This window comes from Nitrosomonas cryotolerans ATCC 49181 (genome assembly GCF_900143275.1).
Taxonomy (GTDB): Bacteria; Pseudomonadota; Gammaproteobacteria; order Burkholderiales; family Nitrosomonadaceae; genus Nitrosomonas; species Nitrosomonas cryotolerans.
The window spans coordinates 1153428-1384113 of the sequence record NZ_FSRO01000001.1 but is presented as its reverse complement, the minus strand read 5'-3'; the positions used below and the strand labels follow the sequence as shown (position 1 = coordinate 1384113).

General features: G+C 43.9%; 217 protein-coding genes, 3 tRNA genes, 4 pseudogenes and 1 CRISPR repeat array (1 of these 225 running past the window's edge). Of the genes and pseudogenes, 82 read left to right on the top strand and 142 right to left on the bottom strand.

Going from position 1 to position 230686, the window contains the following annotated elements:
* Positions 1-439: 439 nt before the first annotated feature.
* The gene (locus BUQ89_RS06210) at positions 440-1174 is read left to right on the top strand and encodes an adenosylcobinamide amidohydrolase (protein WP_051537629.1); all 735 of its coding nucleotides are present in this window, start codon (positions 440-442) and stop codon (positions 1172-1174) included.
* Between the two features lie 53 nt (positions 1175-1227).
* Here the strand turns inward: BUQ89_RS06210 and BUQ89_RS06205 are convergent, their stop codons facing one another.
* On the bottom strand, positions 1228-2451 hold the full coding sequence (locus BUQ89_RS06205) for an RNA-guided endonuclease InsQ/TnpB family protein (RefSeq protein WP_074202531.1): 1224 nt from the start codon (positions 2449-2451) through the stop codon (positions 1228-1230).
* Between the two features lie 32 nt (positions 2452-2483).
* Here BUQ89_RS06205 and tnpA (BUQ89_RS06200) point away from each other — a divergent pair, with 32 nt between their 5' ends.
* On the top strand, positions 2484-2900 hold the full coding sequence (gene tnpA, locus BUQ89_RS06200) for an IS200/IS605 family transposase (RefSeq protein WP_074202530.1): 417 nt from the start codon (positions 2484-2486) through the stop codon (positions 2898-2900).
* Positions 2901-3253: 353 nt separating this feature from the next.
* Positions 3254-4579 carry an MFS transporter gene (locus BUQ89_RS06195; protein WP_028462109.1) on the top strand — a complete coding sequence of 442 codons (1326 nt, stop codon included), beginning with the start codon at positions 3254-3256 and terminating at the stop codon, positions 4577-4579.
* A gap of 96 nt (positions 4580-4675) precedes the next feature.
* On the opposite strand, the gene BUQ89_RS14365 is transcribed toward BUQ89_RS06195, so the two are convergent.
* On the bottom strand, positions 4676-4801 hold the full coding sequence (locus BUQ89_RS14365) for a hypothetical protein (RefSeq protein ID WP_256205459.1): 126 nt from the start codon (positions 4799-4801) through the stop codon (positions 4676-4678).
* A 529-nt stretch (positions 4802-5330) separates the two neighbouring features.
* On the opposite strand from BUQ89_RS14365, the gene BUQ89_RS06190 reads away from it, so the two are divergent.
* The 3 genes from BUQ89_RS06190 to BUQ89_RS06180 all read left to right on the top strand — a co-directional run bounded on the left by BUQ89_RS06190 (position 5331) and on the right by BUQ89_RS06180 (position 8473).
* Positions 5331-6899 (top strand): bifunctional aminoglycoside phosphotransferase/ATP-binding protein, encoded by a 1569-nt coding sequence (locus tag BUQ89_RS06190; RefSeq protein ID WP_051537658.1) that lies wholly within the window; start codon positions 5331-5333, stop codon positions 6897-6899.
* Between the two features lie 248 nt (positions 6900-7147).
* On the top strand, positions 7148-7819 hold the full coding sequence (locus BUQ89_RS06185) for a protein-L-isoaspartate(D-aspartate) O-methyltransferase (RefSeq protein WP_036573591.1): 672 nt from the start codon (positions 7148-7150) through the stop codon (positions 7817-7819).
* Positions 7820-8110: 291 nt separating this feature from the next.
* On the top strand, positions 8111-8473 hold the full coding sequence (locus BUQ89_RS06180; RefSeq protein ID WP_028462106.1) for an exosortase system-associated protein, TIGR04073 family: 363 nt from the start codon (positions 8111-8113) through the stop codon (positions 8471-8473).
* 425 nt (positions 8474-8898) lie between these two features.
* Here the strand turns inward: BUQ89_RS06180 and BUQ89_RS06175 are convergent, their stop codons facing one another.
* The 12 genes from BUQ89_RS06175 to atpD all read right to left on the bottom strand — a co-directional run bounded on the left by BUQ89_RS06175 (position 8899) and on the right by atpD (position 19028).
* Positions 8899-10101, bottom strand: a complete 1203-nt coding sequence (locus tag BUQ89_RS06175; protein WP_028462105.1) for a ferritin family protein — start codon at positions 10099-10101, stop codon at positions 8899-8901.
* Positions 10098-10952, bottom strand: coding sequence for a phosphate/phosphite/phosphonate ABC transporter substrate-binding protein (locus BUQ89_RS06170; RefSeq protein WP_036573588.1), 855 nt, complete (start codon positions 10950-10952; stop codon positions 10098-10100). The genes BUQ89_RS06175 and BUQ89_RS06170 overlap by 4 nt, the downstream gene beginning before the upstream one ends.
* A gap of 11 nt (positions 10953-10963) precedes the next feature.
* On the bottom strand, positions 10964-12082 hold the full coding sequence (locus BUQ89_RS06165; RefSeq protein WP_028462104.1) for an acyl-CoA dehydrogenase family protein: 1119 nt from the start codon (positions 12080-12082) through the stop codon (positions 10964-10966).
* A gap of 353 nt (positions 12083-12435) precedes the next feature.
* Positions 12436-12870, bottom strand: coding sequence for a protein YgfX (locus BUQ89_RS06160; protein WP_036573584.1), 435 nt, complete (start codon positions 12868-12870; stop codon positions 12436-12438).
* Between the two features lie 4 nt (positions 12871-12874).
* Positions 12875-13747 carry a F0F1 ATP synthase subunit gamma gene (locus BUQ89_RS06155; protein ID WP_051537657.1) on the bottom strand — a complete coding sequence of 291 codons (873 nt, stop codon included), beginning with the start codon at positions 13745-13747 and terminating at the stop codon, positions 12875-12877.
* 7 nt (positions 13748-13754) lie between these two features.
* Positions 13755-15242, bottom strand: coding sequence for a F0F1 ATP synthase subunit alpha (locus tag BUQ89_RS06150; RefSeq protein WP_083399552.1), 1488 nt, complete (start codon positions 15240-15242; stop codon positions 13755-13757).
* Positions 15235-15981, bottom strand: a complete 747-nt coding sequence (locus tag BUQ89_RS06145; RefSeq protein ID WP_028462101.1) for a F0F1 ATP synthase subunit delta — start codon at positions 15979-15981, stop codon at positions 15235-15237. The genes BUQ89_RS06150 and BUQ89_RS06145 overlap by 8 nt, the downstream gene beginning before the upstream one ends.
* An 11-nt stretch (positions 15982-15992) precedes the next feature.
* Entirely contained in the window at positions 15993-16259 is a 267-nt protein-coding gene (locus BUQ89_RS06140) for a F0F1 ATP synthase subunit C (protein ID WP_028462100.1), read from the bottom strand.
* Positions 16256-16942: a F0F1 ATP synthase subunit A gene (locus BUQ89_RS06135; protein ID WP_028462099.1), complete on the bottom strand. Its 687-nt coding sequence runs from the start codon at positions 16940-16942 to the stop codon at positions 16256-16258. Before BUQ89_RS06135 ends, BUQ89_RS06140 begins: the two co-directional genes overlap by 4 nt.
* Positions 16939-17214 (bottom strand): AtpZ/AtpI family protein, encoded by a 276-nt coding sequence (locus tag BUQ89_RS06130; protein ID WP_245812918.1) that lies wholly within the window; start codon positions 17212-17214, stop codon positions 16939-16941. Before BUQ89_RS06130 ends, BUQ89_RS06135 begins: the two co-directional genes overlap by 4 nt.
* A gap of 12 nt (positions 17215-17226) precedes the next feature.
* On the bottom strand, positions 17227-17634 hold the full coding sequence (locus BUQ89_RS06125; protein ID WP_028462097.1) for a F0F1 ATP synthase subunit delta/epsilon: 408 nt from the start codon (positions 17632-17634) through the stop codon (positions 17227-17229).
* Entirely contained in the window at positions 17631-19028 is a 1398-nt protein-coding gene (gene atpD, locus BUQ89_RS06120; RefSeq protein WP_051537656.1) for a F0F1 ATP synthase subunit beta, read from the bottom strand. The genes BUQ89_RS06125 and atpD overlap by 4 nt, the downstream gene beginning before the upstream one ends.
* Before the next feature lie 187 nt (positions 19029-19215).
* Here atpD and ygfZ point away from each other — a divergent pair, with 187 nt between their 5' ends.
* Positions 19216-20259 carry a CAF17-like 4Fe-4S cluster assembly/insertion protein YgfZ gene (gene ygfZ, locus BUQ89_RS06115; protein ID WP_028462095.1) on the top strand — a complete coding sequence of 348 codons (1044 nt, stop codon included), beginning with the start codon at positions 19216-19218 and terminating at the stop codon, positions 20257-20259.
* 7 nt (positions 20260-20266) lie between these two features.
* On the opposite strand, the gene BUQ89_RS06110 is transcribed toward ygfZ, so the two are convergent.
* Entirely contained in the window at positions 20267-21010 is a 744-nt protein-coding gene (locus tag BUQ89_RS06110) for a DUF502 domain-containing protein (RefSeq protein WP_028462094.1), read from the bottom strand.
* A 326-nt stretch (positions 21011-21336) separates the two neighbouring features.
* Between BUQ89_RS06110 and BUQ89_RS06105 the strand changes: the two genes are divergently transcribed.
* The 4 genes from BUQ89_RS06105 (at position 21337) to pnp (ending at position 26691) form a co-directional block, all read left to right on the top strand.
* Positions 21337-21525: a hypothetical protein gene (locus tag BUQ89_RS06105; RefSeq protein WP_028462093.1), complete on the top strand. Its 189-nt coding sequence runs from the start codon at positions 21337-21339 to the stop codon at positions 21523-21525.
* 692 nt (positions 21526-22217) lie between these two features.
* Positions 22218-23699: a dynamin family protein gene (locus tag BUQ89_RS06100; RefSeq protein ID WP_028462092.1), complete on the top strand. Its 1482-nt coding sequence runs from the start codon at positions 22218-22220 to the stop codon at positions 23697-23699.
* 457 nt (positions 23700-24156) lie between these two features.
* Complete coding sequence (gene rpsO, locus BUQ89_RS06095) at positions 24157-24426, top strand: 30S ribosomal protein S15 (protein ID WP_028462091.1); 270 nt, start codon at positions 24157-24159, stop codon at positions 24424-24426.
* A gap of 129 nt (positions 24427-24555) precedes the next feature.
* Positions 24556-26691: a polyribonucleotide nucleotidyltransferase gene (gene pnp / locus BUQ89_RS06090; RefSeq protein ID WP_028462090.1), complete on the top strand. Its 2136-nt coding sequence runs from the start codon at positions 24556-24558 to the stop codon at positions 26689-26691.
* A gap of 113 nt (positions 26692-26804) precedes the next feature.
* Here pnp and dksA read toward each other — a convergent pair whose 3' ends face one another.
* The 3 genes from dksA to BUQ89_RS06075 all read right to left on the bottom strand — a co-directional run bounded on the left by dksA (position 26805) and on the right by BUQ89_RS06075 (position 29920).
* The gene (gene dksA, locus BUQ89_RS06085; protein ID WP_028462089.1) at positions 26805-27227 is read right to left on the bottom strand and encodes an RNA polymerase-binding protein DksA; all 423 of its coding nucleotides are present in this window, start codon (positions 27225-27227) and stop codon (positions 26805-26807) included.
* 734 nt (positions 27228-27961) lie between these two features.
* Positions 27962-28366, bottom strand: a complete 405-nt coding sequence (locus BUQ89_RS13510) for a hypothetical protein (protein WP_178377642.1) — start codon at positions 28364-28366, stop codon at positions 27962-27964.
* Positions 28367-28687: 321 nt separating this feature from the next.
* Positions 28688-29920 carry an RNA-guided endonuclease InsQ/TnpB family protein gene (locus BUQ89_RS06075; RefSeq protein ID WP_074202529.1) on the bottom strand — a complete coding sequence of 411 codons (1233 nt, stop codon included), beginning with the start codon at positions 29918-29920 and terminating at the stop codon, positions 28688-28690.
* 30 nt (positions 29921-29950) lie between these two features.
* Here BUQ89_RS06075 and tnpA (BUQ89_RS06070) point away from each other — a divergent pair, with 30 nt between their 5' ends.
* From tnpA (BUQ89_RS06070) to BUQ89_RS06045, 6 genes are all read left to right on the top strand, one after another.
* Positions 29951-30367 (top strand): IS200/IS605 family transposase, encoded by a 417-nt coding sequence (gene tnpA / locus BUQ89_RS06070; protein WP_074202528.1) that lies wholly within the window; start codon positions 29951-29953, stop codon positions 30365-30367.
* Positions 30368-30485: 118 nt separating this feature from the next.
* Positions 30486-30562 (top strand) — tRNA-Pro (locus tag BUQ89_RS06065).
* A 40-nt stretch (positions 30563-30602) separates the two neighbouring features.
* Positions 30603-30679 (top strand) — tRNA-Arg (locus BUQ89_RS06060).
* A 59-nt stretch (positions 30680-30738) separates the two neighbouring features.
* Positions 30739-30813 (top strand) — tRNA-His (locus BUQ89_RS06055).
* Positions 30814-31004: 191 nt separating this feature from the next.
* Positions 31005-33863 (top strand): aconitate hydratase, encoded by a 2859-nt coding sequence (locus BUQ89_RS06050; protein ID WP_028462326.1) that lies wholly within the window; start codon positions 31005-31007, stop codon positions 33861-33863.
* A 1196-nt stretch (positions 33864-35059) separates the two neighbouring features.
* On the top strand, positions 35060-35965 hold the full coding sequence (locus tag BUQ89_RS06045; RefSeq protein ID WP_051537720.1) for an N-acyl amino acid synthase FeeM domain-containing protein: 906 nt from the start codon (positions 35060-35062) through the stop codon (positions 35963-35965).
* Positions 35966-36547: 582 nt separating this feature from the next.
* Here BUQ89_RS06045 and pepA read toward each other — a convergent pair.
* The 3 genes from pepA to BUQ89_RS06030 form a co-directional block, all read right to left on the bottom strand.
* On the bottom strand, positions 36548-37393 hold the full coding sequence (gene pepA, locus BUQ89_RS06040; RefSeq protein ID WP_028462325.1) for a flocculation-associated PEP-CTERM protein PepA: 846 nt from the start codon (positions 37391-37393) through the stop codon (positions 36548-36550).
* Positions 37394-38383: 990 nt separating this feature from the next.
* On the bottom strand, positions 38384-39460 hold the full coding sequence (locus BUQ89_RS06035) for a nitroreductase family protein (RefSeq protein ID WP_028462324.1): 1077 nt from the start codon (positions 39458-39460) through the stop codon (positions 38384-38386).
* Positions 39461-40321, bottom strand: coding sequence for a ThiF family adenylyltransferase (locus tag BUQ89_RS06030; RefSeq protein ID WP_028462323.1), 861 nt, complete (start codon positions 40319-40321; stop codon positions 39461-39463).
* Positions 40322-40484: 163 nt separating this feature from the next.
* Between BUQ89_RS06030 and BUQ89_RS06025 the strand changes: the two genes are divergently transcribed.
* Genes BUQ89_RS06025 through BUQ89_RS14150 form a run of 3 tightly spaced genes read left to right on the top strand, consistent with a single transcriptional unit; the run spans position 40485 to position 42938 of the window.
* The gene (locus BUQ89_RS06025) at positions 40485-41714 is read left to right on the top strand and encodes an ABC transporter permease (RefSeq protein WP_028462322.1); all 1230 of its coding nucleotides are present in this window, start codon (positions 40485-40487) and stop codon (positions 41712-41714) included.
* Between the two features lie 13 nt (positions 41715-41727).
* Positions 41728-42204 carry an ABC transporter permease gene (locus BUQ89_RS14155; protein ID WP_245812917.1) on the top strand — a complete coding sequence of 159 codons (477 nt, stop codon included), beginning with the start codon at positions 41728-41730 and terminating at the stop codon, positions 42202-42204.
* 20 nt (positions 42205-42224) lie between these two features.
* Positions 42225-42938 (top strand): ABC transporter permease, encoded by a 714-nt coding sequence (locus tag BUQ89_RS14150; protein WP_245812916.1) that lies wholly within the window; start codon positions 42225-42227, stop codon positions 42936-42938.
* Here BUQ89_RS14150 and BUQ89_RS06015 read toward each other — a convergent pair whose 3' ends face one another.
* Together BUQ89_RS06015 and BUQ89_RS06010 are read right to left on the bottom strand one after the other, a co-directional pair.
* Positions 42939-44327, bottom strand: a complete 1389-nt coding sequence (locus tag BUQ89_RS06015) for a DUF1302 family protein (protein ID WP_051537719.1) — start codon at positions 44325-44327, stop codon at positions 42939-42941.
* Positions 44324-45091: an ABC transporter ATP-binding protein gene (locus tag BUQ89_RS06010; protein WP_028462320.1), complete on the bottom strand. Its 768-nt coding sequence runs from the start codon at positions 45089-45091 to the stop codon at positions 44324-44326. The genes BUQ89_RS06015 and BUQ89_RS06010 overlap by 4 nt, the downstream gene beginning before the upstream one ends.
* A 60-nt stretch (positions 45092-45151) precedes the next feature.
* Here BUQ89_RS06010 and BUQ89_RS06005 point away from each other — a divergent pair, with 60 nt between their 5' ends.
* Positions 45152-45937: an outer membrane lipoprotein-sorting protein gene (locus BUQ89_RS06005; RefSeq protein ID WP_028462319.1), complete on the top strand. Its 786-nt coding sequence runs from the start codon at positions 45152-45154 to the stop codon at positions 45935-45937.
* A 155-nt stretch (positions 45938-46092) separates the two neighbouring features.
* On the opposite strand, the gene BUQ89_RS06000 is transcribed toward BUQ89_RS06005, so the two are convergent.
* Positions 46093-47316 (bottom strand): RNA-guided endonuclease InsQ/TnpB family protein, encoded by a 1224-nt coding sequence (locus BUQ89_RS06000; protein ID WP_074202527.1) that lies wholly within the window; start codon positions 47314-47316, stop codon positions 46093-46095.
* Positions 47317-47346: 30 nt separating this feature from the next.
* Between BUQ89_RS06000 and tnpA (BUQ89_RS05995) the strand changes: the two genes are divergently transcribed.
* The 3 genes from tnpA (BUQ89_RS05995) to BUQ89_RS13715 all read left to right on the top strand — a co-directional run bounded on the left by tnpA (BUQ89_RS05995) (position 47347) and on the right by BUQ89_RS13715 (position 49127).
* Entirely contained in the window at positions 47347-47775 is a 429-nt protein-coding gene (tnpA, locus tag BUQ89_RS05995; RefSeq protein ID WP_074202526.1) for an IS200/IS605 family transposase, read from the top strand.
* A 155-nt stretch (positions 47776-47930) separates the two neighbouring features.
* Positions 47931-48692: a PEP-CTERM/exosortase system-associated acyltransferase gene (locus BUQ89_RS05990; RefSeq protein WP_028462401.1), complete on the top strand. Its 762-nt coding sequence runs from the start codon at positions 47931-47933 to the stop codon at positions 48690-48692.
* 108 nt (positions 48693-48800) lie between these two features.
* The gene (locus BUQ89_RS13715; protein ID WP_178377641.1) at positions 48801-49127 is read left to right on the top strand and encodes a hypothetical protein; all 327 of its coding nucleotides are present in this window, start codon (positions 48801-48803) and stop codon (positions 49125-49127) included.
* An 82-nt stretch (positions 49128-49209) separates the two neighbouring features.
* On the opposite strand, the gene BUQ89_RS13910 is transcribed toward BUQ89_RS13715, so the two are convergent.
* Together BUQ89_RS13910 and BUQ89_RS05980 are read right to left on the bottom strand one after the other, a co-directional pair.
* Positions 49210-49437 carry a zinc ribbon domain-containing protein gene (locus tag BUQ89_RS13910; RefSeq protein WP_281250620.1) on the bottom strand — a complete coding sequence of 76 codons (228 nt, stop codon included), beginning with the start codon at positions 49435-49437 and terminating at the stop codon, positions 49210-49212.
* Positions 49438-49443: 6 nt separating this feature from the next.
* A complete protein-coding gene (locus BUQ89_RS05980) occupies positions 49444-50343 on the bottom strand; it encodes an RNA-guided endonuclease TnpB family protein (protein ID WP_218146782.1) in 900 nt (299 codons plus the stop codon).
* 346 nt (positions 50344-50689) lie between these two features.
* Between BUQ89_RS05980 and BUQ89_RS05975 the strand changes: the two genes are divergently transcribed.
* The gene (locus BUQ89_RS05975) at positions 50690-52294 is read left to right on the top strand and encodes an ABC-F family ATPase (RefSeq protein ID WP_028462398.1); all 1605 of its coding nucleotides are present in this window, start codon (positions 50690-50692) and stop codon (positions 52292-52294) included.
* Between the two features lie 241 nt (positions 52295-52535).
* Entirely contained in the window at positions 52536-52868 is a 333-nt protein-coding gene (locus BUQ89_RS05970) for a hypothetical protein (RefSeq protein WP_028462397.1), read from the top strand.
* On the opposite strand, the gene BUQ89_RS14440 is transcribed toward BUQ89_RS05970, so the two are convergent.
* The 12 genes from BUQ89_RS14440 to BUQ89_RS05910 all read right to left on the bottom strand — a co-directional run bounded on the left by BUQ89_RS14440 (position 52865) and on the right by BUQ89_RS05910 (position 63434).
* Positions 52865-53023: a GNAT family N-acetyltransferase gene (locus BUQ89_RS14440; RefSeq protein ID WP_342742972.1), complete on the bottom strand. Its 159-nt coding sequence runs from the start codon at positions 53021-53023 to the stop codon at positions 52865-52867. The genes BUQ89_RS05970 and BUQ89_RS14440 overlap by 4 nt on opposite strands.
* Positions 52989-53294, bottom strand: a complete 306-nt coding sequence (locus BUQ89_RS05965; RefSeq protein WP_342742971.1) for a GNAT family N-acetyltransferase — start codon at positions 53292-53294, stop codon at positions 52989-52991. The genes BUQ89_RS14440 and BUQ89_RS05965 overlap by 35 nt, the downstream gene beginning before the upstream one ends.
* Positions 53295-53666: 372 nt before the next feature.
* Positions 53667-54962, bottom strand: a complete 1296-nt coding sequence (locus BUQ89_RS05960) for an adenylosuccinate synthase (RefSeq protein WP_028462396.1) — start codon at positions 54960-54962, stop codon at positions 53667-53669.
* Positions 54963-55001: 39 nt separating this feature from the next.
* Positions 55002-56171, bottom strand: a complete 1170-nt coding sequence (locus BUQ89_RS05955) for an ATP phosphoribosyltransferase regulatory subunit (protein WP_028462395.1) — start codon at positions 56169-56171, stop codon at positions 55002-55004.
* A gap of 47 nt (positions 56172-56218) precedes the next feature.
* Positions 56219-56404: a DUF2065 domain-containing protein gene (locus tag BUQ89_RS05950; protein WP_028462394.1), complete on the bottom strand. Its 186-nt coding sequence runs from the start codon at positions 56402-56404 to the stop codon at positions 56219-56221.
* A gap of 199 nt (positions 56405-56603) precedes the next feature.
* On the bottom strand, positions 56604-57482 hold the full coding sequence (gene hflC, locus BUQ89_RS05945) for a protease modulator HflC (RefSeq protein ID WP_028462393.1): 879 nt from the start codon (positions 57480-57482) through the stop codon (positions 56604-56606).
* The gene (gene hflK, locus BUQ89_RS05940) at positions 57483-58670 is read right to left on the bottom strand and encodes an FtsH protease activity modulator HflK (protein ID WP_028462392.1); all 1188 of its coding nucleotides are present in this window, start codon (positions 58668-58670) and stop codon (positions 57483-57485) included. It abuts the gene before it with no gap.
* A gap of 29 nt (positions 58671-58699) precedes the next feature.
* Positions 58700-59800 carry a GTPase HflX gene (gene hflX, locus BUQ89_RS05935; protein ID WP_143071292.1) on the bottom strand — a complete coding sequence of 367 codons (1101 nt, stop codon included), beginning with the start codon at positions 59798-59800 and terminating at the stop codon, positions 58700-58702.
* A 70-nt stretch (positions 59801-59870) separates the two neighbouring features.
* Positions 59871-60116: an RNA chaperone Hfq gene (gene hfq / locus BUQ89_RS05930; RefSeq protein ID WP_028462391.1), complete on the bottom strand. Its 246-nt coding sequence runs from the start codon at positions 60114-60116 to the stop codon at positions 59871-59873.
* Positions 60117-60395: 279 nt separating this feature from the next.
* Positions 60396-61391, bottom strand: a complete 996-nt coding sequence (locus BUQ89_RS05920; protein WP_028462389.1) for a cytochrome-c peroxidase — start codon at positions 61389-61391, stop codon at positions 60396-60398.
* A 152-nt stretch (positions 61392-61543) separates the two neighbouring features.
* The gene (gene tnpB / locus BUQ89_RS05915; RefSeq protein ID WP_074202452.1) at positions 61544-62677 is read right to left on the bottom strand and encodes an IS200/IS605 family element RNA-guided endonuclease TnpB; all 1134 of its coding nucleotides are present in this window, start codon (positions 62675-62677) and stop codon (positions 61544-61546) included.
* 202 nt (positions 62678-62879) lie between these two features.
* On the bottom strand, positions 62880-63434 hold the full coding sequence (locus BUQ89_RS05910) for an RNA pyrophosphohydrolase (protein WP_028462388.1): 555 nt from the start codon (positions 63432-63434) through the stop codon (positions 62880-62882).
* 229 nt (positions 63435-63663) lie between these two features.
* Between BUQ89_RS05910 and BUQ89_RS05905 the strand changes: the two genes are divergently transcribed.
* The gene (locus BUQ89_RS05905) at positions 63664-65373 is read left to right on the top strand and encodes a proline--tRNA ligase (RefSeq protein ID WP_028462387.1); all 1710 of its coding nucleotides are present in this window, start codon (positions 63664-63666) and stop codon (positions 65371-65373) included.
* Positions 65361-65978 carry a lytic transglycosylase domain-containing protein gene (locus tag BUQ89_RS05900; protein ID WP_028462386.1) on the top strand — a complete coding sequence of 206 codons (618 nt, stop codon included), beginning with the start codon at positions 65361-65363 and terminating at the stop codon, positions 65976-65978. Before BUQ89_RS05905 ends, BUQ89_RS05900 begins: the two co-directional genes overlap by 13 nt.
* Positions 65979-66028: 50 nt before the next feature.
* Here BUQ89_RS05900 and BUQ89_RS05895 read toward each other — a convergent pair whose 3' ends face one another.
* The 10 genes from BUQ89_RS05895 to BUQ89_RS05850 all read right to left on the bottom strand — a co-directional run bounded on the left by BUQ89_RS05895 (position 66029) and on the right by BUQ89_RS05850 (position 77456).
* Positions 66029-66484: a TlpA family protein disulfide reductase gene (locus tag BUQ89_RS05895; RefSeq protein WP_245812915.1), complete on the bottom strand. Its 456-nt coding sequence runs from the start codon at positions 66482-66484 to the stop codon at positions 66029-66031.
* Between the two features lie 151 nt (positions 66485-66635).
* Positions 66636-68168 (bottom strand): 2-isopropylmalate synthase, encoded by a 1533-nt coding sequence (locus BUQ89_RS05890; RefSeq protein ID WP_028462385.1) that lies wholly within the window; start codon positions 68166-68168, stop codon positions 66636-66638.
* Between the two features lie 227 nt (positions 68169-68395).
* A complete protein-coding gene (pssA, locus tag BUQ89_RS05885; protein WP_028462384.1) occupies positions 68396-69169 on the bottom strand; it encodes a CDP-diacylglycerol--serine O-phosphatidyltransferase in 774 nt (257 codons plus the stop codon).
* 163 nt (positions 69170-69332) lie between these two features.
* Positions 69333-69980: a phosphatidylserine decarboxylase gene (locus BUQ89_RS05880; RefSeq protein ID WP_028462383.1), complete on the bottom strand. Its 648-nt coding sequence runs from the start codon at positions 69978-69980 to the stop codon at positions 69333-69335.
* Between the two features lie 78 nt (positions 69981-70058).
* Positions 70059-71075: a ketol-acid reductoisomerase gene (gene ilvC, locus BUQ89_RS05875; RefSeq protein ID WP_028462382.1), complete on the bottom strand. Its 1017-nt coding sequence runs from the start codon at positions 71073-71075 to the stop codon at positions 70059-70061.
* Between the two features lie 124 nt (positions 71076-71199).
* On the bottom strand, positions 71200-71691 hold the full coding sequence (gene ilvN / locus BUQ89_RS05870; protein WP_028462381.1) for an acetolactate synthase small subunit: 492 nt from the start codon (positions 71689-71691) through the stop codon (positions 71200-71202).
* A gap of 5 nt (positions 71692-71696) precedes the next feature.
* Positions 71697-73403 carry an acetolactate synthase 3 catalytic subunit gene (locus tag BUQ89_RS05865; protein ID WP_028462380.1) on the bottom strand — a complete coding sequence of 569 codons (1707 nt, stop codon included), beginning with the start codon at positions 73401-73403 and terminating at the stop codon, positions 71697-71699.
* Positions 73404-73476: 73 nt separating this feature from the next.
* On the bottom strand, positions 73477-74949 hold the full coding sequence (gene tldD / locus BUQ89_RS05860; protein WP_028462379.1) for a metalloprotease TldD: 1473 nt from the start codon (positions 74947-74949) through the stop codon (positions 73477-73479).
* A 148-nt stretch (positions 74950-75097) separates the two neighbouring features.
* Positions 75098-75961, bottom strand: coding sequence for a carbon-nitrogen hydrolase family protein (locus BUQ89_RS05855; protein WP_028462378.1), 864 nt, complete (start codon positions 75959-75961; stop codon positions 75098-75100).
* 262 nt (positions 75962-76223) lie between these two features.
* Entirely contained in the window at positions 76224-77456 is a 1233-nt protein-coding gene (locus BUQ89_RS05850) for an RNA-guided endonuclease InsQ/TnpB family protein (protein WP_074202524.1), read from the bottom strand.
* A 31-nt stretch (positions 77457-77487) separates the two neighbouring features.
* Between BUQ89_RS05850 and tnpA (BUQ89_RS05845) the strand changes: the two genes are divergently transcribed.
* Complete coding sequence (gene tnpA, locus BUQ89_RS05845) at positions 77488-77904, top strand: IS200/IS605 family transposase (RefSeq protein WP_074202655.1); 417 nt, start codon at positions 77488-77490, stop codon at positions 77902-77904.
* A gap of 47 nt (positions 77905-77951) precedes the next feature.
* On the opposite strand, the gene BUQ89_RS13710 is transcribed toward tnpA (BUQ89_RS05845), so the two are convergent.
* Complete coding sequence (locus tag BUQ89_RS13710; RefSeq protein ID WP_178377636.1) at positions 77952-78128, bottom strand: hypothetical protein; 177 nt, start codon at positions 78126-78128, stop codon at positions 77952-77954.
* On the opposite strand from BUQ89_RS13710, the gene glnE reads away from it, so the two are divergent.
* Positions 78088-80865 (top strand): bifunctional [glutamate--ammonia ligase]-adenylyl-L-tyrosine phosphorylase/[glutamate--ammonia-ligase] adenylyltransferase, encoded by a 2778-nt coding sequence (glnE, locus tag BUQ89_RS05840; protein WP_028462327.1) that lies wholly within the window; start codon positions 78088-78090, stop codon positions 80863-80865. The two genes, BUQ89_RS13710 and glnE, sit on opposite strands and share 41 nt — an antisense overlap.
* A 134-nt stretch (positions 80866-80999) precedes the next feature.
* Positions 81000-81446, top strand: a complete 447-nt coding sequence (locus BUQ89_RS05835; RefSeq protein ID WP_028462328.1) for a pilin — start codon at positions 81000-81002, stop codon at positions 81444-81446.
* 201 nt (positions 81447-81647) lie between these two features.
* Here the strand turns inward: BUQ89_RS05835 and BUQ89_RS05830 are convergent, their stop codons facing one another.
* The 5 genes from BUQ89_RS05830 to BUQ89_RS05810 all read right to left on the bottom strand — a co-directional run bounded on the left by BUQ89_RS05830 (position 81648) and on the right by BUQ89_RS05810 (position 86749).
* Positions 81648-84032 carry a GspE/PulE family protein gene (locus tag BUQ89_RS05830; protein ID WP_028462329.1) on the bottom strand — a complete coding sequence of 795 codons (2385 nt, stop codon included), beginning with the start codon at positions 84030-84032 and terminating at the stop codon, positions 81648-81650.
* 21 nt (positions 84033-84053) lie between these two features.
* On the bottom strand, positions 84054-84818 hold the full coding sequence (locus BUQ89_RS05825; RefSeq protein ID WP_028462330.1) for a 3',5'-cyclic-nucleotide phosphodiesterase: 765 nt from the start codon (positions 84816-84818) through the stop codon (positions 84054-84056).
* A gap of 22 nt (positions 84819-84840) precedes the next feature.
* Positions 84841-85263 (bottom strand): universal stress protein, encoded by a 423-nt coding sequence (locus BUQ89_RS05820; RefSeq protein WP_245812914.1) that lies wholly within the window; start codon positions 85261-85263, stop codon positions 84841-84843.
* A 69-nt stretch (positions 85264-85332) separates the two neighbouring features.
* Positions 85333-86496, bottom strand: a complete 1164-nt coding sequence (locus BUQ89_RS05815) for a patatin-like phospholipase family protein (RefSeq protein ID WP_051537722.1) — start codon at positions 86494-86496, stop codon at positions 85333-85335.
* Positions 86474-86749 carry a hypothetical protein gene (locus BUQ89_RS05810; protein WP_425434857.1) on the bottom strand — a complete coding sequence of 92 codons (276 nt, stop codon included), beginning with the start codon at positions 86747-86749 and terminating at the stop codon, positions 86474-86476. Before BUQ89_RS05810 ends, BUQ89_RS05815 begins: the two co-directional genes overlap by 23 nt.
* Positions 86750-86901: 152 nt before the next feature.
* Between BUQ89_RS05810 and pip the strand changes: the two genes are divergently transcribed.
* Positions 86902-87867 (top strand): prolyl aminopeptidase, encoded by a 966-nt coding sequence (gene pip, locus BUQ89_RS05805; RefSeq protein WP_028462334.1) that lies wholly within the window; start codon positions 86902-86904, stop codon positions 87865-87867.
* A 159-nt stretch (positions 87868-88026) separates the two neighbouring features.
* Here pip and bioD read toward each other — a convergent pair whose 3' ends face one another.
* Genes bioD through bioB form a run of 5 tightly spaced genes read right to left on the bottom strand, consistent with a single transcriptional unit; the run spans position 88027 to position 92587 of the window.
* The gene (gene bioD / locus BUQ89_RS05800) at positions 88027-88716 is read right to left on the bottom strand and encodes a dethiobiotin synthase (protein ID WP_028462335.1); all 690 of its coding nucleotides are present in this window, start codon (positions 88714-88716) and stop codon (positions 88027-88029) included.
* Positions 88717-88727: 11 nt separating this feature from the next.
* Positions 88728-89609 carry a malonyl-ACP O-methyltransferase BioC gene (bioC, locus tag BUQ89_RS05795; RefSeq protein WP_028462336.1) on the bottom strand — a complete coding sequence of 294 codons (882 nt, stop codon included), beginning with the start codon at positions 89607-89609 and terminating at the stop codon, positions 88728-88730.
* Positions 89584-90357 carry a pimeloyl-ACP methyl ester esterase BioH gene (gene bioH, locus BUQ89_RS05790; protein ID WP_028462337.1) on the bottom strand — a complete coding sequence of 258 codons (774 nt, stop codon included), beginning with the start codon at positions 90355-90357 and terminating at the stop codon, positions 89584-89586. The genes bioC and bioH overlap by 26 nt, the downstream gene beginning before the upstream one ends.
* Positions 90358-90416: 59 nt before the next feature.
* A complete protein-coding gene (bioF, locus tag BUQ89_RS05785) occupies positions 90417-91583 on the bottom strand; it encodes an 8-amino-7-oxononanoate synthase (RefSeq protein ID WP_028462338.1) in 1167 nt (388 codons plus the stop codon).
* A gap of 5 nt (positions 91584-91588) precedes the next feature.
* A complete protein-coding gene (gene bioB / locus BUQ89_RS05780; RefSeq protein ID WP_028462339.1) occupies positions 91589-92587 on the bottom strand; it encodes a biotin synthase BioB in 999 nt (332 codons plus the stop codon).
* Between the two features lie 216 nt (positions 92588-92803).
* Between bioB and BUQ89_RS05775 the strand changes: the two genes are divergently transcribed.
* Positions 92804-93421 carry a ComF family protein gene (locus BUQ89_RS05775; protein ID WP_245812913.1) on the top strand — a complete coding sequence of 206 codons (618 nt, stop codon included), beginning with the start codon at positions 92804-92806 and terminating at the stop codon, positions 93419-93421.
* A 101-nt stretch (positions 93422-93522) separates the two neighbouring features.
* Here BUQ89_RS05775 and BUQ89_RS05770 read toward each other — a convergent pair whose 3' ends face one another.
* Complete coding sequence (locus tag BUQ89_RS05770) at positions 93523-94755, bottom strand: RNA-guided endonuclease InsQ/TnpB family protein (protein ID WP_074202485.1); 1233 nt, start codon at positions 94753-94755, stop codon at positions 93523-93525.
* Between the two features lie 30 nt (positions 94756-94785).
* On the opposite strand from BUQ89_RS05770, the pseudogene tnpA (BUQ89_RS05765) reads away from it, so the two are divergent.
* Positions 94786-95199: pseudogene (tnpA, locus tag BUQ89_RS05765) on the top strand (IS200/IS605 family transposase).
* A gap of 223 nt (positions 95200-95422) precedes the next feature.
* Positions 95423-95887: a tRNA (uridine(34)/cytosine(34)/5-carboxymethylaminomethyluridine(34)-2'-O)-methyltransferase TrmL gene (gene trmL / locus BUQ89_RS05760; protein WP_028461286.1), complete on the top strand. Its 465-nt coding sequence runs from the start codon at positions 95423-95425 to the stop codon at positions 95885-95887.
* A 7-nt stretch (positions 95888-95894) separates the two neighbouring features.
* Here trmL and BUQ89_RS05755 read toward each other — a convergent pair whose 3' ends face one another.
* From BUQ89_RS05755 to BUQ89_RS05735, 5 genes are read right to left on the bottom strand one after another with little or no spacing between them, the layout of a single operon-like run.
* On the bottom strand, positions 95895-97985 hold the full coding sequence (locus BUQ89_RS05755) for a type IV pilus secretin PilQ (protein ID WP_028461287.1): 2091 nt from the start codon (positions 97983-97985) through the stop codon (positions 95895-95897).
* Between the two features lie 4 nt (positions 97986-97989).
* Entirely contained in the window at positions 97990-98526 is a 537-nt protein-coding gene (locus BUQ89_RS05750; RefSeq protein WP_028461288.1) for a pilus assembly protein PilP, read from the bottom strand.
* Complete coding sequence (locus BUQ89_RS05745) at positions 98523-99137, bottom strand: type IV pilus inner membrane component PilO (RefSeq protein ID WP_028461289.1); 615 nt, start codon at positions 99135-99137, stop codon at positions 98523-98525. The genes BUQ89_RS05750 and BUQ89_RS05745 overlap by 4 nt, the downstream gene beginning before the upstream one ends.
* 6 nt (positions 99138-99143) lie before the next feature.
* Positions 99144-99740, bottom strand: coding sequence for a PilN domain-containing protein (locus BUQ89_RS05740; RefSeq protein ID WP_051537566.1), 597 nt, complete (start codon positions 99738-99740; stop codon positions 99144-99146).
* Entirely contained in the window at positions 99737-100840 is a 1104-nt protein-coding gene (locus tag BUQ89_RS05735) for a pilus assembly protein PilM (RefSeq protein ID WP_028461290.1), read from the bottom strand. Before BUQ89_RS05735 ends, BUQ89_RS05740 begins: the two co-directional genes overlap by 4 nt.
* Before the next feature lie 231 nt (positions 100841-101071).
* Here BUQ89_RS05735 and BUQ89_RS05730 point away from each other — a divergent pair, with 231 nt between their 5' ends.
* The gene (locus BUQ89_RS05730; protein WP_028461291.1) at positions 101072-103390 is read left to right on the top strand and encodes a penicillin-binding protein 1A; all 2319 of its coding nucleotides are present in this window, start codon (positions 101072-101074) and stop codon (positions 103388-103390) included.
* Positions 103391-103613: 223 nt separating this feature from the next.
* Here BUQ89_RS05730 and hemB read toward each other — a convergent pair whose 3' ends face one another.
* From hemB to BUQ89_RS05525, 41 genes are all read right to left on the bottom strand, one after another.
* The gene (gene hemB, locus BUQ89_RS05725) at positions 103614-104621 is read right to left on the bottom strand and encodes a porphobilinogen synthase (RefSeq protein WP_028461292.1); all 1008 of its coding nucleotides are present in this window, start codon (positions 104619-104621) and stop codon (positions 103614-103616) included.
* A 168-nt stretch (positions 104622-104789) separates the two neighbouring features.
* The gene (gene yihA, locus BUQ89_RS05720; protein WP_028461293.1) at positions 104790-105419 is read right to left on the bottom strand and encodes a ribosome biogenesis GTP-binding protein YihA/YsxC; all 630 of its coding nucleotides are present in this window, start codon (positions 105417-105419) and stop codon (positions 104790-104792) included.
* A 21-nt stretch (positions 105420-105440) separates the two neighbouring features.
* Positions 105441-106187, bottom strand: coding sequence for a type III pantothenate kinase (locus tag BUQ89_RS05715; RefSeq protein WP_028461294.1), 747 nt, complete (start codon positions 106185-106187; stop codon positions 105441-105443).
* Positions 106188-106198: 11 nt separating this feature from the next.
* The gene (locus BUQ89_RS05710) at positions 106199-107176 is read right to left on the bottom strand and encodes a biotin--[acetyl-CoA-carboxylase] ligase (protein ID WP_028461295.1); all 978 of its coding nucleotides are present in this window, start codon (positions 107174-107176) and stop codon (positions 106199-106201) included.
* A gap of 84 nt (positions 107177-107260) precedes the next feature.
* On the bottom strand, positions 107261-107653 hold the full coding sequence (gene rplQ, locus BUQ89_RS05705; RefSeq protein WP_028461296.1) for a 50S ribosomal protein L17: 393 nt from the start codon (positions 107651-107653) through the stop codon (positions 107261-107263).
* Complete coding sequence (locus BUQ89_RS05700; RefSeq protein WP_028461297.1) at positions 107640-108644, bottom strand: DNA-directed RNA polymerase subunit alpha; 1005 nt, start codon at positions 108642-108644, stop codon at positions 107640-107642. The genes rplQ and BUQ89_RS05700 overlap by 14 nt, the downstream gene beginning before the upstream one ends.
* Before the next feature lie 40 nt (positions 108645-108684).
* Entirely contained in the window at positions 108685-109311 is a 627-nt protein-coding gene (rpsD, locus tag BUQ89_RS05695) for a 30S ribosomal protein S4 (protein ID WP_028461298.1), read from the bottom strand.
* A gap of 10 nt (positions 109312-109321) precedes the next feature.
* Positions 109322-109711: a 30S ribosomal protein S11 gene (gene rpsK / locus BUQ89_RS05690; RefSeq protein WP_028461299.1), complete on the bottom strand. Its 390-nt coding sequence runs from the start codon at positions 109709-109711 to the stop codon at positions 109322-109324.
* A gap of 44 nt (positions 109712-109755) precedes the next feature.
* A complete protein-coding gene (gene rpsM / locus BUQ89_RS05685; RefSeq protein ID WP_028461300.1) occupies positions 109756-110115 on the bottom strand; it encodes a 30S ribosomal protein S13 in 360 nt (119 codons plus the stop codon).
* 42 nt (positions 110116-110157) lie between these two features.
* Positions 110158-110271 carry a 50S ribosomal protein L36 gene (rpmJ, locus tag BUQ89_RS05680; RefSeq protein ID WP_074202523.1) on the bottom strand — a complete coding sequence of 38 codons (114 nt, stop codon included), beginning with the start codon at positions 110269-110271 and terminating at the stop codon, positions 110158-110160.
* A 94-nt stretch (positions 110272-110365) separates the two neighbouring features.
* Positions 110366-110584, bottom strand: coding sequence for a translation initiation factor IF-1 (infA, locus tag BUQ89_RS05675; RefSeq protein WP_028461301.1), 219 nt, complete (start codon positions 110582-110584; stop codon positions 110366-110368).
* A gap of 17 nt (positions 110585-110601) precedes the next feature.
* Positions 110602-111933, bottom strand: coding sequence for a preprotein translocase subunit SecY (secY, locus tag BUQ89_RS05670; RefSeq protein ID WP_051537567.1), 1332 nt, complete (start codon positions 111931-111933; stop codon positions 110602-110604).
* 17 nt (positions 111934-111950) lie between these two features.
* Positions 111951-112382 (bottom strand): 50S ribosomal protein L15, encoded by a 432-nt coding sequence (gene rplO / locus BUQ89_RS05665; RefSeq protein ID WP_028461303.1) that lies wholly within the window; start codon positions 112380-112382, stop codon positions 111951-111953.
* On the bottom strand, positions 112383-112577 hold the full coding sequence (gene rpmD / locus BUQ89_RS05660; RefSeq protein ID WP_028461304.1) for a 50S ribosomal protein L30: 195 nt from the start codon (positions 112575-112577) through the stop codon (positions 112383-112385). It lies immediately after the preceding gene.
* Entirely contained in the window at positions 112574-113113 is a 540-nt protein-coding gene (gene rpsE, locus BUQ89_RS05655; protein ID WP_218146739.1) for a 30S ribosomal protein S5, read from the bottom strand. The genes rpmD and rpsE overlap by 4 nt, the downstream gene beginning before the upstream one ends.
* Before the next feature lie 14 nt (positions 113114-113127).
* The gene (rplR, locus tag BUQ89_RS05650) at positions 113128-113484 is read right to left on the bottom strand and encodes a 50S ribosomal protein L18 (RefSeq protein WP_028461306.1); all 357 of its coding nucleotides are present in this window, start codon (positions 113482-113484) and stop codon (positions 113128-113130) included.
* A gap of 11 nt (positions 113485-113495) precedes the next feature.
* Positions 113496-114029 carry a 50S ribosomal protein L6 gene (gene rplF, locus BUQ89_RS05645; RefSeq protein WP_028461307.1) on the bottom strand — a complete coding sequence of 178 codons (534 nt, stop codon included), beginning with the start codon at positions 114027-114029 and terminating at the stop codon, positions 113496-113498.
* A 13-nt stretch (positions 114030-114042) separates the two neighbouring features.
* Positions 114043-114438 (bottom strand): 30S ribosomal protein S8, encoded by a 396-nt coding sequence (gene rpsH / locus BUQ89_RS05640; protein WP_028461308.1) that lies wholly within the window; start codon positions 114436-114438, stop codon positions 114043-114045.
* 129 nt (positions 114439-114567) lie between these two features.
* Entirely contained in the window at positions 114568-114873 is a 306-nt protein-coding gene (gene rpsN / locus BUQ89_RS05635) for a 30S ribosomal protein S14 (protein WP_028461309.1), read from the bottom strand.
* Positions 114874-114880: 7 nt separating this feature from the next.
* A complete protein-coding gene (gene rplE, locus BUQ89_RS05630) occupies positions 114881-115420 on the bottom strand; it encodes a 50S ribosomal protein L5 (RefSeq protein ID WP_028461310.1) in 540 nt (179 codons plus the stop codon).
* 17 nt (positions 115421-115437) lie between these two features.
* Positions 115438-115755, bottom strand: coding sequence for a 50S ribosomal protein L24 (gene rplX, locus BUQ89_RS05625; protein ID WP_028461311.1), 318 nt, complete (start codon positions 115753-115755; stop codon positions 115438-115440).
* 29 nt (positions 115756-115784) lie between these two features.
* Positions 115785-116153 (bottom strand): 50S ribosomal protein L14, encoded by a 369-nt coding sequence (gene rplN / locus BUQ89_RS05620; protein ID WP_028461312.1) that lies wholly within the window; start codon positions 116151-116153, stop codon positions 115785-115787.
* 216 nt (positions 116154-116369) lie between these two features.
* A complete protein-coding gene (rpsQ, locus tag BUQ89_RS05615; RefSeq protein ID WP_028461313.1) occupies positions 116370-116633 on the bottom strand; it encodes a 30S ribosomal protein S17 in 264 nt (87 codons plus the stop codon).
* Positions 116634-116635: 2 nt separating this feature from the next.
* Complete coding sequence (gene rpmC, locus BUQ89_RS05610; protein ID WP_036572916.1) at positions 116636-116824, bottom strand: 50S ribosomal protein L29; 189 nt, start codon at positions 116822-116824, stop codon at positions 116636-116638.
* Positions 116825-116826: 2 nt separating this feature from the next.
* A complete protein-coding gene (rplP, locus tag BUQ89_RS05605) occupies positions 116827-117243 on the bottom strand; it encodes a 50S ribosomal protein L16 (protein ID WP_028461314.1) in 417 nt (138 codons plus the stop codon).
* A 140-nt stretch (positions 117244-117383) separates the two neighbouring features.
* Positions 117384-118079 (bottom strand): 30S ribosomal protein S3, encoded by a 696-nt coding sequence (rpsC, locus tag BUQ89_RS05600; RefSeq protein WP_028461315.1) that lies wholly within the window; start codon positions 118077-118079, stop codon positions 117384-117386.
* Positions 118080-118113: 34 nt separating this feature from the next.
* Positions 118114-118443 (bottom strand): 50S ribosomal protein L22, encoded by a 330-nt coding sequence (gene rplV / locus BUQ89_RS05595; RefSeq protein WP_028461316.1) that lies wholly within the window; start codon positions 118441-118443, stop codon positions 118114-118116.
* 11 nt (positions 118444-118454) lie between these two features.
* Complete coding sequence (gene rpsS / locus BUQ89_RS05590; RefSeq protein WP_028461317.1) at positions 118455-118739, bottom strand: 30S ribosomal protein S19; 285 nt, start codon at positions 118737-118739, stop codon at positions 118455-118457.
* Positions 118740-118746: 7 nt separating this feature from the next.
* Positions 118747-119580 (bottom strand): 50S ribosomal protein L2, encoded by an 834-nt coding sequence (gene rplB, locus BUQ89_RS05585; RefSeq protein ID WP_028461318.1) that lies wholly within the window; start codon positions 119578-119580, stop codon positions 118747-118749.
* A complete protein-coding gene (gene rplW, locus BUQ89_RS05580) occupies positions 119580-119915 on the bottom strand; it encodes a 50S ribosomal protein L23 (RefSeq protein ID WP_028461319.1) in 336 nt (111 codons plus the stop codon). The genes rplB and rplW overlap by 1 nt, the downstream gene beginning before the upstream one ends.
* Positions 119912-120532, bottom strand: a complete 621-nt coding sequence (rplD, locus tag BUQ89_RS05575; protein WP_028461320.1) for a 50S ribosomal protein L4 — start codon at positions 120530-120532, stop codon at positions 119912-119914. Before rplD ends, rplW begins: the two co-directional genes overlap by 4 nt.
* Positions 120532-121215: a 50S ribosomal protein L3 gene (rplC, locus tag BUQ89_RS05570; protein WP_036572930.1), complete on the bottom strand. Its 684-nt coding sequence runs from the start codon at positions 121213-121215 to the stop codon at positions 120532-120534. The genes rplD and rplC overlap by 1 nt, the downstream gene beginning before the upstream one ends.
* A 123-nt stretch (positions 121216-121338) precedes the next feature.
* Complete coding sequence (gene rpsJ, locus BUQ89_RS05565; protein ID WP_028461321.1) at positions 121339-121647, bottom strand: 30S ribosomal protein S10; 309 nt, start codon at positions 121645-121647, stop codon at positions 121339-121341.
* An 80-nt stretch (positions 121648-121727) separates the two neighbouring features.
* Positions 121728-122918 (bottom strand): elongation factor Tu, encoded by a 1191-nt coding sequence (gene tuf, locus BUQ89_RS05560; protein WP_028461322.1) that lies wholly within the window; start codon positions 122916-122918, stop codon positions 121728-121730.
* A 26-nt stretch (positions 122919-122944) separates the two neighbouring features.
* Positions 122945-125035 carry an elongation factor G gene (gene fusA, locus BUQ89_RS05555; protein ID WP_028461323.1) on the bottom strand — a complete coding sequence of 697 codons (2091 nt, stop codon included), beginning with the start codon at positions 125033-125035 and terminating at the stop codon, positions 122945-122947.
* 105 nt (positions 125036-125140) lie between these two features.
* Positions 125141-125611 carry a 30S ribosomal protein S7 gene (gene rpsG, locus BUQ89_RS05550; protein ID WP_028461324.1) on the bottom strand — a complete coding sequence of 157 codons (471 nt, stop codon included), beginning with the start codon at positions 125609-125611 and terminating at the stop codon, positions 125141-125143.
* Positions 125612-125678: 67 nt separating this feature from the next.
* Positions 125679-126056, bottom strand: a complete 378-nt coding sequence (rpsL, locus tag BUQ89_RS05545; RefSeq protein WP_028461325.1) for a 30S ribosomal protein S12 — start codon at positions 126054-126056, stop codon at positions 125679-125681.
* A 244-nt stretch (positions 126057-126300) separates the two neighbouring features.
* Positions 126301-126786, bottom strand: coding sequence for a YajQ family cyclic di-GMP-binding protein (locus BUQ89_RS05540; RefSeq protein WP_028461326.1), 486 nt, complete (start codon positions 126784-126786; stop codon positions 126301-126303).
* A gap of 113 nt (positions 126787-126899) precedes the next feature.
* Positions 126900-128120, bottom strand: a complete 1221-nt coding sequence (locus tag BUQ89_RS05535; RefSeq protein WP_028461327.1) for an argininosuccinate synthase — start codon at positions 128118-128120, stop codon at positions 126900-126902.
* A 69-nt stretch (positions 128121-128189) separates the two neighbouring features.
* Positions 128190-129116, bottom strand: a complete 927-nt coding sequence (argF, locus tag BUQ89_RS05530) for an ornithine carbamoyltransferase (protein ID WP_028461328.1) — start codon at positions 129114-129116, stop codon at positions 128190-128192.
* A 172-nt stretch (positions 129117-129288) separates the two neighbouring features.
* The gene (locus tag BUQ89_RS05525) at positions 129289-130461 is read right to left on the bottom strand and encodes an aspartate aminotransferase family protein (protein WP_028461329.1); all 1173 of its coding nucleotides are present in this window, start codon (positions 130459-130461) and stop codon (positions 129289-129291) included.
* 296 nt (positions 130462-130757) lie between these two features.
* Between BUQ89_RS05525 and gyrA the strand changes: the two genes are divergently transcribed.
* From gyrA to BUQ89_RS05490, 7 genes are all read left to right on the top strand, one after another.
* The gene (gene gyrA, locus BUQ89_RS05520) at positions 130758-133304 is read left to right on the top strand and encodes a DNA gyrase subunit A (RefSeq protein WP_028461330.1); all 2547 of its coding nucleotides are present in this window, start codon (positions 130758-130760) and stop codon (positions 133302-133304) included.
* A 68-nt stretch (positions 133305-133372) separates the two neighbouring features.
* Entirely contained in the window at positions 133373-134467 is a 1095-nt protein-coding gene (gene serC, locus BUQ89_RS05515; protein WP_028461331.1) for a 3-phosphoserine/phosphohydroxythreonine transaminase, read from the top strand.
* Complete coding sequence (locus tag BUQ89_RS05510; protein WP_028461332.1) at positions 134460-135659, top strand: 3-phosphoglycerate dehydrogenase family protein; 1200 nt, start codon at positions 134460-134462, stop codon at positions 135657-135659. Before serC ends, BUQ89_RS05510 begins: the two co-directional genes overlap by 8 nt.
* Before the next feature lie 30 nt (positions 135660-135689).
* Positions 135690-136760: a prephenate dehydratase gene (pheA, locus tag BUQ89_RS05505; RefSeq protein ID WP_028461333.1), complete on the top strand. Its 1071-nt coding sequence runs from the start codon at positions 135690-135692 to the stop codon at positions 136758-136760.
* A 103-nt stretch (positions 136761-136863) separates the two neighbouring features.
* Positions 136864-137982 (top strand): histidinol-phosphate transaminase, encoded by a 1119-nt coding sequence (gene hisC / locus BUQ89_RS05500; RefSeq protein ID WP_028461334.1) that lies wholly within the window; start codon positions 136864-136866, stop codon positions 137980-137982.
* A complete protein-coding gene (gene aroF, locus BUQ89_RS05495) occupies positions 137979-138995 on the top strand; it encodes a 3-deoxy-7-phosphoheptulonate synthase (protein WP_028461335.1) in 1017 nt (338 codons plus the stop codon). The genes hisC and aroF overlap by 4 nt, the downstream gene beginning before the upstream one ends.
* Positions 138996-139018: 23 nt before the next feature.
* Positions 139019-139891 carry a prephenate dehydrogenase gene (locus BUQ89_RS05490; RefSeq protein ID WP_143071230.1) on the top strand — a complete coding sequence of 291 codons (873 nt, stop codon included), beginning with the start codon at positions 139019-139021 and terminating at the stop codon, positions 139889-139891.
* A gap of 442 nt (positions 139892-140333) precedes the next feature.
* Here BUQ89_RS05490 and BUQ89_RS05485 read toward each other — a convergent pair whose 3' ends face one another.
* From BUQ89_RS05485 to BUQ89_RS05470, 4 genes are all read right to left on the bottom strand, one after another.
* Positions 140334-141092, bottom strand: coding sequence for a slipin family protein (locus tag BUQ89_RS05485; RefSeq protein ID WP_028461337.1), 759 nt, complete (start codon positions 141090-141092; stop codon positions 140334-140336).
* A 10-nt stretch (positions 141093-141102) separates the two neighbouring features.
* Complete coding sequence (locus BUQ89_RS05480; RefSeq protein ID WP_036572923.1) at positions 141103-142482, bottom strand: NfeD family protein; 1380 nt, start codon at positions 142480-142482, stop codon at positions 141103-141105.
* A gap of 21 nt (positions 142483-142503) precedes the next feature.
* Positions 142504-143106 carry an ADP-ribose diphosphatase gene (gene nudF, locus BUQ89_RS05475; RefSeq protein ID WP_028461339.1) on the bottom strand — a complete coding sequence of 201 codons (603 nt, stop codon included), beginning with the start codon at positions 143104-143106 and terminating at the stop codon, positions 142504-142506.
* Positions 143107-143387: 281 nt separating this feature from the next.
* A complete protein-coding gene (locus BUQ89_RS05470) occupies positions 143388-144485 on the bottom strand; it encodes a Kelch repeat-containing protein (protein WP_245812909.1) in 1098 nt (365 codons plus the stop codon).
* Positions 144486-144704: 219 nt separating this feature from the next.
* Between BUQ89_RS05470 and chrA the strand changes: the two genes are divergently transcribed.
* From chrA to BUQ89_RS05425, 8 genes and pseudogenes are all read left to right on the top strand, one after another.
* Positions 144705-146057: a chromate efflux transporter gene (gene chrA / locus BUQ89_RS05465; protein WP_036572925.1), complete on the top strand. Its 1353-nt coding sequence runs from the start codon at positions 144705-144707 to the stop codon at positions 146055-146057.
* A 415-nt stretch (positions 146058-146472) separates the two neighbouring features.
* Positions 146473-147120, top strand: a complete 648-nt coding sequence (locus BUQ89_RS05460) for an ROK family protein (RefSeq protein ID WP_051537569.1) — start codon at positions 146473-146475, stop codon at positions 147118-147120.
* A gap of 81 nt (positions 147121-147201) precedes the next feature.
* Positions 147202-148218 (top strand): phosphogluconate dehydrogenase (NAD(+)-dependent, decarboxylating), encoded by a 1017-nt coding sequence (gene gnd / locus BUQ89_RS05455; protein ID WP_028461343.1) that lies wholly within the window; start codon positions 147202-147204, stop codon positions 148216-148218.
* 21 nt (positions 148219-148239) lie between these two features.
* Positions 148240-149643: a glucose-6-phosphate dehydrogenase gene (zwf, locus tag BUQ89_RS05450; protein ID WP_028461344.1), complete on the top strand. Its 1404-nt coding sequence runs from the start codon at positions 148240-148242 to the stop codon at positions 149641-149643.
* A 119-nt stretch (positions 149644-149762) separates the two neighbouring features.
* Positions 149763-150557, top strand: a pseudogene (locus BUQ89_RS13215) (IS5 family transposase).
* Positions 150558-150627: 70 nt separating this feature from the next.
* A complete protein-coding gene (gene tal, locus BUQ89_RS05435) occupies positions 150628-151740 on the top strand; it encodes a transaldolase (RefSeq protein ID WP_028461346.1) in 1113 nt (370 codons plus the stop codon).
* 116 nt (positions 151741-151856) lie between these two features.
* Positions 151857-152708 (top strand): SDR family oxidoreductase, encoded by an 852-nt coding sequence (locus BUQ89_RS05430; protein WP_028461347.1) that lies wholly within the window; start codon positions 151857-151859, stop codon positions 152706-152708.
* A gap of 70 nt (positions 152709-152778) precedes the next feature.
* Positions 152779-153003, top strand: coding sequence for an MIP/aquaporin family protein (locus BUQ89_RS05425; protein WP_028461348.1), 225 nt, complete (start codon positions 152779-152781; stop codon positions 153001-153003).
* A 157-nt stretch (positions 153004-153160) separates the two neighbouring features.
* On the opposite strand, the pseudogene BUQ89_RS14145 reads toward BUQ89_RS05425, so the two are convergent.
* Together BUQ89_RS14145 and BUQ89_RS05415 are read right to left on the bottom strand one after the other, a co-directional pair.
* Positions 153161-154288, bottom strand: a pseudogene (locus tag BUQ89_RS14145) (RNA-guided endonuclease TnpB family protein).
* 146 nt (positions 154289-154434) lie between these two features.
* Positions 154435-155796, bottom strand: a complete 1362-nt coding sequence (locus tag BUQ89_RS05415; protein WP_177183638.1) for a glycoside hydrolase 100 family protein — start codon at positions 155794-155796, stop codon at positions 154435-154437.
* A 1100-nt stretch (positions 155797-156896) separates the two neighbouring features.
* Here BUQ89_RS05415 and BUQ89_RS05410 point away from each other — a divergent pair.
* Complete coding sequence (locus BUQ89_RS05410; RefSeq protein ID WP_028462526.1) at positions 156897-157079, top strand: PLDc N-terminal domain-containing protein; 183 nt, start codon at positions 156897-156899, stop codon at positions 157077-157079.
* Between the two features lie 87 nt (positions 157080-157166).
* On the opposite strand, the pseudogene BUQ89_RS05405 reads toward BUQ89_RS05410, so the two are convergent.
* Positions 157167-158036 (bottom strand): annotated as a pseudogene (locus BUQ89_RS05405) (IS3 family transposase); the annotation flags it as partial.
* Positions 158037-158113: 77 nt separating this feature from the next.
* Here BUQ89_RS05405 and BUQ89_RS05400 point away from each other — a divergent pair.
* Complete coding sequence (locus BUQ89_RS05400; protein WP_083605150.1) at positions 158114-159187, top strand: IS5 family transposase; 1074 nt, start codon at positions 158114-158116, stop codon at positions 159185-159187.
* A gap of 131 nt (positions 159188-159318) precedes the next feature.
* On the opposite strand, the gene BUQ89_RS05395 is transcribed toward BUQ89_RS05400, so the two are convergent.
* Positions 159319-159621: an IS3 family transposase gene (locus BUQ89_RS05395; RefSeq protein ID WP_074202521.1), complete on the bottom strand. Its 303-nt coding sequence runs from the start codon at positions 159619-159621 to the stop codon at positions 159319-159321.
* A 252-nt stretch (positions 159622-159873) separates the two neighbouring features.
* Here BUQ89_RS05395 and BUQ89_RS05390 point away from each other — a divergent pair, with 252 nt between their 5' ends.
* From BUQ89_RS05390 to BUQ89_RS05380, 3 genes are all read left to right on the top strand, one after another.
* Positions 159874-160041, top strand: a complete 168-nt coding sequence (locus BUQ89_RS05390; RefSeq protein ID WP_028462508.1) for a DUF1328 domain-containing protein — start codon at positions 159874-159876, stop codon at positions 160039-160041.
* A gap of 143 nt (positions 160042-160184) precedes the next feature.
* Positions 160185-160382 carry a CsbD family protein gene (locus BUQ89_RS05385; RefSeq protein ID WP_028462509.1) on the top strand — a complete coding sequence of 66 codons (198 nt, stop codon included), beginning with the start codon at positions 160185-160187 and terminating at the stop codon, positions 160380-160382.
* Positions 160383-160537: 155 nt separating this feature from the next.
* On the top strand, positions 160538-160843 hold the full coding sequence (locus BUQ89_RS05380) for a hypothetical protein (protein WP_028462510.1): 306 nt from the start codon (positions 160538-160540) through the stop codon (positions 160841-160843).
* Positions 160844-161255: 412 nt separating this feature from the next.
* Here the strand turns inward: BUQ89_RS05380 and BUQ89_RS05375 are convergent, their stop codons facing one another.
* Complete coding sequence (locus tag BUQ89_RS05375) at positions 161256-161843, bottom strand: TetR/AcrR family transcriptional regulator (protein ID WP_028462511.1); 588 nt, start codon at positions 161841-161843, stop codon at positions 161256-161258.
* 159 nt (positions 161844-162002) lie between these two features.
* Here BUQ89_RS05375 and BUQ89_RS05370 point away from each other — a divergent pair, with 159 nt between their 5' ends.
* Together BUQ89_RS05370 and cls are read left to right on the top strand one after the other, a co-directional pair.
* Positions 162003-162389 carry an SPW repeat domain-containing protein gene (locus BUQ89_RS05370; protein ID WP_028462512.1) on the top strand — a complete coding sequence of 129 codons (387 nt, stop codon included), beginning with the start codon at positions 162003-162005 and terminating at the stop codon, positions 162387-162389.
* A gap of 322 nt (positions 162390-162711) precedes the next feature.
* Positions 162712-164190, top strand: a complete 1479-nt coding sequence (gene cls / locus BUQ89_RS05365) for a cardiolipin synthase (RefSeq protein ID WP_028462513.1) — start codon at positions 162712-162714, stop codon at positions 164188-164190.
* A 139-nt stretch (positions 164191-164329) separates the two neighbouring features.
* On the opposite strand, the gene tnpA (BUQ89_RS05360) is transcribed toward cls, so the two are convergent.
* Positions 164330-164746 carry an IS200/IS605 family transposase gene (gene tnpA, locus BUQ89_RS05360; protein ID WP_074202520.1) on the bottom strand — a complete coding sequence of 139 codons (417 nt, stop codon included), beginning with the start codon at positions 164744-164746 and terminating at the stop codon, positions 164330-164332.
* A gap of 30 nt (positions 164747-164776) precedes the next feature.
* Between tnpA (BUQ89_RS05360) and BUQ89_RS05355 the strand changes: the two genes are divergently transcribed.
* A complete protein-coding gene (locus BUQ89_RS05355) occupies positions 164777-166009 on the top strand; it encodes an RNA-guided endonuclease InsQ/TnpB family protein (protein ID WP_074202519.1) in 1233 nt (410 codons plus the stop codon).
* 113 nt (positions 166010-166122) lie between these two features.
* A CRISPR array of direct repeats spans positions 166123-168312; the repeat unit is 28 nt; unit sequence TTTCTAAGCTGCCTGTGCGGCAGCGAAC.
* Between the two features lie 131 nt (positions 168313-168443).
* On the opposite strand, the gene cas6f is transcribed toward BUQ89_RS05355, so the two are convergent.
* From cas6f to BUQ89_RS05325, 6 genes are read right to left on the bottom strand one after another with little or no spacing between them, the layout of a single operon-like run.
* Positions 168444-169028: a type I-F CRISPR-associated endoribonuclease Cas6/Csy4 gene (gene cas6f / locus BUQ89_RS05350; RefSeq protein ID WP_028462357.1), complete on the bottom strand. Its 585-nt coding sequence runs from the start codon at positions 169026-169028 to the stop codon at positions 168444-168446.
* A gap of 9 nt (positions 169029-169037) precedes the next feature.
* Entirely contained in the window at positions 169038-170078 is a 1041-nt protein-coding gene (gene cas5fv, locus BUQ89_RS05345) for a type I-Fv CRISPR-associated protein Cas5fv (RefSeq protein ID WP_028462358.1), read from the bottom strand.
* Positions 170079-170086: 8 nt separating this feature from the next.
* Positions 170087-171067, bottom strand: coding sequence for a type I-Fv CRISPR-associated protein Cas7fv (cas7fv, locus tag BUQ89_RS05340; RefSeq protein ID WP_028462359.1), 981 nt, complete (start codon positions 171065-171067; stop codon positions 170087-170089).
* Positions 171068-171070: 3 nt separating this feature from the next.
* A complete protein-coding gene (locus BUQ89_RS05335; protein WP_342742999.1) occupies positions 171071-174004 on the bottom strand; it encodes a CRISPR-associated endonuclease Cas3'' in 2934 nt (977 codons plus the stop codon).
* Positions 174004-174951, bottom strand: a complete 948-nt coding sequence (gene cas1f / locus BUQ89_RS05330) for a type I-F CRISPR-associated endonuclease Cas1f (protein WP_028462361.1) — start codon at positions 174949-174951, stop codon at positions 174004-174006. Before cas1f ends, BUQ89_RS05335 begins: the two co-directional genes overlap by 1 nt.
* 19 nt (positions 174952-174970) lie before the next feature.
* Positions 174971-175291 carry a hypothetical protein gene (locus BUQ89_RS05325; RefSeq protein ID WP_028462362.1) on the bottom strand — a complete coding sequence of 107 codons (321 nt, stop codon included), beginning with the start codon at positions 175289-175291 and terminating at the stop codon, positions 174971-174973.
* Between the two features lie 947 nt (positions 175292-176238).
* Between BUQ89_RS05325 and BUQ89_RS14560 the strand changes: the two genes are divergently transcribed.
* Both BUQ89_RS14560 and merA read left to right on the top strand, forming a co-directional pair.
* Positions 176239-176406: a mercury resistance system transport protein MerF gene (locus tag BUQ89_RS14560; protein ID WP_425434855.1), complete on the top strand. Its 168-nt coding sequence runs from the start codon at positions 176239-176241 to the stop codon at positions 176404-176406.
* Between the two features lie 77 nt (positions 176407-176483).
* Positions 176484-177944, top strand: a complete 1461-nt coding sequence (gene merA, locus BUQ89_RS05315; RefSeq protein ID WP_028462363.1) for a mercury(II) reductase — start codon at positions 176484-176486, stop codon at positions 177942-177944.
* A gap of 546 nt (positions 177945-178490) precedes the next feature.
* On the opposite strand, the gene BUQ89_RS05310 is transcribed toward merA, so the two are convergent.
* The 4 genes from BUQ89_RS05310 to tnpA (BUQ89_RS05295) form a co-directional block, all read right to left on the bottom strand.
* A complete protein-coding gene (locus BUQ89_RS05310) occupies positions 178491-179273 on the bottom strand; it encodes an HvfC family RiPP maturation protein (RefSeq protein WP_028462364.1) in 783 nt (260 codons plus the stop codon).
* Positions 179248-180105 carry an HvfB family MNIO-type RiPP peptide maturase gene (locus tag BUQ89_RS05305; RefSeq protein ID WP_028462365.1) on the bottom strand — a complete coding sequence of 286 codons (858 nt, stop codon included), beginning with the start codon at positions 180103-180105 and terminating at the stop codon, positions 179248-179250. Before BUQ89_RS05305 ends, BUQ89_RS05310 begins: the two co-directional genes overlap by 26 nt.
* 44 nt (positions 180106-180149) lie before the next feature.
* Positions 180150-180467 (bottom strand): HvfA family oxazolone/thioamide-modified RiPP metallophore, encoded by a 318-nt coding sequence (locus BUQ89_RS05300; RefSeq protein ID WP_028462366.1) that lies wholly within the window; start codon positions 180465-180467, stop codon positions 180150-180152.
* A 593-nt stretch (positions 180468-181060) separates the two neighbouring features.
* Positions 181061-181477, bottom strand: a complete 417-nt coding sequence (tnpA, locus tag BUQ89_RS05295; RefSeq protein ID WP_074202518.1) for an IS200/IS605 family transposase — start codon at positions 181475-181477, stop codon at positions 181061-181063.
* A 30-nt stretch (positions 181478-181507) separates the two neighbouring features.
* Here tnpA (BUQ89_RS05295) and BUQ89_RS05290 point away from each other — a divergent pair, with 30 nt between their 5' ends.
* Together BUQ89_RS05290 and BUQ89_RS05285 are read left to right on the top strand one after the other, a co-directional pair.
* Positions 181508-182740 (top strand): RNA-guided endonuclease InsQ/TnpB family protein, encoded by a 1233-nt coding sequence (locus tag BUQ89_RS05290; RefSeq protein ID WP_074202517.1) that lies wholly within the window; start codon positions 181508-181510, stop codon positions 182738-182740.
* A gap of 77 nt (positions 182741-182817) precedes the next feature.
* Positions 182818-183039, top strand: a complete 222-nt coding sequence (locus tag BUQ89_RS05285) for a dodecin (RefSeq protein ID WP_028461446.1) — start codon at positions 182818-182820, stop codon at positions 183037-183039.
* 60 nt (positions 183040-183099) lie between these two features.
* On the opposite strand, the gene BUQ89_RS05280 is transcribed toward BUQ89_RS05285, so the two are convergent.
* On the bottom strand, positions 183100-183885 hold the full coding sequence (locus BUQ89_RS05280) for a M48 family metallopeptidase (protein WP_028461447.1): 786 nt from the start codon (positions 183883-183885) through the stop codon (positions 183100-183102).
* 453 nt (positions 183886-184338) lie between these two features.
* On the opposite strand from BUQ89_RS05280, the gene leuS reads away from it, so the two are divergent.
* The 11 genes from leuS (at position 184339) to BUQ89_RS05225 (ending at position 201969) form a co-directional block, all read left to right on the top strand.
* Positions 184339-186939, top strand: coding sequence for a leucine--tRNA ligase (leuS, locus tag BUQ89_RS05275; protein WP_028461448.1), 2601 nt, complete (start codon positions 184339-184341; stop codon positions 186937-186939).
* Between the two features lie 128 nt (positions 186940-187067).
* Entirely contained in the window at positions 187068-187562 is a 495-nt protein-coding gene (locus tag BUQ89_RS05270) for an LPS-assembly lipoprotein LptE (protein WP_028461449.1), read from the top strand.
* Between the two features lie 93 nt (positions 187563-187655).
* A complete protein-coding gene (holA, locus tag BUQ89_RS05265) occupies positions 187656-188690 on the top strand; it encodes a DNA polymerase III subunit delta (RefSeq protein WP_036572997.1) in 1035 nt (344 codons plus the stop codon).
* 160 nt (positions 188691-188850) lie between these two features.
* On the top strand, positions 188851-190137 hold the full coding sequence (locus BUQ89_RS05260) for a TolC family protein (protein WP_028461450.1): 1287 nt from the start codon (positions 188851-188853) through the stop codon (positions 190135-190137).
* Positions 190130-191479: an efflux RND transporter periplasmic adaptor subunit gene (locus BUQ89_RS05255; RefSeq protein ID WP_028461451.1), complete on the top strand. Its 1350-nt coding sequence runs from the start codon at positions 190130-190132 to the stop codon at positions 191477-191479. Before BUQ89_RS05260 ends, BUQ89_RS05255 begins: the two co-directional genes overlap by 8 nt.
* Positions 191472-194627 (top strand): efflux RND transporter permease subunit, encoded by a 3156-nt coding sequence (locus tag BUQ89_RS05250; RefSeq protein WP_028461452.1) that lies wholly within the window; start codon positions 191472-191474, stop codon positions 194625-194627. The genes BUQ89_RS05255 and BUQ89_RS05250 overlap by 8 nt, the downstream gene beginning before the upstream one ends.
* Positions 194628-194683: 56 nt before the next feature.
* Positions 194684-195949, top strand: a complete 1266-nt coding sequence (locus BUQ89_RS05245; RefSeq protein ID WP_028461453.1) for a glutamate-5-semialdehyde dehydrogenase — start codon at positions 194684-194686, stop codon at positions 195947-195949.
* A 70-nt stretch (positions 195950-196019) separates the two neighbouring features.
* Entirely contained in the window at positions 196020-197804 is a 1785-nt protein-coding gene (gene lpdA, locus BUQ89_RS05240) for a dihydrolipoyl dehydrogenase (protein WP_028461454.1), read from the top strand.
* Positions 197805-198825: 1021 nt separating this feature from the next.
* Positions 198826-199467 carry an ATP-dependent zinc protease family protein gene (locus tag BUQ89_RS05235; protein ID WP_245812907.1) on the top strand — a complete coding sequence of 214 codons (642 nt, stop codon included), beginning with the start codon at positions 198826-198828 and terminating at the stop codon, positions 199465-199467.
* 41 nt (positions 199468-199508) lie between these two features.
* Complete coding sequence (locus BUQ89_RS05230; protein WP_245812906.1) at positions 199509-201017, top strand: inactive transglutaminase family protein; 1509 nt, start codon at positions 199509-199511, stop codon at positions 201015-201017.
* Between the two features lie 28 nt (positions 201018-201045).
* Entirely contained in the window at positions 201046-201969 is a 924-nt protein-coding gene (locus BUQ89_RS05225) for an alpha-L-glutamate ligase-like protein (RefSeq protein WP_245812904.1), read from the top strand.
* Between the two features lie 54 nt (positions 201970-202023).
* Here BUQ89_RS05225 and BUQ89_RS05220 read toward each other — a convergent pair whose 3' ends face one another.
* On the bottom strand, positions 202024-203664 hold the full coding sequence (locus BUQ89_RS05220; RefSeq protein WP_051537581.1) for a diguanylate cyclase: 1641 nt from the start codon (positions 203662-203664) through the stop codon (positions 202024-202026).
* Between the two features lie 594 nt (positions 203665-204258).
* On the opposite strand from BUQ89_RS05220, the gene BUQ89_RS05215 reads away from it, so the two are divergent.
* Positions 204259-205074 carry an alpha/beta hydrolase gene (locus BUQ89_RS05215; protein WP_245812903.1) on the top strand — a complete coding sequence of 272 codons (816 nt, stop codon included), beginning with the start codon at positions 204259-204261 and terminating at the stop codon, positions 205072-205074.
* 223 nt (positions 205075-205297) lie between these two features.
* Positions 205298-205741, top strand: coding sequence for a universal stress protein (locus BUQ89_RS05210; protein ID WP_028461460.1), 444 nt, complete (start codon positions 205298-205300; stop codon positions 205739-205741).
* Positions 205742-205787: 46 nt separating this feature from the next.
* On the opposite strand, the gene BUQ89_RS05205 is transcribed toward BUQ89_RS05210, so the two are convergent.
* Positions 205788-206588, bottom strand: coding sequence for an outer membrane protein assembly factor BamD (locus tag BUQ89_RS05205; RefSeq protein ID WP_028461461.1), 801 nt, complete (start codon positions 206586-206588; stop codon positions 205788-205790).
* 1 nt (position 206589) lies between these two features.
* Here BUQ89_RS05205 and rluD point away from each other — a divergent pair, with 1 nt between their 5' ends.
* Positions 206590-207657: a 23S rRNA pseudouridine(1911/1915/1917) synthase RluD gene (gene rluD, locus BUQ89_RS05200; protein ID WP_051537582.1), complete on the top strand. Its 1068-nt coding sequence runs from the start codon at positions 206590-206592 to the stop codon at positions 207655-207657.
* Between the two features lie 227 nt (positions 207658-207884).
* Here rluD and BUQ89_RS05195 read toward each other — a convergent pair whose 3' ends face one another.
* Entirely contained in the window at positions 207885-208805 is a 921-nt protein-coding gene (locus BUQ89_RS05195) for a LysR family transcriptional regulator (RefSeq protein ID WP_028461462.1), read from the bottom strand.
* A gap of 229 nt (positions 208806-209034) precedes the next feature.
* Here BUQ89_RS05195 and BUQ89_RS05190 point away from each other — a divergent pair, with 229 nt between their 5' ends.
* Positions 209035-209436: a hypothetical protein gene (locus BUQ89_RS05190; protein WP_051537583.1), complete on the top strand. Its 402-nt coding sequence runs from the start codon at positions 209035-209037 to the stop codon at positions 209434-209436.
* A 61-nt stretch (positions 209437-209497) separates the two neighbouring features.
* On the opposite strand, the gene BUQ89_RS05185 is transcribed toward BUQ89_RS05190, so the two are convergent.
* From BUQ89_RS05185 to purB, 5 genes are all read right to left on the bottom strand, one after another.
* Positions 209498-210535, bottom strand: a complete 1038-nt coding sequence (locus BUQ89_RS05185) for a porin (protein ID WP_245812901.1) — start codon at positions 210533-210535, stop codon at positions 209498-209500.
* A 1073-nt stretch (positions 210536-211608) separates the two neighbouring features.
* The gene (gene dnaJ / locus BUQ89_RS05180; protein WP_028461465.1) at positions 211609-212718 is read right to left on the bottom strand and encodes a molecular chaperone DnaJ; all 1110 of its coding nucleotides are present in this window, start codon (positions 212716-212718) and stop codon (positions 211609-211611) included.
* 149 nt (positions 212719-212867) lie between these two features.
* On the bottom strand, positions 212868-214802 hold the full coding sequence (dnaK, locus tag BUQ89_RS05175; RefSeq protein WP_028461466.1) for a molecular chaperone DnaK: 1935 nt from the start codon (positions 214800-214802) through the stop codon (positions 212868-212870).
* Between the two features lie 68 nt (positions 214803-214870).
* Entirely contained in the window at positions 214871-215449 is a 579-nt protein-coding gene (grpE, locus tag BUQ89_RS05170) for a nucleotide exchange factor GrpE (protein ID WP_425434854.1), read from the bottom strand.
* Positions 215450-215606: 157 nt separating this feature from the next.
* On the bottom strand, positions 215607-216983 hold the full coding sequence (gene purB / locus BUQ89_RS05165) for an adenylosuccinate lyase (protein ID WP_028461468.1): 1377 nt from the start codon (positions 216981-216983) through the stop codon (positions 215607-215609).
* Between the two features lie 117 nt (positions 216984-217100).
* Here purB and BUQ89_RS05160 point away from each other — a divergent pair, with 117 nt between their 5' ends.
* Complete coding sequence (locus BUQ89_RS05160) at positions 217101-217718, top strand: glutathione S-transferase (RefSeq protein ID WP_028461469.1); 618 nt, start codon at positions 217101-217103, stop codon at positions 217716-217718.
* 256 nt (positions 217719-217974) lie between these two features.
* Here the strand turns inward: BUQ89_RS05160 and mnmA are convergent, their stop codons facing one another.
* Positions 217975-219051 carry a tRNA 2-thiouridine(34) synthase MnmA gene (gene mnmA, locus BUQ89_RS05155; RefSeq protein ID WP_028461470.1) on the bottom strand — a complete coding sequence of 359 codons (1077 nt, stop codon included), beginning with the start codon at positions 219049-219051 and terminating at the stop codon, positions 217975-217977.
* Between the two features lie 4 nt (positions 219052-219055).
* Positions 219056-219508, bottom strand: a complete 453-nt coding sequence (locus BUQ89_RS05150) for an NUDIX hydrolase (RefSeq protein ID WP_028461471.1) — start codon at positions 219506-219508, stop codon at positions 219056-219058.
* Positions 219509-219884: 376 nt separating this feature from the next.
* Here BUQ89_RS05150 and BUQ89_RS05145 point away from each other — a divergent pair, with 376 nt between their 5' ends.
* The 3 genes from BUQ89_RS05145 to BUQ89_RS05135 are packed head-to-tail and all read left to right on the top strand — an operon-like array spanning position 219885 to position 225509.
* Entirely contained in the window at positions 219885-221165 is a 1281-nt protein-coding gene (locus tag BUQ89_RS05145) for a TolC family protein (RefSeq protein ID WP_028461472.1), read from the top strand.
* A complete protein-coding gene (locus tag BUQ89_RS05140; RefSeq protein ID WP_028461473.1) occupies positions 221162-222328 on the top strand; it encodes an efflux RND transporter periplasmic adaptor subunit in 1167 nt (388 codons plus the stop codon). The genes BUQ89_RS05145 and BUQ89_RS05140 overlap by 4 nt, the downstream gene beginning before the upstream one ends.
* A 4-nt stretch (positions 222329-222332) precedes the next feature.
* The gene (locus BUQ89_RS05135) at positions 222333-225509 is read left to right on the top strand and encodes an efflux RND transporter permease subunit (RefSeq protein WP_051537585.1); all 3177 of its coding nucleotides are present in this window, start codon (positions 222333-222335) and stop codon (positions 225507-225509) included.
* Between the two features lie 112 nt (positions 225510-225621).
* On the opposite strand, the gene dacB is transcribed toward BUQ89_RS05135, so the two are convergent.
* From dacB to BUQ89_RS05110, 5 genes are all read right to left on the bottom strand, one after another.
* A complete protein-coding gene (gene dacB, locus BUQ89_RS05130) occupies positions 225622-227064 on the bottom strand; it encodes a D-alanyl-D-alanine carboxypeptidase/D-alanyl-D-alanine endopeptidase (protein WP_028461474.1) in 1443 nt (480 codons plus the stop codon).
* 28 nt (positions 227065-227092) lie between these two features.
* Positions 227093-227395 (bottom strand): hypothetical protein, encoded by a 303-nt coding sequence (locus BUQ89_RS05125; protein WP_028461475.1) that lies wholly within the window; start codon positions 227393-227395, stop codon positions 227093-227095.
* Between the two features lie 144 nt (positions 227396-227539).
* Complete coding sequence (gene sucD / locus BUQ89_RS05120) at positions 227540-228418, bottom strand: succinate--CoA ligase subunit alpha (protein ID WP_028461476.1); 879 nt, start codon at positions 228416-228418, stop codon at positions 227540-227542.
* Between the two features lie 69 nt (positions 228419-228487).
* The gene (sucC, locus tag BUQ89_RS05115) at positions 228488-229672 is read right to left on the bottom strand and encodes an ADP-forming succinate--CoA ligase subunit beta (RefSeq protein WP_028461477.1); all 1185 of its coding nucleotides are present in this window, start codon (positions 229670-229672) and stop codon (positions 228488-228490) included.
* A gap of 139 nt (positions 229673-229811) precedes the next feature.
* On the bottom strand, positions 229812-230686 hold the end of the coding sequence (locus BUQ89_RS05110) for an ATP-binding protein (protein ID WP_028461478.1). Its footprint extends 2884 nt past the window's final position; the window shows 875 of its 3759 coding nt (coding positions 2885-3759); its start codon lies off the right edge, out of view; it ends in the stop codon at positions 229812-229814.

Sequence of the window (230686 nt, the reverse complement as noted above, 5' to 3'; positions counted from 1 at the left end):
GCAAGGCAAGCAAGAATCGCTTTACCTGTAAAAGGGATCAATCGACTGTAGACAATTATACGCTCAGCTATAATCGAATAGCCTATGCTGATGACCGTCGCTTACGACCGTTTAAGGCAGATCAAGGAAGATTCTTCAAAAGACCCTCTGGATCATTTCAGAATATGAAGACCTCCTATCTAAGATAGCCTCTTATCATACACATTCAGACCTGTAACCGCCTATTCAATACATTCTTATAGGACAATCCGTTACTATCCAGATGCCATACCTGATCCTGGGAAATGACCGGCCTTAACGTCTTCCGGGAATTATCCGATATTCCAAAACGATTCCGTATAGCATGATGGTGCCGCTTATCGTACAATTGACCACAATTAAAAACGTTCCTGCCATTTACCCCGCCTTAACTAACTACTTTGATTGAAACGCCTATCGCATGACAACAATTGCGACTACAGTCAAACCAGCCTTTTTCCTTACAAACGATCAAAAATGGCTGGTTTGGCCACTTCACACTGAGCATCGCGTGGTGTCATGGGCGGTTATTGGTGGTGGATTACGGGAAACCTGTATGTTGGCATGGCATCAGGTAAAAAACAGCGATCTCCCTCTGGGTGTTGACCCGGGAACACTCATCCAGGAACGCAGGCACCGGTGTATCGATCCACATGCAACCATATTTCTCACAAGTGCGCGTCTCGACAAATTCACTCATTCCGACACACCATTGCATGATGATGCTACTACAAATATCCGCGTGGTTGCGACAGTGGGTCTCTCGAATGCCTGTCATGTAAACTCATGTCAGACGGTGACTCTGGCACCATTAGGTACCATTAATATCGGTGTGGTAACCAATCGTCAATTAACTGACGCGGCACTTTTCGAAGCATTGAGTATTACTACCGAAGCACGCACCGCGGCAGTCATAGCAGGCACACAAAAACATCGTACCCAACTCAATAATGCCACCGGCACCGGTACTGACTGCATTGCAATTGCTTCGCGAGTCCTTCCTAAAAACAATCCATCCCATGCATATTGCGGCAAACATACGGCCTTTGGCCAGGCTCTCGGACGGTGCGTTTATAGCACAGTTCTACAAGGAGTCGAAGATTGGTTACAAACACAACCCGCGACCAGCTTATACAACGATACAGGTAGCGTGTAATTGACATCCTCCCCTTCCTAAACGAAGGGGATTCCTAGCGACTTATTAAGCCGTTAAGAGTAGGTTTGTATTGCTACTGCCACTGGTTCCTGCTTCTTAGACGAAACTAACGTTTCAACTCCACAGGCTAACAAGCGATGTCCTCGCTCAAGTACATTCAAGGCACCTACCAAGTCGGCATTGGCTTTAAATCCACATTCTGTACATTCAAAAGCACTTTGGCTTTTGCGATTGTCACGATTAACATGTTGACATCCAGGGCAGGTTTGAGAGGTGTATTGAGGGTTTACCTTCAATACATCCCCGCCTGAACAAGCCTGTTTATACTCCAAGAACGAAACGAACATTCCCCATCCTTGGTCAAGAATGGATTTGTTTAGACCCGATTTCGCTTTGACGTTTTTACCATGCTTTTCAACACTGCCCTTGGCACTCTTAGACATGCTTCCTATCTTTAAATTCTCAACTACGACCATTGCGTGATTTTTGCTGATTTCGGTTGAGGTTTTGTGTAAGAAGTCTAAACGAGCATTGGCAATACGCTCATGCAGTCGGGTAATGATTTGTTTCTGCTTTTTCCAGTTAGCAGAGAAACGGACTTTTTTAGACAGCTTACGCTGTTCAAAAGCCAGTTTCTTTGATAACTTTCTGAAACTGTTTAAAGGTTCTACGTATGAGCCGTCTGACAAGGTTGCAAAGCGGGTAACGCCCATATCAACACCAATCATACTGGTTGAGCTATGACGCTTTAGCTCGGTCTCGTACTCAGTCTGAATCGACACGTACCAATAACCGCCTTTACGGGAAATCGTCATATTTTTAACGTCACCAATGACTTGGCGTGAATTACGATATTTCACCCAACCGATTTTAGGCAAGAACACTTTGCTAGACTCTTGCTCCAGCTTAAATCCTTGTGGATAACGAAAGCTGTCACTCAAACCTTTTTTCTTGAATTTTGGAATCCGTTTTAAAGGCTGTTTTTTATCAAAACCGTCTTTGAACGCTTTTTCTAAGTTTTTTAAGGCTTGTTGCAACGGTTGAGAATGAACGGTTTTTAGAAATCCATAATCTTCTGAGGATTTCCATAGCTTTAGCCAAAATGACAACTCGTTGTACCAAAGCAATGGCTGTTTCTGCTCTAATCTGAACAGATTCATTGCTAAGGCTTTATTCCAAACAAACCGATTAGCACCCGCAAACTCAACCATCTTCTGTACTTGGTCAGAATTTGGATTGAGTCGAGATTTAAAGGCTTTGCGTATAATCTGCTTCATGGTATATAATTATACCAAAAAGGAATTGGTCTATGCAAGTTAATAACGATGCAAGAACAGGAAGAAATTGCATTTTTAATCTTCATGTTCATTTGGTCTTTGTAACAAAATACCGCAGAGATGTTTTCTCCGGAAGGGTATTAATTGATTTGGAAGAAATATTTAAAAATGTGTGTTTGGATTTTGAAGCAGAATTGGTGGAATTTAACGGTGAGCATGATCATATTCACCTTTTAGTTAACTATCCACCAAAAATTGCTATTTCTAACTTGGTAAATAGTTTGAAAGGCGTTTCAAGCCGACTTATTCGCAAAAAGAATTATCCCGAAATTAAAAATAAGCTTTGGGGTAATATGCTTTGGAGTCCAAGCTATTTTGCGGGTAGTTGTGGTGGAGCACCACTCTCGATTATTAAGCAATATATTGAACAACAGCAAAGACCGCATTAAACAGGCTTCGCCTGTGCGCTTATATCTCCGCCCTGAAGGACGAAGTTTTACGCGCTATTTGATAAAATGCATGCTTCTCTCGTACACGAGAGACAGTCATAATTGGGCCGAACCCGGACACAACCGGGTTACCTTTTTAATGTAATCTGTCTTACTGCATCTGGATAAAAGCAAATCATGCTTAAACGTGCGTCAGAACAGGATATTTTTGTAAAAGTCTCACTCTATATGACTGCCTATTTGGAAAAACAATGGGCTATGGACCATTAATATGGTACGGCCGTTACACCGTTACTATCTTCACTCACTTAATGATATGATCAACGCCCACACAAATTGCCTTAAATAAGCGTATGCCACGATCTGATGTCCGCACAAGGACCATGCCTGCGGCAAGCCGTCGCGAGCAACTGGCCTGGTGTTTCTATGATTTTGCCAATTCTGGTTATACCACTGTGGTATTGACTGCCATATTCAATGCCTACTTTGTTGGCGTCGTAGCTGTCAGCGTTAATATCACCAATCCAGGTACCGCAACCCTGCTGTGGACGCTTACCATGGCAACTGCAAACGCGATCGTACTCTTTAGCGCACCGATTTTGGGCGCCATCGCCGACTACGCCGCGGGTAAGAAGCGTTTTCTCCTCGTCAGCACGCTTGGCTGTGTTCTTTTTACTGCACTACTGAGCCTGGTAGGACCGGGTGATGTGAAACTGGCTATTTTTCTGGTTATTCTGGCTACGATCATGTTCTCAACAGGAGAAAATCTCATCGCGGCCTTTCTGCCCGAAATTACCACGCCGGATAATATGGGGCACCTATCCGGTCTTGGCTGGACAATCGGCTATCTTGGTGGTCTGGTAACACTCGGCTGTTGCCTTATTTATGTGCAATGGTCACAAACACAGGGAGGTAACGCGGCCGACTATGTACCCATGACCAATCTGATTGTGGCCGTTATATTTGCCCTCGCCGCCACACCTACTTTTCTCTGGCTCAAGGAACGTGCGATTGCCAGGCAAAAACAAACCATCATGGGCTATTTCAAAGTGGGTTACCGGCGTTTGTACCATACGATCGTCAATGCGCGTGAACATCAAGATCTGTTCCGTTTTCTCATCACACTGACCATCTATCACGCTGGCATCAACACCGTAATCGTGCTGGCCGCTGTCTATGCTCAGGAAGTAATGGGTTTCGAAACCAATGATACATTGATGCTGATTCTTATCGTCAACGTCACTGCGGCTATCGGCGCTTTTACTTTCGGCCAGCTGCAAGACCGGATAGGATCAAAAAATTGTCTTGCCATGACACTGGTTATCTGGATAATCGCTATTCTATTGGCCTATAACGCGACAACCACCGACCTTTTCTGGCTCGCAGCCAATCTGATCGGTATCGCCCTCGGTGCCAGCCAATCCGCGAGCCGAGCGCTTGTGGGCCAGTTTTCTCCACCACAGCGTAGCGGCGAATTTTTTGGCTTATGGGGACTGGCAGTAAGACTGGCCGCAATTATCGGACCGTTAAGCTATGGTGCAGTAATTTTCATACTGGATGGCAATCATCGCCTCGCCATACTCTCCACACTCGCCTTTTTCATACTCGGATTATTATTGCTGATGACTGTCAACGAACAGCGCGGACGACAATCGGCCAAGGCAAACGCCTTAGCTTAGTAGCTTATTAAACCTGACTCGGGTGTAATAGGCTGCGGGCACATTCAATCGGACAAGCCATCAATCCAGTGACAGATTAAAATGGTGATAGTGTAGCTACCAGGTCCAGTTGCCACCAACACCTTCAGCGACTAACAGCGAAAGTATCGCAAGCAGCAACACAATAACCCATTTCAGATGATGTGCAATGCTGCGTAATAATATTTTGGTTTCTTCATCCACGTGATATCTCCCTTGACTGATTCAGTGAGTATAGCGACATATGGTCAGAAAAATTACGATCATTCTGTTTTCTGAACTATGACATAATCGAATAAACTGAACAAGAAATACTGGCTCCATTTCGCTTCGATCATCAGGTTTTTTTCAATTTGGTTTCAGCCCTGTTAAATTGAAAAAAATTAACAAATTTCAGAACCATAACAGTTGAAAGCTAGTCCAATATGCAGTCGCGTTCGTTTGATAAATACATGGTTCAGTCATAAGGTAAGACCTTTGCAAAACCCCAATAGCTGTAAAATCAATCCTTTATAATCAATAGGTTGAAATTTATAGCGAGGGTTTTTGCAAAAGTCTCAAGTTATATATTGCTATTCGCTTTACAGCACGATCAGAAAATCTGTGCTTTGCTTGCAGATCAATCGAATAAATTTTTTGGCAGGCTGTTTAATCTCTAATGGGTGATCACGTAAACGGAATAATTCTCTAAAAACGGCAATGTGTATTCGAAATACATAGGAGACTAAATCCCGTGTCATTAATAGAAGCACTACAAAATCCAATACTTTTTCATCACCCCGTTACGAAATTTAAGGTGATCGAAACACATATTTCGTGGGTGCTTTTAACGGGACAGTATGCCTATAAGATAAAGAAACCGGTTAATTTTGGCTTCCTTGATTTTTCATCACTTAAAAAACGTCATTTCTACTGCAAAGAAGAAGTCAGGCTTAATCAGCGTCTAGCACCTCGTTTGTATCTGGAAGTCGTTGCAATTTATGGTTCAGCTGAACAACCCAATTTAGATGGGCAAGGCTCTGCTATTGAGTACGCAGTCAAGATGTTGCAGTTTCCACAATCAGTACAGCTGGATCGCTTCCTGGCAAAGCAGACGCTACCCCATCATATCATCAATAAATTGGCTAAAATAGTTGCTGATTTTCATTTATCCATTGAATCAGCTCCAGATAATAGCGAACTTGGTAGTCTGGAACACATCCAGCAACTTGTGATAGAGAATTTCCAACACATCCATTTATGCAGCCATGCTGTAACCGCCTCTTCTATCCTAATGAAATTGGAACAATGGAGTAGGCAGCAATTAGATGAATTAACTGAAATTTTCCAACAACGCAGATCTCAGGGATTCATCCGAGAATGCCATGGTGATATGCATCTAAAAAATATTGCGTTATGGAATGATGACATTATTATCTTTGATTGTATCGAATTTAATAAAAGTTTCTTCTGGATAGATGTCATGAATGATATTGCTTTCCTGGCAATGGATTTTGAAGCTCGGCAACATGATATCCTAACCACTCGCTTTCTGAATCGTTATCTAGAGATAACTCGAGATTACTCTGGTGTACAATTACTACGGTTTTATAAGGTCTATCGAGCACTTGTACGAGCAAAGGTAGCCGCCCTACGCGCAAATCAGAAACCAGCTGGCACTCAAAAACAAAGCAAAATTTCCCAGGACTTCCTGTCATATTTGAAACTGGCTGAACGTTATATTAATCCCATAACACCCTGTTTACTGATTAATCATGGCTTATCCGGATCCGGAAAATCATTTGTGAGTCACATGCTGCTGGAAAAATATCCGGCGATACGGATACGCTCGGATGTAGAGCGCAAACAATTATTTAATACACCAACAAACCAGGGCCAGACCCATTCTAATATTCCTGAACAGGGCATTTATACATTTGCGGCAACACGCAAGACTTATGCACAGTTAACGAAGATAGCCCGAGATTTACTCATGGCGGGCTATTCTGTCATTGTCGATGCAGCCAATTTAAAACAGCAGCAGCGCCAGCTGCTGATTGAACTCGCCGATTTATTGCGCATTCCCTATTTAATAATCGATTATCAGGCATCTGTCAAAACACTGCATCAACGAATTAAGGACCGTATACAGCACGCTGATGATGTATCCGATGCAACCTCTGCCGTTTTAGAGTATCAAATCAAAATAGCGGAACCATTTTCAAGCGCGGAACGATTACGCGTGCTCACGATAGACACAGAGAAAGAAATAAAAATTGACGACATCATTCACCATATACAAGAAAAAATCATTCAGCCTTAAATCTGATTAGAGACCTTTGCAAAACCCCAATAGTTGAAAAATTAACCCTTTATAATCAATAGATTAAAACTTATGGTGAAGGCTTTTGCAAAAGCCTCGATTATTACGTATGGACTAGCTTAATGCACCAGGTTTCCATTTTTATTGAGTGAATACTGCCTTTAATATCATCAGCTAACGAATGGGTAAATAATAAAAGCACTGATCACTTTACCAGAGCTATATCAACAATATCCGGGCAACATATCATGAGTAAAGATCTCGAAAACATGCTGGATGTCATCCGATCGGAAGCGAAATGTACGGCTTCTTATACAGGCAGAGAAGCTTTTGATAAACGTGTCATGCAAGCCATTCAGGCAGTCGATAGAGCCGCCTTTCTCCCCTCTCACTATAAAAAACAAGCCTATGATAATAGCCCATTACTGATTGGCCATGGGCAGACTATCTCACAGCCTTATATAGTCGCACTCATGACTGATTTACTGGATCTTACACCAGAGGATACTGTGCTGGAAATTGGCACGGGCTCTGGCTATCAAACAGCCATCCTGGCTCGATTAGCACAACAAATCTTTACCATCGAAAAAATTCTGGAATTGGCGGATTCCTCCAAACGACGGCTAAAGGAACTAGGCTATCAGAACGTCAAAGTACGCTGTGGTGACGGTTACTATGGCTGGAAGGAAAAAGCACCCTTTGATGCAATTATAGTAACAGCCGCCGCCACTCATATGCCTCAAAACCTGCTTGATCAACTCAAATCGGGGGGACGAATGATTATTCCAATTGGCTTACCCTATATGCATCAGGAACTGATGCTAGCCTCTAAAGATAAAGCGGGGAAAATAAAAACAGAATCAATCCTTGATGTTGCTTTTGTTCCATTAATCGTGGAAGACAGCGCTGTTTCAAATTAATGTATACTATAAACTGCTTCTGATCCAAACCCGAAAGCAATGCACACAATAGCCATGGCAATAGTCAGAGTAAAAATATCATATTTTTTCTGTTAAAAAAGTGCCATTACTGGCTTAATCATAAGTTATTTATATCAATTTCTGGTAATTCTGGTAATCTATTATTTGATTCTCTTAGCATTTTGCGAAGCTATCCGAATCAAGGCTGGCCGTTTCTGACGGTTGAATCTTTCCGAGTCCCTCGGCATAACTGCTGGATGACCCTTTTTATTTTTAATAGGATAATAACCAATGAAAAAGATTATCAAGTCACTGCTGATACTATTCGTAATGTTTTCATTGTCACCCAATCTGGCAATGGCACATGATTATCCTGGGCAGGTAGGTGAAAAACTCGGTATGGGGATTGCCAATGTCGTCACTGGCTTTGTAGAAATTCCTAAGACCATGATAGTCACCGGTAAACAAGAAGGCGCGACTTATGGTGTGACCGCCGGATTTTTTACTGGGATTGTACACATGCTCGGACGCACCCTAAGTGGCGCGGTTGATATCGTCACATTCATGGTGCCCACTACACCAATCGTTAAGCCGCCATATGTCTGGGATAATTTCCACAGAGAAACAACTTATACGCCCTGGAAAATGCGCTAGAAAATATTTCAAAAACGTTCGCATCATGGCATATTCTTTATGCATTTATGCCATGATGAACCATATCAGCAATTTCTGCTGTTCCTATTTTCCCCAACATATCTGAACACGAACAAAAAAAGATCAAAAAGATATCAGACCGCAACTCCAAGCTATTCCAAAACAGCCTCTCAAAGCCCGAAATATCCAAAAGACCGCTGCATAACTGTTATCTCGGGCTGGATAAGATTTTTAAGTGTTTGATTTATCAATGCTGCAAGTAATCAGAAAAGCTCAAAAACACAGTTATGCAGCGGTCTTTCCAATGAGACTTTTGCAAAAATCCTCGCCAGAAATTTTCGACTATTGATTATAAATAGGTTAATTTTTCAACTATTGGGGTTTTGCAAAGGTCTCTTGATATACCTGCATCTCACGCTCGATTGTTACATAAAATTACGCGTATGCAGCGCAGATAGCGCTTGCGCGGCCTCCTCATCAAAACCAATCTTACGTAAGCGGCGTATACGTCCCTGACCCATATCCGCAATCAGCACCTGAACCTTCTCCCATCCAGTACGCAATGCTTCCGGCTCCCATGATCCAGCAGCGAGCAGCACTAAAGCATCAAACACCTCCTCGTTGAGGCCAGCGGTATTGATAAGCGCATCATGGCGATGCTCAATAACATCCGCCAATCGTCCAAGCAATGCAGGCTCTTCATGTACATGTTGCGTGAGGTGAGCAAGACCAAATGCAACGTGACGCGCCTCATCTTGTCCAACAAGCCGCGCGATTTCACGTGTAATCGGATCGGGTGCATGCTGTTGCAGAAACGATAGCAGCGACAGAAAACTACCTTCTCCAAGCACTGACAGTAACATCGCTGAGAGTGCAAAATCAGGCTCATCGATCAACGTCTTTAGCGAAGATTGACCGCCAACAGTTGACAGGCCAAGTTTCGAACGTTTTAACAAGGCACGCCGCGTAAATACCTCAATGTGACGCGCTTCATCAGCAGCCTGGATAGCTAAAAGCTGCATTACCTCACGAAAATGAGGATGCACCTGAGAAGCGAAACGGGCCGGAATTACTAGCGCTGCGGTCTCATTTTCTATGAGATAGGTCATGACCTGCACAACCGCATCCTCAACTTCATCACAAATATCGCAAGATGCATTCCAAGGAATCGCCGTGGCAGGATTCCACTGCGATGCCGCCGCCTGAGCATACAATCGAGCAGCCTCCTTAACCCAAACTTCGGCACGTGTATCGAGTGGAAAATCGAAGATTGGCATACCCGCTTCAACGGTCGCGCTGCGGCCCGCAAGTCCCCAGTAAGCAGATGCATGCGCCGCCGGTACTTTGGCATCTCCCGTCGCTGTCGCGCCACGCCAGCGACCAGCTTCGACGTTGCCACGGTGAATCAATGCCACGGGACCATCCACGGCAGCCTGCAAAATTTCAATATCATGGCCCTGCACGCGGCACCAAGCACGCAAATGAACGGCAAGCGTTGGCGCATTCCCATGCACAGCGACCGGAATAGCCCGTGGTGCCGTACGTAACGCGCGTTTTATCATGAGGTGACCACCTTGATCCAATCCCAGGCTACCCAGATCAACTGCAAATACCTTACGCTCTATCATGCACACTGTTTGCTTAATTTGGTTACAAAGGCATCGACAGTCCCAAATCGATCAATGGCGCGTGCTAGTAGCGCATATTTTTCAGTACGACCTGGCTTCCATACCTTTAACCCTTCAAGGTCCAGCAATGAACGCACCGTCGGGTCGTCGTAAGACATGGACAGCAACAGCTCACGAAAACGCATAATGGTATCTTCGAGTGGACCATCGAGTACCGTAAAGTTGCAGTGATCATACTCGTCAGTCTGCGCCAAAATACGCGTACTACCCGATGATAAGGTACCTTCTTTTGAAAACAACAGATGGTTCCCATCGATCATACAAGCCGCATCTACTGTGCCTTCAATTAACGCCTTCGCCGCATCACGCTCACCGCCTATATGATCACCATGCTTGCCGACCAAAACATCAAACGGGCGCACAGTGAAGTCTTTTCCCGGCTCTAGTCCAGCTTCCGCCAGATGAATCAATGGAATGAGAGATGCTTGCGGCGAGTCGGAAGCACCCACTGCAACCGTTTTACCACGCAAAGCTTCAATCGAGTCAATCGATGAATCACTGCGCACCACAATGACACTGGTCAGATCACAATCGGTGTCACGCATCGCAAGCGCTTCAACTTGTCGACCTACCCGGGCGGCAATGCGTTCCGTCTGCAACCATGCCAGTGGAGAATTCCACGCAACATGATAATGACCAGCAAACTGTCCCGCGACCTGTCGTTCATAATTTGAATACAGGATGTAGTCAAGATCAAATCCATGCGCAGCGAACCATTTCTGAAAGCCATCCCAGATGGTGATAACTTTAGGATCATACGCAACCGCCCCGATCAATAATGTATTGGACATTGTTTGTACTCTCAGAAGATCGGCAAGCCACAAATGGTTTTACCGATAAAATCATATAATTGATCCGTGGTTGGTGCCATCACCGTACCGGCACGAGCATCACGAAAGCGTCGTTCCACACCCACTTCGCGCCGAAATGCAGCACCACCACAAACCCGCATCGCTGTATCCAGTACCTGAGTCGCAGATTCGCCGGCTGCCGCCTTACATTCCAGTACACGCAGCATCGCATCCTCCCGATTCGTTTCTATGGCATCAAGCGTATCCAGCCACAAGCAACGTGTTTGATCAGTAGCGATCCGCATCCGCGCCAGATATGCTCGAATTGTAGGCAGATCGCATAACACTGAATCAAGGTGCTCATAACATGTATCCGATGCGTGTTTGCACGCAGCAGTTGTTGCCCCTTCCATCAATCCGATCCCGGCTGCCGCGGTCATCACATTAAATAGCGGCAGCACCGTATCCAACATAATTGTGAGACCTTCGCCATCCTTCCCAAGCATATTGTTCTCAGACACTCTAACATCATCAGCCGTGACGGGTGTCGAGTCATTGCCGCGTAACCCCAGACCATCGAAACTATCCGGTGCCGAAATACCCCTGCTATTTCTCGGGACCAGCCAGAGCGTGCTTGCGCCTTTAGCAGCAATAGGCTTACTCGACCACACGTACAATGTCGCATGATGAGCTGACGTGACCCAGCTTTTCTTTCCATTCAAGTAAATATCATGCTCGCCGCGCACAGCTGTACCCACTGGCGCCCAAAAATAACTGCGCGATCCCGTCTCCGAGAAAGCCAATGTACCTAGGTGTTTCCCCTCTGCGAACTGCCTGCGCACTTCCTCCGAGCCATATTTCTCGACAACCCCCGCTGCTGCAAAATGCATGCACAGAATCATTGCCGTCGATCCACATTCGCGCGCAAAACGTTCAACAACCATTGCAGCAGCGCGAGGTCCTTCTCCCATCCCTCCCATATCTCTGGCGCTAATCAATCCAAGCAATCCGGCATCACGCAGTGCATCAATCGTTAACTGCGGAAATAGGCCTTTCTTGTCAATCTCAGGCGCAGCTGTTGCTACAATTCCTGTTGCAATTTCTTCAACGATATTAAAATACTCAGCCATAGATTCTCTATTAATTTAGTTACTCATATTGGATACTGTCGAGTGATCCTATCATCACGGCCATTACAAGATTGCTAAATGACACTAATCGGATTTTTAAACGTATCTGTCCTATACCCTATACATGAAAATTTAATAACAGGAAATATCGCTCTCAGTTTATAATCCGGGTAACAAAAAAATAATAACCATAAAGAAAACAATTGATCTCTATCCTATTACCTACAATACATTAATACCCCCACGATTATATTCAGACCTAATGAGACTTTTGCAAAAGCCCTCACCAGAAGTTTTTGGCTATTGATTATAAAGGGCTAATTTTTCAACTATTGGGGTTTTGCAAAGGTCTCCTAATTTCTATTTTTCCATTTCCAACGTAACAATACACGTAATTGCCTGAATTCTTCTGCATCAATCCCATCCGGCAGAATTACGATACTGCGCGAAAAAAAACAATTATCGGGTTTTAGGTTCATGACAATCAGGTAAGAAGCAACAAAGGTGTTGGCTAGAATAGTACAGACCATCAATCGACCACAACGAGTTTCAAGTGTACATCGTAACTCATCAGATAGCTCGAAAGCCACTATTGCCCCAGCCGTATTAAGCAAGCCATACCGCCCCAGATTGAAAGCCAAACTACACGCCAGCGCTGCTGCTCCGATCAGTTGAATACTCATCGGTAGTGGGAGCAGGCATACTAAAACAAATGCAATACCATGCGCCATACTAAGTATGGCTGTCAGTCGTGTCGAAGGCCTCAGACGAACAGATAAAGCAGTCATATGACTAAAAAGATGGTCTCGAAACTGCAGGCCTGGACTCATCATCAGACAATGCTTCTACGCTCAGCATAATAATTTCGATTTCTTCGATAATTTCTTCCTGGCGTAATCTGTTGTATCGTAAACGTAGCCTGGCTTCATCTTTCTTTAAACGGTGAATGGCTCTATCCATGTGCTCTAATCGCTTATGATTTTCCATCATTAACGAGGAATAAAATACTTCATGCAATACAGCATACAAATACTGATCGGTTAGTTCAGAAAGAAATAACGAGGGTTCCAGATTTAATTGAGGCGGATGAGAATAAGCTGATTTTGTGTCAAGCGTCGTCAACGGCAGCAATTGACGCAACCTAATCTGATCACTTTTATTATCATAATAAACTACACTGATGCAGGCTATCTTTGCCAGCTCTAGTTGTCGCTGCAATCGGTTTAATACCGCGCTCAGACGCAGTAAAGTAACAGGGACTTCCTCTGCTACACTATGACCTGCGATAAAATCGCTAATCCGCGCATCATCGTGCAACTTGGCTTCCAGCCGGCGCCCTACTGCCAATAACAATGTATCAGCCTGCGGCGCATTCATATTCAGAAACTGCAGCAAAGATTCATTGAAATTACCGCAAAAACCACGCTCTGAACCAATAATAATCCAGAGTTGCTGTAAATCATCTGCGGACCTGTACATTTGTGGATAGAAAGCCAACAAATCCTGTGCGGCCGATTCAATACTGGCTACTGCACGATGTTGTGTGGCCGAGAAAGTTTCTAGCTTATGAATTTCAAGCAGAGCCAGATTCTTCATCGCACTCATAATACCGTCGATCTCATCCAGCGTTGCCAGTCGCTCCTTCACTTCGCGTCGCTTACTCATTACAGCTCTATTTTAACCAGGCGTGAAGTAGAATTTTCCACTGATCCCGTCCCTCTTCAATACTTAAACTGGCGCGTTCAACGAGCTCCTGTAGTTTTATCAAATATGCACTCACCTGCTCTAATTCAATTTGATCAAACAATCCCTCGTTATATGCTACTAACCAAGCCATCTGAAATTCAATCGTCAACGGCGTGAGCAGTTCCTGTTTAAGCATCTCCCGTAGTACCTGTCCACGCCGTATACGTGCTTCCATGCCCGCTTCCAGCCGCGAACCAAAACGGGTAAATACTTCTAGCTCAAGAAACTGCAAATAATCCAGTTTCATACGTCCCGCTTCTTTCTTAATATTCGGGTGTTGTGCATTACCGCCAATACGTGACACCGAACGCGTTACATCAATCGCTGGCAAAAAACCGCGGACAAATAACTGGTGGTCAAAATAAATCTGACCATCAGTAATCGAAATTAAGTTCGTAGGAATATATGAAGCAATTTCGCCTTGCTCCGTTTCAACTATGGGCAATGCAGTCATGCTACCACCGCCCTCTCTAGCCGACAAACACGTGGAGCGCTCCAGTAATCGAGAATGGAGATAAAATATATCGCCAGGATAAGCTTCTCGGCCCGGAGGTCTGCGTAAAAGCAGTGAAAGTTCACGATAACTGCGTGCATGCGTACTTAAATCATCATATACAATCAAAGTATCCTGTCCTGTTGCCATCCAGCCTTCAGCCACAGCACAGCCAGCAAACGGTGCCAGATATTTCAGCCCCGACATAGCCGTCGCTTCTGCCACCAGCACTGTGGTATAAGCTAAAGCGCTCTCACGACGCAAAGTTTCAATGGTATTTACAACGGCAGAGCGCTTCTGGCCAATCAGGACATAAACACAAAAAACATTCTTACCCCGCTGGTTAATAACCGCATCAATTGCTAATGCGCTCTTGCCACAGCCGTTGTCCCCGATAATCAGCTGACGTTGTCCCTTACCAATGGGGATCAGCGTATCAACGATTTTATTGCCGGTATACATCGGCTGCACTACGAAATCACGTGCAATTATTGGCGGTGAACGGACATCTAATTTTCGATGTGCGGTAAATGAAATAGATCCGGCGCTGTCAAGCGGTACGCCTAATGGATCAATCACGCGGCCTAATAAGCCATTTCCAACACCGATACTCAAGCGCTCGCCTGTCAGATAAACTGAAGTGCCCGCAGCTAACTGCTTAGTCTGACGCAACAATATTGCACCCACACGATCATGTGCAAGATGAAAAACCAACGCACTACTACCATCTTCCAGATTGATTACCTCGTCCATACAAGCTGAGGGCAATCCGTCGATCCAGGCAATGCCATCTCCCACGGAAATAACCGTACCCTGTTCCGATAAACGTAAGCCATACTGATAATCTGACAGCCACACCGCCTGTTTTGCCAAAGGCGAATCGGCCTGTGAATCAGTAGATACCATCACATTATCAGGCATGCTGCAGTGCACCACTGAAAAATTTCAATTCATTGTGCAAATTTGCATGAAAAATCCAGGGACCAATTTCTATTTGAAACCCTGCAATTAATTCCGGATTAATCTCATATCTAGTCGGTAGCATCCTGCCGATTACCTCTGCCAGAGAATGAGATAATTCCGCCTGCTTATTATGTTCCAACGGGAATGCGCTCTGGACTTTAATCTGTAACCCAGGCACCGCAGCAGCCTCAGTTACGGCCCGTTTATTTTCTTTACCGAGGCGATGTAAATCTTCCAGCAACAGTGCATATAGCTGCGCTTCCAATTCCGGCGAAGCCAGCCTGGAAAGTAATTTGGTAGAAAATAGCGCACCTTGCGCAATACCCTTTTCCTCCATCATGTATTCAAAATCAAGTCGGGCGCGTTCATTTAAAACACGACGCCGCTCAACCTCTTCTGCGATTTTAGCCTCTAGTTCGGCCATTTTTCTTTCGCGTATCGCAGCCAACTCAGCCATTAGACGCGCCTGAGCCGCTTCTTTTTCAGCTTCCCATTCGATCAAACGTTGTTCATTTTTCTGTTTCAGTTCACTCGCTTCGGCTTCAATACGATGGGCGTCAGCCAGTGCTTTCTCAATACCCATACGGCGACGGGCGATAACGTCAAGGACAGGCTGATATAGAAATCGTTTTAAAATCCAGACAAGAATCAGGAAATTAATTATTTCAAGAATAAAAGTCGTCCAGTCAAAATCCACGTTCTTAACCCCTATTTAACCAGGTATTCCAGCAAAGGATTACGAAATAGAATGATCAGCACAATCACCAGTACATAAATCGCGAGTGACTCAATCATGGCGAGGCCAACAAACAAAGTACGCATAATCGATTTTTCAGCTTCCGGCTGCCGCGCGATTGCATCCAGTGCTTGGCTAATTGCGCGACCCATTGCCAATGCTGGAAACATCATACCGATCGCAACAGCAAGCGCCGCACCTACAGTAGAAAATATGGTGAACCAGGACATGTCGTTCATACGCTCTCTCCTTCCTCATTTTGTTCATAACCCTGTTGCGATTGCATCGCACCTGCAATATAAACCAGCGCTAACATGCCAAAAATATAAGCCTGTATCAGCGCTTCAATAATATGCAGCATTAACAACGGCACAGGCACCAACAAACCAGCGACTAGCAATACCAGCAACGCACCCAATTCCAGACTCATAATATTAGCAAACAAACGGACTGCCAATGCAACAGTGCGTGTCACCTCACTGATCAGGTGAAAGGGGAGTAACAAGGGTGTTGGACTAAGATAATGCTTAAAATAGCGGGAAGCACCCTCACTGCGGATGCCAAACCAATGTACCGACATAAACACCAGTAATGCTAAACCTGCTGTTACTGATAAATAGCCCGTAGGAGAATGTAACTGGGGAATCAGCCCTGTCATATTTGCCATGACAATATAAATCCACAAGGTTGCAATGAACGGCAACAGTTGCTGGGCGTGACTTGGCAGCACCGTTTTGATGCTCTCCTCCATTGCCAATAATATTCCCTCCAACATTGTCTGTAACGGTCCGGGACTAATCGACAGTCGTCGTGTGGCAAGCCAGCAAAATACGCCCAGTATCAGCATAATGCCCCATGTTGTCACCACAACCGAAGTAATTTCAAACATTCCGACATTAAACACCACAACGGCTGATTTCATAAGTGATCACCCTTAATGTATAAATATACATTTACTATGCCAATCACAAGGCCGACAACAAGCAATCCTACTGTCCAGTGAATCGAGTAACCTTCCACCCGACTATCCAACCAGTTACCTAAATAGACCCCGACTATGACCGGCAGCACAAACAACAATGACAGCGTGCCCATGAATATCGATTGAGCTAACAACGTGGGACGCTCCTTTTCCGCACGTTGCATACGCTTTACCTGCCGTTCTACTGATTTACGTAACTCGTCATCATCCACGATTCGGCTCCGCTATATTTTGACTCCGTTACGCTCCATCTGCCATAAACGTCGGAACATTTCCTGTTCCAAATTATTGAGGTTGCTTTTTATCTCTTTCAGCGCCTCTTCTTCTCTCAGTAATTGTTCCAGCAGCTCCACACTAATACGCTGATAATCTGCATCATGTAAAAAACGACGTGTACTGATATATAAATTATTACGCATAAAGTAAAGTATGCCGCCCGGAAATGCGAGATAGGACCAGCTGCCATCTTCTAATTGATAACGCGCCAGACCATAGCTCAACGCAGTCATCATGCGTTCATGACGGGAACGAATGCCAAAACTGCCCGACTTATCCTCTCCGATAAAACTAATGACACTTTTGATACAGGTATATTGCGTGGCACTTTGTACATGTAAAATAAAAGTATTCATATCACGCCCTGCATTGAGCCACGCATATAACAGCGTTCTTCCGAAACAGCGTCATAATCACCGCGCAAAAAAGCCTCGCAATCAGTAAGGGTCTGATCCAGTTTCACCGATACTCCCTGAATACCGCTATGTGATGTCATCACATGGAACGGTTGCGTCAAATAACGCTGCAGTTTGCGCGCGCGCATGACAATACACTGATCTTTTTCTGACAATGCTTCCAGACCAAGCATGGCAATAATATCTTCCAATTCCTGGTAACGCGCAAGATGTTCACGCACATTCTCAGCCACATGATAATGCCGGTCACCCAGAAAACTGCGATCCATCATTTTACTTGATGATTGCAAAGGATCTACCGTTGGATAAATACCCTTTGCAGCTTGGCTGCGTGACAAAATCACCACTGTATCCAGATGTGACAGAATGGTACTGACAGCCGGATCTGTCATATCATCTGCCGGAACATATACAGCCTCCACAGCAGTGATATCGCCATTACGCGTAGAAATGATACGTTCCTGTAATTCCGCAACTTCACTCATCAAGGTAGGCTGATAACCCACTGTAGCGGGCATACGCCCAAGTAATCCGGAAATCTCACTGCCGGCCTGTATAAAACGAAATACATTATCGATCAGCAACAATACTTCCTTACCCAGCGTATCCCGCAGATATTCCCCATAAGTCAATGCCGATAAACCGACACGAAAGCGTACACCGGGTGATTCATCCATCTGGCCAAACATCATCAAGGTGCGGGACATCACACCCGCATTTTGCATTTCATGCCATAATTCGTGACCTTCACGAATACGTTCGCCTACACCGGCGAATACAGAAACCCCTTGGTGCAAACTAACAATGGCATGCATGAATTCCATAATTAAGACCGTTTTACCCACACCGGCACCACCAAACAAGCCAGTTTTACCACCTTTAATAAAAGGGCAAAGTAAATCAATTACTTTAATACCTGATTCAAGAATTCCTGCTGCGGGAATCGTCTCTGATAATGACGCGGGAGGCGCGATGATGTCGCGCATCTCCTCAGTGGCCAGTGGTGGTCCACCATCTAATGGCGCACCAAACATATCCAGCATACGACTTAAACAATCCGGTGTAACAGGAATACGTAATGGTCCGCCACTGTCGAATACCAACAGACCCCGCTTCAACCCCCCTGTGGGGTGTAAAGCGATAGCACGTACGCGATGGGCATCTAGATGAAGATAAACTTCGAAAGGATAATATTCATGATCAAATGTGCAGAACAGGGCTTGATGCAGCGGCGGTAGACGATCACAAACCACATCCACTACGGGCCCATGAATTTCCTCAATCACACCAATTGGATCATTCGTGGATTGCATAGATCGGATTATCGGTTCCATGAGGCCAAACTCCATCACTTGGATATACCGTTATACCTGATCACGCCCGCTATCGACAAGTCATAAAAATAAATTAACCATCAAATCCATGTCATGCTCATAGCAGCATTGTCATTTCAGACTTGAAATTTTCTATTCACACACAATAATCGTATAATCAACTTCACTTTCAACCATATCTTTTTGCATGAATCCAACCTGGCAAATCTATCTGCAAAGTCGTAATGCAGTTATTGAGGATAATCGCGTCCTTCACTATGGTGAAGATCCTGCTGAATTAAGAAACACGCGTATTGATACTGATACCGTGATGGTCGATCTTTCGCATTTTGGACTGATTCGCTTCTCTGGTGAAGATGCCCACACTTTCTTACAGAGTCAATTAAGCTGCGATATCAGGCAGGTGAATTCCAACACCGCACAATATGGCAGTTATTGCACACCGAAAGGCCGTATTCTGGCTAATTTCCTACTTTGGCAAAACAATGATTTTTTGATGCAATTGCCGGCCGATTTATGCACTACTATCCAGAAAAGACTCTCTCTATTTGTATTACGTGCCAAAGTTCGATTGATTGATAACAGTGACACTCTCATACGTATCGGGATAGCTGGCAATAATGCCGCCAAATTAGCGGAAAAAACGTTAGGTATGCCGTTAGATCATCACCAGCACCTGGGTGTCATACAGAATGAATCAATCAGTCTTCTCTGTTATGCACCCAATCGTTATGAATTTGTTACATCCGTTGAGCATGCCCCTACGCTATGGACACACTTAAGCCAATACGCAAAACCTGTCGGCACTTTTTTATGGGATTGGCTAGAAATTCGAGCGGGCATTCCAACTATCCTGCCGGTGACTCAAGAACAGTTTATACCTCAAATGGTCAATCTGGATGCAATTAATGCAATCAGCTTCAAAAAAGGATGCTACCCGGGTCAGGAGATTGTTGCCCGTACCCAGTATCTAGGAAAAATCAAACGCCGCATGTACCTTGCTCATGTTGCATCAACACAATCCATTATGGCTGGAGACGAATTATTCAATACAGAAATGGCAAACCAGCCATGTGGAAAGATAGTCAATGCAGCCCCTTCACCGCATGACGGCACTGATGTACTAGCCGTAATTCAGATAAGCAGTATTAAAGCAGGCAGCATTCACTGGCAGACCCCAAGTGGCCCAACACTGGAAATCATTCCATTACCTTATCCGCTTGGTGAGTAGCCTCATGCTACCTATTCATTACTCGCAGCCAACGTCGCCATTTACCCTTAGTTTCTGTACTTCGCTGGTTTTTGGAACTATTAGAAAACCGTATATTTTCTGGTGCATTGGTTCCACCCGTCACAACAAATGTCATGGCCTCTTCCGTACTCCAATCAGTCATCACTACATCTTCCATTGGCACAATCTCGATATAACCAGATGTAGGATTAGGTGAGGTCGGCACATAAACTGCCGCCAGCTCCTTGCCAGTTTCTGTATCGTGCATAATTTTGGTTATAAAACCGATCGCTTTCATTGCAGATGAAGGAAAACTAATTAACACCACCCGTTGCCCAGTGACCGGCGATTGACTCAATGTATGCAAGAAACGCTTGGTCGCACCGTAGATAGTCTGCACGAAAGGAAGTTTAGCAAGCATATCTTCAAATACACCTATCACTTTCTTGCCAATAACAAAAGAGGCTAACAACCCAATACCGTACAGACTGGCAATCGTAAGTAAAGCGGCAACTGTCTGCTGAAAGCCAGAGTTCAATAACCAACTGGCGAGCGTATCTGAAAAGGGGCGAGCCGCACGCGCCATTCCTTTCAGCAAGGGAGTACCCATACGAGCGAGTATTTTTAATAAAAATTCAAATACGAGCCATGTGACCCAAAGTGGCGCCACAGTAAAGAATCCAATCAATACATAACGCCCGAAATGAGCAAAACGAGTCGTGCTCTGTTTGTCTCTGTTTTTTATGGTCATAATACTGCAATCACCTCCACTCACACTGATAATCTACTTTGAATAACGCTTTCTATTATACTAATCAACTCACAGGGACAAATTGACTTTGATTGACTTGTTCAAGTACGCCAGCGCTTAATCAATGTGAAACATACGCTCCAGACAAAATATTACACAGAAAATAATAATCTTTCCTTGGTTCTTTGTTATCAATTATCTGAACCGCATAAAAAAAGCAGAGAATGACAAGCTGTGCCCAAAGATTATTTAAGTTTCCTGCAGTACAACAAATAAGCGAGCAAACCGATCATTCAAAATAAAATTATGATATTTTGGAGCACATAATGAATCCGAACCCACGACATCCAGAGACTCATACGCTGGCAAATAATCAGCTCTCCGGATTTAATAATGATACAAAGCCAAATGATTCAGAAAACATAGCAAATACACAGCATTCCTTGCATGACACAATCGAGGCTTTTGCAAAAGCCCTCGCCAGAAGTTTTCTGCTATTGATTATAAAAGATTAATTTTTTAATCATTGGGGCTTTGCAAAGGTCTCAATCAATAACACGATTCAAATCATCATTCAGAAAAATCATGCCGAATTTCTTGATACCGCCAGCGACACTATTTCATAATCAATACGGCCGTAAGCAACCTAAGCAGTCTAAATATTTGATGCACCCTTAAATACTACAACCCAATCCGACCGGAATAAAACAATTTCTACACATTACTCATCATATACACAAACATATTATCTTGTCTTCGGGGAGAAAATATATCAATATAACAGCATTCCAGTACACTACTAACATGCCAAAACCCTGCCGTAGTGAAGCGGTATTTAAAACCAAACAGAATATTTCCACTGGACATTGACAAAACGCTGATCAATTGCTGGAAAGCAAGATGGGTTCTTGGTAGAATCATCGGGCATCGCCCTGTTTAAATCTTACTAACGCTTTATAAATTTAGTATTTTTACATCATATCCTTGCGCCAGATATTCGCACGATATCTATTTCTTTCGTCTGCAAAGATGAGACTAACCATCGCGTGCTTACCTATGGCCTAAATAGATATCAATAGCTTTTTAAAAAAATAATGCTGTTTTATCTCATACAAAACTTGAAAAACGTTGAAAAACGATATTAAAGTTGTAACCCGGCGTGCATCTCAATAATGATGCAACTTTTTAAAGAATGAAAAGGACTGTTATGTCATATAGTTCAACACAAATCAATAAACGCTTAAAAAGTCTACAACAACATCTTGCTGATGAACATCCGGATAATCCGGTATTAGCCAAAGCTGTAAAAAGCTTTCGCAAAATGGATTATGTCGGTCAGAGCATTGGATTACTAGATAAAGAAGAATCCTATGCGACTTGTGTCACCTGGTGGCCAATGATAGCGGTATTGGGTACATTTTCTGCTGGCAAGTCAACCTTCATCAACTCTTATTTGAATCTACCATTACAACGCACAGGAAATCATGCGGTAGATGATAAATTTACTGTTATTTGTTACAGTCGCCATAATGAAGCTAAAACTTTACCGGGTGTGGCATTAGACGCTGATCCACGTTTCCCATTTTTCCAGATCAGCCGCAGTATTGAAGAAATCGCTGAAGCGGGACAACAGCGCATTGATGCTTATCTACAATTAAAAACTTGCCCGTCCGAAAGTATACGAGGGAAAATTCTTATTGACTCCCCAGGGTTTGATGCAGATGAGCAGCGCGCATCAACATTACGCTTGACACAGCACATCATTAATCTATCCGATCTAGTATTGGTTTTCTTTGATGCGCGCCATCCAGAACCCAAGGCAATGCAGGATACGTTAGCCTATCTCGTATCGGCTAGTGTCGACCGTGCAGATGTGAACAAGTTTCTCTACATTCTTAATCAAATGGATGTAACAGCCAAAGAAGATAATCCTGAAGAAGTCGTCTCAGCCTGGCAACGTTCGCTCGCAGAAGTGGGTTTAATCGCTGGCCGATTCTACCGAATTTATGATCCCAACTCAGGTGTCCCCATTGATGATCCACAAGTCAAGGAACGCTATGAAAGAAAGCGTAGAGAGGACATGGCAGATATCGATGCCCGTATACAGCAAATTGAAATTGAACGTTCTTATCGTATCGTTGGCAAGCTCGAACACACTGCGAAAGTGCTTAAAGATCAAGTGACCAATAAGCTGACCACTATGTTGCAACGCTGGAAGAGCAGAGTAATACTGGTTGACAGTCTGGTATTTAGCACATTAGCTGTACTAACGGGATTGGCCTTAACACTGACCCATTCCTGGAATTCGGTAAAGGTTCTCGCCGCAGGGATACCGACAGCCGAGACAACATCACTCGTTGTTTTACTATTAGTATTGAGTAGTATGGGTTATATTCATTTTTCCATCCGCAGGCTCGTGGCTAATAAGATACTCAGGAATCTTGCTAAGGAACTGGGAGATAATCACGATATCTGCAAACAATACACCGGTGCATTTAACAAGAGTACTGTAGCATACCGCCCCATGTTCTTCCAGAATCCGGCGGGGTGGAACGAGGTAACTCAACAAATAATCGAGGAAGTAGTAAACGAGGCAAACGATTATATCCAAGCATTAAATGACCAATTTACCAATCCATCGGGTCACAATAATAAAAATGGTGAAGATTTACCAGCACAAGAATCCTGAGATTTTTTATCAATAAAATTTAATCAATGGCTTGAATTTATATTTTGCGTTCTAAAATATTTATTCAAGCCTATCGTAATCATTGAGGTCACAGATAACATCAAATTCATTCAGGCATAAACATATGCCAATCATTTGACTTATCTCTGCTCCTACCCATTTCTATTGCTTCTAATGCAGCGCTAATAATTATTTTGTTATCCTAATCAAAACGGAGCAGCTGCTTTTCATGTTTCTGTTATTTTCATCTGCAAAATTGTTAAAATTCTTTAAAACCACATAAAATCAACATGCTTCACTACAATGATGCCCCCAATAATTTTATTAAACTTATTTCCTTTTTCTAATTGTCTTAAAATAGCCCAATATCCTGATCTGTTTTGGACAAGGGTAATATTAAAGAGTAAAATTCCGCCTCTTTACTCTTTGCATTGAGCAATTTAATTGGAGAAAATATATGTCTGTCACAACCGATCAAAAAGCACAGATAGTACACGATTACCAAAGAGATGCTGGAGACACCGGCTCTCCGGAAGTTCAGGTCGCACTTTTAACAACTCGAATCAATGATTTGATTGGACATTTTAAAACGCATGTCAAAGATCACCATTCGCGCCGGGGTTTGTTACGTATGGTTAGCCGCCGTCGTAAATTACTCGATTATTTGAAGCGTCGCAATGTTAATGCATACCGAACACTCATTGAACGTCTCGGTTTACGTAAATAATTTGCATTCTATTAGAATCCAAGTAATAACATAATGTTTGAGCAGGCAGTTTTTCCGATAAAAAACTTATAAAAATCGAATATAAACAAGGCTAAGACGGGATAATTTCATCAAAAAAAGGATTGTTAATTGAAATCGATCAAGAAGAGCATTGCCTACGGGCGCCATCAACTCACACTGGAAACAGGAGAAATCGCAAGGCAGGCACATGGCGCGGTGATGGTTACAATGGGCGATACAGTGGTATTGGTTACCGTGGTTGGCGCAAAAAATGTCAAACAGGGGCAGGATTTTTTTCCATTAACCGTAGATTATCAAGAAAAATTCTATTCTGCAGGTCGAATTCCTGGTAGTTTCTTTAAACGGGAAGGTCGGCCTTCTGAGAAGGAAATACTGACCTCTCGGCTAATTGACCGCCCTATTCGTCCATTATTTCCGGACGGTTTTTATAATGAAGTACAGGTTGTTGCTACAGTCATGTCATCTGACAATGAAGTAGATGCTGACATCCCGGCATTGATTGGAACTTCTGCCGCACTAGTACTTTCAGGCATTCCATTCGACGGCCCAATTGGCGCTGCCCGTATTGGTTATATTAATGATGAGTATGTATTAAATCCAACCACTTCGGAACTTACACAAACTCAATTAAACCTTGTAGTAGCGGGCACAGAGCAAGCTGTTCTCATGGTGGAATCGGAGGCGATGGAGTTATCTGAAGATACAATGCTTGGTGCTGTCGTGTACGGCCATGAGCAAATGCAAACCGTCATTCGTACCATCAATGAACTCGCTGATGAAGCAGGCGTGACCGACTGGAACTGGACTCCAGAAGAAAAAGACACCCAATTATCAGAGAAGATTGCACAACTAGCAGAAGAAGATTTGCGTGAGGCTTTCAAGCTAAAACAAAAGCAAATGCGATCTGAAGCCATAGATAATATCTGGCAACGTATATCGACCGAGTTAAAAGTTGGCACAGACGATGGACCGGGTGTCCAACCATTTCAAGAAGCCTGTTTTACGCTTGAGTCTAAAATTGTTCGTAACCAGATTCTCAATGGTGAGCCACGTATAGATGGACGTGGCACGCGTACTGTACGGGCAATTAGTATTCGTAACGGGATACTGCCTCGCGCTCACGGTTCTGCTTTATTTACACGTGGAGAGACTCAGGCATTGGTGGTTGCGACGCTGGGAACCGCTCGCGATGAACAGAAAATCGATGCGCTGCAAGGCGACTATACTGACCGTTTCATGCTGCATTACAATATGCCGCCTTATGCTACTGGTGAAACAGGGCGCGTAGGTACTCCGAAACGTCGCGAGATCGGTCACGGTCGCTTAGCAAAACGAGCCTTAATTGCGGTACTGCCCACTCCAGAAGAATTTGGTTATTCATTACGCGTTGTATCCGAAATTACTGAATCAAACGGCTCCAGCTCTATGGCATCAGTTTGTGGTGGCTGTCTTGCCCTGATGGATGCGGGTGTACCGCTGAAAGCGCATGTAGCAGGTATTGCCATGGGACTTATTAAAGAAGGAAACCGGTTTGCCGTGCTGACGGATATTCTTGGTGATGAAGATCACCTCGGCGACATGGATTTCAAAGTGGCGGGCACAGAACAAGGCATCACCGCACTGCAAATGGATATAAAGATCCAGGGAATTACAAAAGAAATTATGCAGGCAGCGCTCATACAGGCCAAGGAAGGACGCATACATATTCTGGAAATCATGAAACAGGCACTTCCTTCCACTCGTGAAGATATCTCTGTACATGCACCACGTATCATTAAAATCAAGATTAATCCAGAAAAAATACGTGACGTGATTGGAAAGGGAGGCGCTGTAATACGTGCACTAACAGAAGAGACAGGCACAACTATTGATATTACGGATGATGGTATAGTGATGATAGCTTGCGTCAGCGCCGAAGGCGGCGAGCTCGCTAAAAAACGGATTGAAGATATTACTGCCGAGGTTGAAGTAGGCAAAATATATGACGGCACTGTATTAAAGTTACTTGATTTTGGTGCTATTGTCAGCATCTTACCCGGCAAGGATGGCTTATTACATATTTCACAGATTGCTAATGAGCGTGTCAATAATGTTACAGATCATCTCAAGGAAGGTCAGATTGTCCGCGTCAAGGTACTAGAGGCTGATGACAAAGGACGTCTTCGACTCAGTATGAAGGCAGCAGTTACTACAGAAGAACCAGAGCCAGAACCAGAACCAGAATCTGATAATATCATTTCATAATTATTATTCAGTGATGGTTTGATCTCCCTCAATATTAAAAGCCCTGTCGGAAAAGACAGGGCTTTTTCACCCCAAGCTCAGTATTAACAGCGTGTAAAACTAAACTAACCCATTTACTTAGCCATTTGCCTCTCTCTAATTTCATCCAATGTCTTGCAATCGATACAGAGCGTTGCGGTAGGACGGGCTTCAAGACGTTTCAAGCCGATCTCAATGCCACAGCTTTCACAGTATCCATAATCATCAGCATCTATTTTAGCGATAATCTCATCGATTTTCTTAATCAATTTACGCTCACGATCACGATTGCGTAATTCTAGTGTCATATCCGATTCCTGACTCGCCCGATCATTTGGATCAGCAAAAACAGTCGCTTCATCCTGCATTGTATGAACAGCTCGGTCAATATCCTTCCCCAATTCAATTTTCATACCTTCCAATATTTTACGGAAATGGACAAGCTGCTCTGGACTCATATAGTCCTCTCCCTTTTTTGGTTTATAGGGAATCACTTGTTTATATAACTCTTGAGGCATATTTTGTGGCATGTTAAATGCTCCTGTTGAATTCTCTTAATGTACAAAAAAGCATACTATTTACCAGAAAGCCCATTATACAACAAGTAGTCAGCACACCATGTTATCTGCATTCTTTGGCTGCTCCTCCCCTTAAAGAAAAAGGATTTCCAGTTTAATCATTGCAACCCAAATGTACCTGAGTATAAACAGGGCCTTATCCTATCTTCAGAGGATTAGCCATCGCCAGCTCGACGGCTAGAATATGATGTGCTGCGTTGATGTTGCGGCACGAATTATCCCACATTCAAAACAGAACATTTGCGTATATTTGACGACATCTGCCGTACGGTATAATCACAGTTCGAACAGCGCTTTGGCGAAGGGGAGGTTAATACCAATCAGAGCACACCCTTATCTCACAAAACATACAACATCGCCGCCCATTGTGTAATGTAAAAACCACTAAAATGGCAGATCAAAACCATCTCCTTATCTCTCCGATCCGAATTCCGGAGTTTTTCGAAAACTTTGATAAAACCTAAAAATGGAATTGAAATTGAATTGACTGCAAAGTCATAAAATACAGGGTAATAAGATAGGCGATTCGATTTATTTGACACCCTCCTCCGTCTAAAGACAGGGGATTTCTGCTGCATCTACCCCGGAATGGGGTAGATGACTTCGGTCAGCTCTTGTTCCTGACGACATTACTGCATCGTTCACTTGGCGGGCAAGCTGGGCATGTCCTGCCCTTAGAATATTGATGGCCACGTTGAGGGCTGCATTTTCTGTGTACTCACATTCGACACACGCGAACTTGGATTACGTTGTGCGATTCTCGGCAAACATATGGCCGCAGGCCGAGCACGTCCGGTTTGTGTTACGCGGATTGATGGCAAGCACATCACCGCCACGCCACGCTTGCTTCTATTCCAACTGGCGGCGGAATTCACCTCAGCCCTCATCGAGAATCGACTTATTGAGGCCCGTTTTGGCTTTGACACTTCATCCTGGCGGCTCAGCCCACGTTGGTCTTTCGCCAGCTTTGCCGCGTTTTTGCGGAAGGCCTTGGCCGGTTCAAACATCGTGCCATCCGAAAGTGGAGCAAATAACGTAACACCTGTGTCAAAACCCACAATGAATAAGGATGGATGCACCGGCTGCTCAAACCTTGCGCTCGGTCTGAATGCTGGCGTACCACTTGCCAGCAATACGGGATACGGCGCACTGCGCGCTGTTGATCACCATCTTATTTCGCGGCCTCTTATGGTGGCGCGCCAACTGCCATCATTCGCCAGTACATCGAGCAACAAACCCCAGATTGACCGATAATAAGGGCGCCTGCGGCATCCGCGCTATTTATCCTTCCCCCTGAACGGAGAGGATTTCCGCTCAGTCTGTTAAAACAATCCCTCCCTCTAAAAAATTAACGTTTGACATCCTCCCCTTCCTAAACGAAGGGGATTCCTAGCGACTTATTAAGCCGTTAAGAGTAGGTTTGTATTGCTACTGCCTACTGGTTCCTGCTTCTTAGACGAAACTAACGTTTCAACTCCACAGGCTAACAAGCGATGTCCTCGCTCAAGTACATTCAAGGCACCTACCAAGTCGGCATTGGCTTTAAATCCACATTCTGTACATTCAAAAGCACTTTGGCTTTTGCGATTGTCACGACTAACATGTTGACATCTAGGGCAGGTTTGAGAGGTGTATTGAGGGTTTACCTTCAATACATCCCCGCCTGAACAAGCCTGTTTATACTCCAAGAACGAAACGAACATTCCCCATCCTTGGTCAAGAATGGATTTGTTTAGACCCGATTTCGCTTTGGCGTTTTTACCATGCTTTTCAACACTGCCCTTGGCACTCTTAGACATGTTTCCTATCTTTAAATTCTCAACTACGACCATTGCGTGATTTTTGCTGATTTCGGTTGAGGTTTTGTGTAAGAAGTCTAAACGAGCATTGGCAATACGCTCATGCAGTCGGGTAATGATTTGTTTCTGCTTTTTCCAGTTAGCAGAGAGACGGACTTTTTTAGACAGCTTACGCTGTTCAAAAGCCAGTTTCTTTGATAACTTTCTGAAACTGTTTAAAGGTTCTACGTATGAGCCGTCTGACAAGGTTGCAAAGCGGGTAACGCCCATATCAACACCAATCATACTGGTTGAGCTATGACGCTTTAGCTCGGTCTCGTACTCAGTCTGAATCGACACGTACCAATAACCGCCTTTACGGGAAATCGTCATATTTTTAACGTCACCAATGACTTGGCGTGAATTACGATATTTCACCCAACCGATTTTAGGCAAGAACACTTTGCTAGACTCTTGCTCCAGCTTAAATCCTTGTGGATAACGAAAGCTGTCACTCAAACCTTTTTTCTTGAATTTTGGAATCCGTTTTAAAGGCTGTTTTTTATCAAAACCGTCTTTGAACGCTTTTTCTAAGTTTTTTAAGGCTTGTTGCAACGGTTGAGAATGAACGGTTTTTAGAAATCCATAATCTTCTGAGGATTTCCATAGCTTTAGCCAAAATGACAACTCGTTGTACCAAAGCAATGGCTGTTTCTGCTCTAATCTGAACAGATTCATTGCTAAGGCTTTATTCCAAACAAACCGATTAGCACCCGCAAACTCAACCATCTTCTGTACTTGGTCAGAATTTGGATTGAGTCGAAATTTAAAGGCTTTGCGTATAATCTGTTTCATGGTTATAATTATACAAAAAGGAATTGGTCTATGCAAGCTAATAACGATGTAAGAACAGGAAGAAATTGCGTTTTTAATCTTCATGTTCATTTGGTCTTTGTAACAAAATACCGTAGAGATGTTTTCTCCGGAAGGGTATTAATTGATTTGGAAGAAATATTTAAAAACGTGTGTTTGGATTTTGAAGCAGAATTGGTGGAATTTAACGGTGAGCATGATCATATTCACCTTTTAGTTAACTATCCACCAAAAATTGCTATTTCTAACTTGGTAAATAGTTTGAAAGGCGTTTCAAGCCGACTTATTCGCAAAAAGAATTATCCCGAAATTAAAAATAAGCTTTGGGGTAATATGCTTTGGAGTCCAAGCTATTTTGCGGGTAGTTGTGGTGGAGCACCACTCTCGATTATTAAGCAATATATTGAACAACAGCAAAGACCGCATTAAACAGGCTTCGCCTGTGCGCTTATATCTCCGCCCTGAAGGACGAAGTTTTACGCGCTATTTGATAAAACACGCATAAAATTGACGTTTTGTTTCTAAGGAGGTATAGTATCGCCTTTTCCGGGGTGTAGCGTAGCCTGGTAGCGCGCCTGGTTTGGGACCAGGATGTCGGGAGTTCAAATCTCTCCACCCCGACCAATTTTCTGCCTTGAGATATGAGGCAAGCCCGGTTTGAGTAGTGCCCGTAGCTCAACCGGATAGAGCACCAGCCTTCTAAGCTGGGGGTTACAGGTTCGATTCCTGTCGGGCACACCATATATTTCTAGTTGATATCTAGTTGAACGACACGTAGTACTCGATTCATTTTTCTAATGGTGGCTGTAGCTCAGTGGTAGAGTCCCGGATTGTGATTCCGGTTGTCGTGGGTTCGATCCCCATCAGCCACCCCATCTGATTACACACAGACTCTATCCAAATATTAAACTATCTACTGGCTTTAATAAAACGGTATAGATCAGTATCTTTTCTTTCTCAAATAAGACCTTATTCAACTTGAACTTTATTCAATTCGAACTTTATAGTATCTCTATAATGATTGTTTGAACAGTTAGTGACCTAGCGTATTTCTAAGGAGTGCATCATGATCCATAACTTATTTAACAGCCTGAAAGAGTGCCCCGGTACCCAGGGTAAAAATGTGCAATTCTACTCACTTCCCGCGCTAGAGGAATCAGGTCTTGGTAAGATTTCACGATTGCCCGTTTCAATCCGCATCGTACTGGAATCGGTCTTACGTAATTTTGACGGTAAAAAAATTACCGAAGAACACGTCAGGCAACTTGCTGGGTGGAAGCCTAATGCAACCCGCACTCATGAAATTCCTTTCGTTGTATCTCGCATCGTACTACAGGATTTTACCGGCGTTCCGCTATTGGTAGATCTGGCCGCCATGCGCAGTGCCGCGGTGAGAATGGGGAAAGATCCCCAACTCATCGAGCCATTAGTACCTGTTGATCTAGTCGTTGATCACTCGGTACAGGTTGACTATTATGGCGATAAGGATGCACTCAGACACAATATGGAAATAGAGTTTTCCCGTAATAATGAGCGCTATCAGTTTATTAAATGGGGAATGCAGGCGTTTAATACGGTCAAAGTGGTACCGCCAGGCATCGGAATTGTACATCAGGTTAATCTGGAATACCTTGCGCGCGGCGTACATCAGAAAAACGGAGTGATTTACCCAGATACTTTAGTTGGGACCGACTCACACACAACAATGATTAATGCTATCGGGGTTGTTGGTTGGGGTGTAGGTGGCATTGAAGCAGAAGCAGGAATGCTCGGTCAACCCGTATATCTGCTAACACCCGATGTTGTCGGTGTAAATCTCACCGGTCGGTTACGTGATGGTGTTACAGCTACAGATTTGGTATTAACGATCACAGAAATGCTGCGTAACGCTAATGTAGTCGGAAAATTTGTAGAATTCTTTGGCGAAGGGACTGCCTCGCTGACCCTGCCTGACCGGGCTACCATTGCGAATATGGCACCTGAATATGGCGCCACCATGGGGTTTTTTCCTGTTGATGATGTCACCATTGAATACTTCAAAGGTACAGGACGCAGCAGCGAAGAGGTCACTACATTTCAAGCTTATTTCAAAGCACAGAAACTATATGGCATTCCACGTAAAGGCGATATCGACTACAGCCAGGAACTGGAACTTGACTTAGCGTCAGTTGCACCCTCGTTAGCAGGTCCTAAGCGCCCGCAAGATCGTATTGATCTTACTCACATTAAATCCCAATTCACCGCGCTTTTTGGCAAACCCAAAGCTGAGAATGGTTATGATAAGCAAGCAACAGATTTAAATCAACGCTATTCAATCCGGGACCATCACGATGGAAGCACAGAAGTTTGCACAAATATTGGTTACGGCAATCAAGATGAAAGTTATCTACCACCCGGGAGCGCCAGAAATGTATCAGAAATGGTCAGCAACCATCCAACACCAGATATAACAGACTCTGCCACCCATACACTCAATGACGCCGTTGATCTGGGTCATGGTGACATATTGATTGCGGCGATCACCTCTTGCACCAACACTTCCAACCCAAGTGTATTAATAGCAGCAGGATTACTAGCCAAAAAAGCAATAGAAAAAGGGCTGACCGTCAAACGCCATATCAAAACATCCCTTGCACCGGGCTCACGAGTCGTAACAGAATATCTCACTGCGACTGGATTATTACCTTATCTCGAGCAACTGGGTTTTAACCTGGCAGGTTATGGCTGCACTACCTGTATCGGCAATTCCGGTCCACTGGCTGAATCGATTGAAGAAGCTATCGTAAAGAATGATTTAGTATGTGCAGCTATACTCTCGGGTAACCGCAATTTTGAAGCCCGCGTTCATGCTAATATTCGCGCTAATTTTCTCGCCTCACCACCTTTAGTCGTGGCATTTGCTATTGCAGGAACGATATTAAAGGATCTCACAACTGAGCCGTTGGGTATTGGCAAGAATAATGAACCCGTTTGGCTGCACGATATTTGGCCAAGTAACGAGGAAATCCAGAGATTAATGAAATTTGCTACCAATGCAGAAACATTTCAGCGACTCTACAGCAATCTCACCCAAGATCATCCATTGTGGAACAATATATCTGCAACAACCGGTCAAGTCTACAACTGGCCCAAGTCAACCTATATTGCTGAGCCTCCTTTCTTTCACAGCTTCTCCATACAATTAACACCGCCCAGCCAATCTAGCGAGATCAAAAATGCACGTGCATTGGGCATATTTGGCGACTCGGTGACGACCGATCATATCAGCCCTGCTGGCGCAATTAAAGATAGCTCACCTGCAGGAAAATATTTACTTCAAGATGGGATATCTAAGGCTGATTTCAATAGCTATGGATCACGGCGCGGCAATCATGATGTCATGATGCGCGGCACTTTTGCTAATGTACGTATTAGAAACCTAATGATTCCAGATAGTGAAGGCGGCATCACTCTTTATCAAGAAAATGGTAATGTTGAAAATGTGCAAATGAGTATTTATGATGCTGCCATGAAATATCAAGCGAAAGGTGTGCCCATGGTGGTATTCGGCGGTAAAGAATATGGTACAGGATCAAGTCGTGACTGGGCCGCCAAAGGAACTCAGCTACTTGGCGTCAAGGCCGTGATTGCCAATAGCTTTGAACGTATACATCGCAGCAATCTGATCGGCATGGGAGTGCTTCCTTTACAATTTAAGAGCAATGATGGAGTCCAATCACTTGGAATTCAAGGCAATGAACAATTTGACATCCTCAATCTCGATAATATTCAGCCCCAACAACACGTTATACTTGTCATTCATAAACAAGATGGCACACAACAGAAAATTGAACTACTCTGCCGAATTGATACCGCAATTGAGGTCGATTACTATATGCACGGCGGCATTTTACCCTATGTCTTGAGAGAGCTAATGACAGCTTAATTCATATAACATATTACAAAGTTGCCTCGGAACACCTGGATCGAGGCAACTTTAATATTATCTGGGAATGCTCATATTAAAAAGACCGCTGCATAACTGGTTATCTCGGACTGGGCAAGATTTTTAAGTGTTTGCTTTATCAATGCTGCAAGTAATCAGAAAAGCTCAAAAACACAGTTATGCAGCGGTCTTTTAAAGTGCTATTGCTATGATGATACATTCACGCAGCAATGTTTTTGACAAAAAACACTGGTATTATTATTTTCTTTGACTCAATCCAATATTTTTTGCATAGCATTGTCTTCTTTTAGAGACAAAAAAACAGCTATCAACATGTTGACTTAATTTTTCTCAGCTTGATGTCGACCTGCTTTCTATCCATTCAAATGGAAAAATTGATTACTGTGCCTGTCATGCACTGAATTATTCGCATCGTTTAGCTATTTATTTCTGCATTCTTCTGCATTCCATTTCCACAATAACCAACACACATACTTATCGTGAAGGCTGCTTCGCTTCGTATAACTAAAGCGCCACCCCTTTCACATATTCCGGCCATATTAATGCTTGCCTGGCAACCTATATTCCTGATCAAGAGCAGATTTCCAGGCTATTGAGTTCTCATATGCTATCCGATTTTTGAGAACAATGGCTTTGGTAGCTGGTTGACTAGTCAGCTAGCCCTATATTTTAAACCGGGAATCGACATCAACATCAACAATAATAAAAACTAAACAGAATCTCTCAGAATCATATTCTTCATTTGCTCATTATCCAAACAATACAGTCCTGTCAAGCTAACACTCTGTTTCCTCGCATCATCTGTCTCTTTCTAGAGACAAATAGAATTCATACGGATCATATAGTTACTGTATAAGAACAAAAATACACATCTAATCAACAACAATTCACCATTCCCTGATTTTAATAAAATATTACAACTTATTGATTATTAATTAATAAAAATTAATGGCCCAATTCTTGCTTGTTAATTACATATAAATTAGAATTACAGGCTTTCCGAGATTTTCGGTTTTATAAAGTATCACCTCTATCAAGTTAGATAAAGGAACTTACGATGATATTACCAGCTAATAATTAGTCATCAGCATAATTATTATTATATAGAAATCGTACTTATATAGATTAGATCCTTTCTATAGTTCCCAAAATTAACTATTTTAAATGGAAGATAAATGAGAAATATAGTTCAGACAACGCATAAATTAAAAACCAATGCTATCCACCTTATCCAATCTCAGACAACCACCTTCCGCTCTAACTTACTTTCACCCAATAATAAAAAGTCACATACTGATAAAATACGGCTACAACTTCCCGCCAGAAGCAATCCAACCCATCATATTCCAACACCCGAAGAATTTGTTACCCATGAAAAACAAGAATATCTTCTGAAACAGAACGATTACAGTATTCATTTGGTTAATTCTCTCAAGCAACGGCTTGATACCAGCACACTGATTAGACGCATGTATACTTCCCGCGGCTATCATACTGAAAATACAACCCTCCTTTCATATGATCCCAATCAGGTTACTTTTGAAGCATCTAACAGCCAGACTCTCTTTGGTACACTGACGCTAGCTGTCGACTCAAATAAGGGCCTACTTGCCGATAAGCTTTATAAACGGGAAATTGATATGCTCCGCGCAAAGGGTAAGAAGGTCTGCGAACTATCAAAACTTGCTATCAATCCATTGCATAGTTCTAAAAGATTACTGGCTTTTCTATTTAATCTGGCTTATATCAGTGGACGCATCATCAACAAAGCGACCGATTTTGTTATTGAAATTAATCCACGCCATGCCGGATACTATAAACGTATATTAGGATTTCATCAGATTGGCGAGAAACGAATATGCCAACGTGTTAATGCGCCAGCCGTATTGTTACACTTGAAACTGGATTATGTAGAGGCACAAATTGCTTGCTTGGCTGGCTCCCGAGAACCACAGCAAAAATCCCTCTACGCTCACTTTCTTACCGAACACGAAGAGAGAAGAATCGCTAACCGAATGAAATCCAGGTTGATTGAACAACAATTCTATAACCAATCACAAGCTACAGCAGCATGTAATTAAACAAGATTAAACGCTTTTATTTTTTTATTTAATTTCACGGATTTCAACTATTCATCCCTGGCTTTGCTCTGCCAGACATTCCAAGTCTCATGCGAAGCAAGGATGCTCCATATCTCACCAGTATTCTACTAAGAAATCAGGCAAACCATATGCAGCACAAACTCACTGCTTATTATCGCGATTTTCTGTATTACTTAGATATCAGGTTATATCTACCCCTTTCCTAGAGGAAAAGAATTTCCAATTCAATAGCTGTAATCTGAATGCACCTAAATACATACAAGATTTACGTTATTTCCAAGATTAGCCAATTGATTATCATTGTTATGGCACACACTTAATGCAATTAGGTGAGATGATTGCACAGGAATTCATCGCTTGAACAATGAATAACACCCTTTATCTATGCCGATCAGGGTACGTCCATACCACAGCAACTGGCATTCAAACTGCATCCGATACGACAAACCTAAACTGTTTCTTTACTTCCCCGGTCTGAATCTCAGGGCTTCTCCGAGATTTTAATAAGAATCGAGAATAAACACTTATTCTCGATTAATTTCCTGCCCAGATCGGACTTGCTTAAACGGCAAATTGCTTCTCTTTTGCCCGAGGGGAAACAAAACCCATACCCACTAATCCAATGCCCAATAAGAATAATATGCCAGGCTCTGGTACTGGTACTGGTGAAAAGCTTGTATTTCCCGAACCAATAATTATTGCGTCAGTAAAATTATTAGGAGGCAGAGCAACGCCCGTTACACTGGTATTGACTCCATTAAAGTCTCCCACGGTAGAGCCACCAGCAAAAGCCGTACCACCAAAAAATCCGCCTACAGGTGTGGCATCAAACTCCACATTAAAATCACCTGCGGCCAACCCCGGGAAAACATGAAATCCACCGCTATGTGATCCCAACACTCCTGACAGGACTTTTATATCCTCTCCAGCACCAGCGGTAGTCACTATAGAACCACCAGACAGGCCAAATGCGGTATCCAAGGACAGATCCACAAAAAAATCAACCGAAAAACCAGTGAACGTACCGTCTACGCCCGATCCCGGTGCCATTGCGGTAGTTCCATTTCCGCTAAACAATGCGTAGAGTTGATAATTTACTCCTAACCCTGTTCCAAGAATTGGAGCTCCACCTAAACTATTACGAAAAGTACCAAAAAAACCACCGCCGGTTTCTGCAAATGTAAAACCAGTTTGATCTACTTCAGCTGTATAGCTAAAATCGATATAACGTGCATTAAAAGAGGCATTTGCCTCACCAACTGCACCAGGATTAACGGTAAATTCTTCCGCAAACGACAAACCACTCGGGATATGTGAGGCTAAGGCTGTTGAGCTGCTTAAGATTAATCCCGCCGCCACAAATGCCCCAGCCATTAAATGTTTCGACGAGTTAGATAATAATTTCATAATCTACTCCTTTAAATTGAATTGCGATAAATAAACCAGAGCCAACGTGTCGAATGGCTAGAAAAAACTAGCCATGTAAGATATATAAAGCAAATATTATGCCATTAAATATATCTATTTTATAAACAGCTTATTACAAGATTATCTTGCTATAGGAATAACGGAACACTAAATAAGGTGTAAAAAAATTCGACATAAAAACTGAATAATTGCGACTAAAATTGCCACTCTTATTGGATCTAAGGCCTGTTAATACTATCTAGCGTAGTATAAGGAATCACCGAAACCCAGCACCAACAGATCGGACATTACGTGCCGTGTCATGTACAAAAAATGCAATGACATCGAAAGCTTATTCCGCGAGCTCAAGGCATCTCGTCGAATATTCTCCAGATTCGGCAAACTGGATATCATCTGAGACCTTTGCAAAACCCCAGCAATTGAAAAATTAATTCTTTATAATCAACAGTAAAAAACCTCTGGCGAGGGATTTTGCAAAAGTCTCCATCTTTCTCTCATTTATCCATTTCGCTCTTTATTGTCGAAGCACTTAGATAGTGTTAACAGAATCTGGTAATCCCAGATATTACAGTTATTTGATATAGGCGAGAAACGAGCGATGACTAAAAAAACCAGTTCATTCTTTTGGCTCAAGAAATAGCAATCAAAATAAGAGTGTAAGAAAATTCGACACAAACAACAGACCGATATCGAGTGATTCAGATTATTTTGTAATTAAATTCGGAAAAATCACATTGGACCCAGCTTGCAGCCCCGGCTAATCAATTGGTAAGGTTGTTCAAATCAATTTTGATGTCTTATGCTACCCGGAATCATCCAGATTCTCTGCAAGCAGCTTCTTATTTGAAAGGTACTCATCAGACAGCCAAGCGCACTCACATTAAACAATCCCTTCCAAGCCGGTATTAGAACGTTTCTTCGATCTGATCATTCTTTTCGCATGGAAAAAGCGTTACACACGCTTCCTCGTTAGTCTGGAACCGTTAAGCGTGACAACGGCAAACGTAATGAACGCGCGCCAAACAAGGCACCCAACCCAATTCGTCCCAAAAATAAAGTACGGGGCGCATCATTTGCCAAAATTTGATTCAATTGCTCAGCGAGCATTTGTGCCTGTGACCAGGCTGCAGCCGATTGAGAGAAACGCCTTTTCTCACGTACGTAGCGAGAAAAGAGCAAGGGGGTTAGTTCAGGCTGCAAACCAAGCCCCAGGCTAGTTGCAGTAAGCCAAAAACGCTGAGTTGCCCGGCCTGCAGCCACGTAGTCATCTATCGTTTCGGGCGCTTTATGAGACAAAATAGCGAAGTGTGCCGCACAAAAAATACCTGGAATCAGGTCCATCTCAAGCCGCGGGATTAAATGCCCGGCTAAAAAAGTATTAAAAAAATGAACACGTTTCCAGCTTACCATGACCCATTGCATCAATTTCAGTGTCACCGCATCCAATCCCAACGCTTGATCCGGTACCTTATCCTCACTGAAACGAGTCCCCCATTCAATGATATCGCGATGAACAGTATAAGCTTCTGGCAGTGTCAGCCTAATTTTTGCATTATCAAACATTAACTTGGCCAAGCGCCAACGCTGTCCGCCGCTTGTAAACCAGCGCACAGTGTAATCTTTTCCAACAGCATCTTGCAGCGCCTGTTTTTGTAATTCGGTAAGCGGTGTAGTACGCATTGCGCGACGCTGTACAAAACGATGCTCAATATAGGGCAACAAAGGATCCGGCAACAGCTGCTCATCCGAGAATAGTTCCACAGAATAATCAGGATGCGTATCCTCCGATTCAGGTTTCCGTTTAAATATCGCTTGCAAGCCGTGCGCACTGGCAGCGATAGCGAGCGTTTCCAACAACGCACCATGAGCAATCTGGCTTGGATGGCCATCCAGGTCATAGACACAATGATCTCGAGTATCAAATGCGTGTACCACTAAATGGCGTTCGTCGATGACCTCAAATCGCCAGGGTTGTGTGTTATCACCACTCGGCGCCCAGCGAGCAAGCTGGAGAATATCAGCAATAGGTTGAGGAATAGAACACATTTATAAATCCAGTTTTCGTTTAGCAATCGTAATTGCGAGACGCTGTAGAGGATTCCGGTTACCGCCCGGGCGCCACGTGCGAGCGAGTTTCTTGCAGTAGGGATCAAAATGATATCCTCTGGGTGCCGCCCGGACAGGGCCACGATTTAGAAGGATCTTTAAAACTTCAGTTGCCGCAACGCCAGCACAAAGCTGGCAGGCCATTATCGTGGATGGGCCCTTTTGTCCGGCCAGATCGACTGTTGCAGGATCGACCAGATAATCCATTTGTAAACGTGCCGGAGCCAGCCCCATCAGGAAGCGCAGGGGTTTTTCTATCTCGGGACCATCCTCTAAGCGAAAATAATCATTGAAACTCATACCCCCAGGTAGAAAATTAAGCACCGCTACACCCATCCCCAGCGGCGCAGCAGTGACAGCAGGAATACCTTTTAACTCGCAAGCATTAAAAACCTGTTGACGAGCTTTGAAAGCGAAGAAATCCAGGCCATCAACATAAATATCCACGCCATCCAGGAACTCTTCCAGATTGTCGGCCGTCACCCCATCGGAAAATGCTTTGATTTCAAGCTCAGGATTAATGTCCCGCGCCTGGCGAATCATCACCGCAAGTTTATCCTGACCCAGCGTACTTAAAGTAGCGCCCGCCTGTCGGTTAAAATTAGCCAGATCGAAAGTATCAAAATCAGCCAGATGAAAAACACCAATCCCCAGTCTGGCTAATGCCAACAAATGAAAACCGCCAACGCCTCCCAATCCCCCAATAGCGACACGTTTTTTACGCAACGTCTGTTGCTCAGCCTGAGTTACCCAGCCGATATTACGCGAGAATGCAGTTTCATAGCTAAACCCGGATTCCATTATTCACACTCTCCACACCAACTGTATTTATTATAGAATATAGCATTAATCATGAATCGCTACCATAAATGAGCAATCTTATTCTATTCTTTCGAAATGTGACCAACTCAGGTTATAGTTGACTTTTTCAGCCAAAAACACCTTCTTGATAGACTGACACATTATGCGAATACTTTGGCTAGATTTTCTATTGGCACTCCGCAATATCGTACGCCAAAAGCGCCGGAGTGCTATTGCCTTGGGTTCGATTGTATTTGGGATCGTCGCTCTAGTCCTGGCCAGCGGATTCATAGAATTTATATCGTGGGATTTTCGCGAATCCACAATCAAATCACACCTGGGCCATCTGCAAATCGTGCGGCCAGATTATCATGCCGAAGGAAAAGCCAACCCCAATGCTTTCCTCCTGCCAGATACCATCCCTGAATTCGACATACCAAACGAGCCACCCCACATTACGACCATCACTCCACGGCTTTCCTTTAGCGGCCTAATCAGCTATGGCGAGTCAACACTTTCATTTATCGGTGATGGCGTGGATCCGGAAAAACAGGCCGTCTTTGAAAATGAACTCCTTATTTCATCAGAAGAAAATCTCTCTGCTGATAATCCGATGCAGATTATTATTGGCACGGGGCTGGCTCGCAATCTCGGGGTGAATGTAGGCGACCAGATTGTGCTCCTGGTCAATACCGTATCGGGAGGCATTAATGCGATTGAAGTGACTATTCAGGGGCTCTTCTCTACAGTCACAAAATCCTATGACGATAATGCACTCCGGTTACCTATCGAAACGGCTCGACAATTACTGCGCACACAAGGTTCACATAGCTGGGTGATATTGTTAGCTGATACCGCACAAACCGATGTCATACTGACACAGTTACGTAACCAATTGCCACCCGACAAATTTGAAATCGTGCCATGGTATGAACTGGCTGATTTTTATCACAAGACGATGGCACTTTTTGCCAAACAGGTTCAGGCAATCAAAGTAATCATCGCCTTTATTATTTTGCTCAGCATCTCCAATACCATGATGATCAGCGTAATGGAACGAATTGGTGAGATAGGTACTATCATGGCACTTGGCGTAAAACGCAGCGGCGTGATACGTTTATTCCTAAGCGAGGGCATTCTGCTGGGCTGTATTGGTGGCCTGCTTGGTTTGGCGCTCAGCTTACTGCTAGCCCATATCATCTCCGATATCGGCATCCCGATGCCCCCTCCTCCAGGAATGAGCTATGGTTATACTGGAGAGATTCTAGTTACCCAGAACATCGCACTGGAATCGCTGATACTCGTTGTGAGTACAACAATAATCGCCAGTTTTTATCCTGCCTGGAAAGCGTCGAGGATGCAGATTGTCGATGCATTAAGGCACAATCGATAGATTGATTTAAATTATGTTTAGATTTACGTTGCGCAACATCATTCGTCAAAAAGCACATACCGCCATGATACTGGCAGCTATTATTTGCGGTGTAGTGGGTACTATCCTTGCTGGCGGCTGGGTGCATGATATCTTTATAAAACTGGGTGAAGCACTGATTCACTCACAATCAGGGCACTTGCAGATCTACATGAAAGGGTATCATGAAGCCGGCTCACGTACGCCGGAAAAATATCTGATTTCAGAGCCGAACGCAATCCGGCAGCAAATCATCACGTTACCCGAGATAGACAGTGTTATGGCACGCCTGAATTTCTCAGGCCTGCTTAACAATGGACGCAGTGATTTACCCATTATCGGCGAGGGTGTAGAACCCGATCTGGAGGCAAAGCTTGGAAGCGCCATTACGATAACGGCAGGGCGCCAGCTAGTCGATACAGATGTCTTTGGGATGATACTTGGGCAGGGAGTTGCCCGGGGTTACGATTAAAACCCGGTGATCACGTAACGGTGCTGACCAATACGCTTGAAGGTACATTGAACAGTTTAGATTTCGAGATAATCGGCATATTCCAGAGCTTTTCTAATGATTACGATGCGCGTGCCGTTAGGATTCCGCTGGCTGCTGCTCAAGAATTACTCAGCACACAAGGGATTAATGCCTTTGTCATCTCACTGAAGGAAACAAACGATACCGAACGCGTCGCAACCAGACTAAAAAGCCAACTGGATTCTGCCGGGCTGGAAGTCAAAACCTGGGTTGAATTAAACGACTTTTATGAAAAGACCGTAGAAATGTATAAAGGACAATTTGGCGCCCTACAGCTAATTATCCTGATCATGGTTGTGCTAAGCGTTGCAAATAGCGTTAATATGAGTATCTTTGAGCGGATGGGGGAATTTGGCACGATGATGGCATTAGGCAATCAAGGTAGTCAGGTATTCCGCCTCATCATTAGCGAAAGCACCGTACTCGGGCTCATTGGCAGCAGTCTCGGTGTGGGAATAGGTGTACTACTGGCATGGGTTATCTCAGCTATAGGCATCCCTATGCCACCACCACCGAATGCTGATATTGGCTATATAGCTCAGATCCAGATCGTTCCCTCTGTATTACTATTATCTTTTATGATGGGTTTAGGTGCAACAGTTCTAGCAGCCTGTCTTCCAGCCAGGCTGGTTTCTCGCACACCAATTGTCGATGCATTGCGACAAAATTTCTGATCAGAATGTGTAACGTACTTCAGTATAAACACGATCACTATCGTCAAAGCGTCCAAAAAAACCAGTGGAGCGACCACCAAAAATATCTGCTCCAAGTACCATTCGCCAGTTTTTTACGAAGTTCCAGGATAGTCTTGGCCGGAGCATCCAATCGCTACGATTGAGACTATGAATCAGCAATACTTGTGTTTCCAGGTTTTGTCTGAGTTGGCTATTCAGTAAAATACTGGCACCACTCTCCTGCTCGTCTGGAATAACATCTGGGTCATGTGCAAGATGGATACGCTGAAAAAATTGTAGATTCATGCGGGTCTCAACCGGCAAATTAAAATCAAGACCCAGCACATAATCAAGCGTATCCTGTCTGACCAAGCCATTCATCTGGGCAGGACGTGTTACATTCAATCTGCGCCCGTCTGTATAAATCAACTCACCTTTCAACACTGCCGTACCAAGATCTTTTGTAAAGGTTAGCCCCGCCTGATCAATTGGCTCATGACGTGCTTGAAATACGAGCGGTTCGGTCGGCCCGCTGACCCGAAAAAAAGTAGGGGCCGCATCCAGACTATGATAGTAAAAAGCCGAAATATCCCAACCATCGATTAATTGAGACAGGCGCAGTCCATAGTTTGAATGTGCAATATTCCGTCCCGATTTATCTTCATTCAAGAAAGTCGCTGCAACAGGAAATGAAAAAGGGAAAAACTCTCCATCTGGTTTTCCTGTTTTATCAAAACTGGCGATCGGTATCCACAGTAATTCTGCATGAAAATCACTTTCTGCATGAGTATATTCGGCGCGTACCGCCCACTGTGGAATACGTAATATATCAAAATCGGGTAGGACAAATTCACGCATATCCTTGGCAGATGCCACATCAGCGAAAAATAATCCAACCATCTCGCCCCATACTACGTGCTGACGGCCCAGACGAAAATCAAAACTCCCTGCGGAAATATCCACATAATTTTCACGTATAAAAAATTCTTGACGTTGGTCTCGGCGAACCGAACCCGGATAGAAATTAGATAAATCATAAATAGCGTCATAATCAAAACGACCGCTAATTTTCCATTTTATGTATTCATTCAGTTGTCCACTCCGTGACAACTCATTACGTAGCCTCGCTTTAGAAAAATGCGCGGGATCGTTATAAGCATATGCCACCTCTAATTGAGAAAATCCTTGCCAGCCCGTTATCCATTTTTTCCAAACAGGTATAGATGGTGATTGCTCTGTATCGATTTCATTACTACCGAATAAAGCTTCACGTGTGGATACTGCTAATATTACATCATTCCGTATATCGGATTGGGCCAGGCTGAACAATGGAAAAGCAGCCAATACAACAACCCATAAGATATGTTCAAATTTACGCGGGCGGCTCATCCGCTGTGTTTGAATATATGCTCTGCAGTCTCCTGGTTCGTACGGCAGTACTCTCTGGCTATCGCCGCTTCTTCATCCAATTCAATATTGGGTAACGTAATTTGACCATCCTCGATGCGCACCAATCGATCCGCCATTGCCATAACACGTTGATCGTGAGTAGAAAAAATAAACGTTGTTTTGAAATGACAATTAATCTCTTTCATCAATTGCAAAATACTATCACCCGTCTTATGATCCAAGTTCGCAGTCGGTTCATCAGCAAGAATGATTTTCGGCTGTGTTGCCAGCGCGCGGGCAATCGCAACACGTTGCCGCTGTCCGCCACTCAATTGATTAGGTCGATGATCAGAAAATCTCGACAGACCCACTATGTCGAGAAATTTTACAACGCGCTCACTCCGGTCTTTTGTACTCAATTCCTTAAACTGTAATAGCGGATATTCAACATTTTCTTCTGCTGACAAAACAGGGAATAAATTAAATGTTTGAAAAATAAAGCTAATCGTTCTTGCTCTAAGATCAGATAGCTCGTCAGGCGTTTTACCACTGATATCCTGACCATTAATATATATTTTTCCAGCCGATGGCGTATCAATGCAACCAATCAAATTAAGCAATGTGGATTTACCACTGCCTGATGGCCCGGCAATAGCCAGAAAAGCCCCATTTTCAATATTCAAAGAAATATTTTGAAGTGCCTGGACTTGTTGCTCGCCCAAGGAGTATTCTTTACAAACATTTTCGATTCGAACAATATTCATTAGATTCGTCCTAAAATCTACAAACCCGTAAAAAGACGATATTCTATATGAGGAGCAAGCATGAAACAAAAACTTTCACAATTCTGGTCAGCCAGAATTTTCTTATTTATCGCGCTACAAATACCTTACCCATTATTAGCTGAAGCAGTCGAAAATCACCACTTACCAAATGATATAGAATCTGCTCTGAGTATATTAAAAAAGGCTGACGAAATTCGCTTTCCAGATGAGAGCTTCCAGGTAGATGTACACATCAGTACCACATCACCTGACCAACAAACAGACATCAGAGAATACCAGATTCTATCCAAGGGCAATGAAAACAGCGTGGTAATGGCTACTGCGCCCGCTTCCGAGCGAGGTCAGATTATCCTGATGAAAGGCCGAGATCTATGGATATTCATGCCCAGTGTTTCACAACCAATACGCCTATCTCTTTCACAACGATTGACTGGCCAGGTTGCCAATGGGGATCTTGCGCGTGCCAATTTTACCGGTGATTACAATCCGACACTCCTCCGCATAGATACGATTGATGACAAAGAGTATTATGTATTAGAACTCATCGGCGTTGATCGGAGTGTAACCTATCATAAAGTTCTATACTGGATACAACGATCAAATTTCTGGCCATATCGCGCTGAATTCTACTCGCTCTCTGATCGCCTACTCAAAACAAGTCGTTATGAGGATTTCCAGCAAGTACTTGGGAAGCTTCGTCCGACACGTCTTGTCATGGAAGATGCACTACGTAAAGATGAGGTATCTGTACTGGAATACTCATCAATGACATTGCGTAATTTACCTGACAAGGTTTTCACCAAACATTACCTAAAAAAACTATAGTAATATCTCAAGTTATATTCTGAAGAATTAAACAAAAACAAGATATAAAAACAATATCTAAAAATTCACCCTGACGGAAACAGTTATCAGCGTAACTTAAAATTTGACATCCCCCCTTCCTAAACGAAGGGGATTCCTAGCGACTTATTAAGCCGTTAAGAGTAGGTTTGTATTGCTACTGCCACTGGTTCCTGCTTCTTAGACGAAACTAACGTTTCAACTCCACAGGCTAACAAGCGATGTCCTCGCTCAAGTACATTCAAGGCACCTACCAAGTCGGCATTGGCTTTAAATCCACATTCTGTACATTCAAAAGCACTTTGGCTTTTGCGATTGTCACGACTAACATGTTGACATCCAGGGCAGGTTTGAGAGGTGTATTGAGGGTTTACCTTCAATACATCCCCGCCTGAACAAGCCTGTTTATACTCCAAGAACGAAACGAACATTCCCCATCCTTGGTCAAGAATGGATTTGTTTAGACCCGATTTCGCTTTGACGTTTTTACCATGCTTTTCAACACTGCCCTTGGCACTCTTAGACATGTTTCCTATCTTTAAATTCTCAACTACGACCATTGCGTGATTTTTGCTGATTTCGGTTGAGGTTTTGTGTAAGAAGTCTAAACGAGCATTGGCAATACGCTCATGCAGTCGGGTAATGATTTGTTTCTGCTTTTTCCAGTTAGCAGAGAAACGGACTTTTTTAGACAGCTTACGCTGTTCAAAAGCCAGTTTCTTTGATAACTTTCTGAAACTGTTTAAAGGTTCTACGTATGAGCCGTCTGACAAGGTTGCAAAGCGGGTAACGCCCATATCAACACCAATCATACTGGTTGAGCTATGACGCTTTAGCTCGGTCTCGTACTCAGTCTGAATCGACACGTACCAATAACCGCCTTTACGGGAAATCGTCATATTTTTAACGTCACCAATGACTTGGCGTGAATTACGATATTTCACCCAACCGATTTTAGGCAAGAACACTTTGCTAGACTCTTGCTCCAGCTTAAATCCTTGTGGATAACGAAAGCTGTCACTCAAACCTTTTTTCTTGAATTTTGGAATCCGTTTTAAAGGCTGTTTTTTATCAAAACCGTCTTTGAACGCTTTTTCTAAGTTTTTTAAGGCTTGTTGCAACGGTTGAGAATGAACGGTTTTTAGAAATCCATAATCTTCTGAGGATTTCCATAGCTTTAGCCAAAATGACAACTCGTTGTACCAAAGCAATGGCTGTTTCTGCTCTAATCTGAACAGATTCATTGCTAAGGCTTTATTCCAAACAAACCGATTAGCACCCGCAAACTCAACCATCTTCTGTATTTGGTCAGAATTTGGACTGAGTCGAAATTTAAAGGCTTTGCGTATAATCTGCTTCATGGTTATAATTATACAAAAAGGAATTAGTCTATGCAAGCTAATAACGATGTAAGAACAGGAAGGCATTGCATTTTTAATCTTCATGTTCATTTGGTCTTTGTAACAAAATACCGTAGAGATGTTTTCTCCGGAAGGGTATTAATTGATTTGGAAGAAATATTTAAAAACGTGTGTTTGGATTTTGAAGCAGAATTGGTGGAATTTAACGGTAAGCATGATCATATTCACCTTTTAGTTAACTATCCACCAAAAATTGCTATTTCTAACTTGGTAAATAGTTTGAAAGGCGTTTCAAGCCGACTTATTCGCAAAAAGAATTATCCCGAAATTAAAAATAAGCTTTGGGGTAATATGCTTTGGAGTCCAAGCTATTTTGCGGGTAGTTGTGGTGGAGCACCACTCTCGATTACACTCTCGATTATTAAGCAATATATTGAACAACAGCAAAGACCGCATTAAACAGGCTTCGCCTGTGCGCTTATATCTCCGCCCTGAAGGACGAAGTTTTACGCGCTATTTGATTAAACAGGCTTCGCCTGTGCGCTTATATCTCCGCCCTGAAGGACGAAGTTTTACGCGCTATTTGATAAAAATTACTGCAAGAGGCGAGTACAATGACACAATCAGAAAAAGGCAATCATAAGAATACGTTTAATCGATATTTCCAAATTGTACCCGCCTTTTCCGAAGCTTTAAAAGACGAAGTCTATCGTATCCGACACCAAGTCTATTGTGAGGAATTGGGATTTGAGTCGGCACAATCGAATAAACGGGAAACGGATGAATATGATATTGACTCATCACATCTCTTAATTCGTAATATTCAGAGCAACGAATTCATTGGCTGCGCTCGCATTATTCGTGTTCATTCGGTCAACCCGCATTGCTTGTTACCATTCGAAAAAACCTGTGCCGATACGCTCGATAGAACCATCGTCGACCCAGCAAAATTACCACGCCATAAAATTGCCGAAGTATCCCGTCTTGCCGTCATTGCCAAATACCGTAGGCGGAAAAGCGACACAGCAAACGCGATTAGCATTTCAAGTGAAGATTTTGGTACAGCAAAACAACCTCGTTTTCCTTATATACCAGTCAGCTTGTATCTTGGCTCAACCAAACTGGCCAGTTCTTATGGGATTGAAAATGCATTCACATTGACAGAAGAGCGACTAGCCAATCACTTCTCCAAATTGGGCTTTGATCTTCAGTCCATAGGCGGCCCTATCGAGCATCATGGAAAACGTGTTCCTTCTATGTTCAGTGTAAACGGTACTATCAATAAAATGTATCCACCCTTACGCCCGCTTTACCAAAGTATCGCAGCAGATATTGACGCACATATACCCATCGATTCCCGAGATTCTAATAAATAAGCGGGTAATCCAATATAAGCTAATCCGCATTAGTTTATTTTGGTAGGCGCGATCGAAGGCTTGCAATAAAATCGAGATGGGAACTCATCACTTCTACGTGAATTTCTAATGACATCCCCGCCATTCTTGACGCATGCCATGGTCGCCCTGTCCAGGCTTAAAAAATATTCATCTGTGCCAGGCGGCGATGAGATCGGTGGCACGATTTCCTTGACACGAGCACAAGTTTCAGGCTCATCTGATTCAGAAACTGCGCCCTCCATGGCGGGTAATGGACACAATCTGCATGGATCACCTGGACACAGGCAACCCTTGCATGCCGCCTGTGTTGGCATCGCAATCACGGCCAGCAGCAAGGTAGAAATAAACATGATGACCATTTTAAACTTATCCATCCATTCCATTTTCATAACTTCTCCTGATTCATTTCAGTAATCTTCATTAATATTCTAATCTTGACTGCTCCCCTCTGTAAACGAAGGAGATTCCCAATTCAACGAATCCAACCCGGACGCACCTAAATGCAATCAGGACTTACAGATTCTCCAAGGGCTGACACCGCCAGTCCAGCGGCCAAAACATTACACACAGCGTTGATGTCTCGATCATGAAGTGATCCGCATTCCGGACAAGTCCAGTCGCGCACATTCAAAGGCATCTTGTTTACGGTATGTCCACATCTCGAGCAGCGTTTGCTGCTTGGATACCATCGGTCAATACCCACAAGATTCCGTCCGTACCACAGCGACTTCTATTCTAATTGCCGCACAAATTCACCCCATCCTGCATCGGAAATTGATTTTGCGAGGCAACGATTTTTCTTCATATTGCTAACAGCTAAAGGCGCTACAGCTATAACTTGGTTTTCGTTCACTAACCGTGTTGAGAGTTTGTCTAGAAAGTCTTTACGAGCATCAGCAATGCTTGCATATAGTCGCGCTACTTTCAGTCTGGCCTTTTGTCTGTTGACCGACCCTTTGCGCTTTTTAGATAGCTTGCGTTGCAGCTTAGCCAGCTTGGTTTCATTCTTTCGTAGCGTGTTACGAGATCCAATCTTCTCTCCCCTAGAAAGAATAGCGAAGTGCGTTAATCCTAGGTCGATGCCGACTTTGCCGCTAACCTTTGGCTTTAACGCAACAGCGTCGTCGCAAAGCATGGAAACGTAGTATCGGCCCGCTGAGTCTTTAGAGACCGTTGCAGTAGTTAATTTTGCTGCCTTAGAAAGAGTACGCGACCATCTGATATTTAGTCGATCTTTTATCTTTGCGAGCCTCAGAGACCTGCCGTCCCACTTGAAGGCGCTGGACGTGTATTCAGCCGATTGCTCGTCATGCTTGCGCTTGAATGATGGATATTTGGTTCGTTTGGCAAAAAAATTACCAAATGCCGCTTGCAGGTGACGGAGAGATTGCTGCACAGGAACACTGAAAACTTTGTTCAACCATTCAAACTCAGGCTCTTTTTTTAACCCAGTCAATAAAGAGAAGGTAACATGATACCCGATTCTTTTTTTCTCGGCATACCAAGCATCAGAGCGAACGCGCAACATGCGATTATAGACAAATCTAGCACACCCGAATGTTTGAGCCAGAATAGTTTCTTGCTCAAAAGTTGGGTAAAACCTGAATTTGTATGCGCGCTTCATTTCCATTCACACACTTTAACAGAAATAGGTGAAAAACAGGCTTTAGTATCAACGAAGCTGACTCCCTATCCATCCTCGGCCTTAAGACCGGGGTTTTTCGGAAATTGCGATGATAAAAGACATTTATTCAAAAATAGGGCCATGATCATGCTGCCAAATCATAGGCAGATCAGCCATACCAATAACCCAGATTAAGTGGCGCCTTATCATTCATTCTCGATTGAACATATACTATCTGACACTTCCATGATAAACAGGATATTAATCTTTTTAGAAAACACCTAGATTCGCTACAAAGCACAAAAACATATAAAATACCCGGTTTTCTCAAGTCTTCACCTCAGGTACAATTTTGATCTCTACTGCCAACATCACAATGCAATTTGGGGCCAAGCCCCTGTTTGAAAATGTTTCCGTAAAATTCGGTGACGGTAATCGCTATGGTTTAATTGGCGCAAATGGTTGTGGAAAATCCACATTTATGAAAATCCTTGGCCAAGATCTCGAACCCACTTCCGGCAATATCAATGTTGATAGCGGGGAGCGCGTTGGAAAATTACGCCAGGACCAATTTGCATTCGAAAATCATATGGTCATTGATACAGTCATGATGGGGCATGAAGAACTATGGCGTGTCAAAGAAGAGCGCGACGCCATTTATGCCAATGCGGATGCAACCGAAGCTGATTATATGCATGCTGCCGAACTTGAATCTCAATTTGCTGAGCTGGATGGTTATTCTGCCGAAGCACGGGCGGGCGAATTGTTGCTCGGCGTTGGCATTCCACTCTCTCAGCATCATGGGCTGATGAATGCGATAGCGCCTGGCTTTAAATTACGCGTATTACTCGCGCAAGCCCTCTTCTCCAATCCGGACATCCTCTTATTGGATGAACCCACAAACAACCTGGATATTAATACTATTCGCTGGCTGGAAGGCGTTATTAATACAAGCAAAAGCACCATGATCATTATTTCCCACGATCGACATTTCCTGAATAGCGTTTGTACCCACATGGCTGATCTAGATTATGGCGAAATTCGTATTTATCCTGGGAATTATGACGAATACATGACGGCTTCGACGCAGGTACGTGAACGCATGTTAGCTAATAACGCAAAGAAAAAATCTCAGATCGCCGAATTACAGTCTTTTGTCAGCCGCTTCTCAGCCAATGCATCTAAAGCACGACAGGCCACCAGTCGTGCCCGGCAAATAGAAAAAATTAAATTAGAAGATGTTAAACCTTCTAGTCGCCAATATCCTTATATTCGTTTTGAAGTAGACGAAAGAGATAAACTTCATCGTTTAGCCGTATCCGTACGGAATATTAGCAAAAGCTTCCCTGAAATGAAGCAGCCATTGCTAAATGACTTCAGCATAAACATTGAGGCAGGTGAAAGAATTGCCATCATTGGCCCAAATGGGATTGGCAAAACGACATTATTGCGTTGTCTTGCTGGGGACCTGTCACTTGATGCTGGAGAAATAAAATGGGCGGAAAAAGCAGGCCCCGGCTATTTTGCGCAAGATCATGCAGCTGATTTTGAAATTAAAATGTCACTGACTGATTGGATGACTCAATGGCGACAGGAAAATGATGATGACCAGGCAATACGGAGTGTGCTAGGTAGATTACTATTCTCAGGAGATGAAGTAAAAAAATCGGTCAAAGTGATCTCTGGTGGAGAACAAGGGCGAATGCTTTTTGGTAAACTGATCCTGCAAAAACCGAATGTTCTACTCATGGATGAACCAACCAATCATCTGGATATGGAATCCATTGAATCGCTTAACAGCGCGCTTGAAAAATATACTGGTACCCTGATCTTTATTTCTCACGACAGGGAGTTTGTATCTTCTCTCGCAACACGTATTCTGGAGCTAAAACCGGACGGCATTAATGATTTCAGAGGTAATTATGAAGACTATCTTCACGATCAAGGTATAGAATAATCAATCGTTGTTTATTCCCTGTTTTATCTTTAAAAATAAAACTCAGGATAACCCAGGGATTCATATATCTAGAGACTTTTGCAAAAGCCCTCGCCAGAAGTTTTCGACTATTGATTATAAAGGGTGAATTTTTCAACTATAGGGGTTTTTCAGAGGTCTTATCTAATATCTCAATTCTCTGCCATAACAAACGGAATCGTTTGCTATACTTTCCATATTCAGTAGTGAAGGATGAAAATATATGAGATTTCCTGCAATATTATTTCTGAGTTTAATGTATTTTCCTACAGCTATCGCTGAGAATATTGAGAATCTCCAGCAACGAGCCAGCTTCGCCTATGAACAAATGGTAAAAGCCAAGTATGAAGCTGAACTCTCAGAAAAAGATAATGCTGAGATCGCGGATAAGGTGCGGCGTATCAAACAGCAGTTATTGAAAGTTGAACAGGAAGCTGAAATTACCAGAAAAAAACTCGAACAAGCTAATCTAATAAAAGAACGCGCCATCAATGAATGGAATCGTGCTTCTGAAGTATTGGCGCGTAAATGGGAAGAATCAAAAATGCAGTATTAATTCTGCAATTCTTGCAATTTTAGTATCATCTGTACATGTGGAATTCCGGCCTCTATAAAGCGCTTGCCTGCTATCCTAAATTCAAATTTCTTGTAAAACCGGATTGCATCGATTTGTGCATTAATCACAACATGCTGGAATTTTCTGCTTTGCATTTCCTCTAGCAGTCGTCTCATCAAAGCACTGCCCACGCCATTCTTGCAGCACGGCCATACGGCCAATATGACCATCTGACAGTAGCCTTGCTGTGCCTATAGGCCTCCCGTCCGCAGCAAGCGCAAGCGCATGCAGACTACTGATATCAAACGCGTCCCACTCTAGTTCTGCTGGAATCTGCTGCTCCTTAATAAACACTGCCTCGCGAACAGGTCTTAACAAATGCGCTTCATCTCGCCAGTTTACCAGGCGTATTATAAAAGGAGGCATACCCATTTATTCTATTCCGCAAAATTTCGGTTACACAATAATCATTTGCTCAAAAATAGAGTACGGCGAGCGAATTAATTGGCAGCCCGGTAAACTGCCCTTCTTATCGGGTGCAGGCGACAGAATTATTCTTTGAGATAAAACGATACACCCGCAATATTATACATACCTCTCCGGATTATCTGCTCTCAGAGATTACGCCCTTCATTTCTCATTTCACAGAAGTTTGCAAGCGGCTCATTAATCGAATCATCCACAGCATCTCTATCTATTAAGAAGAACAATCATAAGATCACTTTATCCATAATGATCAACTACCTCACTCCGCTCCAAGACACAAACATGCCAACCTACAATTGCCTCTAATCCCTATTATTTAAACGGATGACGCAATACAATCGTTTCTTCTCGCTCTGGTCCTGTTGAAATCATATCCAGCGGAACCCCACAAACCTCTTCTATACGCTTCAGATAATTCTGCGCGGCCTTTGGTAATTTTTCAAATTGCTTAATTCCTGCTGTATTATCCTGCCAGCCAGGCATTTTTTCATAAATCGGCTCACAACGAGCAAGATCATCAGCACCTACAGGCATGTGTTCGCTATCATTATCACCATTAAACCGATAGCCTACACCTAAATTCAATGTTTCCACGCCATCCAATACATCCAGCTTAGTAATACACAATCCACTAACCCCATTGATCTGGATTGATCGTTTTAATGCCACAGCATCAAACCAGCCACAACGACGCGGGCGTCCCGTCGTTGCGCCAAACTCATTCCCTCTTACAGCCAGATGCTTGCCAATTTCATCATCCAGTTCGGTGGGGAAAGGACCCGCCCCAACGCGGGTAGTATATGCTTTGGTAATACCAAGTACGTAATGCAACATTTGTGGTCCAACACCGCTACCGGGCGCTGCTGCACCGGCGATACAGTTGCTTGATGTAACAAATGGATAAGTACCGTGATCAATATCCAGTAACGCGCCTTGTGCACCCTCGAATAATAAGCTATTGCCCGCCTTATAAGCGTTAAATAATAGCTGCGCTACATCTGCGACCATGGGTTTGATTCGCTCTGCCTGACAAAGCGCTTCATCCATAGTTTTATGAAAATCAATTATAGGTGCTTTAAAATAATGCTTCAGAACAAAATTATGATAATCGAGCATTTCACCCAATTTGGCGGCAAAACGATCTCGGTAAAATAAATCTTGGAGACGTATTGCACGTCGTGCAGCCTTGTCTTCATAGGCCGGACCAATGCCACGTCCTGTTGTGCCAATTTTATCTACGCCCCGGGCAGTCTCACGTGCATTGTCCAGTGCATAATGGCAGGGCAAAATAAGAGGGCAAGCCTCGCTGATTTTGAGCCTTTCACGTACATTAACACCGGCATTTTCAAGCATATCAACTTCTTTCAGTAATGCTTCCGGCGACACCACAACGCCATTACCAATATAGCAAATAACTTTATCGCGTAAAATTCCAGAAGGAATCAGATGTAACACAGTTTTTTTATTATCAATAACCAACGTGTGCCCAGCATTGTGACCACCCTGAAAACGGACCACCCCTTGCGCATGGTCCGTTAACCAGTCAACTACTTTTCCTTTGCCTTCATCACCCCATTGTGTACCAATAACCACAACGTTTTTAGTCATATCCCAAGTCTCTATAATCCGATATCTTAATGAGATCGATTAGATCTCCTCAACAATCCATTTCCCACTACGCAGCACAAGTTGTCTATCACAATCAAGCGTTCGTTTATTATCTTTGTGTCCAGGCAATTCAACTATTACAATTTGACCCGCATCGCGCAATTGTGCGATCATTTTTTCAAGTGCCTTATTATTTTTCCGGCTTGGCGCCAGAATCCCTTTGGGATAAGGATCTGGCTTAATCAATCGGGATAATACCCGCAGATCCATGCTAAAACCGGTAGCCGGGCGTGCCCTGCCAAACGCTTTCCCAATCTCATCGTATCGTCCACCCAAGGCAATTGCATTAGAACAGTCTCTAGCGTAAGCAGCAAACACCATGCCGCTATGATAGTGATAGCCCCGCAAATCAGCCAAATCAAACGCGATGCTATCGACTACTGATTGTAATTCCTTACCAACCGTTTCCAGCTCATCCAGCGCTTTTTTAATCTCAGGATAATCCGGCAATAAATTATATGCATGCGCCAGAATCTTTCTATCACCATATAATTCAGGTAACAATAGTAATGCCTGCTGCGTTCGCTTATTCACATGCCTACCCATACCAGCACATAAATCTTTTAATGCAGGAATATCTTTATCCTGTAATACATTAAATAATTCAGCTTCTATTTCAGGTGGAATACCGGCGTTTCGAATTAGCCCACGAAAAACCGCAACATGGCCAAGATCCAAATGAATTTTATCCAATCCGGAGATTGACAAACAACGCAGCATCAAACGCTGTATTTCTAAATCGCTGTCTAAACCTCTGTGACCATAAAGCTCTGCACCAATTTGGAGCGGTTCACGAGTACGGGTTAACCCTGATGGCGTGGTATGCAGTACGCTACTCGCATAACACAAACGGGTAATACCATCGTAATTTAATAAATGCGCATCGATACGTGCAACCTGTGGTGTCATATCAGCACGCAAACCCATCATCCTACCGCTCAACTGGTCAATCACCTTGAACATGTGCAAATCCATAGCACTGCCACTACCGGTCAGCAAGGATTCAACATATTCCAGCAGCGGCGGAATAACCAACTGATAGCCATGTACCCGCAACATATCGATAATACGACGACGCATCTCTTCAATATGCAACGCCTCTGTAGGCAGAATATCTTCGATATATTCGGGAAGCAGCCAGTTACGCATGTGTATAAATCATAAACTGGTCATATGATGATAAGAAAGACAGGAACCTAACTCAGAATTAAAAGTAATGCCAATCCAATCAGCATTGAGCTCAAACCAATAAAACGTATCTGACCATCTTCAATTTCAGTTAATCTCTTAAAGGTTTCTCGCCAGGTTCGAGGAGACAAGAATGGCATCATACCTTCCAATATCAACATTAATGCAATTGCAATCAGAAAAGTATCCCACATACCGCAATATCTCCAACAAGGTGTCGCTGCACACACGTGCATCTCTAAAACAAAGGCTTGTACATTTCCAATACTATGGAGAGATCCTAGTCAGTAACAATATACATATTGAACAACACTTTCCAGAATCTCTCCACACACTAGATATGGGATATACCTCAAGTATATTCACATTACATGGATTTATAATTCTACTATCCTATTTTCCATTTCCAGATGGATTCTTTAGATATTTGAAAAAATCCGAGGTAGGTTCAAGCACCATCATATCCCCTTTATTTTTAAAGGATTGCTTATAAGCCTCTAAGCTACGATAAAAATCATAGAACTCCGGATTCTTTTCAAAGGCTTCCGCGTAAATAGCTGTCGCCTGACTATCGCCTTCACCCATGGTTTTCTGAGCTTCACGATAAGCTTCGGCCATAATTATCTCGCGCTGACGATCAGCATCGGCACGAATTTTCTCGGATTCCGCAAAACCTGTTGAACGTAATTCATTGGCTACCCGTTTCCGCTCTGCTTCCATCCGGCGATAAACTGATTCACTGACTTCCTGAGGCAAATCTACACGTTTCAAACGGACATCCACAACTTCCACACCAATCTTACGTGCGTCAACGTCTGCTTTCTGACGCATAATCTCCATAATGAGATCCCGTTCTCCTGAAACCACATCATGGACGGTACGATTACCAAATTCATCACGCAAACTGGAGTTAATTGTCTGCTGCAAGCGTGTCTGGGCCAGAGCTTCATCACCCCGTACACTGACATAGTATTGTTTTACGTCTACTATATGCCATTTCACAAACAAGTCTACCAATACGTTCTTTTTCTCTGACGTTATGAAACGCTCTGGTTCTTCTGAATCCATAGTCAGAATTCGTTTTTCAAAAAAACGGACGTTCTGTGCTATCGGAATTTTAAAATACAAACCAGGAGAAGTTTTAACATCAATTACCTCACCCAATTGGAACAAAATGGCCTGCTGCCGCTCATCCACGATGTAAATCGCAGAACTGCCCAGAAAAAATAATGCAACAAGAATACTTAATAATGCTGACTTGATCTTTTTCATCTATCTCATCTCCCGTTCACGGTTACGAAATGACTCTCGTGTACGTATGCTGCTATCAGGTGTAGCCTCCTGTATCGCAGCAGGGGACTGTGCATTGGTTACAGATGATTTTGATGTGGATCCACCCATTTGGATCAACTGATCCAGTGGCAAATATAATAAATTATTTCCACTCTTCTGATCGATGATTACCTTACTGGTATTGGAAAGGACCTGTTGCATCATATCCAGATATAAGCGATCACGCGTCACAGCAGGGGCTTTATCGTACTCAACAAGAACCTGACTAAAGCGACTTGCATCACCCTCTGCATTTGCAATAACACGCTGCTTATAACCTTGCGATTCTTCTAGCAAACGAGCCGCGTTACCTGTCGCTTTAGGTATGACATCATTCGCGTAAGCCTGACCCTCATTTTTTTGTCGCTCCCTATCCTGCCCCGCTTTGACCGCATCATCAAATGCAGCCTGCACCTGTTCTGGTGGTTGTGCGTTTTGCATAGTGACCCGGCTTATCGCAATTCCGATTTTATAACGGTCCAATGTTGCCTGCATTAACTGCGTAGCACTCGCTGCCACCTGTTCACGGCCTTCGTAAAGGACATAATCCATCTTACTTTTACCGATAATCTCACGAATCGCAGTCTCTGCTGCCTGCAGTACTGCATCCTCAGGATCTCGATTAGTAAATAAAAAATTCTCAGGACTATTCAAAATATACTGCACAGCAAATTGAATATCAATGATATTCTCATCATCAGTCAACATCAGAGATTCTTTCAGCACCTTACTTCTGACATTATTTCGATAGCCAATCTCAACGGTGCGAACCTGACTCACGTTCACCAGCTCTACTGTCTCAACCGGGTAAGGTAAATGCCAGCGTAAACCAGCAGGCGTAGTATCGACAAACTGGCCAAATCGTAATACCACACCTCGATGGCCTTCATTCACAATATAGAAACCACTGCCTGCCCACACCACCAGCAATAGTCCAATAATCAATATAATACTGCCGCTACTATATTGCTTAGGACTATTCCCGCGTGATCCGCCGTCGCTTCCGTCACCCTTTCTCTGTCCGAAAATATCGCTGATTTTTTTATTTACATTCCGCAAAACATCATCCAAATCAGGTGGACCAGAATTGCCTTTTTTTCTTCCCCATTGAGGATCGTTTAGTCCCATAATCATTCCCGTTTTGTTCGTTTAAAAATTTACTGCGGCAATAAGCCGCCAGTTACTTTTCCAACATTTATAGATTCCTCGTGGAGCCTTTTTGGATTCCTTGAAATTTCTTCTGCCAATGCCAGTTTAACAAATTTCAAACCTGCGCCGGTTTTTGCGCTTAAACGAATACGTGATATTCTACCATACTCATCCCGCCCGTAATCAGCCTCATCTGCTATTGGCGTGTGCAGATCGATTTTATTAAATACCAAAATTTGTGGAATAGTATCCGCACCAATTTCGCTCAATAATTTATTGACCGCTTCAATTTGTTCTTCCCGATTCGGGCTACACGCATCTACAACATGTAACAGCATATCGGCCTGTATCGTTTCTTCAAGAGTAGCACGAAATGCAGCGACTAACGTATGGGGCAGTTCACGAATAAAACCCACGGTATCGGAAATCACCACTGAATCATCTTTTGAAATAAACAATTTCCGAGTAGTCGTATCAAGCGTTGCAAATAACTGGTCCGCAGCATACGATTGTGCGCCAGTCAACCTGTTAAATAACGTAGACTTCCCCGCATTAGTATAACCAACAATGGAAATCGATAAAATGGGTCCTCGCCGCCTGGATCGTCTTTGGACCTTACGCTGACGCTCAAGTTTTATCAGTCTTTCCTTGAGTAACTTTACACGCTTTCTAATTAACCTTCGATCTGTTTCTAATTGGGTTTCGCCCGGACCACGCAGACCAATTCCTCCTTTCTGTCGCTCTAAATGAGTCCAACCCCGGATTAATCTCGTCGAAAGATGCTCGAGCTGTGCCAGCTCTACCTGTAATTTTCCTTCATGGCTCTTGGCACGTTGTGCAAAAATATCCAGTATCAAACTGGTACGATCTATTACAGAACAATGCAGACGCTGTGATAAATTACGCTGCTGAGCAGGAGACAGTTCATGATTGAAAATTACCAATGATGCGCCCGTTTGTTCTAACACACTGGCTATTTCATCTACCTTACCACTACCAACATAAGTGGTTGGATCTGGGCGGGAACGTTTACCCTCAACAATTGCAAGAATTACCAACTGGTCACTGATCGCTAGTTGCTGTAATTCTTGCAAACGTTCCATATGCATGCCGCTGCCAAAATCAAGACTCACTAATACAACTTCATTAATATAATCAGTAACTTTCGTATCCAAATGCTCAGATATCCCGTATAGCAGTCGTTTCAATGGGAATGGTCACCGCTCTTGCCGGAACCACTGTAGATATTGCATGTTTGTATACCATCTGTGTAACCGAGTTCTTCAACAGCACAACATATTGATCAAATGAATCAATATGTCCTTGCAATTTAATACCATTTACTAAATAAATTGATACAGGTATATGCTCCTTTCGAAGCATATTTAGAAATGGATCTTGCAATAACTGCCCCTTGGTACCCATGGGTAGCTCCCTATTCTAATTATTGGAATAGTGACTCTACTGTATTTTCAAGTGCAAATCCACATTAGATAAGCAGAAACAAAAAAGATCCGATATCTCAACTCCAAATCCGATATCAAAAGGAATTATCTCAACTGCTTTATTATCGGTAGTCAATACAGAAATCACCGAATATTTCAGAATTATCCAGGCCATAATAGATACGGCCTGGATCATCATTAGCAACAATGACAGATATCAACAGCAGATTACATATAATCACTCTGCATTCTGTACTGACTATTCAAATGGTTGTGGTCGAGGCGTTTTATTAGTGGAAGGTGGCAAAATAGGCAACCGGATATTCGGTTGTTTACCTGTCAGTGTTTTCAAGAAGGCCACTATACTCGCCACCTCTTGCTCATTAAAAGTGCGATCTAATTGTAACTTACCCATCGTCGAAACGGCCTCTTCCAATGTGGCAACAGCACCGTCATGGAAATAGGGATAAGTCAGTTCTATATTGCGCAAGGTCGGCACTTTAAAAACATGCAGATCGGTCTCTTTACCAGTAACAGCCTTCCGGCCCTCTGCTTTATTCTCCGTTTTATAGGGAGTATGAATGCCAAATTTCTGATACAGCGTGCCACCAACGGCCGGGCCGTTATGGCAACCAGCACAACCACTGCTCTTAAATAGTTTATATCCTTCCAGTTCGATTTTATTTAATGCCGCCTGATCACCCTCGAGCCATTTATCAAAGCGTGAACCAGGTGTCACCAATGTTTCTTCAAAAGCTGCAATGGCTGTCGTTACTGAATCTATATTAATTTTCTCAGATCCAAAAACCTGTTTAAAATAAGCACGATACTGCGGGATAGAGTCTAAGACTTCTATCGCTAGTTCGTGAGTAAAAGCCATCTCGCCTGGATTAGCAATAGGCCCCCCGGCTTGTTCTTTTAAATCTTTTGCGCGCCCATCCCAGAATTGAGCCAGATTCATGTTCGCATTCAATACGGTTGGCGCATTAATCGGTCCCTGATACCACGCATGGCCGATAGAACTCGGAATATTATCGGTCCCACCCATACTCAAGTTATGACATGAGTTACAAGAAATAAAACCCGATTTTGATAAACGTGGATCAAAAAACAACATCTTCCCCAATTCAACCATTTTCGGATTTTCAGGTTTAACGGCTTTAATGGGTTGAATAGGTTCATTCGCTGACACATGAACCGAGGTGACAATTGCGCCAATCGATAGCAGCGATACAACCAGCATACGCATCATCATTGGAATCTCCTTAAAATACGGCTGTAATGGCGCAGCCGATCACGCCTCATCAGATATTTACGATTCGGAGTCTAGTATTTTCAAGATGGATTGACTGCTCCCCTCCGTAAACGAAGGGGATTCCCAATTCAACGAATCCAACCCGGACGCACCTAAATGCAAACAGGACTTATAGATTCTCCAAGGGCTGACACCGCCAGTCCAGCGGCCAAAACATTACGCGCTGCGTTGATGTCTCGATCATGGATTGATCCGCATTCCGGACAAGTCCATTCACGCACATTCAAAGGCATCTTGTTTACGGTATGCCCACATCCCGAGCAGCGTTTGCTGCTTGGATACCATCGGTCAATACCTACAAGCTCTCGCCCGTACCACAGCGACTTGTATTCTAATTGCCGCACAAACTCACCCCATCCTGCATCGGAAATTGATTTTGCGAGGCAACGATTTTTCTTCATATTGCTAACAGCTAAAGACTCTACAGCTATCACTTGGTTTTCGTTCACTAGCCGTGTTGAGAGTTTATGTAGAAAGTCTTTACGAGCATCAGCAATTCCTGCATGTAGTCGCGCTACTTTCAGTCTGGCTTTTTGTCTATTGGCCGACCCTTTGCGCTTTTTAGATAGCTTGCGTTGCAGCTTAGCAAGCCTGGTTTCATTCTTTCGTAGCGTGTTAGGAGACGCAATCTTCTCGCCCGTAGAAAGAATAGCGAAGTGCGTTAATCCTAAGTCAATGCCGACTTTGCCGCTAACCCTTGGCTTTCGCGCAACAGAGTCGTCGCAAAGCATAGAAACATGGTATCGACCCGCTGAGTCTTTAGAGACTGTTGCAATCGTTAGTTTTGTTGCCTTAGGAAGGGTGCGCGACCATCTGATATTCAGCGGATCTTTCATCTTCGCCAGTTTCAGAGACTTACCGTCCCACTTGAAGGCGCTGGACGTGTATTCAGCCGATTGCTTCTCATGCTTGCTTTTGAATGACGGGTATTTGGCTCGTTTGGCAAAGAAATTACCAAATGCCGTTTGCAGGTGGCGGAGAGATTGCTGCACAGGAACACTGGAAACTTTGTTCAGCCATTCAAATTCAGGCTCTTTTTTTAACTCGGTCAACAAAGAGGAGGTAGCATGATACCCGATTCTTTTTTTCTCGGTATACCAAGCATCAGAACGAACGCGCAACATGCGATTATAGACAAACCGAGCACACCCGAATGTTTGAGCCAGAATAGTTTCTTGCTCAAAAGTTGGGTAAAACCTGAATTTGTATGCGCGCTTAATTTCCATTAACACACTGTAACAGAAATAGGTGAAAAAACAGGCTTTAGTATCAGCGAAGCTGACTCCCTATCCATCCCCGGCCTTAAGACCGGGGTTTTCCGGAAGTTGAGATGATAAATAGTCATTCGATCCACTCGGCAAAACTATCAAATCGGCTGTAAAGATATTGGCGTAGAGAAATCAGATACGCTGATTAGAATATGGGGAATTATCCGCCTTCTTTTGCTGATTTGGCCATCATTTCTCTGGCGACAGAATGATCCTCATGACACCCATGCTTCTGGCGCGGATTTAATTTGAGTAAGCGTGATAACTCGGTCAGCGCCTGCTGATAGACCTCACGTTTAAATTCAACTACTGATTCTAACTCAACCCAGTATTGATTCCATCGCCAGGCATCAAATTCGGGATGAGCACTTCTGCGTAGCGACACATCACTATCGCGTCCCAACAAACGCAGCAAATACCAAATCTGCTTCTGTCCTTTGTAGTTTCCGCGCCACTCACGTCTAATCCAGCGATCCGGCACTTCATAACGCAGCCAATCCCGCGTGCGACCCACAATTTCGACATGATTAGGATGCAAGCCGACCTCCTCCGTGAGTTCTCTGTACATCGCCTGCTCCGGACTCTCACCCGATTTGATGCCACCCTGGGGAAATTGCCAGGAGTTCTGTCTTATACGTTTACCCCAAAAAACCTCATTCCCTGAATTCAGCAGAATAATACCGACATTAGGGCGATATCCATTACGGTCAATCATGTGATTCACCCGTTTGACCCGTCAAATAGTGTGGATTTTTTCATATTTTGCTTCAGATTGAAAGCACCCAAAAAACAAAAACCCATTCTTATCCTATATTGGTTAGTCTTTTTAGCTTCTCATATTTGATATATTCTCAATATCTATGGTAATTAGACTAAACCACACTTAGCTTAGTGTTTCAAGGTAGAATTGCCTCCCCTTTAATATCATCATAATGGAATCAAACATGCGCGTCTCGCAATTTTTTATTTCCACACTAAAGGAAGCTCCAACTGAGGCTGAATTAATCAGTCATAAACTGATGCTGCGTGCAGGATTAATCAGACGCCTGGGTAGCGGACTTTATACCTGGATGCCATTAGGTTTAAGAATACTACGTAAAATCGAGAATATCGTTCGCGAAGAAATGAATAAAAGTGGTGCGATAGAAATGCTTATGCCGGCAATACAACCGGCAGAACTCTGGCAGGAAACAGGAAGATGGGAAGTATTTGGCCCCCAGATGCTAAAAATAAAAGATAGACACAAACATGATTTCTGTTTTGGTCCCACTCACGAAGAAATCATTACGGATATTGCACGGCAGACCATCAAGAGCTATCGTCAACTGCCGGTTAACTTTTATCAGATTCAAACTAAATTCCGTGATGAGATCCGCCCACGCTTTGGCGTCATGCGTGCACGTGAATTTATAATGAAGGATGCTTATTCTTTTCACACCAGTGAATCCAGTCTGGAGCAAAGTTATCAACAAATGTACGATACCTATCATCGTATTTTTACTCGCCTTGGGCTCGATTTTCGTGCGGTGACCGCCGATACGGGCGCAATAGGCGGTAGTGGTTCACACGAATTTCATGTATTGGCCGACTCCGGTGAAGATGTCATTGCATTTTGTCCTGAGTCTAACTATGCCGCTAATATTGAATTAGCTGAAACACGGCCATGCATCAAAATGCGCAGCGCCCCGGGCGAAAAAATACTAAAAATTGCGACACCAAATAAAAAAACCTGTCCGGAAGTCGCCCATTTCCTGAATATGCCTCTGCATCGGATGGTTAAAACACTCGCCGTAACAGCAAATAACAAAATGTTCCTGTTATTGTTGCGAGGGGATCATCAACTGAATGAGTTAAAGGTAAGAAAAATTCCTTTCCTGACTGATTTTCAATTGGCAAGTGAAGAAGCGATTCTCGAAGAGATCGGTTCACGTCCCGGATACATCGGACCGGTTAACTCGGAGATCTGCGTTGTTGCCGATAATGCCGTAATGGAAATGAGTGATTTTGTGTGTGGCGCAAATGAAGCAGGTTTTCACTACACTCATGTTAACTTTGACCGTGACATTCCTATACCTGATCATGTTTTTGATATTCGCAATGTCGTTTCAGGTGACCCCTCACCAGATGAAAAAGGTCAATTAAAGATCTGCCGAGGCATTGAAGTAGGTCATATTTTTAAATTGCGGACTAAATATTCCGGCACCATGAAAGCAAATTATCTGGCTGAATCCGGTCAAACACATGCAATGGAAATGGGTTGTTATGGTATCGGCATATCACGTATCGTAGCCGCAGCTATCGAGCAGAATCATGATGAACGCGGTATCATTTTTCCACAGGCAATTGCGCCATTTCAATTGGTCATTATACCTATCGGCATGAAAAAAAATATTCAGGTAAAAACTGAAGCAGAAAGGCTCTATAAAGAATTCCTGGCAGCCGGAATTGAAGTTCTGCTGGATGACCGTGACGGACGCCCCGGTGTCATGTTTGCTGATATGGAACTGGTTGGTATTTCACATCGCATTGTCATTGGTGAGCGTGGTTTAAAAGAAGCGACTATTGAGTATCAGGGCCGACGCGATAAAGCATCCCAGTCGATTCCGTTAGAAAATATATTTTCTTTCATTACATCTAAAATATGTCCAGATTAACCGGAATCGCCCTATCACTTTTGCTTCCTTTTTCTGTTCAAGCTGGTGACCAGCGGTATGAGCCGCTTGCTGCCAGCACACGTACCGTCATGCAAAAAGCAGTCAGTGACCAGGCAATTCCAGCTCGGGAATTCATAGTTAAGGCTGAGAATAAACAATGGCTTATCACCATGAGCAGCCAACTAAAGACCATCATATCCGATCCACAGGAACGGAATGATTTCCTGAGCACAGTACACTATGAAGCGACACGCGCGGGGCTCGATCCACAGCTGGTACTCAGTGTGATCCAGGTTGAAAGTGGTTTCAAAAAATATGCTGTCTCGGAAGCGGGGGCACACGGCTATATGCAGGTCATGCCTTTCTGGATAGAAACCATCGGCAGCAACGAACACAATCTCTTTCATCTGCGCGTCAATCTGCGTTACGGCTGCACTATCCTGCGGCATTATCTTGACATTGAAAAAGGCGATTATTTTCGTGCGCTTGGCCGCTATAATGGCAGTCTGGGGCAAGCCACGTATCCACAACAGGTATTCAATGCATGGCGCGACACATGGACGTATCATGCTGCAACAGAACCCGACTCAGTAAACGACTATTAACAACAGAGCCATTCAGGTACCCGGAATAAAAAATCAACAGATATAAATCCCTATGGCTTCATGGACATATCATTCTTTAAGCTGTCCACTGATTCCAGCTTTATAAATTCCTCGATATCTTCTCGTGATATTAATCCAAGCTTACGCGCTGCCGGCTGGCCAGCAGGATCAAACAAATAAGTAGTTGGCAACATTGTAATATCATCAATTTGAGAAGCTATTTCTCTGCTACCCAGAACTGTCGGATACGGAATAGCTAACGAATCAACAAAATCCATCACGACTTCTGGATTGGCGTAATCCATTGCAACACCAATGATCATGATATCTTCACGGCTTTCATAGAGTGCAATCAAATCAGGAATTTCTTCCAGGCAAGGGGGGCACCAAGTTGCCCAGAAATTGATCAATACCCACTTACCTTTATAATCAGTCAGCGCGTGTACTTTCCCGGTCTCATCCTTAAGCTGAAATCCTTGTGCGTCGATACCTATTGACAGCAACATGCATAAACAAAATAAGGAGATAAAATTACGTATCGTCATATTGTGGTAAATCGTCTACTGTTATCATTCGGATTATCCATATGCACACGTCACAGCAAGCAATGCAGGATGCTTGATAAAGCAATCCTGCATACCAGCAGCCTATCTAGAACTAAACTTGCGGGTGTGCTTTTTCCAGCTTGCTATGTAATTTATTTAATGCACTGAGGTAGGCTTTCGCAGAAGCTACCACAATATCCGTATCGGCACCATGCCCATTCACAATACGACCTGATTTTTGTAGCCTGACGGTTACCTCACCTTGTGAATCCGTACCGCTGGTGATATTGTTAACTGAGAACAACTGTAGTTCAGCACCACTCGCCAGTATTTTTTCAATCGCGCAGAGTGTTGCATCGACAGGACCGCTACCGCCTGACTCGGCCTGTAGTTCTTCGCCTTCTTCCGCAATAATTATACGCGCATAGGGAATTTCGCCTGTTTCACAATGAACCGTTAACGACAATAACTTATAGCGCTCCTGTAACACCAGCACTTCATCTGAAATTAAAGCATGCAAATCCTCATCAAAAATTTCATGCTTCTTATCCGCTAATTCCTTGAAACGCATAAACGTATTATTCAGTGTTTCTTCAGATTCCAGCTCAATACCTAACTCCATCAGACGTGTACGAAACGCATTTCGCCCGGAATGCTTGCCCAATAACAATTTATTTGTTCCCCAGCCGACATCTTCAGCCCGCATGATTTCATACGTTTCACGATGCTTAAGTACGCCATCCTGGTGAATACCCGACTCATGTGCGAATGCATTGGCACCGACGATGGCTTTATTAGGCTGTACTGGAAAACCCGTAATACCTGAAACCAATTTACTCGCTGGCACAATATGTGTCGTATCGATGCGGGTATCACAAGGAAAATAATCCTGGCGGGTGCGCACTGCCATCACCACTTCCTCAAGTGAGGCATTCCCCGCACGCTCTCCTAATCCATTGATCGTACATTCTACCTGTCGTGCACCATTCATCACCGCTGTCAAGGAATTCGCCACCGCCAGCCCCAGATCGTTATGACAATGAACTGAAAATATGGCTTTATCAGAATTCGGTATACGCTCGCGCAAGGTGCGGATCAGTTGTCCGAATTGTTCGGGCATGGTATAGCCAACCGTATCCGGAATATTCAGTGTCGTTGCCCCCGCATCAATCACCGCTTCCAATATGTAACAAAGAAAATCAGTCTCTGATCGACCCGCATCTTCAGGCGAAAACTCGATATTATCCGTAAATTGCCGTGCCCACTTTACAGCCTTGACTGCCTGCTCAACCACCTGTTCAGGAGACATCCTTAATTTCTTTTTCATATGGATCGGCGAGGTCGCAATAAAGGTATGTATCCGCGCTGATTCCGCGCCCCTCAATGCCTCACCGGTACGCTTGATATCAGTTTCAATTGCTCGCGCCAATCCACACACGACGCTCTGTTTCACTGTATCAGCGACGGCTTTTACTGCATCAAAATCACCATTGGATGCAGCTGGAAAACCCGCCTCAATAACATCGACACCCATGCGCTCTAATTGCCGCGCAATATGTACCTTTTCCTCTTTAGTCATGGATGCACCAGGACTTTGTTCACCATCGCGCAAGGTGGTATCAAAAATAATTAAATGATCTCGCATTACTCTCTCCGCTTTAGGAAGAAAACTGGAAATGGATAAAAATTCAGAGTTTGAATTTTATCGGACAGAAAAAGAAGAATGTGTGGGAGTATTAGCGCGCAAGGCGCAGTAGTACAAACCCCATTGAGCGTAATGGAATTTGTAAAAAAAGAAAGGAGGCTAGTACGTTTATTCTCATTATACGAACGAATATAAATAACTTTCTCTTTTTATGCAATAGCAATTAATCAAGGCGTGGGTATTTCACTATTCTTTTTTGCTTTAACAAATCGCCATAACTTAATGAAATAGCCAGACAAGGCATATACTGCAAACAAGCAAAACAAAACAACAGGCGGGTGGCTTGGGATGACTACAAAAAAGAACAGCACCAACAGCAGCACGGTAAAAAAAGGCACTCTTCTGCGTAAATTGATCTCTTTACCACTATAAAAAGGCAAATTACTGACCATAGTCAGGCCAGCAAATAGGGTGGCTAACCATACTAACCACCTGATATCTGAACCTTCTACCTGAAAATCCAGCATAACCCATACCAGCCCGGCAATTAATGCAGCGGCAGCCGGCGTCGGTAATCCTTGAAAAAAACGTTTATCAATGATATCGATATTTGTATTAAATCGTGCCAACCTTAACGCAGCGCAGGCGCAATAAATAAAAGCGGCGATCCAGCCCCAGTTACCCATATCCTTTAAGGCCCATTCATATACAATCAGCGCCGGTGCAACACCGAATGAAACCATATCGGACATACTGTCATATTCTGCGCCAAATTCGCTCTGCGTATGCGTAAGACGGGCTACTCGGCCATCCAGACCATCCAACACCATCGCAATGAAAATAGCGACTGCAGCCTGCTCAAAGTGCCCATTCATTGCCTGCACAATCGCGTAGAATCCCGCAAAAAGTGCCGCAGTCGTAAACAAGTTAGGTAATAAATAAATACCCCGTCGCCGTAGCCGGGATTTGAGCACAACACGCGTGGAGTATGAGTCAGGCATTATTGATTTGAATAAAAATAAGCGCCACCAAATGATAAATGGATATGAACAAGCAATCAATGGGACCTGTCAGAAAAGCAACCTTTTCTGGCAGGTCATTTCTGTAAAACAATATTTTAAACGAATTCTAAACCAGGTAAAGCAGGCGCAAAACAGCTTTTCCTTACTCGCGTAACTCGGCTAATATCGTCGAGGTCGCGTAAACTTTATCGCCAATATTCACATTAATCTTAGTCTCTAATGGCAGATAGACATCCACCCTTGAACCAAAGCGAATAAAGCCGAAACGCTGGCCGCGCGCAAGGTGCTCCCCTGGATTCGCATGACAAATAATACGCTTTGCAATTAATCCGGCGATCTGCACACAAGTCACATCCGCGCCACTATCTGCCTTTATCCATAAAGCATTTCGCTCATTTTCCAATGAAGCTTTAGGTAAGTCTGCATTAATAAATTTACCTGGAAAATACCATTTATTCTGGATCTCACCATCAACCGGGCTACGATTAGAATGCACATTAAATACATTCATAAACACACTAACCTTGATTGCATCACGATTAAGATAAGGATCCAGTATCTTCTCTACTGCGACGATCCTGCCGTCAGCAGGTGACAAGACCGCATTACGGGCCATCGGCACATCGCGCGCGGGGTCACGAAAAAACTGCAGAATAAAAAAAGTGATCAGCCAAAGCGGCAATGCCCATAGCCAGCCAGCAAAAATATGAACTAACAACGTTACGATAACCGCTGCCGCAATAAAAGGCCAGCCCTCACGGGCAATAATAGGGTGAGGATATGAAGACATAAGTTATTTCTGAGAAAATAAAATGGATCGTAGTAAAGTGATTCGGCGCTGGGTATTACAAAACATATTCCGGTCTCACTAGTTTTTTACTTGATCAACCAGCTTGTTTTTCTTGATCCATGGCATCATATCACGCAATTTTTCGCCAACCACTTCGATTTGGTGTTCGGCAGCCAGCCGACGGCTGGATTTAAGCACAGGCGCACCCGCCTGGTTTTCCAAAATAAACTCACGAGCATATTCACCCGTCTGAATTTCACGCAAAACCCGGCGCATTTCCGCACGAGTCTCTTCAGTAATAATACGAGGACCACGGGAAACATCGCCGTATTCTGCATTATTGGAAATGGAATAGCGCATATTGGCAATCCCGCCTTCATAAATCAGATCCACAATCAGTTTCACCTCGTGCAGGCACTCGAAATAAGCCATTTCAGGTGCATAACCTGCCTCCACGAGTGTTTCAAAGCCGGCCTGAATCAATGCGGTCAGACCACCACACAGTACAACCTGCTCACCGAATAAATCTGTCTCGGTTTCTTCACGGAAATTGGTCTCAATGACACCACCACGCGTTCCTCCGTTCGCCGCAGCGTAAGACAACGCCAGATCGCGTGCTTTACCCGATTTATCCTGATGAACAGCGATCAGTGTCGGCACACCGCCTCCCTGTACATAAGTTGACCGCACCAGATGTCCCGGGCCCTTAGGCGCGATCATAATAACATCCAGATCCTCGCGCGGCGTTACCTGACCATAATGCACATTAAAACCATGGGCAAACGCAAGCGTTGCGTTCTTCTTAAGATTAGGCTCAATCTCAGCTTTATAAACAGCGGCAATCTGCTCATCCGGTAACAGCAGCATCACCACATCCGCACCCTTAACCGCTTGTGCCACTTCTTTGACTGTCAAACCGGCTTTTTTCGCCTTATCCCAGGAGGCACCATCCTTACGTAAACCTACGATGACTTTTACGCCGGATTCATGCAGATTATTCGCATGCGCATGGCCTTGCGAACCATAACCGACTATGGTTACCTTCTTATGTTTAATAAGAGACAAGTCTGCATCTTTATCATAAAAAACTTTCATTATTTTCCTTTTTACTTTTTATATAATCTTGGACAGGAACAAGTGAATGATACCTAGAGAAGGATTTTATGGAGGTACATCACCCCCCCGTTTCTGACCTTACACATTGAATTTATCCAACAAACTATGCCTTCAATATCCGCTCGCCACGACCTATTCCGGAAGCACCGGTACGGACTGTCTCCAGCACCGTACCTTGTTCAATTGCCGCAAGAAACGCATCCAGCTTTGCACTGGTACCGGTTAATTCGATCGTATAGCATTTATCGCTCACATCAATAATACAGCCACGAAAAATATCAGCCAAACGTTTTATTTCATCTCGATCCGCACCAATAGCCCGCACCTTTACCAGCATGAGTTCACGCTCGATATGATTGCCATCGCTCAGATCAAGAACTTTAACCACCTCAATCAGCTTATTGAGCTGTTTGGTCACCTGTTCCAGGACGTCATCTGAACCCACGGTCACTAACGTCATACGTGACAAAGTTGGGTCTTCTGTGGGCGCCACTGAAAGTGACTCAATGTTATAACCACGCGCCGAAAATAAACCCGCCACACGAGATAAAGCACCCGCCTCATTTTCCATTAACAGGGAAATAATATGTCGCATTTCTCTTACACCAGAATCATTTCGGAGAGCCCTTTACCACCAGGCACCATCGGAAAAACATTTTCCGTCTGATCAGTAATGAAGTCCATGAATACCAATTGATTTTTAAGTTTGAATGCCTCTTTCAACGCACCTTCAACATCACCTGGCTTTTCGATCTTCATTCCAACATGACCATAACTTTCGGCCAGTTTAACAAAATCCGGCAACGCATTCATATAAGATTCCGCATAACGATTGCCGTGAAAAAATTCCTGCCATTGTCTCACCATTCCCATATAACGATTATTTAAATTGATTATTTTCAATGGCAATTTATATTGCTTGCACGTTGACAACTCTTGTATGCACATTTGAATACTCGCTTCGCCCGTGACACAAGCCACCTTATCTTTTGGGTTAGCCAGCTGCACACCCATTGCGGCAGGCATCCCAAAACCCATTGTTCCCAAGCCACCTGAATTGATCCAGCGGCGGGGTTTATCAAATTTGTAAAACTGGGCCGCCCACATTTGGTGCTGTCCAACATCCGAGGTAACCAGTGCATTCCCTTTGGTGACCGCATAGAGTGTCTCAACAACCAGCTGCGGCTTAATAATGTCGCTATCCCGGTCATATTTCAGACAATCCCGTGCACGCCACGTATCAATCTGTTTCCACCAGTCTTTCAATGCCGACTGATCGGGTTTATTTCTACTGGCTTTTAATAGCTTGGTGAGCTCCCCCAGCACATCCGCAACATCACCGACGATAGGGACATCCACCTTAACCCGCTTGGAAATGGAGGATGGATCAATATCAATATGAATAATTTTTCTATTTTCGTTACTAAAATGCTTGGGATTACCGATAACACGATCATCAAAACGAGCGCCCACAGCCACCAACACATCGCAATATTGCATGGCCATATTGGCTTCATAGGTCCCGTGCATACCCAACATACCCACAAACTGTCGGTCGGTCGCAGGATACCCGCCCAACCCCATCAGCGTGTTGGTACAAGGAAAATCCAGCATCCGAACCAGGGCAGTGAGTTGTGGCGCTGCGTTACTCAGTATCACGCCACCCCCCGTATAAAACACGGGCCGCTTCGCACTTAACAGCAATTCCAGCGCTTTCTTGACCTGCCCGCTATCCCCCTTAACAACCGGATCATAAGAACGCATGGAAACACTCGTCGGATAAACGAACGGGGTTGTTTGCTGGGTGATGTCCTTAGGAATATCCACCAATACCGGGCCGGGTCGACCCGTCGATGCGATATAGAATGCCTTTTTAATCGTCGACGCCAGCTCTGCGATATCCTTCACCAGAAAGTTGTGTTTGACGCAGGGGCGTGTAATGCCGACTGTATCCACTTCCTGAAACGCATCCAGGCCAATCGCGCTCGTCGGCACCTGCCCGCTGATGATGACCATTGGAATCGAATCCATATATGCCGTGGCAATACCCGTGACCGCGTTAGTCACACCCGGACCCGATGTAACCAGCGCCACGCCTACCTTATGACTGGAGCGGGCATAACCATCCGCCGCATGAACCGCAGCCTGCTCATGCCGCACCAGAATATGCCTGACCTTATTCTGCTTGAATAACTCATCATAAAGAAAAAGTACTGCTCCCCCAGGATAGCCAAAAATACAGTCCACTCCTTCTTCCTGCAAGCAACGGATGGTAATCTCAGCGCCGGTTAATTCCTCCACACTCATGCTTTTTGCGTCCCAATATCAATTTGTATAAGTAATAAATCATTCCCAACGGTAACGGCTAGTTCACTTCGCGTCAACCGCCAGTTCCGCCCACCGTTAATCCATCCACGCGCAAGGTCGGCTGTCCCACACCCACCGGCACACTCTGTCCTTCTTTTCCACAGGTGCCAACCCCCGGATCCAGCGCCATATCATTACCAATCATCGATACACGCGTCAACACATCAGGGCCATTGCCAATCAGCGTCGCACCTTTTACCGGATAGGTAATCTTGCCATCTTCAATCATATAAGCTTCAGCGGTTGAAAAAACAAATTTTCCACTCGTGATATCAACCTGTCCGCCGCCAAAATTGACCGCATACAAGCCCCGTTTTACTGAGGAGATAATTTCTTCCGGATCTTTATCGCCGTTCAGCATATACGTATTCGTCATACGCGGCATCGGAATATGCGCAAAGGACTCTCGTCGGCCATTGCCGGTCACCGGCAGATTCATCAACCGTGCATTCAGACTATCCTGCAAATAACCTTTTAATATGCCGTCTTCTATCAGCGTAGTACATTGCGTTGCATTACCTTCGTCATCTATATTTAATGATCCGCGGCGCTGTGCAATCGTACCATCATCCACCACCGTCACCCCTGCGGCAGCAACCCGCTCCCCCACACGGCCGGAAAATGCAGAACTGCCTTTCCGATTAAAATCACCTTCCAGTCCGTGACCAATTGCTTCATGCAATAATATGCCCGGCCAGCCACTGCCTAATACCACCGTCATAGCACCCGCAGGTGCCGGTCTGGCATCCAGATTAACCACGGCTTGATGGACGGCTTTTGCTGCATAGTCACGCAACACATCGTCCGTAAAATACGCATAATCGAAACGCCCACCGCCACCGGCCATGCCCTGTTCACGGCGCCCATTTTCTTCGACAATCACCTGCAAGGATACCCGCACCAGCGGCCTGACGTCGGCTGCCAGCAGACCGTCACTCCGGGCCACAAGCACCACTTCATATTCTCCGGCGAGTGATGCCATCACCTGAATCACACGCGAATCCAGGGCACGCGCATATTTTTCCAGTCTCTCCAGCAACGCTACCTTATCCGCATCCTGCAGGCTGGCAACCGGGTCCTGGGGCAAATACAATTGCGGTCTTGTCGATACCGCATTGCGCCTTGCCACCTGAACCGAGCGTTCTTCGCCCTGATGTGCAATCGCACGGGTAGCCTGTGCGGCCGAAATCAGCGCCGGCATACTGATGTTATCAGAATAGGCAAAGGCCGTTTTGTCTCCACTGATCGCACGCACACCCACGCCCTGATCAATATTGAAGCTGCCTGATTTAACAATACCTTCTTCCAATGCCCAGCCTTCAGAGCGGCTATATTGAAAATACAGATCCGCATAATCAATTTCATGGGTCAGCATCTGTCCAAACACCTGCTGTAATCTGGACGCATCAATATCATAAGGTGACAGCAAGCAGCTGTCAGCAATCGTATAAAACTCATTGGCCTCAAGGGCAAGTTCAGTAGTCATGGCATCCAATTCTGTTATCTGACTGATCAAAAAATTTAAACCTGAAGACTGCGATGATCGGGTCATCTGGGTAAAAAAATCGCGTCATTACCGGCACAGCCATGCTGTTCAACGATTCCCTTCCGTATTTCGTATTTCGTATTTCGTATTAACAATAATGCAAACTGCGATGATCCAGGGCGGGCAAACTGGCGCGCAAGCTGGCCTGATACTCCGGGTCCAGGGTCGCAACCACCACACCATGTCCGCGTGGCAACCGACTCATGATCCCACCCCACGGATCAACAATCATGCTATCCCCATTTGTTTCACGACCATTCACATGATAACCACCTTGAGCCGGCGCAATCACATAGGCCAGATTTTCAATCGCGCGCGCGCGAATCAATGCTTCCCAGTGTGCCTTGCCCGTAATCGCTGTAAATGCGGCGGGTGCCAGAATAATATTCACATTACCCATCATGCGATACAGTTCCGGAAACCGTAGATCGTAACATATTGACAAGCCAATGCGACCAAAAGGTGATTCCAGCGTCACCACTTTGTCTCCTGCTTTGATTGTTTTTTCTTCCGCGTAACATTCACTGCCCAGCGCCAGCCCGAACAAATGAATTTTGTCATAACGCGCAACTTGCTGGCCTTTATCATCATACACTAAACAGCTATTATAAACCTTGCCGGGCACAGGCGATACCAGCGGCACCGACCCGCCTACCAGCCAAATTCCAAAGCGTTTTGCTGTTTCAGACAAAAATGTTTGAATCATGCCACTGCCCGGTTCTTCCTGAACGGCCAGCTTATCGGTATCTTGCATGCCCATAATACAGAAATATTCCGGCAGCACGACCAAGCGGGCTTTTTGCGCCACTGCATTTTCAATCAATCGCGCGGCTTCTTCCAAATTAGCAGAAACGCTCGGACCCGACGCCATCTGGATAGCTGCCACCCGCAAATCACCGGTTGCTGTTTTTTCTGACATTGAACTGCTCAGAATAGTTGCGTCACTTAACATTTTCTTTCGCCTCTTGGAATTAATGCAATATTATAGAGCATGCTGTTTATTCTCGGATTCATTCGGATTACTGTCCAGCATATCCCCACACGCCAAGGCAACGGATATACTTAGCTTTCCTTGCTTGTTAAAGAAAGACTATTATACGTTGAGTTTCTATGCCTATTGTACTTTGGTCCAGCTTATTCCTCTCCCTAAAGGAAGGCATTTTCGTTCATTGACATCCTCCCCTTCCTAAACGAAGGGGATTCCTAGCGACTTATTAAGCCGTTAAGAGTAGGTTTGTATTGCTACTGCCTACTGGTTCCTGCTTCTTAGACGAAACTAACGTTTCAACTCCACAGGCTAACAAGCGATGTCCTCGCTCAAGTACATTCAAGGCACCTACCAAGTCGGCATTGGCTTTAAATCCACATTCTGTACATTCAAAAGCACTTTGGCTTTTGCGATTGTCACGACTAACATGTTGACATCTAGGGCAGGTTTGAGAGGTGTATTGAGGGTTTACCTTCAATACATCCCCGCCTGAACAAGCCTGTTTATACTCCAAGAACGAAACGAACATTCCCCATCCTTGGTCAAGAATGGATTTGTTTAGACCCGATTTCGCTTTGACGTTTTTACCATGCTTTTCAACACTGCCCTTGGCACTCTTAGACATGTTTCCTATCTTTAAATTCTCAACTACGACCATTGCGTGATTTTTGCTGATTTCGGTTGAGGTTTTGTGTAAGAAGTCTAAACGAGCATTGGCAATACGCTCATGCAGTCGGGTAATGATTTGTTTCTGCTTTTTCCAGTTAGCAGAGAAACGGACTTTTTTAGACAGCTTACGCTGTTCAAAAGCCAGTTTCTTTGATAACTTTCTGAAACTGTTTAAAGGTTCTACGTATGAGCCGTCTGACAAGGTTGCAAAGCGGGTAACGCCCATATCAACACCAATCATACTGGTTGAGCTATGACGCTTTAGCTCGGTCTCGTACTCAGTCTGAATCGACACGTACCAATAACTGCCTTTACGGGAAATCGTCATATTTTTAACGTCACCAATGACTTGGCGTGAATTGCGATATTTCACCCAACCGATTTTAGGCAAGAACACTTTGCTAGACTCTTGCTCCAGCTTAAATCCTTGTGGATAACGAAAGCTGTCACTCAAACCTTTTTTCTTGAATTTTGGAATCCGTTTTAAAGGCTGTTTTTTATCAAAACCGTCTTTGAACGCTTTTTCTAAGTTTTTTAAGGCTTGTTGCAACGGTTGAGAATGAACGGTTTTTAGAAATCCATAATCTTCTGAGGATTTCCATAGCTTTAGCCAAAATGACAACTCGTTGTACCAAAGCAATGGCTGTTTCTGCTCTAATCTGAACAGATTCATTGCTAAGGCTTTATTCCAAACAAACCGATTAGCACCCGCAAACTCAACCATCTTCTGTACTTGGTCAGAATTTGGATTGAGTCGAGATTTAAAGGCTTTGCGTATAATCTGCTTCATGGTTATAATTATACAAAAAAGGAATTGGTCTATGCAAGTTAATAACGATATAAGAACAGGAAGACATTGCATTTTTAATCTTCACGTTAATTTGGTCTTTGTAACAAAATACCGTAGAAATGTTTTCTCCGGAAGGGTATTAATTGATTTGGAAGAAATATTTAAAAACGTGTGTTTGGATTTTGAAGCAGAATTGGTGGAATTTAACGGTGAGCATGATCATATTCACCTTTTAGTTAACTATCCACCAAAAATTGCTATTTCTAACTTGGTAAATAGTTTGAAAGGCGTTTCAAGCCGACTTATTCGCAAAAAGAATTATCCCGAAATTAAAAATAAGCTTTGGGGTAATATGCTTTGGAGTCCAAGCTATTTTGCGGGTAGTTGTGGTGGAGCACCACTCTCGATTATTAAGCAATATATTGAACAACAGCAAAGACCGCATTAAACAGGCTTCGCCTGTGCGCTTATATCTCCGCCCTGAAGGACGAAGTTTTACGCGCTATTTGATAAACAACCCGGGTATACCTGCATGCAAACGAAATTAACGCCATCGCCCGATCGTCCCGATTTAAAGATCAGGATTTTCTGGCGGTTCTGACACCAGGCACGACCCACCCAATCACTGATTATGTCCACTCCACATCCCTCACCCGAAACCCTGCTTGCCACTGTTTCTCCCTTGAGTCGTTATATACAGCGCTTACTGGAAAGCGAGCCCGAGCAGCGCGACAGATTACTGGCCGAGATGCAACGCCCCTTTCTGCGAGAAGAAATGCAGGCATACCTCGACACACGGCCTGAAAACAAACAGCATGAAGCCGTGCTGCACCGCGACTTGCGAAACCTGCGTAAACGGGCCATGTTGCGGATTGCTACCCGCGATCTGGGCGGCCTCGCGGATTTATCTGAAATCATGGCCAGCATGACCGATCTGGCCGAAGTCACCATTAACGCGGCACTCAAGCAACACCACATCTGGCTAACGGACCGTTTCGGCGCACCGATTGGTGAAAAAAGCCGCACAGCCCAGCAAATGCTGGTCGTTGCCATGGGCAAACTGGGTGGGCGCGAGCTCAATGTGTCTTCGGATGTAGATCTGATCTTTATTTATCCTGAAGACGGCGAAACCGACGGTGCCAAATCCATTGCCAATCATGATTTTTTTGCCCGGTTAGGGCGCAAGCTGATTGCCAGTCTGAATGATTATACCGCCGACAGCTATGTGTTCCGGGTCGATATGCGGCTGCGGCCTTATGGTGAAGACAGCCCGCTGGCCATGAGTTTTGCCATGCTGCAGGAATATTTTGTGACACAAGGACGGGAATGGGAACGCTATGCCTGGATCAAGGGGCGCGTGATTGCCGGCCCGCCTGAGGCCGCCACCACACTCATGGAACAAATCGCCCGGCCGTTTGTGTTTCGCAAATATCTGGATTTTGGTGCTTATGAATCCATGCGCCGCCTGCACGTCCAGATTCGCAAGGAAGTCAATCGCCGCGAAATGCACGACAACATCAAACTGGGCCCCGGCGGGATTCGTGAAATTGAATTTATTACGCAGGTGTTTCAGCTGATTCGCGGGGGGCGGGATGTCGATCTGTGCATTCGTCCGACCTTAGCTGTGCTGCAGCGCTTGCAGGAGAAAAAACTGCTGGCGGCGGAGATTGTCACTGAATTATCCGAGGCGTATCGTTTTCTGCGCAAACTGGAGCACCGCCTGCAATATCTCGACGATCAGCAGACACAGACCCTGCCGGAGAACACAGCCGATCAGGCACTGATTGCCACGGCCATGGGTTGCCCGGATTTTGCGCATTTTATGCAGCAGCTCGATATTCATCGGCGCAACGCCGCGCATCACTTTGAACTGATTTTTGCCGCGCCCAGAAAATCTTCCCGGCATGATACGCTGGCCTGTCTATGGCAAACGCAGACCAAAGATGCCGCCCGCACCCGGGCAGCCGCCACCCAGCTCAGCACACTGGGGTTTGCTGAACCCACCAAGATTTCTGAACGACTGCAGCAGTTTTATGCCAGCACCGAGTATCTGCAATTACCGGAATTCAGCCAGCAGCGCATCAAAACCCTGATTCCGATTCTGATCGAAGCCGCCGCCGTTTATCCGCCGGTTGAGTCCACCCTGGAGCGCATGCTCAAGCTACTGGAAAACATCAGTCCGCATCCCGCCTATCTGGCGCTGTTACTGGAGCATCCGCACACCCTGCCCCGCGTGGCCAAGCTGGCCAGTACCAGTCAGTGGGCCATGGATTACCTCGGACGGCACCCGATTTTGCTGGATGAATTGTTGCGCAATCGGGCCCTGCGTACCCTGCCCGACTGGCCCACGCTGAAACGGGAACTGCTCTATCAGCTCAATCATGACAACAGCCCCAAACACAATGTCATCGAATGGCAAATGGATGTGTTGCGACACTTCCAGCATGCGCAAGTGTTTCAGTTACTGGTCAGCGATCTGGAAGGCTCGGCTGAGCTGGAAATACTCAGTGACCACCTGACTGCGCTGGCCGATCTCATTCTCGAGACCGTCTTGCAACTGGCCTGGTCGGGTCTGAAAAAGCGCCATCAGGCGCAGCCCGCCTTCGCCATCATCGGTTATGGAAAACTCGGCGGAAAAGAGCTCGGCTATGCCTCTGATCTGGATATTATTTTTCTGTATGACGACCCGCATCCGGATGCCTCCGAAATCTACAGCAAACTGTCTCAAAGCATTAACGCCTGGCTCACCAGCCATACCTCCGCCGGGCTGTTATATGAAACCGACCTGCGCTTACGCCCGAATGGCAGCAGCGGCCTGCCGGTGCACAGCATCGAAGCGTTTGCGCACTATCAGCGGACACAAGCCTGGGTATGGGAGCATCAGGCCCTCACCCGGGCCCGCTTCGTTGTGGGCGATGCGCACATGGCCACGATTTTTGAACAAACCCGCAAGGAAATCCTGTGCCAGCCCCGCAACCGGGCCGAGCTCAGGCGGGAGATTCTCAAAATGCGCGACAAAATGCGCGAAGGGCATCCCAACTCAACCACCCTGTTTGATATTAAACACGACCGGGGCGGGATTATTGACGTTGAATTTATCGTGCAGTATCTGGTCTTAGGCTATGCTCATGCACATCCCGAATTGACCGGTAATATCGGCAATATTGCTTTATTGAAACGGGCCGGAGAACTGGGACTCATTCCCATCGACCAGGCCGAACAGGTGCGCGCGGCCTACCGGGAATTCCGGCGGACACAACATTGGCTCCGCTTAAGTGGCGACACCAGTCTGGCCGGTGCTTCCCCCACCGAAGGCGTCTCACAACGCTTTGCGCGCGTGGCCGCCCCTTTATTTGATCACGCCCGCACCGAAGTATTAGAATTATGGACCCGCGTATTTGATCTGTAATATCATCACCTGAGCGCGATGATATCCGTGCTATCGACGGCGTTGTCGGTGCGACAAAAATATTGGCACAGATCCTGCTTATAAAAAATTACACACACCGAGTGTGTTATCACTAACCCAAAGGAGAATCACACATGCAACACGCACAAAAAGGTTTCACACTGATCGAACTGATGATTGTCGTGGCTATTATTGGTGTTTTGGCGGCCATAGCGGTTCCTGCTTATCAAACCTACACCAACAAAGCCAAATTCAGTGAAGTGGTATCAGCTGCCGCACCGTATAAATTAGCTGTCGAGCTTTGCTTTCAAGAACAGGGCACATTACTTGCTGCCAACTGCACCAACGCTCTTGGTGGAATTCCTCCCGTTACTGCCTCTAACGATGGTAACGTTGCGGCAGGCTCTGGAAAAATTCAAGCTAATGGCGCACTCACCGCCCAAATTCTAATGACGGCAATTACTGGCAATGGCCTGGCGGCTCAAACCTATCTGCTTACTGGAGTATCCCAAGGAGTTGGAAGACCTGTAGTCTGGACTAAAGATGCTGCGAGCACCTGTATAGCTATTGGTTATTGCTAACCCAAATACGTAATAATCAGTTTGTGTGAGTAAAACACAAATCTAAAACACCCCAGCAATGGGGTGTTTTTTTCATCCATTCATCCCATGCAGCTTCCGGCACCGATCATCGCAGCCGGGTTCCCCGCAGCGGTTTCCTTCAGTCAGCCCGATCCTCGATACATCAAAATGCCCTTTTGCGTCACATTCGGCCGAAAATCGTCACTTGATACACACCACGCGCACTTGATGAATGTCGGTAATGCCCTGCAATACCTTTTCTATTCCATCCTGCTTGAGGGTGCGCATGCCATCGCCCAGAGCGGTTACCAGCATTTCCGCCACACGCGCGTGTTCCTGGATATTCTTTTTCAGCAGATCACTGCCGATCATCAACTCGTGCAGGGCCACCCGGCCTGCAAAACCACTATTGACACAGCGATCACACCCCCCCGGTTTATAGAGCGTGATTGCGCCCTGTTCATCCCCATACTGCTTGATCCAGTCCGCTTTAATCGCTTGATAAGCCCCATCCCGATCCGTTTTAAACCGTTCGATATGCTGTAGTTCCTCGCAATATTCGGTTAACAGGGCCTTGATCTCGTGTTCGCTGGCCACATAGGCCGTCTTGCACGAACACAGGCGCTTGGCCAGACGCTGCGCCAGGATGCCCAATAATGCATCCGCAAAGTTAAACGGGTCCATGCCCATGTCCAGCAGCCGGATGACCGATTCCGGTGCACTGTTGGTATGCAGGGTCGCAAACACCAGATGCCCCGTCAGTGAGGCTTCAATCCCCAGGCTGGTGGTTTCCCTGTCACGCATTTCCCCCACCATGATGATATCCGGATCGGCACGCAAAAAAGATTTCATCACCACCGGAAAAGTCAGCCCGGCCTTGGCATTCATCTGCACCTGACGCAACCCTTTCTGGGTGATTTCCACCGGATCTTCCGCCGTCCAGATCTTGGTTTCCGCCCGATTCAAGTGTTTGAGTATGGAATGCAGGGTGGTGGTCTTACCCGAGCCGGTCGGGCCACAAACAAAAAACAGGCCGTAAGGCTTGCTGATAATGCTTTTCAGGGCCTGCAGATTGTGTTCAGTAAAGCCCATCTTATCCAGCGGAATGGGCTCCCCTGCCGACAAAAGCCGCATCACGACATCTTCCAGACCACCGGCCGAAGGAATGGTTGCCACCCGCAACTCAATATCCAGTGGGCCGAATTTCCGGAAGCGGATCTTGCCATCCTGCGGCCGGCGCTTCTCGGAGATATCCAGATCACACATAATTTTAATCCGCGTGACCAGTGGATTGCGATAACTGGCCGGAATCTCGATATACGACATTAATGAGCCATCCTTGCGAAAGCGGATGCGGGTTTTTTCCTTGCCGGGATACGGCTCCACATGAATATCCGACACCCCCATTTTATAGGCATCCACAATGATCCGATTGACCAGCTTGACCAGTTCATTATCTGACGCCGCCGAGGCTTCATCCAGTTCGTCGGCATCGTCGTCGAGCCCTTCTGGCAAACCGGACAGCATCTCGTTGATATTACCCATGTTATCGATCTCTGTATTATGATTCCCACCATAAAACAGATCCACCGTATTCTTGAATTCCCTTTTCGTGCAAACGCTGTAAATAACCTTGTATTTGGGAAAGATACTGTTGACAATGCGCAGCGATTTGATCTTTTCGGGGTCCAGTGCCAGAATCACCAGGCCCGCCTCGGTCTCGTCAATCGGCAGCCAGCCATTGTTGAGCACATAATCCTTTTTCAGACTGCGCAGCTGATCAGACGGCCTCACCCGGTCGGCCTTGTAAGGCTCATAGGCTACCTTGAAAAACGAGGCCAGCGCCCGACCGATGATCGGCACCCGGATTTGAAATTCATCGATCAGCACATCTTCCAGATCCCGTTCTTTTTTGCGCGCCGAACGCGTGGCCAGCTCAAATTCGGCCGCGGACATAATGGCATCCAAAACCAAATAGTCATATTTTGACTTGAGCAACTGAAACGGTTTCTGGCGCTGTTTGAACGCAATCGCCAGGGTCTGGCAAATCTCATTGATCCCTTCGACCACGAGGGCAGAGAAAGGCCGATCATCCTTGCTGTTGATGACCTGCACGACCCCCATCAAGGCACCGTCATCCGCATTCAAGATCGGCGCTACCAGCATCTGTTTGGTGCGATAACCCGTCCGCTTATCCACTTCATGCAAAAAACTGAGATGCGGGCTGAGCTGTTTTAACTCGTTTTTATCGTAAACATCTTTCAGGTTGACCAGCACTTTGTTCAGACTGACATAACCGGCAATGCTGTGTTCTGTAATCGGCAGTTTCAGATCCTGACACGAATCCAGCCCCGTTTTGATCCGGGACGTAATGAAGGTTTTATCTTCACTGAGTGAATAAATGGTCAGGCGATCCGCGTTGAATAAGGTGCAGATATTCTTGCTCACTTCCAGCATGATTTCATCGATATCATTGGCCGCGTGTATTTTGTTGGTCACGACCTGCAGGTTCTTGGAAAAATCCAATTTGCTGCTCATATCCGAAATATCCGCACTCGGGCCCGGCGTGATGATACTGATATTCATGGCGTCATTTCCCCGATTTTTCTAGAATTCAAATAGCTGATGATGGCTCAGACGACGCGGCTGAAACGGTCCGGCACAGGCGGCAATTTCACGCATAATCAGCGCCGCATCGCCTTGCTTCAGGTGGGTGATATAAATCTCCGCCGGGCGTTGCAATTTTTCCAGCTCGGCCATCAGCAAATCAGGACACAGATGACGCGACTGGATCGCCACGGTTTTATTCTGATTGCTAAAGGCCGATTCAATAATCAGATAGCGTAAGTTTTCAATTTGATTGACCGCCCCCCACAAGGCATCATGGGAAGTGGTATCGCCCGTGAAAACCAGGCTGGCCTGGCCCGAATCCAGCTGAAAGCCCACTGCCGGCACGATATGATTGGCCGGCAACGGCGTAATTTTCCGCCCGCCCAGATCTACCGTTTCGCCCACCGCAATGGTTGCGTAGCGTAAATACGGCGCTTCGCTATCCGGAATCTGCGTAAAATCAGGCCAGATCGCTTCATTAAATAAATGCGTTTGCAGAATCGCCAAGGTGGGCTGGGTCGCATAAACCGTTAAGGGCTGATCCCGCATAGAACCCACGGTATCCACCAGAAAAGGAATGAAAGCCACATGATCGAGATGAGAATGGCTGACAAAAACATGATCAATACTGGCCAGCTCAGCGATACTCAAATCCCCCACACCCGTACCGGCATCAATCAATATATCGCTATCCAGCAGCAAGGCGGTGGTACGCGAGCGCCCGCCGATACCACCACTACAACCCAAGACTTTCAGCTTCAATCCGATTTACTCCGGGTAAATGTTATTTAATCAACAGGACAGGGATGACTGATAACTGCACCACCTTGTGGGCAATGGAGCCCAGCAATAAGCCTTTCACCGCACCGAGTCCGCGCGAGCCCATCACAATCTGATCGCAACCCTGCTCCGTAGCAAAATACACGATCATTTCGGCCACCTCGCCTACCGTCACATCAAACTGATAAGCCAGACCGGCCTGATCCATTAAGTCACGCGCCGGCTGCAGGCGTTTCAGTCCCTCTTCCTCGTGATAGTGCTTCACCTCGGCCGGGTCAACCAAAAAAGTAATATTGCCATTCAGCGGCGCTTGCACATTCAACAAGTGCACTGCCGGTATGACCTTATAGTTATCCAAAAATTGAATAAAATCAGCCACCGCTTTATTGGAATTATCAGAACCATCCACCGGTAGTAAAACGTTCATTATGACCTCCTCCTGATAGAAATACGCGCTGTATTAAAGCGATGACAGCGTGCCTGATCTCGATCTATCTTACGCTGTCACATTCATAAAATTTAGAATTTCAGGCTTCTGCCGTACTGCATCACGATAACCCAGATCCATTAGCGCCTGACAAAAAGCCGCTTCAAATAGCACATAACTCAATACAGTCGATCCATTGGGCCCCATTGCGCCAATCGCACGATATAACGAGCGCATCAACAGCGGCAGCGTGTGCGCATACTGCTGGGCGATTTCATTGATTTCTTCACTGGGAGAAATCATCATCGACTCAATGGGGCGCAACCGGGTATTGTGTTCCTTTAGTGTTTCGGGTGGAATCAATTTCAGAGTCTGATTAATGCGCTGCAAACGCTCCAGATCCAGGCTCAGACTGTCCACAAAAATACTGCTCATGACATGGCCGGCAATTTGCGCCAGCGGGGGATAATTGGACACCTTAACCCGACACGGCTCCTCATCCGTTACCTTATGCACCCCGATTAACAGTATTTTATCGGCACCCAGATGCAGCGCCGGACTGGTCGGTGCCAGTTGGCGCATAGAGCCGTCACCAAAGTATTCCCGGTTCAGTTTAACGGCGGGAAAGATAAAGGGAATCGCAGAAGAAGCCATCAGGTGATCAAGACCGATGCGCGCAGCAATCCCGATACGCTGTGCTCTTTTCCATGGTTTGATCCCCGGTGCCGCCTGAAAAAAGGTCACCGATTGTCCAGAGGTATAACCCCAGGCGGTGAGGCCCAATGCCTGTAGTGATCCGGCATGGATACATTTTTGAATGCCGTGAAATGGCAGGTGATGCTGGATTAATTGTGCCAGCGGCGCGTTATCCAATAAAGAAATACCGCGCTGGCGGCCGGATTCCCTGGATAGCAGCGAGATCAAACAACGCAGACTGTTATTGAGCACACCGACCAGATCAGAACGATGCACCTGGTTCACATGAAAACTCCCCCAGACCGCTTCGAGCTGCTGCACGCCGGCATAAAAATTATTCGCTGAAACAGCCAGGCTGGCCGCATTGATTGCGCCCGCCGAAGTACCACAGATGATCGGGAAAGGATTACGGGACGGCTCCGGTAGCATCTCCGCAATGGCACGCAACACGCCCACTTGATAAGCCGCGCGCGCGCCGCCGCCCGTCAGCACCAGTCCCACCTTGGGAGGGGGTTTAATGGTCTTGTCTTCGCTCACCGCCAGCTAATTCTGCTTGTATTTTTTCCAATGCCTCACGTAACGTTTCTTCGGGCAGGTCATTCAACGAACTAGAGAGCAGCCTGGCCGCTTCACAAGCATCATCCGGCAAAGCGTCGCTATCCAGATTGGCGACAAATACGGCGGCTGCACCCACAATATTCAGCAGGCTCTGACGCTCATTCATGAGTATTTCTATTTCGCTGCGTAACATGGAAATTTCTTCTTCCTCTAATGAAGTACGGGACATCATTCAACCCTTATAATATGAATACAATCGGTCATTTATTCGGCAATATACCAGAACTACCCGGCATACAAATCCTAAACTCTGTACTGTTTACCGTCTTGTTCTGCTATTCTTACACAATCTGAGACCGGAGGGATTCATCCCGCATCGCTGCCATGAATAATCATTTCCGTACCGAATGTTTCCCAGCAATTGAGCCCTATGATAGCGGAATGTTATCGCTAGACGAAACCCACACGATGTATTGGGAACAATCCGGCAACGCTCAGGGCATCCCGGTCGTTTTTCTTCATGGCGGACCCGGTGCCGGGGCATCGCCCTCACATCGCCGTTTTTTTGATCCCGACCATTACCGTATCATTATTTATGATCAGCGTGGCGCGGGACGCTCAACGCCCTTGGGTGAGATTCACAATAATACAACGCCTCACCTGATCAATGACCTGGAAGTATTACGGCAATATCTCAATATTGAAAAGTGGCTGGTTTTTGGTGGGTCCTGGGGCAGCACCCTGGCATTGGCCTATGGAGAGACTCATCCGGAACGTTGTCTGGGCTTTATTCTGCGCGGTATTTTTCTGTGTCGGAAAAGAGAAATTGACTGGTTTTTATATGGGTTACGCCATTTTTTTCCTGAAGCCTGGCGCGAGTTTGTCGCTCCGCTGTCCGCAACAGAACAAGAACAACTGCTCTATGCTTATTACCAACGCCTGATGCACCCTGACCCTGCGGTACATATGCCGGCAGCACGGGCCTGGAGTCGCTATGAAGGGGCCTGCTCGACATTACTGCCCAACCCGGAAATCATGCAGCATTTTTCAGATGACACGGTCGCATTGGGACTCGCGCGCATGGAAGCACACTACTTTAGTCACAACATTTTTCTGCCGGAAAATTATCTGCTGGAGCAGGTTCAGACACTCCACGAGATTCCCGCTACCATTGTACAAGGCCGCTATGACGCCGTCTGCCCCATCATCAGCGCCGACGACCTGCATCAGGCATGGCCACAGGCAGAATACATCATCGTGGATCAGGCCGGACATTCTGCCTGGGAACCCGGCATTCAGGCCGAACTGATCCGGGCAACCGAAAAATTTAAAACAAGGCTGTCCATCTGACGCTGCTGACGGTGCCAGTTCGATGCATCCTATATCCGCCAAGCAGGTTAAAAAGGGTACACGGACACCAATGCAGCGCAGAGCGCTAATGATTGGCCCCGCTGCACAATCGCTGACCTACCATCGCTGATCTACCATCGCTGATCTACCATCGTTGATCTATTCACGCAGCTGACCCGTAGTAGCGACCAGACGGGTAATATCCAATCGGCTGGCGGCACAGCTGGCCCCCATATTCTCATCAAAGGGCAACCGGCCCAGCAGGGGACAATCCAGCCGCTGCTGTAATGTCCGCATATTTTCTTCCTGTACGCTCATATGCGGATCAATCCCATTGGCAACCCAGCCCGCAAGCAGTAATCCACTGGCCTGTATAGCCTGTGCGGTCAACAAGGCATGATTCAGGCAACCCAACCGCAGCCCTACCACCAATATCACCGGAAGACCCAGCCTGCATGCGAGATCAGCGCCATCATATTGCTCACTCAGTGGAACCCGAAATCCCCCCACGCCCTCGATAATCACCACTTCAGCCAGCGTCTGCAGTTGCCGGTAAGCGTGCTGAATAACCGCCAGATCAATTTCAATGCCGGCTTGTATTGCCCCAATATGTGGGGAAACAGGCGGCACGAAAGCATAAGGATTGACAGAGTGGCGCGGCGCAGAAACCGTGCTGGCAGCGGTCAGCAGATCGACATCAGCCCACCGCCCATCCTCACAGCCAGCCACAACGGGCTTCATGCCCACAACACTACGGCCACTGGCGGCAAAGGCCTGCAGCAAGGCACAACTGACCCGTGTTTTACCAATATGGGTATCCGTTCCCGTCACGAAATAACTGCTGACCATCGGCGATAAGGCTATGGCTCAAGACCCAGCTGCATTCGGGTTTCCGGTGTCAACACCGATTTTCGGGAGGCCGGCTTCCAGGCGTGGCCATAAATCACTTCAAAGGTAGCGGGCAACCTGCCATCCTGACGCAGACTTTCGTACTGATCCGTTGCCTTTCGCCAGACCGTTTTTCCGGTCAAACCCGGCCGTCTGCCCTGTAGGGCGTTGTGGGCACCTATCGCCTTAAGATCACGCATCACACTCATGACATCATCATAGGTTAATGTCATGTATTCCATATCCATCACGGGTGTTGCAAAGCCGTTATGTACCAATAAGTCGCCAATATCATGCATATCCATAAAACGATTGACATGACTATAGCCATCCGCCTGCGCGAAAGCCTGACGTAATTCTTTCAGTGTATCCGGCCCAAATGTACTGAACATAAACAGACCATCCGTACGCAAAATACGATTCATTTCGGCAAAAGTCTGTTTCAAATCATTACACCATTGCAGCGCAAGATTTGACCATATCATGTCGACACAAGCGCTTTTAAGCGGCAATTGCTCGATGTCAGCACAGAGATAATGGGAGCTGCGCGGGCGCACAGGCAGCCATTGCCGCCACCTGGCAACCGCAGGACGTGCCTGTAACAGCATGGGTAACGCAATATCAGCGGCCAGAAGCTGGCTGGCAGGATAGCGTAGGCTTAATTTACGATGACCATAACCGGTGCCACTACCCGCATCGAGAATCGTATCCGGCATGTATTTAATGTAATCCAGACGTGACAGCATCCGATCACTGACTTCATGTTGCAGCACTGCGGCCTGATCATAATGGGCAGCCGCCTGTGCGAAAGCATGGCGCACCCGGCGTTTATCTAAAATGTGATCGTAATTCATATAGGCTCGTTATAAACTGTTCAGGATAGGATAAAAAGGGGGCGTGACCACAGTGCGGCAACATCACCAGTTTTGAATCGGGCAATTGCGCATGCATCCATCTCGCGGCAGCCGGGCTGGTTACCACATCATTCTCACCATGCAGCAATAAAACCGGTTGCGTAATCGCCGTCAGTTTTTCACGCAAATCACTCGTCAATAAAATTTCCAGTCCTTGTTGTAACGCTTCATGATCGGGCTGATTACGCCGAAAGAAGTTTTTCCGCAGCTGAGCCAGTGTCGCGGTTACATCGACTTCACCACTCACCTGCAGAGTTAGAAACCGATTGATGGTTGCCGCATAATTCTGAACCAGATTCTCCATAAACAGCTGCAGGATTTTTTTATCCATACCCCACTGCCAATCCACCCGATTGACGAAACACGGCGTGGTCGCAACCAGCGCCAGCGCCTTCACACGCAATGGCTCACGCAGCGCCAGTTCAATCGCTATCTGCCCACCCAGTGACCATCCGCAGACAATACCATTTTCAGGCAGAACGGCTGTCACGAGTTCGACGATATGCTCCAGCGTTCCAAATTCACCCACAGGGCTGAATCCATGCCCGGGGAGATCGACCAAATGGAGGCGATAACAGGCGGCCAGCCGATCGCGGACGCCCCCCCAGATACCGCCGTGCATGGCCCAGCCGTGTAATAAAACAAGATCGGGGCCCTGGCCCAATGATTCAACGTGTATCTTGCTCAAGCTATTGGTCTCTATCGATTAACAGACAATATCCCATTTAATTCCCTCTCAACTCTCTTTCAACCCGCTTTGGCCAGCTGCCATAGCGCGTTTGCCAACCGCTCGATATCCGCTGGCGTATGTGAAGCGGATAAAGAAATGCGCAGTCGCGCCGCACCCAAAGGGACTGTAGGCGGGCGAATAGCCGGCACCAGTATACCCTGCTCACGCAATCCGTCACTGATTCGCAGGGCTGCATCGCTGGCACCGATCATTAAAGGCTGGATGGGCGTCGTAGACGGCTGCAATGGCCAGCAAAGTGACTGTAATGCCTGTTTCAGCTGGACGATATGCCGGCTTAGCTGCTCGCGCCGCCATTCATCCTGTTCAATTAACCGAAGGCTGGTCAACAAGGTGCAGGGCAACAATGCCGGCGTCGCGGTCGTATAAATATAGCTGCGCGCAGACTGAATCAAGGTTTCAATGAGCTCTGATCGTGCGGCTACAAATGCGCCAAAAACACCCGCAGACTTACCCAGCGTAGCCATATAAATAATATTGGGCGAATGGGCACGAGCCTGACTGGCAGAAAACAAGACACCCCTACCCTGCTTGCCCAGCACGCCAAAACCATGCGCATCATCCAACAACAACCAGGCTTGATATTTTTCACAGAGCGCCTGTAATTGATCAACCGGCGCAATATCGCCATCCATACTGAACACTGCATCTGTCACAACGAGCTTACGGCGGGCTGGTGACATCGCCAATCGCCGTTCTAACGCAGTTAAGTCAAGATGCGGATAGCGGATCAGTTTCGCACGCGACAATAATGCCGCATCATTGAGCGAAGCATGGTTAAGCCGGTCAGCAAACACGGCATCGCCGCGCCCCAACAGAGCGGTAACAACGCCCATATTGGCCATATATCCGGTGGAAAACAATAACGCTTCGGGAAAGCCCGTAAAACGGGCGAGTGCCTGCTCCAGTTCATGATGAGCTGAAGAATGGCCATTAATCAGATGCGAAGCACCTGCCCCCACACCATATCGTCGCACGCCCTGACAAGCGGATTCAATCAGCTCAGGATGATTCGCTAAACCCAGGTAATCATTACTGCAAAATGCCAGATATTCGCGCCCCGCTATGGAGACATGGGTATCCTGAGGACCTTCAATTGTTCGCCGGACGCGGCGCAGTCCTTTTTCTTCCCGAACACGCAAGCGCTCAACGAGATCCGAATACATGGTGGTTACAGCGAACGCAGTCCCAGCTTATCAAACAGGGCGCGATCACGTTCCGTTTCCGGATTACCGGTTGTCAGCAGTTTGTCACCATAAAAAATAGAATTGGCACCCGCCAGGAAACATAATGCCTGTATCGCCTCCGACATCTCACGCCGGCCAGCAGATAATCGTACCATCGCTTTGGGCATCGTAATCCGTGCGGCCGCTATCGTCCGTACAAATTCAAATGGATCCAGTTCTTCCGTTCCGTATAGGGGTGTACCCTCAACCTGCACCAGATGATTAATCGGCACAGACTCCGGATAAGGGTCCAGATTCGCCAGTTGTGCAATCAATCCAGCCCGCGTACCACGGGATTCTCCCATTCCCACAATACCACCGCAACAGACATTAATGCCTGCGCCGCGCACTTCTTCCAAGGTATCAAGGCGATCCTGATAATTCCGCGTTGTAATGATCTCACCGTAAAATTCCGGTTCCGTATCGAGATTATGATTGTAATAATCCAATCCGGCCTGACTCAGTTGTTTGGCTTGCCCCGGTTTCAACATGCCCAGCGTCGCACAGGTCTCGAGCCCCAGTGCCTTCACTTCACCGATGATCTTTGTCATCTTATCAATATCACGCTGCTTGGGACCACGCCAGGCGGCCCCCATGCAAAATCGGGTCGCGCCCTGTTGTTTAGCTGCGGTTGCCGCTGAGATAATTTCATCCAGCGGGAGCATGTCTTGATTATCAACACCGGTATGATAACGGGCTGCTTGCGGACAATAACCACAGTCTTCAGGGCAGCCGCCCGTTTTGACAGAGATGAGCGTGGATAACTGCACTGCATTGGCATCGTGATATTGGCGGTGGACTCTCTGTGCACGATAGATCAGATCATTAAAGGGAGATTCCAATAATGCCTGAATCTGGGAAACACTCCAGGACGATGTACTGTCAGGGATATGAGACAGGCTATCTGGTTGCGGCTCTGTTAAGCTGGGGGTGAGTTGACTCATACGATTACCGACTCCTCTGTTAATTCGTAATCGGGGTACTGATGATCCCGTCTACATAAATAGGTAGAATGATCAATTATTTAGCTTCTGTTGTCAATTTATCTTTTGAATTGCTTAAACATCTGATTAAATATGATGCAAGTGTTTTTACAGAAAAATTGTTTACTCTGCGATATAGCCAGCAACCGGAATTTTTGCGAGCCTTGTTACCATAGTTTGCCGCAACTGCCTGCCAATCGCTGCTCCAACTGCTTATTGCCGATTACCGCGTCACACCGGTGTGGCGCTTGCCTGGCAAAACCACCTGCCTTTACCCGCGCCATTGCTGCATTGCGTTATGCCTTCCCTGTTGATGCACTGATACACGCGCTTAAATATCGGAGCAATCTCGCCATCACACCGATTCTGGCGGAGCTGCTGATTGAACAGTTGGCTATTTCGACACCACCGGATTTTATCGTGCCCATGCCGCTACATCCGGCAAGATTAAAAGAAAGGGGTTTTAATCAAGCCGTGGAGATCAGCCGCCATATTGCAAAACAATATCAGATCACTTTGTTATATGATGCTTGCAAACGGGTCAGGGATACGCCTTCCCAAACCGGGCTGACCTGGAAAGCACGCAAAAAAAATATACGTAATGCATTCAGTTGTGAAATGGATCTATCCGGCAAACATATTGCTGTGGTGGATGACGTCATGACGACCGGCGCAACGCTGAACGAACTGGCGAAAGTATTACGCAAATGTGGTGCCAGGGAAATCAGCAGCTGGATTATCGCAAGAGCGCTCCCTGAATCCAATCAGACTCTCTCACGCGCCCGATTCCAATGAATCGATCGAGCGGATAGTTTACTGGAAATGACCCTTGCCGATGCATTGATCCAATTTTGACATCCTCCCCTTCCTAAACGAAGGGGATTCCTAGCGATTTATTAAGCCGTTAAGAGTAGGTTTGTATTGCTACTGCCTACTGGTTCCTGCTTTTTAGACGAAACTAACGTTTCAACTCCACAGGCTAACAAGCGATGTCCTCGCTCAAGTACATTCAAGGCACCTACCAAGTCGGCATTGGCTTTAAATCCACATTCTGTACATTCAAAAGCACTTTGGCTTTTGCGATTGTCACGACTAACATGTTGACATCTAGGGCAGGTTTGAGAGGTGTATTGAGGGTTTACCTTCAATACATCCCCGCCTGAACAAGCCTGTTTATACTCCAAAAACGAAACGAACATTCCCCATCCTTGGTCAAGAATGGATTTGTTTAGACCCGATTTCGCTTTGACGTTTTTACCATGCTTTTCAACACTGCCCTTGGCACTCTTAGACATGTTTCCTATCTTTAAATTCTCAACTACGACCATTGCGTGATTTTTGCTGATTTCGGTTGAGGTTTTGTGTAAGAAGTCTAAACGAGCATTGGCAATACGCTCATGCAGTCGGGTAATGATTTGTTTCTGCTTTTTCCAGTTAGCAGAGAAACGGACTTTTTTAGACAGCTTACGCTGTTCAAAAGCCAGTTTCTTTGATAACTTTCTGAAACTGTTTAAAGGTTCTACGTATGAGCCGTCTGACAAGGTTGCAAAGCGGGTAACGCCCATATCAACACCAATCATACTGGTTGAGCTATGACGCTTTAGCTCGGTCTCGTACTCAGTCTGAATCGACACGTACCAATAACCGCCTTTACGGGAAATCGTCATATTTTTAACGTCACCAATGACTTGGCGTGAATTACGATATTTCACCCAACCGATTTTAGGCAAGAACACTTTGCTAGACTCTTGCTCCAGCTTAAATCCTTGTGGATAACGAAAGCTGTCACTCAAACCTTTTTTCTTGAATTTTGGAATCCGTTTTAAAGGCTGTTTTTTATCAAAACCGTCTTTGAACGCTTTTTCTAAGTTTTTTAAGGCTTGTTGCAACGGTTGAGAATGAACGGTTTTTAGAAATCCATAATCTTCTGAGGATTTCCATAGCTTTAGCCAAAATGACAACTCGTTGTACCAAAGCAATGGCTGTTTCTGCTCTAATCTGAACAGATTCATTGCTAAGGCTTTATTCCAAACAAACCGATTAGCACCTGCAAACTCAACCATCTTCTGTACTTGGTCAGAATTTGGATTGAGTCGAGATTTAAAGGCTTTGCGTATAATCTGCTTCATGGTTATAATTATACAAAAAGGAATTGGTCTATGCAAGTTAATAACGATATAACAACAGGAAGACATTGAGTTTTTAATCTTCATGTTCATTTGGTCTTTGTAACAAAATACCGTAGAGATGTTTTCTCCGGAAGGGTATTAATTGATTTGGAAGAAATATTTAAAAACGTGTGTTTGGATTTTGAAGCAGAATTGGTGGAATTTAACGGTGAGCATGATCATATTCACCTTTTAGTTAACTATCCACCAAAAATTGCTATTTCTAACTTGGTAAATAGTTTGAAAGGCGTTTCAAGCCGACTTATTCGCAAAAAGAATTATCCCGAAATTAAAAATAAGCTTTGGGGTAATATGCTTTGGAGTCCAAGCTATTTTGCGGGTAGTTGTGGTGGAGCACCACTCTCGATTATTAAGCAGAGACCTTTGCAAAAGCCCTCACCATAAGTTTTTGACTATTGATTATAAAAGATTAATTTTTCAACTGTAGGGGTTTTGCAAAGGCCTCAGCAATATATTGAACAACAGCAAAGACCGTATTAAACAGGTTTCGCCTGTGCGCTTATATCTCCGCCCTGAAGGACGAAGTTTTACGCGCTATTTGATAATGATCCCTTCACACAACTTTCAAACGCGTTGATTCACGCGGTTTTAACCATACGTTCTGTTTATGTTCAACATTATTCTTTTTCAACCTGAAATACCCCCCAATACAGGCAATATTATTCGCCTATGTGCCAATACCGGTATAAAACTGCACCTTGTCAGGCCACTGGGCTTCGTTCTAAAGGACAAACAGTTATTACGAGCGGGATTGGATTATCACGAATTTGCAAACATGCGCCTACATGAAAATTGGCAGGATTGCGTCAGGAATCTACACGGACACCGTATTTTTGCTATCTCCACCAAGGGAACACAACGCCATGACCAAATTACTTATACCCGTGGTGATGCTTTTTTGTTTGGCGCAGAGAGTTGTGGTTTACCGAAAGAAATACTGGAAAGCCTCCCTGAACAGCATCGTATTCGCATACCCATGATACCGACCAGCCGCAGTCTCAATTTATCCAATGCAGTGGCTGTCATCGCTTATGAAGCCTGGCGGCAGACAGGATTTCAAGAAGGCCGCTAAAATAGCTCTAGCGCAGGTTAAGGCTCTCCTTCAATATACGGGGCGTAATAAAGATCAATAATTCCCGTTTATCATCCTGCTTTGAAGTGTTGCGGAAAAGATGTCCCAGTATCGGTATATCACCCAATAAAGGCAGCTTATTAACGATCTGGTTTTCTGTTTGTTCGAAAATACCCCCAATCACCACGGTTCCTCCATTTTCTACCAGAACCTTGGTAGTTACCTGCTTCGTACTGATAGAAGGCGGCAAGAACTGATTAACGCTCTCGCCGATTTTATCCTGATTTATATTGAGTTCCATGTCTATCTGATTATCATGCGTAATCAATGGCTTCACTTTCAAACTCAGGGTTGCATCTCTAAACACAACACTGGTCGCACCACTGCTCGTCGCCTGTTGAAAGGGAACCCGGTCACCCTGTTCAATAACTGCCTCCACTCCATGCGCCGTCACAACCCGCGGACTGGCAATAATCCTCCCCTTTTTATCAGATTCCAGTGCCGATAACTCTAGATTAATCAAAGTCCCATCATTAATTTTCATCAAGCTCAGACCCAGTGCAACCGGACCACCAAGAGCGCCAATACCCGCCGCAGGCAAATTGACATTCAGGTTATCACTCCCGCTAGGCGCTCTACCTGCAGCCAGTCCACTCGAGCTGGATAGATTGCCGGATATGCCGAGATTACGGCTGCCCATCCGGGTGGCATTCTGAAGACCAAAGCGGGCACCCAGGTTGCGACTAAAGGTGTCCGTTGCTTCAACAATGCGCGCTTCGATCATAACCTGCCTTTCAAAAACATCCAGCCTCTTAATACGGCGCTTGATTTCATTCAATTTATCAGGAATATCTGTAGCCGTCAGCGTATTACTGATTTCATCCACATTAACACTGCCACGCTTACTCATCATTCCTTCAAACGAGATGGAATTTACCCGACGATGGATCAATTGAAACGTTTCTGTACGGAGCTGCTCCATCTCGGCTTTTTGTAAACGGGATTCCAGTTCCAGCAATTCTCTGTCAGCCATTTCCTTACGCGGGGCAACAAAAATAACATTACCTGTTTTACGCTTATCCAGCGCCGTGGCCTGAAGTATGATATCCAGTGCCTGGTCCCAAGGCACATCTTTTAAACGTAATGTGAGATTACCACCTACCGTATCACTGGCAATAACATTCAGATTGGTAAAATCAGCAATGACCTGCAATACCGCCCGGATCTCCACGTTCTGAAAATTCAAAGACAGTTTCTCGCCAGTATAGCCTCCATTCGCTAACCGTCTGCTGGCCAGTTCATCCTCAATCTCCACCAGCGGCCTCACCTCTAAAATAAATTGTGTATCCGTTTGTCTGGCCGAATGCTCCCACCGTCCTCTGGATTTAACGACCATACGGACATTATCCCCCTGGGTAAACATTTCAATGGTTTGTATCGGTGTTACGAAATCGATGACATCCAATCCCCTGGCCAGATTGCTGGGCAAACGCGTCTTCACGAACTCGACCACAAGATCTTCCCCTTGTTGATGAACATCTATACCCGCGCCTGGGTATAACAGGTCGACTTCTATGCGCCCTTCTCCATTGATTCCCCGACGAAAATCAATATCCTGCAAGCTGTTCAATTCCTGATCAGGCGTATCTTGAGCAAAATATACGGCCGAACTGCCTGCCTTACTTTCAGTGACGGTATTCAGTTTAATTAAAAAGGTATCGCCTTCAACCCAGGTTTCATGACTCATGGGCTTAGATAGATTCATCACCAGACGCGTGCGATTCTCAACTTGTACAACATTAATACTATCTAAATCACCTTCATCCACTTTTTGATTATTCTTATCCAAACCATTGGAAATATTAAAAAAATCGAAATAAATTCGAATAGGATTACTCAGAGAAATACCCAGAGGAGTGGAATCAAGAGCGTGATCTAAAGTTAACTTCACGACAACAGCCCCATTTTGAATCTTGGAAACGTCAATCGCCTTAATGCGATTTTGTGTTATTTCGATCTTCGGCTCGGATACAGCAAAAGTCACCGGGATGAATGTAACGGACAAAAATACAAACCCTAACCATAGGATATTATTCATCAACTTAATTGGCTCCACTCTTCTGCCTCTGATCTTCCAGCATCAGCGTACTGATGCGCTCAGTCCATTCATTAGTACCTTCTTGCACGATTTCCCGTAGTGTCACTGTATATTCTGAAATATGGTTGATTTTTCCGAAATTCTGACCTAGATAATTACCCACTTTTACTCGGTGTAACGGGCCATCGGATGACTTAATCAAGGCATAAACGGCTTCACCTTGCTGTAAAGAGCCAACCATTTTCAGATTTTCCAGGGGAAAATCTTCCAATAATTCCTTGCGACGCTTTAAGTCAGGCTGAAGCCCGCTATCAACATGTTGTGTCGGATCTTTTTTACGCGGCATAAAAGGATTCGGAATATCAAAAGCTTCATAGGTAAAATATTGATAAGGCTTCACCTCCGGCAGAGGGTCAACCTTCCCGCGCAGGTCCTTTCCGGAATTCTGAATAAATTCATCCAGATCACTGTAATCCGTTCCACTACAGGCAGTAATGATGAATAACACCAGGAACAAAAGTAAATGAGGCGATTTCATCATGGCTCACTTGTGTCCTGATTAGCCATTTCCTCACTATCAAGATAGCGAAATGTTTTCGCAACCGCATTGAGCACCAGATTTTCATCCTTACCTGAAGAAATATGAATATCATTTAATGTCACAATACGGGATAGTTGTGACACATCACTGGCGAATGCACCAATGGCATGATAGCTACCTGCCACACGAACGGTGACGGGTAGTTCGGCATAAAAATCATGGATCGTCTCATTCGCCGCCGGTTTAAATAGTTCAAACTGCAAGCCACGACCCAGTCCCGCCTGATTAATATCGGCTAATAATGCTTCCATCTCGGATTTATCAGGTAATTGCTTCAACAAGGTGCTCAGCGACTGTTCTATTTCCGCTAGTTGTTGCCTGAGTACATCCAGATTAACCGCAATTTTTTTTTTGGCCAGATAGGTTTCCTTGAGCACGGCTTCCTCTGTTCGCGTATTATCTAAAACCTCTAATTGTGTCTGCCAATCCAAGAAATATCCGGCCGCGATAATAGTGACCATTAAAATAGCCAGTGCAGCAGCTTTGACTATGTTCGGCCAGCTTCCAGGGTCATTCGTGTCAAGCAGTTGCAGTTCCTCAAGCAAATTCATGCCAAATTAACCCTTAGATTTCTCAATATCATTGACGGAAAATTTCTTAATATCCCCATTTGATGGCTGAAGCAACTGTATATTCAGATTAAATTCATTGAGACGCGCGTTATTGACCGTAACCGCTTTAATTTCGATCAACGATGGAGATTGAAGCCATTCAGAAGATTCAAGATTACGCATTAGCCTGGATACCCAGGCATTAGATTGTGCGTAGCCTACCAAATTAATGTTACGACCCTCTTGCTTTACGCTATGCAAATGAACACCATCCGGCAACAATCTTGCTAACTGGTCTAATAAATGCACCACTTCAGCTCGACTGCTTTGTAAGGTTTCAACAATACCCTTGCGTACTAACAGTACTTGCGTTTTTGATTTGATTTGCTTGATTTCCTCAATCTGTTTGTCCAAAAGCGCAATTTGGTTACTCATATACTGATTACGGTTATTTTGATACTCAATTTTATCCATGATAACAATATGCCCCCCCCAGACAATCGCAATGCCTAACAGACCAGTTATCCCGGCCAATAGGATAATTTGCTGCCGACGTATTTTACGTTTAAGTTCACGATGAGGGAGTAAGTTAATACGTATCATGCGGGATCAAAACTACGCATAGCCAAACCGCAGGCGATTAAAAGAGAAGGGGCATCGAGGTTGAGCTGTTTTGGGACAATATGATTCGATAACTCCATACTTGAAAAAGGATTTACAACCAGGGTGCTGACTTGTGTGCGTGTCGCAATGGTTTCTTTTAGCCCTGGAATAACAGCGCACCCCCCCGCAATCAGAATATAGTTGATCTCGCCATATTGTGTTGAAGTAAAGAAAAACTGAATGGCACGCATAACCTCAACAGATAACGTTTCACAAAATGGCTGCAGCACATCTGTCTGATAGTTATCTGGCAAATTTCCGCTGCGTTTCGCCATTTCCGCTTCTTCTAATGAAAGATTGTATTGGTTTCGAATTTCTTGAGTCAGCTGATTACCACCAAATGGCTGGTCTCGCATATAAACAAATTCACCATTATGCAATACATTAATGCTCATAACGGTTGCACCTATATCGATCAAGGCAATGACCTGATCCTTGCCATCATCAAGAAGCTGGTTTTTAATTAATTCAAAAGCAGCCTGGGCAGCATAAGGCTCAACATCCATGATCATTGCTTTAAGGCCTGCCGACAATGCTGCGGCCACACGATCTTCTACCTTATCCTTACGTGAAGCCGCGATCAACACTTCTATTTCGTCAGGGCTATCAACAAGATGTTTGGTTATTTGAAAATCCAGATTGACTTCTTCCAGCGCAAAAGGAATATATTGACCGGCTTCATTTTCAACCTGGAAAGCCAGGTCATCTTCCCTTTGCCCTGCAGGAACAATAATTTTTTTGGTAATAACGTCTGCCGAAGGTAATGCTAGCGCAATATTCTTAAGCTTTGCATTCATACGCTTCCAGCCCTGCCGCATACTCTCACTCACCGCTTCCAGATTAACAATACCGCCATCTTGCATAGTACCTTCCGGTAGTGGTTCAATTGCATAACGCTCAATACGATAAATACCCTTCTCTTTATCTACTAATGAAAGCTCAACCATTTTTACTGACGATGAGCTGATATCGACACCGATTAATAGTGGCGATTTCATTTTCAAGAAATCTATATTGATATTAAAATTTTCCTGGAACATTGATCTATTGGTAACGGTACACGTCAGTTTTTAGCGGCTGAATGCAGCGAGGATATATGAAATGTGTCTCTTTTTTGTCAAAAATCGCCGAAACAACCTATAGAACCCATGTCAATTCTGGCAGACTCTGAGAGAATACTATTGATGGAAAAACAATATATATACCCCTTATAAAGATATATATATATTCTTATTTTTTACTTTTTGTTCCATTTTATAAAGCTTACTTTCATGTTAATTCGTTGGTTGTATTACCCTTTCATAGCATTCTTCGCATTTGGTCTGATCGGTATGCTCTTAGTTGGATTTGCTGCACTTATTATTACCCCAACATTGCCATCCCTTGAGGTATTGACTGATTATAGACCGAAAATACCCTTACGCGTATATAGTGCAGAAGGCTTATTGATAGGCGAATTTGGTGAGGAACGCCGCAATGTTGTAAAAATTGACGAAGTCCCGGAATATCTTAAACAGGCAATCTTAGCAGCCGAGGATGATCGATTTTATGAGCATGGTGGCGTTGATTACATGGGCGTCTTACGCGCAATTTATTCTAATTTTTCTGCTGGAGGGGTACGTCAGGGCGCCAGCACCATCACCATGCAGGTGGCACGAAATTTTTTCCTCAAAAGGGAAAAAACGCTGACAAGAAAATTCAGTGAAGCCTTACTGGCATTTAAAATTGAGCACAACCTAAGTAAAGATAAAATTCTAGAGCTTTACATTAACCAGATTTATTTGGGACAACGGAGTTATGGCTTTGCTGCAGCCACTCAAGCCTATTTTGGCAAACAACTTAAGAATATCAATCTTGCCGAAGCCGCCATGCTTGCAGGCTTACCTAAGGCACCATCACACTTTAACCCGGTCATCAATCCCAAACGTGCCAAAACAAGGCAGCTTTATGTGCTACGCCGTATGCATAAGCTCAATCACATCACCAGTCAGGAATTAGCAAGCTTAGAAAAACAACCGGTTCCTGTCAAAAAACAAGCACGAACCTTTGCAATGCATGCGGATTATGTCGCTGAAATGGCGCGTCAGGTCGTATATGAACGTTTTCAGGAAGAAACTTATACAAGAGGTTTTAAGGTCTACACAACCATAAGACAGTCTGATCAGAATGCAGCATATCAGGCACTACGCAAGAACGTCATTGATTATGATATCCGTCATGGCTATCGTGGCCCCGAAGCTTTCATAGATTTATTTAAATATGGAAGCAATCAGGAAAAAACGCTGGAAGAAGCACTCGAGAATATAAATGATAGTGATGATATTTACGCGGCCATAGTCCTGGCTGCTAAACCAAATGCAATCCAGGCATACCGAAAAGGAGGGGAGATTATCCAGATTACTGGTGCCGGTCTCAAGCTGGTTCAAAAATTCATTACTGATAAAACAGGCGCCAGTAAAAAGCATATCAGTCCAGGTGCCCTGATTCGAATACGGAAAGATAATAACCATGTATGGCACGTTGCACAACTTCCTGAAGTAGAAGCCGCGTTGGTTTCTATTAACCCAGAAGATGGCGCTGTCCGCGCATTAATAGGCGGATTTGATTTTGCTCAGAATCAATTTAATCATGTTACACAGGCATGGCGACAACCCGGTTCCAGTTTCAAACCGTTTATTTATTCGGCCTCTTTAGAGAAAGGCTTTACTCCCGCAACGATCATCAATGATGCACCATTATCTTTTAATACAGCTCAGACGGGAGGCAAGCTGTGGGAACCAAGAAATTTTGATGGTAAATACAGCGGACCAATACGCATGCGTGTCGCACTTGCAAAATCAAAAAACCTCGCATCGATCCGCATTCTGCAGGCTATCGGTCTTCAGTACGCGCAAGACTATATCACCCGTTTTGGTTTCGAGGCGGACCGACATCTCCCCTATCTACCAATGGCACTCGGTGCAGGATCTGTTACACCAATGCAAATGGCGGCAGGCTATGCCGTATTTGCAAATGGAGGCTTCCGTATTTCACCTTACTTCATAAAACAAATAGAAGATGACAAGGGCAACATATTGGAACGCATGCAACCCGCAATTGCTTCAAAAGGTGCTAAGCAAATTATAGATCCACGCAACGCATTCATCATGACCAGCATGATGCAGGATGTTATCAATCAAGGCACTGCCGCCCATGCCAGACAACTGGGGCGCACCGATCTCGCGGGAAAAACGGGTACTACAAGCAATTCTCTCGATGCCTGGTTTTGTGGTTTCCAAAAAGATTTGGTTACCGTCACTTGGATAGGATTTGATGATCCCAAGTCATTAGGTAGCAGTGAAACAGGCGGTCGTGTCGCTCTACCAATCTGGATGGACTATATGGGTAAAGTATTAAAAAACGTTCCCATGGCTAAATATACGCTTCCGGAAGGCATCGTCACCTCAAGAATCAATCCAGACACGGGTTTAAGAGAACAAGGAGGCAGACTAACCGAGTATTTTTTTCATGAACAGCTCCCACCCTTAGCAGATATCTACGTTGATAATGCGAACAGGGTGACAGAAGATTTAAAAGACCAGCTATTTTAATTATTTACAAAAAATAAGTATGAGGCCATCATGGCTTAACCAAATACTTAAGACATGATGGCGCCTTATCTAGGATGGATTCTATGAGACTTTTGCAAAAACCCTCGTCAGAAGTTTTCTACTATTGATTATAAAGGGTTAATTTTTCAACTATTGGGATTTTTCAAAGGTCACTCTATTTTTTTATACTGATCTTTCAGGCTTAGCCGTAAGTTGTTATATCTTACAGCTCTCTTTTTAGCCAGGCCGCAGCATTAATTGCGTAATACGTCAATATAGCGTCAGCGCCTGCGCGCTTAAACGCCAACAATGATTCAAGTACACAGGATTCCTCATTCAACCAGCCATTCATTGCAGCAGCTTTAAGCATAGCGTATTCACCGCTCACCTGATATACAAAAGTTGGCGCCCTGAACTGATCTTTCACGCGACTTAGAATATCCAAATAAGGCATACCGGGTTTCACCATGACCATATCAGCACCTTCCTGCAAATCAAGACCGATTTCCCATAATGCTTCATCTGAATTAGCTGGGTCCATTTGGTAAGTATATTTATTGCTCGCACCTAAATTTGCAGAGGAACCGACTGCATCACGAAAAGGGCCGTAAAAACTAGATGCATATTTAGCAGAATACGCAAGTATTCGGGTATGAATCAGTTTATGACTATCCAGTGTATTACGAATAGAAGCTATACGCCCATCCATCATATCAGAAGGAGCGACTATATCAGCACCCGCTTGCGCATGCATCAATGCTTGCTGATTCAATACTGCAACGGTTTCATCATTCATGACATAGCCGTTTTCATCGATCAGGCCATCCTGACCATGACTGGTATAAGGGTCAAGCGCAACATCCGTAATGATTCCCAGTTCTGGAAAATGGGCTTTTAATTGCCTCACAACGCGCGGCACAAGACCATCAGGATTGGCTGCTTCATCAGCTGTCAAGCTCTTATGGTCAGAATCAATAACAGGAAAAATTGCTAATGCAGGAATGCCAAGCTCCAAGCATTTCTCTGCCTGAACCATCAAAATATCGAGACTTTGCCGCATTACACCTGGCATTGACGCTATATTTTCTGTTCGATTCTTTCCATCCAATACAAAAACAGGATAAATGAGATCATCTGTACTTAAATGAGTTTCTTGTACCAGGCGACGAGAAAATTGATCACGACGTAAACGCCTCATTCTTTTTTGTGGAAACTGTCCAAAAGATAGCATACTTGAATTCATAAGGTTAAAATAAAAAAATAAATGGGAACTTGTTTTATATTCACAAGTCTACGTAATAGACAATTTGATTGTCTCCCGTCTTTCTCCCTGAGGTGGGGCCTTGAGTGATATTAAGGTGGTTCCCCCCGGTTTTATTCCCCTTTAACCGGGGTTTTTTTATTTAGTTTCCGATGTTTTATTTTCTGAAGCTGAACTGATTCCAAACCAATTATTGAGAACGATCATTGTCTCATCAATTCCTTTTGCTGACAGGCTAGAAAACAATTGCACGCTACATTGCGGGTAGGAATTAAGTAAATAAGCGCGCACTTCTCTTAAAGTATTATTAGCCTGTTGTCGACTTAATTTATCTGCCTTAGTCAGCAAAATATGTACCGATTTTCCGGTTGGCGCAAACCAATCCAACATTTGTATATCTAATGGCTTAAGTGGATGACGTACATCCATTATGAGTACGAGGCCAAAGAGTGTTTTACGAGTCTGAAGATAAGTGCTTAATAAATCTTGCCAATGTCGGCGAATTGCAAAGGGCACTTTAGCATAACCATAACCCGGAAGGTCAACAAGAAAACGATCATCACCCAATTGGAAGAAATTAATTAATTGTGTTCGGCCAGGTGATTTACTTACAAAAGCAAGTCGGCCTCGATTAGTCAGTGTGTTGATTGCACTGGATTTACCCGCATTAGAACGTCCGGCAAAAGCAACCTCTATTCCAGCGTGAGAAGGCAAATCATGTAATCGATTCACCGAGGTATAAAAAGTTGTATGTTGTAGAATCGACATAATTCTATGAATTATATAAATTTAATAACATTTTGATGAATCGTAGGCGATAATCACTAAGCCTTCCAATACGAGAGAATCAATGAATTTAAATGGAAAATTAATATGTGGTAACAAAACCGACGCCCCTCCACCACTAATAATGCAACTCCCCAAAGGATGATCCAGAGTACTGCATAATTTATTACGAGCACGTTCAATCGCGCCAAGTAATGCCTGAACAATACCACTATGAACAGAATCAGCCGTACAAACAGGAAAATCCTTGAATTCCCCCACATCAAGATTATGCATAGTGGTTTTATCCTCTAGGATTTTCACCATTAAATCAAAACCAGGAGTGATAGTCCCACCAAGAAAATCACCTGAGTCCGATAGGGTATCCACAGTCATAGCTGTACCAACATTAATTACCAAGCAAGCATGCTGCGTCAGATGCCATGCAGCAATTAAAGCAGCCCAGCGATCACAGCCAAGCTGAGCGGGTAATGAATATCCGTTATTCACGCCACATTGGTAAGAAATTGCGGTAATCCACTGAGGAACGGTCGCCCAGTTCGATAGTAGAACAGAAAGTTTATTCTTAATCCGAATACCAGCAACATGGGAGACAATAACAGCTGAAGGCGCCTGTAAATTCTGCCAAGCTTGAGCCAATGAGTCTATTTTATCATGCGCCACCTTATCTAACACAAGCCAATTCTGACCATCATGTAGCCCCCATTTAATAAATGAGTTGCCAGAATCAATAGCTAATAAATAAGACATACATCATTTTTTCAGCGTAAAGAAATTTCTCCGACATTGAAGCGATTCCTGCCCGTGGCTGTTTTTAATATTAATGAACCATCCTCACCTACACCATCGACAATACCTTGGGTCGACAATCCATTCGGTAAAACCAGCGAAACGGGTTTACCTTCGAATGCATGATAGCGAATCCATTCACTTTGAAAAACAGGAAAACCGAGTTGATTAAAATTACTCAGTACATTCTGCAATTCTGCTAACAGCGCAGCTAAAAGCCTATTGCGATCTATAACACTTCCGGTAATCTCAAATAAATCTGATACCTTCCGGTTAATCGCATGTTTAGTATTCGGTGCCAAATTGATATTAATGCCTATACCAATGACTGCAACAGTCGGACCCTGCATTTCACCTTGCAATTCAATTAAAATACCAGCTAGTTTACGATAACGATATAAAATATCGTTTGGCCATTTAAGCGCTAATTCCTTAATACCGAAAGAATGAAGAACACGGATAATTGCTATGCCAACCACAAGGCTCAATCCTGACAGGAAGCCAGGTCCCTGCTTATAGAACCATCGCAACGAGAAAGTAAGACTATCTCCAAGACCAGAATGCCATTGCCGTCCCAAACGGCCTCGTCCTTGCGTTTGTAGTTCAGTCGCAATAACCGGAATTTTATTACAAATAGATAAATGAGAACCGTAGTTATTTATTAAATAACTATTTGTAGAATCTACGGAATTAAGAAGAACAAGATGAACCGGCTCCAAAGATTTATCAAAATAATTGACAATCCTGCTTTTATCAAGCCATTCAACTGGATTGACCCAGCGATAACCTCGTCCGCGAATTTTAAGAATTCGCACGCCGTATTGCTCAAGACCTCGCAATCCATTTGAGATACTCGCCCTAGACAATCCAATTTTATTACCTAACGATGCGCCGGAATGAAACTCACCATCCCCTATTAGCCTTAGGATGGTAAAGCTAAGCGATCTCATAGCAGAAGAGAGTAATTCTCATCCACATTTATCAGGAATAAAATAACGATATAAAATAATTAAATTTTTGGAAAATATTCTATATTAGTTATCGGCGTCATCATGAGCGACATTAGATTCCGGCCTGTCAAGCAATTCTACCAATGCCATGGGCGCATTATCTCCTTTACGAAAACCATTTTTAAGAATTCGTAAGTATCCACCCGGTCTAGAAACATATCTGGGGCCAAGCTCAGAAAACAATTTCACAACAATATCACGATCCCGAAGTCGATTAAATGCAAGCCGTTTATTAGAAAGCGTAGGGGTCTTTCCCAAAGTAATCATGGGTTCCACCACACGTCTCAATTCTTTAGCTTTAGGCAAAGTTGTCTTAATAACTTCATGACGTAACAAAGAATTACTCATATTACGGAGCATAGCCAATCGATGGCTACTTGTTCGATTTAGTTTTCTATAACCATTACGATGGCGCATGATTCGATTCCTTTGCAATATTCTCTAAATTAGCGGGGGGCCAATTTTCAAGTTTCATACCTAGCGTCAGTTCACGCGAAGCTAAAACTTCTTTTATTTCATTAAGAGATTTTCTACCCAAATTTGGTGTACGAAGTAATTCAGCCTCAGTACGTTGAATCAAATCACCGATATAGTAAATATTTTCAACTTTGAGACAATTTGCTGAACGAACCGTCAGTTCAAGATCATCAACAGGTCTTAATAAAACGGGATCTATTTGAGGCACCTTAGGTTGCTCTTTTGGTAAAGGCGTGCTCTCGAGCTCAGCAAAAACAGATAATTGACCTACCAATACTCTTGCGGCATAGCGAATTGCTTCCTCAGGATCAACAACGCCATTCGTTTCAATATCGACAATCAGTTTATCCAAATCTGTACGTTGCTCAACGCGCGCGCTCTCTACTGAATAGCTAACTCGACGAATGGGGCTAAAAGAAGCATCAAGCAGTATAGTACCAATACTCTTATCGTCATCCGCGTTTTTCCTTGCAGTTGCGGGAACATATCCTCTGCCCATTTCAACTTTAATTTGCATATCAAGCTGGCCATCTGAAGTAAGATGGGCAATTACATGATCAGGATTGATAATTTCAACATCATGCCCTGTCTGTATATCACCTGCAGTGACGACACCCTTACCATTCTTATTAAGCAAAAGAATGGATTCATTATTATTATGTAACTTAAGTACAATTCCCTTAAGGTTTAATAAAACATCAACAACATCCTCTTGAACGCCATCAAGTGCAGAATATTCATGCACCACACCCGCTATTTTAACTGCCGTCGGAGCAAAGCCAGGCATAGAAGACAGTAATATGCGACGAAGTGCATTACCTAAGGTATGTCCATAGCCACGTTCGAAAGGTTCCATGATTACTTTCGCATGTAAAGGCGAAATATTCTGGACATCAATAATACGTGGAACTAAAAAATCATTACTTTGCATAGCCATATCTTTCCTTGGAACGCTTGCCAACAATAACAAATTACTTAGAATATAGTTCTACTACTAGTGACTCATTAATAGTAGTCGGCAAATCAGATCTCTCAGGCCTAGATTTAAATACTCCTTTCATAGCCTTAACGTCTACCTCTATCCACTGAGGAAAAGTACGACGTTCCGCAGCATCTAAAGATGACTTAATACGCAAATGGCTTTTAGCCTTTTCAGTAACTTCAATTACATCACCTGGATTAACAATAAAAGAAGGTATGTTAACACGTTTCCCATTAACTATAATTGAGTTATGTCTTACAATCTGCCTTGCCTCAGAGCGAGATGCACCAAATCCCATTTGATATGTAACGTTATCAAGACGACTTTCTAACAGCTGCAATAAATTCTCACCAGTCACACCGCGCTGCTTATCAGCACTGCTATATATATTACGAAACTGGCTTTCTAAAATACCATAAATACGTCTAAGCTTTTGTTTTTCACGAAGTTGCACGCCATAATCGGACAAACGTGATTTTTTCTGGCCATGTTGACCAGGTGCATAGTTTCTTCTTTCGATGCCACATTTATCCGTAAAGCACTTCTCGCCCTTCAGAAATAATTTTTCACCTTCACGTCGACATTGACGGCATTTTGGATCAAGATTTCTAGCCAAAATAATCTCCTTAAATTCGGCGTTTTTTGGGTGGCCGACAACCGTTATGAGGAACAGGTGTCACATCAGATATACTGGTAATTTTAAAACCAGCCGCATTTAATGCACGCACTGCAGAATCTCTCCCAGGGCCAGGTCCTTTAATACGGACCTCAAGGTTTTTAACTCCGCATTCTTGAGCTACTTTTCCAGCTGATTCAGCAGCAACTTGTGCTGCAAAAGGAGTACTTTTTCGAGACCCCTTAAAACCAGCACCACCAGAAGTAGCCCAAGATAAAGCGTTACCCTGGCGATCAGTAATCGTCACAATGGTATTATTAAAAGAAGCATGTATATGGGCAATACCCTCTGTCACATTCTTTTTAACTTTCTTTCTTACACGTGAAACAGCCTTAACCATAGTAACAATTTTCCTTGTCTTTTACAATCTGATAAAATTTGTAATTACCTTGCACGCACTGCTTTGCGAGGACCCTTACGAGTTCTGGCATTAGTTTTCGTGCGCTGTCCACGAACAGGTAATCCACGGCGATGACGTAATCCACGATAACAACCAAGATCCATTAGTCGTTTAATATTCATAGATATTTCTCTACGCAAATCACCTTCTACCGTAAGCTTAGCGATATGATCTCGAAGCTTATCAATTTGCGAGTCAGAAATATCTTTAAGTTTAACGTTACAATCGATACCAATAGTTTCACAAATTTTCTGAGACCTGGAATTTCCAATACCATAAATTGCAGTTAATGCGATCTTAACATGTTGATGGTTTGGAATATTAACGCCAGCGATTCGGGCCATATTACTGTATCCTACCAAAAAAAAAGAATAAATTTAGTTCAATTAACCTTGTCTTTGCTTATGCCTGGGGTCTGAACAAATAACTCTTACGACTCTATTACGTCGTATCACTTTACAATTACGACAAATCTTTTTTACGGAAGCTAAAACTTTCATATAAATGTCTCCGAATACTTTACTTTAAATAGAAATCATATTAATTGAAAAGACATCAATAGATTTAAGATTAGTAAAATGCAAATAAATAAAGCTACTTAGCACGAAACGTAATACGCGCACGCGTTAAATCATAAGGTGTCAAATCAACGGTTACTTTATCACCAGGCAAAATTCTTATGTAATGCATACGCATTTTTCCCGATATATGAGCAAGCACAATATGCCCATTTTCCAGCTTCACACGGAAGGTGGCATTTGGAAGAGTTTCCAATATCTCTCCCTGCATCTGAATAGTTTCTTCTTTGGCCATCTCAATTTTATAATTAGTTATCGCACCGGAAATTTAGCGCCGCCACCCTTAAAATTCGTTTTCTTCAACAAACTCTCATATTGCGAAGACATAACATGAGATTGTACCTGAGACATAAAATCCATAGTTACAACGACAATAATCAAAAGTGATGTGCCGCCAAAATAAAATGGGACATTCCATTTAAGAATCAAAAACTCAGGAAGCAAGCAAACCAAGGTGACATAGATCGATCCAGCTAAAGTTAAACGAAGCATTATCCGTTCAATAAATTTCACCGTTTGATCACCAGGCCTGATACCCGGTATAAAAGCGCCGCTTTTTTTCAAATTATCTGAAGTCTCCTTCGGATTGAAAACAAGAGCCGTATAAAAGAAACAAAAGAAAATAATCATGGTCGCGTACAGCATGACATAGAGTGGCTGCCCAGGTGATAATGCGCCGCTGATGTCTTTAAGCCAGACCATAGACTCACCCGTAGCAAACCAACCAGCCAATGTTGCAGGAAACAAGATAATACTGGATGCGAAAATCGGCGGAATAACACCGGACATATTTAATTTTAATGGTAAGTGTGAACTCTGGCCACCATAAACCTTTTTTCCAACTTGTCGTTTTGCATAATTCACTAAAATTTTACGTTGGCCACGTTCAACAAATACAACAAAAGCAGTCACTAATGCCGCTGCAATAAAGATTGCCAATGCAACCAAGAAATGCATCGCACCGGTACTCACAAGCTCCAATGTACCGCCAATAGCACTCGGCAAACCTGCAGCAATCCCAGCGAATATAATTAACGAGATACCATTCCCGATGCCACGTTCCGTAATTTGTTCACCCAACCACATTAGAAAAATTGTGCCCGTGACCAAAGTTATTACAGTCGTTAATACAAACATAGGACCAGGTTCAATTACCAAACCTGCCTGCGACTGTAATGCGATAGAAATACCATATCCCTGTAATAAAGCCAAACCCAAAGTTCCATACCGCGTGTATTGGGTTATTTTTCTACGGCCAGACTCGCCCTCTTTCTTTAAGGTTTCCAAGTACGGAATGGCAACCGCACCTAATTGCATAATAATAGAAGCGGAGATATACGGCATTATACCTAAAGCAAATATCGAAAAGCGAGATAATGCACCGCCAGAAAACATATTAAACATACCCAGGACTCCACCTTCCTGGGATTCAAACAGATCCTTTAATACAACAGGATCAATGCCGGGAACCGGAACATGTGCACCTATCCTATAAACAATCAAAGCAAGCAATAAAAACCACAAACGACGTTTTAAATCGCTGAATTTGTCTACGCTTTTGATTCTTGTATCTTTAGTAGCCACTTAGCTTCCTTATGCAACTATTCAACGCTACCACCGACAGATTCGATAGCAGCTTTCGCTCCACTTGTTACTGAAACTCCAGACAAAGTAACTTTTCTCTCAATATTTCCCGATAAATAGATTTTCACATATTTAATCTGACGAGAAATAATACCCATCTCTTTTAGAGTTACAAGATTAATATTATCTTCGGTTAATTTATTAATTGTTGAAAGCCTAATTTTAAAGGATTGGTTACTCTTAGGCGACACAAAACCACGTTTAGGTAAACGACGCTGCAAAGGCATTTGACCACCTTCGAATCCAGTTTTATGAAAACCACCTGCTCGAGATTTTTGACCTTTATGTCCTCTACCCGCTGTTTTACCCAGACCAGATCCTATTCCTCTACCTAGACGACGCCTGCTTGGATTTGAACCAAACCCAGGTTTAATTGAATTAAGATACATCTAGCCCTCACACTTAAGTAGATAGTTAACTTTACTAATCATACCTTGTATTGCTGGTGTCATTTTAACGACACGCGAACTGTTTATTCTGCGCAACCCTAATCCACGCACAGTAGCTCGATGTGACCGTTTGGTGCCAATTAAGCTTTTAACCAACGTAATTTTAACATTCAAGCTATCCAAATCTTTACTCATTTTCCTAAATCCAGAATTTCCTCAACACTTTTACCACGTTTAGCAGCAATATTTGCGGGAGTGTTCATATTACTCAAACCCTGTAAGGTAGCACGAACAACGTTATATGGATTGGTAGAGCCGATACATTTAGCCAAAATATTATGCATTCCCATTACTTCGAAAATAGCACGCATAGGCCCACCGGCAATAATACCAGTGCCTTCTGAAGCAGGTTGCATATATACTTTTGCAGCTCCATGAACACCCACAACGGGATGATAAATTGTGCCATTTTTTAATTTGACCTTTATCATCTTACGACGCGCTTCATCCATTGCCTTTTGAACGGCAACAGGAACTTCACGAGATTTACCTTTACCCATTCCAACACCGCCATCACCATCACCAACTACTGTTAAAGCAGCAAATCCAAGTATACGGCCACCCTTTACAACCTTGGTAACACGATTAATGGCGACCATTTTTTCTTTAAGTCCATCAGAACTCTCATCTGTTGATGGTGGCTTACCCTGTGTTCTTCCCATTTTAGCCATAGTCAAACCTTCAATTAAAATTTAAGCCCATTATCGCGCGCCGCTTCAGCCAATGCTTTAACGCGACCATGGTATTTATAACCAGATCTATCAAATGCAACGGCCTCAATGCCACATTTTATTGCTTTTTCTGCTATCCGTTTACCAATAATAGAAGCCGCCACAACATTACCGCCACAAGTTAAATCTTTGCGAATTTCGGGCTCAAGAGTCGATGCACTAGCTAATACTTTCCCACCGCTATCATCAATCAATTGAGCATAAATATGTGCGTTAGTCCGATGAACCGACAAGCGAAAAATACCTAATTCAGCAATTTTAGCACGTGAACGTCGTGCCCGACGTAAACGCATTTGTTTTAGATTCTGCATATATATCTCAATTATTTTTTCTTGGCTTCTTTAAGAACAATCACCTCATCCGAGTACCGAACGCCCTTACCCTTATAAACCTCCGGTCTTCTATATGCGCGAATTTCAGCTGCAACCTGTCCGACTTTTTGCTTATCGATCCCTTTAATAATCACCTCGGTCTGACTCGGTGTCTCAGCTTTAATTCCAGAAGGCATTTTATGGACGATAGGATGCGAATAACCCAGCGCCAAATTTAAACTATATCCGTCGGTCTGTGCTCGATAACCAACGCCAACCAATGATAATTTTTTCTGGAAACCATTAACAACACCTTGGACCATATTTGCTATTAAAGCACGCATGGTTCCCGACATTGCATTTGCTTGCTTGGAATCATTAGTTGCCTTGACTAACAAGACACCATCATTAATCTCCAGCTTTATATCCGAAGTTAATTTATGCTGCAATACCCCTAAAGGACCTTTAATCGTAATTTCGGATGATGACAAATCAATATCTACATTAGATGGTATTTGCACAGGATTCTGACTCACACGAGACATAATCTAACTCCAGTTAAACTATAGTACATAAAATTTCGCCGCCAACTCCAGAGGCACGAGCTTTACGATCCGTCATCACTCCTTTTGAGGTTGACACGATAGCAACACCCAATCCATTCATGACACTTGGAATATTAGCTGTAGATTTATAAATTCTTAGCCCAGGACGACTAATTCTATTAATTTTTTCAATAACAGGAGAGCCTGCATAATATTTCAGCTTAATTTCCAGCACCGCTTTATTTTCTAACTCACGAGTACTATAGCTTTCTATATAGCCTTCCGCCTCTAAGACCATAGCAATAGATTTTTTTAGCTTTGATGATGGCATCAAAACAGATGATTTTTCAGCTAGCTGCGCATTTCGTATTCGCGTCAACATATCAGCGATGGGATCACTCATACTCATGAAAGGTTACCTATAGTATCGAATAATTTATTTTGATACGCTACATTCTACTGGTATCAATACAAACTTAAAATTGATTCATGCGAAAGAATTATTAAATAATATATAAAGCTATATTACAAAACAATCTTACCAACTCGCTTTAGTGATTCCTGGTATTTTACCGCTCATTGCGATATCCCGAAGTTTACTGCGACCCAAACCAAACTTTGAATACACTCCTCGGGGTCTGCCAGTTAAAGCACATCGGTTCCTCAAACGTACAGGACTAGAGTCTCTTGGCAACTTTTGCAATTCTATTCTTGCGTTATATCGCTCTTCAAGACTCGAATTTATATCATTCGCAGCCTTATTCAGAGCTTCCCGCTTACTCGCGAATTTTTTAACAATTTCTCTTCGTTTTTTATCACGATTAATAATAGCTATTTTTGCCATTACATTCTCAATTTTTAAATGGAAAACTAAATGCCGACAACAATGCCTTTGCTTCCAGATCAGTCTTAGCACTAGTTGTAAACGTAATATTCATACCGCGCAAAGCATCTATTTTGTCGTATTCGATTTCTGGAAATATAATTTGCTCCTTTATACCCATATTATAGTTACCTCTACCATCAAACGATTTCCCAGAAATTCCTCTAAAATCCCGTATCCTTGGTATTGCAACTGTAATTAATCGATCCAGAAACTCATACATTCGTAAACGGCGTAATGTAACCGTGCATCCAACAGGATATCCCTCACGAACTTTGAATGTGGCAATTGATTTCTTCGCTTTGGTTACAACGGGTTGCTGTCCACAAATCTTCAGCATGTCTGACACAACATTCTCAATAACCTTCTTATCAGCAGTTGCTTCTCCAACACCGATATTAAGTGTAATTTTACTGATTTTTGGAACTTCCATTATAGATTTATAATTGAACTGCTCCATTAACTGTTTCGTAACAGTATCTCGGTAAAACTCCTGCAAGCGTGCCATATACAAATTACCTTGAGTTATGCGTCAATTTCTTGACCATTTGACTTAAAAATGCGTATTTTTTGATTTTTATCATTAATCTTAAAACCAACTCTATCCGCTTTCTTGGTTGAAAAATTAAATATCGCTACATTAGATAGATGCAAAGGCATCTCTAATTCAGTAATGCCGCCATCTAGCCCTTTCGCTGGATTAGGTTTTTGATGTTTTTTAACTCTATTCACACCCTGAACAACCAAACCATCATCCCCAACAACACGCATAACTGATCCACGTTTACCCTTATCCTTACCCGCAATAACAATTACATCATCACCTTTCTTGATCTTTCTCATCTTATTCTCTTCTGTAATCCTGCTCTAAACTAAAGAACCTCAGGCGCAAGCGAAACAATTTTCATAAAACGTGCGTTTCGTAATTCGCGCGTTACTGGTCCAAATATACGAGTACCTATCGGCTCAAGTTTATTATTCAAAAGAACCGCAGCATTACTGTCAAATTTAATAAGGGACCCATCTACACGACGCACTCCCTTGGCAGTGCGAACGACAACTGCATTATATACTTCACCTTTCTTCACTCTTCCCCGCGGAGCAGCATCCTTGACACTTACCTTAATAATATCGCCTATTCCTGCATATTGCCTCTTAGATCCGCCTAGAACCTTGATACACATAATAGAACGCGCGCCAGTATTATCCGCAACGTTAAGTATAGATTGCATTTGAATCATTTTTACTCTCTCTTCTGCATCAACTAGTCACAACAATGTGACTAACACAGGAATGGTTTAAGTTTGGCCAAAGAAAACTACGCTGATTATATTATAAAGAAAGAACAAATAGCAAGTAATCGGCCATTTTACATTCTCACTATCATAAATACAATTTATTTATTAGTTAATAACAATAAAATGTAACAATCCAACAAACAAACAGCCATTAACTAATCAAACCAAAGTAGATTTCGATAGTAATTTAATTACGCGCCATGCTTTGGTTCTAGACAATGGACGACATTCCTCAATAATCACGGCATCACCCATTTCATATTCATTTTTTTCATCATGAGCGTGATATTTCTTTGAGCGAGAAATGATTTTTCCGTAAAGCGGATGTTTTACTTTTCGCTCAACAAGTACGGTGACCGTTTTGCTTGTTTTATTACTGATCACTCTACCTGTAAGAGTACGATTTAAATTATCATTACTCATAGTTAATGAGTCTTCTGAGAAAGAATAGTTTTCACCCGCGCAATATCCCTACGAGTGTTACGAATCTGATTGTGATTAGATAATTGCTGTGCCGCTTGTTGCATCCTCAAACCGAATTGAGATTTCAGAAGCAGCAATAACTCATTCTTCAGCTCATCCACTGTTAAGCTTCTTAGTTCATTTAATTTCATGATTAACCACCAATCTGTCGTATAACAAATGTTGTTTGAATAGGTAATTTCGATGCAGCCAATCTAAATGCCTGCCTAGCAAGCTCTTCATTAACACCATCCATTTCATACAACATTTTCCCAGGCTGAATTTCAGCTACAAAGTATTCAGGATTTCCCTTACCTTTACCCATTCTTACCTCAGCTGGTTTATGTGATATCGGCTTATCAGGGAATATTCTGATCCAAATTCGGCCGCCTCTTTTAATATGGCGCGTCATTGCGCGTCTTGCAGATTCAATTTGACGCGCAGTTATACGTCCACGCCCAACTGCTTTTAAACCAAATTCACCAAAACTAACCTTAGCACCGCGAGTTGCAACTCCTGTGTTACGTCCTTTTTGTTGCTTTCGATATTTTGTTCTAGCTGGTTGCAACATCATTATCTCCTAGCTCTATACCTTTCCACTAACAGAAAGTTAAAAAATTCTATTTATATATACTAAATTGAAATAGAAACCCTTATCCATTAAGTCCATTTGAAAGATTGACTATAGATAAAAAGTGGAAATCCCAAAATCTAATTTTTCTTATTTGAATCAGCAGGAAATGGTGGGCTTGATATATTAGCATTAGCTTGATCAGATTTACCCAAAAGCTCACCTTTAAAAATCCAAACCTTAATGCCAATTATGCCATAGGTTGTTCTCGCTTCGGATGTACCATAATCCAAATCAGCTCGCAACGTATGCAAGGGGACTCTTCCTTCACGATACCATTCTGTACGAGCAATCTCTATACCATTTAGCCTACCTGAACTCATGATTTTTATGCCTTGAGCACCCAGCCGCATCGCATTCTGCATGGCACGCTTCATCGCACGTCGAAACATAATTCTTTTTTCAAGTTGCTGCGCTATATTGTCTGCAATAAGCTGCGCATCTATTTCTGGCTTTCTAATTTCTTCAATATTAACATGAACAGGAACCCCCATTCTTTTTTGCAACTCTGAACGCAAAACTTCAATATCTTCACCTTTTTTCCCAATAACCACACCAGGACGTGAAGTAAATATTGTAATGCGTGCATTTTTTGATGGGCGCTCAATCAAAACCCTACCCACCGATGCGTGTTTCAATTTACTTGAAAGATATGCACGTACCTTGATATCTTCATTAAGCATGTCTGAAAATGTAGCGCTATTCGCATACCATCTAGAAGACCAATTTCTGTGAACGGATAGACGAAATCCAGTTGGATGTATTTTTTGTCCCATAATATCTTAGTTTGTTTTATTAAGTAGGATCATCTTAATCAGCTACAGTAAGCGATATATGACAGGTAGGCTTAGCAATACGATTCCCGCGTCCTTTTGCGCGCGGGCTTGTCCGCATCATGAAAGTGCCACGATCAACATAAATGGATAATACTTTAAGCTCATCAATATCCGCACCATCATTATGCTCTGCATTTGCTATTGCTGACTCAAGCAGTTTCTTAATGATAGCCGCCCCCTTCTTTGGGCTAAAAGCTAACAAATTCAGAGCCTTGTCAACCGGCATCCCTCTAATCTGGTTTGCCACAAGACGTCCTTTTTGATTAGATAACCTAACACCACGTAATATTGCAGTTGTTTGCATTATGCTAATTCCTATCTTTTAGATCCAACGGCTTTTTTATCCCCCGCATGACCTTTGAAAGTTCTCGTATTTGAAAACTCTCCAAATTTATGCCCAACCATATTCTCTGTTACATATACCGGAATATGCTGCTTACCATTATGCACTGCAATTGTAAGTCCAATGAAATCAGGTATTATAGTAGACCTTCTAGACCATGTCTTAATTGGTCTCTTATCATTGGTAGCACGAGCTGCTTCAATTTTATCTATTAAATGCAGATCTACAAATGGTCCTTTTTTTACAGAACGAGCCATTTAACTATCATCCCTTCTTAGAATAACGACGACGAACAATCATCACATCAGTACGCTTATTTGAGCGAGTTCTATATCCTTTAGCTGGCGTTCCCCAAGGACTTACTGGATGCCTACCGGCAGCCGTTTTACCCTCACCGCCACCATGTGGATGATCGACAGGATTCATTGCTACACCACGAACAGTTGGACGAATACCTCTCCAACGTTGCGCACCAGCTTTTCCAATTGATCTTAGACTATGTTCTTCATTACCAACTTCGCCTATAGTAGCACGACAATCAAGATGAATTTTTCTTATTTCACCGGAACGTAACTTTATTTGTGAATAATTTCCATCCTTTGCCTGCAATTGTACCGATGTACCAGCAGACCTTGCAAGTTGGGCGCCTTTACCCGGCAACAGTTCAACACAATGAATTGTAGTACCAATAGGAATATTTCTTAACGGCAAAGCATTACCCGTTTTAATTTGCACACCAGGTCCACTACTCAGTTGCATTCCAACCGATACACCTTTAGGTGCAATTATGTAACGACGTTCACCATCAGAATAGCAAACCAATGCTAAATTGGCACTTCTATTAGGATCATATTCAATCCGCTCAATTCTGGCGATTACATTATCTTTATTTCTGCGAAAATCAATATGCCTATAATGCTGCTTATGGCCACCGCCTCTATGTCTCGTCGTTATATGACCATTATGATTACGGCCAGCTGTTTTTGATTGTTTCTCTAAAAGCTTACTATAAGGCGCCCCCTTATATAGCTCCTTATTAACAAGCCTAACAACAGAACGGCGTCCAGGAGATGTTGGCCTTAATTTAACAAGTGCCATTACTTATCCTCCCCCGTTGAAAATTCTGTATAATTAATTTCTTTACCATCTTTTAAACTTACAAAAGCTTTTTTCCAACCACTGCGTTGTCCCATATGGCGGCCAAAACGTTTTTTCTTACCTTTTACGTTTAAAACCTGAACACTATCCACATTGATTTTTTGTTCTTTCCACAATAACTCAATTGCAGCTTTAATCTCTATTTTTGTTGCATCATGAGCAACACGAAAAACCGACTGTTTATTTTTTTCACCAATATGTGTCGCTTTTTCCGATATTTGAGGAGCAAGAATTATTTGTAATAAACGCTCTTGATTATTTATCGCGTTTTTCATATCAGAAACTCCTCAAATTTTTTAAGTCCTTCTGTAGTTATTAGAACTTTCTTATATCTGAGAAGGCTAACAGGATCAGCATGCTTCACTTCAACAATCAATACCTTAGGTATATTGCGAGATGACAGATACAAGTTTTCATTAATTTCATTAGAAATGATCATGACTTCATCAAGATCGAGATTCTTTAATTTCGCAGAAAATATTTTTGTCTTTGGTTCATCTACAGTGATTGTATCGACTATCGAAATACGGTTCTCACGAGCTAATTGAGACAATATAACGCAAATACCAGCACGATACATTTTTCGATTTATTTTTTGACTAAAATTCTCATCAGGACTATTCGGAAACACTTTTCCACCGCCGCGCCAGATCGGGCTGGATGCAGCACCAACACGCGCCCGACCTGTTCCCTTCTGACGCCATGGCTTCCGTTTGGATTTCGAAATATCAGATCGTCCTTTTTGCGCACGATTAGCACTTCTGGCATTAGCCAAGTATGATCTAATTACCTGATGAACAAGCGCTTCATTATATTCCCGTCCAAACAAAGCATCTGAAACAGAAATACTGCCCACTGCTTGCTCTTTTTCACTAACAAGCTTCAGTTCCATTATGCATTCACCTTCTTACCATTTTTTTCTTCAATCGCTAACTGAGCATGCTTAATACTTGGGCGTATCAATACTTCATTACCCTTAGAACCAGGAATTGCACCCTTTACCAGCAACAGACTACGTTCAACATCAATTCTTAATATTTCAAGGTTTTGAGTAGTCCGACGCACACCACCTAAGCGCCCCGACATCCGCTTTCCTGGAAAAACGCGACCAGGATCCTGAGCCATACCGATTGAACCCGGTTTTCTATGCGCTTTTGAATTACCATGACTCGCACGATTAGAAGAAAAATGATGGCGCTTAATCGTACCAGCATAACCCTTTCCGATAGTAGTGCCCGTTACATCTATTTTTTGCCCTATCTCAAAAATACTAATTTCAATGGCATTACCAGATTGATAGTTATCCAATTCTTCAGATACAACTCGAAATTCTCTTAGCCTGCTTCCTGCTTCAAGACCAGCTTTTGCAAAATGTCCCGCTTCTGATTTACTTACTCTACTTGCACGTCTTTTCCCAAATGATACTTGAACTGCAAAATACCCATCAGTTTCAGGTTTTTTTATTTGGCTGATGTAATTATGCGACACGTCAAGAACCGTTACCGGCAGACTCTCGCCATTTTCCGAGAAAATTCGGGTCATACCGATCTTTCGACCGATTAATCCTAAACTCATTTTTTTCCCTTTTATAAAGGTGTCGATTTCAATTGATCGACAATATGCCGTATATGGCGAGTTAATCAGATATTTAACCTCAGTAATTTCGGCCAGATCCAATCCGGCCAATATAAAACAAGGTTATAGTTTTATTTCAACATCCACACCTGCAGGTAGATCTAATTTCATCAATGCATCAACCGTTTTATCTGTTGGATCGATAATATCCATCAAACGAAGATGTGTACGTATTTCAAACTGATCTCTAGACGTTTTATTAACATGAGGAGAACGTAAAATATCAAAGCGTTCGATACGCGTCGGCAACGGAACAGGGCCCTTTACAACAGCACCAGTTCGTTTTGCGGTTTCAACAATCTCCAATGCAGACTTATCTATCAATCGATAATCGAAAGCCTTAAGGCGAATTCTAATTTTTTGGTTTTGCATATTCTAAACCTCAGTTTTAAGAGCTTGCGATATAGTGATATCAGCCTAAATATAGAATATTCGCTGCTATTCTATTTATGTTATTCAATAACCTTTGCAACCACACCCGCACCTACCGTCCTACCACCTTCACGGATCGCGAAACGCAAACCATCTTCCATTGCAATCGGCGCTATCAGGTTTACCGTTACAGAAACATTATCGCCCGGCATTACCATTTCGGTTCCAGATGGCAATTCAATTGCACCAGTGACATCCGTAGTGCGAAAATAGAACTGAGGGCGATAGCCTGGAAAAAACGGGGTATGTCGCCCTCCCTCTTCCTTACTAAGCACATAGATCTCAGCCGTAAACTTAGTATGCGGAGAAATACTACCCGGCTTGGCTAAAACCTGACCTCGCTCGACTTCTTCGCGCTTGGTTCCGCGCAACAATACTCCAACATTATCACCCGCCTGCCCCTGATCCAACAGCTTTCGGAACATTTCCACACCGGTGCACACTGTTTTTAATGTAGGCCTCAATCCAACGATTTCTATTTCTTCACCAACTTTAACAATGCCACGTTCGACACGTCCTGTTACAACCGTTCCACGTCCAGAAATTGAAAAAACATCTTCTACCGGCATAATAAATGCCCCATCGATTGCACGCTCAGGATCCGGTATATAACTATCCAATGCCTCTGCTAATTTCAATATAGACGGCTCACCGATTTCAGTTTGATCTCCTTCAAGAGCCTTTAATGCTGAGCCTACAATAATTGGCGTATCATCACCGGGAAAATCATATTTAGACAGTAGTTCACGTATTTCCATCTCTACTAACTCTAATAACTCGGCATCATCAACCATATCCGCTTTATTCATGTAAACAATAATATAGGGCACTCCGACTTGGCGAGCCAACAATATATGCTCACGTGTTTGCGGCATTGGCCCATCAGCAGCCGATACTACTAATATGGCTCCATCCATCTGTGCCGCACCTGTAATCATGTTTTTAACATAATCAGCATGACCTGGACAGTCTACATGCGCATAATGGCGATTATCTGTTTCATATTCCACATGCGAAGTATTGATAGTAATCCCACGTGAACGTTCTTCAGGAGCTGAATCAATTTGCGCGTAACTTTTCGCTTCACCACCAAATCGTTTTGTTAATATCGTTGTAATCGCTGCAGTTAGCGTAGTTTTACCATGATCCACATGACCTATAGTGCCTACATTAACGTGCGGCTTTTTCCGCTCAAATTTGCTTTTTGCCATGACTTATCCCTTTACACTCCAAACAATTATTTTTTATTCATGATTGCTTCCGCAACACTCTTTGGTGCTTCAGCATAGTGCTTGAATTCCATTGTATATGTTGCACGACCCTGTGTAGCAGAACGTAATGCTGTGGCATAACCAAACATTTCAGCTAGCGGAACTTCAGCACGTATCACCTTTAAGCCAGGCAAATCATCCATACCTTGTATCATTCCACGACGTGATGACAAATCACCTACCACATTACCCATAAAATCTGCGGGCGATTCGACCTCTACGGCCATCATAGGCTCAAGCAGTACAGGGCTTGCCTTTCTCATTCCATCCTTAAATGCTATCGATGCAGCCATCTTAAAAGCATTTTCATTGGAATCAACATCGTGATATGAACCATCGAACAAAGTGACCTTAACATCCACTACTGGATATCCAGCCAACACACCATTAGGCAATGTTTCACGCAGTCCTTTCTCAACTGCCGGTATATATTCTCGTGGCACGACACCACCTTTAATCGCATCAACGAACTCAAATCCTTTTCCAGACTCATTCGGCTCCATCTTAAGCCACACATGACCATATTGACCACGTCCACCAGATTGCTTAACAAATTTACCTTCTATCTCAATTGGCTTTTTAATAGCTTCTCGATAAGCAACCTGTGGTGCACCAACGTTTGCCTCAACACCAAACTCTCGCTTCATACGATCTACAATTATCTCCAGATGCAACTCACCCATACCGGAAATAATCGTTTGGCCTGACTCTTCATCTGTGCGCACTCGAAACGACGGATCTTCCTGTGCCAGTCGATTCAATGCTATGCCCATTTTCTCTTGGTCAATTTTAGTTTTTGGCTCTACTGCTACATGAATAACAGGATCCGGAAATTCCATACGCTCTAATGTGATAATTGCTTGCGGATCACATAACGTATCACCTGTTACTGCTTCTTTTAGCCCTACCGCTGCCGCTATATCCCCAGCCCGTACTTCTTTAACTTCTTCGCGTTGATTAGCATGCATTTGCAACAGGCGACCTATCCGTTCTTTACGACCCTTAACAGGGTTATAAATAGTGTCGCCAGATGCCACAACTCCAGAGTAAACTCTGAAAAATATCAATTGCCCTACATAAGGATCTGTTGCAATTTTAAATGCCAAACCTGAGAAAGGCTCATCATCCGTAGCATGACGCTTATCTGCCTCTCCATTTTCCTTTTCTCCTTCAATAGCAAGAATGTCTACGGGCGATGGCAAATAATCAAGAACGGCATCCAACATCGCTTGAACGCCTTTATTCTTGAATGCCGTACCACATAGCATAGGAATAATTTCATTATTAACTGTACGAATTCGCAATCCTTTCTTAATATCTGAAACGCTCAATTCACCGCTTTCAAGATATCTATTCATTAAATCTTCATTTGCTTCTGCAGCAGATTCGAGCATTTTTTCATGCCATTCTTTTGCTTCCTCAAGCATCTCAGGAGCAATTTCACGCTCTTCATATTTCAAACCGCGGCTAGCTTCATCCCAGTATATAGACCTCATCTTAACCAGATCGATTACACCTTCGAATTTGTCTTCTGCTCCAATTGGCAGCTGAATGGGCACCGGTGTTGCTTTTAAACGTGTTTTTATTTGCTCATAAACACGCATAAAATTCGCACCCGATCTATCCATTTTATTTACGAAAGCCAGTCGGGGCACTTTATATTTATTTGCTTGACGCCAAACTGTTTCGGTCTGAGGCTGAACTCCACCCACCGCACAAAATACCGTACAGGCACCATCCAACACACGCAAGGACCTTTCTACCTCAATGGTAAAATCCACGTGTCCGGGTGTATCAATGATATTAACTCGATGCTCGGGATAACTACCGTCCATCCCTTTCCAGAAACATGTCGTTGCCGCCGAGGTAATAGTGATACCTCTTTCCTGTTCCTGTTCCATCCAATCCATTGTAGCAGCGCCGTCATGCACTTCGCCAATTTTATGAGACACACCAGTATAAAATAGAACGCGCTCTGTCGTTGTTGTTTTACCAGCGTCGATATGCGCCATAATTCCGATGTTTCGATAGCGCTCAATGGGAGTTTTTCTTGCCACGGTATTATTGCCTTAAGTTTATACCCTTAACCTTAATAGGGTATTTCGGTTCTACAATTATCTGTTATTAGTATAATTCAATATTTTGACTTATTTTAAGTCAAATTAAAATCGATAGTGCGAGAATGCTTTATTTGATTCCGCCATCCGATGAATTTCCTCTCGTTTCTTCACAGCACCGCCACGGCCTTCCGATGCTTCAGAAAGTTCTCCTGCTAACCGCACATCCATGGACTTTTCACTTCTTTTTCTAGCTGCGTCACGAAGCCACCGCATCGCTAAGGCGTTACGTCGCACAGACCTCACCTCAACTGGAACCTGGTAATTTGCGCCACCTACTCTACGACTTTTGACTTCCACCATTGGCCGGACATTCGATAGCGCCTGAGTAAATACTTCTAACGGATCTTTCCCCGTTTTCTTCTCAATAGCATCCATAGCGCCGTATATAATTCTCTCCGCCACTGATTTTTTACCACGCGTCATGAGCACGTTAACGAATTTTGCCAGCTCTATATTATGGTATTTTGGATCTGGCAATATTTCACGTTTCGGTACTTCTCTGCGTCTTGGCATTCCTTGACCTCGTTAATTTTATCTATCTATTACACAAAAACTGTATAAACTATTTTAATTCAAAAGACTACGCAGTCTTCGGTTTTTTAGAACCATATTTCGACCGTCCCTGCTTCCGATCCTTCACACCCGCAGTATCCAGACTTCCCCGCACCGTATGATAACGCACACCCGGCAGGTCCTTTACACGACCTCCACGAATTAGTACTACAGAATGCTCCTGCAAATTATGACCTTCGCCACCGATATAAGTTGATACCTCATATCCATTTGTTAAACGTACCCTCGCCACTTTTCGCAGCGCTGAGTTAGGCTTTTTTGGCGTTGTTGTATAAACTCTTGTGCAAACGCCTCTTTTCTGCGGACTATTTTCTAGCGCAGGAACATTACTCTTGAGTCTCTTTGCAGTACGGGGCTTGCGGACTAACTGACTAATTGTCGGCATTTCTGTTTCCTAAAAAACTGAGACGGCTTATAGCCGTCCATATTGTATTTTATTCACTCTGCTTATAATATCCTGATTACTAACTTTATATTAGCAATTCCTACCCTATCAAATCACTCGACAGGTACGATAAAAAGAGAGCGGATTCTATGGGGTTTATTCTCCTGTGTCAAGCCTTCAATAGATTAAATCTATAATCTATATTACTACAATTCATCTAATCAATAAAACCAATACATTCATATTAGTCTCTAAAATTTTGATATTGCAACGGAAATTCTAGAACTGATTTCTTGACTAAATTTATTGTTTCCTGCAACACATCTTTCTTCGCCCCTGTAATACGGACTACATCACCTTGTATACTTGCCTGGACCTTCAATTTACTGTCTTTAATCAGTCTGACAATTTTTTTTGCTAACTCGGTCTCAATACCCGTCTTTACCGTTACTAACTGCTTAACCTTATTTCCACTTATCTTCCCTACTTGCCCTTTGTCCAAACAACGCACATCCACTGCTCTTCTGGTGAGCTTTGTTCGAAGAATATCCATTATCTGCTCGAGCTTGAATTCATCATCAGCATAAACCGTGAGATTATAATCCGTTTGCTCTACGCGCGCATCCGATCCCTTAAAATCAAATCGAGTATTAACTTCTTTGTTAACCTGCTCAATTGCATTCCGGACTTCCTGTTTATCAACTTCAGAAGTAATATCAAACGACGGCATGACAATTCCCTTTAATTCAACAACAAACACCAAAGCCTTCTCGAAATAGCGACATACCCAGCAACATAGGTCCTATTACAAAAACAAAACTCATTAAAATCTAACCAACCTGCTTATTTGTTTTTTTCTGCAATCCCCGCGGCAATTCGCATTCGTAATGCATTTAGCTTAATAAAACCTACCGCATCTACCTGATTATACGCACCTTTATCTTCTTCAAACGTAGCAATATCAGCATTAAACAGAGAATGAGTTTGTGACTCTCGACCCACAACGATAATATTTCCTTTATATAACTTAACTCTTACCCACCCATTCACATTAACTTGCGAAGCATCAATCATAGTCTGCATCAGTTCACGCTCCGGACTCCACCAGTAGCCATTATAAATTAAAGTCGCATAACGTGGCATCAACTCATCTTTCAAATGCGCCACTTCGCGATCCAGCGTAATAGATTCAATGGCACGATGAGCGCGCAGTAAAATAGCACCACCCGGCGTCTCGTAACATCCTCTAGATTTCATGCCAACATAGCGATTTTCAACTAAATCCAAACGGCCGATCCCATGCTTTCCACCCAACTGATTCAGTTTTGCAAGCACATTCGCCGGAGATAATTTTTCACCATTAAGTGCAACAACATCACCTCGCTGGTATTCCAGATCAAGATATTCCGCCTTATCAGGCGCATTCTCAGGCGAAACACTCCAACGCCACATGGATTCTTCGGGCTCCTTTGCAGGATCTTCTAACATCCGACCTTCATAGGAAATATGTAGCAAATTCGCATCCATACTATAAGGCGAACCTGTTTTCTTCTTCATCTCCACCGGAATACCATGCCGCTCCGCATATTGCACCAATTTTTCTCGAGATGTTAAATCCCATTCCCGCCATGGCGCAATGACACAGATATCAGGCTTTAACGCGTAATAGCCTAATTCAAAGCGTACCTGATCATTACCCTTACCAGTTGCACCATGTGAAACGGCATCAGCTTCGGTTTCTTTTACAATTTCAATCTGTCGTTTTGCTATCAACGGGCGCGCTATACTGGTGCCCAGCAAGTATTCGCCCTCATAAATAGCATTAGCACGAAACATAGGAAACACAAAATCGCGCACAAATTCTTCACGCAAATCTTCAATGTAAATTTCCTTCACACCAAGCTGCTTCGCTTTTACACGGGCCGGCTCAACCTCTTCCCCTTGACCAATATCAGCGGTAAATGTCACAATTTCGCATTGATAAGTATCCTGTAACCACTTCAGAATTACTGAGGTATCTAATCCCCCTGAAAAAGCCAAGACTACTTTTTTAATTTTATCCATACTCTTCTTATTAGCCAATATTATCCAACCAGGTTCCAGCCAAATGAATCTTTATTCACATTAATTATCCTAACTTTCTATCCGAATCTTTCCTAGTAACAAATATTCCATCAAAGCTTTCTGCGTATGCAACCGATTCTCAGCCTCTTCCCATACAATAGATTGCGGACCATCAATAACCTCTGCAGAAACCTCTTCTCCACGGTGAGCAGGCAAACAATGCATAAACAAAGCATCCTTCTTAGCAAAAGACATCATTTCAGAATCTACGCAAAAATTAGCAAAATCATCTTTCCGTGCCTCAGTCTCCGCCTCAAAACCCATGCTGGTCCAAACATCGGTTGTAACGAGATCCACATCTTTCACCGCATTTAATGGACAAGCAAATTCCTCAAAATGGCCGGTGCCGTTCAGTCCGACACGCTCCGGCTCGATTTCATAACCGGGTGGGGTAGAAACGTGCATCTTAAAATTAAATATCTCAGCGGCTTGCAGCCAAGTATTGCACATGTTATTCGAATCACCAATCCATGCAACTGTTTTACCCGCAATACTGCCTCTTTGTTCAATAAAAGTAAAAATATCACTCATAATCTGACAAGGATGATATTCATCTGTCAGCCCGTTAATAATAGGTACACACGAATTCTCAGCGAAACGTCTGATAATGTCATGCTCATAAGTACGAATCATTATGATATCAACCATGCGCGAAATTACTCGCGCAGCATCTTCAACCGGCTCGCCACGCCCTAACTGGGTATCTCGCGTTGAAAGATAGATAGCCGTACCGCCAAGCTGATGCATACCTGCTTCAAATGATAATCGTGTACGCGTAGAGTTTTTATCAAAAATCATGGCTAATGTTCGATCAGCCAGCGGCCAGTATCGCCGGTACTGCTTGAATTCCTGCTTAATCCAACGAGCACGCTCAAACACATACTCGTATTCTTCACGACAAAAATCATTAAACTGCAAAAAGTGCTTTAATTCCATATATAAGCTAAGCCAATGAAAACAATAGAACGGATGAGACCTTTGCAAAACCCCAATAGTTGAAAAATTAACTCTTTACAATCAATAGTCGAAAACTTCTGGCGAGGGTTTTTGCAAAAGTCTCCGGATATATACTGAAAAACCGACTGGCTTTACAGTATTTACTACCTGCTCAGTCACTAAAAAATTCTTTTATCAACAAGCAGACGGCATCCACCATTTGCTCAGCTTCGCTTTGCTGCATTACCAGCGCCGGCAATAAACGCACTACTCTGTCTGATGTTACATTAATCAATAATTTTTTCTCTAAAGCTTTTTTCACTAGCTCACCACAGGGAATAGAGAGTTCGATACCCATCATCAACCCCTGCCCCCTAATTTGCACGACACCTGCTTCGTCTGCAAGCTGCTTTTTTAATCTATCACGTATCAAGTTACCTAAATTCATGGCGTGCTCGATAAGATTATCCTCTGCAATCACATCCAATGTAGTAAGTGCAGCCGCGCAAGCAAGCGGATTGCCACCAAAAGTAGACGCATGATTACCAGGCTTAAACACCTCAGCAGCTATGCCGCTAGCAAGACAAGCACCAATAGCCACACCAGAACCCAGACCCTTAGCCAACGTCATCACATCTGGAATAATATCGCTATGTTGAAAAGCGAACCATTTTCCACTTCGACCTATTCCGCATTGCACTTCATCTAACATCAACAGCCAGCCATGCTGATCACATATTTTACGCAGATCCTGCAAATAATGTGCCTGCGGGATATTAACACCACCTTCACCTTGATATGGCTCAACCAATATCGCAACAACATTTTTATTATTAACCGCCACCTGCGTCACTGCTTCCAGATTATTATAAGGAACCCTTACAAAACCGGTCAGCAACGGCTCAAATCCAGCTTGCACCCTCCGGTTGCCACTTGCTGTTAAAGTTGCCATAGTTCGACCATGAAATGACCGTTCCATCACAATAATAGTGGGCAAATCTATACCGTTGTTATGCCCATAAAGTCTTGCTAACTTAATTGCCGTTTCATTGGCTTCTGCACCTGAATTACAGAAAAAGACATTATCCATATTCGATAATGTGGCCAGCCTGGTAGCCAGCTGTTCCTGATTATCAATACCATAAAGATTAGAAGTATGAATCAGCCGTTTGGCCTGTTCACAAAGCGCTTTTGTCAGCTTTGGATGACAATGCCCCAACCCACACACAGCGATACCGGCAAGCGCATCAAGATAGCGCTGACCTTGGTTATCCCACAACCACACCCCTTCTCCTTTAACAAAGGAAACAGGAAGTCGTGAATAAGTATTCATTAGATTTGACACAGGACGGTACTCAATTTTCAAAAGAAGTATGCGCAATACGACAATTAATGTTGTCGCAACATGCTAAATTATATAATTTAGCATGTTTACCTATTTATCTTGCTTTTTCAAGCTTTTTTTCTTCGGCCGTCGATTCACAGCAAATTTATTGTATTTAAAATATCAAAGTTAACAAAGAAATAATAGCAACATGTTAGAATAGGCAGTCAATTATGTGTGGGTATTTATAAAACACCTGTAAAGTGATATACCTGTATCATGACCTACCAACTTACTGTTCTCAAATAATTATAAAAATGGATCAATTTGCAAAGGAAACTTTGCCCATCAGTCTTGAAGAAGAGATGCGGCGATCTTATCTTGATTACGCAATGAGTGTAATTGTAGGGCGCGCGCTTCCAGATGTTCGTGATGGTCTTAAGCCAGTACATCGACGAGTATTATTTGCCATGCATGAGCTGTCTAATGATTGGAACCGTTCCTACAAAAAATCTGCCCGTATAGTCGGTGATGTCATTGGTAAATATCATCCCCATGGTGATACGGCTGTATATGACACCATTGTTCGTATGGCGCAGAATTTCTCACTTCGTTATATGCTGGTAGATGGTCAGGGTAACTTTGGTTCAGTTGATGGAGATAATGCAGCAGCGATGCGTTATACCGAAATCAGAATGTCGCGCATTGCACATGAACTATTAATAGATCTCGATAAAGAGACAGTCGATTTTGGTCCAAATTATGATGACTCAGAAAAAGAACCCTTAATTCTCCCTGCAAAAATCCCCAATTTACTCATTAATGGCTCTTCGGGTATCGCAGTTGGTATGGCAACTAACATACCACCTCATAACTTGAACGAAGTGGTAGAAGCCTGCCTCGCGTTGTTGGGAAATCCTGAAATCAGCATCGATGAGCTTATTGATAGCATTCAAGCACCCGATTTCCCGACAGCCGGCATTATTTATGGCATTGCTGGCGTAAGAGACGGTTATCATACCGGTCGCGGCCGCGTTGTGATGCGGGCACGTACGCATTTTGAGGATATGGATAAAGGTACCCGGCAATGTATCATTGTCGACGAATTACCTTACCAGGTAAATAAAGCCAATTTGCTCATTCGTATTGGCGAACTAGTCCGGGAAAAAAGAATTGAAGGTATCTCTGATTTACGCGATGAATCGGATAAATCAGGCATGCGCGTCGTGATCGAACTTAAACGTGGCGAAGTACCCGAGGTAATATTAAATAACTTGTACAAAGAAACACAGATGCAAGATACCTTCGGTATGAATATGGTGGCTTTACTTGATGGCCAGCCTCAACTGCTGAATCTGAAACAAATCCTGAATGCGTTTCTATGTCACCGCCGCGAAGTTGTAACACGGCGTATTACTTTTGAACTCAAAAAGGCCCGCGAACGGGGTCACCTATTGGAAGGCTTAGCAGTAGCCCTGTCCAACGTTGATGAGATCATCCCCCTCATTAAGGCTTCCCCCACACCATCCGTAGCAAAAGAGGCATTACTGGCAAAAGTATGGCATTCTCAACTGATAAAAGAAATGCTCACCCGTGCAACAACAAATGCAAAAGCACTTCGTCCGGATAGCCTGACCGCGGAGTTTGGATTACAAACAAAAGGATATCGCTTGTCTGATATACAAGCACAAGCGATTCTCGAATTACGTCTACAGCGTTTAACCGGATTAGAACAAGATAAAATCGTTGAAGAATACAAAGATATCATAGATAAAATTCTTGATTACCTCGATATTCTCGCAAATCGGGAACGTATTACCGCCATCATTACGGAAGAACTTCTGGCCATCAAACAGCAATTTGGCGATAAACGTCGTAGTGAAATCGTGACCAGTACTCAGGATTTAAGCATGGAAGACCTGATTACACCAGCAGATGTGGTCGTCACATTATCACACGGTGGTTATATTAAATCGCAGTTATTAGATGATTACCGTGCACAAAAGCGGGGGGGGCGAGGAAAACAGGCCACAGGAACAAAGGAAAACGATTTTATTGACAACCTGTTTATTGCGAACACACACGACTATATTTTATGTTTTTCAAGTCGCGGACGCGTGTACTGGATCAAGGTTTATGCCGTACCACAGGGCAGCCGGTCATCTCGCGGTAAACCTATTGTTAATTTGGTGCACTTGGAAGAGGGTGAAAAAATTAATGCCGTCTTACCCGTAAAATCATTCGATGAGAATCGTTATGTATTTATGGCGACTTCTTTCGGTACCGTCAAGAAAACAGCCTTATCGGAATTTTCACGACCCCGCAGCAACGGTATTATCGCAATTGGCTTGGATGAGGGTGACTATCTTATTGGTGTTGCCTTAACTGAAGGCAAACATGATGTCATGTTATTCTCAGATAATGGCAAAGCAATGCGTTTTGATGAAAATGACGTCAGGCCGGTAGGACGTGGCGCACGAGGCGTCAGGGGAATGAAGCTCAGTGCGGGACATAAAGTCATTTCCATGCTAGTTGCCGAAAGTGAAGAACTGGCGGTATTAACTGCCACTGAAAATGGTTATGGCAAACGCACGCCCATTAGTGAATATACCCGTCATAATCGCGGCACTCAAGGTATGATTGCCATCAAGACCAGCAGTCGTAATGGAAAAGTTGTTACTGCAAAATTGGTTAAGCCGGATGATGAAATTATGCTCATTACAACAGGAGGTGTCCTCATCCGTACTCGCGTCAATGAAGTTCGCGAAATGAGTCGTGCAACGCAAGGAGTGACACTGATCAATCTGGATAAAGGCGAAAAACTGGCCGGATTAGAGAGAGTTGTTGAAACTGACGAAGAATAATAACGCATAATAAGTATATATAACCTTGATATTTCCTCTATCTTTTTTTATATCAGCATCTAAATTTAATGGATCATATATATAATTTTAGTGCCGGACCGGCCGTGTTACCGCAGGAAGTTTTGCAGCAGGCGCGCGATGAGCTGCTGGATTGGCATGGCTGTGGTATGTCCGTTATGGAAATGAGTCACCGCGGCAAAGAATTTATGTCTATTGCTGCAAAAGCTGAGAGTGATTTACGTGAGCTGGCTGCGATACCTCATAATTACAAAGTATTATTTTTGCAAGGAGGCGCTTCCAGTCAGTTTGCCATGGTGCCAATGAACCTATTGCGCGGCAAAAAAACAGCGGATTATATTCATACTGGTCAGTGGTCTCAAAAAGCAATCAATGAGGCAAAAAAATATTGTACTGTCAATATTGCAGCTTCTTCAGAAGATGCAAACTTCACTTATGCACCAGCTCAAGATAAATGGCAGCTTGATTCCAATGCAGCCTATGTTCATTACACACCGAATGAAACCATTGGAGGAGTAGAATTCAACTGGACACCTAAATTAACTCATTCAAACAATAATATTCCACTCGTTGCGGACATGTCTTCAAGTATGTTTTCGCGCCCGTTAGATGTGGCTTCGTTTGGATTGATTTACGCGGGTGCACAAAAAAACATGGGACCCGCAGGATTGACCATAGTGATCATACGTGAAGATTTGTTGGGAATGCCTATACCGGGGACACCCACTATGTTTGATTACAAGGTACATGCGGATCATGATTCCATGTACAACACGCCACCAACCTATGCTTTGTATATTACCGGGCTCGTATTCGAATGGCTAAAGAATTTAGGTGGACTGGCCGCAATAGAAAAACGCAATATTGCCAAAGCTAATCTTTTATATGATTTGTTTGATACGAATGATTTCTATCACTGTCCCGTTACCAAATCTGATCGTTCACATATGAATGTGCCTTTCACATTAAAAAATCCGGCTCTGGATAGTGAATTTCTGAAGCAGGCTCAGGCACACGGATTGATCCAGTTAAAAGGTCATCGCTCCGTAGGTGGTATGCGTGCTTCAATTTACAATGCAATGCCCATTGAAGGTGTCATGAAACTGGTAGCATTTATGAAGGAATTTGCAAGTAATCATGCCTGAACGTCAACACAAGATCTTCAATATCCGGACCTTTAATCAGATTTCACCCCGAGGATTGAAATGCTTCCCGGCAAATCACTATCAGGTGAGCGATACTAGTGCTAACCCGGATGCTATCCTTGTACGCTCACATAATATGCTGAAAATGCATATCCCGGACAGCGTCCTAGCAATAGGACGTGCAGGAGCCGGAACTAATAATATACCCGTTACGAATATGAGTTCCCGGGGCATCCCTGTGTTCAATACTCCAGGAGCCAATGCCAACGCAGTCAAAGAACTGGTGCTGGCCGGAATGCTACTGGCGGCAAGAAATTTAGTGCCCGCACTACACTTTTCCGAGCATTTGCAAGGCGATGATGCTACCTTACACAAAGCAGCTGAAGCGGAAAAAAAACAATTTTCTGGCATAGAATTACCTGGGCGCACGTTAGGCATTATTGGTTTGGGTGAAATCGGAAGACTCGTAGCGGATGTGGCACTTAAACTGGGCATGAAAGTCATCGGTTATGATCCCAAGATAACAATCGATTCTGCCTGGAGCCTATCGTCAGCAGTAAAAAAAGCACAAGATATTGAAGAAATTATACGTCGCAGTGATTTTATTACACTGCATGTTCCATTATTGGATACAACACGCCATCTTATTAATGAAGAAAACGTGAGCAGCATGAGACCAGATACGATTTTGCTGAATTTCTCACGTGGCGGCGTTATTGATGAAAATGCAGTTTTGGCAGGCCTCCAGAATCACAAAATCAAATACTATGTTTGCGACTTCCCAAGTCAGAAATTACTGCACCACAAGGCAGTTATTACCTTACCCCATTTAGGCGCATCTACTCTGGAAGCAGAAGAAAACTGCGCTGTGATGGTAGCGAATCAGCTCGTAGATTACCTCCAGAATGGTAATATTACTAATACGGTTAATTTTCCTAATATCACAATGGAACGTGAATCACCTTATCGAGTAGCAGTAGCTAATGCCAATGTTCCCAATCTACTGGGACAAATCTCTACCAGTATGGCAAAAGCTAATTTAAATATACACAATATGACCAATAAATCACGTGGAGAAATGGCTTACACGTTAGTGGATGTCGACAGCATGGTACCCCAACAGGTAATCGATGATCTTGCCAGGATACCTGGTGTTCTCATGACACGCTACCTGCCCACTTTGATTCAATAATTTTTGTTAAGCCAGATATCATTATATTCGATGACTGAAGAACTCCAACACTTACGCGACAAGATTGACACCATTGACAATGAATTACTCAAGCTGGTAAATGAGCGTGCCAAACTTGCACAAGCGATTGGACAGAAAAAAAAGAGTGGCATCATTTATCGTCCTGACCGGGAAGCCCAGATACTGGAGCGTTTAAAGGAACACAATCTCGGACCTGTCGCAAATGAACGTATTATTCAGCTATTTACTGAAATTATGTCTTTGTGCCGTGCCATGGAAGAACCCATAACTGTGGCCTATTTAGGTCCACGTGGAACGTTCTCTGAAGAAGCAGCTTTAAAACGTTTTGGTAACGCTATCACGACAGCAGCGTGTGATTCAATTGATGAAGTCTTTCGTAAAGTAGAATCAGGGGCAGCAGGTTATGGCGTCGTACCGATAGAGAATTCTACTGAAGGTGCAATTGGCAGAACGATGGATTTATTGTTACAAACACCATTAATTGTATGCGGTGAAATTCAGTTACCCATACATCAATATCTGATGGCCCAGCATACTGAACTTTCACAAATTAATAAAATTTATTCGCATCCGCAATCATTCTCTCAGTGTCACGAATGGTTGCACAGAAATTTACCTCACTTATTAGATACTGCACGCATCAATGCACCCAGTAATGCCGATGCAGCTCGATTAGCTGCAGCAGATAAAAATGCGGCCGCAATTGCAAGCAAAAGAGCAGCTGATGTATTTGGACTGGCTATCTGTGCCGAAAATATCGAAGATGATCCAAAAAATACGACGCGATTTCTAGTCATTGGAACACAAAATATCGCGGCCTCCGGTAAAGATAAAACGTCACTGGTCATTTCGACGAATAATCGCCCTGGCGCAATCCATGAACTACTCGCGCCACTGGCCCAATATGGTGTCGGCATGAGTCGCCTCGAGTCACGTCCATCACGTACCGGGCTGTGGGAATATGTATTTTTTATTGATATTGAAGGCCACCAGGAAAACCAGAATGTTGTAACTGCACTTCAAGAACTACGTAAGAAAGCAACATTCTTAAAGATATTCGGATCTTATCCTGTAGCATAACGCATATTTAAAAAAGCTGGATCATAACTGAACATGCCCATAATCCAGCATTAAATTATTTTCTCCCTACTTCCATTTCTCTACTGTTTACGAATTGAACCTTATGAATCTTTGTGATTTTGCTCCGGAATATATCCGCGCAATCCAGCCTTATCAACCTGGCAAACCCATCTCTGAGTTAGTAAGAGAACTAGGACTGGATGAACATAACGTGATTAAGCTTGCATCCAATGAGAATCCTCTCGGAACAAGTCCCCTCGCACGCGAAGCAATGATAAATGCGCTCAATCAGATCTCACTCTATCCGGATGGCAGTGGTTTTGAATTAAAAGCGGCCATCTCTCAGCGCTATAGTGTGAATACCGATCAGATTATACTGGGCAATGGTTCTAATGACATTCTCGATCTTGCAGCACGCGTATTTCTAAAACCCGGAGCTGCAGCTGTTTATTCACAACATGCTTTTGCAGTTTATCCGTTAGTCGTGCAAACAATTGGGGCCAACGGTATTTCCGTTCCAGCCAGAGATTATGGACATGACCTGGCAGCTATGCTGGATGCGGTTACACCCGAAACACGGATTGTATTTATTGCCAGCCCCAATAATCCTACTGGCACGCTATCTGAAGTAGATGATTTATTGCGTTTTCTGGAGCGTGTTTCTCGGGACGTACTGGTAGTTTTAGATGAGGCTTATAATGAGTACCTGCCTGAAGCCAATAAAAGAAACAGTATCAGCTGGCTCAAACGTTTTCCAAATTTGATAATTACCCGTACCTTTTCCAAAGCATATGGTCTTGCAGGTGTGCGTGTTGGATTCGGATTAGCGCATACTGATGTCGCGGATCTGATGAACCGGGTACGCCAGCCCTTCAATGTCAATAGCATCGGACTTGCCGGTGCGCTCGCAGCATTACAGGATACTGAATTTGTAGAGCGGTCGTACGCACTTAATCGAACAGGCATGTTGCACCTGACCGATGGGCTGCGTCAACTTGGGATTGAATATATTCCTTCTTTTGGGAATTTTCTCAGTTTTCGTGTCGAAGGTGATGTCGCAAATACAAAAAAAGTCTATCAAAGCCTCCTGCAGCAAGGCGTTATCGTGCGCCCTCTCGGTATTTACGAAATGCCGCAACACCTTCGGGTTACGATTGGACTGGAATCTGAAAATCAAAAATTTTTAAAATCACTTGAGCGTGCAATTGGAGAGTTAGCTTGATCATCATAATGAATAAGGATGCTACCGAGGAGCAAATCGGTACGATTACAAAAAAACTGCAGGATTTTGGACATGGAGTCAATATCTCACGCGGCACCAGCCGTATCGTGATTGGCGCTATTGGTGATGAAAGCAAGCTTGCTCCCGAACTATTCGATTCCTTACCGGGCGTTGAATATTCCATGCACATCGTCAAACAATACAAAATCGTATCGCGTGAATCACAGACAACGGACTCAGTCATTGATGTCAGCGGTATCCCAATCGGTGGCCAACAAATCCAGGTCATCGGTGGTCCCTGTTCGGTAGAAACACAGGAGCAAATGGACTTATCCGCACAATTTGTCGCTGCCGCAGAATGCCGTTTAATGCGAGGTGGAGCCTTCAAACCCCGTACCAGCCCTTATACCTTCCAGGGAAAAGGCAAAGATGGACTAACAATATTTCGCCGGGCTGCAAGCAAGTATAACCTTCCCATTGTCACTGAATTAATGGATGTTCGCATGCTGGACACATTTCTCGAACACGATGTGGATATCATACAGATTGGCACCCGCAACATGCAAAACTTTGATTTGTTGAAAGAAGTGGGGCGCATTAGTAAACCAGTTATACTCAAGCGCGGCTTGTCAGCAACAATTTCTGAATGGTTAATGGCCGCAGAATATATTGCCGCCGGTGGCAACCACAATATTATCTTCTGTGAGCGTGGTATTCGTACTTTTGAAACCGCTTATCGCAATGTCATGGATGTGACCTGCATTCCAGTCCTGAAACGAGAAACACATCTGCCTGTTATCGTTGATCCTTCCCATGCTGGTGGTAAGTCATGGATGGTTCCTGCATTAGCGCGTGCTGCTATTGCGGCAGGTGCCGATGGCCTCTTAATAGAAATGCACCCCAATCCATGTGAAGCCTGGTGCGATGCGGATCAGGCACTCAACCCGCAGGAACTTAAAGACCTCATGGCATCCCTGAAGGGAATTGCGGGAGTCATCGGACGAACCATATAACCAGGGCAGATATGATAAACCCGATGTTTAATAAGCTGGTCATTATCGGCGTGGGTCTGATCGGGGGTTCTTTTGCACTCGCGCTACGTCAGGCTGGCTTAGTTAAACAGATCGTTGGTATCGGCCGCAGCCAAGCGAATATGCAACGTGCGCTTGATCTGGGAGTCATAGATGAAATTGCTCATCATCCCGCACTGGCCATGCAAGATGCGGATGCTGTTCTACTAGCCATGCCCGTAGGACAAACTGCCGATATCATGGCAAAAATCGCACCCTATCTTCAACCCGAAACCGTTATAACCGATGCAGGCAGCACCAAGCAAGATGTCATTGCTGCCGCACGTACCTATCTCGACAAGCACTTAAAGAACTTTGTCCCCAGCCATCCCATTGCCGGTGCAGAACACAGTGGCGTCAATGCCGCACAAGCCAACTTGTTTCATAATAAACATTTAATCATCACCCCACTGGAAGAGACCAGCGATACTGCTTTAGCTCGGGTTACAGCGCTGTGGCAAGGTTGCGGCGCTCAGGTTTCAGAAATGCAGGCGGATGAACATGACAGGCTGCTTGCTGCGACCAGCCACCTCCCCCATCTGTTGGCATTCACTTTCATGAATTATCTTTGTACCAATATTGGAAACGATCCAGATCAACTGCTCCGTTTTGCAGGCAGCGGCCTGCGAGATTTCACCCGCATTGCCGGCAGTTCTCCAGAAATGTGGCATGATATCTGCTTTTCCAATCGTGAAACATTACTCACACAAATTGATGCTTATCAGCATACATTATCATCTTTACAGAAAATGCTGGAGGATAGTAACGGACCTGCATTGAAGGATTTGTTTTCTGAGGCACGGGAAGCACGAAGAAACTGGTTCAAGGATAAAATCTGATTGTACTAGAATAGTTTCTCCCAGATACAGATTCAATCTGACACTTTCAGACAAACTCGACAAATAGCGTTACATTCAATACGCTTAGCAACAAGCTACCTAAATTTACTTAATTAGTTATAACAAATATTGACATCATACGGCTAAACAGCTGGGCTTCACCGAAAATTCTCCAGTTGCGTAATGATTTGATTTAATCTGGCGATCATTGAAAGAAATCGTATAGAAATATGACATGATCTCGATTATGCCATTTGAGCAAACGATCGAACAATCGACCTCGCCAGAAAAGCCTGGCTCAAATTTGAACTGACAATCTTCCTAAAGAATGATCATCATTGGATAAAATCTAAATCAATATATCAGATTACCGTTCACATTTACCCGGCAGAATCTGAATTCTGCCTAGTAAAAAACAGTATATTCTGGGAATAATGATCACCTATTTATCTGCCTGTTTTTTAAGAATTGTCTGAAGAGATGCTACCATTTCCATGGGTAACGGAAAAACAATCGTAGAATTTTTCTCACCCGCAATCTCCGTCAGCGTTTGCAGATAACGTAACTGTAATGCCTGAGGTTGCTTGGCTAATACCTGCGATGCTTCTAATAAATGTTGTGAGGCCTGCAATTCACCTTCGGCATGAATAATTTTTGCACGCCGCTCCCGCTCGGCTTCTGCCTGTTTTGCAATGGCTCGGATCATATTTTCATTGAGATCAACGTGTTTTATCTCAACATTGGCTACCTTGATACCCCACGCGTCTGTCTGCTCATCCAGAATTTTTTGGATATCCTGATTAAGTTTATCACGGCTGGCCAGCATTTCATCCAGTTCGTGCTGACCGAGTACAGAACGCAATGTGGTTTGTGCTAACTGGCTAGTCGCAATATCAAAATTTTCGACCTGTATAATTGCCTTTTCAGGATCAATAACCCGGAAATAAAGCACAGCGTTGACTTTCACCGAAACGTTATCCCGTGAAATAACATCCTGACTTGGCACATCCATGACAATGGTCCGCAAATCAACGCGCACCATGGTCTGAATTATCGGAATGACAATAACGAGCCCCGGGCCCTTAACCTTCCAGAAACGCCCCAGCTGAAACACGACACCACGCTCATACTCGCGCAGTACCTTGAAAGCACTAGCTAAAAAGATAATAATAATGATTAGCATAGAAAAAATGATCGTCATTGAGCTCATCTTAACTCTCCTTTAAATGATCCGTAGCGGGTTCCACTATTAAAATCAAGCCATCTAATGTCGTTACTCGCACTTTCTGTCCTCGTTTAAGCGGGCTATTCGTCCGTGCTTTCCATAGTTCGCCATGAATTCTAACCCAGCCTTGCTGATCAAAATCTTCAGTAGCTTCGCCGACGCGTTCCATAAGCGCCTCTATACCACTGACTACCGGGCGCTGTCGTGATTTTATGGCCATTCCCAACACTAGCATAAAAAATCCTGCACTCAGTAATGCAAATGAAACAATCAGTGGTACAGAAACACCATAACCCGGCACACCCGTATCCAGCAACATGACAGATCCAATAGCAAAAGCAATGATGCCACCAATACCCAGCGCTCCAAAACTCGGCACAAATACTTCACCCAACATAAAAGCAATACCCAGTAATATCAGCGCCAATCCTGCATAGTTAATGGGCAACACCTGGAAAGCAAACAGAGCCAACAGCAAGCAAACAGCGCCAACAACACCGGGTAATAGCGCCCCTGGATTAGAAAACTCAAAAATTAAAGCATAGATTCCGATCAGCATCAGAATGTAAGCCACATTAGGATCCGTAATCACGGATAATAGACGTGTGCGCCAATCCTGCTTAAAACGTTGCACTGTAATATGCTGGGTTGACAACACTTTTTCTTGCCCCAGTACATTAACTGTCCGCCCATCAATTTTGGACAATAGATCCGAAATATCGGTTGCGATCAGATCGATCACCCCCTCTCCTATCGCCTCTTCCGCTGTCAGACTGGCAGCCTGCCTGACAGCCATTTCAGCCCATTCCGCATTACGTCCCCGCATCTGCGCCAGTCCACGGATGTAAGCGACCGCATCATTGATGATCTTATTTGTCAGGTGATCCTGTCGAGCTGATTCCTGATCATGAGCTCCTTCCGGCTGTTCATCAAATGAATCGCTCCCAGGAAAGCCCGTGATCTGAACCGGTGTTGCAGCACCCAGATTAGTCGCGGGAGCCATTGCCGCAATATGGCTGGCATAAAGAATATAAGTCCCGGCACTCGCGGCACGGGCACCGCCAGGTGACACAAAGGTAATAACAGGGATGGGTGAAGCGATAATATCTTGGATGATTCCACGCATTGATGCATCCAGACCACCGGGCGTATCCATCTGGATGATAATCATTTGGGCATTTTTCTCAGCCGCTTTATGAAAACCGCGTTCTAAATAATCATGACTGGCTGGTCCAATTGCACCATCAATACTTAACCACAAGGCATGACCTCCGCCCTGTGCAAACAATACAAGAGGCCAACAGAAAATGACCAAGAGAATAATAACGTGATATCGCAGTATTCGATGATGTATGCAGCGCCACATGACCATCCCCCATGATTGTTATTATGTTGACCATAACATACGAACATGATTCCGATTTAAAGCTAACCACTGCAGTGCGATAATGGCGCTGGCCGATCTGATCTTACCCGCGTTGAGCAGCGCTAAGGCTGCGTCCACGGTCATAACATGCACTCTGATATCTTCGTTTTCCTCTGCTACACCATACACACCACCTGCTTGGGTAGTATCTACCTTGCCACAAAATAAAGCAACGCGCTCTGTTGTACCACCAGGACTCACCAGATAATCATATACAGGAATCAGCGTTACAATAGTACAGGCGGCTTCTTCAATGCTTTCCCGTTTAACTACATCAATGCCCGTTTCACCTGCTTCAACAATACCCGCCACGATTTCCATTAGCCATGGCCCATTCGGTTCCGTCATGGCACCAATCCGGAATTGTTCGATCAAGATCACCTCATCTCTGAACGGGTCATACGGCAACACGGCCGCAGCGTGCCCTCGTTCAAATAATTCACGTACGACCGCTTGGCTCCAATCACCATTGAACAAGCGATAACGTAAGCAATAACGTTCCAAGCGAAAAAAACCTTCATAGCAGATCGTTTTTTCAAGCACTTCTACATTTCTCTTGATCATGTCCCCTCTCTCGCGGCCAAGCATCAAAATATACAAGCAGCGAACTAAACGAATTTCTGCTCAGATACACTGATCTAATCATTCTCAAGAGATTACTATCGGCTATTACTCAGCAGATTTCAGCTTTTCTGATATCGTTATCGCACCCCTATGGAATGACAACCAATGATACGTCTACCGTACATTCAGTCACACCGGCGACTGATCATCCATAGCCATTTCTTAAAAGGCACGTAAGAGCAGAATGCCTTGTTTGATGGCTCGTATCAGAAAAATTACATCTAGTGCAATAAGGCAGGCGGCGTAAAAACCTCATTGACCGAGCTAAAAGATCCCCCTGGCGTCGGTCCACCATTCATGATATACAACCGACCATCAACCACCGCTGCACCCGATCCATGACGTGCTGTTGGCATCGGAGTCATCACATGCCAGTGATCTGTATTAGGAATATACATTTCGTTTGTCGCAAAGGTGCCTTCTTCGGATTCACCCCCTAAAACATAGATTCGATCATCGATCACGCCTGCGGCCATTCCACTACGGGCAGTCGGCAAACTAGCACGCGATCGCCATTGATTCGTTTCAGGGTTATATTCTTCAACGGTGTTCCGATTCTGACTATAGTCCAGATTTAATCGTCCCCCGATGGCATAAATTCTGGACCCCACGGTCGTGATGGCCAAGTGATCCCGTGGCGTCGGTAATGGCGCGGCAGAAGACCAGGTATTCGTTTGTGGATCAAAAACTTCTACCACATCAGGATTACTCTCTCCATCATAGCCCCCCACGGCATATAATTTATCCTGATAGACAGCGATGCCTAGTGCACCGCGTGCTGTCGGCATCGGCGCGCGCTCACTCCACAGGCCAGTCGTCGGATTGTATTGATAAACAGTTGGAACCGCGTGCCACACGGATAGAAAAGATTGGGTAAACCCACCGATTACGTACAACATACCATTTAGAACAGCAATACCCGCATGATGGCGGCCCTCCGGAAGCGGCGTAGCCAGGGACCAGGTATTTGAAATAGGATCATATACTTCCACTGCGCGACTAATCGCCAGATTCAGCGCATTCCTTATGCTCAACTCGCTACTGAAACCGCCTGTGACATAAATTTTGCCCTCAACAGCAGCGGCAGCCACCTCTGTTCGTTCAGTCGGCGCAGACGCACCTGTAGTCCATAAGCCACTGGAAGATTCGGCCAGAATTTGACTGGTATTTATGAAAAGCAGGAAAAGAACACATACGATGAAAGAGAATTTTGACGTTAGCACGGAAAAAGCCCCCCCCCCTCTCAGTGAACAGAAGTTCAGTATACTGTTCCAGCCCAGAATATAGCAAGCATTACCAAGTGCAATGATCAGGGGCACGACCCACTCCGTTCATGGAGCTAATTACGATGCACTCTTTGATCCCTCTTACAACAAAAGCTGGGCAGCTAAGGTTAATAAATAACGAGGTAAGTCGTCAGAAATATTATTTCAAACACCCCTCTATATTCATAACGGCTATCAATCAACCTACCCAAAGCAGATACCGGGCAGTATCATATCGTGAATAATTCTGACAGGCATAATAGCAGCGAAAAGATGATCGATGAAAAGCAAATATCCCCTGCGCCAGTGACTTTGAGTGTGGCGACCAGGTACTGGCTAAAATTGGGTTTTATCAGCTTTGGAGGGCCTGCGGGACAGATCTCAATCATCCATCAGGAGCTGGTGGAAAAACGGCGATGGATCTCAGAGCAGCGCTACTTGCATGCGCTCAATTATTGTATGTTGTTACCGGGTCCGGAGGCAACACAGCTTGCAATCTACATCGCCTGGCTGATGCACGGTACATATGGCGCGATCGTGGCCGGCATATTGTTTTTTCTACCGGCATTTATCCTGTTATCCGTACTGGCGGGCATTTATCTTGCATTCGGAGATACGTCGCTAATACAAGGTGTTTTCTACGGCATCAAACCGGCAGTTGTCGCGATTGTGTTGTTTGCAGGTTGGCGCATTGGTTCACGCATACTGAGAAATGCAATGCTATGGAGCATCGCAATGTTCGCTTTTATCGGAATCTTCCTGCTCAACATCGGTTTCCCATGGATCATTTTAACAGCAGCGATCTTTGGCGCAGTGGGCAGCAAATTTGCACCCGCTCAGTTCCAGAATAATAACGGGCATTATATAAGCAACGCGGCCTATGGCCCGGCCATCATCGATGATGATACCCCGACACCCGCGCATGCGAAATTTTCCTGGCGTAAATTGAGCCTGACCATCCTTATTTTCATAGCGATCTGGCTAATAGCTTTGCTTAGCATCAGCAATCAACCGGCGCTCCTGGAGCTAGGCCGTTTTTTTACCCAGGCCGCATTTTTAACCATTGGTGGCGCTTATGCCGTATTGCCATATGTATATCAGGGCGGCGTTGAACATTATCATTGGTTGACTGGCCCACAAATGATGGATGGGCTGGCGCTGGGTGAAGCAACGCCAGGGCCCTTGATCATGATAGTAACCTGGATAGGCTATCTCGGTGGCGTCGCCAAAAATGTATCTGATTATCCTATTATTGCGGGTATCGCAGGCGCGGGTATCGCAACCTTTTTTACCTTTCTGCCATCTTTCCTGTTTATCCTGGCGGGCGGCCCACTAGTAGAAGCGACACGCAATGAACTCAAATTTACTGCACCACTGGTCAGTATCACGGCTGCTGTAGTGGGTGTTATTTTCAATCTCGCAGTATTTTTTGCCTGGCATACCTTCTGGCCACAAGGCACGACAACAGCCCCTTTTGCAGGCACATTTCACTACTTCCCATTCATTGTAACCATCATCGCTTTTCTGGCTTTATGGCGATATAAAACAGATATCATGAAAGTAATCATGACATGTGCACTCACGGGTATGCTATGGGTAATGATACTAAACCTGTTGGAAAAATAGACCACAAAATAAATAAGCGGCGCATACTATAAATTGGTATCGCATGGACTTGTCGAATGGAAAAAAAACGGCTCCGCTGAAAAAAATAGCATTGACTGGAGTAAATTATCTATAAAAAACAAATTCTTACTGTAGAAGAGCAATGACTTTTGATTTTTTGTAAGGAAAAAATACATGAGTTGAGACCTTTGCACGGCGACAATGGACGTGTTCTCGGCGCTTCACATCAGACCGGGTGGACAGGGTTGATTGCCAAACTGCTGCAAGCGAATCGACATGATTAGGGACAAAGAATTGAATATAAAAACCATCTTCGTGATTACATACAGTCTAGAAAGTACAATCTATCAAAATAGCCGATGGCTGCATGCGAATAATCCGTCTATATTACTCTTAAAGATAACTAATTAGAATAATGCGTATTCTCGTCATTGATATCGGTGGAACCCACGTCAAGATTCTCATGAGCAAACAAATCGCTCATCGTGAATTCTCTTCCGGGCCAACATTAACACCCAAGCAAATGGTCGTGCGCGTAAAGAAACTGAGTGATGACTGGCGATATGATGTCATATCTATCGGTTATCCCGGCCAAGTTCTACACAATCAGCCAATAGCTGAACCCCACAATCTGGCAAGCGGCTGGATAACGTTCGACTTTGAGCATGCACTCGAACGACCAGTAAAGATTATCAATGATGCAGCCATGCAAGCATTAGGCAGCTATCACGGCGGCAAGATGCTATTCCTGGGATTGGGTACCGGCCTTGGCTCTGCTTTGATTGTGGACAGCACCATCGTTCCAATGGAACTTGCTCATTTGCCCTACAAGAAAGGCACATTCGAAGATTATGTGGGCGCTCATGCACTGGAGCGCATGGGTAAAAAGAAATGGCGTAGGCAGGTTACCGATGTAATCGAGCAATTGACGGCGGCTCTTCTACCCGACGAGACAGTGCTTGGGGGCGGTAACATCAGGAATCTGAAGGATTTGCCAACTGGCTGCCGGAAAGGTGACAATGCCGATGCATTCACGGGCGGCTTCCGGCTCTGGGAAACCTGACGGAAATACTACACAGCAAAAAAGGTATCGCATCAGAAATAATTGTTTCAATTTTTATTTAATTAAAACAAGGAGATTAAAATGCATATCGGCATGATAGGTCTGGGGCGTATGGGTGCCAATATGGTGCAACGGTTGTCGCAGGGAGGTCACGAGTGTGTGGTTTACGATGTTAATCTCGATGCTGTTAAAAAACTCGCATATCCAGGTGTTACTGGAGCAGTATCGCCAGAAGATTTGGTCGCTCAACTGGAAAGACCACGCACAATCTGGTTGATGATTCCTGCTGCGCGGGTTGATCAGTTTTTGACAAAACTTTTGCCGCTTCTCGAGGACGCTGACACCGTCATCGATGGTGGTAACTCGCATTATCATGATGATATCCGGCGTGGTAAGGAAATGAAACAGCGTGGGATTCATTACCTGGATGTTGGAACAAGTGGTGGTATTACCGGTCTACAGAATGGCTACTGCCTGATGATCGGCGGTGATAAAGCGGTTGCACAGCAGCTCACGCCGATTTTCGAAACGCTTGCACCCGGAATTGACGCAGCCTCACTCACGCCAGGCAGACAACCACGCGTCAGCACTGCTGAGCAAGGCTATCTCTATTGCGGACCGCATGGCGCCGGCCATTTTGTCAAAATGGTGCACAACGGCATTGAATATGGTGTCATGGCCGCTTATGCCGAAGGCATGAATATTCTGCATCATGCAAATGTCGGTAAACGTGACCATGATGTTGATGCTGAAACAACACCGCTACGTAATCCGGAGTATTACCAGTATGACCTGGATCTGGGCGAGATCGCTGAAGTCTGGCGCCGTGGTAGCGTAATTCGTTCATGGTTACTGGATCTCACCGCAATCGCCATGCTGTCTGATCCTGATTTAAAGGATTTCTCCGGCCGTGTGTCTGATTCGGGCGAAGGACGATGGACGCTCGAAGCTGCCATTGATCAAGCCGTACCTGTCCCGGTTTTGAGTGCTGCGCTCTATGAACGTTTCAGCTCGCGCGGTGATGCGGATTTCGCCAATAAAATACTGTCTGCCATGCGCCATGAGTTCGGTGGCCATACGGAAAAACCGATTAAGTAATAGTAGAGACAAAAATATGCCATGAATATACCGCATTCTGACGCATTTGTTTTCTTCGGCGCTACCGGAGATCTGGCTTACAAAAAAATATTCCCCGCATTACAAGCCATGATTCTACACAACGATCTTAATGTGCCGATCATTGGTGTTGCGCGCTCTGACTGGACGCTGGATAAACTACGTGAGCATGCGCGCGATAGTCTGGAACATAATGGCGGCGTTGATGAACATGCCTTCACCAGGCTATCGGCACTATTACAGTATGTCGATGGTGACTACCAAGATGCGGCAACCTTCGACCAGCTAAAACTGGCACTTAACGGCGCTATACGCCCGCTACATTACCTGGCAATTCATCCCGGCATGTTTGGAACGGTTGTCCAGGCACTGGCAAAATCCGGTTGTACAAAAAATGCGCGTGTCATCGTCGAAAAGCCATTTGGTCGTGATCTAGCCACGGCACATGAGCTAAATTGTGCACTACGATCAGCGTTTCCGGAAGAATCGATCTTACGCATCGATCATTATCTGGGAAAAGAAGCGATTATGAATATTCTTTATTTTCGTTTCGCCAATTCCTTTTTGGAACCGATCTGGAACCGCAACTATATAGATAGCGTTCAGATAACCTTATCTGAAGATTTTGGAGTAAATGAGCGCGGTGCGTTTTATGAAACCACTGGGTGTTTACGCGATGTCGTGCAAAATCACCTCTTTCAGATCGTCGCTCTGCTTGCAATGGAGCCGCCTTCATACAGAGGTTATGCAGCCGTGCATACACAGAAAGCCGAAGTGTTTCGAGCCATGTGTGCATTGAAACCAAACGATCTGGTACGTGGCCAGTACATTGGCTACCGAGAAGAACCCGGGGTGGCAGCGGATTCCGATGTGGAAACTTTTTGTGCCCTGCGGCTTTTCATCGATTCGTGGCGCTGGGCGGGTGTGCCCTGGTATTTACGTTCTGGCAAATTCATGCGTGAGTCGGTTGCCGAGGTTCTAATTCAACTAAAGCCGCCACCATCAAAGTTATTCGCCGACTCGCAACCAACGAGTGGACGCGCAAACTATCTGCGTTTCTGGCTTTCTCCCAATTCCGGTATCGCACTTGCCGCGCGCGTTAAACGTGAAGGGAAAGAATTCGTCGGCGACCAGCATGAACTCTATCTGGGTGGCGAACGAATCATAAGGCGGGAAACCGAAACACCCTACGAACGGCTACTAAGCGATGCCATGGCGGGTAATGGCGCACTTTTTGCTAGCGAAGACGCGGTTGAAGCTGCTTGGGCAGTGGTTGACCCAGTTCTTACATCACATTGCCCGGTTCACCTCTACCAGCCCTACAGCTGGGGACCCGGAGCAGCTGACGTGTTGATCGCTCCAAATGGTAATTGGCATAATCCCGGCCCCGGACACGTAGGCGCATAACGATACCGAGCGGTAGCAGTGTTTTCTATCTTGCTTGATGCCTTAAATAATATAGTCATGAAATGAAAAATATGAGATCCCTGTAAAAGCAAAAGGAGCACATATGACATTCACCTCGTATCGGGCCGCTTAAGACCCATTTGCCTGGCCATCAAGGCATTTGGGGAAGCATAGCTAGAGATAACTATCCCTTCATTAATGCCATTTTCTAGACTATGCGCACGAGACGGGCGTACCGCAGCGGGATTTGTCGCCGAATTACGGGAGTTAAAGCGAGGCCTTTGCAAAACCCCTACAGTTGAAAAATTAATCCTTTATAATCAACAGTCAAAAACTTATGGTGAGGGCTTTTGCAAAGGTCTCAAAGCAATACACACCGCCGCTTTATCCACTAGCGCGACAAGGGCATCTGGGAAAAAGACTGGAAGTCTTGATTGACGATCCGGGTTACGAATGGCTGGTGATTGAAGCCAGCCACTGCAAGGCTCACTCCTATTTCGCAGGGGCCAAGGGTGGCAACCAGAACATGAGCCGCACAAAAGGTGACTCAACACTAAGCTACATCTGGCCATAGATGTGCATGGTATGCCGGTCAGTATTTTTATTGCACAGGGTACCACAATGGATTGCACGCAGACTGATCGCTTGATCGAAGGACTTGATGCGAATCATTTACTGGTAAATTGTGGTTATGACAGCAATGCAATTATTGAATAGGCAAGGAGGCAGGATATGGAAATCGCAATTCCCTCAAAGAAGAATCGCACACACAAAGATCTTACGACGAAGAATCCCATAATCTTATTGAAAATGCTTTCCTCCATCTCAAGAGATGGCACCGCATCGTCACAGGATACGCCAAAAATACTGCTTCATTCCCCGCCACTATGCAAACCAGATGTATTGCCCTCTGAATAAATATCTCATGACTATTATATCTAAAGAAAAATTTGCATTTTATATTTATATTCAATAGGAGTCATCATGAAGACCACGCAGCAACTGCACGAACTTGGCCAAAGCATCTGGCTTGACAATATCACCCGTGGGCTGCTAATAAACGGCACACTGGCCCGCTATATCAACGAGCTTTCCGTGACAGGCTTAACCTCCAATCCCAGTATCTTCGATCAGGCGATCCGGAATAGCGATTTTTATGATGCTGCCATTCGCGAGAAAGCGCTTGCCGGAAAATCCGGGGAAGCCCCTTTTTTCGAACTGGCGCTGGAAGACCTGAGGCAGGCTAGCGATCTATTTCGTTCCGTGCATGACACTACCGGCGGTGTCGATGGCTGGGCATCACTGGAGGTATCTCCTCTGCTGGCAAATAACACAGCAGACACCATTCAAGCGGCAATACAACTTTACGCCCAAGCAAACCGCAAAAATCTTTTCATTAAAATACCCGGCAACAAAGCCGGCATACCGGCCATAGAAGAAGTGATCTTTGCAGGCGTGCCGGTAAATGTGACATTGTTGTTCTCTCGCGAGCATTACATTTCTGCAGCCGAAGCCTATATGCGCGGCATAGAACGACGCCTCGCTGTCGGGCTTGATCCCAAAGTAACCAGTGTAGCCTCGCTTTTTATCAGCCGCTGGGATGTCGCTATTCAGGCCAAAGTGTCCGAAACACTGCGCAACCGTCTCGGTATTGCTATTGCCATGCGTACCTATAAAGCTTATCGTGAATTATTGACGTCACCACGCTGGCAAAAATTGATTGACGCCGGCGCAAGATCACAACGCCTGCTGTGGGCCAGCACCGGCACCAAAGACCCTAACGCGCCGGACACACTTTATCTTGAAGCACTCGCCGCATCGAATACCGTTAACACGATACCCGAAAAGACCCTGCTAGCTTTTGCTGAACACGGTACCGTTGGGCGCACTCTACCTCTGGATGGTGGCAATGCCGAGGCTGTGCTTGCTGAATTTGCGCAAGCAGGGGTGAATGAAGCTGCACTCGCTGCACTCGCTGCACGGCTTCAGCAAGAGGGTGAGCAGTCTTTTGCAAAATCCTGGAATAGTCTGATGGCCTGCATCACTTCAAAATGTGCTGTATTGGCGCAAACCCACTTGGGTGCAACTAAATCATGACGGCCGCCACACAAGCACTTGGTTAACTATACAACGAAATATTTTGCCAACTAGTGGTAACGTATTTTAAGCTAACCCCCATTAAGCACTGCTTGCACAAACACAGGAAACCCCCAATGGCTACCAACGAACAACTGCCTGATGTCGTAATGCCGCACTGCCCGCACCGCAATCTGCTAAGAGGACAAAAAGCTTTAGTGACCGGTGCGACTTCTGGTATCGGTAAAAATATAGCCATCTACCTCGCTCAGGAGGGCGCCGATGTGGCTATCAATTACATTGGCTCGGAAGATGCCGCCAATGAGATGGTCGCAGCTATCAAAGCCAGCGGTGGCCATGCTATCGCTGTTCAGGCAGATGTATCGCGTGAGGATCAGGTACAGGCCATGTTCCAGCAGACAATTGAGACTTTTGGTACCATCGATATTCTGGTGAACAACGCTGGCTTGCAGCAGGACGCGCCTTTCGACCAAATGACCTTGGCGCAATGGCAAAAAGTCATCGACGTGAATCTCACCGGCCAATTTCTATGCGCACGCGAGGCGATTCGTGAGTTTAAGCGTCGTGGTGTGGTGCCGGCAGTATCCAATGCCGCCGGAAAAATTATCAGTATCAGCTCGGTACATGAAGTCATCCCTTGGGCCGGCCACGTTAATTATGCCGCTTCCAAGGGCGGCGTCATGCTGATGAACAAGAGCATCGCCCAGGAAGTCGCGCCCTATCGTATACGGGTCAACAGCGTCTGTCCCGGTGCCATCCGTACGCCAATTAATCGTTTAGCTTGGAAAACTGCGGAAGCTTACGATAAGCTGATGGAACTGATCCCTTATAAGCGCATCGGAGAACCCGAAGATATCGCTCGCGTGGTAGCTTGGCTCGCTTCTGACGATGCTGACTACATTACTGGCGTCAGTCTATTTGTAGATGGTGGCATGACGCTCTACCCAGGCTTCGCCGAAGGTGGTTGAGAATGAATCTGCTACAGGCACACTAAGGGGATACTGGCATGAGTACCTTATAGACGGCTGGAGCCCAAGCATGTTCATGATCATGGCCGGAATTTCAATGATCCTTCTGGAATCTCCCGACTATCTTCTGCGTGAATCAATCACTGATAGCGACTTGCGTCGTATCATCATTGGATTAGCGATGGGTTTGACCACCATTGGAATCATCTACTCTCTCTTGGGCCGCCAGCCCAGCCCACATTTCAACCCAGCCGTGACTTTGACATTTTTTCGCCTGGGAAAGATTACGAAATGAGATGCGTTACTCTACGCGCTGGTGTAGTTCACCGGCGGTATGCTGGGCGCATCGCTGATACTGTTTCTGTTCGGAGATCGCTATCTCTAAGGCTCTTGACTGCTCCCCTCCGTAAACGAAGGGGATTCCCAATTCAACGAATCCAACCCGGACGCACCTAAATGCAAACAGGACTTATAGATTCTCCAAGGGCTGACACCGCCAGTCCAGCGGCCAAAACATTACGCGCTGCGTTGATGTCTCGATCATGGATTGATCCGCATTCCGGACAAGTCCATTCACGCACATTCAAAGGCATCTTGTTTACGGTATGCCCACATCCCGAGCAGCGTTTGCTGCTTGGATACCATCGGTCAATACCTACAAGCTCTCGCCCGTACCACAGCGACTTGTATTCTAATTGCCGCACAAATTCACCCCATCCTGCATCGGAAATTGATTTTGCGAGGCAACGATTTTTCTTCATATTGCTAACAGCTAAAGACGCTACAGCTATCACTTGGTTTTCGTTCACTAGCCGTGTTGAGAGTTTATGTAGAAAGTCTTTACGAGCATCAGCAATTCCTGCATGTAGTCACGCTACTTTCAGTCTGGCTTTTTGTCTATTGGCCGACCCTTTGCGCTTTTTAGATAGCTTGCGTTGCAGCTTAGCAAGCCTGGTTTCATTCTTTCGTAGCGTGTTAGGAGACGCAATCTTCTCGCCCGTAGAAAGAATAGCGAAGTGCGTTAATCCTAAGTCAATGCCGACTTTGCCGCTAACCCTTGGCTTTCGCGCAACAGAGTCGTCGCAAAGCATAGAAACATGGTATCGACTCGCTGAGTCTTTAGAGACTGTTGCAATCGTTAGTTTTGTCGCCTTAGGAAGGGTGCGCGACCATCTGATATTCAGTGGATCTTTCATCTTCGCCAGTTTCAGAGACTTACCGTCCCACTTGAAGGCGCTGGACGTGTATTCAGCCGATTGCTTCTCATGCTTGCTTTTGAATGACGGGTATTTGGCTCGTTTGGCAAAGAAATTACCAAATGCCGTTTGCAAGTGGCGGAGAGATTGCTGCACAGGAACACTGGAAACTTTGTTCAGCCATTCAAATTCAGGCTCTTTTTTTAACTCGGTCAACAAAGAGGAGGTAGCATGATACCCGATTCCTTTTTTCTCGGTATACCAAGCATCAGAACGAACGCGCAACATGCGATTATAGACAAACCGAGCACACCCGAATGTTTGAGCCAGAATAGTTTCTTGCTCAAAAGTTGGGTAAAACCTGAATTTGTATGCGCGCTTCATTTCCATTCACACACTTTAACAGAAATAGGTGAAAAACAGGCTTTAGTATCAACGAAGCTGACTCCCTATCCATCCTCGGCCTTAAGACCGGGGTTTTCCGGAAGTTGAGATGATAAAGTATCTGATTCCATCCCCAAGTTTGACGGTCAGTTGAGCTGGAACCCAAATTCAATTAAATTCAGCTGGCTTGGTTGTTCGAGTAACTGATAAGCGGCCAAAAAACCGGCTACTGACCAACTCTGAAAGCGTCGCGCTTCCTTCCCGACGAGCTGACCATAGTGTCCATCAAAGTACTCAGGCCAACATTCGTCCGCTAGTCTTTCTGCAGCGGATTCCAATGCGCGCATGGCTAATGTTGGATGACCCGACTTTTGTGCGGCCGCCGCAAACAGCCAGAGCAAAAAAGGCCAATTCCCTCCGTTATGGTATGACCAGGCAGAATTTTTCGGATCAGCTCCTGTTACGATTTCCCAATCATTCCCTTCCAATGCAGGAAAACAGAGCTTAACTGGCATCTGCCCAATCAGGTCGTTCCAACGTTGCTCAATCAATGCCATAATTTTGTGTGACTGATCCTGCGTTGCTAACGACGAAACTATTGCCAACAGGTTTCCTTGCGCAAAATAACGAAAGTCCATACGTCCAGGGCCCACGTTACCAGCGAAATAACCACCTTTTGCGGGCAACCAGTCTATAAGCGCCGGTTTAATCGTGCTTGGTTGAATATTGAAAGCATTGATGACCTGGCTGCCATACCCCTCAACGTTATAACGGTAAATCGTATTAAGCCGATCGAAGTCAAGCCAATAATAATTTTGCAAATGAACGCTTAAATGGGTTAAACGTTCTGTGATTGAACGATAGTAATAACCGTCTTCAATAAGAAGTTCCCGGGCTGCGGATAAAGCGGCAAAGAGTAAAGACTGAATGTCAAAGGGATAACCATAAACACCCATACGGCGGTCGATCATGTAAGCGCCATCAGTAACCAATAAAGTCGGACGCATATCAAAATGCGGCTCTAGAAAAAGTTCTAACGTCAACTTTATGGCTTGTTGAAATTCGGGTTGTTTTATTAATGTGGTATCTCCAGTGGCACGCACATAAGCGCGCAGCACAATCAGCCACCAAAGCCCTGAGTCTACTGGTGACACGCGGGCAATTGATTTTTCACCAAAATCCGCCTCAAGTTGAGCAATGCCATCTGTCTTAACCACCCTAAAACTGGCTGGCATCAAACCCTTGCCGACCATAAAGCAGTTCATATATTTTACTTTCCCTTGCAACTCGACCATGATAGTGAGGAAGTTTCGTACTATCTCGGTATCGCCCCGCATCAAGAAGGCTAATGCAGAAACCGCGAAATCCCTTACGAAGCAATGGTCGTAATTGAGAATATCGATACCCGGATCACGCGCTGCCACGGTTCCCACGGGTTGGCCTTTGTATTCGATCACTGATTTATATAGTTCACACCATGCGGTATCGATCAATTTTGTATCGATCATGTTTATTCCTTTTTATCAGCCATCATAACGCTCGTTCGTAGCACGAGACCTTTGCAAAACCCCAATAGTTAAAAATTAATATTTATAATCAATAAGTTAAAACATATGGCGAGGGCTTTTGAAAAAGCCTCAATACATGTAAAAGCGATCGCCTCATGCAGCAATGGGCGCTCTGTTGCAAAAAATAACATGTTTCAGAGTAAGTCTCTAATATGTCTAATTATGCGATGTAAATATCGGATTGTCTTTCAATAAGACGAATTTATCCTATGAAGCCTTGTCCGTATTCCCATTCATCCATCTATAGTACCTCTTTGTGTGTTGCCGTACATACCTCGGAGGATTCCTGTCGTAGCATGTGATCGTGACAGTATGGCAGACATAACGATCAGACGAAGTTATAGATGCTTTACTTGAGTTACCCAGTAAGTAATCTTATTGGGCCAACAAAACAATTATCTGTAAACCAGAAAGGGAGGCTCAAATGGGTAAATATTTTCTAGCATGGCTGCTGGGAGTACCAGGGATCGTATTGGTCATCATTTATTTTCTGAATATGTAAGCGCTTAAAAGTAATGATATTGCGTTAGCCACATTGTTCACTGGACTGTGCGCGACGCAAACCCCAATCTACGACAGCGAATACTAACTACTATTACAGATATAAGACCACTGCATAACCGGCTATCTCGGGCTGAGCAAGATTTTTAAGTGTTTGATTTATCAATGCTGTAAGTAATCAGAAAAGCTCAAAAACACAGTTATGCAGCAGTCTTAGAATGGCTAAATCCAATGATAAGTGACCTTGAAGCTAGGCTTCTTTCATCAAAATTATTCATAGAATAGCTATAATAATCCATGTAACTCTTTGTTCATTAAATCTTTCAATTTTCTCCCCGCATCTAATCTTTAGTTTAGTTTTCCTGGAAAATTATCTGGATAAATCTCTTCGAGTTATTCCTCGCTATTTACGGTGTAGAATTTATGGATGGGCGGATTTATTTATGATAACTACAATAATATTTTGATTTTTGGATCACTGAATATTTTCTAAAAATCTCATAGGACAAAATTAATTTGAAAAATAAGGAGATATAAACATGGGTATCGAAGTTGGTGGCTTTTTTGGTCTTCTTTTGTTAATTTTGAATGTGTGGGCAATTATAAAGATTGTTCAGGGCTCAACAAGCACGGAAAGCAAAGTATTATGGGTAGTGTTAATTCTAGTTCTGCCATTAATTGGCCTAATCTTATGGTTTTTGTTAGGCCCTAAGAATGGATAGACATTACCATTTCGCGGTAAAATCGATGCCTTACATTAGCACTTCTGACTCATCTGATGTGTGTTGTCAAATATGGAGTCCATCGGGTTAAGCAGCTATAAGCTTTTCATAATATTGCTGAGTAAATGCTGCCGGTGACAGATAGCGCAGTCTTTTTTGCTTACGCTGTCGGTTATAAAATATTTCGATGTATTCGGTAATCTCCTGAATTGCCTGTTGTCGTGTTTTGAATTTCCGATGATGCACCAGTTCATTTTTAAGTATTCCCCAAAAACTTTCTATTGGTGCATTGTCCCAACAATCACCCTTGCGGCTCATGGAGGCGGTCATGCCGAACTGCTTCAATAGATTTTGATAATCATGTGCACAGTACTGGCTGCCACGATCTGAATGAAGAATCAATCCTATGGGCGGACGTTTTTTGGCAGTTGCACGAAACAAAGCCTGTATAACAAGGTTCTTAGTCATTCTTTCACTCATAGAATAACCCACCAACTCTCCATTAAATAGTTCCTTTATTCCAGCCAAATATAGCCATCCCTCATCGGTAGAAATATAGGTGATGTCACTTACCCATGCTTTATTTGGTGCACTAACAGTAAATTCACGTTTTAATACATTAGGCGCTATTGGCAAGCGATGTTTAGAATCGGTTGTCACCTTAAATTTTCGATTCTGTTTACAGCGTAAACCCAGCTTCTTACGTAGCGTTCGCACACGGTACGGGGTGGCCTGCACGCCATGATCTGCTAGATCACTATGCAGACGTGTTGCACTGTAGGTTTCACGTGTTCGTTGATGGGCAGCTTTTATCTCTATTTCCAGCCTTGCATTCTCCCGTTCACGCTCACTCGGCGCACGAACTCTCCAAGCATAAAAGCCACTTTCAGAAACACCAAATATACGACACATGGATACAATCGGGTACGATTGTCGCATCGACTCAATTAGACCATAAAGACTACTGCACAACTCCCCCGTCAGCGCGATAACCGACTAAAATAGTGACAAGTAAAAGACATTTGGAACAAGAGATGCAGATAAGTTTTGGAACACTGGAATTGGCACAGCGATTGAGACGAGACAGTGTGCTAATGAAGATTGATGTCCTGATTGACTGGGAGGAGTTACGTTCGAAGCTTACAGGTTTATACAAGCGCGAGTTATCGCATGGTGGAGGACAGGAACCATTTGATAGGTTGATGATGTTCAAGGCGATCCTGCTGGGACAGTGGCATAGTTTGTCGGATGCTGCGTTGGAGCAAGCACTGTATGTTCGGATTGATTTTCTACAATTTTGTGGTTTGTCCTTGTCGGATGCGATACCGGACGAAACCACCTTGTGTCGGTTTCGCAACCGATTGGTGTCCGGCGATCGGTTAGATGATCTGCTAGCCTCGATCAATGAACAGCTTCAATCACACGGATTGATGATCAAGGGCGCAACGGGAGCGGTAATTGATGCCACGCTGATTGAGTCAGCGGCACGCCCCAAAAAGGCTATCCTGCTTGAAGTGGATACCGAAGGTAAGGCTGTTCAATTTGAGGATGGCAGCCAACCAGGAATCACCTGTATTGAAGAACAAAGCGCGGATCCAGATGCGGCCTGGCTAAAAAAAGGCAAGAAGTCGCAATTTGGCTATCGCAGTTACCTGGTAGTGGACTCGCAAGACGGCTATGTGCGTGGAGTTCACACTGCCCCTGCCAACCAGAGCGAAATGATACATTTCGAAGCAGCTATCGAGGGTGCGCACCTTGAGGCAAATCGGGTATATGCCGACAAAGGATCAGCCAGCAACGCCAATCGGCAGTTTCTAAGAAATCACAAAATCAAGAGCGCAATCATGCATCGTGCGTACAAGAACAAGCCACTCTCGGCACGCCAGAAGCTGGCGAATAAATTGATCAGCAAAAAACGCTATATTGTTGAACAGTGTTTCGGCACGGCCAAACGCCTATTCGGGATGGGACGCGCCAGCTACTTCGGCACGGCAAAAGTCAACGCCCAAGTTATGCTGAAAAGTATCTGCATGAATCTAAAAAAAGCGGCCAACAAAATTTTCGTGGACAAGCCACCAAGGGGAGTAGTCCGTCCAAATGCTACATAAAGGGGGAAATTCCCTTTAAAAAGAGAAAAAAACTCATTTTTTTCCAAGATAACACGCATAAAAAATGTCATTTGGGCATTTTTTCCATTGTCACAGTAAATTTACGCAGTTGTGCAGAGGTCTTCCATATTTCACTGTGACTCCTTCGCGAAATAGGCCGCACACTTTTTTACAAAGTCTCGCTCCATTCTGACTTCTGCTAATTCACGTTTTACTCTGGATAGTTCCAATTCAAGATCAGATAGTGGCTTCTGGTTTTTGCCTAATCCAGCAAGCTCACCTTGCTTATCTGTATAGATCCAGTTTTTTAAAGTCCCCTTGGGTAAAGATAATCGCTTTGCTGCTTCAACAAGCACCAATCCACTTTCTTTAAAAAACTTTACTGATTCTTGGCGAAATTCCGGACTGTACCTCGCTCTCGGTGATTTTTCCATTTTTATCCTCCGTTTCATACCTCAATTTTACAAAACGTTGGACTCCATGAAAATCAGCATACATCATCTTCCTTTGTGCGTCATCGCACATACCGCAAAGGATTCCTACGGTAGCATGTCTCATATGACAAGTGGTATGCGTGATAAAAACAGTCAAAAGGATCAATGTTTCTGAGGATACATCTTTAGATTAATGCCTGATTAATGCCTGATTAATGCGCTAATCTAGAGTCATAAATAAGGAGAAACCAGATGATAAATTTAGCGATTACTTTCTTAGTTATAGCGATTATTGCGGCTTTATTAGGTGTTACCGGTGTCGCTGGCATGGCTATGGAAATGGCTTGGATTTTATTTGTAATCGGCATCGTTTTAGCTATTCTATTCTGGGTAGCAGGTCGACGTCCGCCGCTTGGATGATATTTGTGATTAGTCGTCAAAATAAACCGGCAATATCCCCAATATCCCTATAAGGAGTTAATAATATTAATTATTTTAAATGTTCCTAACAAATGTAAATGTTGTTTTAAATATTTTTAATGTCAATAAAAGGAGTGCTCATTATGAACTGGGATCAAATTAAAGGTGATTGGACACAGGTTAAAGGTAAAGCACAACAGCAATGGGGGAAATTAACTAATGATGACCTGGATGTTATCGAAGGCAAGCGTGAGGAATTGGTTGGAAAAATTCAGGAAAGATATGGCATTGCCAGAGAAGAAGCTGAAAAACAAGCTGATGATTTCAGCAGCAAATTCTAAATACTAAACGAGGTATACCTTATTGAGCTGTCGGAAAATAGAGATAACGGTCATTTTAGAAAAATAAATTATCGATTAATCAATGCGTTGAAAATTGAAGTTCCCTTAGAAATCTATTTTCCGACAGACCCCTTATATTAAAAGGAGATATCAACATGAATAAGTTAATAAAAACGATCTTGGCGGCTTTAAGCGTTTCTCTATTGATTATCGTTGCACCAAATAGCTATTCGCAAAATATTATGCCCGGAATGACTGATGCAGAAACACAAGCTGATCGATTAGAAGAAAAAGCGGGTCAGATTAGGGAGAGAGGTGAAGATGCAAATGAGGCATACGAAGAAATGCGTGAAAATAAAGCCGGCAGAATGGAGGATCACGCGGATGAGTTTAGAGAATCAGCTGAAGATAAAGCCGATAAAATAGAAGATCGCGCAGATAAAATCAGGGGTGGTTATTAGGTGTATTAGTGGTCACCTTAATTGCAATTATTTTCAGAAAAAAAACAAATAGCCCGTTGATTTAAAAAGCTATCATGTACCAACGTTCATTACCTGGTTAATACAGCGGGCTTTGTTGCAAAAAATAGCGTGTATCAAAGTAAACCTATGATAGGTTTGATTATGCGGTGTAAATATCGAGTCGCCTTTCAATAAGACGAATCTCTCCTCTGAGACCTTGTGCCCCTATTTCCATGCATCCATCTGTCCTTTCTTCAACCTATGCATGAGCTCAAATCCCTTGATCGTTCCATAGGCGGTCCTCATCGATTTAGAGCTGCGCACAGGATGAGAGCTTTATAATCAATGGTCTAAATTCTGGCGAGGGTTCTTGCAACAGAATCCGAAAAAGTATCCAAGATTGATATTATGCTTACGTCTTAAACAATATTTCGACAGCATTATTAATAAGTTTTTCTAATTCTTTTTGTGGAAAACCGGCCTTTGCCATCGTTATCATACCTGTTATCAATGCTGCAACATGATTTGCAATCGCATGGCAGTCAATCTCAGGCACTATTTTTCCTTTTTCTTTGTCACTCTCAAGTCTTTTAATAATAGCGTTATGTAATAAACCTAATGCAGAGCTCAAGATATGTCTTGAGCTTTCGTCATGCTGTTCATTCTCTAATATAGAAAATACAACTAAACATCCACCGGGATGCGAGGGATTAAAATGTAAATTTATCACCTCCATCAATACAGCCTTTAGCGCATTTTCTGGTGAATCTGCATTATCTAACGCCACTATGAATTTAATTAGGATATGTTGTAAATAGTAGTTAAGTGCCTTCTCAAACAAGGCACGCTTGTTTCCAAATGCGTTATAGATACTTGTTATTTTAAGCCCCATAACTTGCTCAAGTTCTTTCATGGATGTGGCGGAATAGCCTTTCTTCCAGAAAAGCAGCATTGCCGTTTCCAGTGCTTTAGTTTCATCAAAATTTTTTGTTCTGGTCATCCTGAGCTAATCCTTAAGATGCATTCATGTTTTATCATTTTATATCGATCACTACAAAAAGTCTTGACATAAGAGATCATCAATTATATTGTATCGATCACTACAATAATTGTAGTGCAAATATTACTCTTAAGAGAAAATTAAAATTGGAGCATTCACATGAAAGTAATCTCACCCCGTATACACGGTTATCTTGATTTTTTAACAGTCGCTATTTTTCTATTCGCTCCTACAGTATTAGGATTAAGTCAGCTTCCTGCCACATTGGCATATGTCATCGCTGGCGTTCATCTGGTCATCACGATCACTTCTGATTTTGCATTTGGTATATTTAAGCTGATTCCATTTACCATTCACGGTTGGATTGAACGCCTGGTTGGCCCTTCGCTGATTGCACTACCTTTTATCTTTGGTTTTACAGATGACCAAACCGCAAGAAACTTTTATATCGCGGTTGGCCTAATTGTTATCGTACTCGGTTTTATCACTGATTATAAAGCTGTAGAAAGAGAGAAAATGAACGTCGAAGGAGTAGTCAAACATTAATCAACATTAGGTTATCATTTTATCAATCTAACGGAGGTAAGGAAAAGTTTAAATGCCTGGTTCAACTGGTACAATCAATCAGAAATGTTTTCATCAAAGTCTTGATGATCTAGCGCCAAATCAAGTTTACAATCAGAAACATGCAATTCCTCAAGCTGCCTGAGCTTGATTAACCAGCCATATTAGCGCTTAATTATCTTCAGATTTTCTAGTTAAAGGGGCCACTTCAGGGCCCCTTCCAAGATAGCAAATGAGCCCGGCCGCTACTATCGTGAAAATCTTCTGGGGGCTAATCAACAAAAGGTGAAGGAGCCGAATCGGAATGAGTGCTGTCCTGAATCTGCTAAATGAATCGTGGACTGTCCTGGTCCTGGTCTTTGTCACAACCGCCGAACTGCTTGGAATTGCGTCTGCCTGGCATGCGATGAACAAGGTTCGAACGTCCCAGGCGGCTGTCGCATGGGCGGTTGGCCTCGTCGCGATGCCGATTCTGGTGCTGCCGCTGTACTGGGTGTTTGGACAGAAACGGTTCGCAGGCTATCGAGATGCCATTCGACAGGTGGGCGAGCAGTGCAAGGCCTCCGTCGAAGCGGTCCGTCGTGAATTGATGACGGGGAAAAACGCCGGCAGTGCAACAGGCGAATCGCCGCTGGATGTGCTGGCAGACGTTCTTGATACACCGCTGAGCTATAACAATGCCTTTCGGCTGCTGATCGATGGTGAGTCGTTTTTTGATACATTGTTTGAACAGATCCGCAGCGCAAAAAACTACATTTACATCGAATTTTATATTATCCGCGACGACGACATTGGCCGTAAGTTTGCAGAGGCCTTGTGCGAACGCGCTCAGGCCGGAGTCGTCGTACGTCTGCTGTACGACGAAGTCGGCTGCATGAAACTGACAAGGGCATGGTTGCGACGAGTCCGCGATGCAGGTGTAGATGTGTTGGCTTTCAATACACGCCAGGGTTGGGCCAATCGTTTTCAGTTAAACTTTCGCAACCACCGCAAACTTGTCGTGATCGATGGGCAGCGAACAATCGTGGGCGGCCTGAATATCGGTGACGAGTATCTTGGTCGTATCTCCTGGGTTTCTCGCTGGCGGGACACGGCAATTCATGTTGACGGCGCTGTTGTCCGAAAAATTCAGGCCGTATTCGCCAGTGACTACTATTGGGCCACTCGACGGAATCTGCCGGAAGCTGTTTGGAGCACGACTGTCGAAGCACCAGTTGTTTCGGACGATCAACATGGAATGGCGGCGGTATGCGCGACCGGCCCGGCAGACGGCCGTATGCGTGCCACGATGATGTTCGCCACCATTGCCGGCTGTGCTCGAAAGCGGCTGTGGATCAGTTCTCCCTACCTGGTTCCGGACGATTCCTGCATGACGGCACTGTCGATGGCTCAGGCAAGAGGCATCGACGTGAGAATTCTGATCCCCGAAAAGGCGGATTCCTGGCTGGTGTTCCTCGCCGGTTTCTATTACGAACAGCAACTCGAATCACTGGGCATTCCGGTATACCGCTATTGTTCCGAAGGATTCATGCACCAGAAATGCGTTCTGGCGGACGACAATCTGGTACTGATCGGATCAACTAATCTGGACAATCGCTCTCTGCACCTGAATTTCGAACTGATGCTGGCAGTGGCAGATCCCGCTCTTGTTCAGGAAGCAGCGCAAATGCTGGAACAAGATTTCGCGGTTTCCGATAATATGAATGCGAGCCATGGTCAGCTGCGGCCGTGGTACATCCGTACCGGAACCATTGTCGCCAGATTATTTAGTCCGGTGTTGTAATTTCGGTTGAACCGATAAATCGGAAGAAATATATGCATCAATCAAATCGCTTTAATTTACCCAAACATGTTTATTTATCAAATAGCGCGTAAAACTTCGTCCTTCAGGGCGGAGATATAAGCGCACAGGCGAAGCCTGTTTAATGCGGTCTTTGCTGTTGTTCAATATATTGCTTAATAATCGAGAGTGCTGCTCCACCACAACTACCCGCAAAATAGCTTGGACTCCAAAGCATATTACCCCAAAGCTTATTTTTAATTTCGGGATAATTCTTTTTGCGAATAAGTCGGCTTGAAACGCCTTTCAAACTATTTACCAAGTTAGAAATAGCAATTTTTGGTGGATAGTTAACTAAAAGGTGAATATGATCATGCTCACCATTAAATTCCACCAATTCTGCTTCAAAATCCAAACACACGTTTTTAAATATTTCTTCCAAATCAATTAATACCCTTCCGGAGAAAACATCTCTACGGTATTTTGTTACAAAGACCAAATGAACGTGAAGATTAAAAATACAATGTCTTCCTGTTCTTACATCGTTATTAACTTGCATAGACCAATTAATTTTTGTATAATTATAACCATGAAGCAGATTATACGCAAAGCCTTTAAATTTCGACTCAATCCAAATTCTGACCAAGCACAGAAGATGGTTGAGTTTGCGGGTGCTAATCGGTTTGTTTGGAATAAAGCCTTAGCAATGAATCTGTTCAGATTAGAGCAGAAACAGCCATTGCTTTGGTACAACGAGTTGTCATTTTGGCTAAAGCTATGGAAATCCTCAGAAGATTATGGATTTCTAAAAACCGTTCATTCTCAACCGTTGCAACAAGCCTTAAAAAACTTAGAAAAAGCGTTCAAAGACGGTTTTGATAAAAAACAGCCTTTAAAACGGATTCCAAAATTCAAGAAAAAAGGTTTGAGTGACAGCTTTCGTTATCCACAAGGATTTAAGCTGGAGCAAGAGTCTAGCAAAGTGTTCTTGCCTAAAATCGGTTGGGTGAAATATCGTAATTCACGCCAAGTCATTGGTGACGTTAAAAATATGACGATTTCCCGTAAAGGCAGTTATTGGTACGTGTCGATTCAGACTGAGTACGAGACCGAGCTAAAGCGTCATAGCTCAACCAGTATGATTGGTGTTGATATGGGCATTACCCGCTTTGCAACCTTGTCAGACGGCTCATACGTAGAACCTTTAAACAGTTTCAGAAAGTTATCAAAGAAACTGGCTTTTGAACAGCGTAAGCTGTCTAAAAAAGTCCGTTTCTCTGCTAACTGGAAAAAGCAGAAACAAATCATTACCCGACTGCATGAGCGTATTGCCAATGCTCGTTTAGACTTCTTACACAAAACCTCAACCGAAATCAGCAAAAATCACGCAATGGTCGTAGTTGAGAATTTAAAGATAGGAAACATGTCTAAGAGTGCCAAGGGCAGTGTTGAAAAGCATGGTAAAAACGTCAAAGCGAAATCGGGTCTAAACAAATCCATTCTTGACCAAGGATGGGGAATGTTCGTTTCGTTCTTGGAGTATAAACAGGCTTGTTCAGGCGGGGATGTATTGAAGGTAAACCCTCAATACACCTCTCAAACCTGCCCTAGATGTCAACATGTTAGTCATGACAATCGCAAAAGCCAAAGTGCTTTTGAATGTACAGAATGTGGATTTAAAGCCAATGCCGACTTGGTAGGTGCCTTGAATGTACTTGAGCGAGGACATCGCTTGTTAGCCTGTGGAGTTGAAACGTTAGTTTCGTCTAAGAAGCAGGAACCAGTAGACAGTAGCAATACAAACCTACTCTTAACGGCTTAATAAGTCGCTAGGAATCCCCTTCGTTTAGGAAGGGGAGGATGTCAAAACCATTTATTTTAATGGCTTCCATTAAAATTCCCGCTTAATGGGAAATCTGGGTGAATTACAGACAATTTCTAAGCTGCCTGTGCGGCAGCGAATAAGATTTTTATGGGAAAGATTTGCTTTTTCTATTTCTAAGCTGCCTGTGCGGCAGCGAACTTGCCGCCGTCATTAATGCGATATTTAGCGACTTTCTAAGCTGCCTGTGCGGCAGCGAACTAAGAACATGGTAGTGCTTCTTAAGTTCCGTATTTCTAAGCTGCCTGTGCGGCAGCGAACGCCGTCACTAACCAGCCAGCCCGATGAATCATTTTCTAAGCTGCCTGTGCGGCAGCGAACATCGAAAAACGTATTGATGACGAAATAGAGATTTTCTAAGCTGCCTGTGCGGCAGCGAACTGTATAAAAGCATTAGAAGGTGCAGAGACTAATTTCTAAGCTGCCTGTGCGGCAGCGAACGTTGTTCTCTACTACCTCTCATATATTTATCTTTTCTAAGCTGCCTGTGCGGCAGCGAACTGATAAAAACGAGAATGAAGCAGATGATCGATTTTCTAAGCTGCCTGTGCGGCAGCGAACAACGCTGGAGCCGTATGACGCGAATGAGTACTTTTCTAAGCTGCCTGTGCGGCAGCGAACTACCCTTCTATCAACCTGTCATCTCCCACAAATTTCTAAGCTGCCTGTGCGGCAGCGAACGGGAACAGAGCAGCTTATCTCAGTTATTGATCTTTCTAAGCTGCCTGTGCGGCAGCGAACCCGGATAAGAGTAAAAAATCAGGTAATTTCAATTTCTAAGCTGCCTGTGCGGCAGCGAACGAGCCGATGCTTTATCAAGATAAGCGGGTCACTTTCTAAGCTGCCTGTGCGGCAGCGAACGGAAAACTACAAGAAACCTACCATATTCTAAATTTCTAAGCTGCCTGTGCGGCAGCGAACAAATGCTAATATTGCTAATATAAATTCTTTCATTTCTAAGCTGCCTGTGCGGCAGCGAACTCTCCTCTATTTCCGTGTCTAGCCATCCTTCCTTTCTAAGCTGCCTGTGCGGCAGCGAACTAGCTTCTTTTATCATTTTGGTATGCATGTCATTTCTAAGCTGCCTGTGCGGCAGCGAACTGAAGCCACGCTCGGCACATTAAGTGCTCAATTTTCTAAGCTGCCTGTGCGGCAGCGAACAATAGTTATTTGTAGTCATTATCGACAAAATAATTTCTAAGCTGCCTGTGCGGCAGCGAACACGAAAATAGATATCTGATTGACGTTAATAATTTTCTAAGCTGCCTGTGCGGCAGCGAACCAACACTAGAATCTATATACATTTCACGTTTTTTTCTAAGCTGCCTGTGCGGCAGCGAACCGGGTGGTACTGGGATATCTTTACCTGGTGTTTTTCTAAGCTGCCTGTGCGGCAGCGAACCCTGCAATAGCCGCGACTGACGCGCCCATGCTTTTCTAAGCTGCCTGTGCGGCAGCGAACATGTGAGATATAATGTTCCGTCAGCGCCATTCTTTCTAAGCTGCCTGTGCGGCAGCGAACCCAGCCGAAGAGCGAGCCAATAATGAATCCCTTTTCTAAGCTGCCTGTGCGGCAGCGAACCCCGAATTATTCACAAATGCACGCACCTGATCTTTCTAAGCTGCCTGTGCGGCAGCGAACCATTTAATGTACAAACCTATGCAGATAAATCTTTTCTAAGCTGCCTGTGCGGCAGCGAACTTCGCGGTCTTCTTATTGAGGTTCGCTCAAATCTTTCTAAGCTGCCTGTGCGGCAGCGAACCAAAGGTATGATAAATACCGAGCTGGGCAACTTTTCTAAGCTGCCTGTGCGGCAGCGAACGTTAAATATCGCATTAATTACAGTGGCAATGATTTCTAAGCTGCCTGTGCGGCAGCGAATACCGTCATGATAAGAGTAAATTTCATACAATGTTTCTAAGCTGCCTGTGCGGCAGCGAACAGGTGGGGGAGGGGTTAGCTAAACTTAAATCATTTCTAAGCTGCCTGTGCGGCAGCGAACTAGTTCTGTTCTGCCGTCGTAGTTTCCCTCCTTTTCTAAGCTGCCTGTGCGGCAGCGAACTTAAAAATCCGTCACGAGCCCAAATATCATAATTTCTAAGCTGCCTGTGCGGCAGCGAACGCCACCAAAAAAACTATCTGCTAGAGCGCTAATTTCTAAGCTGCCTGTGCGGCAGCGAACTATAATGACATACATCAACACAACAAAACGAATTTCTAAGCTGCCTGTGCGGCAGCGAACTGGCAATAAAAAAACTTAAAGCCAGTCGCATCGCAGTTTACAGGAAATTTTAGTTAACTTAACCATTCCCAAAACCGATATATGCAACTGGCTAATTTGTATGCTATTTCTTAAAGAGCTAAAAAAATGGGTTAAAACTCAGGAACAGTAGCGAAAGCGCTTAGGCCATAACTGCTAAAAGTGTTATTTGAAGACTCTACTGCTATTTTTTTCTTGATCCACAAACAAAATGTTTTATCGCTGCTTAAGCTTTTCAAGCGAATAAATGGGGTAGGTATTAACTTATACTCCATATCGCTATAACGCTGAATAGCTGTGACATAGTCAATATGATGTCGGATAGCATAGCGCCTGGCTAAGCGTTCCTTGTTAGTTTTAGGTTGTTCACGTTGATATATCGCGTAACCTTTCAGCTCATACGGTACGGAGCGGATACTGGTACAGTGCACGTAGTCACTTAATCGAGTCAACCATTTCGCAACATCAAACCGGGTTAGCATAGATTCGTCTTGCGCAAACAATCGCAACTTGCCACCAAGCACACTATATTTTTCACCTATAATGTATTCTGGAAATGAAACGCCAATCGGTACCCGCTTCTGCTCATCTTGCAATTCAACCAAGCCTAAATGGATTTGTTGAAATACTTTTGACCACAAGGTCAACAGGTTAATGTCTGGATTGGGCAATAAGGTTATTTCAAGATAATGTTTCATGATTTTTCCCTATATCCTAAGACTATCAATATACGCCAGCCCTTTTTTACCCAGATAAAAACTTGAAACACCGGCTGCTTCTATCATATCTTTAAGTTGTTGTGCTTTTTCTTGGGGAATATCTAACTGTATTTCAAGTGTGCCATTGGCTTTAGTTAGCAGTGAGGTCACTTCACCTTCGCCTTTGCGTTTTTCTTTCAAAAGATAGGGATTCCCCCAAATCTTTTTTTTACTGCCCGTGGTATAGCGATCCATAAAATCTTTTAGAGTAAATCCTCGTTTTGAAATACCGCTTAATCCACCCTTTTTCGTTACAATTGTTGACAAATCATAACCAGATTTCTCCAAACGCCCTATTTGCAAATAAAGTGCTGAGCAATACAATATAATCGGCTTGATTTGTCCTTTGGCGGTTAATTCGTAATTAATATCGGGATAGTTTAATTTTAGAACATCTAATGTGGCTTCTACTTCACCTGTCACATCAATGTCTTTGAAGCCGCCAAGTAGTTCAAATTGGTTAATAACGGTTAAAGGATCAAAACCAGCATTGTTATTGATCGTATAACCTGGGTCATTAATAAGTTTCAAAACATCGCATAGTTCCAAGTGAAGCACGCCCCAAAGCTGGCCTGAAAAAACAGAGCTAAAAGCAGGGTCAGTTGCTTTAATCATACCCGTAAAAGCGTTTTGATCAGTGCTGCCGGTTATATTGCGAATATAAACCATCTCTGTATTGATTGGCTTAGAACGATCATGGCTATTTTCAAAGCTTATTTGATCCTCTATGCCCATAAAAAAATAACTTTGATCCTGCTTTGCTTGATACAGTTTACGTTGGTCGCCAATCAGTCGGTTCAAAATGCCCATGATGGTATTTTTGCTTATTTTTCGTTCAATAAAATTGGAATATTGACCTTCGCTATCTCGTTTGGATAAATTGGTCATCGATCCAACAAATCCTCGTCCACTTTTAGGCAAGGGTTCATTATTAGAACCATCCAAAAAAGAATTCTGCCAAGCAGCTTCGTATTTAATCGTAATTCGCATACCCACCTCTACTTGGCGTAGAAATAAACGGCATAGCTGGTTTCCGGCGTTTCTGATATTTCGCTTTCCGAGCGTTTAATGCGCATCATTTTATGGCTGTCGTTGTAGTCCACAAGGATACTATCCACATACATATAACCTTTGGCCTGGCGAATGCTTAACTCGCTAATCATACGAATGGTTTCCTGAATCAGGATATCAATGGCTTCGTTATCCAATAAAATACCGACTTCGCCCTCTTCAAATATGGTGCCGCCACGAACGTAGTTTTGATGGAATGTGGCTTTTGGATTGCGGGAGGGATCAAGGCTTTTGATAAAGTTTTGTACAACTTCAGCAATTTTCTCACCTTCACCGTCTTTAATAATCATGGAGGCGCGGTCAAATTTCTTATCAAGCGAAATAAATTCCAACTGCTCTATGCTGATAGAACCATAAGCAAGGTATTCGGTCTCCCCAAATGTCGTTTTTGAGAAAAAGGAATTGCTGGCAACATCATCACCTTTATCATCTTTGCCTTTTTCCTTGGAACCTGAACGGCCCATTTGTTCAAAATTGCCGTTGCCCAATTGGTCAACAAAATCCTCAAGTAATAAGGGACTCGTACGTTTGCATTGACTTGAAGGAACAACATAACCACGTATCAAACCTGTTATTGAAGCCAGTACAGCTTGTAGATTTTTATCTTTAGCATAGTGCAAATCAAAAGCCTGATTTCTAAATAAGTGATGGCGAATGCAATTCTGGCTAATATACATCGGCGTTTCTTTAAAATTTATATCCTCTGCCTGCTTTTTGTATTTATAGCCTGTTTCTTCTTTTACCTTGCCGGTTAAATTACTGTAGCCCCTTAATTTTGGCAGTGTATGATTGTCAACCGTTTTGCCACCATCACCTACTAACGTCGTCGGTCCATTCCAATTAACTACTCCGTGGCCCAATGCGACTATTTTAAAATCCACACTTTTAATACCGGTTATCTTTTGCATCAGTCATTCCTCATTTGAAGTTAATTGCTTAATTGAAATTGCGCCGATTGGCTGTCTGTCGCAAACGGCGTAATAAATAGCGTAGCTATGTCGTGCAGCTTCTCCACCAACCGGAACTAGATCGCCAGGCGTATAGCTCAGATAAACAGGAAGCTCTGGATCTCTTGCCTCATTGAGTAGAATAAAGTCTTTAAAAGCTTTGGTACCTCCCATAATGTTGTGGTGCTTAGCTTTCATGTGCGCCAGCAAATTTTTATCGCTATCACCATAACCTTCTATCTCATCTTTAGAAGCAGTTAAATTGTCAAAACTATCCCGCTCATTGATCGGCATCTGATAGGCATATTGATCCAAAAATTTAAATTGACCTGGATCATTAACATCACATATCGCCATCTGCACGAAGCGGTTCTCGCCGCGTAGTGAATTTTTACTGATTTTGGCTCGGCCTTTCACCAGTGCTTTTTTAGGTGAAATGGTAATCGGGTCAATCACTTTCTGATCGATCAACTTCACACTGGCTTTGAGCGAAGCAATCAAATCCAACTCAATGAATTTCTTACCCGTGTCAGAGTGATGAAATTGTTCGTACAACTTGTAGAGCCGCGGCAAAGTAACTGCTTTGTCATCCAACTCTGCTTTTAGCAATTGATACCATGCTTTGGTAGCTCCGAATGTAAACATCCGGGACAGGAAACGAGCCGCAAAGCCCGTACCTTTACCTTGATGAATCGGTTCGGGCACAGCTATACAGTACACGCTGCCTTCTTTATTTACGCCAAAACGATCTAGTCGACCTAAACGTTGCAAACAATCTTCTGCATTGGTAATTTCCGCCACCATGTAATCGCACGTAATGTTTAATGATGCCTGTATAATCGGCCCGCTGCGCAAGACTTCAAATTTTCGTATACCATCTTTTTTAAACGATTCATAAACCTCTTCAAACCATTTTTGTTTATCACTTTTCTTAAACTTTGAATGTAATAGCACAGCATTTTCTTGATGCTGATTGCGAATAAAACTTTTTTGTGCTGTTAAGGCTGTATTACTGATAACAATAGTGTTGGAATTTTGGCTCTGATACAGCGGGTTGGTATCATCCTGCCTGGTTTCGTCAAAGACCTTAAACGTCACAAAATAGGGTCTTTGGTTAAAAGACGGCATAGCAACGATATCTTCCGATTCAAGCCTCAGCACTTGTTTAAGATAAAAATAATGTGGCGTAGCAGATACCAGCAAGGTATTGGCTGCGGATTCTTGTTGCTGTTTGCAAGCGATTAACTCCGCAAACAACAAATTGAATGCGGGCATGTTGATATATTCATGAAACTCATCAAACACCACATGTGCATTAAGATAACCAATCAGTGTATCGACTTTGTTATGTGTGATGATGCCGTTAAGTATTTGATCTATAGTGGTTATAACTATATCGCCAGAGAAATAATCTTTTTCTGGCGTTTGTTTATTCCACTGATTGGTATATTTAAATTCTCCCGTATTAATTTCAATACTTATGCTGGGTAAGTTAAGTTCAAAATAATCTTTAGATATTAATTCATCAAACAAACCTTGGCAGACTTGGACACGTGGACATATCCAGATTAATTGTTGGGCATTCTTTAATTTGGCCCATTCCAAAGCAATTTTGGTTTTGCCACAACCGGCAGGGCCAGCCAGAACGCTAACGCCCCGGGCTTTGGTGAGTTGGTTGGAGACTTCGCTTTGTTTGTTGCTCCGTTCTCCAGGTGGAAATTGATTTAGACATCCCTCAATATGGGAACACAACGTAGACTCAAACGAGAGAACTTCATTTACCAAGCTATCAAGCGAACCGTCTTTTATGTGAGCGTGCAAATCAGTGGCTAATAGTGCAGATACCAAACGATCAGCTGAGATAACACAGGCACGCATGATGTTGTTGTCAGCATTGTGCTTGATTTGTGATTCATATTGTTCAATACGTTCCGACAGTTCGTATTTTTTATAATACGGCAATAACAATCCATCCAGCGTTTCGATCGCATCTAAATCAACATCAGCATTAAAAACTTTGGAAAGCAGCGATTCTTCAATCACTCGATACCTGACATCAATAGTGCATACACCGTTAAGCAGCTTGATGGCTTTGTCTAATAATTCAATAAAAGAGATATTTTTTAGGTTATTGGTCAATTTGGTATAAATATCACCATAATTGGCAAAGCCCTTTTCTTTTTCCTTGCGAAAGGGTTTGGCATGATGCCAATAAATCACATGTTTAATAGATTTCTTATGGTTAGCGTTTACTAGCTTGAGGCTTATGTGATCAAGCAAGTAATAAAGCAATACGGAAATCTCATTATGCCGAGGATGCTTCTCAAAGCTGAATTTAACATCATCAATATGCTGACCATCTTCAGCTACGAAATCTTTCTTTTTAGGATCTCTTGCCCACTCTTGAAAACAAGGGTCTATTTTGCCTAAATCATGTAAACAACCTGCAACAAATGTAGCGATTGATTGTTTTTCTTGATTAGGCATCAGCCGTCTATGCAATTGCTCTGCGACATAACCCACAGCGAATAAATGTTCAGCTAACGACTGCAAATGCGTATTTGCATATAAGAAATCCGGATTGGGCTTATCCGTTGTTATATCCATGATTAACTCTTTAGAAGTAGTATTTACGGGCACTATACCTTGTTGATCGAATTGTGCACGATTCCCGACAATCCAAACCAATTCACTGCGACTTCTGGAGCGTATCCAATGACAAGCAACTGCCGTATTCTTGGTGGCAGTTTTTCTTAACAAGGTTTTGATAGCAATTAAGCCGTCTTCAGTAATCACCGTTTGCCAAGCACGGCTGCCGATTCGATTGGCGAAGGCATCAAGTACCCGGCGGGTTCTAGCCAAGGCTTTTTTCTCGCACTCGGACACAAAAGTGACCATCATATCGTGCCACCGCGCAAACTGGCTTGCTTGATGCTATCAAACATAAAATCCAGTGCTTTATGATCTGTAAATTTTTGTAAAATCTGCTGACGGAATTCCTGCTCAGTGGTTTTTTCTTTGGCGCAAATGAACGCCCAGGGTAGAATCAAAGCATCTTTGACCAGATCGGCTACATCAAATACCAACGCACCACGTCGGGTCTTTCCATGCATGACCGCAAACCCATGAGGGATGCCTAATACCCAGAGCGTGCTGGCTGCCAGACCATAAGCGAGATAATTCCCGTGATTGAGAAACAAGTTTGCGCTGTCCGTATTGTCAAAATTGCGAACAAAATTTTCTTGCTGTGTGCGATTAACGGCTATCTTATAGAGGCTTTTGGTAAGCTGAGCTTCAATCAACAATAATTCGGTGACAGTGTTGGCTCGTTCCACTTTTTCAGAATAACCAGAGAGCGCCCGGATAATATCTTCGTCATCAACAAAGAATCTTTCATTCTTAAGATCTTTATCTTTACACCAGACAGATTGCAGATAATTGATACGCAGTATCTGGAAGTGCTTGGCAATCCGCAAACGCTTCCCCTCATCAAACCAAAATGACAACCACCCCTGAACGTATTCGGTGGGCCTGTATTCACTCTGCGGCGTAAGCCACTCAATCTCACTACCTGCCAGCAGTGGCGTGCCGCCGCCACCACTGAAACCGATCAAAACACCCGCTGACGCAAGCATACGTACTGCCGCTTGTGTGATAGAAGTACCAGTGCCTAACAAAATAACTGTCGTATTGGCAATGGGGATGTTCCAATAAAATCTTTCTTCTTTGGCTTCCGTCAGATAAAGAACACGCCCATCCTTCTGCATCACTCGACACATTTCGAGATAGTAAATATTGGCTCGTTTGGAGTGTAATATCGATTTTAAATTTGATAGTTGATCCACTTAATGGTGTTTCCTTATTTTAAAAGTAGAAAACGGAGTTATAGTCAAATTTGGTGTATAGAAAATCAAGCAACCACCTGTTTTTGATCATCTGCTCATCTGTTTGCTTAATGCCATTTACAAATTGAATGCCGCTGATGACATCCGCTAATCGTTTATCGCTTCTTAATCGGAACCTTTCTTTCTGTGCCATTTCCATGAGCTTGCACACCATAACCAACGTTGTTGCCCGACTTCCACAATGCTTGGTTTTGGCTGTTCTTGGTCTAACAGGGGCAAAGGCGGATTCAACCGGATTAGTGGTTCTGATATGCGGATAGTTTTTCGGTGGGATAATCATGGAAAGACAGCATGAAAGCATTGTCTTTGTTTGAATTGCATGGCTTTTGGTCGTTTCTTCAAGACATTAACCTTTTATACACCCAGCAACGCCGCTGATCGGTTTCTGGCCAGAGCTTGGCTACTGTTTTCCAAAATCCAGACACACCCGCTCTCAGTAAATGCTTCAGCGTTTCTGAAAATCTCCCGTTGAAATTCCCTTCAAATAACCAAGGTAAAAACCCCTCGATGTTCTTGGTGCGTTTCAAATACGGCAATATCAGGCATAGCGACGTTTTCTTTTTTTTATTGATTGATCAGCGAAGATCCTTATCAAAGGGTTACACCGCACGCCCCTCCTGTCATACACCAGAATTGATCATACCTTCAGGCATTCTCGAACAATTCCGCAAAAACAAGCATAATCCAGTTCATACTTCTCCTTTCAGAATCGGAAGGTCTTCTTTGATTAATATGAACGTAATGAAGTCTCCTCATTTCTTGTCGAAAGCCCAATCTATTCGGTTTAAAATCAAGCAACAGGCCTATGGGATAACTATCAGTCAATTTTACATCTGCGCTGGCAAAAGGAACCAGGCGGCTGACCAATCGAATACATCCATATAGTTCGGAATAATTTAATTAGGCACCAATACTAAAAACCACATGACGATTTCTAAGATTGTTCAAGATATCAAGACCGTGACTAACCACAACCTCAGGCTGAGGATGCTTGAGTTCGGCAGCAATTAAAAAATATAGAAAAGGAGCGTCATGGATATTGTATTGCAAGACTTGACACTTTTTTGTGTACCCAAGCCGTAGAAGGCGTTAACAATGTCAAGGTTAATTTTGACGAAAAAACAGCAATAGTTGTTTTTGATCCTACCGTGACAACGTTAGAATAAATAGGGCCGGCTTCGACCAATGCCGGATATCCCGCAACGCCTGAGCGATAAGAAGCAGTAAATGAAAGACAGGCCGTTACTCGCCTTCGCCATTGGTGGAACACCCATATTGGCTCTTTATTATTTCACACCGACTCTTGTTGGTCTCTTAAGCGTAATGGGCTTAGCTGAGATAACGGGAAAATTCGATGTTGTTCTTTTACCAGCTTTGGTAATTTTATCGGACTGACAGCTTATGCATTGTGGCGAAAGCGGCAATGTGCCGCCAGAAAAGAATGCAAAACTCAAAATAGGGAAAGTTAAGAAATGTCTGATTGTTGCTCAACCGAAGTCTCTGACATAAGTGAAACAAAAAAAATGACACAGCCTGATTTACTTGTAATCGGCGGTGGATCGGGTGGTTTTTCTGCGGCTATTACTGCGGCAGAAAGCGGAGCCAATGTCGTTATTGCCGGACATGGCACTATCGGCGGCACATGCGTCAATGTTGGCTGCGTTCCATCAAAAACCATGATACGAGCGATGGAAGCTGTGCACCATGCCAAGGATGCGGCCCGCTTTGACGGGATAAAAGGAACATCGGAAATTTTTAATTGGAAAGCGCTGGTAGCCCAAAAGCAAAGCCTTGTCGATGAATTGCGAAAGGCTAAGTATGAGGATGTGCTCCCTTCATATCCAAATATTACCTATGTGAACATGGAAGATAAGGCCCGTTTCACTGGCAACAGAACGGAAGTTGATATTGATGGCGTTCTCTATCACCCAAAAAAGATTGTGATTGCTACAGGATCATCTTCCGCATTGCCACCCATCAATGGTATCCAAAGCGTACCGGTGCTAGATAGCACATCGGCCCTTGAGCTTGAAGCGCTTCCCAAGTCATTACTCGTGATTGGTGGTGGTGTGATCGGTGTAGAGCTGGGGCAGATGTTTGCCCGCGCAGGGGTCAAGGTCACGATATGCTGTCGTTCTCGCCTGTTACCTGAAGCGGAGCCAGAAGTATCTCGGGCATTAGCGGGTTATCTGCGGGCAGAAGGTGTGACTGTCTGTGATGGCGTTAGGTATCAGAAAATCGAAAAAACGACTAAAGGCATTAAGCTGGTATGCGAGACGCGGGCCGGTTTGGATGCTATTGAAGCCGAGCAGCTTCTAGTAGCCACAGGCCGCAGACCGAATACTGATGCCCTTGATGCAGATAAAGCAGGCATTAAACTGCTCAAGAATGGTGGCATTGAAATCAATGAATTTATGCAATCTTCTAATCCCGACATTTATGCGACAGGGGATGTTACGGGTAATGATATGTTTGTCTACATGGCGGCTTATGGCGGCAAGCTCGCAGCAAAAAACGCACTTGACGGTAACGGGCATAAATATAATAACGCTGCCATGCCATCTGTTGTTTTTTCCGATCCACAAACAGCCATGGTTGGATTAACCGAAACTCAGGCTAGAACCCAAGGTCATGAGGTTAAAACCAGCATCATTACACTTGATCATGTACCGCGCTATATTGCCGCACGGGATGTGCGAGGACTTATAAAGCTGGTGGCAGACAGGGAAACCGATAAGCTGCTTGGTGCGAATATATTAGCACCTGATGGCGGTGAGCTTGTTCAGACAATGGTGCTGGCTTTAAAAATGGGCATGACCACAGCGGATTTAGCAAATACAATTTTTCCTTATCTGACAGGTGTAGAAGGATTAAAACTTGCCGCGCAGACCTTCGATAAAGATGTGAACACTTTATCCTGTTGTGCAGGATGATTACGAATAGAGAGCATTGGGGATTGCAATCAAGGCAACCCTGATAACCTGAGCAGCTATTGGGCCTGCGCTTAGGAGTGTTCGCTTGGGTATCGGTGCAAAGCAACCCTAATTTGATAATCACCCCGCATTCAATTTTTATTCAAGTCAGCAACCACGATCCCCTGCCCTTTCTTGTGTCAAAACGGTTCCCTTATGGCACCTTGGAATACGCTTTCCTTCTCAAGGAATCAAATTATTCTATTGCCTCAAAACCGAGAACTGAGTTGATTGTATGTCTTGGAGCTATAGTCAAATTTGGTGTATAGAAAATCAAGCAACTGCCTGTTTTTGATCATTTCTTTGCTTAATGCTATTTACAAATTGAATGCCACTGATGCATCCGCTAATCGTTTATAGCTTCTTAATCGGAACCCTTCTTTCTGCGCCATTTCCATTAGCTTGAACGCCATAGCCAACACTGTTGCCCAGCTTCCGCAATGCTGGGTACTGGTTGTTCTTAGTCTAACGGGGGCAAAGGCGGACTCAACCGGATTAATGGTTTAATTAGGTGCCAATACTAAAAATGATATGACGATTTCTAAGGTTGTTCAAGATATCAAGACCGTGACTAACCACAACCTCAGACTGAGGATGCTTGAGTTCGGCAGCAATTTGTTCTAGCAACTCGCGGCCGGTCTTTTCGTCTTCTGCAATAATCAGCTGTATGAGACGCGCTGTCACCGGATTCGCCTCAATAAAACGAACATGATCATCCCGATCACGGTAAACAACAAGATGAGTTAAATTCTCATCGGCTTCCTTTGGCTGGAATTCCGGACTGATTTTATGTACTGGAAAGCGGTAACTCAACAACCAGGCCAGCGGAGAGATGATCATTCTACTTTCAAGCAGATTATCCTCAGAATTTATAGTGGATTCATCCACTTCCTTGTCCAGGATAGAGAGTGCAAGTTCGGCCCATTCATAATGCGCGAGCTCTAGCATAAAGACGGGATCATCCGGGTGAGGCGCACGCGTTTGTTCCAGGTATTTCAAAAACTCGCGGGGCATTTCTGGAAACAAAGGTGTCTGAGACAGATGACGGGAGAAGTATGTCCTGATTATGGCATGCCAATGACTATCCGGCATAATCTTACGTAACACCGGATAAGTATCGGCCAGATAACTTTCCACATTATTATAAAATAATTCACGATAGATTTTCATGCGACGCGCCTCAACATCATCAGGGCGCGGATGATTCTCCGGATCACGAATATAAGCCGCAAAAGCGTACTGCTTACGGATAAAGGCAGGACGGTCAGGCGTGTTGTATGTGATTGTCATTCCGACTTTGTTGCTGCAATTGCAATGTGCGAATAGTGTCGACCTCTGTCAACAATTCAGTCCAGGATGGAATATTGAAGTCACGCTCTAACAATGTGGGCATAACACCAAAATATTGATATGATTTTTTGAGTAATGTCCAAACCGGATCAGTGACGGCTGCGCCATGGGTATCGATAATGAGGTCTTCCGCTTCGACGTAATGACCCGCTACATGGATATAATGGATGCGTTCAGCAGGCAATCTCTTGAGAAAATCTTCCGCGTCATAGCCGTGGTTTATACTGTTTACGTAAATATTATTGACATCCAGCAATAAATCACAATCTGCTGCCTCCAATACCGCGTTTAAAAAATCAATCTCTTCCATTTCTTTTCCAGGCGCAGCGTAGTAAGAGACGTTTTCCATTGCAATACGTTGCTTTAAGGTATCCTGCACGCGCCTGATTCGATCAGCCACATAGTCAACGGCATCTTCAGTAAACGGTATCGGCAGCAAATCATACAGATGACCATCGTCGCTGCAATAACTCAAGTGTTCGCTATAATAACGAACGTCATGTTCTGTCATGAAACGTTTCAAACGCTGTAGAAATGCTTGATCTAATGGCGAAGGGCCACCAATTGACAAGGATAAACCATGGCAAATAAATGGATATCGTTCAGTCAATTCGCGCAGTTTTTTACCGTAGTAACCACCGACACCCATCCAGTTTTCAGGTGCAATTTCCCAAAAATCGACTGGCTGAACAGACTGATCAGCAAGCGGACTCATTAGAGCCCGCCGCAAACCGAGTCCAGCACCATAAACGGAACAATGTTTCTTGTTCATGGTCAGGTAGCGTCTTTATCTTCTAGATTGCGCCGACCTGCTTCTCACTTGCCTTCTTTTTCAGGTTGCTTATTGCCATCGGCATTGCTTTCCTTGTCACTTTTCATCTTGCCGCCGCATTTGCCTTCACCGCATTTACCTTCCTTTTCAGATTTTTTGCTGTCACTGGCACCTTCCTTCTCAGATTTTTTATCGCCATGTTCACCGCTAGATGCCAGTTGCATATAGCCACTTGATAATTCATTCATGGCAAAAGGATTCACGTCAGTGTCCGTTGAAGCGGAAAGATGACCAACGGTCAGACTCGTTATAAACGCAGTACCCACTGCAAGCGATATCGGTTTTACTGATTTTTTAGACATATATTTTGTCTCCGTAAAAAATTAAATAAGGGTCGACCTTAAGCAGTCATCATTCCAAGTGATTCCACGATTTCTCATCTCGTCACCTGAGTACATTTGAAAAGCCATATTAAATGACAACGTGAGATTGAATATATCCTCTAATATGGCAATACTTCCATACGCTAGCCGGTATATCTCTATGTTTACCCTTGTTCCAGGCAGTCAAACCGAACTGCCTGGCTACCAGCATACATTACAACACAGCCATTTTAGGAACACTTTTCTCAAAGATACGAGGTCAGTGTACTGATAATCTGCATGGGTTTCAATTGCCTCCTATTTTCAGGAAATTATTTTTGTCAATCAATAATCCATGCTCAGCATATTTATCAAACACAGATAACGCGTTATTCTGTCTGTGTATCCCGCATTCTTAATTTGAAATATGATAACTCGTCAGTCTTTCTGTCGATAATAACGATGCACGGCGCATACGAGTATTCACTATGTGCTTCAACAGGATGAATATAGAAATCCGAAAAAATTTTATCAAATAGCGCGTAAAACTTCGTCCTTCAGGGCGGAGATATAAGCGCATAGGCGAAGCCTGTTTAATGCGATCTTTGCTGTTGTTCAATATATTGCTTAATAATCGAGAGTGGTGCTCCACCACAACTACCCGCAAAATAGCTTGGACTCCAAAGCATATTACCCCAAAGCTTATTTTTAATTTCGGGATAATTCTTTTTGCGAATAAGTCGGCTTGAAACGCCTTTCAAACTATTTACCAAGTTAGAAATAGCAATTTTTGGTGGATAGTTAACTAAAAGGTGAATATGGTCATGCTCACCGTTAAATTCCACCAATTCTGCTTCAAAATCCAAACACACGTTTTTAAATATTTCTTCCAAATCAATTAATACCCTTCCGGAGAAAACATCTCTACGGTATTTTGTTACAAAGACCAAATGAACATGAAGATTAAAAACGCAATTTCTTCCTGTTCTTACATCGTTATTAACTTGCATAGACTAATTCCTTTTTGTATAATTATAACCATGAAGCAGATTATACGCAAAGCCTTTAAATTTCGACTCAATCCAAATTCTGACCAAGTACAGAAGATGGTTGAGTTTGCGGGTGCTAATCGGTTTGTTTGGAATAAAGCCTTAGCAATGAATCTGTTCAGATTAGAGCAGAAACAGCCATTGCTTTGGTACAACGAGTTGTCATTTTGGCTAAAGCTATGGAAATCCTCAGAAGATTATGGATTTCTAAAAACCGTTCATTCTCAACCGTTGCAACAAGCCTTAAAAAACTTAGAAAAAACGTTCAAAGACGGTTTTGATAAAAAACAGCCTTTAAAACGGATTCCAAAATTCAAGAAAAAAGGTTTGAGTGACAGCTTTCGTTATCCACAAGGATTTAAGCTGGAGCAAGAGTCTAACAAAGTGTTCTTGCCTAAAATCGGTTGGGTGAAATATCGTAATTCACGCCAAGTCATTGGTGACGTTAAAAATATGACGATTTCCCGTAAAGGCGGTTATTGGTACGTGTCGATTCAGACTGAGTACGAGACCGAGCTAAAGCGTCATAGCTCAACCAGTATGATTGGTGTTGATATGGGCGTTACCCGCTTTGCAACCTTGTCAGACGGCTCATACGTAGAACCTTTAAACAGTTTCAGAAAGTTATCAAAGAAACTGGCTTTTGAACAGCGTAAGCTGTCTAAAAAAGTCCGTTTCTCTGCTAACTGGAAAAAGCAGAAACAAATCATTACCCGACTGCATGAGCGTATTGCCAATGCTCGTTTAGACTTCTTACACAAAACCTCAACCGAAATCAGCAAAAATCACGCAATGGTCGTAGTTGAGAATTTAAAGATAGGAAACATGTCTAAGAGTGCCAAGAGCAGTGTTGAAAAGCATGGTAAAAACGTCAAAGCGAAATCGGGTCTAAACAAATCCATTCTTGACCAAGGATGGGGAATGTTCGTTTCGTTCTTGGAGTATAAACAGGCTTGTTCAGGCGGGGATGTATTGAAGGTAAACCCTCAATACACCTCTCAAACCTGCCCTGGATGTCAACATGTTAGTCGTGACAATCGCAAAAGCCAAAGTGCTTTTGAATGTACAGAATGTGGATTTAAAGCCAATGCCGACTTGGTAGGTGCCTTGAATGTACTTGAGCGAGGACATCGCTTGTTAGCCTGTGGAGTTGAAACGTTAGTTTCGTCTAAGAAGCAGGAACCAGTAGACAGTAGCAATACAAACCTACTCTTAACGGTTTAATAAGTCGCTAGGAATCCCCTTCGTTTAGGAAGGGGAGGATGTCAAGCCCTTAAATTTTATAGGTAAATAAAAAAATCATGTCAAATCATATTTATAAGAAAATAGAACTGACCGGTTCATCGACCATTGGCATACAAGATGCCATAGAGAATGCGATAGCCAGAGCCGCAAAAACGATACACAACATGCACTGGTTTGAAGTGACTGAAACTCGCGGTCACATTGATCAAGACAAGGTTGCACACTGGCAAGTCACTATTAAAATTGGACTTTCCTTAAACGATGAATTGCATAAATGAGCGCTCTGAACACTTTGGGTTCTACCTGATATATCGCTAGCTGAAGAATTTTCAATCAAATTACTTCATGCAACGTGGATTTTTACCCATCGTATTCGCCTGCTGCCTTAATTGTAGGGCTTTGGGCATGTGTGCCTGCAGATCTTCAATACGTGTCGCATGCGATGGATGAGTCGATAAAAATTCCACAGGTTGCGCGCCCTGGCTGGCTTGCGCCATTTTCTGCCATAACGTAACACTTTCGGTCGGATTAAATCCAGCCTTCGCCATCAGATCCAAACCAATAATATCGGCCTCGCTTTCATGCAGCCTGCTGAAAGGCATAATTACGCCATATTCCGCACCAATACCCAATAGACTAATGGCCGTTTGTCCCAATGCTGTTTGCGGTGCAGCAACCGCGCTAACCAGAGATATGCCCATTTGTGCTCCCAATTTTTGAGACATACGCTCGTTACTATGATTAGCGAGCACATGAGCGACTTCATGGCCCAATACTGCCGCCAGTTGATCCTGATTATCAACCAGATTGATCAGGCCGGTATGTACACCAATTTTTCTGCCCGGTAATGCAAACGCATTCAGCGACTCGTCTTTAAATACCACCACTTCCCATTCACCACCCACTTCGCGAGTGATGCTGGCTGCAATACATTGAACAAACTGCGTCTGTTTATTGCTACCACTGGTTACCTTGTCCTTTTTTAAATTTTCAAACGCTTGCAGTCCCATCGCATCCAGTTCGCTGTCAGGCATAAAAGCCAATTGACTTCTACCCGTGGGCGTTGTCGAACAGGCGGCAAGAAAAAATACAATCGATAAAACAAAAATCAGTTGTATCCTCATGGCGGTATTCCCCCTAAGAAAGTAAAGGCATTAATAATAATGCAATGAGAAGAAATGCCCAGATCAAATTTCTCACGAACATATTCTATCTCTCTCTTATTCAGAAATTTCCTTTATGATGCCTATCAATTTATCTTACGCGATTTTTATATGCCCCAAATTAACGATTTATTCCCACACGTTTTCACTATCCCTCATATCCGAATCCATATAGCAAGAAAACCGGCTGGTTTCAATGTTAGTATTCATAATTAATTCGTGCGATAGACCCGGGTACACATTACGGGACTATCTCGTAATATACGATTCATCCATTTTTACTATATAACCTGTTAATTATTAACAAATAGATGAGACAAGTACCTCAATTTTGGGCTATTTCGAGACAGGCCCATTATTAGGAATTTTAATTCACGGTATAATCAACGCTTTACAGCAAAGAAACCAAGCTCCATGCAAGAAAAATACCATCCCCAGGAAATCGAACAAGAAGCGCAGCAATACTGGAAAGAAACGGCTGCATTTAAATCGGTTGAAGTTTCCAGTAAACCAAAATATTACTGCCTCTCAATGTTCCCTTATCCTTCGGGTAAGTTACATATGGGCCACGTGCGCAACTATACCATTGGGGATGTGCTGTCCCGTTATCGCCGTATGCAGGGCTACAATGTACTACAACCCATGGGCTGGGATGCCTTTGGCCTGCCTGCTGAGAATGCTGCCATGCAAAACAATGTGCCGCCCGCTCAATGGACCTATGACAATATCGCTTACATGCGAGAACAATTGAAGAGCCTGGGACTCAGTATCGACTGGAGTCGCGAACTGGCTACCTGTAACCCGGACTATTACCGCTGGAATCAATGGTTATTTCTACGCATGCTAGAAAAGGGATTGGCTTATCAAACGACAGGTACCGTAAACTGGGATCCTGTCGATCAAACCGTACTCGCTAATGAACAGGTAATAGATGGATGTGGCTGGCGCACGGGTGCCCCTGTGGAAAAGCGCGAGATCCCGATGTATTACATGAAAATAACCGCTTACGCGGATGAACTGTTAGAAGCCTTGAACACGCTGGATGGCTGGCCTGAACGGGTCAAGACCATGCAAGCTAACTGGATTGGCAAAAGCTATGGCGTCGATATTACTTTTCCCGCTGATGCGGCATCTGGTACGCCACACGCGGTGAAAGTCTTTACCACCCGAGCAGATACCCTACTAGGTGCGACTTATGTTGCCGTAGCGGCAGAACACCCCATTGCATTACATGCCGCCAAAAATAATCCGACATTAGATGCGTTCATTCAGGAATGCAAACAGGGCGCAACCAAAGAAGCTGATCTGGCTGTCCAGGAAAAAAAGGGAATGGATACCGGTTTATTTGTCATACATCCCCTCAATGGTGAAAAGCTGCCAATATGGATCGCTAACTATGTGCTCATGGGATATGGTGAAGGCGCCGTCATGGCGGTTCCTGCACACGATGAACGCGATTTTGCATTCGCAACTCAATACTCCTTGCCGATCCGAGCGGTTATCAAAGCAAGCGATTGTGATTTAGAGGTGCCACTGAAAGAAGCATTTGTAGCCTATGGCGTTACCTTTGATTCAGGTGTATTTTCTGGCCTGGAATTTCAAGCAGCTGTCGATGCTATTGCCGCAGCGCTCAAACAAAAAGGGCTGGGAGAGAAACGCGTACAATATCGTTTACGTGACTGGGGTATCTCACGTCAACGCTATTGGGGTTGTCCGATTCCACTGATTCATTGTCAAACCTGCGGCGTTGTTCCTGTCCCGGATGATCAGCTTCCCGTGGTGTTACCCGAAAACCTCGTACCGGATGGCTCAGGCAATCCACTGGCCAAAACACCTGCTTTCTATGAATGTACCTGTCCCCAGTGCGGTCAGCCCGCTAGAAGAGAGACAGACACCATGGATACATTTGTAGATTCATCCTGGTACTATATTCGCTACGCTTGTCCCGATCAGGACAAAGCCATGACTGATGAACGAGCAAATTACTGGCTACCGGCAGATCAATATATCGGTGGCATCGAACATGCCATTCTGCATTTATTATATTCGCGTTTCTGGAGCAAAGTAATGCGCGATCTCGGGTTACTTACACTGGATGAACCATTTACCAACCTGTTAACCCAAGGCATGGTATTAAACGAAATTTTCTTTCGGAAAACCGATCACGGGCGTATCACATATTTCAATCCAACCGAAGTTGATATTCAATTTGATGAGCAAGGCAAGCGTTGTGGCGCCATACTACAAGCTGATAATCAACCGGTAGAATCCGGCGGCATCGGCACGATGTCCAAATCAAAAAATAATGGGGTTGACCCGCAAAAACTAGTCACACAATATGGCGCAGATACTGCGCGTTTGTTTATGATGTTTGCCAGCCCACCGACACAGACATTAGAATGGGCAGATACCGGTGTTGATGGCGCATTCCGTTTTCTGAAACGATTGTGGAAGCAAGTCTATACTCACTTACAGCAAGGGATGGTGCAAGCTGATACCACACAGCACCATGCATACTCTTTTGAACTGAAATCTTTACGCTTCCAGTTACACCAGACTATCACTAAAGTCAGCGATGATCTGGAGCGGCGCCATACTTTTAATACTGCCATCGCAGCCATAATGGAATTAATGAATAACCTCTCAGCAGCACCAGCAGCAGACCCGGCCAGCCGTAACCTGATGCAGGAAGCATTGGAAAACATTGTATTACTTCTTTCGCCCATAGTGCCTCATATCTGTCACGCATTGTGGCAAGAGCTCAAACCGGGAACACAGTTACTTGATCAGCCATGGCCGCAAGCAGATGCTTCAGCACTGATTCAGGACGAAATAAAACTCATTGTTCAGGTCAATGGCAAATTACGCGGCCAAATATACATCGCCAAAGATGCCAATCGTACAGCAATTGAAGATATAGCATTAAATAATGCTCATGTAAAAAAACACGTTGATGGACAGGTGATTAAAAAGATCGTGGTCGTCCCAAACAGACTAGTTAATATCGTTATATAATAGTACTTGAAACGCTGGGTGGCTATGTTGATTCAGATATATCTTAAAAAAAGAACGATTAATCTTGTCATTACGTCCTCATCTGTTGTTATGCTGGGTTGTCTCGATTTTATTAGCCGACCAATCCAATGAGATTAAACAAACAAAAAATCTTTGTCATTGTTATATTATGTGCACTGACTGCTTGCGGCTTTAAATTGCGCGGGCAGATTTCCAACCTGCCCTTTAAATCGCTATACGTCTCCGCACCAGCAGGACATTCAATTGGAACAGACCTGGAACGCTCTATTGATGCCCGAACAACAACCCAGGTTGTCCATAAAGCGGAAGATGCCGAAGCAATACTGCAAGTGATCAGCGCAACCAATGAAAAAAGGATTCTGTCTCTATCAGGTGGCGGCAGAGTACGTGAATTTGAATTAATCTACCGAGTTTCGACCCGTCTTGTTGATTCCAAAGGAATAGAGCTGGCACCAGCCAGTGAGCTCGTTTTGATGCGTAATCTCCCCTTTCTGGATGCACAGATATTAGCTAAGGAAGCAGAAGAAAAAATGCTTTATAAAGACATGCAGGATGATGCAGTACAGCAAATCATATGGCGTCTATCAACAGTCAATCCATAATGGCATGACGCTTCTACTGGCACTCAGAAACCAGTAATGCATCATTCTAATCACTTAGTCTCATTAGATTTCTAAAGGGGTATATTCGTAAACATGCGGATAAAACCTGATCATCTTTCCCAACATCTCAAAAAGCAGATCGTTCCACTTTATACGCTGTTTGGCAATGAGTCGTTACTCGTAATTGAGGCAGCTGATTTAATCCGCAGTATTGCCTATGAGCAAGGTTATACGGAACGAGAAGTTTTTACAGTGGACCAGCGCTTTGACTGGTCGGATTTACAACATGCCAGCAGCAGCTTATCGCTGTTTGGTACGCGCAGAATCATGGATATACGTATCCCATCAGGTAAGCCAGGTAAAGTCGGTGGCAAAGCAATCGAAGCGTATTGTCACGCATTACCTCCTGATACCCTCACACTCATAACACTGCCCAAAATTGATAAACAGAATCAATCTGCCAAGTGGTTTAAAGTGCTTGAGAATACGGGCGTCATGATTGCGTTTTATCCCATTGAACGTACACAATTACCCATCTGGATAGAACAACGTCTCAGCATTCAACAACAAAAAGTCAATGCTGACACGCTACAATTCCTGGCAGATAAGGTCGAAGGTAACCTATTGGCGGCACATCAGGAAATCAAAAAACTCGCATTACTCTATCCGACTGGTATATTGTCATTCGATCAGGTAAAAAATGCCGTACTTAATGTCGCACGTTATGATGTTTATCAATTATCGGAAGCGATGGTCACTGCCAATATCGTTCGTTACGCCCGCATACTGACAGGATTGCAGGAAGAAGGGGTGGCGCCCCCTTTAATTCTGACTACTTTGGCAGAACAGATCCGCACACTCATCTTTATTTGCAAAGGCCTGAATGCTGGCAAGCCCAGCGCTCAACTAATGACAGAAGCCAGATTATGGGGAGATCGACAGAAAATTATGCTCGCCGCAGCCAGACGTATCGGTCTCAAATCCTTGACACTCGCCCTCCTACATGCCGCAAAGATAGACAGAATCAGTAAAGGTGTCTGCAAAGGCGATACCTGGGATGAGTTACTACAACTGGGGAGGACATTCGCGATAACACGACCGAACACTATACCGTTTACATTAGACTGAAAACAACGGTTGAGCAATCACTGCCGGGATCCTCAAAAACAGATCACGTCTCAATGCTCAGTTTTACTCTTATATCTGTCAGCATTTTCCGCAGTTTTTTCTTTGGTTTTGCCAGCATAGCGTTAAGATTTTTTTCTTCACTATAAATCGACGAGGCAGCATGCCATTACAAATTATTTTAAAGTATCTTACGTTAGCACTCTTGTGGTTCGCACCCAGCATCGTAAATGGGGAAACACAAATCATACTAACACTTGAAAAAGCCATCGAGATGGCCATCCAAAACAATCCCGATCTGGCGCAAATGCAAGCGCGCGCCGAAGCAATGGCAGCCATCCCATCTCAGGTAGGGACGCTGCCCGATCCAGAAATCAGTTTTAGTGCTATGAGCTTGCCGACCAACTCATTTAATGTCGCCCAGGAAGATATGACACAAATAGGTCCAGGTATTTCTCAAGCCATTCCATTTCCAGGAAAATTAGCCTTACGTAGCTCAGCGGCAACTTTTGAGGCAAAAGCTGCATTAGAAAATGTAACGGAAGCTCGGTGGTGGTTACTCAGTAACGTCAAACAAATCTGGTGGCAAGTTTTTTACCTGGATCATGCGCTACAAGTCGTAAAAGACAACCAATCATTGCTAAAACAGTTTATTCAGATCACACGTATAAAATATGAGGTGGGTGAAGGATTGCAACAGGATATTTTGTTGGCACAATTGGAGCTCTCCAACTTATTAGATCAACAACTTAAACTAGAAGGTGCGCGGCGTAATTCTGCTGCGCAATTGAACGCATTACTGGATCAAGCCGCCAACCAGCCGGTAACATTGCCTGAAGAAATAGCAGAAGAATTGCCAACTGTTATTTCTGAAACTGCACTGTACCAGCTGGCCGAACATTCCAGGGCACTGCTGGCATCGAAACATGAATCTATCAATGCTGCAAGGGCCCGTGTAGATCTGGCTAAAAGAGATTTTTATCCGGACTTTAAATTAGGGGCCTCTTATGGATTCCGGCGCAACGGCCCTACAGGGATTGATCGAGCAGATTTTTTAACACTGGATCTGAGTATGAACGTTCCTATTTTCCTGGATAGAAAACAAGCCAAGGCAGTGGATCAGCGTAATAGTGAATTGATGCAACAGAAATATATGCTACAAGATGAATGGAATAAAGTGCGCGCCCAGATCTCACAAAGCTATAGCGATTTCCAACGTGCCACGGAACAAACAATATTGTTTAAAACCGGCATCATTCCCCAGGCAAGGCAAACCGTCGAATCGATGTTGCTTGGTTATCAGGTGAGTAAAGTCGATTTTCTGAATCTGATTCGCAGTCAGATCGCTTTATTTAATCATGAACTGCGATATTGGAATGCTTTTGCAGAAGCCAATCAGGCTTTAGCTCAGTTAACGGCTGCTGTCGGAAAGGAAGCCATTTATGAATAAATCACTTACTACCACGGCTGTTGTTATGCTGCTAGTCGGTATGAGTAGCGGCTACTGGTTGGCAAATAGTCCGTTGCTCTCAAATGGCACCGATAAGACTATGCATCAGCCAGAATACGGACAGCGGGATGCAGCAAGGGATAATAAGCCCTTATTTTATCGTAACCCAATGAATCCATCCGTTACTTCTTCCTCTCCTGCAAAAGATTCCATGGGTATGGACTATATCCCAGTATACGCTAACCCTGGCAGCGAAGAAGGCAATCCAGCGGGTACCGTTATCATCGACGCAGTCACTATGCAAAATATCGGGGTACGTACTGCAACGGTCAAGAAGGACATACTTTCGCATGTTGTGCGGACAGTCGGACGGGTCTCCTATGATGAAGAGCGCATCGTAAGATTACACCCTAAAGTTGAAGGTTGGATAGAAACGATGTACGTGCACAACACGGGTGAGAAAGTGATGCAAGATCAAAACCTGTTAAGTATTTATTCTCCCCAGTTAGTTGCCAGTCAACAAGAATATATTCTGGCTCTCAATAGTCTTAAAGAACTCAAGCGCAGTCCAATTGAAAATATCCGTCGCAGCGCGGAGGAACTCGTAAGCAGTTCACGTGCAAGATTAAGGTTATTGGACGTGCCCGAGCATCAACTATACGATCTGAGCCAGAACCATAATATACATAAAAGTCTCCATATTCACAGCCCGGCATCTGGCATTGTGGTCAGCATTGGCGCACGTGAAGGTCAATATGTAACCCCCGCCACCGAGATCTACATGATTGCCGATTTATCCGAAATATGGGTATACGCCGATATTTACGAAAATGAATTACCCTGGGTTAAAGAAGGTGATCTGGTTGAAATGCAATTAGCCGGCATTCCTGGACGAACCTTCAGAGGACATCTGACTTTCATCTATCCTTATGCCGAAGCCAAAACTCGAACAATCAAGGCACGCCTGCAATTTAATAATGCGGATCTGTTACTAAAACCGGATATGTTTGCCGAAATAACCATCTATGCAAGCAAGCGAATCAATGCATTAGTCATTCCATCTGAGGCAGTTATTCGTTCAGGTATACGCGACAAGGTCTTGGTGACACGCAGTAGCGGAAAATTTGAACCACGTTCTATTACAACCGGTTTATCGTCTAATGGAAAAACTATCATCCTGGATGGGTTAGAAGAAGGCGAAACGGTTGTCACATCATCCCAGTTTCTAATTGATTCCGAATCAAGTTTACGTGAAGCCACGGCCAAAATGAGAGATCCCGCATTACAGGAACCAGAACCCAACCCACTGCAGATCGAGCAAGGGGCTCATCAACATGATTAATGCCATTATTAATGGCTCTTTAAAGCATCGCTTCATGGTTCTGCTGGCAACAGCTGTTCTGGCCGTAGCCGGTCTCTGGTCTTTCAAGCATATACCGCTGGATGCTATTCCAGACTTATCCGATGTACAAGTCATCATATATACCGAATATCCCGGACAGACACCGCAGGTTATTGAAGATCAGGTCACCTATCCGTTGACCACCGCCATGTTAGCCGTACCCCATGCAAAAGTAGTGCGTGGTTATTCCTTTTTTGGATCATCGTTTGTTTATATCATTTTCGAGGATGGCGTCGATCCCTATTGGGCCAGGTCCCGGGTATTGGAATATCTCAATTTTGCCAGCCAGCGATTACCACAGGGAATCAGTCCGTCACTGGGACCGGATGCGACCGGTGTTGGCTGGATTTATGAATATGCTCTGATTGATAAAACAGGCAAACATGATCTGGCTCAATTACGCTCTATTCAGGATTGGTATCTGCGGTATCCGTTACAAGCGGTTTCAGGCGTATCAGAAGTCGCATCAGTCGGCGGCTACGTCAAGCAATATCAAATAGAAGTTAATCCCAATGCCTTACTCGCCTATGGAATTCCCTTATCCAAAGTAAAACAAGCCATCCAGCGTTCAAATAATGATGTTGGGGGACGACTCATAGAAATGGCCGAAACAGAATATATGGTACGCGGTTTGGGTTATATCCGCTCTTTGGAGGATATTCAAAGTATCCCTGTGGGCTTTGATAGCAATGGCACACCGGTTCGCCTACAGGATGTTGCGCATATTCAGATTGGCCCGGAGCTGCGTCGCGGTGTGGTCGAGCTGGATGGCGAAGGTGAAGTCGTCGGAGGCATCGTTATCATGCGTTTTGGTGAAAACGCCCAGAAAACCATACTAAGAATACACAAAAAACTACAAGAACTTCAACAAGGACTACCGGAAGGCGTTGAAATAGTGACGGTTTATGACCGTGGCCATTTGATTGAACGGGCAGTCAACACACTGAATAACACCTTAATTCAGGAACTCGCCATTGTCAGTGTTTTAGTCGCCTTGTTTTTACTCCACCTGCGCTCATCATTGGTCATTATTATCACACTGCCACTGGGTATACTGATCGCATTTATCATCATGAAATGGCAAGGTATCAATGCGAACATCATGTCTTTGGGAGGCATTGCCATCGCAATTGGTGATATGGTCGATGGCGCTATCGTGATGGTAGAACATGCTCATAAACATCTCAGTGATGCAGTTGCAAAGAAAAAAGCGGCGCTGACTCAGAAGGAGCGCTGGCAGGTCATTGGCAACGCATCACGTGAAGTGGCACCCGCGCTGTTTTTTTCATTGCTGATTATCACCGTTTCTTTTGTTCCTATTTTCGTGATGCAGGCACAAGAAGGGCGCTTATTCAGTCCACTGGCATATACGAAATCCTATGCGATGGCAGCCGCCGCAATTCTGACCATCACGGTAGTACCCGTATTGATGGGTTATCTCATTCGCGGCAGAATTATTCCCGAACGTGAAAACCCAGCCAACCAATTATTGCATTTCATTCATGCCCCGATACTCAAACTAGCCATGCGCTGGCGCGTCATCACATTCATTCTGGCCACATTATTGCTTACCACAACCATCTACCCACTGTCCAAGATTGGTAGTGAATTTATGCCGCCATTAGACGAAGGTGATATTCTTTACATGCCCAGTACTTTTCCCGGAATTTCTATTACCAAGGCTAAAGAACTTTTACAGCAAACTGACAAAATAATTAAATCCTTTCCCGAAGTGCAACATGTTTTTGGAAAGATTGGCCGTGCCGAAACGGCTACCGATACTGCGCCACTGTCAATGATGGAAACGACCATACAGCTTAAGCCCAGATCAGAATGGCCCGATCCCGATAAGACGACACAAACACTCATGGCTGAAATGGATCAGACGATTCAATTCCCGGGATTGGCCAACGTATGGACAATGCCGATCAAAACACGCATTGATATGTTATCGACCGGTATTAAAACACCGATTGGTATCAAAATTTCGGGACCGGATCTAAATACACTACAACACTTGTCCGAACAGATTGAACAGATCATGCAAACTATGCCAGAAACGTTGTCCGCCTTCGGTGATCGTGCTGTCGGTGGCTATTATTTGGATTTTAATATTAAACGCGAAGAGGCAGCACGCTATGGTCTGACAGTCGGTGATATACAAGATGTCATTCAAAGTGCGATCGGGGGAGTCAATATCACCGAAACAATAGAAGGTCTGGAGCGCTATCCGGTTAATCTTCGATACCCACGAGAACTGCGTGATAATCGGGAAAGTCTGGAGCGTATGCTCATTCCGACGCCCACCGGCGCGCAAATACCATTGACACTGGTGGCCGATGTTACATTGAGACGAGGTCCTGATGCCATTAAAAGTGAAAATGCACGTCCCAATGCCTGGGTATATGTGGATATTAAGAATGCTGACATCGGTGGGTTTGTATCCCAGGCGAAACAGCTTATAGCTCGTCAGATAGCTCTTCCGACGGGCTATACTATTGGCTGGTCAGGACAATTTGAATATATGGAGCGCGCCGCAGAAAGGCTACGTATAGCAATACCACTCACGCTCACACTGATCTTTTTTCTACTCTATGTTATCTTTCGCAATATCACTGAACCAGTGATCGTTATGCTAACTATTCCTTTTGGCTTGATCGGTGGTATATGGCTAGTATATATCTTGGAATTCAATCTTTCTGTCGCAGTTTATGTCGGTTTTATTGCACTCGCGGGAACCGCAGCGGAAACCGGGGTAATGGTGTTGAGTTTTATTAATATTGAAATCGCCAGGTTACGGCGGCAAAAACAAACCCGTTTATCCCCTGTAGAAATCAACGAGGCGGTTAAAAAAGCCACCAGCATGCGTATGCGGCCCGTGGCAATTACCGCTTTTACCACCATGATCGCTTTAATTCCTGTTATGTTTGCCACTGGTAGTGGTGCTGATGTCACACAGCGCATAGCTGCGCCCGTACTGGGCGGCATGCTGACTGTACTCATACTGAGCCTGCTGGTTATTCCCGCGCTCTATAGTTTAATTCTGCAGATTCAGGAAGAGACCATGCATCATGAGCATAGATTATAAGAAAACACTGTCTAATTTCTTGGATGGTATAACAACTCAATATCGGAGCCGTAATAATGAATAATACAGATATTAAGCAATATATGCAGTCAGTGGGTCGTCAGGCACGGGCCGCTGCTCGTTTAATAGCCAAAGCTGAAACTGCAGTCAAAAACCAGGCCCTCATCGCCATGGCCGAAGCAATTAATCGTGATCAACAAAAATTACTGGCTGCCAACGCGCAAGATTTACAAGCAGCACGAGATAAAGGTCTCGATGCCGCATTAATCGACCGTTTAACACTATCTGCCGAAGGCGTTACCAATATGGCAGAAGGTCTACGGCAAATTGCTGCGCTGGCTGACCCTGTTGGAGAAATCAGTGGTTTAAATTATCGCCCCTCCGGGATACAGGTTGGAAAAATGCGGGTACCGCTTGGTGTGGTCGGTATCATTTATGAAGCGCGCCCCAATGTTACGGCAGATGCCGCTGGACTATGCCTCAAAGCAGGTAATGCAGCCATTCTGCGGGGAGGTTCAGAAGCTATTCATAGTAACCAGGCTATCGCCATCTGCGTCAGAGAAGGGTTGGAAAGTGCCGGATTACCGGAAACAGCGGTACAAGTTATAGAAACAACAGATCGTGCCGCAGTCGGAGAACTGATTACTATGCAGGCATTTGTCGATGTAATTGTCCCACGCGGCGGCAAAGGATTGATCGAGCGCGTCTCCGCTGAAGCACGGATTCCCGTCATCAAGCATCTGCATGGCGTATGTCATGTATACATTGACGATCAAGCCGATTTAGATAAGGCTGTTCGTATTGCTGATAACGCCAAAACCCAGCGTTATGGGACCTGCAATACCATGGAAACTCTGTTAATACATGAAGCGATTGCCAAAGAAGTACTGCCGCCATTATGTCAGATTTATCTCGAAAAAGGCGTCACATTACGCGGAGACGCCACTGCCTGTCAGATTATGCCGCAAATGAGTTCAGCTACCGAGGATGATTGGTTTACAGAGTATCTTGCACCCATTCTGAGCATCCGTATCGTGAACGGACTGGAACAAGCCATGGATCATATTGCCCACTATGGTTCACAACATACTGATTCAATCGTTACCGAGAATTATTCACGAGCACGTCGCTTTCTACGCGAGGTTGATTCCAGCTCAGTAATGGTCAATACTACCACCCGCTTTGCGGATGGCTTTGAATACGGTCTCGGTGCAGAAATTGGTATATCAACTGACAAAATTCATGCACGCGGTCCGGTAGGACTGGAAGGCCTGACCAGCCAGAAATATATTGTACTGGGGAATGGACAGATAAGATCATAATTCATGTCAGTCATGCATTTCCATAATTGGGTGAATGCAAACCCAATCTATCAAATTAAATAAGGTAGCCATGATTCAAGTCATCGAAATAGAAATCCCGGATATCGGGGATTTTAAAGATATTCCCATTATTGAAATATTGGTCAGTCCAGGTGATGTAGTGGAGAAGGAAGCGCCTCTAATCACACTGGAGACTGATAAAGCAACTTTGGAAATACCTGCCCCACAGGCGGGAGTCATCAAAGAGATAACAGTCAAAGTCGGCGATAAGGTATCGCAAGGATCGCCTATCCTGACATTAGAAACAAGCAATCAACAAGCCGAAGCTACTGCTACCCTCCCAACGACTGAAATCCAGAGCAACAGCATTGATACAGCAGAAGATACGCCGTTAATCAAGCCTGAAATAGCACCGGACTTAGCCAGCATAAAAAATTTCCCACATGGCGATATACACGCTGAGGTAGTCGTACTCGGTGCAGGACCAGGCGGTTATACTGCTGCATTCCGTGCCGCTGATCTTGGCAAGAAAGTCATATTAATAGAGCGCTACCCTTCTCTCGGTGGCGTTTGCCTGAATGTAGGCTGCATTCCTTCAAAAGCGTTATTGCATGTTGCTAAGGTTATCACTGAGGCGAAAGATGCTGAACACCAGGGTATTGTTTTCGGGAAACCCAAAATCACACTCGACAAGCTGCGGGCCTGGAAAGAATCCGTAATAGGTAAATTGACCAAAGGGTTAAAGGCATTAGCAAAAAAACGTAAAGTCGAAGTAATACAAGGTACAGGTCAATTTTCCACAAATCATATGATTCAGGTTGAAACACCCACCGGAACCAAAACTGTTTCATTCGATTATTGCATCATCGCTGCGGGCTCTAGTGTGGCACGCATTCCCGGATTTCCTTATGATGATCCACGGATTATTGATTCAACCGGCGCACTAAAGCTGGAAGAAATCCCCAAGCGCATGCTCATCATCGGTGGCGGAATCATTGGCCTTGAAATGGCAACAGTCTATGATGCACTGGGTTGCAAAATCAGTGTTGTAGAATTAATGGAACAACTTATTCCGGGCGCCGACGCCGATCTTATTCAACCACTTTATAAACGTATAAAAAAACGCTACGAGGCGATTTATCTCAAGACTAAAGTAACCGCAATTGAAGCAAAAAAAACTGGCCTGAAAGTGACTTTTTCAGGAGAAAATGCACCTGAGCCACAGACTTACGATCGCATATTGATGGCAGTTGGGCGCCGCCCCAATGGGCATGATATTGGTGCTGAAAATATCGGTATCCACGTCAATGAACGTGGTTATATCCAGGTTGACCAACAATTACGGACCAATATCCCACATATTTTTGGAATTGGAGATATTGTTGGCGAACCGATGCTGGCACACAAAGCCACTCACGAAGGCAAACTTGCCGCAGAAATTATTGCCGGACATAAGGTGGTATTTGATGCGCGCACCATTCCCTCAGTCGCTTATACCGATCCAGAGATTGCCTGGATGGGCCTGACAGAGAACGCAGCAAAACAACAGGGCATTGATTATGAAAAAGTAACCTTTCCCTGGGCAGCCAGTGGGCGCGCAATTGCAATGGCTCGTGAAGAAGGGATGACTCATTTATTGCTGGATAAAAATACCCGACATATTTTGGGTGCAAGCATCGTTGGCGTTAATGCAGGCGAACTCATTTCCGAAACAGTATTGGCGCTAGAAATGGGTGCCGATATGGAAGATATTAGTCTCACGATCCATCCACATCCGACCCTTTCAGAGACCATTTTATTTGCGGCTGAAATTGCAGAGGGCTCTATTACAGATCTTTATATACCCAAAAAATAGCTACATTAATTGGGTTTCCGCGACTGGCCACCCCATCTCATTACTCATTGAAATCGCAAGCCGCAAACCAACAAAATACCCTGAAAACACGCATTAACCACAGTGATATCCCGCAAGTTAATCAGGTATTAGAAGAAACAGCCGCTCGGTATAGCTCATATATGAGATGGGTTGCCATACTGAAAAGAGATGGTAAAGCTCTATCTGCTTCATTTTAATAATAGATCCGAATTCAATACTGACTCATGACTACTTTATTATTTCTGTAAAATCCACAGCCGAATTGATTCCTAAAATTACTTAGAAAGAGCCTATTTTTTCAAAATAAAAAACGATTATTTATCTTCCACTTTTAATCCATGCAGAGACTCAAAGTCATTATCACGATATTCTTAGCTGCTCATTAAAAATAAGTTTGAATCAACACCCTGTACTGTCACTCAAATTCAATAAAAGAATCATGATATCGCCTGTTACTAAACTAAAAAATATTTGAAAGTCGAATTAATGGGTGATAATGTAGTTTAGAGATATCACAAACAGAATAAATTTAGCACCTACCAACTCATTCTTTATTATAAAACGCGGTGATATATACTCGTAAGAAACCATTAGTTCAATATATCCCCAATCTGTCAAATTTAAAATTGGTGTGCTTATCATTCAATATCAAAACTTATGGAGTCCTCATTTCTTAAAACATCGTATATATATGCACTTTTCAATCAGGTTATTCTATTCTTGTTTTTATACTTTGTTTACTGCAACGGGCAGGGTTCGATATATTCCAGAGAATAGTAATAAAAAAATAACGAGTGCCAAGAAGCATATTGCCTACTTAAACACACCGATATGATAATGCCCAGACTGATTCTGTGGTCATCCTCCAATATTTAGAATACTGAAAACGTTACTCTTTATGGAAATAGATACTCTACCTATAGCTCAAGCCTTTCGTAACTGTTTACTCTTCGTTCTAACTCTTTTCATACTATCAGGCTGCAATCCGCGAGAGAATGACGTGGCGACGCGTGAAGCGGCCGTCAGCGCTAGAGAAGCTGAATTAGTCACCTTATTTGCAGAATTACTCAATCAGAAGAAAGCATTGGAAAACAATCAGGCTGATGAAAACTCAATCACTGCCAGAACCAGCCCTAACGCCGACAACAAAAAGAACATGGGCGCTGAAAAACAAGGTGATAATATAGATGTTAAAGATGCTCGTATCGTATTAGGAGGGATTGAAAATGTCTATCTTGATCCGCCGGGTCTAGAATTCGGCGCCAGAATTGATACCGGCGCTCAAACCTCTTCTCTAAATGCCATTGACATGATTAATTTCGAGCGTGATGGAAAGCCTTATGTGAAATTCCATGTCTTTAATGCGGACACCGGCGAGAAAATAGAATTGACGCGTCGTATACGTCGTTATGTACGGGTAAAGGAACAAGAAAATGAATCACAGCGGCGGCCCGTTGTCAAAATGCGCGTAGTATTAGCGAATATCGACGAAAGTATTGATTTTACTTTGGTAGATCGGAGTAAATTTAAACACCAGATCCTGATCGGACGTAATTTTCTCCGTGATCTTGCCATAGTAGATGTCAGCAAAGCATATACGGCATCCAAGACTGACAACAATACTGACCATAGACCGAAGTAATGCACGCAAAACTTAGATTATACATTTTAGTCATTTTGATAATGACTGCTGGAATAGGCCTTATTCTTTACAAACATCTGATACTCGGATTTCCCTTATTGCCCGATGACAAAAAGCTGGTCTGGACAATCGAAGCAAAAATTGATTTTATCGCCCATGGTGATCCAATTATCGTCTCTTTTGCTTTACCTCCTAAAAATCCAAATATCATTTTTATGGAAGAAGATTTTGCTTCGCCCGATTACGGATTTAGTGAATTAATGTCACAAGCTGGGCGCCGGGCTCAATGGAGCAAAAGAAATGCAATCGGAACACAAACGGCCTATTATCGCTTGAGCGTCTATGAGAATGATAGGGTTATCGCGAAAACAGCACCTTCCGATCTACCCGCTGCACCGGAACAACCTGAGTTCGACGAAGTTTTTAAAACTGCTGCCATGACGTTGCTTGATCAGGTTCGCGCCAAATCAGCCAACATAACGATATTTACGCGCGAATTAATTCAGACATTGAATTCCAAATCGCCAAGCCAGAATCAACGTTTGTTACTCAACGATCATTCTAGCGTTGACTATAAAACCAATCTCGTCATTAACCTGTTGGCATTGGAAGGTATCAGTGCGCGCATAGTACGTGGCCTGTATCTGGAAGATGGCCGTCGGCGGCAATCCTTGAGTAATTTTATTGAAGTTCATGACGGGGAGCGGTGGATTATATTTAACCAGGATAGCGGTGACAGCGGAAAACCTGATGATTTTTTAATCTGGCAACGGGGGGGACAGTCACTGCTTGATGTTGTTGGTGGCGAGCATTCACAGGTTTCTTTTTCTATTATTAAACATGTTCAATCCACAAGAAACCTGGTTATACGCGAAAGTATGAATAAGCAGGCGAGCTTAATAGATTTTTCTATTTACAGCTTACCCATAGAACAACAAAATGCTTTTAAAATGATCTTGTTATTACCAATTGGCGCACTAATTGTCGTTATCATACGGTTGCTGATTGGTATACGCACTTCGGGTACATTTATGCCCATACTCATTGCGCTAGCGTTGATCCAGACCACGCTGGTAACAGGGATTATTATGTTTCTGATTGTGGTCAGTATCGGTCTGCTGATACGTTCTTATCTATCACATTTAAATTTATTATTCGTGGCACGTATCTCAGCAGTTATTATCGTCGTCATCGGAATTATGGCAAGCATCAGTATTATCAGTAATAAATTAGGCCTTAGCCAGGCGCTCACAATCACTTTCTTCCCGATGATCATCTTGGCCTGGACAATTGAGCGTATGTCGATTCTCTGGGAAGAAGATGGTGCGAGAGAGGTGTTCATTCAAGGTGCGGGCAGTCTCTTAACGGCGATCATAGCTTATTTGTTTATGACGAACCGAATCGTAGAATATATGACCTTTAACTTTCCAGAATTAATGCTCGTGAATCTGGCATTAATTCTGATTCTAGGTCAATATACCGGATACCGTTTATCCGAGTTATATCGCTTTAAATCTCTGGAGCAAGGCAATGTTTCTGGCAAGCCCTAGGAGACTCCGAAGTTCTGGAATCATTGGGATGAATCAGCGCAATTTTGGCTTAATTGCCCGATATAATCAGCGACGTTTATACCCGCTCGTTGACGATAAATTAAAAACGAAATTACTCGCACAAAAAGCGGGGATCTCTGTTCCAGAACTACTTGGAACTCTACGTTGCCAACATGATGTTAAGCAGCTTAAAAGACTATTGGATACTCACAACCAGTTTGTTATCAAGCCGGTTAAAGGTAGCGGCGGAAAAGGAATTCTGGTTATCACAAAACATGATCATAACCTTTATTTCAAACCAAGCGGTGACGCATTAAAACTGGCCGATATTGAACGACACGTCTCCAATATCCTAAGTGGTTTGCATAGCTTAGGGGGGAAGCCTGATATGGTCATGATTGAATCCCTTATACAGCTTGATCCCGTTTTTGCTAACTACAGCCACCAAGGTATACCTGATCTACGTGTAATTATATTAAAGGGATATCCGATTATGGCCATGCTTAGGCTCACAACACATGCATCAGATGGAAGGGCAAACCTGCATCAGGGTGCCGTTGGCGTGGGTATCGATATCAGAACCGGTAAGGCACTTCATGCGGTTCAGTTCGGAAAGCCGATCACACATCACCCTGATACTCGCAGAACATTCTCTGAATTAGCGATCCCTCACTGGGATAGGCTACTACCCCTTGCAGCAGCATGCTATGAGATGACCGGATTAGGATACTTAGGCGTCGATATTGTTTTAGATAAAAACCTAGGGCCAATGATTATTGAACTCAATGCACGACCCGGACTTTCTATCCAGGTCGCTAATAGCGCCGGACTCGCGCCACGTGTTGCTGTGATTGAAGCAATAGAAAATATGGAATTCACCCCTGAGCAGCGCGTTCGTTTCAGTCAAAAAACTTTCTCAGAGAGCTTCGAAGCACCCTCATCTCACCTATAATGCACACGTTTTAATAATCTATACCGCATCATGATATCTCAAGGCCGTTTCTTTCTAAATTAACGGTTGCATGTTGCCTGAGGAATCAGAATGTAACATTACTTGATTACGGCCTTTCTCTTTGGCCTGGTAAAGCGCTTTATCAGCAGCATCACCCAAACTAGCTACATCCGCAAAATGCGCAAGATCAGCGACACCACAACTGAAACTGACTGAGAATTCCTTATCATCACTCACATGAACCAGATATGAGAAGGCCTTGCGTATTTCATCCATCACTTTCGCGGCCGAAAATGCATCTGTATCGGTCATGATTATTGCAAACTCTTCCCCGCCATAGCGTCCGACTATGTCAGTCCGTCGTAAACGCTGTTTCAGGAGTCGCGCCAGACTCTTAATCACCCGATCACCCGCAGCATGGCCATAAGTGTCATTAACCTTTTTAAAATAATCAATATCGACCATTGCAAATGATAATGGCGTTCCCAATCTGCGTGAACGTGCTACTTCTCGAGAAAACTGCTCCTTAATAGAAGTATGATTAAATAATCTGGTAAGGCTGTCACGCACCATAAAAGATCGTAACAAACGAGCACGTAAAATTCGCGATGTTACCGCCGAAACCAACTGTTGCGGCTCAATTGGTTTAACCAGAAAATCATCTCCACCCAGACTCATTGCCTCAAGTTGCGTATTAAAATCATTCTCAGAAGAGAGGTAAACAATTGCGATGCTGACAAAATTATTCAACTGACGGATAACTTTTGCCAACTCTATGCCGCTACATTCAGGCATATACACATCCATTAGAATCAGATCTGGATTAAAATCATGTAACGTTTCCATAATATCCATTGGCTTGAGCACCGTTCTCACAGCCATACCGGCTTGTTTAAGTATTGCTTCATGATAAGCAAGTAAAGCTGAACTATCATCCACAATCAATACACGAAAAGGCTCCTGGGCCTGAAATGATGTTAACGAATCAAGCTGGTCAATTAACTCCGCAGAGTTAACCGGCTTTACGAAATAGGCAATACTACCGGCGCGCACCGCACCAAGTCGTAAAATGATATTATCATATGCCGAGATGAATATAACTCGAGCGGGCTGAGCAAGATTTTTCTGAATTTCTTTAATCGCTTTAATGCCACTCAGCCTATCTTCTGGAAATTCAATATTCATTAAAACAATTGCGCTGGGAATCTGCTTTATTGCTGACTGAAATTCACCTAATTGATTAAAAACTTTAACCTCATAGCCATAATAACGTAATTGCAACGCCAGATCTTCTGCAGTTTCAACATCATCATCAATCAAAAAAATCTGTTTAGAATTAATAGGCTCTTGTTTTATTCTACCCATATCTGTGGGAGTTAGAATAATTTCAGGAAGATAGCTCGGTGCTATATTCATCGCACGCCGTAGTTCCAGCATTTGTCCATTTATCTGCTCAAACTCTGGTCCGCTAGTAACGATTCCAACATGAATCAAATGTTTCAGGTCCTGCACCAGGGCACGCGCTACGGTACTGAGTTCTAAAAAACCAAAGGCCTTACTGGAATTAGCCAGTCCATGTACCAAGCGATATAATTCATGCAGTATCTCGGCATTCTGCTCAATCTGGAAATCTTTCCAAGCTGTTTCAATTTCACTGATTTTTCCCGGCAATTTTTCAGCGTATGGTACTGTCATGATAATGTATTCAATCCCCTTTTATTCCAGAATTCGTCACATATTCAATCAGATAGATTCGCATTTACACACACCACATGCTTCATCAATTTATCGTTCCAACATGCCGTCGTTTTGCAATGTGCAGTATAATGAACACTATAACTATCTGAATGATCCAAATATAGTCGATCTAGTCATTCTATTTACCATTTTTTCACTGATACAAAAAGAGATAATGACATAAGCAGCTAATAAATAAACAATATTATTTCACGAAGAGCGGCAAAATTATCTACAGCCGCCAATATTGGAATCGCTCTATAATCCTTTCCAAGTCGATTATAGCCATTTAGAAGAGGCTTCGCGGCAAAACTTATGAGAGAGTTCTACTTTATAAACTCAATTTTTCGCAGAAACCAGCAGGTGCTACTATTTAAATAAAAAAACAATCATCTTCCAGAAACTCAGGATACTGATTACCTCAACGCCATTACACCGACTCCTGAGCTACATCCAGAAGATCCTTGCACTATACTTTCCAACCCCAATATCTCATTCTAATTTATTATGCCACGCTGGTTGCTTCTCCAAGTTTTATCCTTGATAGTTGTCATGAGCATTGTCATCTTTGCAATCGGTGAGCTTCTGACAGGGGCAGCGCATAGTGCTGTCGAAACATTATCATCCGATCTTCCAGTTGAGTCGATTCAGTTTCCAGTTAATGCTGAAAATAATGTGCATGCCTGGCTGGCCCACGGGGATCGTGGAAACGGTGCTATATTACTTGTTCACTCAATGAGAAGTAATCGGCTTGAGATGTTGAGTCGGGCTAGATTTCTAAATGCACAAGGATATAGTGTCCTACTTATTGATCTTCAAGCGCATGGAGAATCTCCTGGCAAAAGAATCACCTTCGGTTTTCGAGAATCTGAAAGCGTAGATGCTTCCATCACTTTTCTTCAGCAAAATTTTCCGAATGAACGGATCGCTGCTATTGGCGTTTCTCTGGGAGCCGCCGCTATCGTTCTGGCAAAACATTCTTTCAAGCTGGATGCTGTCATACTTGAGTCATTGCACCCCACTATTGAAGAAGCAGTTGAAAATCGGCTAAAACTTCATTTTGGCGAGATTGGCCCTCTATTGCTGCCCCTGCTACTTTCACAATTATCTTTCTATTTAGATATTCCTACCAGTCAACTAAATCCCATAACCCAAATTGCCAATCTCAATTCCCCATTACTACTTATATCGGGCACTCACGATACACACACAACCTTACCAGAAACTGAACGGTTATTTATCGCGGCCAGAGAACCTAAAGAAATTTGGATCATACCTGGCGCCGGACACTTTAATATGCACACTTATGCAGGAAGAGTATATGAGCAACGTATTACCGCCTTCTTACACCATTATCTCCGGCAGTGAGCGATCATAATATCAACTATCGAAAACAACTTCCTCGTTTGGAGTTAGCCATCTATTTCTCATCACTGGTCATGAGAATAAAATAATTTTTATAATACGGCAAACTTCCTTTTTGAATATTTTCATGGTAGTAATATAACCGTTGTCATTTTGACCTTGTATTAAGAAAATCACTCGACAGAATATCGTATCTGAACAGCATTTATTAACAGAAAAATACGTTATGAATCATTACCAAAATATTTTATTAACCATAGATTTCTCAGATGATGATCATTATGTCGCCCATAAAGCAAAGCAATTAGCGGACATATTTAATGCGAAATTAAATATACTGCATGTATTAGATAATATTGCGATGCCTGATACTGCTTATGGTACAGTCATATCATTGGATATAAACTCAACGTATGAAGCACTGGAAGTAGAAAAATCGAAAATGATATACATCAGTAATCAATTAAATATTGAATCGTCTCGTCGCTGGATGATCTGGGGTGAACCGAAGCAGGAGATCATTCGATTGTCTCAGCAAGAGAATATTGATTTAATTGTTACTGGCTCACATGGACGACATGGACTGGCGATGCTACTGGGTTCAACAGCAAATAGCATCCTGCATTATGCCAGCTGCGATGTGTTAGCGGTTCGTTTACCGGGCAACTGAATCTACACAAACCAACAGATTATTGTGAAATCTATCATTTACGAGACTACCAAAATTTCCACCAAGGTCTGCCCCCTATCTCAACCGGATGGGTAAGATAGGTACTATCGGGAAAATTTCTTCTTAAAACACGTTCCGCATCATCACGCAAATCAGTCATTTCAAGCGCTTCGTATGCTTTCATCATGATAAATAGAATTTCTTCTGCCGCAGGTGTTCGTGGATATTCTTTTAGCGCAAATTGAGCACGATTGACAGCAGCAACATAGGCCTTCCGCTTCATATAATAGCGTGCCACATATACCTCGCTCATTGCGACTACGTTCACCAGATGTGCCATACGCTGAATCGCATCAGGAGCATATTTGCTATCAGGGAAGCGCACCACCAACTCACTGAAATTTTCAAATGATTCACGAGAAGCCTTTGAATCACGTTCACTCATATCCTGTTTAAGAATATTTTGCATCACAATACCCAGAATTCCCCAGTTATCATTGAAATTTGCCAGACCTTTGAGATAATAAGCATAATCTACGTTCACATGATTAGGATGTAATTTTATAAATCGATCGGCAGCAATAATAGCAGAAGCTTGCTCCTGATCTTTATAGTATGCGTAAGCAATTTCAAGTTGAGCCTGTTGTGAGAATCGGCCATAAGGATAGCGTGCTTCTAGTGATTCAAACAATTTAATCGCAGCACCATAATTGCCACTATTCAATTCTTCCTTGGCTTCAGTATAAAATTTACTCGCGGACCAGTTCTTGGTCTCCTCCTGGCGTTCTGGCAACAAACCACAGGCCGCTAACAATAACGCTAGAAATAAAATTAAACTTCTCAACATCATGATAAATTATCAAAAAAACAAAGAAATATTCGGTGATTATAACGTAAAGCCTGTTACATCAGCAGCGGATAAATCGCATCAAACTATTATTAAACTAGTCATTCCGCTGGATTACGCGGGCCTTCGTCTTGATCAGGCTTTAGCGCGTTTACTACCCAACTGGTCGCGTAATCGCCTGCAAACATGGATACTCGAAAAGCGCATAACAGTAGATGCTCAAGTAACAAGCCCCAAACAAAAAGTCTGGGGTCATGAGCAAATTCAGGTTGAGCCGCAAGATAGTACATCTGATATCAGCCATATCGCTGAGGCCATCAAGCTGGATATTGTTTATGAAGATGATACTCTCATTATCATTAACAAGCCGGTTGGAATGGTGGTTCATCCTGGCAACGGTAACTGGCAAGGCACCCTATTAAATGCTTTGCTGCATCACGCAGCGCAATTGAACAGTGTCCCACGAGCAGGCATCGTTCATCGCTTGGACAAGGACACCAGCGGCTTGCTGGTTGTGGCAAAAACTCTGGAAGCACAAACCAACCTGGTACGCCAATTACAGGAACATGCCATAAAACGTGATTATCTGGCATTAGTACATGGTCAGGTTAAAGATAGCCGCGGCAGCTGTGTCGATGCCCCTATAGGACGTCACCCGATTCAGCGCACAAAAATGGCGGTCACTGAAAGGGGTAAGCAAGCACGCACCCACTATCGAGTTTTAGAACAGCTAGAAAATTTCACTCTGCTACAGTGCAGCCTGGAAACAGGACGAACACATCAAATTCGTGTACATATGCACTGGATTGGCTATCCCTTAGTGGGTGATGCAACTTACGGCAGTAAACCAAAAAAAATAACCCATGAAACCAGACAAATTATTACCGATTTCTCCAGGCAGGCACTTCATGCACAAAGATTAGAGCTGATTCATCCGCACAATAAACAAAAAATGAAATGGGAAGCAACTTTACCCGAAGATATGAATCATTTATTACAGAAATTGCGAGAATATTATCATCAGTCAAAGTCCGATAAAAATTTTCTTAATCCTGATGATTCCGAATGAATGCTCATACAGCAGTATTTTCTCGATTCAGCAACAGACTCATTTTATTTTATAGCACAACCATGTATTTCGATTCTGAGTATTTATCTATTTTCTACATAGTTTAATAATGAATCAGGTCTCCATATATCCGACAATGCATAGTATTGCGGTCATTCTGAAAGAGCAGCAGATACTGCTATAAAATAGCAAAAAATATTATCCTACTACAAGCGACTCTATTACATTTATTCGCTCACTTCGACGGATCGGTCCCAATAAGGAATTGATCCAATACGCGTTGCAAGAAAATCAATAAAAGAACGTACCTTGGCAGGCAAATGCCGGCTTGGCAAATAACAAGCGTAAACATAGCGCTCTACCGGTATATATTCAGAGAGTACAGCCTGTAGCTTTCCATTTTGCAAATCTTTACCAACTCTGAAGGTCGGCAGCAATGCGATACCTAATCCACCAAGAACTGCCTCGGCAAGCGCATCGTCATCGTTAATCCGCAATGTTCCTGATACCGGAACGGCAATTTCCCCCTCCGGTCCGGTAAAACGCCAGTAGCCCTGCTCACCTGAGAGCGTATAATCCAAGCAATTATGCTTTACCAAGTCTTCTGGTGTTTGTGGAATGCCATGTTGCTGAAAGTATTGAAATGTAGCACATAGCTGGCGACGTACCGGCGCAAGCTTGCGAGCTACCAGATTAAGATCCGGCTCACCTGTCACACAAATCAGCACATCATATCCCCCTTCTACTAAATCGACCGGGCGATCCGTAATGGTCAAATCAATCCTAATCTCAGGGTAACGTGCGAGAAAATCAGCAAGCGCTGGAGCAACATGCAATGTGCCAAACGCAACTGATGCGCTTACTTTTAATAGTCCACGTGGCTCGACTTGCAAGCTACCGATTACTTGTTCAGCCTGCTCAACCTCTTCCAAAATACGCATAGAATGCTCGGCAAGCGCAGCGCCTGCTTCGGTCAAGCTCAAATGTCGAGTGCTCCGATTGAGTAAGCGGGCGCCAAAATACTTCTCGAGCTTAGCAACAGCTTTACTAACAGCTGAACGAGAAACATTTAATCGCCGTGCGGCCTCTGAAAAACTACCTGCTTCCACAACTCGTGCAAAAATCATGAAAAGATTAAGATCTTGCATAGGTGAATTTATTGTATCTTATATTGAAACAATGTAGTTCTATTTTTAGCACTTATCTATTATTTATTTCACGGGTACTATTGGTAGAAACAATTCAAACATAAGCGCGTAGCTATTCGTTCAAATATATCACTGTCGACTAAAAAGAGCAGATTATCATTATTTTAGTCATCTTCACTTAGCTACCCGAATGAGAAAATAAGCAAAGATTCCAAAAGGAGCAGCGTTGATGAAATTCGAATTTTCGCTAGATTTACCGTTAATGATATATCGGGCAGCTATCACTTCTTGCTTTATACTTTCCTTCATCTTGTTTATAACGCCAGTAGTTGCTGCTGAATCGAAATATGACTACGATATTCAGCAAGTCGCGGAATCAGAAATAAGTAATTGTACATTTTTAGCCGATGTCCAAGGCTCATCAAGCTATGGAAAAACCCGTGTAACGGCTTGGAAAGAAAAAGGAAAGCATAAGGCCTTGGAGCAGGCGGTGGATTTGAACGCTACCCATGTAGTATGGAATAACGGTTCCACAGGATATGGGTCTGGTCCGCGTATATCTGGTAGCGCATATTATTGTGACAACGTCAAAAGACTGGCAGACACTACCAGACCAAGAGGCAGCGAATGAACAAAAAAAGAAGAAATTTAAGTGCGCATAAACCTCTTCCTTCTTCTTATCTGATATCGAATTAGAAACGAAAAATACCGCTTATTGATAAGAGAATCTGATCATCGTCCTTGCCATCATTAAACGTTTGGTTATTAACGGATCGATCATATCTGATTTCTGGGCGTATAGTCAGCCAAGATATCGGTGTATAGTTCAGACCACCCGTGACGCCAATAAAGTGATCACCCACACCATTAACTCTGGTTCCATCCTCATCACGGAACCACTCCATACGCAGTCCGGCTCCCAAATTATGCAAAATATCATACAATAAATACTGATTTAGTCCATACCATTTGGCTGAATGAGCCAAGGATGTTTTCTCTTCGATACCCATGTCATGCTGCAATACATAGTGAAGGTTATCAGTTAAATCATGATTAAGCACAATACTATACATGGTCCGATTATGGTCATTATTCAAACCATTTGTTTCAACGTCACCAGTAATCAGAGAAGCTGCTAAAGAAGTCCGCTCATCATCTGTAGTATAAGTCACTCCTCCCAGGAAATTAGCGGGTTGTTTAAAATTTGCATCCCAACCCGTCACTACCCCGCCTGTGATAACGATATTATCATCAATCGCGTAGGATAACATGGCACCCGTATGAGTAAATGGTTCGCCATATTGCATTGCGTAGGCGTGCGAGAAAAAGAAATTATCCGGTGCCGGAACGACCTCATAGCCGATAATGGTATAAAAATGACCAATTTTTGCCACAACTCCATTCCCTATCGGCATGTAAATATCCACATAAGCTTGTGGAAATACTAGCTGACGTCGCTTATCTGTATCAAGAACATTAGTATCAAAATTAGTTGCGGAAGAGAAACGAGCATCAGTCCCATATAATAGATCTGCTCGGAAGCCGATATCCCAACTATCCCCTTGTATATCTAATTCATGTTCAATGAATCCATATGCTTGATGTAAATTGAATTCATTGGCGCCATCATTAAAGGTGACGGCACCATTTTTACCTCCTCTCGGATCATCTACATTACCAGTGAATCCAATTTCACTCCAACCACCAAATCTGATGCCCAGAGATTTCATAAAGGTGGTTTCATTATAATTGAAACCGGTGAGGCTTTTAGCCAACCCGTCGTCACCTGCATACCCAAGAGACGAGAGAAGAAACAGACCGCATAGTGCAAAAGACAGATTTTTACTACTACGCACTTTATGATAAGCAAGCAAAGTAAATCCTCCACTATTCTAGAAATTAATTATTATTAAGAGCACCGTGTCAACACACACCATCTTATGATCTAAGCACAAGGAGATGGAAACTTTACCTAGCGCAGGTTAAGGATACTCAACGCATGGGTATCGCGCAATATTTTCTATAACTGATCCAGTTCAGATATTCAATATTGATCTATCTGATTAGGTGGTTGTTGGATTTTCGTTATATTGAATTCCGGCCGTGACGCAGTCAGGATTATTATCCAATCAGCTGTATATTATTCGCAGGAAGATCTTAGTATTAGTATATCGGTAATCCTGCGGAGTGATTTAAGCTCCGTAGGAGAGATATAGGATCATGAAACTTACGACGGGATAGAAAACAACATATCCAGAGACTTTTGCAAAAGCCCTCGCCAGAAGTTTTCGACTATTGATTATAAATAGTTAACTTTTTAACTATTGGGGTTTTGCAAAGGTCTCATCCAGTTTATCCAATACTCAACAATGTCACTTCGCTAGAAGTGTGAGCATGATTTTTATAGATCTAATAACGGATACAGAGATATATGATTACTGTTTTTGGAGGATTATCTGAAAAATACTGATTAATAATTAATTACTTAACAAGAAGGAATCTGATTGTTGGATATTTTAAGGCAATTCTTCCGGATAAAATAAACGACAAATAATTACTCAACCCCGCTTCACTTCTGAATTTGAATACGGCATGTATTAAAACACATACCAATACAGAAAAATCAGATAATGATAACAGGACTATCCGCATAGAAAAAAGCCTGCTACGATCACAAACCATAATTCAATCCACAAATCACATACATCAAGCTAGCCATGAGTTGTGCTCCAGCGTTGAATGTATGACATAAGAATCTAAGCAATATGCTTAGCGATTCATCCGTAAAGTGAAGCGCTTTGAATTATTCTGAAAAGAACTCTCGTGCTTTATCCATCCATGATTTGGCACGAGGACTATGACGAGATCCGTCTGTTTGGCTAATTTCTTCTAGTTCGTGCAATAATTCTCTCTGCCTCGCAGTAAGTTTTACCGGTGTTTCTACAACAACATGACATAGCAGATCGCCATAAGTATGACTGCGCACGCCTTTAATACCTTTTTCACGTAGTCTAAAGATTTTTCCCGTTTGTGTTTCTGCTGGCACCTTTATTTTGGCATGACCATCTAATGTGGGTACTTCAATCTCTCCTCCAAGCGCAGCAGCACTAAAGCTAATCGGAATTTCACAGTGCAAATCATTGCCATCTCGTTGAAATACGGAATGAGCCGATAAGTGAATAACGACATATAAATCACCTGGTGGACCACCATTTACTCCGGTTTCACCTTCACCAGATAAGCGAATACGATCACCATCATCCACACCCACCGGAATTTTTACCGATAGTGTTTTATGTCGCTTAACGCGACCCGCACCATGACAAGTTCCACAAGGGTTTGCAACTACCTTTCCATTACCATGACATTTTGGACAGGTTTGCTGGATTGAGAAAAATCCTTGTTGCATTCTTACCTGTCCATGACCATTACAAGTAGGACAAGTCTTCGGAGAAGTGCCTGGCTTCGCGCCATCACCGTGGCAAACATCACAAGTATCCATGGTCGGAATACGTATTTTTGTTTCAGTTCCCCGGGCGGCCTGTTCTAGTGAGATTTCCAGGTTGTAGCGCAAATCTGAACCGCGGTGGATATTGGAACGAGCCCCGCGCCCGCCAAAAATATCACCAAAAATATCACCAAATGCATCACTGAAACCCTGAGCACCACCTGCACCCGCTGCGCTAGCATCGACACCCGCATGGCCATACTGGTCATATGCCGCACGTTTACTGGCATCAGTCAATACTTCGTAGGCTTCCTTGGCCTCTTTAAATAATTCTTCAGACTCAACATTTCCGGAATTACGATCGGGATGATGTTTCATTGCCAACTTACGATAGGCCTTTTTGATGGCATCTTCATCAGCATTCCTGTTGATGCCCAACACCTCATAATAATCACGTTTATTCATATATATTTTCTGTTACCATGCTATAAGTAAGGCTATTCCTTCAAGGAAGATTCTTTATTTTCCAACTGAATGCCAAAGCGCAGAGTACACAAAGAGATCTTATTTATCGTTCTTTGCGTCTCTGCATCTTAACCGCTCAAATGTGCAATTTATTTTTTGTTATTCTTAACTTCCTCAAATTCTGCATCGACCACCTCGCCTTCAACTGATTTTTCGTTCTTATTCGATGATGCTGATTCCGCATCGGATTGAGCCTGCTGACCTTGTTCCTGCTTATACATTTTCTCAGCTAATTTATGCGAAGCTTCCGTCAACGCCTGTGTTTTGGCATCTATATCGTCTTTATTACTTGATTTGAGCGCATCCTCCGCATCCTTCAATGCGGTCTCAATTTTTGATTTTTCATCGTTATCCAGCTTATCGCCGTGTTCTGCCAAAGATTTTCTTGTGGAATGGATCATCGCATCACATTGATTACGGCTAGAAACAAGCTCAAATGTCTTATGATCTTCCTCAGCGTGAGCTTCCGCATCCTTCACCATGCGCTCAACTTCTTCACTTGATAAACCAGAGCTTGCCTGGATTTTTATCTTATTTTCCTTACCAGTCGCTTTATCTTTAGCGGATACATGTAATATACCATTGGCATCAATATCAAATGCCACCTCAATTTGCGGCATACCACGCGGGGCCGATGGGATGTCTGTTAAATTAAATTGCCCCAGGCTTTTATTACCCGAAGCCATTTCACGTTCACCCTGTAACACATGAATTGTTACCGCAGTCTGGCTATCATCTGCAGTTGAAAATACCTGCTGTGCCTTGGTCGGAATCGTCGTATTTTTCTGAATCAGTTTAGTCATCACACCACCCAGTGTCTCGATACCCAGAGATAATGGCGTGACATCCAACAACAACACATCTTTAACATCACCTTGTAACACCCCACCCTGAATGGCAGCACCCACTGCTACCGCCTCATCTGGATTAACATCTTTACGCGGTTCTTTGCCAAAAATCTCTTTTACTTTCTCCTGAACCTTGGGCATACGCGTTTGCCCACCAACCAAAATAACATCATCGATATCCGAGGCAGATAGACCAGCATCTTTCATTGCAATCCGACAAGGCTCAGCTGTACGCTCTATTAATTGTTCTACCAGACTTTCTAATTTAGCACGCGTAATTTTAATTGCCAAATGTTTAGGACCCGCTGAATCAGCCGTGATATAAGGCAAATTAACTTCGGTTTGTTGACTGGATGAAAGCTCAATCTTAGCCTTCTCTGCAGCATCTTTCAAACGTTGCAATGCCAACATGTCCTGCTTTAAATCAATGCCGCTCTCTTTCTTAAACTCATTGACCAGGTATTCCATCACACGCGAATCAAAATCTTCACCGCCCAGGAAAGTATCACCATTCGTAGCCAACACCTCAAATTGGTGCTCGCCCTCTACTTCAGCAATTTCAATAACAGAAATGTCAAAGGTACCACCACCAAGATCATATACAACAATTTTGCGATCACCCTCTTTTTTATCCATACCAAAAGCCAATGCGGCAGCAGTTGGCTCATTGATAATCCGCTTTACATCCAGTCCAGCAATGCGCCCTGCATCCTTTGTTGCCTGACGTTGCGAATCATTAAAATAGGCGGGTACAGTAATGACGGCATCAGTCACAGATTCACCGAGATAATCCTCAGCCGTTTTCTTCATCTTCATTAGAACCTGTGCGGAAACCTCGGGTGGTGCAATTTTTTTACCACGTACTTCAACCCACGCATCATTGTTATCTGCTCGGATGATGCTATAAGGAACCATTTTAATATCTTTCTGCACCATATCTTCGTCAAAACGTCGTCCAATAAGACGTTTAACCGCAAACAGGGTGTTCTTTGGATTGGTCACTGCCTGACGCTTGGCAGAAGCCCCTACCAGGATTTCATTATCTTCTGTATACGCGACAATAGAAGGCGTGGTACGCGCACCTTCTGCATTTTCAATTACCTTGGGTTTACCATTCTCCATCACTGCTACACAAGAGTTAGTGGTACCCAAGTCGATACCGATAGTTTTTGCCATGACTGGATCCTTTTAAATATTAATTCTGTCTATCAACTGATCAAAAAGTGGAGATTCTTATCGAAATTTCAAGTATCTTTGGTTTTTGAAACAGATACGAGTGCCGGACGAATGATTCGATCATGTAATCTGTAGCCCTTTTGCATCACTTGTACTACTGTATTTGGGACAAGCTCAGAATCTACTGTACACATAGCCTGGTGTTGATGGGGATCGAACTTTTCTCCCACGGGATTAATCACCTTGATACTGAATTTATCAAAAACAGTTATCAATTGCTTATGCGTTAATTCCATACCATCTTTAAAATTCTCTACGCTTGCATTTTCAACCGTCAGTGCAGCCTCTAAGCTATCCACTACGGCCAACAGTTCGCTAGAAAAATTCTCTACCGCGTACTTATGTGCATTAGCAACATCTACCTGGGCCCGCTTACGCATATTTTCCGCATCAGCCTTAGCACGTAACCACGCATCGTGATGTTCGGCAGCCTTTAGTTCCGCTTCTTTTAGTAATTGATCCAGACTGGGCTGACTAGCTGCTTCTGATTCAATTGGTTTATCCTTAGTATTTTCTGCCGTATCGGCATGAATATCTAGATCTATTTCAGGATGTTCGGATTTTGAATTTTCTGAATTTTGCATCATACCTCCTAATTTCTGTCCGGTGAAGATTGGGATAATTTTCTGGATTTCAAGCACCAGAAAATAAAATTATTCCGAGCTTATAAATTGATTAGGGTCACTGCAATCAAGAAAAATGATCTAAGAATCATGCCTTGAGATTCTATTTGAACAATATACTTTATATGGCAATTTTCCGAGCGAGCGCGCTGGCTTTACCCGTATAGTTCTGTGGTGTCATTGCCAGCAAAGCGCTTTTTTCAACATCCGGGATTTCCAGATTCATTATGAATGTATGCAAGGTCTCTCGGGTAATACCTGCTTTACCGCGCGTTAATGCTTTCAACTGCTCATAAGGATTTGCAATACCATAACGACGCATAACCGTTTGTATGGGTTCGGCCAGAACCTCCCAGGCGTTATCCAGGTCCTTTATTAATTGCGTCGAATCAACATCCAGTTTATTCAGGCCCTTAACACAAGAGTCGTAGGCCAACAGGGTATGGCCCAGTGCTACCCCCATATTCCGCAAAGCAGTCGAATCAGTTAAATCGCGCTGCCAACGCGACACAGGTAATTTTTCACTTAAATGTCGCAACAACGCATTAGCAATACCGAGATTACCTTCTGAATTCTCAAAATCAATTGGGTTAACTTTGTGCGGCATAGTTGATGAGCCCACCTCGTTTTCCCTGGTTCTTTGTCTAAAATAACCCAGTGAAATATATCCCCATAAATCACGATTTAAATCCAGTAAGATTGTATTAATACGCGCATAAGCATCAAATAATTCAGAAATAGCATCATGTGGTTCAATTTGAGTCGTATAAGGATTAAACTCCAAACCCAGTTGCTCAACGAAATGTTGTGCCAGCATTTCCCAATCTAAATTGGGATAGGCCGCTAAATGCGCATTATAATTACCCACAGCGCCATTTATCTTGCCTAATATGGCTATGGTCGCCAGCTTCTTGTATCCGCGCTGCAGGCGAAATACCACATTAGCCATTTCCTTACCCACTGTAGTGGGTGTGGCTGGCTGACCATGGGTTCTGGCAAGCATGGGCATATCAGCCAGCTGATGTGCCAATTCACCGAGACCGGTTATAATTTTTTCCAGTGCGGGCAACATGATCTGGTCACGACTGTATTTCAGCATCAATCCATATGAAAGGTTATTGATATCTTCCGATGTGCAAGCAAAATGGATAAATTCCGTAACTCTGACAATCTCGTCGTTTTCTGCCAGTGCTTCCTTCAACCAGTACTCAATTGCTTTCACATCATGATTAGTACGCGCTTCAATGGCTTTAATTGCTTCCCCATCTGCCAAGGAAAAATTCGCTACCAGATCATCCAGTTGCCTGGTAGCATTGGCAGAAAAAGAAGGGACCTCTTGAATGCCCACCTCGCGACTCAATGCTTTTAGCCATTCAATCTCTACTTTGACACGATGGTGAATCAATGCATATTCACTAAAATACGGACGCAACGAAGCCACCTTGCTTTGATAACGACCATCCAAGGGAGAAAGTGCAGTAATCGGAGAAAAATTCATGCTGTTTCCAATGCTTGAAAAGTTGCGCATTCTAGCATATATGTACTTGAATTCATGGGCGGCATCCCAGACGGGCTACTAAAACAGTATAATCTATAATTTATATTACGGTATATTATGAAAATTATCGGATCCCTTACCAGTCCATATGTGCGCAAAGTACGGATTATCCTTGCGGAAAAGCAAATTCATTATGAATTTAGTGTCGATAACCCATGGGACAGCAGTACTCGGGTATCCAGTCATAATCCGTTAGGCAAAATACCTGTATTGATTATGGATAATGAAGATATTCTATATGATTCGCGCGTCATTGCTGAGTATCTTGACAGTATCGAGAGCCCTCAGTCAGCGATACATCTGATTCCCCGGTCCAGCTACGATCGTACCATGGTGAAACGCTGGGAAGCATTAGCAGATGGAATATGTGATGCTGCCGCTACTATTTTTCTAGAACGCAAGCGACCTACCTCTCAACAGAGCCACGAATGGATAGCTCGTCAACAACAGAAAATTGAAATGGGTATAAAAGCCGCGGCAGTTGAGCTAGGGGACAGGGAATGGTGTCATGGTCATACTTTTACATTGGCTGACATTGCACTGGGCTGCGCAATGGATTATCTGACACTACGCTTTCCAGAAATTCAGTGGCGTGCCACTTACGCTAACCTTACCGGTCTTGCAGGAAGACTCACGCAACGGACCTCATTTATCGACACGGCACCTAAAGGATAATTATCCCTGTTTATTTTTCCATGATCCCATGATAAATACTCCCTAACAATAACTGATCTCATAGCTTGAAGATCGTGTCGATCAATAACCATCGGTCGCCTTATTTCGTATCCAGATAACAGAGCGGCTATCTAACCCATCAAATAAAAAAATAAACACAACCTATTGATTTAAAATATATATTTCTATTCGTGGATCAATCCGGATTCGCAAAAGATGCCAGGTAAAAACCACATAATGGGCGCATTACTTTTTACTATACGATGATCCCACCACCCAGACATACCTTGCTCTCATACACCACTACCGACTGACCGGGCGTTACAGCCCACTGCGATTGAGCAAACTCAATTTGACAAGCAGCTTGATTGACACGAACAATCGCGCAAGGTGCATCAGATTGACGATAACGCGTTTTAGCTGTGTACACCCAATCGCAGTGCGGCGCTTTACCGTTAATCCACGTCAAATCGGCAGCAGTCAACGTAGAACGCAGCAACTCAGCATGATCATGCCCCTGTACAACAATCAGAATATTATCCGTCATATTTTTCCCTGCAACAAACCAGGGCTTATCACTGCTATTTTGGACACCACCAATTCCTAACCCCTGCCGCTGTCCAATAGTGTAATACATCAAACCTATATGTTCACCAACTGTCTTTCCCTCGAATGTCCTTATTTCCCCTGGCTCGTGGGGTAAATAACGTTTAAGAAACTCTCTGAATGGCCTTTCCCCGATAAAGCAAATCCCCGTGCTATCTTTTTTAGAAAAATTAGGTAACTTCTGTTCTTGTGCAATTCTACGCACATTTCGTTTATAGAGATTTCCCACGGGAAACAACGTTCTGGCTAACTGAGACTGATTCAACCGGTAGAGAAAATAGCTTTGATCTTTCGTACCATCTTCTCCCTTTAGCAATTGATATGAGTCATTTATTTTCCGTACCTGCGCATAATGACCGGTTGCAATATAATCCGCACCCAGATTAATTGCATGATCCAGAAATGCCTTGAACTTGATTTCGGCATTACACAACACATCCGGATTCGGTGTCCGTCCCGCCTGATATTCAGCAAGAAAAAGGGAAAATACGCGTTCCTTATATTCTGTAGAGAAATTTGCCACTTCCAGCGGAATTCCGATGATATCAGCTACCGACGCTGCATCAATAAAATCCTGGCGCGAAGAACAATACGTGTCTGTATCCTCCTCCTCCCAGTTTTTCATAAACAGGCCAATCACATCATAACCTTGTTGTTTCAGCAACCAGGCCGCTACAGATGAATCAACACCACCCGACAGGCCCACTATTACACGTTGTTTTTTCATTGCATCAATTGTAATACGTAAGCATTTCTAACGGATAGTGTTTTCCCGCGAGATGATCTCGAACACATTGCATGACCAGTGGACTACGGTGACGATCAATCGACTCATTCATCTCGGCCACGCTAAGCCAGGTTGTACGTATGATTCCTGAATCCAGTATACGCTCAGAGTCATGGTTCGTCGCATCCCCACCTAACGCAAAACGGAGATAAGTTGTATCATTACAGGAGGAATGCCATTGATAAATACCCAATAGATATTGCGGAACAAAGGTATAGGCAGTCTCTTCCAAGGTTTCTCGAACGGTACCCTCGATAATAGATTCACCAGGATCCAGATGTCCTGCAGGCTGGTTCAGCATTATTTTAGAAACGCCTTGTATTGTTTCCTCCACCAGCAAATATCTTCCATTTTGTTCAATAACCGCAGCAACGGTAACGTTTAGCTTCCAAATCATTGTGTCCCATAAATATCAAAAATTAATATGTATCTTCATATCGTATTGAACATACCGTGCTATTTTGGCAAACTTGGATAGCAAGCTTGCCGTTACCTCCGAACAATCTTCGATCTTCTTTATATCAGTTCAAGAGATTAAATCAATGCCATTTTTTATATTTAAGTTCCTTTCCGCACAGAAAAATCAGGTCTTATAACTGGCCGGATTCAATTTTAAGTCCACAAAAGTAGTCCAGAATTACCCGTTCTTAATTTAAATTAAACTCAGAATACTGCTTTTACCGAAAGAAATGAAGGCTAATTCTGTTTAATTTAAGATTGATGAAATCTGATAATCATATATCATATAATTCCAATACATTTAGAAAGGCCGTATGCAGACGTCCTCATTTTATCTTTTTTTATTACTCAGCAGTCTGATCCTCGCGCTTCCAGCCACACTTGCGTCAGCCCAAGAAGAACCCACTCTAGCACTTACCATTGAAGACTTACAACGACTGGGATTGCAGGCCAATGGACTCGTACGTGCCGCGCAATCTCAGGTTGACATTGCTAAAGCGAATGTTGTCGGCGCTGCCGCTTTCCCCAATCCGGAAGTAACCGTAATGGCGGGTCCTGACCGACCACGGTTACCTATATCAGAAACGGGACCGGCTTCAAATCAGCGCGAAATAACGGTCAGTCAACCCATTGAGAATCCTTTCCTGCGAGCAGCGCGCATTGATTCCGCCCAGGCAGGTGTCGGAGCAAGTCAGGCCAGTCTTCATCAAGTACGCGCAGATCTGGCGGCACAGTTACGGGTCAGTGCCTATGAACTCTTATTGCGGCAAGAACTTGCGCTCATGGAAACCAGCATCCACGATCTGATGCAGGAAATATCTCGTCGCATTAAAGTCAGTGTTGATATAGGAGAAGCGGCGCGTTTTGAGTTAATTCGAGCCGACACAGAGGTACTCAGTGCGGCCAGCCGTAAAGAGGCCGCACTCCTGAATGCGGAACGGGCGCGGATTGCACTCGTACGACTCACCGCCGGTACGTTGCAGCCTAACTTCAAAATTAATGCCTCACTAAATGACCCCGTCGCATTTCCGCCATTAGCGGTATTACGTCAGGAAGTTCCAGCTGTTAATCCAGATATTGTCCGTTTAGAGGCCGAGCAGGATCGCGCACAGTTACGTATTGACGAAGAACGAGCCACCGTACTGCCTTCTGTGAGTATTTTATACAGAAATTTTCAAGATGCCCAGTTCGCCTCCAATACAGCCGGTATTAATGTAAAGATTCCGCTTTTTTACCGTCGCCAAGGCGAGATTGATGGCGCTATCTTTGATTCCGCAAGAATACGCGAAACACTGGAATACCGTCGCTTTGAGATTGGACAGCAACTCGAATCCGCCTGGCAGGCTAAACAGATCGCCCAGCGCAGAGTCGAAATGTTTGAGGGAGGTATCGTCACAGAGGCTGAATTGGCGCTGAGAATTGCCCAAACTGCTTATCGTCTTGGTGAGCGCGGTTTTATTGAAGTGCTCGACACTCAACGTGTATTACGCGGCGTACTCGCGGAACTATTGCAGGCACGTTTTGAATTGCAATCCGCTGCCACAGAAATTGATCGATTACGCGCCCATTATCCCAAGGAGCAAGCTCACGAATGAAAACTACTGCCCTAATCAAGGGTGCGGCCTTACTCACCGCTCTATTTCTCACTGGATGTGATAGTGAAAAACCTGTGGATTCCTCTGAGGATGAAATAATTCAGTCGGAATCGACTGAAAATGAATATAGTGTAACCCTTAGCCCAAATATGGCTCAACGCATCAAAATAGGGAAGCCTAAATTAGTCAAAATTGTAGATACCTTAAAGGTTCCCAGCCATATCGAAGTTAATCAGCATGAACTGGCTCGTATTGGTGCTAGCGTTACAGGACGCATCGTTGATGTGCCTGCCATGGTGGGTGACGATGTTAAGGTCGGAACAACATTGGCACATATTTCCAGCCCGGAATTAACTCAGGCGCAACTCGCCTATTTACGTGCCTATTCACAAGCTACCTTAGCGCAGCGAGCAGCCGAACGTGCACATCAGCTGCTCGCGGCCGATGTGATTGGGCGCGCTGAACTGCAGCGACGCGAATCAGAACTGCAAGTGTTTCGCGCTGAGCTAAGCGCAGCAACAGATCATCTACGGATGCTGGGTGTTGGAAAAAAAGGAGTCAATGAGCTCGCAAAACGCGGACAGATTCTACCCTCTGTTAGCATCACTGCATCCAGAGATGGTACAGTTATTGAGCGTAATGTCGCTGTTGGTCAAGTAGTCAAACCTGCCGATCAACTATTCCTGATCGCAGACTTAGCTACTGTCTGGGTAATCGGTGGCGTACCGGAACAGGATGTCAGTAAAGTGTCTGAAGGACAGCAAGTCGAAATTCAGATACCCGCACTAAATAATACAAAGATCACGGGTCAGATTATCTTTGTTGCCGATACGGTTAGCCCGGAGCAGCGTATCGTCACTGTGCGCACGCAGGTAAGTAATTCAGAACGCAAACTTAAGCCGGCCATGTTGGCCATTATGCATATCACTGATGCCCCGAAAATACATTTAGTTGTTCCAACTGGAGCAGTCGTACGCGAAAATAATCGGGATCATGTATTCGTTGCGCAAGATAACAACCAATTTATTCTGACACCTGTCCAGCTAGGAGATACTATTAATGGTGTACGACCAATACTAAAAGGACTCGATAAGGATCAATCCATCATCATAGATGGCGCTTTTCATATAAACAATCAACGCAAACGCGCTGGACTGGATTAAGCTCATGCTCGCATCAATTGTACGCACCACAATTCATCATCGCCTTATCACACTCGTACTCGCGCTTATTCTAATCAGCTTTGGTTTACGGGCAACACAGCAATTATCCATTGACGCCTTTCCCGATGTAACTAATGTGCAGGTACAGATTGCTACCGAGGCTCTGGGGCGCACACCCGAAGAGATTGAACGCTTGGTAACCATCCCCCTTGAAATATCAATGACTGGCTTGCTGGGCTTACAAGAGATGCGTTCATTGAATAAAAGTGGATTATCGATCATCACTCTGGTATTTACAGATGATACGGATGTATTTTTTGCACGCCAATTGGTGATGGAAAGGCTGCTGAATGCAGCGACTAAAATGCCGCCTGGTATTGTGCCAGTCCTTGGACCCGTATCAACCGGTCTGGGCGAAGTATATCAATACACCCTTGATCACCCGGATGATGGCGAACGGGCGCTCACTGTTGAAGAGTTGACTCATCGACGGGTTATTCAGGACTGGGTGGTCAGGCCACTTTTACGCTCCATACCAGGTGTAGCAGAAATCAATTCCCAGGGAGGCTATGTCAAACAATACCAGGTCTGGGCAAATCCAGACCGGCTACGTCATTACAATTTAACATTACAACAGGTTGAAAGAGCGATCGCAAACAATAATGCCAATTCCAGTGGCGGCATATTACCATTAGAAAATGAGCAGTACCTGGTTCGTGGTGTCGGCTTGATCCAGACATTACAAGATATCGGCAACATTGTCCTTGATGAACAAGGGGGTGTTCCTGTATTTGTACGTGACATTGCTGAGGTCAAGATCGGCACAGAAGTACGCTATGGCGCGGTCATGAAAGGGGGCTACACGGAATCCGCCTCTGGTATCGTATTAATGGTACGAGGGGGCAATGCTAAGGAAATTGTGGGTAACGTAAAAGCCAAGGTGGCTGAGATCAATGAGCGCAATATGCTACCGGACGGACTGCAGATTGTACCTTATTATGATCGCACTGAACTGGTAGATTCTGCCTTGTGGACGGTCAGTAAGGTCTTGATTGAAGGCATTATACTTGTTGTCATTATTTTATTCATATTCCTGGGCGATGTTCGTTCTAGCCTGATTGTGGTAGCAACGCTCGTTATTACACCACTGGCTACATTCATGGTCATGAATCACCAGAATATTTCTGCCAATCTGATGTCGCTGGGAGGCATGGCCATTGCCATTGGTCTAATGGTTGATTCTACTGTCGTTGTCGTTGAAAATGTTTACCATCGTCTGAGTAATGCCAGCGACGAATCACGCATACGCACAATAATCGATGCCGTTATCGAGGTCGGCGTACCGGTGATCTTTGGTATTTGTATTATTATCTTAGTATTTCTGCCATTAATGACCCTGCAAGGCATGGAAGGCAAGCTATTCAGTCCACTTGCTTTCACTATAGCGATCGCTTTGGCAATATCGTTAATTATCTCGTTAACACTATCACCCGTACTGTGTTCCTATATTCTCAAAGGCGGTGCTGATCACGATACCAAGATTATTACCATACTTAAATCAGCTTATCTACGTTTACTGGATAAAGCCCTTTCAAAAGAAAAAACAACCATCTCCGTTGCCATCGTACTATTGTTATCATCATTTGCCTTGTTCCCATTTCTCGGCACATCCTTCATTCCCACACTGATGGAAGGCTCTTTAACACCCCAGATCAATCGTGTCGCATCCATTTCCTTAAATGAGACGATTGAAATGGAATTCGAAGCACACAAAATGATCATGAGCGTACCGGGTGTTGAGCGTATTGTTTCTAAAATCGGACGGGGTGAATCACCCGCTGACCCAGCCGGACAAAATGAATCTGATCCAATCGTCACGCTGGACACAAGCGCCGGACGCACTCAAATGGACATTGATGAGGATATTCGTAAAAAACTCTCCGTGCTGCCAGGTGTACAAATCGTGCTATCGCAACCAATCGCGGAAAGAGTCGACGAAATGCTGACCGGAGTACGTTCAGAGATCGCAATTAAAATTTTTGGTGATGAGTTATCGGTATTGCGTGAATTATCAGAAGATATTTCCCGTATCTTAAAATCCGTACCCGGTTCGCAGGACATTCGTATTGAGCGGCTTTCTGGTCAACAATCATTAACGATTGATATTGATCGGGATGCAATTGCACGTCATGGAATCAACGTTGCTGACGTCAATGAACTCATCACAACCGCTATTGGTGGCAAGGATGTAACTAATTTATATGAAGGCGAACGGCGCTTTGCAATTGCACTGCGTTTCCCCGAAAGATTCCGGGACAATATCGAAGATATTAAGAATCTTTTATTACGTGCACCGGATGGTGCCATGATTCCATTACGTGCTGTCTCACGGATCAATATTATCGATGGTCCGGCTCAGATTTCACGGGAAGGCGCTAAACGACGGGTCGTTGTTGGTTCCAATGTAGATGGGCGCGATCTCGGCGGCTTTGTCGCAGAAATACAAGAACGCCTCGCGGAGGAAATTCAGCTGCCACCTGGTTATTATTTTGAATGGGGCGGACAATTCGAAAACATGGAGCGGGCGATGGCAACACTATCGATTATCGTACCGGTTACAATTGCCCTTATTTTCTTCTTATTATTCATATTATTTGATTCGGTCAAACTGGCGGGATTAACTATCCTGGTACTGCCTTTTGCTTCCATTGGTGGCGTTTTCGCTTTATTTATCACTGGCGAGTATCTCTCTGTTCCCGCATCAGTAGGATTTATTGCATTGTGGGGAATTGCGGTACTCAATGGTGTAGTGCTGTTAACTTATATTCGGAAGTTACGCAATGACGGAGTCAGCCTTTCTGAGGCCGTAGTCAAAGGCTGCCAACAGCGCTTCCGTCCGGTACTGATGACAGCTACCGTGGCAATGCTGGGTCTAGTACCCTTCTTATTTGCTACCGGTCCGGGCTCCGAAGTACAACAACCACTGGCTATTGTCGTGATTGGCGGATTAATTACCTCCACCTTATTAACATTAGTAGTCTTGCCGACATTATATCGTTGGTTCGATGAGCAACCTGATGAGCACACACCCGATCAATCCAAACAAACGACAGCACATCTGCAGATTCAATCGCCAGTTACAGCGGAAGCAGGAACTCCCTCTTCATATGAGAAACTTTGATGGCTGGATAAACGCATCATTTACATACTGCGCAAGCTTATTGTTACCCACCCAGTCAATCAACCCAGGCTGCTCGGGCTTTACTACGCTGATGCCATACCAGAACTCACTATCATCTAGCATAAACCCATTGCAACAGCAAATCCAATGCAGGCCGGGCTTGACTTGCATTGGGGTGATTCACAAAGAAAACAACGATTACACGACGTTTAAATTTATCCAGCATATAACCAGCGAGCGCCTGTACCCCATTTAATGCGCCTGTTTTCATGTGAGCCATGCCGCTTACAGGCGTTCCGATTAAACGATTCTTCATGGTGCCATCAATCGCTACGATTGGTAATGACGCAATAAATTCTGGCATCACAGGACTCTGAAAAGCTGCGAGTAAAAGTTTTCCCATATGATGCGCACTAATTCGTTCCTTACGTGATAGTCCTGATCCATTCTCGATAACGAGTTCTGGAAAATCCAGACCGCTGGAAGAAAACCACTGCCGAATGGCCCTACCGGACCGGGCGAGTGTCACAGGTGAACCATCATTCGCTTTCGCGGGCACTGTACCTAGCGTCAAGTACAATTGTCGCGCAGCAATATTATTGCTAAATTTATTAATCCCGCGAATAATTTCAGCTAATGGTGGGGACCGGTAAGTTTTTAATCGTAAAATATTGTTAGGTGTTTTACCGATAAGCACATTACCTTGAAATAATCCGCCTTGCTGCATCCATAACTGCTTAAACAAGTCCCTGGTATAGGATGCACTATCATGCAAGCCCAATAGGTAGGTTTTCTTGCCACAGTCGACCGCATAACTACCACTTAGTCTGATCGATATCCGCTTGTCCTCGCCTTCATCAACATGGATATCCGCATTCAACAAGCTGAGCCAATCACCACACTGTCCGTAAGTCAGCTTCAGGTTGTTATTTAGCTGCAATGATTCCGGCAAGGGATCCACAACAATCCCAACAGTATTATTATCCGGCTGTGGCGTGAAATATAGTGCAGACGTCCGATAATTTACCAGTAATGCTTCCGGGAGTAGATTATAAGTACGATAGGGCTGTCCATCAAAAGCACCGGGGTCTTCTTTTGGTAAATCGTAATGCGTATAGTCAAGTATCAGATCCCCCCTAATTTCACGTAAACCTGTTTGACGCAAGCGATAAACTAACGACCAGAAATTTTCTAAATCCAGTTTAGGATCACCATAACCCTTAATCACCAGATTACCCTGCAATACGCCATCTTTTAATTCACCGTCTGCATACAGTTCAGTTTGCCAAGTATAGGCAGGTCCAAGCAACTCTAATCCGGCAAAGGTCGTGACCAGCTTCATTACCGATGCTGGGTTCATCGCTGTATCCGCATTAACAGCTATAAGAGGCTGATTTACGCCAACCTCACTCACATAAATACCTACCGCAGACTCCGGGATGCCTGCTTGCTTCAGCTTCTGTTGAACGGGAGCCGGTAACCCATGAGAAAATATAGGGGTTGATACAACAATAAGTATCAGAAATGAAGTAACAGTTGATTTGAGCTGAAACATCTCTAATATGAGTAATAATCAATACTCATTATTTTTCATGACATAAATCAAATCCATCATCCCAGCCCATTCGATATTGCCCGTCAGTAACATAACGATTCTCATCTTTACGTCCATAGCGTGTTTTCTTGGCAGTCTCACATCCGTCAATATAACCCTCCTTAGTAGCCGGGGGATAACCAGAAAGATTATAAGTCGGCCGGACACTAGGAGGTAAAGGTCCTGATGGATACTCTACCTTATCTGGAGGATATGGTGCAGATTCAAATATTGCACAGCCTGAAAATGTCGATAGCACAAATATCGTTATGGTGAACCACATGAGGCGCATTCCGCTCTCCTAAACTAAATATAATTCTGCTTTGAGGCAATGAGCCTGTTTGATTAGAAAATTTCTTTGTAGCATAGATCCAGAGAGCATATGCAACACAAAAAATTAAAGAATAAATCAAATACCTTGGAATATACTCGGGCTCTAGCACAACGCTGATTTTAATAGCTTGCCCATTTCAGCGGGATTATGCGTCACTTTGATGCCACACGCTTCCATGACAGCCAGTTTTTCCTGCGCAGTTCCATGACTACCCGAAATAATCGCGCCGGCATGCCCCATGCGCTTACCCGGAGGAGCTGTCACGCCCGCAATAAAGCCCACTACTGGTTTTTGCATATTATCTTTAATCCAATAGGCGCAATCCTCCTCATCAGTGCCTCCAATTTCCCCCACCATTAGAACCGCATCCGTTTCATCATCTTCATTAAATAATTTCATGATATCCAAATGCTTTAATCCATTGATAGGATCCCCCCCAATACCAATACAAGTCGATTGTCCCAGTCCTTGCTCCATTAATTGGGCGACTGCCTCATAAGTCAATGTGCCGGAACGTGATACCACACCAACGCGGCCTTTCTTGTGGATATAGCCAGGCATAATACCAATCTTGAGTTCATCCGGTGTAATAATGCCCGGACAATTCGGGCCAACTAGACGCGTTTTCTTTCCCTCCATTTTATAACGTGTATTTAACATATCACGGACAGGAATGCCCTCGGTAATACATATCACCAAATCTAATTCTGCATCCACTGCTTCATCAATGGCCGCGGATGCGGAAGCAGGTGGCACATAAATCACGGAAACGGTTGCGCCAGTTGCCTGCTTCGCTTCTTTAACCGTGCCATAGATCGGGATTCCCTCAAAACTTTCGCCAGGTTTCTTCGGATTAACACCGGCAACAAAACAATCCCTGCCGCTTGCGTACTCACGGCACAGACGCGTATGAAATTGGCCTGTTTTACCAGTAATCCCCTGGGTCATAACTCGACTGTTCTTATTGATCAGAATTGACATAATAGTGACTGCTCCTTCAACTTAATGGAATTAACAGGTAAAATCCGCAGAGCTAATTTCTCTGAGCTATTATATATAAGCAGCGCGACCAGTATCGGCCGTTGCCGCCACAGCTTGCTTAGCAGCGTCTGCCATATTTTCTACTGATATAATCGACAAACCAGATTCAGCCAGGATTTTTTTTCCTAGCGCTACATTGGTACCCTCAAGGCGCACTACCAGCGGGACCGATAATCTTACCTGTCGCGCAGCCACAACAACGCCCTCAGCAATCACGTCACATTTCATAATACCACCAAATATATTCACCAAGATAACCCGCAATTTTGGATTACGCAGCATCAATTTAAATGCTTCCGTTACTTTTTCTACAGTAGCTCCCCCACCTACATCAAGGAAATTAGCAGGACTACCTCCGTATAGCTTGATGATATCCATGGTGGCCATCGCTAAGCCTGCGCCATTGACCAGACATCCTATGCTCCCATCCAATGGGATATAAGATAAATGATGCTGAGATGCTTCGACTTCAAGCGGGTCTTCCTCATCCAAATCACGCAATGCTGCAATATCAGGATGGCGAAATAATGCATTGTCATCAAAATTCATTTTTGCATCAAGTGCAACTATATGGTTATCAATGGTCAGTGCCAGCGGATTAACTTCAATCAATGAAGCGTCAGTATCATTGAAGGCACGATATAAGTTTCGTAATAGGGTCCTTGTAGCCACCAGACAAGATTCCGTGATTCCAATCTTGCGGGATATCGCATCAGCATCCTGCTCGGTAAGGCCTATTATTGGATCAATCAATACCTTATGAATTTTTTCCGGTGCATTAGCAGCAACCTGCTCGATTTCCATACCACCTTCCGAACTGGCCATTAAACAAACCCGTTGATGACTCCGATCCACTATCATCCCGATATAGAATTCTCTATTTATATCAACGCCCTGCTCAATAAAGATCCGATGCACAGTTTGCCCCTTCGGACCAGTCTGATGCGTAACAAGCGTCATATTCAGGATTTCTCCTGCAAACTGACGAACCTCGTCAAGAGATCTGGCTATTTTTATCCCCCCTCCCTTGCCGCGCCCACCCGCGTAAATTTGCGCCTTCACCACCCATAAATCCCCCCCCAGGCTTCTAGCAGCTGTTACAGCTTCTTCAACATTGAAACAGGCAATACCCTGTGGTGTCGCAACACCGAATCTGCGCAAAATTTCTTTTGCCTGATATTCATGTATTTTCATACTTTCACCTTCCTCCAGTATTGCCTGATTAAAATTACAAATTATGTAGCAAAATTATTTCAGAATATGAATTTTATGTCAGACTGGTTAATTAAAGACAGCTTAAATCACAACAATCCATAGAAAACAGATCCGCTTCCTATTTTGACAATGATTCAAGGTAAGCTTCGACAGCAGCCATCTCTGTATCAAAACGAGGTAACAGTTCTGAAAGTGCCATCCCGTCATTTTTCTTACCAGCCTGTTCCATTTCTGCACACAATTCACCCAGCGCTGTCGCACCAACAGCACGGGCTGATGACTTCAGCTTATGTGCTACCGAACTCAAAGTTCCAAATTCCTCTGCTTGAAAAGCCGCATGCAATTCTTTCGCTATATCTTCTGCACTAATACGAAAATTCTGCAGCAATTCCCTAATTGTTGCTGGGTCATCCCCTACAAGCTCTTCGAGAATATGTATGTCTACCGTTGCCGCTACTGACTTTGCTACCTTGGTGGTAGACACTGCAGCATCAGGCGTCACAGCAGAATTTAAATCTTCTAGGTTTGAATCAGATTTACTGCGCGACAAATATTTTTCTAACATGGATTGCAAATCTGTAAGCTGTACCGGCTTGCTCAAATAATCATCCATACCAAAGCTGAGACAGTGTTCCTTTTCATCTTTCAACGCGTTAGCAGTCAATGCAATAATTGGAATATGCTGGTGCTCTTTCTCATCGGCACGGATCGCCTTCGTCAATTGAAAACCATCCATTTCAGGCATATGCAGGTCCGTAAATAATAAGGCATAACCACCGTTTTGCCACCGCTTTAGCGCATCACGCCCATCATCTGCAATATCCGCCGCATAACCAAGCAAAGTCAGCTGCTGGCGTATCACTTTCTGATTGATCTCATTGTCCTCAGCAACCAATATAAGTTTCCCTTGTTCCAAAGCTTCCTCACGTGAAGGCGGAACCGGCGCTGATTTAGCTGCACCAACTAATGCTTCATTTGTCTCGCTTTCCTGTA

Bases quoted from the DNA above. Each gene is read 5' to 3' on its own strand.
- BUQ89_RS06030 (WP_028462323.1), bottom strand. From the start codon at position 40,321: ATGGAATCCGGGTTTAGCTATGAAACTGCATTCTCGCGTAATATCGGC.
- rplE (WP_028461310.1), bottom strand. From the start codon at position 115,420: ATGGCACGCTTGCAGGAGTTTTACCGAGATACTGTTACGAAACAGTTA.
- BUQ89_RS05755 (WP_028461287.1), bottom strand. From the start codon at position 97,985: ATGAATAATATCCTATGGTTAGGGTTTGTATTTTTGTCCGTTACATTC.
- BUQ89_RS06100 (WP_028462092.1), top strand. From the start codon at position 22,218: ATGTCATATAGTTCAACACAAATCAATAAACGCTTAAAAAGTCTACAA.
- tnpA (WP_074202655.1), top strand. From the start codon at position 77,488: ATGCAAGTTAATAACGATATAAGAACAGGAAGACATTGCATTTTTAAT.
- BUQ89_RS05740 (WP_051537566.1), bottom strand. From the start codon at position 99,740: ATGATACGTATTAACTTACTCCCTCATCGTGAACTTAAACGTAAAATA.
- tnpA (WP_074202526.1), top strand. From the start codon at position 47,347: ATGCAAGCTAATAACGATGTAAGAACAGGAAGGCATTGCATTTTTAAT.
- BUQ89_RS06110 (WP_028462094.1), bottom strand. From the start codon at position 21,010: ATGACCATAAAAAACAGAGACAAACAGAGCACGACTCGTTTTGCTCAT.
- tuf (WP_028461322.1), bottom strand. From the start codon at position 122,918: ATGGCAAAAAGCAAATTTGAGCGGAAAAAGCCGCACGTTAATGTAGGC.
- dksA (WP_028462089.1), bottom strand. From the start codon at position 27,227: ATGCCTCAAGAGTTATATAAACAAGTGATTCCCTATAAACCAAAAAAG.
- rplQ (WP_028461296.1), bottom strand. From the start codon at position 107,653: ATGCGCCATCGTAATGGTTATAGAAAACTAAATCGAACAAGTAGCCAT.
- tnpA (WP_074202530.1), top strand. From the start codon at position 2,484: ATGCAAGTTAATAACGATGCAAGAACAGGAAGAAATTGCATTTTTAAT.
- rpsC (WP_028461315.1), bottom strand. From the start codon at position 118,079: ATGGGACAAAAAATACATCCAACTGGATTTCGTCTATCCGTTCACAGA.
- BUQ89_RS06175 (WP_028462105.1), bottom strand. From the start codon at position 10,101: ATGATAGAGCGTAAGGTATTTGCAGTTGATCTGGGTAGCCTGGGATTG.
- hflX (WP_143071292.1), bottom strand. From the start codon at position 59,800: ATGCATATGGAACGTTTGCAAGAATTACAGCAACTAGCGATCAGTGAC.
- cas5fv (WP_028462358.1), bottom strand. From the start codon at position 170,078: ATGCGAATTACGATTAAATACGAAGCTGCTTGGCAGAATTCTTTTTTG.
- BUQ89_RS06205 (WP_074202531.1), bottom strand. From the start codon at position 2,451: ATGAAGCAGATTATACGCAAAGCCTTTAAATCTCGACTCAATCCAAAT.
- rpsS (WP_028461317.1), bottom strand. From the start codon at position 118,739: ATGGCTCGTTCTGTAAAAAAAGGACCATTTGTAGATCTGCATTTAATA.
- BUQ89_RS05430 (WP_028461347.1), top strand. From the start codon at position 151,857: ATGGCTACCAACGAACAACTGCCTGATGTCGTAATGCCGCACTGCCCG.
- argF (WP_028461328.1), bottom strand. From the start codon at position 129,116: ATGGAATTAAAGCACTTTTTGCAGTTTAATGATTTTTGTCGTGAAGAA.
- rplX (WP_028461311.1), bottom strand. From the start codon at position 115,755: ATGAGAAAGATCAAGAAAGGTGATGATGTAATTGTTATTGCGGGTAAG.
- bioC (WP_028462336.1), bottom strand. From the start codon at position 89,609: ATGAATTACGATCACATTTTAGATAAACGCCGGGTGCGCCATGCTTTC.
- tnpA (WP_074202528.1), top strand. From the start codon at position 29,951: ATGCAAGCTAATAACGATGTAAGAACAGGAAGAAATTGCGTTTTTAAT.
- BUQ89_RS06010 (WP_028462320.1), bottom strand. From the start codon at position 45,091: ATGAATATTGTTCGAATCGAAAATGTTTGTAAAGAATACTCCTTGGGC.
- BUQ89_RS05485 (WP_028461337.1), bottom strand. From the start codon at position 141,092: ATGACGATCATTTTTTCTATGCTAATCATTATTATTATCTTTTTAGCT.
- rpsO (WP_028462091.1), top strand. From the start codon at position 24,157: ATGTCTGTCACAACCGATCAAAAAGCACAGATAGTACACGATTACCAA.
- BUQ89_RS13715 (WP_178377641.1), top strand. From the start codon at position 48,801: ATGACATCCCCGCCATTCTTGACGCATGCCATGGTCGCCCTGTCCAGG.
- BUQ89_RS05950 (WP_028462394.1), bottom strand. From the start codon at position 56,404: ATGTGGGATACTTTTCTGATTGCAATTGCATTAATGTTGATATTGGAA.
- rplV (WP_028461316.1), bottom strand. From the start codon at position 118,443: ATGCAAACAACTGCAATATTACGTGGTGTTAGGTTATCTAATCAAAAA.
- BUQ89_RS06005 (WP_028462319.1), top strand. From the start codon at position 45,152: ATGAAACAAAAACTTTCACAATTCTGGTCAGCCAGAATTTTCTTATTT.
- BUQ89_RS05140 (WP_028461473.1), top strand. From the start codon at position 221,162: ATGAAAACTACTGCCCTAATCAAGGGTGCGGCCTTACTCACCGCTCTA.
- BUQ89_RS05415 (WP_177183638.1), bottom strand. From the start codon at position 155,796: ATGATCGATACAAAATTGATCGATACCGCATGGTGTGAACTATATAAA.
- pssA (WP_028462384.1), bottom strand. From the start codon at position 69,169: ATGCCTGACTCATACTCCACGCGTGTTGTGCTCAAATCCCGGCTACGG.
- BUQ89_RS05195 (WP_028461462.1), bottom strand. From the start codon at position 208,805: ATGCAAGATCTTAATCTTTTCATGATTTTTGCACGAGTTGTGGAAGCA.
- sucD (WP_028461476.1), bottom strand. From the start codon at position 228,418: ATGTCAATTCTGATCAATAAGAACAGTCGAGTTATGACCCAGGGGATT.
- BUQ89_RS05510 (WP_028461332.1), top strand. From the start codon at position 134,460: ATGCCTGAACGTCAACACAAGATCTTCAATATCCGGACCTTTAATCAG.
- BUQ89_RS05480 (WP_036572923.1), bottom strand. From the start codon at position 142,482: ATGTGGCGCTGCATACATCATCGAATACTGCGATATCACGTTATTATT.
- zwf (WP_028461344.1), top strand. From the start codon at position 148,240: ATGAATATACCGCATTCTGACGCATTTGTTTTCTTCGGCGCTACCGGA.
- rplO (WP_028461303.1), bottom strand. From the start codon at position 112,382: ATGTATCTTAATTCAATTAAACCTGGGTTTGGTTCAAATCCAAGCAGG.
- BUQ89_RS05865 (WP_028462380.1), bottom strand. From the start codon at position 73,403: ATGAGTGTGGAGGAATTAACCGGCGCTGAGATTACCATCCGTTGCTTG.
- ilvN (WP_028462381.1), bottom strand. From the start codon at position 71,691: ATGCGACATATTATTTCCCTGTTAATGGAAAATGAGGCGGGTGCTTTA.
- rplP (WP_028461314.1), bottom strand. From the start codon at position 117,243: ATGTTGCAACCAGCTAGAACAAAATATCGAAAGCAACAAAAAGGACGT.
- BUQ89_RS05540 (WP_028461326.1), bottom strand. From the start codon at position 126,786: ATGCCGTCGTTTGATATTACTTCTGAAGTTGATAAACAGGAAGTCCGG.
- infA (WP_028461301.1), bottom strand. From the start codon at position 110,584: ATGGCCAAAGAAGAAACTATTCAGATGCAGGGAGAGATATTGGAAACT.
- BUQ89_RS06035 (WP_028462324.1), bottom strand. From the start codon at position 39,460: ATGTGTTCTATTCCTCAACCTATTGCTGATATTCTCCAGCTTGCTCGC.
- BUQ89_RS06160 (WP_036573584.1), bottom strand. From the start codon at position 12,870: ATGACTGCTTTATCTGTTCGTCTGAGGCCTTCGACACGACTGACAGCC.
- dacB (WP_028461474.1), bottom strand. From the start codon at position 227,064: ATGTTTCAGCTCAAATCAACTGTTACTTCATTTCTGATACTTATTGTT.
- BUQ89_RS14440 (WP_342742972.1), bottom strand. From the start codon at position 53,023: ATGCAAAGCAGAAAATTCCAGCATGTTGTGATTAATGCACAAATCGAT.
- BUQ89_RS05355 (WP_074202519.1), top strand. From the start codon at position 164,777: ATGAAGCAGATTATACGCAAAGCCTTTAAATTTCGACTCAATCCAAAT.
- BUQ89_RS06015 (WP_051537719.1), bottom strand. From the start codon at position 44,327: ATGAGCCGCCCGCGTAAATTTGAACATATCTTATGGGTTGTTGTATTG.
- ilvC (WP_028462382.1), bottom strand. From the start codon at position 71,075: ATGAAAGTTTTTTATGATAAAGATGCAGACTTGTCTCTTATTAAACAT.
- BUQ89_RS05410 (WP_028462526.1), top strand. From the start codon at position 156,897: ATGGGTATCGAAGTTGGTGGCTTTTTTGGTCTTCTTTTGTTAATTTTG.
- rpmC (WP_036572916.1), bottom strand. From the start codon at position 116,824: ATGAAATTAAATGAACTAAGAAGCTTAACAGTGGATGAGCTGAAGAAT.
- BUQ89_RS06045 (WP_051537720.1), top strand. From the start codon at position 35,060: ATGAGAAATATAGTTCAGACAACGCATAAATTAAAAACCAATGCTATC.
- BUQ89_RS06180 (WP_028462106.1), top strand. From the start codon at position 8,111: ATGAAAAAGATTATCAAGTCACTGCTGATACTATTCGTAATGTTTTCA.
- BUQ89_RS05535 (WP_028461327.1), bottom strand. From the start codon at position 128,120: ATGGATAAAATTAAAAAAGTAGTCTTGGCTTTTTCAGGGGGATTAGAT.
- bioB (WP_028462339.1), bottom strand. From the start codon at position 92,587: ATGAGTCAACTCACCCCCAGCTTAACAGAGCCGCAACCAGATAGCCTG.
- BUQ89_RS05215 (WP_245812903.1), top strand. From the start codon at position 204,259: ATGAGCATTGTCATCTTTGCAATCGGTGAGCTTCTGACAGGGGCAGCG.
- BUQ89_RS05280 (WP_028461447.1), bottom strand. From the start codon at position 183,885: ATGAGGATACAACTGATTTTTGTTTTATCGATTGTATTTTTTCTTGCC.
- rpsN (WP_028461309.1), bottom strand. From the start codon at position 114,873: ATGGCAAAAATAGCTATTATTAATCGTGATAAAAAACGAAGAGAAATT.
- grpE (WP_425434854.1), bottom strand. From the start codon at position 215,449: ATGATGCAAAATTCAGAAAATTCAAAATCCGAACATCCTGAAATAGAT.
- BUQ89_RS14155 (WP_245812917.1), top strand. From the start codon at position 41,728: ATGTTTAGATTTACGTTGCGCAACATCATTCGTCAAAAAGCACATACC.
- tnpB (WP_074202452.1), bottom strand. From the start codon at position 62,677: ATGGAAATTAAGCGCGCATACAAATTCAGGTTTTACCCAACTTTTGAG.
- rpmJ (WP_074202523.1), bottom strand. From the start codon at position 110,271: ATGAAAGTTTTAGCTTCCGTAAAAAAGATTTGTCGTAATTGTAAAGTG.
- merA (WP_028462363.1), top strand. From the start codon at position 176,484: ATGTCTGATTGTTGCTCAACCGAAGTCTCTGACATAAGTGAAACAAAA.
- BUQ89_RS05370 (WP_028462512.1), top strand. From the start codon at position 162,003: ATGAAAGTAATCTCACCCCGTATACACGGTTATCTTGATTTTTTAACA.
- chrA (WP_036572925.1), top strand. From the start codon at position 144,705: ATGATCGATGAAAAGCAAATATCCCCTGCGCCAGTGACTTTGAGTGTG.
- rpmD (WP_028461304.1), bottom strand. From the start codon at position 112,577: ATGAGTAAAGATTTGGATAGCTTGAATGTTAAAATTACGTTGGTTAAA.
- bioF (WP_028462338.1), bottom strand. From the start codon at position 91,583: ATGTATTCGGATCTCGTTGAGCGCTTGCGTGTTCGGGAAGAAAAAGGA.
- BUQ89_RS05810 (WP_425434857.1), bottom strand. From the start codon at position 86,749: ATGATGTCCCGTACTTCATTAGAGGAAGAAGAAATTTCCATGTTACGC.
- lpdA (WP_028461454.1), top strand. From the start codon at position 196,020: ATGATTCAAGTCATCGAAATAGAAATCCCGGATATCGGGGATTTTAAA.
- BUQ89_RS05310 (WP_028462364.1), bottom strand. From the start codon at position 179,273: ATGACAATCACATACAACACGCCTGACCGTCCTGCCTTTATCCGTAAG.
- BUQ89_RS06170 (WP_036573588.1), bottom strand. From the start codon at position 10,952: ATGTCCAATACATTATTGATCGGGGCGGTTGCGTATGATCCTAAAGTT.
- cas7fv (WP_028462359.1), bottom strand. From the start codon at position 171,067: ATGCAAAAGATAACCGGTATTAAAAGTGTGGATTTTAAAATAGTCGCA.
- BUQ89_RS05730 (WP_028461291.1), top strand. From the start codon at position 101,072: ATGTTAATTCGTTGGTTGTATTACCCTTTCATAGCATTCTTCGCATTT.
- rplC (WP_036572930.1), bottom strand. From the start codon at position 121,215: ATGAGTTTAGGATTAATCGGTCGAAAGATCGGTATGACCCGAATTTTC.
- dnaJ (WP_028461465.1), bottom strand. From the start codon at position 212,718: ATGAATAAACGTGATTATTATGAGGTGTTGGGCATCAACAGGAATGCT.
- BUQ89_RS06165 (WP_028462104.1), bottom strand. From the start codon at position 12,082: ATGGCTGAGTATTTTAATATCGTTGAAGAAATTGCAACAGGAATTGTA.
- BUQ89_RS05285 (WP_028461446.1), top strand. From the start codon at position 182,818: ATGTCAAATCATATTTATAAGAAAATAGAACTGACCGGTTCATCGACC.
- BUQ89_RS05900 (WP_028462386.1), top strand. From the start codon at position 65,361: ATGTCCAGATTAACCGGAATCGCCCTATCACTTTTGCTTCCTTTTTCT.
- tnpA (WP_074202520.1), bottom strand. From the start codon at position 164,746: ATGCAAGTTAATAACGATGTAAGAACAGGAAGACATTGTATTTTTAAT.
- glnE (WP_028462327.1), top strand. From the start codon at position 78,088: ATGTCCACTCCACATCCCTCACCCGAAACCCTGCTTGCCACTGTTTCT.
- rplB (WP_028461318.1), bottom strand. From the start codon at position 119,580: ATGGCACTTGTTAAATTAAGGCCAACATCTCCTGGACGCCGTTCTGTT.
- BUQ89_RS05150 (WP_028461471.1), bottom strand. From the start codon at position 219,508: ATGATTTGGAAGCTAAACGTTACCGTTGCTGCGGTTATTGAACAAAAT.
- BUQ89_RS06195 (WP_028462109.1), top strand. From the start codon at position 3,254: ATGCCACGATCTGATGTCCGCACAAGGACCATGCCTGCGGCAAGCCGT.
- BUQ89_RS05325 (WP_028462362.1), bottom strand. From the start codon at position 175,291: ATGATTATCCCACCGAAAAACTATCCGCATATCAGAACCACTAATCCG.
- BUQ89_RS06125 (WP_028462097.1), bottom strand. From the start codon at position 17,634: ATGAATACTTTTATTTTACATGTACAAAGTGCCACGCAATATACCTGT.
- BUQ89_RS05290 (WP_074202517.1), top strand. From the start codon at position 181,508: ATGAAGCAGATTATACGCAAAGCCTTTAAATTTCGACTCAATCCAAAT.
- hflC (WP_028462393.1), bottom strand. From the start codon at position 57,482: ATGAAAAAGATCAAGTCAGCATTATTAAGTATTCTTGTTGCATTATTT.
- BUQ89_RS05460 (WP_051537569.1), top strand. From the start codon at position 146,473: ATGCGTATTCTCGTCATTGATATCGGTGGAACCCACGTCAAGATTCTC.
- rpsG (WP_028461324.1), bottom strand. From the start codon at position 125,611: ATGCCAAGACGCAGAGAAGTACCGAAACGTGAAATATTGCCAGATCCA.
- BUQ89_RS05230 (WP_245812906.1), top strand. From the start codon at position 199,509: ATGACTGCTGGAATAGGCCTTATTCTTTACAAACATCTGATACTCGGA.
- rplR (WP_028461306.1), bottom strand. From the start codon at position 113,484: ATGCAGAATCTAAAACAAATGCGTTTACGTCGGGCACGACGTTCACGT.
- holA (WP_036572997.1), top strand. From the start codon at position 187,656: ATGCGGATAAAACCTGATCATCTTTCCCAACATCTCAAAAAGCAGATC.
- BUQ89_RS06000 (WP_074202527.1), bottom strand. From the start codon at position 47,316: ATGAAGCAGATTATACGCAAAGCCTTTAAATTTCGACTCAGTCCAAAT.
- bioD (WP_028462335.1), bottom strand. From the start codon at position 88,716: ATGGTCAGCAGTTATTTCGTGACGGGAACGGATACCCATATTGGTAAA.
- rpsM (WP_028461300.1), bottom strand. From the start codon at position 110,115: ATGGCCCGAATCGCTGGCGTTAATATTCCAAACCATCAACATGTTAAG.
- rplN (WP_028461312.1), bottom strand. From the start codon at position 116,153: ATGATTCAAATGCAATCTATACTTAACGTTGCGGATAATACTGGCGCG.
- trmL (WP_028461286.1), top strand. From the start codon at position 95,423: ATGTTCAACATTATTCTTTTTCAACCTGAAATACCCCCCAATACAGGC.
- BUQ89_RS05955 (WP_028462395.1), bottom strand. From the start codon at position 56,171: ATGCGTAACTGGCTGCTTCCCGAATATATCGAAGATATTCTGCCTACA.
- cas6f (WP_028462357.1), bottom strand. From the start codon at position 169,028: ATGAAACATTATCTTGAAATAACCTTATTGCCCAATCCAGACATTAAC.
- BUQ89_RS05380 (WP_028462510.1), top strand. From the start codon at position 160,538: ATGAATAAGTTAATAAAAACGATCTTGGCGGCTTTAAGCGTTTCTCTA.
- tal (WP_028461346.1), top strand. From the start codon at position 150,628: ATGAAGACCACGCAGCAACTGCACGAACTTGGCCAAAGCATCTGGCTT.
- rpsE (WP_218146739.1), bottom strand. From the start codon at position 113,113: ATGGCTAAAATGGGAAGAACACAGGGTAAGCCACCATCAACAGATGAG.
- BUQ89_RS06050 (WP_028462326.1), top strand. From the start codon at position 31,005: ATGATCCATAACTTATTTAACAGCCTGAAAGAGTGCCCCGGTACCCAG.
- cls (WP_028462513.1), top strand. From the start codon at position 162,712: ATGAGTGCTGTCCTGAATCTGCTAAATGAATCGTGGACTGTCCTGGTC.
- rpsJ (WP_028461321.1), bottom strand. From the start codon at position 121,647: ATGCAAAACCAAAAAATTAGAATTCGCCTTAAGGCTTTCGATTATCGA.
- BUQ89_RS05260 (WP_028461450.1), top strand. From the start codon at position 188,851: ATGCCATTACAAATTATTTTAAAGTATCTTACGTTAGCACTCTTGTGG.
- rluD (WP_051537582.1), top strand. From the start codon at position 206,590: ATGATAAATTATCAAAAAAACAAAGAAATATTCGGTGATTATAACGTA.
- BUQ89_RS06140 (WP_028462100.1), bottom strand. From the start codon at position 16,259: ATGAACGACATGTCCTGGTTCACCATATTTTCTACTGTAGGTGCGGCG.
- BUQ89_RS05335 (WP_342742999.1), bottom strand. From the start codon at position 174,004: ATGGTCACTTTTGTGTCCGAGTGCGAGAAAAAAGCCTTGGCTAGAACC.
- BUQ89_RS06135 (WP_028462099.1), bottom strand. From the start codon at position 16,942: ATGAAATCAGCCGTTGTGGTGTTTAATGTCGGAATGTTTGAAATTACT.
- BUQ89_RS05965 (WP_342742971.1), bottom strand. From the start codon at position 53,294: ATGCCTCCTTTTATAATACGCCTGGTAAACTGGCGAGATGAAGCGCAT.
- BUQ89_RS05210 (WP_028461460.1), top strand. From the start codon at position 205,298: ATGAATCATTACCAAAATATTTTATTAACCATAGATTTCTCAGATGAT.
- BUQ89_RS05855 (WP_028462378.1), bottom strand. From the start codon at position 75,961: ATGTTAAGTGACGCAACTATTCTGAGCAGTTCAATGTCAGAAAAAACA.
- BUQ89_RS05880 (WP_028462383.1), bottom strand. From the start codon at position 69,980: ATGTCTTCATATCCTCACCCTATTATTGCCCGTGAGGGCTGGCCTTTT.
- BUQ89_RS05390 (WP_028462508.1), top strand. From the start codon at position 159,874: ATGATAAATTTAGCGATTACTTTCTTAGTTATAGCGATTATTGCGGCT.
- BUQ89_RS05250 (WP_028461452.1), top strand. From the start codon at position 191,472: ATGATTAATGCCATTATTAATGGCTCTTTAAAGCATCGCTTCATGGTT.
- BUQ89_RS05830 (WP_028462329.1), bottom strand. From the start codon at position 84,032: ATGAATATCAGTATCATCACGCCGGGCCCGAGTGCGGATATTTCGGAT.
- BUQ89_RS05960 (WP_028462396.1), bottom strand. From the start codon at position 54,962: ATGACTAAAAACGTTGTGGTTATTGGTACACAATGGGGTGATGAAGGC.
- rpsH (WP_028461308.1), bottom strand. From the start codon at position 114,438: ATGAGTATGAGTGATCCCATCGCTGATATGTTGACGCGAATACGAAAT.
- BUQ89_RS05890 (WP_028462385.1), bottom strand. From the start codon at position 68,168: ATGCGAGATCATTTAATTATTTTTGATACCACCTTGCGCGATGGTGAA.
- BUQ89_RS05160 (WP_028461469.1), top strand. From the start codon at position 217,101: ATGAAAATTATCGGATCCCTTACCAGTCCATATGTGCGCAAAGTACGG.
- hisC (WP_028461334.1), top strand. From the start codon at position 136,864: ATGAATCTTTGTGATTTTGCTCCGGAATATATCCGCGCAATCCAGCCT.
- BUQ89_RS06150 (WP_083399552.1), bottom strand. From the start codon at position 15,242: ATGCCTGATAATGTGATGGTATCTACTGATTCACAGGCCGATTCGCCT.
- purB (WP_028461468.1), bottom strand. From the start codon at position 216,983: ATGAATTTTTCTCCGATTACTGCACTTTCTCCCTTGGATGGTCGTTAT.
- ygfZ (WP_028462095.1), top strand. From the start codon at position 19,216: ATGAATCCAACCTGGCAAATCTATCTGCAAAGTCGTAATGCAGTTATT.
- BUQ89_RS05375 (WP_028462511.1), bottom strand. From the start codon at position 161,843: ATGACCAGAACAAAAAATTTTGATGAAACTAAAGCACTGGAAACGGCA.
- BUQ89_RS05895 (WP_245812915.1), bottom strand. From the start codon at position 66,484: ATGTTGCTGTCAATAGGTATCGACGCACAAGGATTTCAGCTTAAGGAT.
- BUQ89_RS05980 (WP_218146782.1), bottom strand. From the start codon at position 50,343: ATGGAAATGAAGCGCGCATACAAATTCAGGTTTTACCCAACTTTTGAG.
- BUQ89_RS05270 (WP_028461449.1), top strand. From the start codon at position 187,068: ATGAGATTAAACAAACAAAAAATCTTTGTCATTGTTATATTATGTGCA.
- BUQ89_RS05750 (WP_028461288.1), bottom strand. From the start codon at position 98,526: ATGATGAAATCGCCTCATTTACTTTTGTTCCTGGTGTTATTCATCATT.
- BUQ89_RS05820 (WP_245812914.1), bottom strand. From the start codon at position 85,263: ATGAACGTTTTACTACCGGTGGATGGTTCTGATAATTCCAATAAAGCG.
- BUQ89_RS05145 (WP_028461472.1), top strand. From the start codon at position 219,885: ATGCAGACGTCCTCATTTTATCTTTTTTTATTACTCAGCAGTCTGATC.
- BUQ89_RS05850 (WP_074202524.1), bottom strand. From the start codon at position 77,456: ATGAAGCAGATTATACGCAAAGCCTTTAAATCTCGACTCAATCCAAAT.
- BUQ89_RS05970 (WP_028462397.1), top strand. From the start codon at position 52,536: ATGAGATTTCCTGCAATATTATTTCTGAGTTTAATGTATTTTCCTACA.
- BUQ89_RS05305 (WP_028462365.1), bottom strand. From the start codon at position 180,105: ATGAACAAGAAACATTGTTCCGTTTATGGTGCTGGACTCGGTTTGCGG.
- BUQ89_RS06025 (WP_028462322.1), top strand. From the start codon at position 40,485: ATGCGAATACTTTGGCTAGATTTTCTATTGGCACTCCGCAATATCGTA.
- rpsL (WP_028461325.1), bottom strand. From the start codon at position 126,056: ATGCCGACAATTAGTCAGTTAGTCCGCAAGCCCCGTACTGCAAAGAGA.
- BUQ89_RS05700 (WP_028461297.1), bottom strand. From the start codon at position 108,644: ATGCAAAGTAATGATTTTTTAGTTCCACGTATTATTGATGTCCAGAAT.
- serC (WP_028461331.1), top strand. From the start codon at position 133,373: ATGGATCATATATATAATTTTAGTGCCGGACCGGCCGTGTTACCGCAG.
- hfq (WP_028462391.1), bottom strand. From the start codon at position 60,116: ATGGGTACCAAGGGGCAGTTATTGCAAGATCCATTTCTAAATATGCTT.
- yihA (WP_028461293.1), bottom strand. From the start codon at position 105,419: ATGTCGATTCTACAACATACAACTTTTTATACCTCGGTGAATCGATTA.
- BUQ89_RS06210 (WP_051537629.1), top strand. From the start codon at position 440: ATGACAACAATTGCGACTACAGTCAAACCAGCCTTTTTCCTTACAAAC.
- hemB (WP_028461292.1), bottom strand. From the start codon at position 104,621: ATGCTATCTTTTGGACAGTTTCCACAAAAAAGAATGAGGCGTTTACGT.
- tldD (WP_028462379.1), bottom strand. From the start codon at position 74,949: ATGACTACTGAACTTGCCCTTGAGGCCAATGAGTTTTATACGATTGCT.
- BUQ89_RS05920 (WP_028462389.1), bottom strand. From the start codon at position 61,391: ATGATGATGCGTATGCTGGTTGTATCGCTGCTATCGATTGGCGCAATT.
- BUQ89_RS05245 (WP_028461453.1), top strand. From the start codon at position 194,684: ATGAATAATACAGATATTAAGCAATATATGCAGTCAGTGGGTCGTCAG.
- BUQ89_RS05735 (WP_028461290.1), bottom strand. From the start codon at position 100,840: ATGTTCCAGGAAAATTTTAATATCAATATAGATTTCTTGAAAATGAAA.
- rplW (WP_028461319.1), bottom strand. From the start codon at position 119,915: ATGAAAAACGCGATAAATAATCAAGAGCGTTTATTACAAATAATTCTT.
- rplD (WP_028461320.1), bottom strand. From the start codon at position 120,532: ATGGAACTGAAGCTTGTTAGTGAAAAAGAGCAAGCAGTGGGCAGTATT.
- BUQ89_RS05255 (WP_028461451.1), top strand. From the start codon at position 190,130: ATGAATAAATCACTTACTACCACGGCTGTTGTTATGCTGCTAGTCGGT.
- pip (WP_028462334.1), top strand. From the start codon at position 86,902: ATGAATAATCATTTCCGTACCGAATGTTTCCCAGCAATTGAGCCCTAT.
- BUQ89_RS06155 (WP_051537657.1), bottom strand. From the start codon at position 13,747: ATGAGTAAGCGACGCGAAGTGAAGGAGCGACTGGCAACGCTGGATGAG.
- BUQ89_RS14560 (WP_425434855.1), top strand. From the start codon at position 176,239: ATGAAAGACAGGCCGTTACTCGCCTTCGCCATTGGTGGAACACCCATA.
- dnaK (WP_028461466.1), bottom strand. From the start codon at position 214,802: ATGGCAAAAACTATCGGTATCGACTTGGGTACCACTAACTCTTGTGTA.
- BUQ89_RS05395 (WP_074202521.1), bottom strand. From the start codon at position 159,621: ATGGAAAAATCACCGAGAGCGAGGTACAGTCCGGAATTTCGCCAAGAA.
- gnd (WP_028461343.1), top strand. From the start codon at position 147,202: ATGCATATCGGCATGATAGGTCTGGGGCGTATGGGTGCCAATATGGTG.
- BUQ89_RS05715 (WP_028461294.1), bottom strand. From the start codon at position 106,187: ATGTCTTATTTATTAGCTATTGATTCTGGCAACTCATTTATTAAATGG.
- BUQ89_RS05835 (WP_028462328.1), top strand. From the start codon at position 81,000: ATGCAACACGCACAAAAAGGTTTCACACTGATCGAACTGATGATTGTC.
- BUQ89_RS05190 (WP_051537583.1), top strand. From the start codon at position 209,035: ATGAAATTCGAATTTTCGCTAGATTTACCGTTAATGATATATCGGGCA.
- leuS (WP_028461448.1), top strand. From the start codon at position 184,339: ATGCAAGAAAAATACCATCCCCAGGAAATCGAACAAGAAGCGCAGCAA.
- BUQ89_RS05220 (WP_051537581.1), bottom strand. From the start codon at position 203,664: ATGACAGTACCATACGCTGAAAAATTGCCGGGAAAAATCAGTGAAATT.
- hflK (WP_028462392.1), bottom strand. From the start codon at position 58,670: ATGGGACTAAACGATCCTCAATGGGGAAGAAAAAAAGGCAATTCTGGT.
- BUQ89_RS05125 (WP_028461475.1), bottom strand. From the start codon at position 227,395: ATGCGCCTCATGTGGTTCACCATAACGATATTTGTGCTATCGACATTT.
- BUQ89_RS05385 (WP_028462509.1), top strand. From the start codon at position 160,185: ATGAACTGGGATCAAATTAAAGGTGATTGGACACAGGTTAAAGGTAAA.
- BUQ89_RS05135 (WP_051537585.1), top strand. From the start codon at position 222,333: ATGCTCGCATCAATTGTACGCACCACAATTCATCATCGCCTTATCACA.
- rpsK (WP_028461299.1), bottom strand. From the start codon at position 109,711: ATGGTTAAGGCTGTTTCACGTGTAAGAAAGAAAGTTAAAAAGAATGTG.
- BUQ89_RS05745 (WP_028461289.1), bottom strand. From the start codon at position 99,137: ATGAATTTGCTTGAGGAACTGCAACTGCTTGACACGAATGACCCTGGA.
- BUQ89_RS05990 (WP_028462401.1), top strand. From the start codon at position 47,931: ATGACACAATCAGAAAAAGGCAATCATAAGAATACGTTTAATCGATAT.
- rplF (WP_028461307.1), bottom strand. From the start codon at position 114,029: ATGTCTCGTGTGAGTCAGAATCCTGTGCAAATACCATCTAATGTAGAT.
- sucC (WP_028461477.1), bottom strand. From the start codon at position 229,672: ATGAAAATACATGAATATCAGGCAAAAGAAATTTTGCGCAGATTCGGT.
- BUQ89_RS05910 (WP_028462388.1), bottom strand. From the start codon at position 63,434: ATGATTGACCGTAATGGATATCGCCCTAATGTCGGTATTATTCTGCTG.
- nudF (WP_028461339.1), bottom strand. From the start codon at position 143,106: ATGATCAAGAGAAATGTAGAAGTGCTTGAAAAAACGATCTGCTATGAA.
- pheA (WP_028461333.1), top strand. From the start codon at position 135,690: ATGACTGAAGAACTCCAACACTTACGCGACAAGATTGACACCATTGAC.
- tnpA (WP_074202518.1), bottom strand. From the start codon at position 181,477: ATGCAAGTTAATAACGATGTAAGAACAGGAAGAAATTGCGTTTTTAAT.
- pepA (WP_028462325.1), bottom strand. From the start codon at position 37,393: ATGAAATTATTATCTAACTCGTCGAAACATTTAATGGCTGGGGCATTT.
- BUQ89_RS05905 (WP_028462387.1), top strand. From the start codon at position 63,664: ATGCGCGTCTCGCAATTTTTTATTTCCACACTAAAGGAAGCTCCAACT.
- mnmA (WP_028461470.1), bottom strand. From the start codon at position 219,051: ATGAAAAAACAACGTGTAATAGTGGGCCTGTCGGGTGGTGTTGATTCA.
- BUQ89_RS06075 (WP_074202529.1), bottom strand. From the start codon at position 29,920: ATGAAACAGATTATACGCAAAGCCTTTAAATTTCGACTCAATCCAAAT.
- atpD (WP_051537656.1), bottom strand. From the start codon at position 19,028: ATGGAACCGATAATCCGATCTATGCAATCCACGAATGATCCAATTGGT.
- BUQ89_RS05770 (WP_074202485.1), bottom strand. From the start codon at position 94,755: ATGAAGCAGATTATACGCAAAGCCTTTAAATCTCGACTCAATCCAAAT.
- BUQ89_RS05710 (WP_028461295.1), bottom strand. From the start codon at position 107,176: ATGAGATCGCTTAGCTTTACCATCCTAAGGCTAATAGGGGATGGTGAG.
- BUQ89_RS05425 (WP_028461348.1), top strand. From the start codon at position 152,779: ATGTTCATGATCATGGCCGGAATTTCAATGATCCTTCTGGAATCTCCC.
- BUQ89_RS05185 (WP_245812901.1), bottom strand. From the start codon at position 210,535: ATGAAATCTCTGGGCATCAGATTTGGTGGTTGGAGTGAAATTGGATTC.
- BUQ89_RS05400 (WP_083605150.1), top strand. From the start codon at position 158,114: ATGCAGATAAGTTTTGGAACACTGGAATTGGCACAGCGATTGAGACGA.
- BUQ89_RS05205 (WP_028461461.1), bottom strand. From the start codon at position 206,588: ATGTTGAGAAGTTTAATTTTATTTCTAGCGTTATTGTTAGCGGCCTGT.
- BUQ89_RS05225 (WP_245812904.1), top strand. From the start codon at position 201,046: ATGAATCAGCGCAATTTTGGCTTAATTGCCCGATATAATCAGCGACGT.
- gyrA (WP_028461330.1), top strand. From the start codon at position 130,758: ATGGATCAATTTGCAAAGGAAACTTTGCCCATCAGTCTTGAAGAAGAG.
- BUQ89_RS05300 (WP_028462366.1), bottom strand. From the start codon at position 180,467: ATGTCTAAAAAATCAGTAAAACCGATATCGCTTGCAGTGGGTACTGCG.
- BUQ89_RS06105 (WP_028462093.1), top strand. From the start codon at position 21,337: ATGAATCCGAACCCACGACATCCAGAGACTCATACGCTGGCAAATAAT.
- rpsQ (WP_028461313.1), bottom strand. From the start codon at position 116,633: ATGAGTAATGATAATTTAAATCGTACTCTTACAGGTAGAGTGATCAGT.
- BUQ89_RS06185 (WP_036573591.1), top strand. From the start codon at position 7,148: ATGAGTAAAGATCTCGAAAACATGCTGGATGTCATCCGATCGGAAGCG.
- BUQ89_RS05490 (WP_143071230.1), top strand. From the start codon at position 139,019: ATGTTTAATAAGCTGGTCATTATCGGCGTGGGTCTGATCGGGGGTTCT.